This window comes from Ruegeria sp. SATB027 (assembly GCF_059613825.1).
In genome coordinates, this window is sequence record NZ_JBXWTH010000040.1 from 1 (window position 1) to 223,540 (window position 223,540).

Genomic DNA, 223,540 nt, shown 5'->3' on the forward strand with positions numbered 1-223,540 from the left:
TTCGGTCGCTTGTTTGCCATTCGTGGTCCTCCGTTTCCTAAACATAGCGGTGGACCAGTTCAGTGGGGGAGGCTCAGATGCGCGCCAACACTCCACTGACCCCGGGGCCTGGCTCACCGGTCTGCTGTATGACGAAACTGGTGATCGGTTGACACCGACCCACACCACGCGCAAAGGCCGACGGTTGCGCTACTATATCTCCAATCGACTGATCTCAGGCGGCAAAGATATCTCTGGCTGGCGACTGCCCGGCCCAGCGCTGGAAAACGCGGTCATTGATGTCATCGTCAGACATTTGCAAGACGCCGCCGCGGCGCACCAAGTACTGGCGCAGCCGGAGGCCGGGTCAGCCGAGGCAGTTCAGACTTCAGTTGCGGATTTAGTAACCCGGCTTCTAGGCCATGGCTGTCAGATCGGCGCTGCTCTTCTGGCCAAAGGCAAACTTGCACGAGGACAGATCGACCTCGAATTTAACCCCAAAACTCTGGCAAGCGCACTTGGCATCGCGGCCGATCATCTGCACCCGGATCTCACCCACGTCACCGCATCTTTCGATCTGTGCCGCCGCGGCGTCGAGGCCAAGGTCATCGCCGGAGACATGGCACCCCAACCTGATCCCCACCTCCGGTCCATGCTGATCCGCGCCCATGGCTGGGCCCGTGATCTGAAGGCCGGAGTTCAACTGATGGAGATTGCCCGCCGCGAAAGCGTCCCTGACGCCTTCATCCGCACCCGTGCTCAGCTCGCCTTTCTCTCACCAAAGATTCAAACGGCGATTCTCGACGGGAGCCAGCCGCCCGAACTCACACTCAAGCGTCTGGTCAGCGTGACCCACCCACTTGAATGGTCCGAACAGGAACGCCTGTTCGGCTTCTGACATCTCCAGCTCCTGCGTCCCTGATACAGACTTCGCCCTCCCTGATCCGGCGGAACAATTCCCTGTTCGCACGAGGAAATTCCCTGTTCCACCTTTTAGGGAATTTGCAACATAAACCTCTGAGAAACATACAGTTCTGATAGAAGAAATGACGGAAGTCAGTCCCGGTTTGCGAATATTCCCTGTAAATTGCAGGTTATCAGGGAAATCCAGCCCAAAGCGACCCCGCTAAAATGCGACACTGAGACTCGCGCCTGAATTGTCCTCTGAATGTACGGTTTGCTTCGTCTCTGATTGAAAGCGCATGCGCCAACGCGCGGGAATTGCGTAACAATTCCGGATCAGAAAATACAACTGAAGTGAGACAGGTATGAGTGGCGGGGAGACAGGGATTCGAACCCTGGGGACGCTCTCACGCCCAACGGTTTTCAAGACCGCCGCATTCGACCACTCTGCCACCTCCCCGTCGAAGGCAGGGTCTAAGCGCAAGTTCGGCCAGAGGCAAGTCGAAATCGGGATTTCTTGCCGAAGCCCGCGCAGCGGTCTTTCCATGACTCTTCAGCCGCGTTATGATCCCCGAAATAGACCGAAACAGGCTGGCAAGCAGAACCAGCAGACCGGCAGCGGGGTTCCGAGAACGAGACCCCTTCAGGCAAGGGATAAGCAGATGGAGCGAGCGATCATGACACGCCCGGGACCGAAACGGTTGGCGTATCTGGCGTTGACTTTGACAGTTTTAAGCGGGTGTGAAGACATTCTTCAAGAGGCTGAAAAACCTGAAGAAAACTCAAACAAAACCGAACTCCTTCCCGAGGTAGCCTCGGGCTCGCAGCGTGACGTCGAAGCCCCCGAGGTTTTTCAGGTCACCGAAGCGGGGCTTTGGGATGGCAGGCCCTCGCTGGGCGGGATCTGGGTTGCCTATCCGGAAGTATCCCAGCCCGAGCGTGTCGTAATTACGAACACCGCAAACAACAAGTCTGTAACAGGGGCCCTGTTCCGACGTGAACGCAACCTGCCCGGCCCGGCGCTACAGGTCTCATCTGCGGCTGCGGAACAGCTCGGAATGCTGGCGGGCGCGCCGACAAAGGTCAGTGTGGTCGCTTTGCGCCGTGAAGCTGTAAAGGAATCACCACCAGAGGACGCGCTCAAACCGGAAGACGAGGCGGCAGATACGGCTGCGGTATCGGACACCGCGGCCACCGACGATCCATCCGCGGCAGATACCCAAAAACCGGCCAAGCCGAAATGGTGGCAAAAGAAGGCGCCAGCGGCAGCAGCCGGTTCGGCAGTGGTTGCGGCGGATGCGGCAAGTTCTGCCAACGCAGCGACCGAAGGTACGGACACGACCACAGCTGCGGCATCAGCCACTGAGGACCCAACAGAGCCCGCTGAAGAAAAACCCGCCAAGCGGAAGTGGTGGCAGAAAAAAGAGCCAGCAGCAGCAGCGGCTGCGGGAGCCACCGTGGCTGCGGCGGACGTCGCGACAGACAGTGTTGATGTGGCCGCAGATGTAGCGGTAGCCGCAGCTGCACCGGCGTTGTCGGACGCGCCGGTCGAAGCCCCCGCTGAAAAGCCTGCAAAACGGAAGTGGTGGCAAAAGAAAGACCCCACTGAGATCACCGAAACGCCACTGGATCCCATCGAAGGCGCTGCATCCGCGATTGACGCGACCGAAGCGGTTCCGGCCGCAGCGGCGGCAACAGGCGCTGCGTCTCCGCTGAGCAAACCATTTGTGCAGATCGGCACGTTCAGCGTCGAAGCAAATGCGAATGCCGCCGCCGAGAAAGTGCGCCGGAATGGCATGTCGACTGTTGTGCGGGAACTGAAAACCGAAAACAAAACAGTATGGCGGGTCCTGGTTGGCCCTGCCGCAACCCGGGCCGAACGCAAGGCCATTCAAAAAGATGTAAAGGACCTTGGTTTCAAAGATGCGTTCACCGTGTCCGACTGATACAAGGAGGCATAACATGCTATCCTCATTGCGAACTTCTGTTCTGGCCATTGGGCTTGCCGTTCTGGCAATCCCGGCTCAGGCTTTTGATACATCTGCCCGCGCGGCTTATGTGATCGATCAGACCACCGGTACGGTGCTTTTGGCGAAAGACGCCGATCAGCCCTTGCCTCCTGCATCCATGTCCAAGCTCATGACGCTGTATGTTGCTTTCGAAGCGCTGCGTGACGGAAGACTGACGCTGGACGAAACCCTGCCCGTGTCCGAACACGCGATGAGCTATGGCGGCTCGACCATGTTTCTGAACACGCAGGACCGGGTTCGGGTCGAGGACCTGCTGCGCGGCATCATCGTTCTGTCAGGCAACGACGCCTGCGTGGTCCTGGCCGAGGCGCTAAGCCCTGACGGGACAGAGGCCGGGTTTGCCCGCTATATGACCCAGCGCGCAAAGCAGATCGGTATGAACAACTCGAATTTCGCGAACTCGAACGGTTGGCCTGCCGCCGGACATATGATGTCGGTTCATGATCTTGCGGTTCTGGCCGACAGGCTGATTACCGACTTTCCCGAATACTACCCCCTGTTTTCAGAAGAGGTATTCGAATTCGATGGCCGTGCGCCATCGAATGCCCGTAACCGCAATCCATTGCTGAAACTGAGCATTGGCGCGGATGGCCTGAAAACCGGCCACACGCAGGAGGCCGGATACGGCCTGGTCGGGTCTGCCAAACAAGGCGATCGCCGTGTCATCTTTGTCCTCAGCGGGCTGAACAGCACCGGTCAACGGGCAGAGGAGGCTGAGGCCGTGGTTAACTGGTCGTTTCGAAATTTTGTCGAGAGGACAGTTGCCAACGCGGAAACGCCGATAGCCGAAGCCAAGCTGTGGATGGGCGAGAAAAAGACTGTTGGTCTTGTACCTGACGGCGATCTGACGGTTCTGTTTCCGGTTCTGGGCACACAAAACGTCAAGGCCGAAGTTGTGTATCAGGGTCCCGTCAATGCACCGGTCAAGAAAGGCCAGCAACTGGCCGAACTTGTCATCAAGCCTGAAGGATTGCCGGAAATTCGACGTCCACTGGTGGCAGCGGAAGACGTTGCAATTGGTGGATTTGTCGTCCGTATGCTGACCGTTGGCGGCATAGTTCTGAAAGACGTGATCAATAACCCACTGGAGTCGATGTGACCAAGGCGGGGTTATTTCTGACTTTCGAAGGCATTGACGGATCAGGCAAGTCAACTCAGGCGCGGATGCTGGCGGATCAACTGCGGGCGCAGGGTCATGAGGTCGTTTTGACGCGTGAACCGGGCGGCTCACCCGGCGCGGAGGAAATCCGCAGCCTGGTATTGGAAGGTGATCCCGACCGCTGGTCGGCCGAAACGGAAATCCTGCTTTTCACGGCCGCCCGCCGCGACCATCTGGAACGTACGATCGAACCCGCACTTGCCGCAGGGCAAGTGGTGATCTGCGACCGCTTTGCCGACAGCACACGTATGTATCAGGGCCTGTCGCGGGGCGATCTGCGCGGCCTTGTTGATCAGCTGCACAGCCTGATGATCAAGCGCGAGCCGGACTTGACGCTGCTGATCGACATGGACCCCGATACCGGTCTGTCCCGCGCCAAAGGGCGGCAAGGCGCGGAAGAGCGGTTCGAAGATTTCGGCCCGGACCTACAAAGGAAAATGCGGGCGGGCTTTCTGGCACTGGCCCATGAGTTTTCCGACCGTTTCCGCGTGGTGGACGGTAACCGGGACATGGACAGCGTTGCGCAGGATGTGACAGAAATCGTCCAGGCTGCTTTGCGATAAACGATGAATGACGAAATCCCCTCTCCGGATCAGGTGCCCGGTGCGCCGCATCCCCGCGAGACCGCCCGGCTTTTTGGTCAGGATGCGGCGGAACAGGCGTTTCTGACCGCCTACAACTCGGACCGGCTGCACCACGGCTGGTTGCTGACCGGGCCGCGTGGCGTCGGCAAGGCAACGTTGGCCTGGCGGATTGCGCGGTTCTTGCTGGCAACACCTTTGGCAAACGACGGTGGGCTGTTTGGCGCGCCGCCACCGCCAGAGACGCTCGACATTGATCGCGACCACCCGGTGTCACGTCGCATTCTGGCCGGGGCCGAGCCGGGATTGGCCGCGATAGCCCGGTCGCTGAATGATCAGGGGCGGCTGCGCAACGAAATCGTTGTGGACGACATCCGAAAGCTGGGAAAGTTCTTTGGCCTGTCCTCTGCCGATGGTGGGCGCCGGGTTGTAATCGTGGATTCGGCGGATGAGATGAATGTCAGCGCCGCCAATGCTTTGCTGAAGATGCTGGAAGAGCCTCCGGCGCGTACAACTCTTTTGCTGGTATCGCACCAACCCTCGCGCTTGTTGCCGACCATCCGCTCTCGGTGCCGGACCTTGCGTCTTGGGCCCCTGAGTGCCGGGGATATGCAGGACGCGCTGTCGCAAACCGGGACGACCTTACCGACGCATCCCGAATATCTCGCCGCATTGGCCGCTGGCTCGGTCGGGGACGCCGTTCGCCTGATCAATCTGGGCGGGCTTGAAATCTATGCCGAACTGATTGCCATTCTGGGCACTCTGCCCCGCCTGGACCGGCAGCGCGCGCTGGCCCTGGCCGAGGCTGCGGCACAACGCGGCGCGGCCGAGCGCTTTGATCTGCTGCTGACACTGATCGATATCGCTTTGTCTCGGCTGGCCCTGACCGGGGCAACCGGAGCACCGCCGACCTCTGAGGCCGCCCCGAACGAAGCTGAAACGCTGGCCAGACTGTCAGATTCTTCGGATCAGGCCCGTCGCTGGGCCGAAGTCGCAGCGACAATCACAGCCCGCACGCGACATGGTCAGGCGGTGAACCTTGACCCTGCCGCTCTGGTCCTAGATACGGTGTTCAAGATACAGGAAACCGCCGGCCAGGTCAGATGAGCGACACCCCCCAGATCACCGACAGTCACTGCCATCTGGACTTCCCGGATTTTGACGGTCAGTTGGACGACATCATCTCGCGCGCGGCCGAGGCTGGCGTGACTAGGATGGTGACGATTTGCACCAAGCTACGCAATGAACCCGCAGTCCGTGCAATTGCCGAAGCCCATGCACCGGTATTCTACGCCGCAGGCACCCACCCGATGAGCGCCGCAGACGAGCCTATGGTCTCGGTCGATGAATTGGTTGCGCTGGCACAACATCCCAAATTTGTGGGCATCGGCGAATCCGGTCTGGATTACCACTATACCGCCGACAGCGCTGAGCTTCAGAAGCAATCTCTGCGCATTCATATCGAAGCAGCCCAGCGCACAGGGTTGCCTTTGATCATTCATGCCCGCGCGGCAGACGACGATATGACCCAAATTCTGGCCGAAGAGTATCGCAACGCGCCCTATTCCTGCGTGATGCACTGTTTCTCGTCCTCGGCCGAGTTGGCCAAAGCCGCGCTGGATCTGGGGTTTTATCTGTCCATGTCCGGCATTGCGGCCTTTCCCAAAAGCCAGGAGTTGCGCGACATTTTCGCAAGCGCGCCGGTGGATCGCATTCTGGTGGAAACCGATGCGCCCTATCTTGCGCCGCCCCCTTATCGTGGCAAGCGAAACGAACCGGCCTATACCGCACATACAGCCCGAAAAGGGGCTGAAGTGTTCGGTCTGGAGTATCCGGCTTTTGCCGCCCAAACTCAGGCGAACTTTGACCGGCTGTTCAGCAAGGCGGCAACGAACAGGGCCGCTGCATGACCGAGTTGCGATTTACCATTCTGGGCTGCGGATCGTCAGGCGGCGTACCCCGGTTGGGTGGCCACTGGGGTGCTTGCGATCCTGCTAACCCCAAGAACATTCGCCGGCGCTGTTCCCTGCTTGTCGAGCGTAACGGCCCCGGCGGCACAACCTCAGTGTTGATTGATACGACCCCGGACATGCGCAGCCAGTTGCTGGACACGGGCACCGGGCGGCTTGATGGTGTAGTCTATACACACTCTCACGCGGATCATGTCCATGGAATCGACGACCTGCGCATGATCGTGTTCAACATGAAAACCCGTGTACCGGTCTGGGCTGATGGTGATACCCAGAACGCCCTGCTGGGGCGGTTTGGATACGCCTTCATTCAACCCGAAGGGTCACCTTATCCTCCGATCCTCGACCTCAAGTCCATCGACGGACCGTTCGAAATTGATGGACCCGGCGGGCCCATTCCGTTTCGTCCATTCAAGGTCAATCACGGCTCGATAGATTCTCTAGGTTTTCGCATGGGACGGCTCGCCTATTTGCCGGATGTTGCCGAAATATACGACGACGCATGGCCTGAAATGGAAGGGTTGGAATATCTTATAATCGACGCCCTGCGCCGAAGCCCTCATCCCACACATGCACATCTGGAAAAAACGCTTGAGTGGATTGAGAAGCTGCAACCAAAACAGGCGATACTAACCAACATGCATATCGATCTGGACTATATGACCGTCGATGCAGAAACTCCGGACAATATCACCCCCGCCTATGACGGGATGGTGATACATCACGCGTTTCAGGCCCCTGTTCCTTTTGCATAAGATATCGCAACCTGGCCGTTGCACGGGGGCCAAATGCTGCAAAGTCTGATTGACGTCATTCTTCCTGTCTTTCTTGTGATCGGTGCCGGCTACACGGCAACACGAACAGGATATTTCAAAGAAGACCATGTCGACGGGCTGATGAGATTTACTCAAGGGTTCGCGATCCCATGCCTGTTGTTTCTTGCCATCGCGCATCTGGACCTCAGCGCCAGTTTCGATCCCCGGCTTTTGGCCAGTTTCTATTCCGCCGCCGCCATGTGTTTCATCACTGGTCTTTTTGGTGCGCGCATCATTTTCGGCCGCGAATGGGAAGACTGCGTGGCAATCGGGTTTTGTTGCCTGTTCTCTAACTCGGTTCTGCTGGGATTGCCGATTACCGAACGCGCTTATGGTCCCGAGAACCTGACAGGCAACTATGCGATTATCGCCTTCCATTCCCCGTTTTGTTACGGCGTAGGGATCACGGTGATGGAGGTTGTCCGCAATCGCGGAAACGGTGGCGTACGCATGGCGCGTTCTGTTCTGTCGGCAATGTTCAAGAACGCGCTGATCCTTGGTATTGCACTGGGATTCGTGGTTAATCTATCCGGTTTGGACATCCCGGCTGTGGTGGACGAAGCCCTTGGTCTGATCACGCGGGCCGCCCTGCCCGGCGCCCTGTTTGCACTGGGCGGGGTACTGGTCAAATACAAACCCGAAGGTGATCTGCGCACTATCGCCTTTGTTTGCGCAATCTCGCTGATGCTGCATCCCAGCCTTGTGTGGATATTCGGCAAATCCACAGGGCTGCCTCAGGATCTGTTCCGCTCGGGCGTGTTGAACGCAGCCATGGCGCCGGGGTTCAACGCCTATATCTTTGCTAACATGTATGGCCGCGCCAAGCGGGTGGCAGCTTCGGCTGTTCTCATTGGGACAGCCACATCCATCCTGACTGTCTGGCTTTGGCTAACGGTTCTGGGCTAACAGTAGTGTTGACTTCGGTTCGCACAGAGGCACCTAACGCATATCGTGTCAGGAGATCCAAATGCCACATGCCATCATCGTCGCACATGGTCAGCCGTCCGATCCAGAACCGGCCGAGGCTGCTTTGGCTGCGTTCGCGACTACGGTCGACGCCCTGACCGAGCATGTAACGGTGCATGCAGCAACTCTGGCCGCGCCCGGCGCGTTCGAGGCTAAGCTGAGCAGCCTGCCGGAAAACACGGTCATTTATCCGCTTTTCATGGCAAATGGATGGTTTGTCACCAGCGCTTTGCCCAAGCGATTAGGGGATCACAAAGCGCGCATCCTAGACCCGTTGGGTATTGACCCAGAGCTACCGGAATTGACCGCACGCGCCCTACAATCCGAGTTGTCCAAAAGGAATTGGGCAGCTGCGTCGACCGACCTGGTTATTGCCGCACATGGGTCAGGGCGTAGCCGAAACCCCTCGGTCGTGGCTCTGAACTTCGCATCTAAACTTGAGGAAATGCTGGCTTTCAAATCTGTCCGCGTTGGGTTTGTTGAAGAACCGCCATACATTTCCGAAGCCGCAACCGGCACGGGGGCTCAGGCGCTGTGCCTTCCGTTCTTTGCCTGCACCGGGGGGCACGCAGTGGACGACGTGCCTGCAGGATTGAGCCAAGCAGGGTTCAAAGGCGTTTTGCTGCCAGTGGTAGGGGAACTGCCACCCATCCGGCACCAGATTGCCAAACAGTTAACAAAGGCCGTTCAGCTCGCTTGAAAATTCGCCTGAAATCTCCGACCCGGAAACAGGAAAACTCAGGTTTGCGCTTTGATCAGCGTGGAATACAGGCGGTGGCAGGACCGGCCGTCTCGCTTGGCCTGATAAAGGGCAACGTCGGCGGCGTGAAGGATGTCGGCGGCTTTGGGAACCTTGAACTGGGTGGATAAGGCCGTTCCGATACTTGCAGAGATACAGCACGGTTGGTCCTGAAACATCATGGGTTCATTCAACCTCGCGATCAGACGGCCGGCGATGGACTCCAGAGTTTCTTCCCGCGTCAGGCCCTTGAAAATTATGACAAACTCATCCCCACCAACCCGGGCAACCGTATCGTCTCCACGCGTCTCTTCAAGCATGATGCGGGCCGCCTGTTGCAGAACGTAATCCCCGGCGGCATGGCCCAGCCGATCATTCACGGATTTAAAGAAGTCTAAATCCAGATGCATAAGGGCAAATGTAGAATTTGCCAGGATCAGATGCCCCAACAAATGATCCATCGCGCGGCGGTTCTTCAATCCTGTCAATGTATCGGTATATGCCTGCTCTTCCGCGGCTAGCATTGCCCCCTGAAGCCTGAGATTAAGTGAACGAGACGCTTCCATCGCGGCGGATTTGGCTTCGACCAGATACAACAGCTCGATCGCCAGGTCAGTGCCGGAAAAATCAGCGCTTGTCAGGGCGTAATCCCGAACCGCATCCAAAATCGAAATACCGAATGACAGATTGATGACTGCACCGCCCGAGTCGGGCAAGGGCGCGACCAGGCCTTTCAGGGTCGTACGCGGTTCATCGCGAAATCTCAGATGCAGTTTGGCACCGGCCATCGACATCAACGCGGGAAGGGTGGTGACTGTTCTGGGGCGGATCAGCTCGAACACGTCCAGAACACCCAGCCCAACCAAAGGCAATTCGGGCCGCAGCTTTTGCAGTGTCGGACCCGCTTGTTGAATGCATCCGCTTCGGTCCACCAACAGGAACATCGGGCAAAGCGTTTCCAGAAGATCTGCCAGTTCCTGAGTATGTGTCATCTGTTCCGAGCCCCCAGATCAAAATGGCGCCCCTCGGCAAAGGCGCTTTCGACCAAAATGATTGAAATGATTTCACAACACTCTTGACGACCCTCATGCGACAGCATCACCAGCGCACCATAATCATCGGCCATCGCGCGCAGGACCCCGACCATAACACTGGAAAATCCTGGTAAGTCCGGAAGGCAGCACAACTGGTATTCCGTGGCTGAAAGCTCTCTCAACTCAAGCGCTGGCAAATTCAGATCAGAGACAGCCAGTCTTACACGATCCGTAAGATCATCAAGGGAATGAAGGAACTCAACATAGGTGACACCCCCAAACCTGAGCAGTCGGCGCAGCCCTTCCATGTTCGGATGGGACACCAGATATGTTCCCAGATCTTCGAGGATTTCCGCCTGTGGTCGATTGAGGTCAATACTCAGGGCCTCAAGCAACCGGGTCGTCATGTCATCATCATAGATGAGCATGGCTTCAAATTCGACAAACCCTAGCCGCGCACCTTCGGTCACGCGAACCCAGCAGGATTGCCCGTAGGTCGCGCCGACAAAGGACTGTATCGCCCGATTGATCAGACCATGCATCGGATGCCTCAGTTTGGTGTCCTTGGCACTGTGGTCTGAGAAACCTTAACAAATAGCCAAAATTCGCCCCGAGTTGCTGTGAAAGCAACGGAGTATCAAGTCGACACTACCCGCCCAGTCAGAAGTCCGTCGGCGCGCCGCCTTCAGCCTTGCGGCGTTCAACGAACTCGGCCAGTTCCTCGCGGATACCATCGTCCATCGGAGGTGCCTCAAAGCTCGAGATGATCTCTTTGAACATGTGATGCGCACGCTCAGCCGTCCAGATGCCTCCGGCGGCCTCCCAGCCCTCATAGTTCTTCCAGTCGCTCAGGAAGGGCTGGTAGAAGGCCGTGGTGTAGCGATCCTGTGTGTGTTGGATTCCAAAAAAGTGACCGTCATTGCCAACCGCGCGGATGGCATCCAAAGCAATCTCATCCGGTCCGGTCGCGGTTAGATCAGGGTTCATATAACGCTGAATTTGCTGCAAAACCTCGCAATCCATAATGAATTTTTCCGGGCTTGCGATCAGGCCGCCTTCCAACCAACCGGCGGCGTGGTACACCATGTTGGTGCCCGACTGCACGGCCGCCCAGAGCGAATTCGAGGTTTCCCACACGGATTGCCCGTCTGGCACATTGGCCGCACACACACCGGATGAACGCAGCGGCAGCCCATAATATCGCGCCATCTGCCCGGTCATCTGGGTCGAGCGCATGTATTCCGGCGTCCCGAAAGCGGGCGCGCCTGATTTCATGTCCACGTTCGACGTGAACGTTCCGATTACGCAGGGAATACCGGGGCGCACATATTGGAACAAAGCGATAGCGCATAAGGCTTCGGCCAGGGACTGGGCAACCGCCCCCGCCATCGTTACCGGTGCCATTGCCCCCGCCAGCGTAAAGGGGGTTACGACAATCGCCTGCCCGCGCCGCGCCAATCTCAGGCAGCCATCAATCATCGGATGGTCATGCTTCAGCGGCGAGGTCGAGTTGATGTTGGTGTACATCCGTGGCGAGGCCTCGAATTCCTCATGGCTGAGACCGCCCGCGATGCGCACCATTTCCATCACGTCTTCTACACGCTCCTTACCCAACGAATAGGCGTGCATCGCCTTGTCGGTCAGGGTCAGCTTGTCATACAGCACATCCAGATGCCGGACGCTGGCATGAATATCGACGGGTTCTACAGGATATCCGCCTGCGAAGTGAATACAGTTGAAGTACTGCGTCAGTTTCAGAAGATTCTGGCACATCTCGCGATTGCCGGGCACTTTCTTTCCAATCTCCATGTCCCAGTAATTAGGCGGCGACGAAACGTTGCCGAACAGGATGTTCTTTCCACCGATCTCGATCCTGTGGTCAACATTGCGGGGCGTGATGGAAAACTGGCTGGGCGCCTTGGCGATCATCTCCATGACGAAATCGCGCCCCATGCGGACGTTGTCACCATCGATCGTGCACCCCGCCTCGCGCAGGATGCCGATTGCCTCTTCATTGTAGAATTCGATCCCGATCTCTTCCAGAATACGCATGGCCCCTTCATGGATCGCTTCGATCCCGGCCTGATCCAGCGGTTCAGTCGGGCGATCTATATTGATGGGTGGGTCCCACGGCATCTGGTCAATCACCGCGCTGCCCCTGCGTGCTGCCGCACCTGCGCGTCCTCCGCCGCGGCGTTTGCGTGTGTTGGTCTCGGCCATGGTTGCCTCCGTTCTGGCTTGATACAAGCAAGACCCGAAGACGCATTTCTGGCCGCTCCATCTGCGACAGAGCTTGTCGGTTTTCTATAATTGTGCGTCGATTTTCCGGATCAACGCATCATTTTTCGGCCAGCCACGCAGGAATGTGACCGATATCCGGCAGGACCACATCCGCCATCGGTGCCAGCGCATCTGCTTCTGCCAATCCGGTCAAAACGCCAATGGTGATCATCCCGGCTGCGCGCCCCGCTTGCAGGTCATGAACACTGTCACCCACCATTGCAATGCGCGACGGCTCGACCCCGACCTGTGCGGCAAAGGCCAGCAACTGACCGGGCCCCGGTTTGAACCCATGACCACTGTCATACCCGGCGATAAAATCAAAGTGTTCGCGTATTCCAGCAGATTCCAGATGCTGCAATGCCGGATGCTCGCTGTCATTTGTCGCAACGCCCAGTTTGATCCCGGATTGCTGCAACCCTTTCAGGAATGGACCCAGCGGCACGGCAGGGGATTGAGGAGCGGCTGCGGCCTCGGCATTCATCATGTCCACAACTTCCTGCAATGCCACATCGTCAACATGCGCAATAAGCACCTCGGCGATTTCTTCGACCGTTGCGGCGATCACAATGCTATCTGTGGCATACCGCTCTTGCTCGTAGTCAAACCCGATGACGCTCCCGAGTTCCACCGCCCGGTCTACATCCCCCTTTGTCAGACGCATCAGCAACGAGCGCCCGAAGGTTCCCCAGGTTTTGGCAAAATCGAACAAAGTGCCATCCTTGTCGAAGACGATTGCTTCTATTGGCATCGCGTGCTCCTGCGGAAAAGGTGTTCAGGTCCAGTGTACATCGCCACCGCCTGACAGAACGGCCCGCGCTTGGGCCGGGTGGTCGTAGGCGATCGAGTTGGCGTCACAAAACGCCATGACCCACGAATCGTCAAGCACCAGAAAATCGAGAACCGAAGCCAGAAAGTCACGATCACCGGCCCGATTGCGAACATCCCCGATCGAAGCGCCTGTCGAGCCAAGAAATACAGGCAAAAGCTCGTCATTGCTGACCAGCCACCCCAGGGCTGTCAGAGCAAGTGTCTCGGCTAAATCAGGCGATAGGGGCATAAACCGCGCTCAGAGAATGGTGTTGGAAAGAGTTTGTTAACCAGACTCATAAACAATTTGTTCACGCATGCAATCAACGGTGAACGACTATGTCTGTGCAAGGCACCATCCTTGTCCTCGACGGGGTATCAACCAACCGCATAATGCTGAAGGTTCAACTGACTGCTGCCTGGTACCACGTGGTGCAGGGTGGAAAACTTGAAGGGCTACAAGCCCTTGCCCGTCGCGTGCAGCCAGACCTTGTTCTGACGGCCCAGACATTGCCCGATGGAACAGCCGCAGATGTCAAGAAAGCCCTCGCCGAAGTATCAGGCCTTGATGACGTGCCCGTTGTCGTACTGGCAGCACAGAATGACAAAAACGCGCGCCTGCGTGCCCTGAAAGACGGGCTGGACGATGTGTTGACGCACCCTTTCAAAGATACGTTGCTACTGGCACGCATTCGCAGCCTTTTGCGCGCGCGTGCAGCTACTCAAGATTTGCAGGTCAGCAACGGATCGCAACCTATTGGGTTTGGGGAACCCGCCCCTGTCATGATCAGCCCACCGAACGCGGCCCGGGTTGATATCTTGACCGATACTGTCCGAACTGGTGCCCTTTGGCACAAGGCCTTGCAAAGCCACCACCATTTCGATCTGTCCTGGCATCTTCAATCGAACCTGCAAGGCGTTTTGTCCGGGCCGATACCGGACGCGATTGTGGTCGAACTGGGCTCGCCCCCGTCCGCGCTGAATATCCTTGCAGATCTCAGGTCACGCGCAGCAACCCGGAACACTGTCCTGATTGGCATCCTGCAGGACAACGACGCCGTGCAGGCCTCGGAAGCGCTGGACAGAGGAGCGGACGCCGTGTGCCTGGGGGGGTTCTGCGCGCAAGAGATCCTGTTGCGGCTGAACAATCAGATTGCGCGCAAGGCACGGCTTGATCATTTGCGCGTATCACTGAGAAAAGGGATCGCCGAGTCCTGGATTGACCCGCTGACCGGGCTGCACAATCGTCGTTACGCCATGCGGGCATTGGATCAGATCGCGCGCCAGTCTGCCCGTACCGGACGTGGCTTTGCCGTCATGCTGGCGGATCTGGACCACTTCAAGACCATCAATGACTGCCATGGCCATGGCGCCGGTGATTGTGTTCTGACGCAGGCCGCAAAACGCATGCAAAGCGCACTTGGATCCAAAGGTTTTGTCGCCCGTATCGGCGGTGAAGAGTTCATGTTTGCGGTGCCTGATGTGTCACAAAAGCAAGCCAGAAAACTGGCTGAGACCATCTGCGACAGCATTTGTCGCGCTCCGTTCCGGCTATCGGACCAAGGTTTGCAGGTTAACGTCACGATCAGCATTGGGCTGGAGATGCCGCAATCGGGTACGCCGGGAAAAGAACGCACACCCGTTCCTGTAGAAGATATCCTGAAAGCCGCCGACAAAGCCCTTTACGCGGCAAAAAAAGCGGGGCGCAATCAGGTGAGTATCAGGCAAAGCGCAGCCTGAACCCGTCAATCCTTTTTCTTGTGCCCATGCGGCCCGCGTTCGACGATCTTTTGCAACCTGTCCGCATAAGACTGCCGCTCTGCGTCACTCATGGCGGTGACGCGAGCCAGCCATTGTGTCTGCAATGCTAGTTGCAGTTCTGCCGTCGCCTGCGACTGTTGCTGCAACAACACTTCAACGGCGACCGGATCGAAGGGCACCCTGCGCAGTGCCAGGCTCAGGGCTTGAAAGTCCTGTCTGCGCCCCCTTAAGTCTTTTTCGCGCAGCGCAGACAGTTCCCCTCGCAACGCTTTGCGGTCATCTTTCGGCAAAGCGCGATACAGCGCAGGACCGAATCCCGGCGGTGCCTCGGTGTGATCTCCATCCTTCAGGCGCAGCACGGTTCCAACTGCAACACCGACAACCAACAGGTTCAGTGCCAATGACGAAACCAGCAAAACCGTCATCCACCGGCGTTTCGGTTTAGGGGCAGCATTCATTCAGTGCTCTCCAGAAAACTCGTGTCATATCCAAGGTCCGCCACAAAAAGGACCGTCTCCTGCGATGCCAGCAGATTGGCGGGATCAGGCAGGAACCCCGGCGCGGAAAAGCCGATCCAGAGCCCCGCCGCACTGGCGGCGATCAAGCCGCCCAACCCCTGCCAGCCACCTACGTTGTCCATCATTCGATGCCAGATCGAAGATTGAGGACGCGGTTCGGGCCTTAGGCGACTGAGGCGGAGTTTTTCAGCATCTGTCTGAATGCGCACGGCCAGATCGTCGGGCAGCGCCGGTCGGTTTTGCCGAGCCTGCGCAAACAAATGATCCAGTTCCAGGTTTTCATCCGTCATCGTCATACCCCAGTTCTTCACGTCGCCCGGCCAAAATCGCGGTCAGACTTCGTTTGCCGCGCGCGGTCAAACTTTCAACCGCTTCTACTGAAATTCCCATGATCCCGGCAATTTCAGGGTTGGGCAACTCTTCGATGTGGCGCAGAATCACTGCCTGCCTCTGCCTTTCGGGCAGCTGAGACAGGGCAAGCTGCAACGCATCCACGCGGGCCTCATCCTGCAGTCGGTCGGCTACGCTGGCTTTGCCATCTTCTGGCTCAGGAATATCCGACAACCTGCCGGGGGACTTCCTGCGCCGAATGTCCACACACAGATTCAACGTCACGCGATACAGCCATGTCGACACTTTGGCCTGACCCGGCACCCATTCCGGCGCCATCTGCCACATCCGCATCATCGCCTCCTGCGTTACGTCTTCTGCCTCGGCCCGATTGCCCAACATACGCAACGCGACGGAATAACAAAGCGGCCCAAGGCGATCGGTTAAGACCCGCGCAGCCTGTGCGTCACCCTCAGCAAATTGGCTCAGCAACACATCGTCGCTGAGAGAGCTCGCGGTGCAACCCGCACCGCGAACATCGTGTAGGTGGGAGGTCAGGTCCTCCACCCTGCATCAGTTGTCGATTGCACCCGACTTGTGGTGCTTTTTCTTATGGTGCCGTCCCATCCGGTCTTTGGCATCGGCAAATTCCTGTTCCGATATTCCACCACTGTTATCTGCATCCATCCGGTCAAACATCTTGTCACCCCGGCGCGGTTTCGGCAACTCGTCCTGGCTTAGGAACCCGTCTTTGTTCGCATCGTTGTTTTCGAACATTTTGGTGACGCGGTCGTTTGCTTTTTTCTGAGCGGCGGCCTGCATCTCCTCAAGGCTGAGCTGGCCGTCCCCATCAGTATCCGCGGCCGAGAAACGCTCGGTGCGATGTGCTTCCATTTCCTGCTGTGTCACTTGACCGTCGCCATTGGCATCCAATTCCTGAAAGGACACTGGCTCACGACCACCCGGGCCAGCCGCCAGAACAGACGTGCCGGTGATTGCAACACCCGACAGGACAATCGCCGTGATGAACTTTGCGTTTTTCATTTCGGTTTTCCCTTGTTGACGCGGCCTGAGTGCCGCTGCTCATATCCATTCAAACGCGCGAGACAGGGAGTTCCGTCGCAGTGCCAGCAACTTTTTTTGAACCATCTCGGTATTTCACGACGTGGTTCACCTTAGGTGCGTTGCAAAGCGACGCACCCCCCTTTAAAAACCACCCGTTCAGGCGCATTATCCGCCAAAGATTACTGCGCGAGTTATATTATGACGGATCAGACGATCGACACCACAACCCAGAGCGAGCGTGAAACCTGGCCCGCTTTGGTCAAAGGGTTTCGGTGCAAGTGCCCTAGTTGCGGCGAAGGCAAGCTGTTGCACAGCTACCTGAAAGTGAATGACACCTGCTCGAACTGCGGACAGGAACTGTTTCATCATCGCGCCGATGATGGGCCAGCTTATCTGACGATCCTGCTGGTCGGGCATTTGTTGGCCCCGGCCCTGCACGTCTCGTATGTGAACTGGCGCCCGGACCCATGGGTGATGGCCATCGGGTTTTCCATTGCTTGCGTTGCACTGTCGCTGTTTTTGCTCCCCCGTTTGAAAGGCGCTGTGGTCGCCTATCAGTGGGCGCGTCGTATGCACGGTTTTGGCAACGATTCATGAACCGGAAGAAGCGATTGTTTTAGGCATGATGACCGACAAGACCGCCATCCGCGACGCCGCAACCGTCATCGTTTTGCGGAACAGGTGGACCAATCCGTCGATCCTGATGGGTCAACGTGGGTCCAAGGCTGTGTTCATGCCCAACAAATTCGTGTTCCCCGGTGGAGCGGTCGATCCGGCGGATGCGGATGTACCGCTTGCGACCGCACTGCCTGACCTGTGTTCTGAGCGGTTGGCGGAACAGGCGGAATCCGGAAAACAACACGCCCTTGCTGCGGCAGCAATTCGCGAGCTTTGGGAAGAAACAGGACTTGTCCTGGGCCAGACAGGACGCTGGCCGGGCAACGTTCCTGACGACTGGCAAAGCTTTTCCGCCATGGGTTACGTGCCGTCGGCCGCTGCGCTGCAATTTGTTTTTCGCGCAGTCACACCGCCCGGCCGCCCCCGCCGGTTCGATGCGCGGTTTTTTCTGGTCGATGCCGATGCGCTGCAGGGCGATCTGGATGATTTCAGCCATGCCTCGGACGAGCTGTCGCATCTGCAATGGGTGGAACTGGATCGGGCGCGCGACCTGGATTTGCCGTTTATCACCGAGGTTGTTCTGGCCGAGGTCGCAGCCCGGGTGACCTCACCCGAGCCGCCAATATCGGTTCCGTTCTATCAGAACAACGAAGAAGCCAATCTATTCCTGCGGCTCAGAGGCTATCCAATGCCCGAGCAGGATTGACCGGTCAGTTTCACCGCATCCGGCTGACAACTACCGTCACTTCGGGCTTTTTGCCGATTTCCGCTTTTGCCGTCTGACGCACGATCCGGCGCATTTCGTCTTCAAGCTTGTCGTCATCCCGTAGGGTCTTGGCTGCCGCCCGCATCAGGAACTGGTTCAGGTCTTCTTCCAACACCTCGACCAATCCGGCCCGGGACGTTCCGACCTCGGGCAGACCCATCGTATCGCACCACGGTTCGCCCAGCGGCTCGTCTTCTTCGTCCAGAACGACTGTCACAGTTACGTGGCCGTTCAGCGCCATGCGAATACGGTCACGTACCACACCGTCCATCGCACCGATTTTCACCGTACCGTCCAGATAGGTACGCCCGGTTTCGACATAGTCGACCACCACGGGTGCATTGCCGCTGAGATCCAGCATGGTGCCGTTCACGGCCAGCACGCCCGTTCTGCCACCCTGCTCAGCCAGTTTGACATGCTCGCGCAGGTGCCGGTGCTCTCCATGCATTGGGATCACAACTTGCGGATCGATCAGCGCGTGCACCTTCTCAAGATCGGGCCGGTTCGCATGGCCAGAGACATGATAGAGGCCCGAGCTGTCATCCACTACATCCACGCCCTTTTCACTGAGCTGGTTCATGATGAAAATCACGCCACGTTCATTTCCGGGAATGGTTTTTGACGAGAACAGGAACAGGTCGCCTTCGGACAGTTCCAGACCACGGTACTTGCCGCGGGCCAGTTGCGCGCTTGCCGCACGGCGTTCGCCCTGGCTGCCGGTCACGATCAGCATCAGGTTCTGGCGCGGCAGGTCCAGCGCCTCTTCCGCGCTGATCACCTTGGGGAAGTCCGACAGGATACCGGTTTCAGTCGCGGCCTCGATCATCCGCCGCATTGCGCGCCCCAGCAACACAACTGAACGCCCCGCGCGTGCGCCCGCCTCGGCCAATGTTTTGACCCGTGCCACGTTCGACGCGAAGGTGGTAGCCACAACCATACCCTCGGCGTTTTCGACTAGCTTTGTAATCTCTGGCCCGACCTCGGATTCCGAACGGCCCGGATGCGCCGAGAAAACATTCGTGCTGTCGCAAACCAACGCCTTGACACCCGGCTTGGCAATCTCGGCCCACAGGTCGGGATCGAAGGGTTCGCCCACGACCGGGTTTGCATCCAGCTTGAAATCACCCGAGTGCACCACGCGCCCTGCGGGCGTGTCGATGACCAACGCAGCACTTTCCGGGATCGAGTGTGAAACCGGAAGGAAACCGACGGAAAACGGTCCGACTGAAACCGTTTCAGGCCAAGCGGACACGGTTGTCACCGCATCGGTCGGGTGCGCATATTCTTCCATCTTGCGACGCGCGATATTGGCCGTGAAAGCCCGGGCATAGATCGGAGCTCCCAGTGCCTCATAGCAATGAGCCACCGCGCCGACATGATCTTCATGCGCATGGGTGATGAAAACGCCATCCAGCCGGTCAACGCGTTCTTTCAACCATGAAATATCCGCGTAGATCAGGTCGACGCCCGGAGTTGTGTCCATATCGGGAAAGGTGACGCCCAAATCCACCAGGACCAGGCGTTCCTGCCCGGGCTGACCATATCCGTACACATAGGCATTCATGCCGATTTCGCCCGCGCCACCCAGCGGCAGGTAGATCAATCTTTCACTGCTCATATCGAGCCATTTTCCTTGTTGTAGCGATGAATCACGGTCAAGCCGTGCATCGTCAAATCATCTTCGATTACGTCGAACCCCACGTCGGCCTGATCGAACAAGGGGGCCAACCCTCCGGTTCCCACGACTTTCATCGGCATTCCATATTCGGCCTTGATCCGTGCGATCAGCCCCTCGATCAGACCGGAATATCCCCAATACACGCCCGACTGGATACAACCAACCGTATTTGTACCGATCACCTTCTCTGGTCGCGTGATGTCGATATGCGGCAGTGCGGCTGCGCCCTGATGCAAAGCCTCAAGGCTGAGGTTAACACCCGGAGCGATGACGCCCCCTACATAGGCACCGTCCGCGGCGACAACGTCGAAATTTGTTGCGGTACCAAAGTCCACCACGACGACATTGCCGCCATGACGGTCAAATGCGCCAACCGCGTTGGCCAGTCGATCCGGGCCCGGCACAGTTCCTTGATCCACGCGCGGCGGCACGGGCAACAGGCAGTCCGGCCTTCCCACCACCAGCGGCCTGCACCCAAAAAAGCGATCAGCAAAGATGCGCAGGTTAAACACGACGCGCGGCACAGTCGAGGCAATGATGACATCCGAGATATTCGCCTCAATCCCGTAATGTTTCACCAGCGTCGAATACCAGGTGAAATAGGCGTCCGCCGTGCGTGCGTGATGGGTCGAGGTACGCAGGGTGCACAGAAATTCCTGACCGTCCCAGATTGAGAAGACTGTATTGGTATTGCCGCAATCAATGGCCAGAAGCATTTGCGCCCCTTTCAGAAATAGACATCCGCCGCAGGAATGCTCACGCGGCCTTTGGCGGTGTTTAAGACAAGGTTACCGCTTGCGTCTACCGTTTCGAAGGTCCCAACCGTCTCGGACGTGCCGGTACGGGCCGTGATAACCTCGCCCAGCCGGGCAGCACGGGACAGCCACGCAGTGCGAATGGGTTCGAACCCGTAGGTAACAAACTGAGTTTCATATTTGGCATAGGCCGAGGCAAGCTCGGTCAGAAAATCCTCGGGCGTGACGTTTGCACCGGTTTCCGACAACAGCGAGACGGGACGGATCGCGCCCGGTTCTACCACGTCGGCGTCTGGGGCGTTGGCCAAATTCACGCCAATACCGATCGACAGATGCGTTACACCGCGCCCCTGACCGGCGCTTTCCAGCAAAATACCAGCAAGCTTACCACCGTTCAGCAGTACGTCATTGGGCCATTTCAACGACAGCCCCGCCGCACGCCCTGTCACAGAGACGCAAGCGTCAAACAGAGCCAGTGCCGCAACAAAACTGCGCAGTGCCGCCTGTTCTGGTGCACCTTCGGGGCGCATCAAAAGGGTCGCGGCAAGGTTGCCCATGGGGTTGGCCCATGACCGTCCGCGTCGCCCACGCGCAGCCGTCTGATGATGCGCCATGATCCAGACAGGACCACGGGCATTGGGGGCAATCCGCGCCGCTTCGTTGAGTGTGCTATCGACTTCCTGCACCTCGTGCAGGCCATAGCCTTTTGGCCACTTGGTCATATCAAAAAGGCCCGGTCACGCGACCGAGCCCCTCTCTCAGATTGTTCAAAACGTTCAGTTGACAAGAGTCGCCGCCGCGGCAGCGGCCGCGCCCTCAATCCCGAACTGATAGAAGACCCCGATCAGCATCAGCGCCGCGGACCCCATCAGGGCGACCCATAGAACGGGTGTCGACCGCGTTTCGATCGGGTCCTCGTTCTCGGCCCCGAAATACATGTAGAACACGATCCGCAGGTAATAGAAGGCGCCAATTACCGATGCGATGGCTGAGACCACAACAAGGCCTGTCAAATCGGCACTTACACCAGCCCGCCAAACACCAAACTTCGCAAAGAAACCCAGCATCGGTGGGACACCGGCAAGCGAGAACATCAGGATCAGAACAGCAAGGGCCTTGCCCGGATCACGTTTGGAATACTGGCGCAGCGCATCAATGTCAGTGACGGGTTTGCCGTCGCGTTCCATCATCAGGATAAACGCAAACGTGCCAATGTTCATGGTCACGTAAATCGCCAGATACATCAGCATCGCCTGAATACCCAACTCGGTGCCAGCCGCCAAACCGATCAGCGCATAGCCCATATGGGCAATCGACGAGAACGCCATCAGTCGCTTGATGTCGCGCTGACCAATTGCGGCAACCGCCCCCAGCAGCATTGACAGCACCGACAGCAGAACAATCACTTGCTGCCAGTCTTTGACCACGCCTCCGAAAGCGTCATGCAGAAGACGTGCAAACAAGGCCATTGCCGCGACTTTCGGCGCGGTGGCAAAGAAGGCCGTAATTGGCGTCGGCGACCCTTCATAGACATCCGGTGTCCACATATGGAACGGAACCGCCGAGACCTTGAATGCCAGACCCGAGATCAGGAAGATCAGGCCAAACAACAGACCAACCGAGACGTCCCCATGATGGACCGTCTGAATAATGCCCGAGAACAGTGTCGTGCCGGTGAACCCATAGACCAGCGACGCACCATACAGCAGCAGACCTGAACTGAGAGCGCCCAGAACAAAGTATTTCAGCCCTGCTTCGGTTGATTTCGCACTGTCACGACGCAGCGCGGCAACAACATACAGCGCAAGGGATTGCAGCTCGAGCCCCATGTAAAGAGACATCAGATCGCCCGCGCTGACCATCATCATCATACCAACGGCAGCAAGCGCAACCAGCAGCGGATATTCAAAGCGCAGCAGACCCCGGCGTGCCATGTATTCCTGGCTCATCACCAGTACGGCGCCTGCCGACAAAAGGATGGCAACTTTGGCAAAACGCGCGAACCCGTCATCTACGAACATGCCGTTGAAGGCCACGTTGGTGCCACTGCCCTGGGTAGCGATCCAGATCGCCAGGACCGCCATCAGGCCCGCCGTGGTCCAGACCAGAACCGAAGCCAGCCCGTCTTTCGACGTGTAGACTGCCCCCAACAGAGCCACCATCGCATAGATCGCCAGAACGATTTCCGGCAGGATAATTGTCAGATCAGCCTGGATCATGTCTCCAAAGCTCCCTTAATGCGAAGCGGCAGTCTGGGTCGCAGCCTCAGCCGCGGCCAGAGCCGTGTCATAGTTCGAAATGAGTGCCGTCGTCGATTGCCCGATCACATCGGTCACCAGCGACGGGTAGACCCCCAACAGGATCGTCATCACGATCAGCGGGGCAAAAATCAGCCGCTCGCGAGAGCTCATGTCGGTCATCGCCTTCAGGCTTTCCTTGATCAGGTCCCCAAAGACAACGCGGCGGTAGAGCCACAACGCGTAGGCTGCCGAGAAGATCACACCGGTCGCCGCAACTGCAGTCACCCAGGTGTTAACCTGGAATGTACCCATGAGTGTCAGGAACTCACCAATAAACCCGCTGGTGCCCGGCAGTCCGACATTGGCCATGGTGAACAGCATGAAGACCAGCGCATAGGCGGGCATCCGGATGACCAGACCGCCATAAGCCTCGATATCGCGGGTGTGCATCCGGTCATAGATCACGCCGACACAGAGGAAGAGCGCAGCAGAGATGAACCCGTGGCTCAGCATCTGGAAAATCGCGCCGTCAATGCCTTGCTGGTTCGCAGCAAAGATGCCCATCGTGACAAAGCCCATATGCGCCACCGAGGAATACGCGATCAGCTTTTTCATGTCTTCCTGCACCAGTGCCACCAGCGAGGTATAGACAACCGCTATGGCTGACATCCAAAGCACAAGATCAGTCATCACCGCCGTGCCAACCGGGAACATCGGCAGGCTGAACCGCAGGAAGCCGTAGCCGCCCATCTTCAACAGGATCGCCGCCAGCACGACCGAGCCCGCCGTCGGCGCTTGAACGTGCGCATCGGGCAACCAGGTGTGCACCGGCCACATCGGCATTTTCACCGCAAAAGATGCGAAGAAGGCCAGGAACATCAGCGTCTGCATACCGCCGGTGATATAGATGCCCAACACGCTGAAACTCTCGGATGCGAACTGATGGGCCATCAGCGCCTCGATATCCGTAGTGCCTGCGTCAGCATACATTGCGACCATGGCTACCAGCATCAGCACCGAGCCGAGGAAGGTGTAAAGGAAGAACTTGAAGCTGGCATAGATACGGTCCTTGCCGCCCCAGATCCCGATGATCAGGAACATCGGGATCAGACCCGCCTCGAAGAACAGGTAGAACAGCACTAGGTCCAGCGCCATGAACACGCCCAGCATCAGCGTTTCCAGCAGCAAGAAGGCAATCATGTATTCCTTGACGCGGTCTGTCACATTCCAGCTGGCCAGAATGGTCAGCGGCATGATGAAGGTGGTCAGCAACACAAACAGAACGCTGATGCCATCCACACCCATCTTGTATTTCAGACCCATCAGCCATTCACCCTCTTCCACCATCTGGAAGCCGGTGTTCGAAGGATCAAAGCCTGTGTAGATGCCAATTGACACCAGAAACGTCACAGTTGTCGCCAGCAATGCAATCCACTTGGCGTTGCGCTGCGCTGCGACATCGCTGCCGTGCAGGAACAGCGCCAGAATGCCTGCTGCGATGGCGGGGATAAAGGTGACAATAGATAGGATATTGTCCATTAGTGTGCGCCTCCGCCGATCGACATCCAGGTGACAAGGGCCGCAATGCCCAATACCATCCAGAAGGCGTAAGTAAAGATGTACCCGGTCTGCGCCTTGCCTGCGAGGCGGGTGAAGAAGGGAACAACGCCCATTGCAACCCCATTCAGGAAGCCGTCGATTGTATTGCCGTCACCGCGTTTCCACAGGAACCGGCCAAGGGCGACAGTGGGTTTGACAAAGATCGCGTCGTAGATTTCGTCGAAATACCATTTGTTCAGCAGGAACAGGTACAGCGGGCGCTGATTTGCGGCCAGACGTGCGGGTAGCGACGTGTTCACGATGTAGAACCAATAGGCCACGATAAAGCCAAGCACCATCGCCACAAATGGCGAAACCTTGACCCATTTCGGAGCCGCATGCGCATCGTCCAGAATGTGGTTGTCCGGCGCCATATAAAGCGCCCCTTCACCTGGCTCACCCGCAAACACATAATGGTGGTCTTCGCCCACTGCGGCATTCTCACCATGCGCGGCCTCATCAGCATGGCTGTCATCGGCATGGCTGTCTTGGCCGTGCGACGCATCCGCCGCCGCGTGATCACCGGCCTCGGCATGCTCTGAAGCTTCTGCAACCGGAATACCATAGAATTTGCCGACCTTGTCGGCATGGCCAAAGAAGTTTCCGTACCAGATCATGCCCGCGAATACCGCACCCAGCGACAAAACTCCCAGCGGCACCAGCATGACCATCGGGCTTTCATGTGCGTGATCATGCGTATGCTTGTCCCCGCGCGGCTCTCCATAGAAGGTCAGGAAGATCAGACGCCAGCTGTAGAACGAGGTGAACGCCGCAGCGACAACCAGCAACCAGAAGCCATAGCTTGACCCGCCCGCATAGGCGCTTTCGATAATTGCGTCCTTTGACAGGAAACCGGCAAACCCAAAGGTGGTCAACGGGATGCCAACACCGGTAATCGCCAGGGTGCCGATCATCATCGCCCAGAAGGTATAGGGGATCTTTTTGCGCAGACCGCCATACTCGGTCATCTCCTGTTCGTGATGCATCGCGTGGATCACGGAACCGGCCCCAAGGAACAACAGCGCCTTGAAGAAGGCATGCGTGAACAAGTGGAACATCGCTGCCGAATACATGCCGACGCCCGCCGCCACAAACATGTAACCCAACTGGGAACAGGTCGAATACGCGATGACACGTTTGATATCGGTCTGAACCAGACCAACAGTGGCCGCAAAGAACGCAGTCGAGGCCCCAAGAACAGTGATGAACCCTGTCGCGCCCGGTGCGAACTCCATCAGCGGGGACATGCGGCAGACCAAAAAGACGCCTGCGGTCACCATGGTCGCAGCGTGGATCAGCGCTGACACAGGCGTCGGGCCTTCCATCGCGTCCGGCAACCAGGTGTGCAGGATCAGCTGCGCGGATTTACCCATCGCACCGATGAACAGCAGAACACAGATCACCTCGACCGCGGTCCATTCGCCCCACAGGAAATGTAGCTTTTCTTCTGCAAGCGCGGGTGCCGATGCGAAAATGTCCGAAAAGTTGATGCTGTCGGTCAGGAAGAACAGCGCGAAGATGCCCAGAGCAAAGCCAAAATCGCCCACACGGTTGACGATGAACGCTTTCATCGCCGCAGCATTTGCCGACGGCTTGCGATAGTAGAAGCCGATCAGCAGATACGAGGCAACACCCACGCCTTCCCAGCCAAAGAACATCTGCACAAGGTTGTCCGCCGTCACCAGCATCAGCATCGCGAAGGTAAAGAAGGACAGATAGGCAAAGAAACGCGGCTTATAGCTTTCGCCTTCGCGCCATTGCGGGTCGTGATCCATGTAGCCAAAGCTGTAGAGATGCACGAGCGCCGAAACCGTGGTGACCACGATCAGCATGATGGCGGTCAGCCGGTCCAGACGGATGGCCCACGAGGTCGAGAGCGACCCGCTTTCGATCCAGCGCATGATCTCGATCTGTTGTGTGAGCCCGTCGAACGAGAAGAACACGAGCCATGACAGCAGACAAGCCAGAAACAGCAGGCCCGTGGCCGTCCACATGGCGGCCTTCTCGCCAATGAATCTCCAGCCAAACCCGCAGAGCAGCGCGCCCACCAGCGGGGCAAAGAGGATGGTGGTTTCCATGTTCTCTTACCCCTTCATCATATTGACGTCTTCAACCGCGATGGTGCCGCGGTTGCGGAAGAAGCAGACCAGAATGGCCAGACCAATCGCCGCCTCGGCCGCCGCAACGGTCAGCACGAACAGCGTGAACACCTGCCCGACCAGATCGCCAAGGAAGCTGGAAAACGCCACGAGGTTGATATTCACCGCCAGCAGCATCAGCTCGATGCTCATCAGCAGGATGATGACGTTCTTGCGGTTCAGGAAGAGACCGAAGATGCCGATGACGAACAGCGTCGCCGCGACCGTAAGATAGTGTTCAAGTCCGATCATCGTCTTAGAGTCCCTCGAATTTCTCTTTCCCGTTGCGAAGCTCGGGAAACGCCATTGCACAGGCGCAGTTTTCTTTCGATTCAATGTAGTCGTCGATCTGGAATGCCTTTCGCTCAAAGGCTTTTGTTGCCGAAGTCCACGAATAACTTGTTTCAGCAGATGCTAGTACTTGGACAACTTCATTTGCTTCATCGACGCGATCCAAATGAGTACCGTCGAAGTCCCGTTCAAGTTTCGCTACGACGCGCATCGTTTGACCGCTTTCACAAGCCGCAAACAAAACAAACTCAGTATGTGTGCATCCCAATTCGTCGGTGCAGATAGAGCCAATCTCAGAGTAAGAGACAACGCCGTTGCCAACGATTCTGTGGTTCGTCTCGAACACGTGATGCGACATAATCGGAAGAGCTTCGCAAGCTTCGATACCCGCTGCGAAAACAGTCGCGGGGAAAAATGCGAAACTTAGCCCAGGTATCACGGCTTTGAACCTCACAACCCCTGCCCCGGTTTCACGTCCTTCAATTCCATCGCCTTGGCCGGATCGCGCATCATCTGGCCGACGATGTCCTGACGCTTGATATCCTGACGGTGGCGCAGCGTCAAAACGATGGCGCCGATCATAGCCACCAGCAGGATCAGGCCCGCAAGTTGGAACAGAAGAAAGTACTGATCGTAAAGGATGACACCCAGCGCCTCGGTGTTGTGGCGGTCAGTCGGGACCGGCTGCGCCAGATTTTCGGCAGCACCCTGCGCGCTGTCCCAGGCGCCGAAAGCCATGACAAATTGCATCAGGATGACCAGACCGATCAGCAGGGCCAGCGGCATATAGCGCGCCATTTCGGCCTTGAGCTCGGCAAAGTCCACGTCCAGCATCATCACCACGAAGAGGAACAGAACCGCGACCGCGCCGACATAGACGATGACCAGCAGCATCGCCACGAACTCGGCCCCCAGCAGCACGAACAGCCCTGCCGAGGACAGAAACGCCAGGATCAGCCACAGGACCGAGTGCACCGGCTGGCGGCTGATCACCGTGAACAGCCCTCCGGTGATGGCGCTGATGGCAAACAGGTAGAAGGCAAAGACGGTCATTGATCCTCATCCTCGTTGTCGCCCATGACCTCTTGCGCCAGATCCAGCGCGCGGGTCATGGCCGGGATGCCGGCAAAGACCGACATCTGACCGATCGTTTCCACGATCTCTTGTTTCTTTGCGCCCGCTTCCAGCGCATGACGTACGGTCTGGCGCACGGCCGAATCCGCCTGAGCGCCCTGACAGGTCAGCCCGGCCAGCGTCAGCAGCAGGCGAGTTTTGGCATCCAGCCCGTCTTTGTTGACGGTGTTGCCAAACATCATCTCCATGACCTCTTTCGGCATGGTCGGCCACAGCGCCTCGAACCCCTTGGGCGAGAAGCTTTCCATCGCCGGGTTCATCGCCTTGGCCATGTCCTGAGCCTGCTTCATCATCAGCTCGAACGGATTTGTCGGGCTGTCAGTCATCGGTACGGTGCGTCCAGTTCCAGATTGCGCGCGATCTCGGCTTCCCAGCGTTCGCCATTCGACAGGAGTTTTTCCTTGTCGTAGAACAGCTCTTCCCGGGTTTCTGTCGCGAATTCAAAGTTCGGGCCTTCGACGATGGCATCAACCGGGCATGCCTCTTGGCAGAAGCCGCAATAGATGCACTTGGTCATGTCGATGTCATAGCGCGTGGTGCGGCGGCTGCCGTCTTCTCGCGGTTCGGCGTCGATGGTGATGGCCTGCGCCGGGCAGACCGCCTCGCACAGTTTACAGGCGATGCAGCGCTCTTCGCCATTCGGATAGCGGCGAAGTGCGTGTTCACCGCGGAAACGCGGGGACAGAGGTCCTTTTTCGTGGGGGTAATTCAAGGTGGCCTTGGGTGCAAAGAAATACTTCAGCCCCAGTTTCATGCCGACCCAGAAGTCCTGCAGCAGGAAGTACTTGGCGGCGCGGGTGTAATCGATGTTTGCCATATCAGCCTCCTACGCTCCAACGGGCAAATGCGCCCCAGAACCAGTCGAATTTCGCCGCAAAGGCCACGAACACCACCCAGACCAGCGAGAATGGCAGGAACACTTTCCAGCCCAGCCGCATCAGCTGGTCATAGCGGTAGCGGGGCGTGATGGCCTTTACCATCGCGAAGATGAAGAAGAAGAACGCCATCTTGGCGACCATCCACAAAACACCATCGGGCAGGCCCGGGATCGGCGACAGCCAGCCGCCGAAGAACAGCAGCGAGGTCAGCGCGCACATCAGGAAAATTGCGATGTATTCACCCGCCATGAACAGCAGGAAAGGCGTGGCCGAGTATTCGACCTGATAACCCGCCACAAGTTCCGATTCCGCTTCGGGCAAGTCAAACGGTGGCCGGTTTGTCTCGGCCAGCGCCGAGATGAAGAACAGGAAGACCATCGGGAAGTGCGGCAGCCAGTACCAGCTGAAGAACCCTAACGACCCATCCTGCGCCCGCACGATATCGCCAAAGTTCATCGACCCGGTCGAGATGATCACACCGATGATGATCAGGCCGATGGAAACCTCGTACGAAATCATCTGCGCGGCTGAGCGCAACGAGCCGAGGAACGGGTACTTTGAGTTCGACGCCCAACCGCCCATGATCACGCCATAAACCTCAAGCGAGGATACGGCGAAGACATAGAGGATTGCTACGTTGATATCCGACAGGACCCAGCCATCGTTGAACGGGATCACCGCCCAGGCGATCATCGCCAGCACGAAAGAGGTGAGCGGCGCGAGTATGAAAACCGTGCGGTCGGCTCCTGCGGGGATAACGACCTCTTTGACGACGTATTTCAACGCATCCGCCACCGATTGCAGCAGACCGTAGACGCCGACCACGTTGGGCCCGCGGCGCATCTGGACAGCGGCCCAGATTTTGCGGTCGCCATAAACAAGGAACAACAGCGAGATCATCACAAAGGCAACAACAGCAAGCACTTGCGCCAGAATGATGATGGCTATTCCGCCGGGGGTGTTAAAGAATTCAGCCATTGGTCCTCACACCGTGGGTATTCCGTTTTTCGCGCGCGATGCAAAGGCCAGATGCCTGCGCAAACTGCGGCTGGGTCGGCGCGTTGGTGTAAACAGCATCTGCCGCCATAGCGCCACCCTTTTTCTTTCGTTTCCCGCACATTTCCGGCGCAGTCAGGTGCGACCCAACCGCAGCACTGGCTTGCGATATGAAACTGCTATGGTTCATTCCGCCGCAATCTTCTCGGCTTTGCGGACCTGCGCCTGCGCCGACAGCTCGGCCATCAGTTGCGAGGCCCGTGCGATCGGGTTGGTCAGATAGAAATCCTTGATCGCGTTGCGGAAGGTCGCCTGGCCTAAAGATCCGGCCTCAAGCGCTTGAACCTCATTCTCGATCACCTCGTCGATGCGGGCCAGATGGGGGACCGCCTCGATCAAAGCTGTGCGCAACTGCGCCAGCGAGTCATAGGGGAGCGTCGCCCCCAGTTCAGCCGACAGCGCACGAAGGATGGCCCAGTTTTCCTTGGCCTCACCCGGCGCAAACCCGGCGCGCATCGCCAGTTGCGGACGGCCTTCCGTATTCACGAACAGACCGTTTTCCTCAGTATAGGCCGCACCCGGCAGGATCACATCTGCGCGGTGTGCGCCCCGATCTCCGTGGCTGCCCTGGTAGATCACAAACGCGCCTTCGCCGATTTCGACCTCATCCGCACCAAGGTTATAGATCACATCCGCAGCATTGATAGCTTCCATGCCGCCTGCGTTTGTGGCGTCCACATCCATCGCGCCCACGCGCGACGCCGCAGTGTGCAGAATGATCAGGCCGCTTTCCGTATTTGCGGCAATTGTTTGCGCGGCAGCCAGAACAGCGGCTCCATCCGCCTCCTGCAGCGCTCCCTGCCCGATGATGACCAGCGAGCGTTTGCCCCTGATTTCATCGTCGCCCCCCATGTCGACAACCTTTTGCAGCGCCGCGCGGTCACCGCCCACATGATGGTACGCATAAGTCAGATCGACCGCTGGACCTACCAAAGCGACTTCGGCCCCGTGCGCCCACGCCTTGCGGATACGCGCGTTCAAAACCGGTGCCTCATCGCGCGGGTTGGTGCCAATCAGAAGAATACGCTCGGCCGTATCGATGTCTTCAATCGCGGCGGTCCCGGCATATGCGCCACGGTTCCCGGCCGGAAGCTTGGCTCCTTCGGTGCGGCATTCGACAACACCGCCCTGCCCTTCGATCATCTGTTTCAATGCGAACGCAGCCTCGACCGGCGCCAGATCACCGACGATACCGGCTGGCTTCTCAGCGCTTTTCAGCGCCTCTGCGGCCTTGGTCAGTGCTTCGGACCATGAGGCCGGGCGCAGCTTGCCGTTTTCACGGATGTAAGGCTTGTCCAGACGCTGACGCCGCAACCCGTCCCAGACAAAGCGGGTTTTGTCGCTGATCCACTCCTCGTTCACTCCGTCATGATTGCGAGGAAGGAATCGCATCACCTCGCGCCCTTTGGTATCGACACGAATGTTCGATCCCAGCGCGTCCATGACGTCGATGCTTTCGGTCTTGGTCAATTCCCACGGGCGGGCGGTAAACGCATAAGGTTTCGAGGTCAGTGCCCCTACCGGGCACAGGTCGATAATGTTGCCCTGCAGGTTCGAATCCAGCGTCTGGTTCAGATACGAGGTGATCTCGGCATCCTCACCGCGCCCTGTCTGACCCATCTGAGTGATCCCGGCGACTTCGGTGGTGAAGCGCACGCAGCGGGTGCAACTGATGCAGCGGGTCATTGCGGTGCCCACAAGCGGTCCCAGATCCAGATCATCAACCGCGCGTTTGGCTTCCTTGAACCGCGAACCGGACAGGCCATAAGCCATCGCTTGGTCCTGAAGATCGCATTCGCCGCCCTGATCGCAGATCGGGCAATCCAGTGGATGGTTGATCAGTAGGAACTCCATCACACCCTCGCGGGCCTTCTTGACCATGGGAGAGTTCGTCTTGACCACCGGCGGCTGCCCTTCCGGCCCCGGGCGCAGATCGCGCACCTGCATCGCGCAGGAGGCAGCCGGTTTCGGCGGACCGCCCACTACCTCAACCAGACACATCCGGCAGTTTCCCGCAATCGACAGACGCTCGTGATAGCAGAAACGCGGTACCTCGACCCCGGCTTGTTCACAAGCCTGTATCAGGGTCATCGCACCATCGACTTCGATTTCCTGCCCGTCGATATTGATCTTGCGGAGGTCAGACATGGCTCTCAATTCGCTCTCAAATAAACGCCAATGGCGCTGTTTCTTTGGATTTCCTTCTGCCCCAGAGAGCAGAACGTTTTGGGGTTGTCGTAGGACACGCCGTTTTTCGCCAGATAAGCCTCGCCCTTGGCCCGCATCCGACCCTTTTCAGCATCCGACTCGACATAGGAGCGGATTTCCGTGTCCGAGTACCCCAGATTATTCGCTTTGGACCGCAGTCCCCACATCACACTGATCGCTTTCAATCGCCGCCCGCTGATCGACGGGCAGAACTCGGAAATCTCATTTGCAATGGCGATGTAGTAGAGTTCGTTGTCGATCTCTTTGACATCCCTCAAGGGCGGCTTTGCTTCTGTCACCGTCGGCAAGGCCATCAGCGATGCGAGGGCAACTAGTTTTACAACAGACATGGGTTTTCCTTTCGTCTTGGACTGTCCAAGACGAAGCGGTTTGCGGCTGCTAGGCAATAACACCCTGCCCGCCCACCGAAGATATGGAAAAACACCGGTCATGGCCGCTGGCAGGTTCCTGCAAATGTCAGTTGATCATTGCTGACGCTGAGGTTCTGCGGGTCAGTATCCGGACCCACCTTCCAAGCAATCCGAGACGATCCGAAGTTCTGGATGCAGAATTTGGTACCTTCATGACGTCCGGCCTCGCGCGCACCATCGAGTGAAGCAGAGACGCCTTTGACGACAACCGTAAAGTCCGCGGGCGAGGTTTTCTTGTTGACCACCTTCGCCTTGGCCCTGAACGACTTGCCGTCGAACAAAAGCCGGTCTGCCGACGGCTTCACCAGACCGCATGCAGAAACACCAGCCAGCGCCAACACAACAATAAGGGCTTTGGGGGCCTTCATACTTTCCCTCTTTGTTTTCTGTTCCGCTGCGTCGCCATCAAAACGCCGCCACCAATGCCATAAGCCCGATCACGACCATGCACGCCCAGCCGATCACATACAGAATTGTCCGCGGACCGCTGCTTGGCTTGCCAATCCCTTTCAGGTGCACAACCAGCATCGCCAAGCGCGCAACCAACGCCACTGAGGCCAGCAGGTTTACCCAGAACGGGCTGACGCCCAGCAAAATCGCCGCTGTTATGACAGTCACAAACGCAGGAAGTGTTTCCGTTCCATTCAGATAGGCCCGGTTCAGACGATACGCCTTGTCGGCATAGTCCTGCTCGGGTGTCGCACCGGGTGCCAGCCCTTTGGCTTGTTTGGCCAGTGCCGAAAACGGCGCCAGAAACAATACAACCAGCGTGAATAGCACAACCGACGCAATCGCGTGGCTATATTCAGCAAACACTTCCATCTTCGTTCACTCCGCTGCCATCGCACCCATACGGCCCGATTTCTGAGCCTTGATGCGGTCTTCGATCTCTTCCCGGAAATTGCGGATCAGGCCTTGGATCGGCCAGGCGGCCGCATCGCCCAAGGCGCAGATCGTGTGTCCTTCGACCTGTTTGGTCACGTCAAACAACATGTCGATCTCTTCCAGTTCAGCCTCGCCGCGCACCAGACGATCCATCACACGCATCATCCAGCCGGTGCCTTCGCGACACGGCGTACACTGGCCACAGCTTTCATGCTTGTAAAACTTCGACAGGCGCCAGATCGCCTTGATGATGTCGGTGGATTTGTCCATCACAATCACCGCTGCCGTACCCAGACCCGACCCCAGGTCGTTGCGCAGGTAATCGAAATCCATGATCGCGTCGCGCATGTTTTCACCGCGCACGCAAGGAACCGAGGATCCACCAGGGATAACCGCCAGAAGATTATCCCACCCGCCGCGAATGCCGCCGCAATGGGTTTCGATCAGCTGTTCGAACGGGATCGACATCGCCTCTTCGACGACACATGGGTTGTTCACGTGGCCCGAGATCGCAAACAGCTTGGTACCGGCGTTGTTCTGGCGACCAAATCCAGCGAACCAGTCCGCACCCCGACGCAGAATGGTCGGCACCACCGCGATGGATTCCACGTTGTTCACAGTGGTCGGACATCCGTACAGCCCCGCACCCGCCGGGAACGGAGGCTTCATCCGCGGCATGCCCTTTTTGCCCTCAAGGCTTTCAATCAGGGCGGTTTCCTCGCCACAAATATAGGCCCCTGCCCCGTGATGAAGGAAAAGATCGAAATCCCAGCCCGAACCAGCGGCATTTTTGCCAAGAAGCCCCGCGTCATAGGCCTCATCAATCGCAGCCTGCAATGCCTCACGCTCGCGGATGTATTCGCCGCGCAGGTAGATATAGCAGGTATGTGCGTTCATCGCGAAAGAGGCGATCAGACACCCTTCAATCAACGTGTGGGGATCATGGCGCATGATCTCACGGTCTTTGCAGGTGCCGGGCTCGGATTCATCGGCATTCACAACCAGATAGGAAGGGCGACCGTCGCTTTCCTTTGGCATGAACGACCATTTCAGGCCAGTTGGGAAGCCCGCACCGCCACGTCCGCGCAGCCCGGAATCCTTCATCGTCTGAATGATCCAGTCCCGGCCCTTTTCAATCAGGCCAGCGGTGCCGTCCCAATGCCCGCGGGCTTGCGCGCCTTTCAGCGTGCGTTCGTGCATCCCGTAGATGTTGGTAAAGATCCGGTCCTGATCCTTCAGCATCATTCGTTACCTTCAGCTGTCCTGACGCATGCGCCAGAGTTGAAAAATGTTCACACCCGCATAAATGAATGCCGCCAGAGCGGCAAAATCAAACAGCAGCGCGTGCCGGGCTGTCAAACCCAGCGCGGGGCCAATGAACAGGTTCATGGCAAGCCAGATCACCATCGTCACCGCAATGACGATGCCGATATGTCGGCCCTTTCGGGCTATAGCCTGATCCTTGTCCTTGTCCATCATCCCCCGATGCCCCGATGGGGCACCCGTTTAGTCTTTGTAGGTGCCATCTTCCTTGGCACGTTTGGCAAATTCGGTTTCCTCACCCGCCGCAAGCTTGGCTGCTTGTTCAATCCAGCCATCGCGCTCGATCCGGCCCTTGAACTTCAACCGTGCATCGACCCAGGCGACCTGTTCCGGTGTCCAGGCAGCGATCTGATCATAGTGGAAGAAGCCCAGCTCGTTCAGCGTCTGCTCCAGCTTGGGGCCTACGCCTTTCAACAGTTTCAGGTTATCTGCCTTGCCGTCGCGCGCGCCTGCCAGTGTTTCGGGCTGGTCCTCTTTCGCTGCCTTCGCCTCAGCGGCCTGTTTCGCAGCAGGTTTCGCCGGGGCTGGCGCTTTGGGCGGCTTCGGTGCCGCTTTGGTCGCTGCCGCTTTGCCATCCTTGCCCAACCAAGGGGTCAGGATCGGAACCTCGGTCCCGTCGATGCGTTTGACCGTATCGCCAATATCGGTGGCCAGTTCGACGCTGGCGTTATACCGGGCCTTTCCGGCCTCATGATCGGTCAGACTGGTCAGCCCTCTGAGCGGTTCAGCCGCATAACGTCCGTTTTGTGGGCCCGGCGTCGGAACTTTCCCCGCCACCAGATCATCGAGGATCTTGCCAAAGCTCTCGGCGGTCAGGTCTTCGTAGTAATCCTTGCCGATCTGCGCCATCGGCGCATTGGTGCAGGAGCCAAGGCATTCGACCTCTTCCCAACTCAGCTTGCCATCAGCCGACAGTTCGTGCGGTTTCGCCGAGATCTTTTCCTTACAGACCGCAATCAGGTCCTCTGCTCCGCAGATCATGCAGGAGGTCGTACCACAAACCTGAATATGCGCAGCCGACCCAACGGGTTGCAGTTGGAACATGAAGTAAAACGAAGCAACCTCAAGCACACGGATATAGGCCATACCCAGCATGTCGGCGACGGATTCAATCGCCGGACGGCTCAGCCATCCCTCTTGTTCCTGTGCGCGCCACAGAAGCGGAATGACCGCGCTGGCCTGACGGCCTTCGGGGTATTTGGTGATCTGCGCTTCGGCCCATTGCTGGTTGGCAGCGGTGAAGGCAAAGCTTTCGGGTTGTTCGGGATGAAGACGGCGGAGCATTAGCGGTCAATCTCTCCAAATACGACGTCCATGGTGCCGATGATAGCGGCGACGTCGGCCAGTTGGTGGCCTTTGGCAACGTGGTCCATGGCTTGCAGGTGCAGGAAGCCCGGTGCGCGCAGTTTGGCGCGGTAGGGTTTGTTGGTGCCGTCGGCGACCAGATAGACGCCGAACTCGCCCTTGGGGGCTTCGACGGCAGCATAGACCTCACCGGCAGGCACGTGGAAGCCTTCGGTATACAGCTTGAAGTGATGGATCAGGCTCTCCATCGAGGTCTTCATGTCCGAGCGTTTCGGTGGAGTGATCTTGCCGCGCGCCAGAACGTCACCGGGACACTCGCGGATTTTGGCGATGGCCTGACGGATGATCAGCAGCGACTGGCGCATCTCTTCCATGCGGACAAGGTAGCGGTCATAGCAATCGCCGTTCTTGCCGACGGGAATCTGGAATTCAAACTCATCATAGCACTCGTAGGGCTGCGCGCGACGCAGGTCCCAGGCCAGACCCGATCCACGCACCATCACGCCCGAGAAGCCGTATTTCTGGATGTCATCCTCGGTCACCACGCCGATATCGGCGTTGCGCTGCTTGAAGATGCGGTTTTCGGTCAGCAGCCCGTCAATGTCATCAAGGACGCTTGGGAATTCGTGACTCCAGGCCTCGATATCGTCCAGCAGTTCGGGCGGCAGGTCCTGATGGACACCACCGGGGCGGAAATAAGCGGCGTGCAGGCGGGCGCCACAGGCACGCTCATAAAACACCATCAGCTTTTCGCGTTCTTCAAAACCCCACAGCGGTGGGGTCAGAGCGCCCACATCCATCGCCTGTGTCGTCACGTTCAGCAGGTGGTTCAGAATGCGCCCGATCTCGGAATACAGCACCCGGATCAGCGAACCCCGGCGCGGCACCTCGACCCCGGTCAGCTTTTCGATGGCCAGACACCAGGCATGTTCCTGGTTCATCGGCGCCACATAGTCCAGACGGTCGAAATACGGCAGGTTTTGCAGATACGTCCGGCTTTCCATCAGCTTTTCGGTGCCACGATGCAGCAGGCCGATATGAGGGTCGCAACGTTCGACAATCTCGCCGTCCAACTCGAGCACCAGACGCAAAACTCCGTGCGCCGCGGGGTGTTGCGGGCCGAAGTTGATGTTGAAGTTGCGGATCTTCTGCTCGCCGCTCAGCGCGTCCGTGCTGCCGTCATCATATCTTGAGCCGTCCATCAACGCCCTCGTTTCTTCTTTGCTTCGGCCCGAACCCGGACCTTTTCGGCCTCGACCGCCTTGACCGCAGACCCGGCCAGTAGAACCCCAAACGCGCCCAGAATGATCAACTCACCTATCATCTCAGCGGCGCTCCAACTCTTGCAGTTTCAGCCCGACCCACCACAGCAATGCGATCGTGCCAAAGGGAACCAGACACAGCAGGCACCAGTATTTGTTGATCCCGAAGAACGGCAAAATCTTCACCATCGGAATGATGGTCAGCGCAGACAGGATCAGCCACCAAATGCCACCCATTATTCGGTCTCCTGTTTCTCATCCCCTGGCAGAATGTAGTTCGCACCTTCCCATGGGGACATGAAATCAAACTGACGGTACTCCTGCACCAGACTGACCGGCTCGTAGACGACGCGTTTCTGCGCCTCGTCATAACGCACCTCGGTGTAGCCCGTGGTCGGGAAATCCTTGCGCAGCGGATGGCCACGGAAGCCATAATCCGTCAGGATGCGCCGCAAGTCTGGATGGCCCGAGAACAGGATGCCGAACATGTCGAACACCTCACGCTCGAACCAGTTGGCCGAGGGGTGGATATCGACTATCGAAGGCACCATGTCATCTTCGCGGATCGAAACCCGCAGACGGATGCGCTGGTTCTGGTACATCGACAGGAAGTGGTACACCACGTCGAACCGCTTGGCACGTTCGGGGTAATCGACACCGGTGATATCCACCAGTGTCGAGAACTTGCAATTTTGGTCCGACCGCAGGAATTCTACGAATTCCACGAGGTTCGACGGCGCCACATCGACGTTCAGCTCACCATGGGTCACATCCCAGGACAGAACACAATCGGCTCGTTTCAGTTCAAGCTGGGTGCCGAGTTCTTTGAGTGCTTCGCTCATCTACCCTTCCCCTCAGCGTACAATTGTGCCGGTGCGGCGAATTTTGCGTTGTAGCTGTAGCAGACCGTAAAGCAGCGCCTCGGCGGTCGGAGGGCAGCCGGGCACATAGATATCCACGGGAACAACCCGGTCGCAGCCGCGCACAACGGAATAGGAATAGTGGTAGTAACCACCGCCATTCGCGCAGGACCCCATCGATATCACATAGCGCGGCTCGGGCATCTGGTCGTAAACCTTGCGCAACGCAGGGGCCATCTTGTTGGTCAGCGTGCCGGCCACGATCATCACGTCAGATTGGCGCGGAGAGGCGCGCGGGGCGATGCCGAAACGTTCCGCATCATAGCGCGGCATCGAGGTGTGCATCATTTCAACCGCGCAGCAGGCCAGACCAAAGGTCATCCAGTGCAGCGAACCGGTACGGGCCCAGTTGATGATATCCTCGCTCGAGGTCAGCAGAAAACCTTTGTCCTGCAACTCGGCATTCAGGGCCTGGGTGGCGGCTTCCTTGTCGACGCCAGCGGTGTTTGCACCGGTCATCACTCCCATTCCAAGGCCCCTTTCTTCCACTCATAGGCAAAGCCGATGGTCAGCACGGCCAGAAACACCATCATCGACCAGAAGCCGACATCGCTGATATCGCGGAACCCGACGGCCCAGGGAAACAGGAATGCGATCTCAAGATCGAAGATGATGAAGAGAATCGAGACCAGATAGAATCGGACGTCAAATTTCATTCGCGCATCGTCGAAGGCGTTGAAGCCACATTCATATGCGCTGACCTTTTCGGGGTCGGGATTGCGGACAGCCAGTACAACGGCGGCAAGAATCAGGACGATTCCAAGGCCTACGGCAACGGCCAGAAACACCAGAATCGGGAGGTACTCCCGCAGCAGGTCTTCCACGAATAGCTCCTTTCTTGCGCACGCATCTTGTCGGGTGCGCCGTCAATTGGCGTGTTGACTGGACATTCTCTATCCCCGCCGGGTCAGAGGGTCAACCGAACACAGCCCCGTTCACCATCAAACATACGCTTGACAGCGCGGCATAGAATCGCATTTCGCGCGTTTTGCATTGGCTTGCGGAAACTCGGTAAACTTACTTATTCCATGCAGGTTTACGTTTTTCGAAGAACGCCGCGATCCCGTCACGCGCCTCTTCCGTTTCCCAGCGTTCGACCAGTTCGTTGATGGTCTGGTCGATTGTGGCATCATCTATACGAGGTCCCAGAGTTCGAACCAGTACCTTGGCAGATGCAACCGCCCCCGGCGCGCACGAAAGGTAGGGCCGGACTTCATCTTCTATCGCGGCCGCAAGCTGCTCGGAGGGCACAGCCTTTGCCAGCAATCCCAGATCAACCGCTTCGGGCGCATCGAACAACCGGGCCGACATGAACACACGCCGTGCCCGCGCCTCACCCATACGAGCGATAACATAAGGGCCGATTGTCGCCGGAATCAGCCCCAGCCGGGTCTCGGTCAGTCCCATCTTCAGACTATCTACACCGATGGCAACATCGCACACGGCGGCCATCCCAACGCCTCCGCCAAAGGCGTTGCCTTGTAGCGCCCCGATCAGGGGTTTGGGCATTGTGTTCAACGCCTGCAACATCTCGGCCAGCTTGCGCGCCTCGACAAATCGCGTCGCCTTGTCGGCCGCCATCTGGTCCTGCATCCACCCCAGATCACCACCGGCGCAAAACGTCTTTCCCGCAGCGGCCAGAACGACCACCCTGACAGAGCCATCCTGACCCAGTTGCGACGCGGCCTGTGTCAGCTCGGTGATCATTTGACCCGACAGCGCGTTGTGCTTTTCCGCCCGGTCCAGAGTTAACGTGGCAACACCGCGTTCGTCTGCTGAAATCGAGATTGTTTCGAACATGTTAGCCTCTCAACGCCTTGGCCATCTGCGCGGCCTCTTCGACCACATCGATATCCAGACCGGTTTGGTAGCCCAACCGGTGCAAATGCGCTGCAACGGTTTCAGTCGCGACATTGCCCGCGGCCCCCGGAGCATACGGGCAACCGCCAAGCCCACCCACGGCCGCATCGAACACGCGCACCCCCAGCGAAAGTGCCGCATCGATATTGTCGATTGCACGCCCATTGGTGTCATGAAAATGCCCGGCAAGCCGCGTCACAGGAACCCTTTCCCGCACCGCCAGAAGCATATGAGCGATCTTGTCTGGCGTGCCTTGCCCGATCGTGTCCCCCAATGACACCTCGTAACAGCCCAACGCAAACAGCCGGTCGGCAACTTCGGCCACTTTCTCGGGCGGGGTCGGGCCGTCATAAGGGCAATCCGTCACGCAAGAGACATAGCCGCGAACCGGAAGGTCGATATGGCGCGCCGCTTCGAGAATCGGCGTGAACCGTTCGATTGACTCGGCGATCGAGGCATTGATGTTTGCCTTGGAAAACCCCTCGGAAGCAGACGCAAAAATGGCAATCTCATCCGCTTTGGCGGCCAGCGCATCCTCGTATCCGCGCATATTCGGCGTCAACGCCGCGTACCGCACTCCGTCCGCGCGGGTAATACCGGCCAGAACCTGCGCCGACCCCGCCATTTGAGGAACCCATTTGGGAGAGACAAAGCTTGCAACTTCGATCCGTCGAAACCCGGCGCGGCTAAGGCAATTGATCAGCGCCACCTTGTCGGCAACCGGTATCTCACGTGTTTCGTTTTGTAGCCCGTCGCGCGGTCCAACTTCGTAGATTTCGACCAGATCACCCATGTCAGAACCCCTTATGGCTTGTTCTCATTCCAAAGACGGATCGCGCGACCGTGCCACGTCAAACCGCGCGGGTACAGATCACTCTTCTTCCAAACGCACCAAAGCCGCCCCAGCCTCGACCTGCGCGCCATCTTGGACCAGCACCTCGGCCACCACACCATCTCGCGCGGCCAGCAACGAATGCTCCATTTTCATCGCTTCGAGAATAGCCAAACGGTCGCCTTCTTGAACGGTCTGCCCTGCGGTGGCAAAGACTGCCTTGACCAGACCCGGCATCGGCGCCTCGATCACGTTGGTGTCACCCGTCGCGCTGGCATCCCGGTCAAGCGGATCTATGACGTCGAAACTGCGACCGTAGTCAGTAAATACGGTCAAAGTAGTTCCGCTGACAGCCACCCGGGGCATCGGTGCGCCGCTCAGCGCCCACCGCCCCGAGACCCGCTCGGCCACGACACGGTGTTCGCCCAGCTGCCAAAGCTGGCGATCCGACCCGTCGACTTGCACGTCCAGATCAAGAACCTCTCCCTGATCGGACAATTGCACCGCCCGATGCAACGGAGCCCAGAGCGAAAACCCGGTGTCAGGCGCGACATCCACCAGATTCAGTGCGGTCATCGCAGCCGCAACAGCGGTTGTGGCCGAAGTCGGCGATTCCTGCACCAACCCGTCAAGATCGCGCCCGATCAGGCCCGTATCTACATCGCCCGAGGCAAATCCGTCATGGCGGGTCAGCGCGCCCAGAAAGGCGAGGTTCGTAACGGTGCCCGCCACTTCGGTCTCCCGCAGCACTCGGTTCAACGTCTCAAGCGCGACGGCGCGGGTCGGACCGTGTACCACCACTTTGGCAATCATAGGGTCATACCACGGGCTGATCGTGTCGCCTGCGCGAACGCCACTATCCGCACGGCAGTTGGCCGGGAAAACCAGATGGGTCAGTGTACCTGTCGCCGGCAAGAATCCTTTCGGCACGTCCTCGGCATAAAGCCGGGCTTCGAAGGCGTGACCCGAGATCGACAGATCATCCTGATGCCTGGGAAGGCTCTCTCGAGCCGCAACGCGCAACTGCCATTCCACCAGGTCGACGCCGGTGATGGCTTCTGTCACCGGATGCTCCACCTGTAGGCGCGTGTTCATCTCCATGAACCAGAATCTGTCGGGGCGCAGCCCGTCCGAGGCATCGACGATGAATTCAACCGTGCCTGCACCCTTATAACCTATCGCCTCGGCGGCGCGCACGCCCGCCTGCCCCATCGCCTCACGCATCTCAGCCGTCATACCCGGCGCCGGAGCCTCTTCGATCACCTTCTGATGGCGGCGTTGCAACGAGCAGTCGCGTTCGAACAGATGCACGGCATGTTTACCATCACCAAACACCTGCACCTCGATATGGCGGGGTTTGGCCACGAATTTCTCGACCAGCACAGCGTCATTGCCAAAGGCGGTTTTGGCTTCGCCCCGTGCGCTGTCCAATGCGGAACGAAAATCCTCAGGGCGTTCGACCAGACGCATACCTTTACCGCCACCGCCTGCAACCGCCTTGATCAGCACCGGATATCCAATCGCATCAGCCGCCCCCGCCAGATGCTCGGGATCCTGATTGTCGCCGTGATAGCCGGGCACCACGGGCACGCCAGCCTGTTCCATCAACACCTTGGCCGCGTCCTTGAGGCCCATTTTGCGGATCGCATCCGCTGATGGGCCGATAAAGGTCAAACCTGCGGCCTCGACCGCGTCAACAAAATCGGGGTTCTCTGACAGGAAGCCATAACCGGGATGGATCGCCTGCGCGCCCGTATCCAGCGCAGCCTGAATAATCACATCACCCTTCAGATAGCTTTCCGCCGGGGCGGGGCCGCCGATATGAATGGCCTCATCCGCCATCTGCACATGCTTGGCCGCCGCGTCCGCATCGGAATAAACAGCAACGCAAGATACGCCCATCCTCTGAGCGGTTTCCATAACCCGGCAAGCAATCTCGCCCCGGTTGGCAATCAGGATTTTGTTGAACATAGCTTACCCCTCAACCGCCAGATCTTCGACAAGTCGAAATCGCTCGCATAGCAGCTCCATCTCCGGATCAAATCCGCCATTGCGTTCGAAATACTGGCGATGACCCTCTCTCCATCCCTCAAGCGTTTCATTTTCGCCCTCTGCCAACGCGAAATCCTCGGTTACGTCGCAGTATCGGCAGGTCGAGACCTCGACCGTTTCGATCACCAAGGCCGGACGATCATCCCATTCCATCGCAATATCCCTCCGACCGACCACAGGAGTGTCAGGGCTGCCTTCGGGATAGTCGCGCAACGCACCACAGGTTGCCGTTTTCCGCCCTGATCGTACCAAAGCCAGCAGCTCAGCACTCAGCCGGGCATTGTCACCAAACTTGAAAGTCTGGGCACCCGGATAGCGTGCCATGACGTCATTCAATGAAACGTTCATCTTACATCCTGAACACGCCGAAACGTGTCTCCTCAATCGGGGCATTCAGCGCCGCACTCAACGACAAGGCCAACACGTCGCGACTTTTGCGCGGGTCGATGATGCCGTCATCCCAGAGACGGGCCGAGGCATAAAGCGGGTGCGATTGCTCTTCGAACATCTCCAGCGTCGGACGTTTGAATTCGGCCTCTTCCTCGGCCGACCAGGTGCCGCCCTGTCGTTCGATCCCATCGCGCCTGACGGTGGCCAGAACACCGGCTGCCTGCTCGCCCCCCATCACCGAAATCCGCGAATTCGGCCATGTCCACAGGAACCGCGGCTGATAGGCCCGACCGGCCATTCCATAGTTTCCGGCCCCGAACGAGCCGCCGACCAGCATGGTGATCTTGGGCACGTTGGTGGTGGCCACGGCGGTCACCATCTTGGCCCCATGCCGCGCGATGCCTTCGTTTTCGTATTTGCGACCAACCATGAAGCCGGTGATGTTCTGCAAAAACACCAGCGGGGTTTTGCGCTGCGAACAAAGCTCCACGAAATGCGCGCCCTTTTGCGCGGCCTCCGAGAACAGCACGCCATTGTTGGCAATGATCCCGACCGGGCAGCCTTTGACATGGGCAAAGCCGGTCACCAGTGTCTCGCCAAATCGGGGTTTGAACTCATCAAACCGCGACCCATCGACAAGCCGCGCAATCACTTCACGGATGTCATAGGGCGTGCGCAGGTCGGCGGGAACGACTCCCAGAATTTCCTCCGGATCATAAGCAGGCTCCTCGGGTGCGTCGAACCGTAGGCCGGGCTTCAGTCCGGCACCCCCCAATGATCCGACCGCGCGCCGCGCCAATGCTAGCGCATGTGCATCATCTTCGGCCAGATAGTCTGCCACCCCCGACAGGCGCGTATGCACATCGCCGCCACCCAGATCCTCGGCGCTGACAACCTCACCCGTCGCAGCCTTGACCAGCGGCGGCCCGGCCAGAAAGATCGTGCCCTGTTCCTTTACGATGATCGTCACATCGGACATCGCAGGAACATAAGCCCCACCCGCCGTGCATGATCCCATGACAACGGCGATCTGAGGGATACCCTTCGCGCTCATCCGCGCCTGATTGTAGAAGATACGCCCAAAGTGGTCGCGGTCGGGGAACACCTCATCCTGATTGGGCAGGTTCGCGCCGCCACTGTCGACCAGATAGATGCACGGCAGATGGTTTTCCTCGGCAATCTCCTGCGCGCGCAGGTGCTTCTTGACGGTCATCGGATAATAGGTGCCGCCCTTCACGGTGGCATCGTTACACACCACCATGACTTCGCGCCCCTGCACCCGGCCAATCCCCGCAATCACCCCGGCACATGGCGCGGCATCACCATACATCCCATGCGCCGCTGTCGCGCCGATTTCAAGGAACGGAGACCCCGGGTCCAGCAGGTTCGCCACCCGTCGTCGGGGGAGCATCTTGCCTCGGGATTCATGCCGCGCGCGGGATTTCTCGCCCCCGCCCATGCGGGCTGCTTCGGCAGCAGCAGAGATTTGCGCCAGCGCATCGAGATGAGCGGCGCGGTTTGCCTTGAAGCCCTCGGAGCCGGGCATGGCTTTGGATGTGAGTTTCATGGAGCCTCTATTCTAAGTTGTCAGTATCGAGTGCCCAGACTCGTTCAATTATTCGGGACGCGCGCCAACCTGCCAGTGCATCGGCGTAAGAGCATACTGCCTCTTCCGAAATATCCCCGACGTCAATTTCCCTGCAATCAGGCAGCGGCAAACTGGGCCCAAGAGCAATTTCGCTTTCGGACATTTCTTTTGCTGTAGGCGGGTTTTCGAAACCTAACTTTTGCTCGTCAGGAAGCCGCTGCCAGCGGATCTCTGCGTCAAGCCGCATCCACGCAGTGACCTCACCAAGACAGTATTCGTTCTTTTCTAAATCATATGCATATTCGCACATATTGCGAACGTGGTTAACGCACTCCCCATCCATGATAATCGCCAATTCAGTATTTGGAATACTGTCTGAACAGAATTGCAGAAGGGTACCGACGCTGAGTTTGTCCTCTTTGGCAGCCAGTACGTTAGACGTCTGGGCGAAGCCCAACATTGCCAAGAGGAGTATCTTCACAATTGCTTTCACAGACTCACCTCCCGCGCCGCCAGCGCTTTTAATTCCTTGCGGATTACCTTCCCCGTGACCGTCATTGGCAATTCCTCCAGGAACGCCACCTCGCGCGGATAAGAATACTGCGCCAGACGGTCCTTGACCCAATCCTGCAATTCCTGCCCCGAAGCCTCAGCCCCCGGCTTCAACACCACATAGGCCTTCACGATCTCGGTGCGCAGCGGGTCAGGTTTTCCGACCACACCCACAGTCGCCACTGCGGGGTGGGTCAGCAGGCAATCCTCGATCTCAGCGGGGCCGATGCGATACCCAGCGGACGTGATCACGTCATCGTCCCGACCGACAAATCGCAGATAGTCGCCCTCCCACACGCCGCGATCACCGGTGATCAGCCAGTCGCCGCGAAACTTGTCTGCGGTCGCTTCGGGGCGGTTCCAGTATTCCAGCAGCATCGAGGCCGAGCCGCGCCGGATGGCGACGTCGCCCTCGTCCCCGGTCGGGCTTCCGTCCTCATCAATCACCGCAACCTCATGCCCCGGCACCGGTTGGCCGATACAGCCGGGGCGCACAGGGAAATCTTCGGCGCAGGAGGATACGACCATGTTGCACTCGGTCTGGCCGTAAAACTCGTTGATCGTCAGGCCGAACGCGTTCTGTCCCCATGCCAGCATTTCGGCACCCAGCGGTTCACCCCCGGACGCGACCGAGCGCAGACCGGGGATCACCTGATCTGCTGCCTTGAGCATTCGCAGCGCCGTTGGTGGGAAAAAGACGTTCCGCACCCCGCCACGCGCGATGATGTCAGCGCAGGCCTCGGGGGTGAATTTCTCAAGCCGTGCCGCGACAACAGGAATGCCCAGCGCAAGACCCGGCATCAGCACGTCGAACAACCCGCCGATCCACGCCCAATCCGCCGGGGTCCAAAGACAGTCGCCTTCGCGCAAGTGATTATGGCTGATCGAAACCCCTGGCAAATGACCGGTCAGAACCCGGTGCCCATGCAGCGCGCCCTTCGGGCTGCCGGTTGTGCCCGAGGTATAGATCAACACCGCCGGATCGTCAGGGCCGGTCTCGGTAAATGGTACAGCGGGGCCATCTTCGCCAATCTCCGATGCAATCAAGGGCGCGGCCAGATCACCCAACAGATCAGCCCCTTCGGCGTAGGTCAGTACAATCCGGGCACCAGCGTCACTGACCCGCGACCGCAGCGCGTCCTGCTTGAACAGTTTGAACAAAGGGACCGACACAGCCCCGATCTTCCAGATCGCCAGATGAGCCGCCGCGCACCATGGCGACTGGCTCAGCAACACTCCGACGCGATCACCGGGCTGCACATGGCGCAATAATGCGCGGGCTATTCCGTCTGTCATTTGCGACAGCTGCGCAAAGCTGATGTGCTGCGGGTCAGGTCCGGTCAAATCGATCAGCGCGACCCGGTCCCCCGCATGCCGCAGGCACTGCTGCGCCATGTTCAGCCTGTCCGGCAGATCCCAGCCTCCATCCGGGCGCAAACCCGGTATGCGCTCAGCGGTTAGCACGGCGAATTTTCCCTATATTTCCTGCACTTCGCGGTTCAACTGCACCCAAATCCTTCACATAAACTTGATGCAGATCAGAGTGGGCAGTTCCAATCGCTGCAACACCAAGGTCATCAACAGAACCAAAGGCAAGACAATGACCAAGAAACTCGCCGCATTGACCCTTTCCACCGCGTTGGTGGCTCTGGCTGCTCCTGCGTTTGCCCAATCTCAGGGGGATTGGACGCTCGGCATCGGTGTGGGGTACCTGGACCCGAAATCCAACAACGGAACACTGGCCGGCCTGAGTGCCGATATCGACTCGGATACGCGCCCGATCTTCACCGCCGAGTATTTCATCCAGGACAATCTGGGGATCGAGCTGCTGGCCGCGACCCCGTTCAAACATAACGTCACCTTGGGCGGAAGCGTGGACGCTGGCAGCGTCAAGCATCTGCCGCCCACCTTGTCGCTGAACTATCACTTCCCGACCAATAGCGCCTGGAAGCCCTATGTCGGTGCCGGTCTGAACTATACCATCTTCTTTGACGAGCAATCTGCCCTTGGCAACCTCAAGGTCGATGATTCCTTCGGCGTTTCGCTGCAAGCCGGTCTCGACTACATGATCACCGACAAAGGTGCGGTCCGTCTGAATGTACGCTGGTTCGACATCGACTCGGACGTCACGCTGAACGGAGCCGATATTGGCACTGCGAACATCGACCCTTGGCTGGTCGGTATTTCCTACGTTCATCGCTTCTGATCCTTTGATCGAAACGCCCCGCTGTAACCTCGTCTGCGGGGCGTCTTCATTCAGCGCATTTCGTTCATCATTTCCCGGCCGATCAGCATCCGTCGAATCTCGCTGGTACCTGCGCCGATCTCCATCAGCTTGGCGTCCCGGAAGATCCGGCTAACCGGTGCGTCAGACAGAAACCCTGCCCCGCCCAGCGCCTGAACCGCCTGATGCGCCTGAACCATCGCCTGTTCGGATGCGTAAAGACAGCACGCAGCTGCATCCTGCCGGGTGACGTCTCCACGATCACAGGCCTTCGCCACCTCATAGACATAGGCCCGCGCCGAGTTCATCGCGGTATACATGTCGGCAATCTTGCCCTGCATCAGTTGGAAACTGCCAATCGGTTTGCCGAATTGCTTGCGCTCGGCCAGATACGGCATCACCTCATCCAGACAGGCGGCCATGATGCCGGTGCCGATCCCGGCCAGAACCACGCGCTCATAGTCCAGACCTGACATGAGCACGGCTACGCCCTTGCCCTCTTCTCCCAACACATTCTCGAACGGCACTTCAACATCTTCAAAGATCAGTTCAGCTGTGTTCGACCCGCGCATCCCCAACTTGTCGAAATGGGGCGAGGTCGAAAAACCCTTCATCTCTTTTTCAATCAGAAATGCCGTAATGCCTTTTGATCCGGCATCGGGGTCCGTCTTGGCATAAACCACCAGTGTATCCGCGTCCGGCCCGTTTGTGATCCAGTACTTGTTGCCGTTCAGGCGGTAATGGTCGTTGCGTTTTTCCGCCCGCAGCTTCATCGACACCACGTCCGAACCTGCGGAAGGTTCCGACATTGCCAGCGCGCCTACGTGTTCGCCCGAGACCAGGCGCGGCAGGTATTTCTGTTTCTGCTCTTCCGTACCGTTCAGCTTGATCTGGTTCACACACAGGTTGGAATGCGCCCCATAAGACAACGAAACCGAGGCCGAGGCGCGCGCGACCTCTTCGACAGCAATTGTATGCGCCAAATAGGACATGCCCGCACCGCCGTATTCTTCTGGCACGGTGACACCCAAAAGACCAAGCTCTCCCATTTCTTTCCACAGTTCATTCGGAAAGCTGTTCTTGGCATCAATCTCAGCCGCCATCGGCTTGACGCGCTCCTGCGCCCACCGATGTACCATTTCGCGCAGGGCGTTCACATCCTCACCCAGATCAAACTTCATCGTGGCCATGAACATCTGTGTCCTCCCTCCGCATTAATGAACAAGTGTTCAATAAATCTCTAACAGCGAATCTGTCTCCGGTCAATCTTTGTGAAAGCCTGGACCAAAACACAAAACGCCGCCCGGACCGGGCGGCGCTCTCAAGGGTCGAGCGTGCGCTGAAAGCGCACTCTGTTTGGCTAGGATTGATAAACTGCGCCCACTTCGGCACGGATGATGCGCGCGATCACTCGGCAATCCTCCAGCGAAAAGGTCAACGGCACACGCATATCCATGATGCCTGCCAGAACACGATCACTTTCCGGCATCCGTTCGCTTTCGAAATATCTCCAGCTGTCATAGCGCGACGTGAACCCTGTTGGCTCAGCCCCGCCAAACCATTTGATCTCGACCCCACGCGCGGCGCAGCGGCTGATAACGTCGGCTATCCGCTCAGGCGACCAATCCAGCAGCAGGAACTGGATCGAAGACCCGACATAGGTTTCCTCTTCGGGTCGCTCGACTATCGTCAGGCCCGGAGTGCCGCGCAGCCCGGTCTCGATCTCGCGATAGCGCTCGTTCCACCGTTTCACCTGCCGGTCCAGATCCCGCAACTGAGGGCGCAGGATGGCGGCACGCAAATTGTCCATGCGACCGGACACATTGGGTGTGGTGTACTTTATCCGCTCGAACACTTCGGGTCCCGGCGCTGCCAGATGGCGTTCATACAGCATGTATGACCCCGACAGCATTGTAGCCTTGGCCGCCAGTTCCGCGTCATCAGTAACCAGCAAACCGCCCTCGCCCGAGTTTACGTGCTTATAGGTCTGGCATGAATAACACCCGACCGCGCCCTGCCGTCCCGACAACTGACCGCGCCAAGCCGCGCCCATCGTGTGTGCGCAATCCTCGATCACGATAACGCCTGCCGCGTCACACATCTGCATCAGACGATCCATGTCACACAGATGCCCGCGCATATGGCTGAGCATCAGGACACGGGCCTGATCCAGTTTGCCCTCAAGATCCTCCAGATCGATGGTCAGGTTTTCTGAGACGCCGACAAAGATCGCCCGCGCCCCGACCGAGGCAATTGATCCCGGCACCGGGGCCAGAGTGAACGCGTTGGTCAGAACCGGGTCGCCCGGCTGCACACCGACGGCCCGCAACGCGGTGGCAAGCGCATAACCGCCAGAGGAAACCGCCAGGCAATACTTGGACCCCATCTGTGCCGCAAATTCCTGCTCTAGCAGGGCCGTTTCCCCCAACTCACCGGGGACCACGTTATAGCGATGCAGCCGCCCGTGACGCAAGACAGCCAGCGCTGCCTCAATTGCGTCGTCTGGAAGGGGTTCCTGCTGTGTGAAATTACCAGTGAATGTTTCCGTCATGGTCTTTTTCTGGATCTCCGACAGGGTCCGGTCAAGGTTTCAGGCTGCCGCACCGATCAGATCAGGCACAAGATCAGGCAAGTCGTCAAAGTGATGCAGCAGGGCTTCGGGCTCCAGCGCTGCCATGTCCTCTCCCGACGGTCCGAAAGTCACCAAAACCGATGGGACCCCTGCCGCTCGGGCGGTATTGCGGTCGGTATCCGAGTCTCCGATCAGCACGCACCAGGCCGGGTCTCCCCCGGCCCGTCGCGCAGCCTCGCGCAGAGGGGCCGGGTCCGGCTTGCGCACTGGCAGCGTATCCGCCCCGACCAACGAGGCAAAACGATCCCGTACTCCCATGCGCGTCAGTAACAATTCGGCCAGATGTTCCGGCTTGTTGGTGCAAATGCCGACACCGTAGCCCGCGGTACTCAGAATCTCGACGGCCTGCAACGCTCCCGGATAGAAACTTGTGTGGGTGTCGATATCCTGCGCGTAAGCCTCAAGCAGAACAGGATAATAAGCCTGAACGGTGTCCTCGTCGTAAGCTCCAACTCGTTTCAACCCTTGTGTTAACATCATGCGACCGCCACGCAGCGCGATGCCTGCATCCTGCCCATGAACCAGGACATCACCATACCCCATTTCGCGAAAACAATGGTTCGCCGCCGCCAGCAAATCGCCCGATGTATCCGCCAATGTGCCGTCCAGATCGAAGATGACTGTCCGCATGTTGCCTCCTGTTTCGGCAGGTTTTCGCCGTGTCCTGTTTCAATCGGCAATCTTGTTTGATGGCCGAACAGCTTGCGCCTTTGCCCTCAGCGGATAAAACGGTCGGCAACAAAACACAAAGAGAAAACGATTTCATGACCATTGCCCTTGTCATCCTTGCCGCCGGAAAAGGCACCAGGATGAATTCGGATCTTCCCAAAGTCCTGCATCCCATCGCTCAGGCTCCGATGCTTGTTCACGCGATGCGCGCCGGGTCTGTCCTGTCGCCCGAACGTACGGTGATCGTTACCGGCCACGGGTCCGAGGCTGTAGCAAAGGTTGCTCAGGACGAAGACGAAGATGCCCGGATAACCGTTCAGGAAGAACAGTTGGGTACGGCCCACGCGGTCGGTCAGGCCAGGACAGCACTGGACGGGTTCGACGGTGATATCGTGGTTCTTTACGGCGACACCCCGTTTTTACAACCCGACACGCTGGAACGGATGGTCGAGGCTCGATCCCGAAATGACCTGGTCATCCTTGGGTTCGATGCGGCTGATCCGGCCCGCTATGGCCGGTTGGTCATGAATGGCGACACGTTGGAACGCATTGTCGAATTCAAAGACGCATCAGATGAAGAGCGCGCCATAACATTTTGCAACTCGGGCCTTTTAGCTTGTGATGCCCAGTTGCTTTTTTCGCTGATTGACGCCGTAAAAAACAACAATGCCTCAGGCGAATACTACCTGACAGACGTAGTTGAGATCGCCCGCAACCGCGGTCTGAACGTAACCGCCGTCGCCTGTGACGAAGCCCAGACGCTGGGCGTGAACTCTCGCGCTGATCTGGCCGCCGCCGACGCGGTGTTTCAGGCGCGCGCGCGGGAAGAACTGCTGGATATGGGTGTCACATTAATGGCACCGGATACGGTATACTTGTCCGCAGACACTGTGATTGGGCGTGACACAGTAATCGAACCCAACGTGGTCTTCGGCCCCGGAGTGACCGTCGAAAGCGGTGCAACCATCCGGGCCTTTTCCCATCTGGAAGGGTGCCATGTCAGTCGCGGCGCCATTGTCGGCCCCTACGCGCGGCTGCGCCCCGGCGCGGAACTGGCCGAAAACACGCGGGTTGGCAATTTCGTCGAGATCAAGAATGCAGAAATTGCCGAAGGCGCGAAGGTCAACCACCTCAGCTATATCGGGGACGCATCAGTGGGTGCTGCGACGAATATCGGCGCGGGAACAATCACCTGCAACTATGATGGCGTGATGAAGCACAAGACCACCATTGGTGCGAATGTCTTTATCGGCTCCAATACCATGCTCGTGGCCCCGGTCACGGTGGGCGATGGCGCAATGACAGCGACAGGCACCGTGGTGACCAAAGACGTGGCGCCCGAGGCGTTGGCCGTGGCGCGTGCCAAGCAGGAAAACAAACCCGGCTACGCGCGAAAACTGTTTGATATGTTGAAGGCGAAGAAGGCTCGCCGCGATAACGAGGCCTGAGATATGTGTGGAATTGTAGGTGTCTTGGGGCAGCATGAAGCGGCTCCTATACTGGTAGAAGCCCTGAAACGGCTGGAATATCGCGGCTATGACAGCGCCGGGATTGCAACCGTTAATGACGGTGTCCTGGGTCGTCGGCGTGCGGTCGGCAAACTGGTCAACCTCAGCGATCTGTTGGTGCATGATCCGCTGCCCGGTAAATCCGGCATTGGTCACACCCGATGGGCCACACATGGTGCGCCTTCCGTCAACAACGCGCATCCCCACAAGGCGGGCCCGGTGGCCGTGGTTCACAACGGAATTGTCGAAAACTACCGCGACCTGAGGGCGGAACTGGCCAAACACGGCGTGGCCTTCAAGACCGAAACCGACACTGAAACCGTCGCGCTGATGACGGAACATCACCTCAACACAGGCATGTCCCCGGTCGAGGCCGCTTTCAAGACCATCGACAAGTTGGAAGGTGCCTTCGCCCTTGCATTCCTTTTCGATGGTGAGGATGACCTGATTGTAGCGGCCCGCAAAGGATCACCCCTGGCCATCGGCCACGGCGATGGTGAAATGTATGTGGGCTCGGACGCCATTGCCCTTGCGCCGCTGACCAACCAGATCACTTATCTTGAGGAAGGCGACCGCGCGGTTCTGACCCGAACATCGCTGGAAATCCGCAACGAAGCCGGTGAACTGGCCAACCGGGAAAAGCGCAAGATCAAGCTGGATCATGCGCGCGCCGACAAGGGCGAGCATAAGCATTTCATGGCCAAGGAAATCGCTGAGCAGCCTATCGTCGTGGCCGAGGCCATCCGATCCTACCTGCCCACGGGCGGTGATCGAGTGGTGTTCCCCGACGCCGAGCTGGATTTCAGCAAGCTGGACCGCCTGACCATGGTCGCCTGCGGCACCGCGTTTTACGCCTGCCTGACCGCGAAATACTGGTTCGAACAACTGGCCAAGATGCCGGTTGAGGTCGATATCGCCAGCGAGTTTCGCTATCGCGAACCTCCGATCACGGGTCGCACACTGGCGCTGTTTGTCAGCCAGTCAGGAGAAACCGCCGACACCCTGGCCGCGCTGCGCTATTGCGAGGGCAAGGCGGACAAGATCGTTTCTGTCGTCAATGTCCCTGAAAGTTCGATTGCTCGGGAAAGCGATATCGCCCTGCCGATCCATGCTGGCGTTGAAATCGGTGTGGCTTCGACCAAGGCCTTCACCTGTCAACTAAGCGTTTTGCTGATGCTCGCGCTCAAGGCGGCGACAGATCGCGGCACCCTGACGGATGAGGAAATCGCCGATCATGCCGCTGCGCTGCGCGGATTGCCGACCGTGCTGAACACGGCACTGGATCAGAACCGGGCGATCCGCAAAGCAGCCCAACGCCTGTCCGAGGCGCGCGACGTTCTGTTCCTGGGCCGTGGCCTGATGTATCCGCTGGCAATGGAAGGGGCGCTGAAGCTCAAGGAAATCAGCTACATCCACGCTGAAGGGTATGCATCGGGCGAGTTGAAACACGGACCCATCGCCTTGATCGACAAGCATATGCCTGTTGTCGTCATGGCACCCCGCGACACGGTGTTCGACAAGACCGTGTCAAACATGCAGGAAGTGATGGCGCGAAAGGGCAAAGTGATCCTTGTGTCTGATGATGATGGAATTGACGAGGCCGGAGACGGAGTCTGGAGCACGATCCGGATGCCGCATGTTCACACCAGTCTTGCGCCGATCCTTTATTCGGTTCCCGCACAGTTGCTGGCCTATCACACGGCTGTAGCCAAAGGGACGGATGTAGACCAGCCGCGCAATCTGGCAAAATCAGTGACGGTAGAGTGACCCATGTCCAAACAGTTTCCCCAGCTTGATGACGCGCATCAAAAGTTCATCGAAGATCAGCATATGTTCTTCGTCGGCACCGCCGGGACCGAGGGAAAGGTCAATATCTCGCCCAAAGGTATGGACTCGCTGCGGGTGCTGGGGCCAAACCGCATCGTCTGGATGAACCTGACTGGCAGCGGCAACGAGACGGCGGGGCATCTGATGCAGGTCAACAGGATGACACTGATGTGGTGCTCCTTCACCACGCGCCCACTGATCCTGCGCACATATGGCACAGCCCGCACTCTGCACGTCGGAGATGACGGCTGGGATGAACTGGCCAATCTTTTCCCCAACCACCGCAGCGCGCGACAGATCTATGACCAGTCGATCGAAATGGTTCAGACCTCTTGCGGGTATGCAGTGCCGTTCATGGATTTCCAGTCCGACCGCGACACGATGCAGAAATGGGTCGATGGCAAGACGGACGGCGACATCCGGTCTTATTGGGCCGAAAAGAACAGCCAGACGATTGACGGCGAACCGACAGGCGCTCCGGTCTGCCCCCAATGCTGACCCCTTTTCTTGATCAGATCAAAGCCCATGCCGACCCCGAACGTGCGGGTCAGATGGCCAGTTATCACAAGGCGGATCGCGTCTATCTGGGTGTCGCCAATCCGGTTCTCAACGATCTGACCAAAACATGGCGGCAAGAGCTGGATGTGAACAAACGCGTCACGCTGGCCAAGGCGCTGTGGCAAACCGATATCCACGAAGGGCGCCTTGCCGCGGCCAAGCTTCTGACCCAAGCCCGCATCCGGCCCGACGATCAGGTTTGGGACCTGCTTCAAAGCTGGCTACCGGTCTTTGACGCCTGGGCCGTCGCCGATCATGCCTGCATGGCGATACAAAAACGACTGATGGCCGATCCCGAGAGGTTGGACGCCGTCGAACAGTGGACACAGTCCGATCACATGTGGACCCGGCGCGCCGCCCTTGTCGCAACGCTGCCCTGGACCAAACAGAACCACCCCAAGCCCGAAGACCTGCAACGCCGCGACCGTATCCTCGGCTGGGCCACCGGATATGTCCCGGATCGCGACTGGTTCATTCAGAAATCAATCGCCTGGTGGCTGCGGGAACTGTCCAAACACGACCCCGAACGCGTGATCGCTTTTTTGGACAAACACGGTGATGGAATGAAACCGTTTGCCCGCCGCGAAGCAGCCAAATACCTGAAAAGTCAGTCGGCATAAACCGCGACTTCGACCAGTTCGTCTAATGGCACCAGAAGGGCCCGCATGGCATCCAGCGACAAGCGACTGCCGCTACTTTCCGGGCCTGCGGCAGGAACCAGAGTGATATAGGCCTGCGCGCCGGTTCTAGGCACAACAACCCGCGCCGTTACCTCGCTATCGACCAGCGGCGTCTGCATCCAGCGTCCTGGCGTGGTCGGATCACCAAGCCCGGCAATGGTTGTTTTGGCCCCGACCCAACTGGGGCGTGCCGCAACCGGTTCGGGCTTAAGAACCTCCTCAGCGACAACCGGCGCAGTTTCGACATCCGATACGGCCTCAGCCGCCTCACCCCCGGACCCGAACACACGTTCCGTCGTTGCCCGGACAGTGTCGCACCCGGTCAAAACAACGCATAGAAATACAAATGTCTTTTTCATGCCCGGAAACTACAATCCCATGCTGGCGTGATCCAGTGCAAAGCGCAGTTCGCACTTGTCGCAGGCAGGTTACAGCTTTACCTATGTCGCATGTCTGCTCCGCTCATCGACCCGTTTGCCCGCGCCATCACATATCTCCGCGTCTCCGTTACGGACCGCTGTGATTTTCGTTGCGTCTACTGCATGTCCGAAAACATGACCTTTCTGCCCAAGAAAGACCTTCTTACGCTGGAAGAGCTGGATCGCATGTGCTCGACCTTTGTAAGAATGGGCGTCGAGAAATTGCGCATTACCGGCGGTGAGCCATTGGTTCGTCGCAATATCATGACTTTCTTCAACGCCATGACTCGCCACTTGGACAGCGGTGCGTTGAAAGAGCTGACGCTGACGACAAACGGTTCGCAATTGCATCGCTTTTCCGAAGATCTTTATGCCGCCGGTGTGCGCCGTGTGAATGTATCCCTGGATACTCTGGATGACGACAAATTTGCCAAGGTCACACGCTGGGGCCGCCTCAAACAGGTACTGAACGGCATCGACGCGGCGCAAAAGGCTGGGCTGCGGATCAAGATCAACGCTGTTGCGCTCAAGGGGTTCAACGAACCCGAATTGCCCAAGATCACCGAATGGTGCGCCGAGCGCGACATGGACCTGACCTGGATCGAGGTCATGCCGATGGGCGATATCGGCAACGAGGATCGCCTCGACCAGTACTGGTCGCTCAAGGATGTGCGCAAAGAGTACGAAAACCATTACACAATCACGGATCTGGCCGAACGCACTGGCGGCCCGGCCCGCTATATCAGGCTGGAAGAAACCGGTCAGAAGATCGGCTTCATCACGCCCCTGTCCCACAATTTCTGCGAAAGCTGCAACCGCGTGCGCCTGACCTGTACTGGCGAGCTTTATATGTGTCTTGGGCAGGAGGACATGGCTGATCTGCGCGGCGCATTGCGGGATCACCCCGATACAGAACAGCCGCTTGAAGACGCCATCCGCGCGGCGATCAACCTGAAACCAAAAGGTCACGACTTCGACTATTCCCGCCAGTCCGTCGATGGCCGGATGAGCCGCCATATGAGCCATACAGGCGGCTGATACATGCCGGATCACCAAGACCGACCCACAGCGCTGTACTACCTGTACTGCGCCCTGATCTCTCTGGCCGCACCTCTGGTCTGGAGAACCGTCCGAAAGAAACTTGAGGCTGCGGGCGTAGCAGCCGACCGCCAGCAGGAGCGTCTTGGCCATGCCAGTCAGCCCCGCCCCGCAGGGCAGTTGATCTGGTTCCACGCCGCCAGCGTCGGCGAAAGCCTGTCGGTCCTCACTCTGATCAATCGGCTGGGCACCTACCTTCCCAAATCCGAGTTTCTGATCACCTCAGGCACGCCAACCTCAGCGGCCCTGATCGAAAAGCGCTTGCCGCCCCGCACCCGGCACCAGTACCCGCCGCTTGACACAGCCAACTCGGTCCAACGCTTTCTGGACCATTGGCAACCCGATGCCGGGATCTTCGTCGAAAGCGAGATCTGGCCGCGGCTGATTGACGAAAGCGCAGGGCGCGACATTCCACTGGCTCTGCTGAATGCTCGATTGTCGGACAAATCTGTCGCCGGATGGAAGAAGCGCCCTAAAACGGCAAGGTTTATTCTGAATAAGTTTCGCCTGTTCCTGACGCAAAACGACAAAACAGCTGCCGACCTGATTGCCATGGGTGCCCCTGCCCAACGCGTGCAGCCCGGCACCAACCTCAAGGCCATGTCCGATCCTCTGCCTGTGGACCAGAACACGCTGGACGACATTCGTGCGCAATTAGCGGCCAGACCGGTCTGGATCGCCAGTTCCACCCATGCCGGAGAAGAAGACAGCGTTCTGGCAGCCCACAAGGCATTATTGCAGCATTGGCCAGACCTTCTGCTGCTACTGATCCCACGCCACCCCGAACGACGCGGCGAGGTTGCAGAACTTCTGAACAACGCGGGGCTCAAGGCGTCCTTCCGGTCAAAAAACGCACCAATCACAGATACGACGCAGGTGTATGTTGCCGATACACTGGGCGAAACCGGAACCTGGTACGCGCTTTGCCCGATCGTTTTCCTTGGGGGGTCACTGAAAGAGATTGGCGGACACAACCCATTTGAACCGGCACAGGCCGGGGCCGCCGTGATCACCGGCCCGGGGTATTTCAACTTTGCAGAAACCTTTGCCCCGCTGATCGACGCCAAGGGCGCTGTCGAGGTCCAGACATCCGCTGACCTCTCTGAGGCCGTTTCACATTGGCTGTCGGACCAGAATGCCCTTCAAGCCGCCAGAACGGCTGCACAATCCTGCGTCAATACGCAGTCGACCGCCTTGGATGCCGTCGTCGAAACCCTCTGCACGGTGCTTGATCTGCAAGCAGAGGATCCCGCTTCATCTGGCTAGAAATATCCCGGGGGTGTGGGGGCAGAGCCCCCACCCTCTCGATCAGGCGGCTGGCATCCGCTGTTCGACAATCTCCGCCCACCAGCTGCATCCGGCCGGAATGGCTTCGTCGTTGAAATTGTATTCCGGGTGATGAACCATTGCGGTGTCACCGTTGCCCACAAGAATATAAGCGCCTGGGCGTTCCTCCAGCATGAAGGCAAAATCTTCGCCCCCCATGACCAAAGGTGCCTCGTCGCAATCACCGGACACCGACCGGGCCACATCCGCCGCAAACTCTGTTTGCTCGACGCTGTTCACCATCACCGGATATCCACGAATATAGGTCACGTCAGCGGTGCCGCCAAACGTGGCCGCAACACCGTTGCAAATCTCGTTGATCCGCTTTTCAGCCAGATCCCGCATGCCCTTGCTCATGGTGCGCACCGTGCCTTTGATCTGCACGGTCTGAGGGATCACATTGAATGCCTTGGATGACGTCTCGAACGATGTCACTGACACCACAACCTGATCAATCGGGTCGGCATTGCGCGAAGAAATCGTTTGCAACGTAAGGACAGCCTGCGCTGCCAGAACTGTGGTATCCACGGTCTCATGCGGTTTGGCCGCATGTCCGCCGCGACCCTCAAAGGTGATGTCGAACTGATCGGTTGCCGCAAAGAACGACCCCGGTCGGATTGCGAACTTGCCGACAGGCTGTCCCGGCCAGTTATGCATGCCGTAGACTTCCTGAATGTTCCAGCGGTCCATCATGCCGTCTTCGCACATTTCGCGGCCCCCGCCGCCACCTTCTTCAGCAGGTTGGAAGATCACGACAACGGTGCCGTCAAAGTTGCGGGTTTCCGACAGGTACTTTGCCGCCCCCAGCAGCATCGCGGTGTGCCCGTCATGGCCACAGGCATGCATCGCACCCGGCGTTTTCGAGGCATAGTCCAGCCCCGTTGCCTCATGTATCGGCAACGCATCCATATCTGCGCGCAGGCCGATCACCTTTCCCTTGCTGTCCGACTTGCCTTTGATCACCCCCACAACGCCGGTACGTCCGATACCGGTCACAACCTCATCGCAGCCGAACTCTTTTAGCTTCTCGGCCACCTTCGCGCTGGTGCGGTGGGTCTCAAACAGGATCTCTGGATTTTCGTGAAGATCCCTTCGCCATTCCGTGATTTCATTCTGCAATTCGGCAAAGCGGTTCTTGACTGGCATGTCTTTTCTCTCTCCTGATTCAGGTCAAGCCGCCGGCATCCGGCGCTCGACCATTTCCGCAAACCACGAGCACCCAATGGGGATGATCTCGTCATTGAAATTGTATTCGGGGTGGTGCAGCCCGGCACTGTCACCGTTGCCCAAAACGATGAATGCACCGGGCCTCTCTTCCAGCATGAACGAGAAATCCTCGCCGCCCATCACCATCGGCGCTTCAATGCAACTGCCCCCAACCGACACCGCAGCCTCTGCTGCATATCCCGTCTGGGCTTCGGCATTGATCGTCACCGGAACACCGCGCGTATAGGTGACGTTCACGGACCCGCCAAATGTTGCAGCGGTCCCTTCCGAGACTTCCTTCAGCCGTTGTTCGATCAGGTCGCGTAACTCGTTGGAATGGGTCCGAACGGTGCCGCGTATCCGCGCCGATTGCGGGATCACGTTGAACGCTTTCGAGGACGTCTCGACCGAGGTCACAGACAGCACGGCCTGCAAAATCGGATCCGCGTTGCGCGACACGATCGTCTGCAACGCCACGATCAGCTGCGACAGCGTCACCGTTGTATCAATCGTCTGATGAGGTTTTGCCGCGTGGCCGCCGCGCCCTTCAAGTTGGATGTCAAACTCGTCCGCCGCTGCCAGCAACGGGCCTGAGCGAATGGCAAACTGCCCGGTGGGAACACCCGGCACATTGTGCATCGCATAGACTTCCTGAATGCCGAACCGATCCATCAGACCGTCCTTGCACATGGCCTCGGCGCCATTCCCACCCTCTTCGGCAGGCTGAAAGATCACAATTGCCGTGCCATCAAAGTTGCGGGTTTCCGCCAGATACTTGGCGGCCCCCAAAACCATCGCAGTATGCCCGTCATGACCGCAGGCATGCATCGCATTCGGTATTTCCGAGGCATAGCCCAACCCGGTCTGTTCCTGCATCGGCAGGGCATCCATATCGGCGCGCAAGCCAATCACACGGCCCCGCGTGTCGCTTTTGCCGCGAATGACCCCGACGACTCCGGTGCGACCGATGCCGGTCACGACCTCGTCGCAACCAAACTCGTTCAGCTTTTTCGCAACCAGCGCACTGGTGCGGTGGGTGTCGTACAGAATTTCCGGGTGTTGGTGAATGTCACGCCGCCAACCGGTGATCTCATCATGCAACTCTGCGAGACGGTTCTTGATCGGCATGTCATTCTCCCTGTTTCATGCGACGGGCAATCGTCGTTCCACAAGCTCGGCAAACCAGCTGCAACCGGCGGGGATCGCGTCGTCGTCAAAGTTGTATCGCGGGTGGTGGCACATGGCCGTATCCCCGTTCCCGATAAAGATGTACGCGCCGGGGCGTTCTTCAAGCATATAGGCAAAATCTTCGGACGGCATGATCGGGTCCGTGCTGTCATTGACCTTGCCCGCAACCGCTGCTGCCGCCTCGGCCGCATAGCCTGTTTCGGCCTCGGAATTCACTGTCACCGGGTATCCCGGTGTCCAGATAACCTCCGCCTTCGCGCCAAAGGCCGAGGCCGTATCCTCGGCGATCCGGCGCACGCGTTCTTCGGCGATTGTGCGATATTCGGGGTCAAGTGTCCGCACGGTTCCCTGCAAACGAACCGTATGAGCTATCACGTTCGACGCTACGCTGTCCGTCACAAACGTACCAACGGTGAGGACAACTCGCTTGATCGGGTCAACGGTCCGGGACACCACCGATTGCAAGGCAACAACGATGTGCGAGGCCACCAGCGTCGTATCCACCGCCTCATGCGGCGCAGCGGCGTGTCCGCCCTTGCCGGTGACGGTGATTTCAAACTCATCGGACGAGGCCAGCAACGCACCGGGTCGAATTGCGAACTCTCCCACCGGAAGACCGGGCATATTGTGCATGCCATAGACCTCGTGAATGCCCCAGCGGTCCATCAACCCGTCCTGACACATGGCCAGACCACCGGCCCCACCTTCCTCGGCAGGCTGGAAGATCAGAACTACGGTGCCATCGAAATTGCGCGTTTCGGAAAGGTACTGCGCGGCCCCAAGCAGCATCGAAGTATGCCCGTCATGACCGCAGGCGTGCATCTTGCCCGACACGGTCGAGGCATAGTCCAGCCCTGTCGCCTCTTCAATCGGAAGCGCGTCCATGTCTGCACGCAGGCCGATGACGCGCCCCTGCGTGTCCGTGCGCCCTTTGATCACCCCGACAACGCCCGTTTTGCCAACGCCCGGAGTGATCTCGTCCACTCCGAATTCTTTCAGACGGGCAGCGACAAACGCCGCAGTTTCATGGACGTCATACATCAGCTCCGGATGGGCGTGCAGGTGGCGACGCCATTCGGTGATCTCGCCATGCATTTCCGCAAGTCTGTTTTTCACGGGCATCTCAAGACCTTTCTCTCAACCGCTGGCACCGTATTACACCGGGCTAGACGCATAGTTTTTCAACCAATCGCTGCATGAATTTATGACCGGCTTCGAATTGTTCAATCGTAATGAACTCATTCGGCTGATGGGCCTGCGCTATGTCTCCGGGTCCGCATATCACGGCAGAATACCCGGCCTCCTGAAATTGGCCTGCCTCGGTCCCGTAACTGACCACATGGCTTGCGTTGTCTCCGGTCAGGGCGCGTACCAGTGCTTCGGCTTCACCATCCTCTTCCGGGATCAACCCCGGAATCGCGAAGTTTTCAGTCAGTTCGATGCGGGTATCCGGGTGAACGGCCTGCATCTGAGCCTCAATGTGCCGAACCTGTTCGAAATAGGCATCGCGCCATTGGGCCTGAGTTTCATCGGGCACAGTCCGGAAATCCATCATGAACCGGCAGTCTTTGGCGGTAATGTTATGAGCTGTTCCGCCTTCAATCATACCGACGTGGCAGGTTGTCCAGGGTGGATCGAACACGGCAGCAACGGTACTGGGTTGCGCCGCCATGTTTCGCGCGTTCTGTTGGTTGGCCCAGTCGATCAACGGGGCCGCCGCCATGATGGCGTTGACGCCTGTGTGCATGATCGAGCTGTGAACTTCGAACCCGACCATATGGGTGTCAAAGCCGAACCCACCCTTGTGACCCGTCACCGCCTGCATCATCGATGGCTCGCCCACAACCACCGCCGAGCCTTTGGGGAGAACGCCCTGCATCGCCTCGATCATCGGCGGCGCCCCGGTACACCCGACTTCCTCATCAAAACTCAGCGCAAGTTGGAGCGGTCGTTTCACACGTGCGTAATGCGCCTCGACCAGTGCCCAGATGGCAAGCGCATCAAATCCCTTCATGTCACAGGTGCCGCGCCCGAAATATTTGCCTTCCTCCTCGGTCACGGTGAAGGGGTCGGTGTCCCAGGGTTGCCCGTCAACCGGTACGACATCCGTGTGCCCGGACAGCACAACTGCGCCTTCTTCCAAAGGGCCAACATGCGCAAAGATCGCCGCCTTATGCGGCTGATCCGGATCAGGCCAGCGGTGCGACGTGATCCCATGGCTTTGCAGGTATTCTTCCACCCAGCCGACCAACGGCAGGTTGGTGTCACGACTCACGGTTGGGAATGAGATCAGCTTGGTCATGATCTCAAGCGGCGTCAGGCGCTTGGCCATCGTGTCAGTACCCACTGTCTGTGGTCAGGATAAAGTGACCCGGTTCAACCTCTTGATATTGCGAGGGTTCCGGTTTGTAGTCGACAGGGTGGATCGGTGACGGGATCGGTTTGAAGTTCAGGTCTTTTTCAGTCTTTCGCTTGTTCGGATCAGCAATTGGAACCGCCTTCATCAATGCCTGCGTATAGGGGTGTTGCGGGTTTTCGAACACACGCGCACGCGGGCCCAGTTCCACAATGCGGCCCAGATACATAACACCGACATAGTGGCTGACACGTTCAACCACGGCCATGTCATGGCTGATGAACAGATAGGACAGCCCCAGATCGGACTGCAGCTCCATCATCAGGTTCAGAACCTGTGCCTGAACCGACACGTCGAGGGCCGAGACTGCCTCATCCGCGATGATCAGCTTGGGGTTCAGGGCCAGTGCGCGGGCAATCGCGATCCGCTGGCGCTGTCCTCCGGACATTTCATGCGGGAAACGACGCATGAAGCTGCGCGGCAGCTGCACCTTGTCAAACAACTGCGCGACGCGGTCCTGCAACTCTGATCCCGACGCCACGCCATAGTTGCGCATCGGCTCGGCAACCTGATCGACCAACTGCATCTGTGGGTTCAGCGAGGCGAACGGGTCCTGAAAGATCATCTGCATGTCCAGCCGCGCCTTGCGCAGGCCGGACGGGTCCAGCTTCATGATATCGACACCGTCCAGATTGACCTCGCCCGCCATCGGCTCGACCAGCCGCAGGATCGAACGCCCGGCCGAGGACTTTCCGCACCCGGATTCACCCACAAGGCTGAGTGTCTGACCTTTGTTCAGTGTGAATGACACATCCTCGACCGCATGAACGTTCGAGATCGTGCGCCGCAGAAGACCACCTTTGACAGGAAACCGCGTGGTCAGGTTCTTTACGGTCAACAAAACTTCTTCGGTTCCGGGGATGGGCGCAATTTTCTGCCCCTCGACACCCAGCAACTTCATCGGTTCAGGTGCCGACTTGCCCTGCATTTCACCCAGTTTCGGTACTGCGGCCAAAAGGGCCTTGGTGTAATCATGCTGCGGGTTTTCAAAGATTTCCTTGACGGTCCCCTCTTCGACCTTGTTGCCGCGATACATGACAACAACACGGTCAGCCATCTGGGCAACCACGGCCATGTCGTGGGTGATGAACATCACCGCAGTTCCGGTTTCGCGCTTGAGGCGATCCATCAGGGCCAGGATCTCGGCCTGAATGGTCACGTCCAGCGCTGTGGTTGGTTCATCGGCGATCAGCAGGCGGGGTTCGCAGGCCATGGCCATCGCGATGACGACACGCTGGCGCATCCCGCCCGACAGCTCGTGCGGGTATTGTTTCAGACGACGCTCGGGCTCGGGGATGCGAACCTGGCGCAGCAACTCAAGCGCCCGGTCCTCGGCCTGCGCTTTTGACATCTGCTTGTGGATGCGCAGGCCTTCGGTCAACTGGCGACCAACGGTAAAAACCGGATTAAGCGCCGTCATCGGCTCCTGAAAAATCATCCCGATCTCGTTGCCGCGAATCTGTTTCATCAGATCCGGATCGGCTTTGGACAGGTCCATCTCGCCCCCATCGCGGCGATCAAACAGAAGTTCACCACCCGCGATTTCACCCCCACCGAACTCGACCAACCGCATCAGCGACAGCGACGACACCGATTTTCCAGACCCCGATTCGCCAACGATACAAACGGTTTCACCCGGTTTGACCTCGAACGAGACATCCTTAACACCGACAACGGGGCCATCCTTCGTCTGAAACTCCACCCGCAGTTTTTTAATCTGTGCAATAGGCTGATCCAGCACGCGCGCGCTCCCTTGACGACGGTATTCTTTTTCTGAATTCCGAACGCTAAGGCGGGCCGCCGGGAAAAGTCAAACCCATTACACATTTTCGCGACGGCACTACTTGCATTTTTCTCAGGTTCTGTTTCGATACGCCATGTAACCGACCTGGGGAGGCGGCGCAGACCGAAATCGTTAGCGCTATTATCTTTGTTGATCAGAACCTTACCTTGGGGCGGCAACGCCAAACCCGCAGGCCTTGCGGAGATAATCGAGACACGAACGTGTCCAACTTGGGAGTAACTTATGAAAATCAAAACCCTTTTGCTTGGTGCGATTGCAGGCACGGCGATGGCCCCTGTGGCTATGGCCGAGCGTGGATCGGACGGCAATGTCAGCATCATTTACTGGCAGGCTCCGTCGATCCTGAACCCGTACCTGTCCTCGGGCACCAAAGACATCGAATCGGCTTCGTTGGTGATTGAGCCGCTCGGTCGCTATGACCAAGACGGGAACCTTGTAGCCTATCTCGCCGAGGATATCCCGACCGTGGAAAACGGTGGTGTTTCGTCGGATCTGAAATCGATCACGTGGAAGTTGAAATCCGGCTTGGTCTGGTCTGATGGATCGCCCGTGACGTCGGCCGACGTAAAGTTCACCGCGGATTATTGCATGCATCCGGAAGGTGGTTGCGCCCAGCTTGCCAAGTTTGAAGGCGTCGAAAGCGTCGAGGCAATCGACGATTTGACCATCAAGGTCAACTTTGCCGAACCAAAGCCGAACCCCTATGGCCCGTTCATGGGTGGTCAGTCGCCAATTATTCAGATGGCCCAGTTTCAGAACTGCATGGGCTCCAAGGCGCCTGAATGTACAGATCAGAACTTTGGCCCGATCGGAACCGGCCCGTTTGTGGTGGACGAATTCAAGCCAAACGACGTGATCACCATGTCGGCCAACCCGAACTATCGTGACCCGAACAAGCCCGCTTTTGCCACGCTGACCTTTAAAGGTGGCGGCGATGCGACAGCGGCTGGCCGTGCTGTGATGGAAACCGGCGAATTCGACTATGCGTGGAACCTGCAACTGGCGCCCGAAGTCATCGAGCAGATGAAGGAAGGCGGCAAGGGTACTCCGATCGCGGCATTCGGAACCTTGGTCGAACGGATCGAAATGAACATGACAGATCCGTCCCCCAGCCTGCCTGAAGGCGAACGTTCAACCGCCAAACATCCGCACCCGGCCTTGTCGGAGCTGGCGGTTCGCAAGGCACTGTCGATGGCAATCGACCGTGATCTGCTGGTTGAGATTGGCTACGGTCAAGCCGGTCGCCCGACCTGCAACCTGGTACCGGCCCCGGCATTGTACGCAAGCGACAACACCGAGTGTCTGACGCAGGACATCGACGGCGCGAACCAGATGCTGGATGAAGCCGGTTGGGTGAAAGGTGCTGACGGTGTCCGCGCCAAGGATGGTGTAAGACTGTCGCTGGTCTATCAAACCTCGACCAACGCTGTTCGCCAGGACTTCCAGGCGCTGATCAAGGAATGGTGGAGCCAGATCGGTGTTGAAACCGAGTTGCGCAACATCAACGCGTCGGTCTTTTTCGGCGGTGACCCGGGCAGCCCGGACACGTTCCAGCGTTTCTATGCAGACGTTGAAATGTACGCCAACAACTTCGATGGCACCGATCCGGAAAGCTATCTTGCGCAGCACACCTGTGACAAGGCACCCAAACCGGAAAGCCAGTGGCAGGGTGAGAACATCAACCGCTATTGTGATGCCGAGTACGACAAGCTGGTGGCCGAACTGGGCCGCACCGGCGAGCTTGAAAAACGTGGCGAAATTGCCCGTAAACTCAACGATATGTTGACCAAGGACAGCTATGTCGTGGTTCCGCTGGTTGATCGTGGACGGGTCTCTGCACATTCCAACACATTGGGTGGCGTGATCCTGAACACTTGGGACAGCGAGCTTTGGAACGTTGCGGACTGGTACCGCAAGACCGGCTCCTAAGCGTTAAACCTGCCAAGCCGCGCCCCGATCTTCGGGGCGCGGTCATTTGCAGGGCGCTCCAACAAGAAGACGCATCAACAAAGGCGCCTTTGAATGCTCAACTTTACAATCAGACGACTGGTGTTGGCCGTGCCCACACTGCTGTTCATCAGCCTCGTCATCTTCCTGCTGCTCGAGCTTGCCCCAGGCGACCCGATGGCACAGGTTCCACTCACCGTTCCCCCGGAAGTCAAAGAGAAGATGCGCGAGGCGCTTGGCCTCGGCCAGCCGATGCATATCCGGTTCTGGAAATGGATCGTGCAGTTCTTCTGGATCGAACCGCAGGTATTGGTCGATTCTGTATTCGGTACGACCTTCTCCGAAGGCGACCTGCGCGTGATTTCCTGGCAGACCCGTTCGCCGGTAATGGACATCGTCGTTCAGCGTATCCCGCAGACCCTGTGGGTTGTCGGCACCGCCTATGTAGTCGCCATCCTGATCGCGCTGCCCATCGGCATCTATTCGGCCTACCGTCAGTATTCCTGGTTCGACCAGATGGGTACTTTCGTGTCGATGGTCGGCTTTTCCGTTCCACCCTTCTTTTCGGGCGTGCTGGTAATCGTGATCTTTTCAGTCCAGCTGGGCTGGTTCCCGTCGATCTATGACACCACGCTGGTGGTCAACAGCTGGGACAGCTTTGTTGTGCAGCTCAAACAGATGATCATGCCGGTCATGGTTCTGGCCTTGCAGATCACCGCACAACTCAGCCGGTTCATGCGCGCGTCCATGCTGGATAACCTCAATCAGGATTACGTTCGCACCGCCCGCGCCAAGGGTCTCAGCGAATATACCGTGGTCATGGTTCACGTCCTGCGAAACTCGATGATCCCGGTGGTCACCGTGATCGCGCTGGGTATTCCGTCCATCTTTGGTGGCGCCATCATCACCGAGCAGGTGTTCAAGGTGAACGGAATCGGGCAGTTGCTGATCGGCGCGATTCAGGCCAATGATCTGCCGATGGTGCAAACCCTGACCTTTATTTTCGCCGTACTGATCGTGCTGTTCAACCTGATCGCTGACGTGCTTTACGGCATTCTGGACCCGAGGATTCGATATGACTGATCATGATCGTACCGATACGCTGGTCCCGGACGAAGGACTCGCACCAGCCTCAACCGCCTTGCCGACAGCCGACGTGATGGAAGAACTGGCCACCCCTCCCCGCAGCCAATGGCGCGATGTTTGGGATCAGTTCAAGACCCACAAAGGCGCAATGGTCGGGGCGATCCTGTTTATCATCATCGTTGCCGGTGTCTATCTGGGCCCGTATCTGTGGAGCATTGATCCAACCCAGATCGATATCCGGTCGCGCAATCAGGGGCCCAGTTGGGCGCATCCCTTTGGCACCGACCAATTGGGTCGCGACATTCTTGCGCGCATGATGTCGGGTGGTCAAACCTCAGTCTCGGTTGGCATAACCGCAATGTTGCTGGCGCTGTTTCTGGGTTCGTTCATCGGCGTTCTGGCGGGGTTCTTCAGACGGCTCGATGGGCCGCTGATGCGCCTGACCGACCTGTTTCTGGCCCTGCCCCTGCTGCCTTTGCTGCTGGTCATGATGCTTCTGTTCCGCGAGCCCCTGTCAGCGGCTTTCGGGCTGGAGCGCGGGATCTTCATCCTGATCGTCTGCGCCATCGGCATCACCTCATGGATGCCGACTGCACGGATCGTGCGCGGTGACGTGCTGGCCATCAAGGAACGTGAATTCGTTCTGGCCGCACGCTCCATCGGCACCAGCAACAGCCAGATCATCACGCGGCATATCCTGCCGAACGTTCTTTCGCCGATCATGGTGTCGGCAACACTGGGGATTGCCACAGCGATCATCACCGAAAGCGCCCTGTCATTCCTGGGCCTGGGCTTCCCGCCCGACTTCCCGACATGGGGCCGCCTGTTGTTTGATGGTGTCGACTATCTTCAGCAATACCCCGAGCGTGTATTCTGGCCCGGTCTGGCAATCTCGCTGACTGTGCTGAGCGTCAACTATCTGGGTGATGGTCTGCGCGACGCGCTGGATCCCCGCATTCGCGGACGCTGAAACAAGTTAGTCGGCGCGCTTCAGCGCGCCGGCCAACAGCACGATCAGAACGGCCAATGGCAACAGCACGGCAAACGCCAGGCGCAGGCCGAACAGTTCCGCCAAGAATCCGATCAGCGGCGGCCCAATCAATAACCCGCCATATCCCAGCGTAGCGACACTTGCGATGGCTTGCCCCGGCGGCACATGCGGATCACTGGCTGCACGGCTGAACGCCAGCGGCATGATCACCGCATACCCTATGCCCATCAGCGCAAACCCCGCCAATGCGGGCAAGGGCGCGACCGAAGAAACCACAGCGAAAACGCCCAGTGCCGCGCAGATCCCGCCAAACCGAGCCGTGGCGACAGGACCAAACAGCATAATGACAATCGCGCCTGCAAGGCGAAACGCCACCATCGTCACGGAAAACACGGCATAGCCCAGTGCGGCAACACTTTCGGGCGCACCGGAAACGTCTCGCAGGAAAATCGCGCTCCAGTCTGCGACGGCGCCTTCACCCAATGCACCACACATGGCCGCGAATCCGACCAGTATCAGCGCACCCGAGGGCAAAGCAAAAACCGAGCTTTGCGACCGCTCGGACCGTTTCGACGTCCAGCGCACCCACGACGAGGCCAGCGCGAAGGCAACAACCGCGCCACCCGCCACTTGGAAGTGCACCGGTACCGTCAGCCCCATCTGAACTGCCACATATCCGCTGAGCGCGCCAAGACCGGCCCCAAGGCTCCACATGGCGTGGAATGACGACATTACGGGTTTGTCATAAGCCTGCTCGACCTCGGCGGCCCAGGCATTCATTGCCACATCCATCGATCCGTGGAACGCGCCGAAAACAAACAAACAAAACGCCAGCGCCCAAAACCCGCCAGCAACAGCAAGCAGAACCAGCGACAGCGTGTACAGAACGGCCACTATCCGGGTTACCGAGACTGCGCCATACCGATCCGTCAACCGCCCCGTGACCGGAAACGAACAGACAGCCCCGGCCGCCATGAACAACAACCCGTACCCCAACGCGTCATGGGACAGCTCCAACCGGTCGCGCACGGCCGGAATGCGCGAAGCCCAGATGCCAAACAAGGCCCCGTTCAGGATGAACATGGCCGCAACTGCACGCCATGCCGAGAAAACGCCTATCAACAGAGAACCTCGTGCTGTCTGCCCGCCCCACCCGTTCTACAGGTTGGGCGCAAATTGGCAATTGCAGCTTAACCCAGGCGTTTGCGGATACGCCGAACGGCGAACCATACGCCCGCTACAACCGGGATCGTCGCCGCCGCCGTCAGCATTCCCTTGCTTATACCGGTGGCCGTCAACGGATACAGAAGATAGCCAACAAGTGAGACCGCGTAATAACTGATGGCCACCACAGAAAGCCCCTCGACCGTGTGTTGCAAGCGCAAGGCAAGATCGGCCCGACGATCCATGCTTTCCAACAGGGCCTGATTTTGTGCACTCCGCTCGACGTCCACCCTCGTGCGCAGCAACTCACCCGCACGGATCGCCCGGTCAGACAGCGCCTGCAGGCGGCGTTCGGTTGATTTCACGGTACGGATCGCAGGGTCATAACGGCGCATCATGAAATCGGCAAAGCTTTGGCCGCCTTCGAACCTTTCCTCGCGCAGGACGTCGATCCGTTGATTCACCAGCGCCTCGTAAGCGCCGGTTGCCCCAAATCGGAACGAACTGCGGGCCGAAATGGTCTCGAGCTCAGTCGATGTGGCCAGCAATTGAGGTAACAGCGCTTCTGGTGGTGTGGTGTCATCCGTCATTTCAACCATCAGCTTCGCCAACTGGGCGTCCAGTTCCTCGATCCGGGGGGCCAATTGTTTGACGCGGGCAAAGCCAAGCATCGACATCGCCTTGTATGTCTCGATCTCGCACAGCCGCTGGATAATACGCCCTGTGCGGCGCGTGCCCGTGCCTTCGGTCACGAACAGGGCAAAACGCATGTGACCAGCCGGGTCGATGCGGAAATCACTGGCGCAAATCGCCGAAGCATCCAACACCCGCGACACCGCCAGACTTTCAGGTTCGAACCAATCCGCCAGAGCGACCTTTACAGTCGCATCTTCCGGGCGCGGCACCACCCGCATCAGCAACGAGGTGATCCTCTGGCCCGGGCTGGCCATCAGCCAATCTGGGGGAAACACTTCGAAATCAGCCGGGTTGAAGGGGCGGCCGCTGACGTTCGGCACAATCGCCGTATAGGTGACAAACTCTGTGTGCTGCTCCCATTTCAGCCAATGGCGTCCGATCTGCCCGGCATAATGCGTGGCCCCCGGCTGCGGATGTTGCGCCCCATGCCGGTCAAGCAGATCGATCAGATGCGCAATATCCTGATTGCGGTCCCGAGCGACGGCTGCTTCAGGCTTCTTGATCGCAATAAATGCGACCGTGCACGGCGTATCGGCGGCCGGAAACGGGCGGGCATGAAGTTCATTTGCCAGCGCATAGCGCAGCGGGTGATCATCGATTGGCGTCATTCCGAGGCTCCGATAGCGGTGTCCGCACTATACGTCACAACTCGGAGACATCAATTCTTATTTTATTTCATATACTTACACGAATACAAAGGTATACAAACCGACTATCTCATTGATTTGGCTGCCACAGCTCGATCGGATTTCCTTCCGGATCGTGAAGCCGCGCGAATTTTCCGATCTCACTGTCCCAGTCGGGGCGGGTCTCAACAGCGATTCCGGCAGCTTCAAGCTGCTGTATCATCGCGCCCAGATCGTCGACCCGAAAATTGATCATCCATTGCTGATCCGGGTTTCCGAAATACTCGGTGTCCTGCGCGAACGGCGCAAACACCGTATACCCTTCGCGCTGCTTCCAGGGCACCGGATCATAGTGGTTTACGCCCAGATGTTCTTCGTACCAACGGCTCAATTCCTCGGGATCACTGGCCCGAAAGAATACGCCCCCAATACCGTTCACTTTCTGCATGTTTCGCTCCTACCACACGTGCATCGAGTATATCACAACCCGCCTGCTTCATCTGGCCATAAATATCCTGGGGGTTTGGGGGCAAAGCCCCCAACAGCACAAAAAAAGAAAAGGGCGCCCAAAGGCGCCCTTTGCAATTGGATCAGACCGGTTAATCACTCGATCATCGGCAGGAGCTTATCCAGCGACGCTTTGGCGTCGCCATAGAACATGCGGGTATTTTCCTTGAAGAAAAGCGGGTTTTCGATACCCGAATACCCTGTACCCTGACCACGTTTGGACACGAAGACCTGCTTGGCCTTCCAGCATTCCAGAACCGGCATACCGGCAATGGGGCTGTTGGGATCTTCCTGCGCCGCAGGGTTTACGATGTCGTTCGAGCCGATAACGATGGCCACATCCGTATCCGGGAAGTCGTCATTGATCTCGTCCATTTCCAGAACGATGTCATAGGGCACCTTCGCCTCGGCCAGCAGCACGTTCATATGGCCCGGCAAACGACCCGCGACCGGGTGGATCGCAAAACGTACCTCTTTACCCTTGGCGCGCAGCTTACGGACCAGTTCACTGACCGATTGCTGTGCCTGCGCAACCGCCATCCCATAGCCGGGGATGATGATCACGCTGTCGGCATCGTTCAGGGCAGCAGCAACGCCATCCGCCTCGATGGCCACCTGCTCGCCCTCAACTTCCATCTGCGGACCGGAAGTGCCGCCAAATCCGCCCAGGATCACGCTGACAAAGTGACGGTTCATCGCCTTGCACATGATGTAGGACAGGATCGCACCCGACGAGCCCACCAGCGCACCGACCACGATCAGCAGGTCATTGCCAAGCGAGAAACCAATCGCCGCGGCGGCCCAGCCCGAATAGCTGTTCAGCATCGACACAACCACCGGCATGTCCGCGCCACCGATGCCCATGATCAGATGATAACCGATGAACAGCGCCGCCAGGGTCATCAGGATCAGCGGCAACAGCCCGCCAGACGCAGTGTACCAGATCAGACAGATCAGCGAGAGACCCGCTGCCGCCGCGTTCAGCGCATGACCGCCGGGCAGCTTCGTCGCCGCCGAAGTCAACTTACCCGCCAACTTGCCATAGGCCACGACCGAGCCGGTAAAGGTGATCGCACCAATGAAGATGCCTAGGAACAGTTCCACATGCAGGATTGCCAGTTCGGCCGGCGTCTTCTTGGCGATCAGTTTGGCAAAGGTGCCCAGATCATGCAGATCCGCCTCTTTCGCCGTATCCACAATTGCCATGACTTGTGCCACGTTGCCGATTTCAAAATGCGCGTTGAAGCCGACGAACACAGCCGCCAGACCGACCAGTGAATGCATCGCGGCGACCAGCTGCGGCATCTCGGTCATCTGGACGCGCTGCGCCACGTATTGACCGATCAGACCGCCGCCAATGATCAGCAGGATCGACAGCAGCCACAGCCCCGAACCGGGGCCAACCAGCGTGGCAAAGACCGCCAGCGCCATACCGACGATGCCGTACCAGACCGCGCGCTTGGCGCTTTCCTGGTTCGACAATCCGCCAAGGGAAAGGATGAACAGAACAGCCGCAACGACGTAGGCGGCAGTGGTGAAGCCAAATTCCATGTGCCCGGCCTCCTTAAGATTTCTGGAACATGGCGAGCATGCGCCGGGTTACGAGGAAGCCGCCGAAGATGTTGATCCCGGCCATGAAGACAGACAGTGCCGCCAGCAGAATGACCAGGAACGACCCCGATCCGATCTGCATCAAGGCCCCAACGATGATGATCGACGAGATCGCGTTGGTGATCGCCATCAGCGGCGTATGCAGGCTGTGCGAGACATTCCAGATCACCTGGAAGCCCACGAATATGGCCAGCACGAAGACGATGAAATGCTGCATGAAGCTGGCCGGGGCAACCAGCCCCACCAGCAGCATCAGCGCGCCACCAACACCCAACAACGTGAACTGCTGCCTGGTCTGCGCCTTGAAGGCCGCAATCTCCTGCGCCTTTTTCTCTTCCGGGGTCAGTTCCTTGACCTCGGGCTTTTTCTGTGCGGCGATCGCCTGAATCTTGGGCGGCGGTGGCGGGAAGGTGATTTCACCTTCATGCGTCACGGTCGCGCCGCGGATCACATCGTCTTCCATGTTGTGATTGATCTGACCGTCCTTTTCGGGCGTCAGGTCTGTCATCATGTGACGGATGTTGGTGGCATAAAGCGACGAGGATTGTGCCGCCATCCGGCTGGGGAAGTCGGTGTAACCGATTATGGTCACGCCATTGTTGGTGACAACTTTCTCATCCGGCACGGTGCCTTCGACGTTACCGCCACGCTCGGCTGCAAGGTCGATGATGACCGAACCCGGCTTCATCGCCTTGACCATATCCTCTAGCCACAGCTTGGGCGCCGGACGGTTGGGGATCAGGGCGGTGGTGATAACAATGTCCATCTCGGGTGCAAGTTCGCGGAACTTGGCCAGCTGCGCGTTGCGGAATTCTTCCGACTGGACCGAGGCATACCCGCCTGTGGCCGCGCCGTCCTGCTGCTCTTCTTCGAAGTCCAGATAGACGAACTCAGCCCCCATCGATTCGACCTGTTCGGCCACTTCAGGGCGCACGTCGAACGCGTAGGTGATCGCGCCCAGCGACGTGGACGTCCCGATTGCGGCCAGACCGGCCACACCGGCCCCAACGATCAGCACCTTGGCAGGAGGAACTTTACCGGCGGCGGTCACCTGGCCGGTGAAGAAACGGCCAAAGTTGTTGCCTGCTTCGATCACGGCGCGATAGCCTGCGATATTTGCCATCGACGACAGCGCGTCCATCTTCTGCGCGCGCGAGATGCGTGGCACCATCTCCATGGCGATCACGTTGGCGCCTTTGGATTTGGCCAGTTCCATTCCTTCTTCGTTGCCCGCAGGATTGAAGAACGAAATCAGGGTCTTGCCCTTGGTCAACCGTTTCAGTTCGGCCTCAGTCGGGATACGAACCTTGGCAATGATATCCGCGGTCTTCCACAGCGACGCTGCGGTCTTGACCACCTCAACGCCTACGGCCTCGTATGCGGCATCCGAAAAACCGGCAGCCGCGCCCGCGCCTTTCTCGATCAGGCACTCATAGCCCAGTTTCTGCAATTGCACGGCCGAGTCGGGCGTCATTGCAACCCGGTTCTCACCGTCCAGTATTTCCTTTGGCGTGCCTATCTTCACTGGCAGTCCCCCTAATTTTTACTCTGTCCGAGCGGGTGGTCGGTATTCTTTGTTAAGCAAAGATGTATCCTGCGCAACATTATTTCGCAAGCGCAGCATTTTTTTGGTACCATCACAAAATCTGCCACCTTAGATCCAACGCCGCGTCTTGCGTTCATAGCGTGCGAAATCCGTGCGGAACTGCCGGCGCAGGCGGTCTTCTTCCGGCAGGATAAACCGGCGCTCCAGCACCCAGACGAAGACCGGAACCAAAACCAGTGACAACACGGCGTCAAACCGCAGAATCAAACCCGCAAGAATCAGTACGTCCCCGACGTAGATCGGGTTTCGACTGCGTTTGTAGATGCCCGTTTGCACCATCGCGGTCGGTGTCTCATGGGGAATGACGGTTGTTTTGTGGCGGCGAAACTCGACAATGGCCAGAACGGCCATCAGAACACCTCCGCCGATCAGAACTCCACTGACAAGGTCGGTCAGGCCGCTCTCAAGTGACAGGCCCAGCGCCATGTATCTGGCTTGTGCCCATGCCAGCACCGCAAAAGCGATCAACCAAACTGGCGGTACATCTATCCAGCGCATTCTAAGCCCTCATGAACGACGACAGAGTCGGGTATATGTCGCTTCTGACCGACGTCCTACCGTTTTTCGACCAGATTGGCAAAAGACCAGTATGTCGCATCGATAGACAGACATGTCAGGATCGGCTACCCCAAATGCAACAAAAGACGACCACACAAGTGAGTGAGCCTTCATGACCGATTTTGCAGCAACCAAAGCCATGTTCGACCTGCCCGAGGGCGTGATATATCTGGACGGCAACTCTTTGGGCCCGCTGCCTAAAACGGCTGCGTCTCGTGTGCAGAACATGCTGACCGAGGAATGGGGGCAAATGCTGATCACCGGCTGGAACAAAGCCGGTTGGATGGGCCTTCCCATGGGGCTTGGAGATCGAATTGGCCGCCTGATCGGAGCCGAGCCAGGCAGCGTCGTGACCGGCGATACCCTGTCGATCAAGGTTTATCAGGCCGTGTCCTCTGCCCTTGAACTGAACCCGACCCGCAAAGTTGTGCTTTCCGACAATGGGAACTTTCCGTCAGACCTGTACATGGTCGATGGCCTGCTGCGATCCCTTGGGAGCCCATACGAACTGCGCGTCGTCGACCCGCAGGACGTCGCAGATGCAATCACCGAAGAGGTCGCAGTCCTGATGCTGACCGAAGTGGATTACCGCACGGGCCGGATGCACGACATGAAGGCACTGACGGAACTGGCCCACGCCAACGGTGTCGTGACGGTTTGGGATCTGGCGCATTCCGCAGGGGCCATCCCCGTTGACCTTGCAGGGTGCAATGCGGATTTCGCAGTCGGGTGTACTTATAAATACCTCAATGGCGGCCCCGGTGCGCCCGCGTTCATTTATGTTGCGCCCCGACTGGCAGATAGTGTGCGCCCGGCCCTGTCCGGCTGGCTGGGGCACGAAGAGCCCTTTGCCTTTGACCTGGACTATCGCCCCGGAAGCGGGATTGAGCGTATGCGCGTGGGAACACCTCCGATCATCCAAATGACCGCGCTGTCGGCGGCCATGGATATCTGGGATATGGCCGACATGGCGGATGTGCGCGCCAAGTCCATTGAATTGACCGAGCTTTTCATTCGTCAGGTCGAGGCGACCTGCCCAGACTTGCAATTGGACAGTCCGCGCGCGCCCGAGCAGCGTGGCAGTCAGGTTTCATTCCGCTTCAAGGAAGGCTATGCCGCGATGCAAGCGCTGATCGCGCGTGGTGTCGTCGGAGATTTCCGCGCACCTGACACAATGCGGTTTGGTTTCACGCCGCTGTATATCGATGAAAGCGATGTCGAGCGTGCAGTCGGGATTCTGGCGGATGTCATGCAGAACAAGCTTTGGGACACGCCCGAGTACAAAACTCGGCAGCGCGTTACCTGATTTCCAGCCCGGCCCCGATCAGGGCCGCCAACTGGTTGGTGCGCCTTTCAAATTCCTCGGCGTCTGACGCAGTCAGCTTGATCCCCTTCAGCGTGACCGTAAGTGTTTTCGCCGTTTCTTCAGGCGTGTCGAACAGACGAACGCGGCCAGCACCCTGCTCTCGCCTCAGCCATTCGGCATAAAGCGCGGTTAGTTCACCTTCGCCCCGTTCGACAATGTCGATGGCCATGGATTTGGTCGTGTCCAGCATCTCAAGCCCATGCGGCGACGCCAAAATCGCAGCCATGCCCTCGGTCTGGGCGTGGATCGCCTTTCTGGCAAGTTCTGAAACCGAGCCTTCGCTGTTCAGCGCCGCGGCCACCACTGCGGACTTTTCCTCGTAATGTCGTTCAGTCAGCTTGCGAACGATCGCTTCCTTGTTCCTGTAATACAGATAAACCGCTGGCCGTGACATCCCCGCACCGCGCGCAATGTCATCCATCGAGGTCTTGCGGAACCCGTATGCGGAAAAGGCCTGAAAAGCAGATGCTAGGATCGCTTTCTGCCGGGATTCGTCACTCGTATCTTTCATGCGCAAATCTCTGACATTTTTTGTTTAATTTGTCAATTGACAGACTGACACTTTACAACCATTATGTCAGAACCTGCCACAGTTACAAAAGGTGCGCCATGGCGACGGCCCTGAAGATTAACGGAACCCCTCATCAGATCGACCTGCCGGATGATGTCCCCCTGCTTTGGGTTCTGAGGGATGAGGTTGGCCTGACCGGCACCAAGTTTGGCTGTGGCGTCGCCGCTTGCGGCGCCTGTACGGTTCATATCGATGGCGAGGCGGTACGTTCGTGCCAAGTGGCGCTGTCGGATGTCTGGGGTGACGTAACCACAATCGAGGGCGTTGGCACGCCAGAAGCACTGGCTGCGATCCAGCAATCCTGGGCTGATCATCAGGTGGCGCAATGTGGCTATTGCCAGTCGGGCCAGATCATGCAGGCCGCTGCCCTGCTTGCGGAAAACCCTGCGCCCACGGACGCAGAGATCGATGAGGCGATGCAGGGAAACCTGTGCCGATGTGGCACCTACCCCCGCATCCGGGCCGCGATCCACGACGCAGCCTCCAAGTTGAAGGAGGCGTAAGAGATGGCTTCTGTTGGCAAAATTATCCGCCGCACATTCCTGATCGGCTCAGCCGCAATTGTCGGCGGCGTCGCCTTTGGCGCGTATTATGTCACCCGCCCTGCCCCCAACCCGCTGAAACCGAAAGAGGGTGAAGCGGCCCTGAACCCCTTCGTGCTGATCGATCAGAATGGCATCACCCTGTTCGCGCCCCGTGCCGAGATGGGACAGGGCGTGAAAACCACGTGGGCCGCGCTGATCGCCGAAGAACTGGATGTCGATCTGGATCAGATCACCGTTCTGCACGGTCCGGCAGCCGCCGCCTATTACAACTCAGCCATGATGGGCGAGGGACTGCCAAGCAAGGGCTACGACATCTCGGACTTCCAGCACAACTTAGGTGAAGCACTGGGTGTTCTTGGAAAGGCACTTAGCCTGCAAGTCACAGGCGGCTCCACCTCGATGAAGGACGGGTTCGAGAGGATGCGGCAAGCCGGTGCTTCGGCCCGTGAAACGCTGAAACGCGCCGCCGCTGATCGGTTGGGTATCGACCCCTCGAATCTGAAAACAGCTTCAGGCCATGTCATCGCGCCGACCGGTGACAAGATCGCTTATACCGATCTTGCAGTGGAAGCGGCCGGACTGGAACCCGTCGAGGTACCTTTACGAGACCCGTCCGAATGGCGTTATCTGGGACGGACACAACCGCGACTGGATATGGTGGGCAAAGTGACAGGCACTGCCGAGTTCGGTATCGATGTTCGCCTGCCCGGTATGAAATTTGCTGCCGTGCGCATGAACCCCAAACTGGGCGGCGCGATGAACAGCTTTGACGACAGTGCTGCAATAACCATGCCCGGGGTCGAAAAAGTTGTTGATCTGGGCACAGGTGTTGCCGTGATCGCGAACAACACATGGCTGGCCAATCAGGCTGTTGAGGCTGTTGAGATCGACTGGGGCGATGCGCCATATCCACCTGATACCGATGGTATTTTCTCAAAGATTGCAGAGGCGTTTGACGGCGCGCCGAACTCGACCATGCGCGATGATGGCGATGTCAGCGTGACGCCGGATGGCGCAACCGAGGTCACTGCCGAATACCAAGTGCCTTATCTGGCGCACGCCACGATGGAGCCGATGAATGCCACCGCGCTCTATACCGGAAACGCTCTGGAACTGTGGTGCGGCAATCAAGCCCCGACGCTGATCCGTTTTCGCGCTGCGAATACCGCAAATCTGGACACTGAGGCTGTTCAGATTCACACCACCTATCTGGGGGGAGGGTTTGGCCGCCGGGGCGAACTGGATTTCGGAGAAATCGCCACCAAGGTCGCCATGGCCATGCCTGGCACACCGGTCCAGACAACCTGGAGCCGCGAAGAAGACATGCGCCATGACTACTTCCGCCCCGGCGCCATCGCCCGGATGCGCGGCGCTGTTCAGGACGGCAAGGCCGTTCTTATTGACGGCAAGGTTGCAGCGCAGTCCTGCACGCAACAGGCGGTCGAGCGTTACACCGGCTTCCCCGGAGGCGGACCCGACAAAGTGCTGGTCGAAGGGTTCTTCAACCAGCCTTACGCCGTGCCAAACTACCGGATGAGCGGCCACGTCGCTGATCTGGCTGTCCCGGTGGGCTTCTGGCGTTCGGTCGGCAACAGCCACAACGGCTTTTTCCACGAGACCTTCATGGACGAATTGGCCCATGCCGCAGGGCGCGACCCGCTGGACTTCCGGCTAGAACTGATGAGAACCGAACATGCCCCGTCTGCCGGATGTCTGGAGGCGGTCAGGGAAATGTCCAACTGGACCGGAAAAACACCTGACGGTGTGGGCCGTGGCGTGGCCTTCACCTACAGCTTCGGCACTCCGGTGGCTCAGGTTATCGAAGTGGTCGACGAAGACGGTGCCATCCGCATCCACAAGGTCTGGATCGCCTGCGACATGGGGCTGGCGCTGGACCCGGAAAACGTCAAGGCACAGATGTTTGGCGGCATGATGTATGGCCTGTCGGCTGCGTGTTTCGGCGCGATCACCTTTGCCGACGGGGAAGTCGAGCAGTTCAACTTTCCCGACTATGACGCCCTTCGTATGCATACTGCGCCACAAGTCGAGGTGCGCGTTCTGGAGACCAATCGCCATATGGGCGGCGCTGGTGAGCCCGGCACGCCCCCCTCGATGCCCGCACTGGGCAACGCCCTGTTTGATTTGACGGGAAAACGCGCGCGCAGCCTGCCGCTGGTCAATCAGTTCAATCTGCTGGTCTGATTGCCATTTACCTTCCCCTGCACCGGTCCGTCGCGCGCCCGCACGGTCCGGTGCCCAAGTCAGGCTGTTTTCTGAACTGCCTGACAGGCAATCCCCGCCGCCCATCCCCGCACAGCCATGCCGAAGGCTTCGAACAAGGGGCGTGAAACCGGGTCGTTGATCGCATCCCATTCGGGATGCCATTGCACGGACAGCGTAAATCCGGGCGCGTCCTTGATGTAGATCGCCTCGGGCGTTCCATCCGGCGCATGCCCATCGATCACCACACGCTGTCCGATGCACTTGATCCCCTGCCCGTGCAGCGTGTTTGTCATGACCTCCTGCGCACCAAACAAGTCGTGGAACACACCGTTTTCCGTCAGTTTCACCACGTGGCGCAGCGCAAATTTTTCCTCAAGTGTACCATCGGGCGGCATCCGGTGGTTCATCCGCCCCGGCAGATCGCGAATTTCCGGATAGAGTGTTCCGCCCATGGCCACGTTGACCTCTTGAAATCCGCGGCATATGCCCAGAAACGGCTGACCCCGTTCCACACAGGCCCGAACCAGCGGCAGGGTGATCGCGTCACGCGCGCGGTCAAACTCTCCATGCGCCTCGGTTGCAGGTTCACCATATTCTTCGGGATGCACATTGGGGCGACCGCCGGTCAGAAGAAAGCCGTCGCAAACCTCCAGCAACTCCTCAACCGACACATAACGGGGATCGGCGGGGATCAGCAGCGGCAAACATCCCGATACGTTCGCCACAGCGTCCGAATTCATCGTCCCCCCTGCATGGGTCGGGTATTGATCGTTCATGAGGTATGAGTTGCCGATAATACCAACAACGGGTCGAGACATTCCGCTTTCCTTGTTATTCATCCCCTTGAAAAGGAAGCTAACCGCAGCTTCACAGTCGTGCAAGAATACACCTCCTGCGTGACAGCGCAGGGACGTGTTCAGGGGTGCACAAATACCCCCCCGCGATCAGTCAAGTCACGGCTCGTTTTCCCCGCCTAAAACTTCAAGTCGGAAACATGCGCCAAGTCATTGCTTTGACGGAGCTGCTCTCAATGGTCGGACTTAAATCTCGCCGTCCAACCCGGCGGCCTCAATTCCCGCCATCGCAACGGCAGCATCGTTTTCTGACGTGTCGCCGGTCACCCCTACGGCACCGATCACGTCCCCTTTTCGACCCCGCAGCAGGACCCCGCCCGGAACTGGTACGACCTGCCCGCCATACACTCCGTTTACCGCCGCCATAAAGTAGGCTTGCGCCTCGGCCCGTTGCATCTGTGCCGTGCCCGCCATGCCCAGCATGACAGAGCCATATGCCTTGCCATGCGCGATCGCAAAGCGGCCCGGTGCTGCATCATCCTCACGCTCGAACGCGATGACGTGGCCGCCTGCGTCCAGAACAACCACCGAAAGTGGCTTCAGCTCCATCTCGCGGCCTTTCTCAAGCGCTTTGCGGATAATGGTGCGGGCTTTGCGAAGGGAAACTTCCATGTGCATTCCTGTGTCTGCATGTCGAAAGAAGAAAGGGGGCGGATCGCCCCCTTTGTATTACGCTGTGGCCGCCTTCAATTCCAGACGGCGCGCGTGCAGGACCGGCTCGGTGTAGCCCGAGGGCTGCACACGGCCTTTGAACACAAGGTCACAAGCCGCCTGAAATGCAATTCCGTTAAAGCCCGGCGCCATCGGGACATAACCCGGATCACTTGCATTCTGGCGATCCACGACAGCCGCCATTTTCTGCATCGCAGCCATCACCTGCGCTTCGTCGACAATGCCGTGATGCAACCAGTTGGCCAGCGCCTGAGACGAAATCCGGCAGGTCGCACGGTCTTCCATCAACCCGATGTCGTTGATGTCGGGGACTTTGGAGCATCCCACGCCCTGATCGACCCAACGCACGACATAGCCCAGAATGCCTTGTGCATTATTCTCGACCTCGCGGGAGATTTCCGCCTCGCCAAGATTGCGGCCCCCCAGCAGAGGAATGGTCAGCAAATCGTCAAGCGTACCTCGGGCACCCGCCGCTGCGATCTCGTCCTGACGGGCCAGTACGTTGACCTTGTGGTAATGTGTGGCGTGCAGCGTTGCAGCTGTAGGCGACGGCACCCAGGCGCAGGTGGCGCCAGATTGCGGATGGCTAATCTTTTGCTCCAGCATATCGCCCATCCGGTCCGGCATCGCCCACATGCCTTTGCCGATCTGCGCCTTGCCTTTCAGGCCGCAGGCCAAACCGATATCGACGTTGCGGTCTTCATAAGACGCAATCCAGGGCGTGTTCTTGATGTCGCCCTTGGGCAGCATCGGCCCAGCCTCCATCGAAGTGTGAATTTCATCGCCAGTGCGATCCAGAAAACCGGTATTGATGAAAGCCACGCGCGATTTTGCGGCGCGAATGCACTCTTTCAGGTTCACCGACGTGCGGCGTTCCTCATCCATGATCCCCAGCTTCACGGTGTTGCGCGGCAGGCCAAGGATGTCTTCGACCATGTCGAAAATCTCGACCGCAAAGGCAACCTCTTCCGGACCGTGCATCTTGGGCTTCACCACGTAGACCGACCCTTCGACCGAGTTACCCCCATCCCGTTGCAGGTCATGCATTGCGATCAGAGTGGTGCAGAGCGCGTCCATCAGCCCTTCGCCAATCTCGCGCCCTTCGGCGTCCAGAACGGCCGGGTTCGTCATCAAGTGGCCGACATTCCGCACCAGCATCAGCGAACGACCTTTCAGGGTCGCCTGCTCACCCGTCGGTGTGGTGAAGGTCAGATCTTCTGCCAGTTTGCGGGTAAATTTGGTGTCGCCCTTGGTGACGTCTTCGGTCAGATCGCCCTTCATCAGGCCCAGCCAGTTGCCATAGGCCACGACCTTGTCTGCCGCATCAACACAAGCGACCGAGTCCTCGCAGTCCATAATCGTTGAAAGGGCGGATTCCAGCCGGACATCGGCGATACCTGCGCGATCAGTGGCACCGATAGCGCCAGTCGGATCGATCATGATCTGAATATGCAGGCCATTGTTTTTCAGAAGCACAAAATCCGGCTTGTCTGCCGCGCCACCGAAACCAGCAAATTGAGCAGGGTTTGCCAGTGCTGGGGAAAGAACACCTTCTTCGACATGCAGTCCCGACACGTCGACCCAAGACCCACCAGCCAGAGGCACGGCGTCATCCAGAAAGGCTTTCGCCCATGCAATCACCCGTGCACCGCGCGCCGCATCATACCCACCACCTGTTGGCAGATCGCCTATCGCATCGGTGCCATAAAGCGCATCATACAGGCTGCCCCATCGCGCATTCGCCGCGTTCAGCGCAAAGCGCGCGTTGGTGATCGGCACAACCAGCTGCGGACCCGGCGTCAGCGCAATCTCGGGGTCGACATGCGTCGTGTCGATCTGAAACCCGTCGCCTTCCTCGACCAGATAACCAATTTCCTTTAGAAAAGCCTGATAGTCAGTGGGATCATTGCTCTGACCCTTGCGCGCAATATGCCAGCCATCGATGCGCCCTTGTATCTCGGCCCGCTTGGCCAGAAGCGCGCGGTTCTTCGGCCCCAGTTCAGACACCAGTCGCGCCAGACCCGCCCAGAAATCCTGTGCCGACACACCCGTACCCGGCAATGCCTGCGTCTCGATAAACTCTGCCAGTATTGGATCGATCTGCAGCCCGCTCAGGGTTTGTCTGCCACTCATCTTCCTGCTCTCCTGCGATTGTGTGCCATTGTATGCGTAAGTGACTTAGGCCGAAAGTTTCCGATAGGCAACTTTCGACTTAGCGTTTGGGTTATTCGGATCGAACGGAAGCTGTTTCAAAAACATCAAGGGAATGGCGGGGGCCAGTTGCAGCTCTGGAACGATGCCCCTAACGTCGCGCCAGACACGAACCGATGCGAGGCCCCCATGCGCGACGCTGCCCCCACCACGATCTTCCTGAAAGACTACACTCCGTTTGGTTATCTGCTGGACAGCGTGCACCTGACCTTCGATCTGTCTGCACATGCCACACGGGTCAAGTCGCGTATCGCGTTTCGTCCAAACCCCGACGCGACCGACCGCACCTTTTTTCTGCACGGCGAGGATCTGAACCTGATCCGCGCGTCCATCAACGGAACCGAAGTTTCGCCTGATGTCACGGACAAGGGCCTGACCGTCCATGTTCCCGACACCCCGTTCCTCTGGGAAGCCGAAGTTGAGATCGATCCGGGCAACAACACGGCGTTGGAGGGGCTTTATATGTCGAACGGCATGTATTGCACCCAGTGCGAGGCGGAAGGTTTCCGCAAGATCACATATTATCCGGATCGCCCCGATGTCATGTCCACCTTTACCGTGCGTATCAATGGCGACCTGCCGGTTCTTCTGTCGAACGGCAACCCCTCGGGCAAGGGCGAAGGATGGGCCGAATGGACCGACCCGTGGCCCAAGCCTGCCTATCTGTTTGCGCTTGTCGCTGGGGAACTTGTGGCCCATCCCGATCAGTTCACTACCAGATCAGGCCGGGATGTTGAGTTGAACCTGTGGGTGCGACCGGGGGATGAAGGCAAGTGCGCCTTCGGTATGGAGGCGCTGAAGAAGTCCATGAAATGGGACGAAGATGTCTATGGCCGGGAATATGATCTGGACGTCTTCAACATCGTCGCCGTCGATGACTTCAACATGGGCGCGATGGAAAACAAGGGGCTGAACATCTTTAACTCTTCGGCTGTTCTGGCCAGTCCTGAAACCTCGACCGATGCCAATTTCGAACGGATCGAGGCGATCATCGCGCATGAGTATTTCCACAACTGGACAGGCAACCGCATCACCTGCCGCGACTGGTTCCAGCTGTGTCTGAAAGAAGGTCTGACCGTCTTCCGCGATGCACAGTTCACATCCGACATGCGCTCGGGCCCTGTGAAACGCATTCACGACGCCATCGACCTGCGCGCGCGGCAATTCCCCGAGGATAACGGCCCGCTCTCGCACCCGGTCCGGCCCGAAAGCTTTCAGGAAATCAACAATTTCTACACGGCCACCGTTTACGAAAAAGGTGCCGAAATCATTGGCATGCTAAAACGGCTGGTCGGGGATGAGGCCTATGCAAAGGCGCTGGACCTCTATTTTGACCGCCATGACGGGCAAGCTTGCACGATCGAGGATTGGCTGAAAGTGTTCGAAGACACCACAGGCCGCGACCTGACCCAGTTCAAACGCTGGTACAGCCAGTCGGGCACGCCGCGTTTGGCCGTATCTGAAGATTGGGCCGACGGGACCTTTACCCTGACCCTGAAACAGCGCACCGATCCCACACCGGGTCAGGCAGAGAAACTGCCCCAGGTGATCCCGGTCGCCGTTGGCCTGCTGGGGTCAAACGGGGATGAGGTCCGCGCGACTGAAGTGCTGGAACTGACAGAGGCCGAGCAGAGTTTTCAGTTCACCGGGCTTGCGACAAGGCCCACAGCTTCGATCCTGCGCGATTTCTCGGCACCGGTCATTCTGGAACACGATCATTCAAACGCCGAACGCGCGTTTCTGCTGGCGCATGACACAGATCCGTTCAACCGCTGGCAGGCTGGCAGATCGCTGGCGCAAAACACCTTGCTGCGGATGATCTTGGACGAGGCAACCCCGGACGCCGATTACCTTGACGGGCTGCTGGCCGTGCTGCGCGACGACACGCTGGACCCGGCCTATCGCGCCTTGATGCTTGGGCTGCCGACGCAATCCGAACTGGCTGCGGCGTTGCATGAACGCGGCCAGACGCCCGATCCGATGGCAATCTGGTCAGCGGTCGAAACGCTGCGGCAGGCCACAGCACAGCACGTGCAGGATCTGCTGCCCCGACTGCACAGCGAGGCGTTGGTGGATGGCCCCTACAGCCCGGATGCCGAGCAATCCGGCAAACGCGCCCTTGGCAGCGCGGCATTGGCGCTGACCTCTCGTCTGGACGGAGGGGCAATGGCGGCCGCTGTGTATACCAAAGCGGATAACATGACCCTGCAACTGACAGCCCTGTCCTGCCTGTTGCGTGCCCGCAAGGGCGAGGCCCAGCTGACCGCCTTCTGTGACCAATGGCATCATGACCGGCTGGTCATGGACAAATGGTTTGGCTTGCAGGTGACCATGGCCGCACCCGAGGCGACACCGGAAACGGCGAAGGCATTGACCGGGCATCCCGATTTCAACTGGAAGAACCCGAACCGGTTCCGCGCTGTCATGGGGGCCTTGGCGATGAACCACGCAGGGTTCCACCAGCCGGATGGTGCCGGGTACAGCCTGCTGGCCGATTGGCTGATCCGCCTTGATCCTGTGAACCCGCAAACCACGGCACGGATGTGTTCAGCTTTTCAGACCTGGAAACGGTACGACACCGGGCGTCAGGGCCAGATGCGCGCGCAGCTTTCTCGTATTGCAGAAACACCGAACCTGTCGCGCGACACGACGGAAATGGTATCCCGCATCCTCGGCGCATGACACCCTACAGCTTTACCCGCCGCAACCGGAACACACGAACACTGGTCATTCTGGCCAGTGTCTACGCGGCCCTGCTGGCGCTGGTCATCCTGTTCGACGCGGCTTGGTGGGTTGTTGGCCTGCTGTCTCTTGCCACTCTCCCCGCAATCTGGGACGTGATCCAGAATACCAGCGCTGGCGTGCATCTGGACCGGGATGCGGTGCGCTGGTTCACGGGCAATCGTAAGGGAGATATCCCGATGCGAGATATCGACCATTTCCGATTTGACACCCGGTGGGACTTTTCCGTTCGCGTATCCATCGTCCTGAAATCCGAGAAACGAATCCGGCTGCCAGATGAGTCTCTGCCGCCGCATCGGGATCTGGAAACCATTCTGAAACAGGCAGGTTTTCGCGTAAACCGTCATCATTTCACTGTTTTCTGAAACACTGCGTGATCTAAGGGCGCATTGGACACAAAAAACAAAGTTTATTAAGCAAATTACTTGAATTGAGCCTGATACCTCGCCAGACTTCAGACTCAGTTAAGTGTTTTTACAGTTTTGAGTTTTACCATGTTTCGGTCGTTAAGGGCGCTGTTTGCCCAGCCCATATCCAATCCCACGGACGCCTCAGAAGATCTGTGCGCAACGAAATCTGCGCTGGCCGCTGCCCTGCCTGAACATGGGCAGCTCAACATTCCTGTTGCAACGTCGAATTGCGACAATCTGATTGGACATTCTACAATCGAACATGGGCGCTATCTGGCCAGACAGGATCGCTGGACCGAGTTGTCCGATGAAATGCGTGCAGCGGATCAGGATCGTGCCGCCGTATCAGATGGTATGCCGATTGCCGATCTTTTGGCGTTCGGGGCCAGATCTGACGTGGTTCTGGCTGCGGAACATGCACTGTCGGACGGCAAGGCCATATCCGATTACGATTTGCTGGGTGGTATTTCGGAACTGGAAGGCGAGTTGTCAGACAATCCTGGTGATCCGATGATCGCTGCCGTTGTGGCGCTGGCCCATATCGACCTGGCCTGGGCCTGGCGCGGGAACGCCACGGACACGGCCCTTCCACCCTTGCACCGTTCGCGCTGTGCCGCTCATTTCGACCGGGCCGCTGCGATCCTGCCCAAGTGCAAGGCGGGTGCACCGGACAGCCCTCTGATTGCGGCCGCTGGTTGTGCCCTGTTGGCCGGGCAGCGCAAATCAAACGCCCGCGTTGCCGATGAGTACGAGCGTCTGATCACGCTGGATCCGCGCAATCAGCGTCACATGCGCGCGATGGGCAGCCATCTATTGCCCCGGTGGTTCGGCAGCTACGCGGAACTGGAATTGCAGGCCTTGCGCAATGCCGTCCGGACACAGGATATCTGGGGCGCTGGTGGATATACGTGGGTGCAATTCGATGCCATCGCTTTGGACGAAGAGGCCTGCGCACAGGTCGATGTCGAATATTTCCTTGAAGGATTGCGCGATATCGTAGGTCTGCGCCCTGACCAGCAGATGATCAATATGTTGTCGGCCTATTGTGCAATCACCATTCAGAATGGTCACGGGCTGAACGAAAAGGCAGACAATGTCCGCGCTCAGATGCGCGACACCGCAAACTGGCTGATCCGCGATCACCTGACCGAGCTTCACCCCCTGATCTGGGCCCATGCCGCCAACGGGTTCAACAACTCGGTCCGCATCAACTCGCCCGAGCGGTTTGCTGCGCGCGGTCAGCGCGACGCGCTGCGCGCTATCTCGGATTTGTTCCGGGATGAACTGCGCAGCGGCAAGGATGTAACCTTTACATCGTCCGGTCTGCAGTTTTCCAAGAACTGAACGCTTCAGGATTCCCCCTTGCCCCTAGGCCCTGCCGGGCCTAATACGCAGGCTTAGACTTCTGCGGAAATGAGGCGCGCCATGCTCGACCTGACATACGAAATGCCCAAACCCAAAACCATTGCCGGGGCCAAGCACGATTGGGAACTGGTGATCGGGATGGAGGTGCATGCGCAGGTCTCATCCAACGCCAAGCTGTTCTCGGGCGCGTCCACCAAATTCGGGGCCGAGCCGAACTCGAACGTGGCTTTTGTGGATGCGGCGATGCCGGGAATGCTGCCGGTGATCAACGAGTTCTGCGTGGAACAGGCGGTGCGCACCGGGCTGGGCCTGAAGGCGGATATCAACCTGAAATCGGCCTTTGACCGCAAGAACTATTTCTACCCTGACCTGCCGCAAGGTTACCAGATTTCCCAGCTTTATCATCCCATTGTGGGCGAAGGCGAGGTTCTGGTCGAGATGGGTGACGGCACTGCGCGCATGGTGCGGATTGAACGTATCCACATGGAGCAGGACGCTGGCAAATCGATCCACGACATGGACCCGCACATGTCCTTTGTCGATCTGAACCGGACCGGTGTCTGCCTGATGGAGATCGTCAGCCGCCCTGATATTCGCGGGCCGGAAGAGGCTGCGGCGTATATCGCCAAGCTGCGCCAGATCATGCGCTATCTGGGCACCTGCGACGGCAACATGCAGAACGGCAACCTGCGGGCGGACGTGAACGTCTCGATCTGTTTGCCGGGTGCTTATGAGAAGTATCAGGAAACACAGAACTTTTCGCATCTGGGCACCCGTTGCGAGATCAAGAACATGAACTCGATGCGGTTCATCCAGCAGGCCATTGAGGTCGAGGCCCGCCGCCAGATCGCCATCGTCGAAGCCGGTGGCAAGGTCGAGCAGGAAACCCGCCTGTATGATCCGGACAAGGGCGAAACCCGGTCGATGCGGTCCAAGGAAGAAGCGCATGATTACCGCTATTTCCCCGATCCCGACCTGCTGCCGCTGGAGATCGAACAGGCATGGGTGGACGATATCGCCGCCCATCTGCCAGAGCTGCCTGACGACAAAAAAGCGCGCTTTATCAGTGAGTTCGGCCTGACCGACTATGACGCTTCGGTGCTGACTGCCGAAGTGGAATCGGCGGCCTATTTCGAAGAGGTCGCGCAGGGCCGCAATGGCAAACTGGCCGCGAACTGGGTGATCAACGAGCTGTTCGGACGTCTGAAAAAAGAAGACCACGACATCACGGAGTCGCCGGTTTCTCCGGTGCAGCTGGGTGGGATCATCGACCTGATTTCCTCTGATGCCATCTCGGGCAAGATCGCCAAGGACCTGTTTGAAATCGTCTATACAGAAGGCGGTGACCCGGCGCAGATCGTCGAGGATCGCGGAATGAAACAGGTCACCGACACCGGCGCGATCGAGGCCGCTTTGGACGAGATCATCGCGGCCAATCCGGCGCAGGTCGAGAAGGCCAAGGTGAACCCGAAACTGGCGGGGTGGTTCGTGGGTCAGGTGATGAAAGCGACCGGCGGCAAGGCCAACCCGAAGGCCGTTAACGATTTGGTCAGCAAGAAGCTGAGTTCCTGAACCTTACATTTTGTACAAGCCTGCCAGTGGCAATTGTCAGGTTTGTACAATCAGATTTCCACGATTTCTTAAGAAATGGGGTCAGCTCATCGGCTTGACTTCGCCTGTGATTGCACCCTTTCTTCCGACCCAGAGAGGTGAGGTATCATGCAGAACAGATTTGATCAGGAACTCGAAGATCGGCTGGTGCGTTACGCGGCGATCGACAGTCAGAGCGACGAGACCTCGGCGACCACGCCGAGCACACAGATACAGTTCGACATGCTGAACCTGCTGAAGCAGGAACTGACCGAGATCGGCGCCAGCGATGTGACGCTGACAGGTGACAGCGTGGTCGTCGCGACCATCCTCGGCACCGCACCCGGCCCGACGGTAGGCTTTCTGGCGCATGTGGATACGGCCCCCCAGTTCAATGCAACGGGCGTCAAGCCGCGGGTGATCAAGGGGTATAACGGTGGCGACATTTCCTTTCCGGACGACCCGGATCTGGTGCTGTCCCCGGACGAGAACCCCTATCTGGCCGAAAAGATCGGACATGATCTGATCACGGCGTCGGGTACCACCCTGCTGGGCGCGGATGACAAGGCCGGGGTGTCGATCCTGATGACCATGGCGCGGCATCTGATCGAAAACCCGGATATCCCGCACGGCCCTATCCGCATTGCCTTTACCCCGGATGAAGAAATCGGGCGCGGCGTTACCGAACAGCTGCCCAAGGATCTGGAGGCGGATTTCGCCTATACTCTGGACGGTGCCGAAGTAGGCGAGATCGAATATGAAAGCTTTTCGGCCGACCGCGCCGTGATCCGGATCGAGGGGGTATCGATCCATCCCGGACTGGCCAAGGACAAGATGGTGAACGCAGCCCATCTGGCGGCGAAGATCGTGCAGACCTTGCCGCAGGCCACCATGACACCCGAAACAACAGATGGCCGAGACGGGTTCATCCATGTCACCGACATGAGCGGCGGATCGTCCGAGATGGAAATCAAGCTGATCCTGCGCGATTTCGAGATGGAGGGCCTTGAGGCGCAACGTGACATCGTACGGCAGGTCTGTGCCGCGGTGCAGGCCACGGAACCGCGCGCGACCATCACCTGCGACATCAGCCACCAATACCGGAACATGCGCTATTGGCTGGAAAAAGACATGACACCGGTTAATCTGGCGCGCGACGCCTGCCGCGAGTTGGGGATCGAGCCGCTGTCGGTCCCGATCCGCGGCGGCACCGACGGGTCGCGCCTGACCGAGTTCGGCACCCCCTGCCCCAACCTGTTCACCGGAATGCAGTGCATTCACGGGCCGCTGGAGTGGATTTCGGTACAGGACATGGCAGTGGCGACCGAGCTGTGCCTGTCGGTTGTGACCAAGGCGGCACAGGCTGGCGGCAATAATCAGGGCTGAAAACCGCCGGTCGGGCGACGGCTCTTTCACCCGGGGGTCAGCGTGGTAAGTTGGCGTGAACAGGTATTTAGGAACACTTGATGCAGCTTTTTGAGTACAAGGTCGTCCCCGCGCCGCTAAAGGGCGTGAAAGCCAAGGGCGTGAAAACGGCCGAGGGCCGCTTTGCGGTCTCGGTCGAACAGGTTCTGAACCAGATGGCGCAGGACGGCTGGGAATACCAGCGCGCCGAGCTGCTGCCCAGCGAGGAACGCTCGGGCCTGACCGGATCGACCACAAACTGGCGCAATGTGCTGGTGTTTCGGCGGGTCGTGGCCGAGGAAGTCGATGCGTCGGTGATCGGAGACGTACCCGAGTTTGACGACACCCCGTTGGCCCAACCGATCCCCGGCCCCGGTGTGGTGGCCGCGCCGAAACCAATTTCGGAAGACGCGAATGAGCCGCCTTTGTCGTTGAAAAGCCGGGACCAGGTTGACCAGGACACTGACACCGCGGGCGACAAGAAAGACGCCTGAGACGGATCAGGGTTTGACGTGCGGTTACACCTGCAACACGGTGTGCACCGCAGTTTGAGCAGCCCGCCCGCGGGCAGGTTTGGCGCTGCGGGCGCGATATGTGCTTATCAACCCAGCGAAATCTGTGGCATGTTAACCGGACAACCGGGAGGGACTTTGAAATGGGTATTCGGCAGACACAGGGGCGGGCACGCCTGTATGACAGCATCCTTGATACAGTCGGCGACACGCCCTGTATCCGGATCAACCGGATCGCGCCGGAGCATGTGACCGTTTATGTGAAGTTCGAAGCGTTCAATCCGGCGGGGTCGGTCAAGGACAGGCTGGCGCTGAATATCATTGAGGCGGCAGAACGGGATGGGCGGCTGAAACCCGGCCAGACGGTTGTCGAGGCGACGTCGGGCAACACTGGGATCGGGCTTGCCATGGTCTGTGCGGCCAAGGGATATCCGCTGGTCGTGACGATGGCCGAAAGCTTTTCGGTCGAGCGGCGCAAGCTGATGCGCTTTCTGGGCGCGAAGGTTGTTCTGACCCCCAAGGCACAAAAGGGGTTCGGCATGTATACCAAGGCCAAGGAACTGGCCGAGGAAAACGGGTGGTTTCTGGCCAGCCAGTTCGAGACTGCCGCCAATGCCGATATTCACGAGAATACGACCGCGCGGGAAATCCTTGCGGATTTCGAAGGCAAGCAGCTGGATTACTGGGTGACGGGCTATGGCACCGGTGGCACGGTCGCCGGAGTGTCACGCATGTTGCGCAAAGAGCGGCCCGATACGAAAATCATCCTGACCGAACCGGCTAATGCCGCCATCGTGTCGTCAGGCTATGTGAATACGCGCAACGACGATCACCAGCCCACCGAAAGCCACCCCAATTTCGAGCCGCACCCGATTCAGGGTTGGACACCGGATTTCATTCCTTGGGTCCTTCAGGAAGCCATCGACAACTCCTATTACGACCAGCTGGTCCCTATTCCGGGGCCGCAAGGGATTGAGTGGTCGCGCCGCCTTGCCTCGGAAGAGGGGATATTCACCGGGATCTCGGGCGGGTCGACCTTTGCGGTGGCGATGAAACTGGCCGAAACCGCAGCGCCGGGATCGGTCATGCTGGTGATGCTGCCGGATACGGGCGAGCGTTACCTGTCGACGCCTCTGTTCGAAGGGGTCGAAGACGTCATGACGGATGAGGAATATGCGATCTCGGCCTCGACCCCATCCGCGCAGATGAGCGCAGAATAGGGCGCAGCGTCAGGTTCCAATATCCAGCGCCAGCGCGTGGATGCGGGGTACGATGTCGCCCAGCGCCTTGTGCACGGCCCGGTGGCGGGCGACACGGGATTGACCGGCGAATGCGGCGGCGCGGATGCGGACGTTGAAATGGCTTTCGCCGCCTTCCCTGTGGCCTGCATGGCCGCGATGGCTTTCGCTGTCGTCGATCACGTCAAGTTCATGCGGGTCAAAGGCGGCTTGCAGGCGGGTTCGGATTTCGTCGGTCACGCTCATTTTTTTGCTCAGCGGCAAAATTTTTGCCGCCCCCCTCTTCTACTTTCGGCTGCTTAGACTAAACTGCTGCCTCCGAGTCGAAAAGATGCGTTCGTGAGGATAGAGCATGGCGAAATCAGACCCCTTCGGATTCGATATGTCCGTTTCCAGCGCCAAGAAAAAGAACCCGCGTGGGCGCCGGGGCATGTCGGGCGCGTCCGAAACCTCGGTCCGGATCTGCGATCACGACGGGTGTGACGAGCCGGGCAAGTTCCGCGCCCCCAAGGCACCGGATGTGCTGGATGACTATTTCTGGTTCTGCCAGCAGCACGTGCGCGAGTATAACCAGAAGTGGAATTTCTTCGACGGCACCACCGAGGCCGAGCTGAACGCGCAGCGCTCGAAGGACAAGGTTTGGGAACGTGAGACCAAGCCGATGGGAGACCCGGAGGCGCGCGCCTGGGCCCGTCTGGGCATTGAGGACCCGCATCAGGTTCTGGGCGCCAACAGCACGCAGAACAAGGGGCGCACCTCGGGTGGTGGTGGACGTCGCCTGCCCCCCACCGAACGCCGTGCAATCGAGATTCTGGAGGCCAATGACAGCTGGTCCAAGACCGAAGTGCGCAAGGCGTACAAGAAGCTGATCAAGGTGCTGCACCCGGACATGAACGGCGGCGACCGGTCGCAGGAAGAGCAGTTGCAAGAGGTCGTCTGGGCCTGGGACCAGATCAAGGACAGCCGGAATTTCAAGTAAGGCCGCCTTCAATCGCCAGTTGTTTACACAGTTTGAAACGATTGTGAGGATGCTGTCTGGAAACCTGTTTCAATTCCCGCGATAGTGGCAGGGAATAGAACCAGAGCTTTTCCCGGAGCATCCACTGTGCGTATGCCTTTCTTACTGTTGCTTGCCTCGCTTTGCGGGCTGGTCGTGGCGCAGTTCTATCCAACCGAGATGGACTGGCTGTTCCTTTTGTCCCTGCTTTGTGTGTTCGCCAGTACGATCCTTCTGATCCGGGCATGGTTCGACTGGCGCAGGGCCAACACGTGGATCATCGTGGACGGTTCGAACGTGATGCATTGGAAAGACGGCGCCCCGGATCTGGCGACGTTGCGGCAGGTTCTGGCCAGCCTGAAGCAAGCCGGGTTCAAACCGGGCGTCGTGTTCGACGCGAATGTCGGGTACAAGGTCGAAGGGGAATACATGAACGACCGGGCGCTGAGCCGCGCCCTGGGCTTGCGGGCCAAGCGGGTCATGGTTGCGCCCAAAGGCACGCCGGCAGATCCGCTGATCTTGCAGGCGGCGCGGGACAGCAGGGCGCGTATCGTGACAAATGACAGGTTCCGCGACTGGGAGGACGAGTTTCCGGATGTGTTGAAAGCGGATCGCCTTGTGAAAGGTGGTTTTCGCAAGGACGAGCTTTGGTTTTCGCTTTGACCACGCGTCCACAGCTTTACGCAACGATCCCGGTTTCGTAGCGTTCAGGAGTGATACCGACGGGCCCCTGCCCCGAAATAACCGTGTTGGATGCAAGCACCGTGGCACGCAAAGAGCAGAAACCGCCAAAAGCCAAGATCCCGCCGGATCATCCGTTTTCTGACATCGTCAGCGAAGCCTACAGGGTTTTCGCCTATCCAAAGCCGACCAGTATCGAAGTTTGCGAAGGCTGCTGCATGGACGCCGATATTGAGGCGGATTTCTTTACACCGCCCATTGCCGAGCTTCCCCTGCATTACGTCCAGGACTGGTTCTTTGCCGCTTGTGATCCTGCGGGGATAGCCCGCGACACATGGGGGTACCTGCTGCCCCGGATCCTTGAGATTCTGGCCATGGACGAAGACCCCGCCAGCGTTGGGCTGGAGGTGAGCCTGAACCGGTTTGAAACCGGCAACCCAGAGAACTGGTCACCCGAGGAATGGCAGGTTCTGGACCGGTTCCAGCGTGCATATCTGAAACGCGAGATAGCACGGGAACGCGGCTGTCTGGACGATACGCTTTGCATGTTCGCCCTGGCAGGATGGCCGCTGGAGTCGCTGTTCGAACAGGTCGCCGCAAGCCCGGATACCGAATTGGTGCTGCGTCTGTGGCGCGATTGGTGTGCATATTGTATTCCGGGGCGGGACTCGATCTGGATTACCGCATTCTGGAACAGCCCCGGCAATACGCGGGCCTTTGAGTTTTACACCTCGGAAGCGATGCACGACAGGATGACCCGCATCGCGTTCGCCGAGGACACTCCGGAGGATATCGCGGAAAAGGCACTGTCCGTGGCCAGTGTTATCGAGACCCATGCCGATTGGGCAATGGGTGGGATGAGCGGGTCTTGAAACCTGTGCCATGCCGGTGTGATCCCCGGCGGATGAAGACGTCAATCCATGTTTGATTGGTCCCTGATTGGCAACTACTGCACCATAGCGTCCAACAGCGAGGTATCGTCCGGGTACGCGCGCCTATCAGTAGCGCCACGATTTCCGCAACGCTGGACTAATCTGCGAACACGTCTCGCAACGCGCGTGCCTCGCGCCCGGTCAGGCAGCTTAGGCGCGTTTGGGGGGGCGGCCCTGCGTCTGAAAGCAACCCCGGAAAGAGCGCGCGCAGTTCCTCGACATCGTCGCGGTGCAGCGATTTCAGCGCCATGTCGCCCGGAAACAGGCTTTCGCTTTGCAGACCGTGCGAGGTGAGGATCACATGTTCGGCGCAGGCGATATGGTGGTATGTCACCGCCTCGTCCGTCGTCACCTGCCGGATGGTATCATCGTTGACCAGATGAATGGCCGCGCAGAACACGTTTGGTGCGCCAAAATAAAGCTCGGCCCGCCAGCCCCCCAGCACAACCCGGTGTTGCGGAGAAAGGTAAAGATCCCTGTCGGGAAGACCCTTGCCCAACGCATCGCGCCGGATGCAAACCGGGTTGTATTGGGGCCGGATGCGCAGGATTTGCGCGCTGAGTGTTCGTTTGCCGATCCATTCGATGGGCAGCGTGGTCCCACCGGCTACGCAAACCCGGTCGCCCACAGCCAAATCCTCGACCGGGCGCGGGCCGCAATCCGTTTCGATCAGGGTGCCCGAAACAAAACAGGGCGGATCGGTCGGGTTCAGATCATTCGGGGTGATCTTCCAGTTGCCCGTGGTCATCGGACCGGTTGGGTTATTGGCATCCCAGGCGTAAATCTGTCCGCCGACCTGAATGAACTCTCCGGTTTGTCCGGTTCCGCGATAGTTTCCCTGACCAAGATAGGTGTAGGGCTGGAAGGTCGCGCCCCCGTCAAACGACACCATCGACCCGCTGATGATCGCGGATTGTGTCGTGTCCTGGACAATCAGGCTGTCCTGGCCCGTTTTCTTGGCCGTATGGAGAAGAACGCTAAATGCCACCGGGCTTCACCAAGGCCATGCTGGCAGATATCGACGCCTGCTGATCACTCGACCCAGAGCAACATTGCAGACGGAGCCGCACCCGGCATTCCCGTTTCACCAACACCCGATCACTTATAAAACGCCCCATAAGACCATTTTATATGTCTGATAAGGTCACTTTCCACAACATATAGTTTGCCGAATGCCCACCTGCATGCAGCATTTCGGACACATGGTTCGGCATCTGCATCCGATCAGGCCGCGCTGTCATTGAGGAACGCAGCGTGATCTGTGTCTTGTACCCGTCGCAGTTGAGGATCACCCGCGCGTCAATAGGGCCAGTTTGAAAGAAAAACCTGCTCACCTTTCCGAGCGGGCGGCTTTCCCTTGCCCTTGCCCGCAATATGTTGCACCACACACGGGTTCAAACCCGGCAATACGGGCCAAAGGATAAGGACAAGGCGAATGGCTGACGGATCGATCGATGTAAACGCAAAACCCACCGAAGATATCTCGGTCCGTGACGTATTTGGCATTGAGACGGATATGAAGGTCAAAGGATTTGCCGAAGCCACCGACCGTGTGCCCGTCATCGACCCGACCTACAAGTTTGACCCCGAGACAACGTTGGCGATCCTGGCGGGCTTTGCCCATAATCGCCGGGTGATGATTCAGGGCTATCACGGCACCGGCAAATCGACCCATATCGAGCAGGTCGCCGCCCGCCTGAACTGGCCCGCCGTGCGCGTGAACCTGGACAGCCACATCAGCCGGATCGACCTGATCGGCAAGGACGCAATCAAGCTGCGCGACGGCAAGCAGGTGACCGAGTTCCACGAGGGCATCCTGCCCTGGGCCCTGCGCAACCCCGTCGCCATCGTGTTCGACGAATATGACGCGGGCCGTGCCGACGTGATGTTCGTGATCCAGCGGGTGCTGGAACATGATGGCAAGCTGACCCTGCTGGACCAGAATGAGATCATCACGCCGAACCCGTGTTTCCGCCTGTTTGCCACCGCAAACACCGTGGGTCTGGGCGATACCACGGGGCTGTACCACGGCACGCAGCAGATCAACCAGGCGCAGATGGACCGCTGGTCGCTGGTCTCGACCCTGAACTATCTGAGCCATGACGCCGAGACGATGATCGTGCTGTCGAAGGCGCCGCATTACAACACCGCCGAGGGGCGCAAGACCGTCAGCCAGATGGTCACCGTGGCCGACCTGACCCGGACCGCCTTTATGAATGGCGATCTGTCCACCGTCATGAGCCCGCGAACCGTGATCAACTGGGCGCAGAATGCCGAGATCTTCCGCAACGTGGGCTATGCTTTCCGCCTGTCGTTCCTGAACAAATGCGACGAGTTGGAACGTCAGACCGTGGCCGAGTTCTATCAGCGCTGCTTTGATGAAGAGCTGCCGGAAAGCGCCGCGAGTGCGAGCTTGGGCTAAGCGCCCGTATTGCGCCCGTTCCGGGCGCAATGCCTCCGGCGGGGATATTTTTTGGCCAGATGAAGTCGGATCCGTTACAGTTTTCCGCGCCGGGCAGGTCACTTTGATGAGGGCTTAAGGACATGGCACAGAAGAACGACAACCCTGCCGATCCCTTCAAGAAGGCCTTGGCCGAGGCCACCAAGGTCATGGCTGATGATCCTGAGCTGTCGGTAACTTATACCGTCGATCCATCGGGCCTGTCGGGCGAGTCGATGCGGCTGCCGCAGGTGTCTCGGCGTATGACGCGGGAAGAGGTTCTGCTTGCGCGCGGCACGGCGGACGCTTTGGCGTTGCAGCGCCGGTATCATGATGACGCAACCCATGCGCGCTATGCGCCTCCGGGGGATATGGCGCGGGACTTGTACGAGGCGATGGAAACGGCGCGCTGCGAGGCGATGGGCGCGCGGGACATGCCCGGCACTGCCAGCAATATCGACGTCAAGATCGGGCATGAGGCGATCCGGCGCGGATATGACCAGTGCAAGCAGCCTGCCGATGCGCCCTTGTCGGTGGCGGCGGGATATCTGATCCGGCATCTGGCCACCGGGCGCGATCTGCCGCCTGCGGCCGAGAATATCATGAACCTGTGGCGCGGGTTCATCGAGGAACAGGCCGGTGGCGTGTTGGAGAACCTTGATGACGTGCTGTCGGATCAGGCGGAGTTTGCCAAGTTCGCGCGCCAGATGATCAAGGATCTGGGCTATGGCGACCAGCTGGGTGATGACCCCGACGAGTTGGACGACGAGCAGGAGGATCAGGCCGAGGACGACGCCGAGGAACAACCCGATCCCGACAGCACCGGTCAGGATGATCAGGACGAGCAGGACGCGGATGCGACGCCTGAGCAGACGCAGGAAGAGCAGCAGGATCAATCTCAGGCGCAGGTCTCGATGGATGAGATGGCCGAGGATGAGCTGGGTGACGAGGCCGAGATGCCTGATGGCGAAGCGCCGCTGGAGCCGCCTGCCCCACCGCCCGCATCCGAGGCCGACCCGGATTACAAAGTCTATCTGAGCACGCATGATGAAGAGATTGCCGCTGAGGATTTGGCGGAACCGGCCGAGCTGGAACGTCTGCGGGCCTATCTGGATCAGCAGCTTGAACCGCTGAAAGGCGCGGTGAGCCGTTTGGCCAACAAGCTGCAACGTCGGTTGCAGGCGCAACAGAACCGCAGCTGGGAATTCGACCGCGAGGAAGGCATTCTGGACGCGGGCCGATTGGCACGAGTGGTCGCGAACCCCACCACTCCGCTGAGTTTCAAGGTCGAGAAGGATACCGAGTTCCGCGATACGGTTGTCACGCTGCTGCTGGACAATTCGGGGTCGATGCGGGGGCGTCCGATTTCGATCGCCGCCATCTGCGCCGATGTTCTGGCGCGGACGCTGGAACGCTGCAATGTGAAGGTCGAGATATTGGGCTTTACCACGCGGGCGTGGAAAGGCGGTCAGGCGCGCGAGGCATGGCTGAACGATGGCCGCCCGCAGCAACCTGGCCGTCTGAACGACCTGCGCCACATCATCTACAAGGGCGCCGATGCGCCGTGGCGGCGGGCGCGGCCCAATCTGGGCCTGATGATGAAAGAGGGCCTGCTGAAGGAAAACATCGACGGTGAGGCGCTGGAATGGGCGCATCGCCGGATGATCGCGCGGCGCGAGCAGCGCAAGATTCTGATGGTGATTTCGGATGGGGCTCCGGTTGATGATTCAACCCTGAGCGTGAACCCCGCCAACTATCTGGAAAAGCACCTGCGCGATGTGATTGCCATGGTGGAGAAGCGCAAGATGGTCGAGCTGCTGGCGATTGGCATCGGTCATGATGTGACCCGGTATTACGACCGTGCGGTGACGATCACCGATGTGGAACAGCTGGCCGGTGCGATGACGGAACAACTGGCGGCCCTGTTCGACAGTGATCCGCGCGCGCGGGCACGGGTGATGGGGATGAAGAAGGTCAGCTAGGCTGGCCTTGCCTCCGGCGGGAGTATTTCCCAAAAGATGAAAAGGCGGCGATATCGACCGCCCGGCTGAGGGAGGTGTAGCATGTTCCAGTCCTTTGAGGTGACCGCGCGGCCCGAGCAGGGGCCGCCGCGTCTGGCTGCGTTGCGCGCGGAGCTGGCGCGCGAAGGGTTGGACGGGTTTCTGATCCCTCGCGCGGATGCGCATCAGGGCGAGTATGTGGCCCCGCGGGATGAGCGTCTGGCCTGGTTGACCGGATTTACGGGATCGGCCGGGTTCTGTGCTGCGCTGACCGGCATGGCCGGTGTGTTCATCGACGGGCGGTATCGCACGCAGGTCAAGGCGCAGGTTGCGGATGTGTTCACGCCGGTGCCGTGGCCTGACATCAGCCTGAGTGCATGGCTGAAGGAGCAGTTGCCCGGTGGTGGTAAGGTGGGCTTTGATCCGTGGTTGCACGCGGCAGGGCAAATCTCGTCCACGCTTGGCGAGCTTGAGGGCACAGGTATCGAACTGGTGCGCTGCGGCAATCTGGTGGACCGCATTTGGGCGGACCAGCCTGAACCGCCGATGCAGGCGGTCAAGGTGCATCCGATCGAGTTTGCAGGCGAAACCGCTGACAGCAAGATTACCCGACTGGCCGCAGACCTGCGGCAGGCCGGGCGAAAGGCTGCGGTGATTACATTGCCGGATTCGATCATGTGGCTGCTGAACATTCGGGGGTCGGATATCGCCTATAATCCGGTGGCCCACGGGTTTGCGATCCTGCATGACGATGGCCGGGTCGATCTGTTCATGGCTGCGGCGAAACTGTTGGAGGTGCAGGATCATCTGGACCCGAAGGTAACGGTGCGCCAACCTGCGGAGTTTCTGGACGCGGTGGCAGCGCTGGACGGTGCGGTACAGGTGGACCTGAGCACGGTGCCGCAGATCGTGGCGGACGCGTTGGGTGATGCCATGGTGGATGGCGGCGACCCCTGTGCCCTGCCCAAGGCCTGCAAGAACCCGGCCGAAATCGCGGGCAGCGCCGAGGCGCATTTGCGCGATGCGGTGGCGGTGGTCGAAACCCTGTGCTGGCTGGACGCACAGCCCCCCGGCAGCCTGTCCGAGACGCAGGTGGTCACGCGGCTGGAAGAAAACCGCCGCAGGGACAATGTGTTGCAGGATATCTCGTTCGATACCATTGCCGGGACGGGTCCGAACGGCGCGATCATGCATTACCGCGTGACGGACGAGACCGACAGCCGGTTGCAGGACGGTCATCTGCTGGTGCTGGACAGTGGCGGACAATATCTGGATGGCACCACCGATATCACGCGGACGCTTGCCATCGGCTCTGTCGGGGCGGAGGAAAAGACCTGCTTCACCCGCGTGCTGAAGGGCATGATTGCCATGTCGATGCTGCGCTGGCCCGCAGGGCTGGCCGGGCGCGACATCGAATGCGTGGCCCGCACGCCGCTATGGGCGGCGGGGCAGGATTTCAACCATGGTGTCGGACACGGCGTCGGGGCCTATCTGAGCGTGCATGAGGGGCCTCAGCGCCTGTCGAAGGTCAGCCATGTCCCGCTGCAACCCGGCATGATCCTGTCGAATGAGCCGGGATATTACCGCGAAGGTGCCTTTGGCATCCGCATCGAAAACCTTGTGGTTGTGGAAGAAGCCCCGGCCCTGCCCGGTGGCGATGCGGAACGCGCGATGCTGTGCTGGCGTACCCTGACATTTGTGCCAATTGACCGCAGGCTGATCATGGTGGATATGTTGACGCCTGACGAGCGCGGCTGGCTGAACGCCTATCATCGCGACGTCGCGGAAAAAATCCGCCCAAGGCTGGGACATGACGCGCAACTGTGGTTGGATGCCGCAACTGCGCCGATCTGACACCCGCCTGTTACATAGAACGGGCAGAGGAGAGGCCCCAATACGTCGACGGAAGGACCAGAGATGACTGAGATCACGATCCAAAAAGCACCGGGCAAATGGACTGTCCGTTCGGGCGGTGCGATTCTGGGCGAAACGAGCAACGCGCTGGAACTGCACGAAGGCGACAAAGCTCCGGTGATTTACTTTCCGCGCGGCGATGTTGCGATGGCGTTTCTGGACCAGACCGACAAGGTGACGCATTGCGCCGGCAAGGGTGACGCGACGCATTTTTCCATCGTCAACAAATCCTCGGTGACCGAAAACGCGGTCTGGAGCTATGAGGACCCGATTTCCGCCGTGGCCGAGATCAAGGGATATCTGGCGTTTTATCCGGTAGACTCGGTGAAGGTGGAGCAGATCTAGAGGTGCCGGACAGGGTTTCAGCGGAGGCTTTGGGAACGCTTGTCCCGGTCGCGGGAGCCTTATGAATGTTCCTCGGCCGCGGTGGCTGCAAGGGCCCGGTTGTACGCCTTGAGCGCGTCGACATGGTAGAGCGCGCCGACGGGTGTCTCGGACCCGTCCTGTTCCAGAACGATAACCGGAATGCAGGGTATGTCGTCGCGGTCGAAATAGAGCATCGCGGCCTCAAGCGTGGCGCTGGCCTGAATGCACAGGCCCTGTTCGATCAGGGCGCGCGCCTCGTCCGCGGTGATTGAGCGGTCATCCCCGATGGGGCGCATCACCGCCCCGGCGCGCAGCATCGCCAGCAGATAAGCCTGCGGCCCGGCGGCCAGGTGGACATCGCGGCGTTCCAGCTGGGTCAGGAAGAACGACCGGTCCACAAGGCGCGACGCCAATGCGGTGGATATGGATACAGTCACCATCACGGCAAGGCCGATCTGCCAGTCTCCGGTCAGTTCAAAGACGATCAGAGTGGTCGAGATCGGGGCACCCAGAACGGCAGCAGCCACCGCGCCCATTCCGGCAAAGGCATAAAGCGTATGCGTGCCGGACACATCCGGCAGCAGCCCAGTGGCGATCAGTCCGAACGCCAGCCCGGTCAGCGCGCCGATCATCAGGGACGGTGAAAACACCCCGCCCCCCATGCGCCCGCCCATGGTGATCGCCACAGCCACTGTCTTGGTCACCGCAAACAGGATCGCGGTAGTCAGCACCAGATCACCGGTCAGGGCGCGGATCGTGGTTTGGTAGCCGACACCGATGATATGCGGGAACCAAATCGCCATCAGCCCCAGCATCGCGCCGGACACGGCCGGGCGCAGCCAGCCCGGAATGGACAAGCGGTTCTGGATATGGCTGCCGATATCTTCAGCAAAGAAGATCGACCGCATAAGCAGCAGCGCGACAAAGCCGCAGATCAGGCCGAGGATCAGGAAGGCGGGAAGTTCGACATAGAATTGCAGCGATCCGGGCGTTTCCAGCGTGAACTCGGTAACGTCGCCATATTCCAACCGGTTGATCACCGTTCCGGCGACCGAGGCGATGACGATCGGGGCAAAGGCATGCACGGCGAAGTGGCGCAGCACGACCTCGAGCGCGAACAGGGCCCCGGCGATGGGGGCGTTGAAGCTGGCTGATACGGCGGCGGCGACAGCACAGCCCAGCAGGTCGCGGCCCGTGATCCCGTCGGCATGGATGCGGTTGCTGACCCAGGTGGAGATGACCCCTGCCATATGCACTACGGGGCCTTCGCGGCCCGTTGACCCGCCCGAACTGAGCGTGATCAGCGAGGCAAAGAACGAGGCAATTCCGGCCTTGACCTCGACCCGCCCGTCGGTGATGGCGGATCCTTCGATCACATCTGCGACGGACCTGACGCGCCCGTCATTGGTGAACCGGTTCAGGATCACGCCCACGACCAGCCCACCGATGATCGGGATGATCAGGACCATGAACCACGGCAGTTTCTCGGCATGGCTGTGCAGCAGCAGAACGTCGTCGGTGTCGTAGAGATAGGCCTGCAACGCGCGGATGGCCTTGCGGAACCCAAGCGCCATGAAACCGGCGGCAATACCGATGACCAGCGCGATGAACCAGAACTGGATCTGGCTTGGTCCCCGGCGCAGCATTACCCGCCACGCATCCTTGATCGCGGCCAGAGCCTGATTGAACTGGTTGCGCAGAACGGTGCGGGTCGACTGGGTCATTGGCCCTCGGGGATCATCACGTAACCCTTAGTAAGCCACGGAGCACCCTAATAAAAGTGAGATAGCGACAGTGTGAGGCCAATTCGTGCCACGGGTGCATCAGGCCTGCAGCAGAGCCCGGGCGGCGGCGCGGGCCTCGTCCGTGATGGTGTCGCCCGCCACCATGCGCGCAATCTCGTCCACCCGGTCGGGTTGGGCCAGAGGGATGACGGTGGACAGGGTTTGCCCGTCCGTGACCTGTTTCTGAACCCGCCAGTGATGCGCCGCACGGGCGGCGACCTGCGGGGAATGGGTGACAACCAGCACCTGCCCGCCCTGCGCCAATGACGCCAGCCTGCGCCCGACCGCGTCGGCAGTGGCCCCACCGACGCCGCGGTCAATCTCGTCAAAGATCATCGTGCGGGCGCTGTCATCGCCCGACAGGCACACTTTGAGCGCCAGCAGGAAGCGGCTGAGTTCACCCCCTGAGGCGATCTTGTTCAGCGGCCCCGCAGGCGCGCCCGGATTGGTGGCCACGGTAAAGGCCACCGCGTCGGTCCCTTCGGGGCCGGGTTCCGCCGGGGTGAGTTCGGTCCGGAACACCGCGCGTTCCATCTTGAGCGGGGCCAGTTCCGCCATGACGGCAGCGTCCAGCCGCCCCGCAGCCGCTGCGCGGGCCGCGCTGAGGTCGGCGGCGGCGTTGTCATAAGCCTTTTGTGCCGCGTCCACGGCAGCACGTCTGTCCGCCAGGTCGGCGTCGCCTGCTTCCAACTGGTTGAGGCGGGTGCGCAGAGTGTCAGCAAACGCGCCCAGATCATCCGGGGCCACGTCATGTTTGCGGGCCAGTGCGCGGATGGCAAACAGGCGTTCCTCGGCCTGTTCCAGTTCCGAGGGGTTGAAGTCCAGCGCCTGAAGGCAGGCGTTCACGCCATCCTGCGCCTCGCCCAGTTCAATCATGGCGCGCCCCAGCGCGGCAATCGGTTCGTCCAGCTGACCACCTGCGTTGCCGGACACACCTTCCAGCCAGCGGATAGCGTCGGACATCGCCCCTTCGGCACCGTCCCCGGTCAGCATGGCATAGGCGCGGGCGACATCATCGCGGATACGCTCGGCCCCCTGCATCATGCGGCGACGGGCATCAAGTTCGGCATCCTCACCGGGCTGAGGATCAAGCTGATCCAGCTCGGCAACCGCGTGGCGCAGGAAATCTTCCTCACTTCGGACGGCAGCCAGAGCGGCCTCGGTCTCGGCCAGCACCTTGCGGGCGCGTGACATGTCGGTCCAGGCCGCACGAACGGATGTAAGCCGGTCCGAAACCCCGGCGAAATCGTCCAGCATGGCCCGGTGGCCACGCGGGTTCAGCAGCCCGCGGTCATCGTGCTGGCCGTGCAGTTCGATCAGGGTTTCCGACAGCGCCCGCAGCACATCGCCCGAGCAGCGGCGGTCATTGACCCAGGCGGTCTTGCGCCCCTCGGCGGTGTTGATCCGGCGCAGGATCAGCTCATCCCCGCCCGGCAAGCCCGCCTCGGCCAGTATCGCATGTGCGGGATGATCGGCGGAAAGCTCGAACTCGGCCACAACCTCGCCCTGCGCCGCACCCTGCCGCACCAGTTCGGCCCGCCCGCGCCAGCCCAGAACAAACCCCAGCGAATCCAGAAGGATCGACTTGCCCGCGCCGGTTTCGCCGGTCAACGCATTCAGGCCCGGCTGAAAACTGAGTTCCAGCCGGTCGATGATCAGCATGTCGCGGATATCAAGGGCGCGCAGCATCGGGTCTTCAGCGTCCCAAGCCTAATGCCATGGCGATTACAACCACTCACCCTTGATGGTCTGACGATAGATCGTGCTGAGCCAGTTGTTGCCACGGCTCTTGAGCTGGAGCCCGCGTGAGGTCAGCAGCTTGTAGGCATCGTCATACCATTCCGAGGATTGGTAGTTGTAGCCAAGGATGGCACCTGCGGTTTGCGCCTCATCCAGCAGGCCGAGGGACAGATAAGCCTCGACCAGACGATAAAGCGCTTCGGCGGTGTGGGATGTGGTCTGGAAATCCTCGACCACGACGCGGAAGCGGTTGATGGCGGCGACAAAGTGATCCTGACGCAGGTAGTATCGCCCGATCTCCATCTCTTTGCCGGCCAGATGGTCAAAGGCCAGATCGAATTTCAGCACTGCCGAGGTGGCATATTCGCTGTCGGGATAAACCTCGATCACGGTGCGCAGCGATTGCAGCGCCTGAAAGGTCAGCCCCTGATCGCGCCCGACCTCGTCAATCTGGTCATAATAGCTGAGCGCCAGCAAATACTGGGCATAGGCCGCATCTTCGTCCGTTGGATAGAAGTCGATATACCGCTGGGCCGCGGCCCGGCTTTCTTCGTAGTTCTTGTCGGAATGGAACGAGAACGCCTGCATGATCAGCGCACGCTTGGCCCAGTCGGAATAGGGATACAGACGCTCGACCTCGGAGAAATACCAGGCCGCGTCATCCGAGCGATTCTGCGACAGTTCGTATTCGCCACGGGTGTAGATCTGTTCTGGTGTGAACCCTTCCAGATTCTGATCCCGGTCCGCGCCCTTGTTGCCAAAAAGGCCGCCTGCGTTTCCACATGCCGTCAAAACTGCTGCCAGAAGAACCGCGCCTGCGAATCTGACTGCCGCTTTGCTGCCAACCATACCGCCCATCCTTGTCGTCTTACTTAAGAGGGTTCGCCCCGAATTGAGCCATGGTCTAGCACAGAAAATTCCGGTGCAAAACGCCTTATGCAACATCTGGCGCAAATGTCGTCAGAGTTGATCTGATCAGGCGACTTCGGGAATTTCGTTTACGATCAGGCCCTGCCCCGGCAGACGCGCGGCCTGTTCCGGTGTGCACAGAACCGGACGCACAGCACCGGGTGTTTCAAACAGATTGCGCAGCAATGTGTTGGTCAGCGAATGACCCGACTTGTCGCCCGTGAAATGGCCCAGAATCGGCCCGCCTGCCAGGTAGAGATCACCCAGAGCATCCAGCATCTTGTGGCGCACGGCTTCGTCGGCGCGGCGGAACCCGCCGGGTGTCAGCACCTCACTGCCCTGCACCACCACGGCGTTATCCAGGGTACCGCCAAGGGCTAAACCGTTTTCGCGCATGGCTTCGACATCAATGCGGCGGCAGAACGTGCGGCAATCGCTGAGTTCGCGCGCGAACGACCCGTTGCGCATATCCAGTGTCTTGGTCTGGCTGCCGATTGCGCTGTCTTCGAAATCGATGTGAAAGTCGATGATCAGCCCATCCGCGGGCGCGATGCTTGCGCTGGCCCCTTCACGCGATGCGGTGACGGTCTTCAGCACCTCATAGGCCAGCACCGGGCTGGCCTGACGACGCACGCCCCGGGCCATGATACCGCGGACGAAATCGATCGAAGACCCGTCCATGATCGGCACTTCAGGGCCGTCGATTTCAATCAGTGCGTTGTGAACGCCGCACCCGGCCAAAGCGGCCATGATATGTTCGATGGTGGATACCGACACCCCGGCGTCATTCACCAGACGGGTGCAAAGCGGGGTCCGTTCGACCACGTGATAAATCGCCGGGATCATCGCATCGCCCAGATGGATATCCGTCCGTTTGAACCAGATGCCATGACCAGCTGCAGCCGGTTTCAGGATCATGGTCGCAGGCTTGCCGCTGTGCAGCCCGACGCCTTTAAACGTGACCGGAGATTTGAGCGTATGTTGCAAAATGGGCCTCGGCGAGTGGTGTCCAGCCTTCTGGGGCTGTGTTGGACACTCAGTTAAGGAAGCCCGCGTCAAGGCTCAACTCACTCTTTGTAACCGAATGAAACATGTATGTAACAGATCGGCAAAACCCTGCTTACCTATTCGTAAGCCACTGTTTTAAAACGAATTAGGGCCGCCAAATGGCGACCCCATGAGTGGATTTTGTTACCGCGATCAGTTGGCCTGGCGGCGCAGGAAGGCCGGAATTTCGATACGATCCTGATCCGGGTCGGCCTCATCGTGAATCGGTGCCGTGGCCTCGGACTGGCGCAGAACGGGCTGCTGACGCGGCGGTTGGGCCGGTGTGTCAGAGGCGTGCCCGGTCATCCGGTCGATCAGCCGATTGAAGCCAAACCGCGAGCGTTCTTCGGGTTCGTGATGCGAAACCGCCGCTTGCGGGCGGGTCGCAGCGGCGCGCTGAGCTGCCGTGGGAACCTTCTGAACCGCTGCCTGCAAACGCTGGAGCGCTTCGGGCGACGGGGTACCTGCGACAGGCGCGCGCGGGGCAACAAAAGCCTCGGGCGCCGGTTCGACATGCTCGGGCTGCGGCTCGAATTCGGCGACGCGCGGCTGATAGGCCGGGGGCGGCAGATCGTCCTCATCCCGCTCGTCAAGCGGCTGGAACTGCGGCTGGGCGGGCTCTTCCGCGGCTTCAAACAGCGAAGGTTCGCGGTTTTCTTCCATCTGCGGCGCGGGCTCTGCCATTTCGGCGGCTGCGGGCGCTTCTTCGCGACCGTATTCTTCGGCCGAAACGGTGCGGGTCAGCGGCTCGGACATCGAGCGGCGCGCGACCGGAATGTCAGCCGTTTTTTCGGTGGCGTCGATGCCGGTTGCAACAACCGACACGCGCATACCGCCTTCCATGGCGGTATCCAGCGTCGAGCCGACGATGATGTTCGCTTCGGGGTCCACTTCCTCGCGGATGCGGTTGGCGGCTTCGTCCAGTTCGAACAGGGTCAGGTCGTGCGAACCGGTGATGTTGATCAGCACGCCTTTGGCGCCTTTGAGGCTGATTTCGTCCAGCAGCGGGTTCGCAATGGCTTTCTCCGCCGCCTGAATGGCGCGATCTTCGCCGGTTGCCTCGCCGGTGCCCATCATGGCTTTGCCCATCTCGTCCATTACGGCGCGCACATCCGCAAAGTCGAGGTTGATCAGTCCCGGACGCACCATCAGGTCGGTTACGCCTTTGACGCCCTGATACAGGACATCGTCAGCCATCGAGAACGCCTCGGTAAAGGTGGTTTTTTCGTTGGCGAGGCGGAACAGGTTCTGGTTCGGAATGATGATCAGCGTGTCAACGACCCGTTGCAGCGCCTCAACGCCGTCTTCGGCCTGACGCATCCGCTTGGCACCTTCGAACTGGAAGGGCTTGGTCACGACACCCACGGTCAGCACACCCAGTTCACGCGCGGCCTGTGCGATGATCGGAGCAGCGCCGGTGCCGGTGCCGCCGCCCATGCCTGCGGTGATAAAGCACATATGCGCGCCCGCCAGATGGTCGACGATCTGTTCGATGCTTTCTTCGGCAGCTGCGGCACCCACGGCCGGACGGGCCCCTGCCCCCAGACCTTCGGTGACCTTCACACCCAGTTGCACCCGCGCCGAGGACTGGCTTTGCTGCAGCGCCTGCGCGTCGGTGTTGGCGACGACAAAATCGACGCCGTCCAGCTGTTTTTCAATCATGTTGTTGACAGCGTTACCGCCCGCACCGCCAACGCCAAATACTGTAATCCGAGGCTTCAGTTCGTCTTGCCCGGGCATCGAAAGATTCAATGTCATGCTCTGTCCGCCTGTATTTATGTTCCGCCAAAGCGGTGTTTTTCTTACCTATCCTTGCTCGATTCTAGCGGGCTGATGCGAAAAGGTCACGTCAAAAATCGCGATTCACCACAAAATATGGAGGAAATAAGGCAGAAACCGGCGGCATTTCGCAGGTACTGCCAGATATAGCGGAAACGCCGGCGACCATCACAAGGCAGACGACCCCGGCGCGAGGACTCAGCCGTTCGTCACGCTTTGATCGACCATCATTTACACTGCGGAAAACTGCTCAGGTCCTGCCGCGAGGCCTCTGCCGGGCCTTGTGGATATCTTGAGGGATAAATCGATGCGCTGCAACCGAATTTTTCAACTGAGCGGTGCACTTGGACAGTTCAGGCTGGTTTCGGTGATGCTGCGCACCTCCTGGATTTCGCTTTCTGCAAACGAGGCCAGACGCACCATCAGACGGCCTTCGTGCAGGAAGGGCCACCAGCAGACGGGAATACCATCCGGATCGTTGTCATAGAGAAAGCAGATCTGACCGTTTGGCGTGGTGATCTGCCCATAGACACAGCCCTGCCCTTCTTGCCGCCAGACCGAGATGTGACGGTTCAGAAATTGCTCGGTCCCGACGAAATAGCCGCTGCGAATCTCATGGAAGGTGAGCGTTTTGCCGACGGCGGCATCCAGAAATGCCTCGGGCGTGATGATGGTCTGGGCCGAAACCCATCCCGGCAACAGGGCCGCACACAAAGCGGCCCTGCACAGGGGGCTACCAATTGTCACGGAACCACCGGACGGCCCGCTTGAACGGGCGCGCGGCGTAAGTGTCGACAGGGATTTCGAAATCCCACCATTCGTCCTGTGGGTGCGCCGCAAACAGGCTGAGCCCCACGGAGGACGAGAACGCCGGACCTGTCGCCGATTGCGGCAGGCCATGCACCCGCAGCGGGCGACCCAGACGCACGCGCTGACCAAGGATGCGGGTTGCCAGACCGTCCAGCCCCATGATCTGACTGCCGCCACCGGTCAGAACGATCTGCTGGCTTGGCATATGTTCAAAACCGGCCGCATCCAGACGCACGCGGACCTCTTCAAGAATTTCCTCGACGCGCGGACGCATGATGCCGATCAGTTCAGCCCGGCTGACGGTGCGGCGGTCGTGTTCCCAGTCACCGGTATCGCCGCCGATATCGATCATGTCGCGGTCATCAGCGCCGGTCGCATGAACGCCGCCATTGAATGTCTTGATCCGTTCTGCAACTGCCGCGGGCACGCCCAGCCCCATCGAGATATCGGCGGTCACGTGATCGCCGCCCATGCGCACGCAATCGGCATAGATCATGTGTTTCTTCATGAAGATCGAAACGCTGGTGGTACCGCCGCCCATGTCGATACAGGCCGCGCCCAGTTCCTGCTCATCCTCGACCAGCGCGGAAATTCCCGAGACATAGGCCGAGTTCGCAATCCCGGCGAGTTCCAGATCGCAGCGTTTGATACAGCGGACGATGTTCTGAATCGCCATCGCATCGACGGTCAGCATGTGCATATCGACCGCAAGGCTTTGGCCCATCTGCCCGCGCGGGTCGATCAGGCCCGAGCGGTTGTCGAGTGCAAAATTGACCGGCTGTGCGTGCAGCACTTCACGCCCGTCGCCGTAATCCGGCACATCGCAGGCGTTCAGAACACGACCCACTTCGGCCTCGGACACCAGTTGGCCATCCAGATCGACCTGCGCGTCCAGCCCGTAAGAGCGCGGGTTGGCCCCCGAGAAACAGGCGATGACGTGATCGACGCGAATATCGGCCATCTTCTGCGCCGCTTGCAGGGCGGTGCGGATGGCGCGTTCGGTTTCCTGCATGGCGGTGACTTCGCCAAACTGTACGCCGCGCGAACGTGTCGTTGCGGCCCCGATAACCCGAAACCCCGTCTGCCCCGCCATTGAGCCGATGGTGTTATCTTCACTCAGCCGGCCCGATCCGTCGAAACGCAGAACGAGGCAGGCAATCTTGGAACTGCCCACATCCAGAATCGCGATCACACCGCGTTGCAATGCCTGGCGCCGCATCTGACGCATGGCGCGTTGGGACTGATAAAGATCGGTCATCATGCTCGTTACTGCCCGTTACTCATTGTCACTTTTGTATTCCACCAGTCTTCGCTGGCGGCTTTGGTCATTCGAATGGTGGGACGCTGGCCAAGGCGCATGTCGACCACGGCCACGTCGCGTTCCAGAAGGTCCTGCACCTCGTTCACCGCAAGCACGCGTTCCAGCGCGCGCACCGGGCGTTCGGTCGGCAGCATGATGCGCTGGCCACGGTCCAGGACCAGATCCCAGCGTCGTTCACCTACGCGCACCAGCCCGCGCACACGGTTGCCCAGGCTGCGGGCGGTCTGAAAAATCTCGAGCGCCTGCGCCACATGGGCATCCGCGCCCGCGCCCGCGATCAGCGGCAGGTCGGCATGGTCCTTGCGAGAGGTGGTTTCCTTGACATGCGCGCCGGTCTCGTCGAGCAGTTCCAGCCCGTCATGCGTCCGCCAGACAATCACGGGCTGACGCTCGACCACGTTGACCTGAAGGATGCCGCCCGGACGGATGCGGACGGTTGCCGATTTCACCGGATCGAGCCCGGTGATCGTGTCGCGCATCTGTTCGACATCCAGATCCCAGGAACTGATCGGAAAATCCAGAGGCACGACCTCGCGGATATCATCGGACAGGCTGGTGCCTGCCCCGTCGATGGCCATCAGGTTGACCATGAACTCGGGGCGTTCCTGAATCGAGGTGCGAATATCAGCGATATACGTGCCAAGCGCTTCGCGCCGGTCCTGAGAGGCAAAATAGACACCAACTGCCGCGGCAATGGCGCAGATCGGCAGGCCAAGCTTGACGCCCAGACGGATACCCGGTGTCAGCATCCAGCGCTGAAGACGATAGCTGAGGCGCGACGGGGCCGGATCGCTGCGGCGTGCGGTGCGGGAAAACACCCGCGCCCCGCGCAGACGCAGAATGGGCTGGGTGTCATGCGGTTCCGTATCTGCCGAGGCAAAATCGGCATCCGGACCGGCAAGGGGTTTGGTGCGATGGATTTCCAGAGAGCGGCTGGCGATTAACGGTTGCATGAGGCGTCCTTAACCATCCAGGCGCAGAGCTGGCCAAATGTCATGCCCAGATGCGCGGCTTGTTCCGGGGCCAGCGAAGTGGGTGTCATGCCCGGCTGGGTGTTGGTCTCCAACAGAAACAAACCATCAGCACCCGCGCTGTCATCCCAGCGAAAATCGGTGCGGCTGACACCCTTGCAGCCCAAAGCATCATGCGCGCGCAGGGCATAATCCATGCAGCGATCAAAGATGTCCTGCGGGATATCGGCGGGGACCACGTGCCATGATCCGCCGGGTTTGTACTTGGCGTCATAATCGTACCAGCCGCCATCGGTCATGATCTCGGTCACGGTCAGGGCGCGGTCGCCCATCACGGTCACGGTCAGCTCGCGCCCGGCCACGTATTTCTCGACCATGATCTGGTCGGGCATGTCTTCGGACAGCTGCGGCGGGCCATTGGCGTTTTCGTGGACGATGTAGATGCCGACGCTGGAGCCTTCGTTATTGGGTTTGGCCACATAGGGCGGTTCCATCACGTGGGCGCGGGTCACCTCGGCACGCGGGACGATCACACTGGGGACAACGGGCAGACCTTCGGACCGGAACACCTCTTTGCTGCGTTGCTTGTCCATCGCAAGGGCCGAGGCCAGAACACCCGAATGGGTATAGGGAATCCGCATCCATTCCAGCATCCCCTGCACGCAGCCATCCTCGCCCCAGCGGCCATGCAAGGCGTTGAAAACCACATCCGGCTGAATATCCAACAGGCGCGCATAGAGGTCGGGACCTGCGTCCAGTTCGACCACTTCAATACCTTCTCCCACAAGGGCGGCCGCGCATTCGCGCCCAGAGCTGAGAGACACCTCGCGTTCCGCCGAGGGGCCGCCCATCAATACCGCCACTTTGGGGTTTGTCCTGCTCGACATACCCAATGTGCGCCTCAATGTCCCCGGACCTTATGTGGTGGTCCGTACTGCGTTTATGCCTTTGATCCGTCGCCTGAATTTGCCTGTTTTGGTCTGACGGTCGGGGCTTTATTCTTTTAGCGGATCACCGACCCGCATGATTTCCCACTCTAGCGTGATGCCGCTTGTTTCGTAAACCTTTTTTCGCACCTCTTCGCCCAGACCTTCGAGGTCGTCAGCGGTGGCGGCGCCGGTATTGATCAGGAAGTTCGAGTGTTTCGGGCTCATCTGTGCCCCGCCGCGTGTCGCGCCGCGCATTCCGGCATCGTCGATCACTTTCCACGCCTTGAGGTCATGCACGTCATCAGCCTGCCCGGTCGAGGAAAAACCGGCCGGGTTGCGGAAGGTCGATCCGGCGCTGCGGTCCTTGGTGGGCTGGGTTTCGTCACGCTTTTTCAGTTGCGCTTCCATTCGGGTGTGAAGGTCATCGGGATCGCCGGACGGGCCTTCGAACGTGGCCGAAATCAGAACGGCGCCTTCGGGCAGGTCGGACTGGCGATAGCGAAAGTTCAGATCCTCGGGCGTCAGGTCCCGCAGGTCGCCCTGCCGGGTGATAATGGTGGCCTTGCGCAGCACATCCGCCGTGTAGCTGCCATAACAGCCCGCATTCATCCGCACCGCGCCCCCGATCGAGCCGGGGATAGTGCGCAGGAAGGTCAGGTCCACGCCCGCATCCGCCGCCTTGCGCGCAACATGCGCGTCCAGCGCGGCAGCGCCCGCGGTGACGGCGTTGCCCTCAACTGAGATGGCGTTGAACCCGCGCCCCAACCGGATCACAACGGCCCGCAAGCCGCCATCGCGCACGATGAGGTTCGAGCCAACCCCCATCGGAAAAACCGGCACACCATCCGGCAGATCGCGCAGGAAGACCTGCAAATCTTCGACATCGGCAGGCTGGAACAGGTAATCCGCCGGCCCACCGACGCGGAGCCATGTGAGGTCAGACAGGTTGCGCGCTTTGGACAGGCGGCCCTGGACGTCAGGAAGGACAGGGGGAAGCAGAGTCATGTAGTCGCGCGCACCGCCAGGCTGCGCCCACCGACCCCGCCCATGATCGCGGCGAAAAGGAAGGGAAGAACACCGGCAGTCAACCAGACCAGCGGGCCGAACGCCTTGTCTTCTTCACCCGTTCCGACACCGGCCAGCACGACGATCAGCCCCAGACCAACCGCGGATGTCAGCCCGATCAGCCACAGAAGGCTGCGCAGGCCAAGCCAGCGGCCCGCCGTAAACCCGGCAGCGGCACCCAGAACGAAGGAAACGAGCGGCAGATAGGCAAATGTGGCGATTGTCGCCATGACAGACCTCCTGAAGTTGGCCGGTTATTCTTTGGCCGCCTTCATGCCCTGCATTTTCGACTTTGTCCAACGGGTCAGATAAATCACCGGCCAGCGCAGCACGGACATGCCCATTGCCAGCACCAGCAGCCCGATCCAGGGGCCGTTTTCATAGGTGACATAGCCGACGATGGGAATGCCCACGATGATCAGGATATAGGCGCGCGTCCAGTGGTTGTCGGTGCTGGGGATCAGCGCAAGGACGTTGGCAGCAAAGCCCCACAGGGCTGCCAGAGCGATAGACCATGTCATTCTGCGACCTCGCGCCCTGTCCATTTGCGCCAGTAATACCGGATGGGGTTGCGGAACATCGACACGAACCCTGCAAATGCCGCGACCGACCAGAACCAGCCGTGGACATACCCAAGCCACACGATAAGCATTGGTGCGCAGACCAACAGGACAAACCCCGGCGGGAATTGCAGCCGCATCGGCAACATTGCCACGATGGTGGCGCAGATCACCCAAAGCGCTGCAAAGATCATCGAATAGTCCATTCGCCCCTCCGAGGACACGCGACTGTTGCGGTCAGAGTATCACACTTTTAAGTTGTACGACAAACAAATGACGCGTCAAACAGCTTGTTTTCTTTGCAATCTCTCGGGCAGGCCATTGGCCCAGGCGCTGATCGTACCGGCCCCGAGGCAGACGACCATATCGCCCGGTCGGGCCTGTTCGCGCACGAGGCGTTCAAGGTCGTCTTCATCCAGCAGCGCGCGGGCGTGGCGGTGGCCGTGACGGATCAGGCCCTGCACCAGATCGTCGCGCGACGCGCCTTCGATCGGGTCTTCACCAGCGGCAAAAACCTCGGCAATGGCCACGACATCGGCGTCATTGAAACAGGTGCAGAAATCGTCAAACAGGTTGGACAGGCGCGAATAGCGGTGCGGCTGATGCACAGCAATCACGCGGCCTTCGGTCGCCTGACGGGCGGCCTTGAGAACGGCGGCTATTTCGACCGGGTGGTGGCCGTAATCGTCGATGATGGTGACACCGTCGATTTCTCCGACCTTTGTAAAGCGACGGTTGACGCCGCCGAAATTGGCCAGCGCATCGCGGATTTCCGCAGCTTTCATGCCCAGATGACGGGCGACGGCAGCGGCGGACAGCGCGTTTGAGACGTTGTGATCGCCGGGCATCGGCAGGGTACAGCCTTCGATCATCTTGTCTTCGTATTGCAGATGGATGTCGAAATGCGCCACGCCGCCCTTGTAGGTCAGGTTCACCGCCCGCACATCCGCCTGCGCGTTGAACCCATAGGTGCGGACACGGCGATCCGTGATGCGGCCGACAAGGGCCTGAACCTCGGCATGATCGGTGCAGCAGACGGCCAGACCGTAGAATGGCAGGTTCGAGACGAATTCGTAGAAACCGTCGCGCAGCCTGTCGAAATCACCCCAATGTTCCATATGCTCGGGGTCGATATTGGTGACAATGGCGATGGTTGCGGGCAGGCGGTTGAACGAGCCATCGCTCTCGTCGGCTTCGACCACCATCCATTCGCCCTGCCCCATCCGCGCGTTCGATCCATAGGCGTGGATGATGCCGCCATTGATCACGGTCGGATCGAAATCGCCTGCAACCATCAGTTCGGCCATCATGGTCGTCGTGGTGGTCTTGCCGTGCGTTCCGGCAATGGCAATGTTCGAGCGCAGGCGCATCAGTTCGGCCAGCATGTCGGCGCGGCGGACAACCGGCAGACCTTGGGCGCGGGCTTGGTCCAGCTCCGGGTTGCCCGGTTTTATCGCGGTCGAGACAACCACGACGGCGGCATTTTCAAGGTTTTCGGCGCGCTGGCCGACGAAAATCTCGGCCCCCAAACTGGCCAGACGGTCAGTGATCTTCGAGGCTTTCAGATCGGAGCCCTGCACCTGATACCCCAGGTTCAGCAGCACCTCGGCGATGCCCGACATACCAATCCCGCCGATGCCCACGAAGTGGATCGGCCCTACGTCCTGCGGCAGTTTGGTTGCTGGGTTCATGTGGTCTCCTTCTGCGCCAGCTGCTCGACCAGAGCGACCAGACGCTGGGTGGCATCGGGCGCCCCGACCGACAGGGCACCATGGGCCATTTTCTGTGCGGCTTCGGGGTTCGTGAGAACCGTGGTGATTTGCTGTGTCAGCGTGGGAACGTCAAGCGCATTTTCCGGGATCATGATGGCCCCGCCGGCCTGGACCAGCCCGCGCGCGTTGGCGGTCTGATGATCCCCGGCGGCAGCAGCAAACGGGATCAGGATCGAAGGGCGACCAATGACCGAGATATCGGCCACGCTGGACGCGCCCGAGCGCGAGATCACCAGCTGCGCATCCGACATGCGGCGGGGAATGTCATCGAAGAAGGGCTGAACGTCGGCGCGGATACCATGGTCTTGGTAGAATGCGCTGACCCGTTCGCCATCTTCATCCCGCGCCTGATGCGAGACACGGATATGCGCGCGAAGGTCTTCGGGCAGCGCGGCAATCGCACCGGGCACTATATCGCTGAGGATGCGCGCGCCCTGCGAGCCACCCATCACCAGAACCGACATCGGATAGTCACCCGGCGGGATATACCCGGCGGCGGCACGGTCCAGAACCGCGGCACGCACCGGGTTGCCGGTGTGGATGCCATGCGCGCCTTCGGGCAGATCCGTCGGCCAGACGCCGCAGGCCACCTGCGCAACGCGGGTCGCAAACAGCTGGTTCACGCGGCCCAGTACCCCGTTCTGTTCATGGATCATCCGCGGAATTTTCAGCAGGGTCGCTGCGCCCAGCGCCGGGATCGACGGATAACCGCCAAAGCCCACGACAACATCGGGTTTGTCGCGCATCATCTGGAAGATCATGCTGGTGACACCACCAGCGATAATCGGGCCAACCATCGCCTTTGCCGCCAGGCCGCCACGGGCGAAGGTGGCCGAGGACGCCTCGACAATTTCAGTCGAATGGGGAAAGCCACCGGTATAGCGCGCACCGCGCGGGTCGGTGGACAGGCGCACGCGCCAGCCCTTGTGCAGCATCGCCTCGGCCAGCGCCTGAGCGGGGAACATATGGCCCCCGGTGCCGCCAGCCGCAATCAACAGGTAAGGGTTCCCCATTATCCTCGTCCGCGCAGAATATCGCCAAGTTCGCCCTGTGGGCGGGTTCGGGTGAAGGCCAGCAGCATGCCAACGGCAATACCGCCTGCAATCAGGGATGAGCCGCCGTAGCTGACGAACGGCAAAGTCATGCCCTTGGCCGGCAGCAGACGTACCGCAACACCCATGTTGATCATCGCCTGAACGCCAAACATGCAGGCCAGACCGGTACCGGCCAGACGAATGAACATGTCGCGTTCGCGCATCAGCCGCAGCAGCGAGCGCACGACGATCAGCGCGTATAGCGCAATGATGATCATGACAAGGATCAGGCCGTATTCCTCGGCCGCGACGGCGATGATGAAATCGGTATGGGCATCGGGCAGCGACCATTTCACCTGCCCCTCCCCCACGCCGACGCCGAACAAGCCGCCCTCGCGGATGGCATTGGTGGCATAGCCCAGCTGGGTTGTGGGATCGACCTCTTGATTTAGAAAGCCGTCGATGCGGCGGGCAAAGTGTTCAGAATTCGAATAGGCCAACATCCCGCCCAGAACGACAACACCGGCCATGCCCAGCAAAAGCAGCATAGGTGCCCCGGCCACGAAATACATGACGCCCCAGCCGAACAGGATCAGGCAGGCCTGGCCGAAATCGGGTTGCATCACCAGCATGGCCACGATGGCCATGCAGAGCGCAAAGGACCACAACCGCCCCGGAGGGCCGTTGATTTCCTGTGAGGCGGCCAGCAGCCACGCGGCCACGACGACAAAGCCGGGTTTCAGAAACTCGGACGGTTGCAGCGAGGCAAATCCCAGCGAGTACCAGCGCACTGCGCCCTTGCCGAAATCCGTACCGAACACCGGCAGGAAGACCAGAGCGACGAAGGCCCCCAGAAAACCAAGAACGGCCAGACGCCGAACCAAGGTTGGAGACATCATCGAGGTCAGCAACATCGCGATCAGCGCCAATCCGCCGAACAAGGCCTGACGCTCGACATAATGGAAGGGATCGAACCCGTTGCGACCGGCCAGTGGCGGTGAAGAGGCCAGCCCCAGCAACAACCCGATGGTAAACAAGATCAGAACGCAGGACATCGTCCAGCGATCGATAGTACGCCACCATTTCGGTAGAATCGGTTCTCCGCGCTGGTCCTGGACCGCGCCATACACCATCTCAGTCATGAGATACCGCCACTCTCTGCCTCGTTAACGCCCCGTTTTCGGGATCTGGCTGAGAGTCTACATGCAATTTGGCGATCAGGCCAGCCTGTTCAGGGGCAAATCGGGATTTCCCGCCCAAGACCCGCGCCGCACGCCCGGATCGCCGGTCAGCCGTTTTACAACGGCCACCGGACGGGAGGAGGTGGGCATCAGACCTTGCTTAGCAGCAGCGGCACATCCAGCAGCCCCGCCACACCGAACAGTTCGGCCCTGGGGGGCGGCGTGTAACCGTTGATCGCGTCAGCTTGCAGGGTTCCTGCGGCAGAGGACCAATACCAGTGGGTGTTGTCGAAACGCGTTGCAGATGTTTCGAGGTTCTTGAAGATGGCTTTGATCTGCACCCCGTTGAGAACATTGGGCGACTTTCGCTGCATCATCGCTATTGCCCCGGCAACAAGGGCCGAAGCCCCCGAAGTGCCGCCGAATTCAGTATACAGCCCGGCAGGATCGTCCACCGCCTTTTTTCGGGTTTTGACCGCCGCGGCAAGGCTGCCTTCGACATAGCCCCGCGGGCCCGGCACATCCAAGGTCACCAACCGTTGAGGCGCGAATTCGACAATCGGGATCGCGTCACCACTGCCGTCGCGTTTCAGGTGATGTTTCGGGTTTTCCAGATGGAAGTCAGTGGCCGAGGCTGCATCACGGTCCAGACGAATTTGATAGCGGTTGTAGATCTCACCGTCATCCGAAGGGGCGGACACGGTCAGATCAGCAGAGTGGTTTGAATACCCGGACCGGGTGCCATTATAGTTGACGGCCCCCACCGAGATGATCCCGTTGGTTGGATCACCGGACAGGCTGGCAGGGTAAATCAGTTCACTTCGACCGTCATTGCCAGCGGCGCAGACCACCGGAATTCTCGTGCTGACCCATTTGATGATCTTGTCCAGCGCCGACCATGCCACCGAGATGTCGCGCGCGTCGCCGTCGGGTTCGTCGCGCCTCGTCTCGTGCAGGCGCGTCTTTTCGTGCGAGTCCAGACCCGGATAGAACGGCTCGGTGCCAGTGGCAGGGCGAAATCGATATCCCGGCCAGTGGTCCGGGTTCGCGGCATCGCGCGGAAACAGGATGACATGCGCGCCTTTGTGGAGAGCATAAAGAAACGCCGCAATCAATTCTTCCGGGCTGGGCGAGATCGACGTCGTGATCGGAATAATCCTGCTTTTGGGATCAACCCCATAATACGCCGCGATATTGCCGGTATTGCCGAATTGATCCGCCGCAAAGCTGGTTCCGCAAGCCAGCCCGGCACAGCTGGTGCCGTGCCCGGCATAGCGATCATCATAAGCATCGATGTAACGTTTGACACCAAACCCCGATCTCAATCCGGCAATCACCCGCTGTTCCTGCGACGTCAGGCCCGGAATGCCCAAGGGGTTCTGAATGCCCGACAGATGTTGCACATGTTCTTCGATATGTTCTGCCCCTGCCCCAACGGCCGACCGATCAACATATTTGACGCCGAACGGGTGGCTGGCCAGATCAAGGGCTTCGTCCCGAATGACCCTGTCCGCCGGAACCGGTCCGGTGTCCGGCGCTTTCAGGTTTGGGTGATGCGGGGCCACGCCCATGTCGATCAGGGCGATCTTCGCCTCGGCCAGAGCAGGGCCTGTGAAATCCCAGATCGCGCTGTCGATTTCCGGGCAGGTCTCTCCGTCAGCGGGCGGGGGCGCCTTGACGGTCAAGGCTTTGATCGCGACCAGATGCCAGAGATAGTAATATCGTGCGTAGTCTTCGTTTCCTGCGGTCATTTCGTCACCTCGCGTTGATCCTTAGCCCAGCCATTCGTCTTGTGCTTCGTCCATCAGTTCGTCCAGAACCTCGGTCAGGTAAGCCACGGTTTTTCTGGCCAGACTTCGCCCGGCGGCTGTGTCGCTTGGGTAGTGCAGACCAGCCCATTCGCGGTTTTCAGCAATCCGCTGGGCGCGGTGGAACAAAGCGACAGTGCCCGGATGTTCGGGGATCAGCCGCGAGAACAGTTCGGCAATCGCGAAAGATTGGTAGGAGTGGTTCGAGGGGTAAGCCGCATGAAAAGGCACCGGAAGGAAGGGCCGGATCAGCGGCTGGATGATATTGGGTCTGGGCCGGCTGAAGCGGTTCTTGTAGGTCAGGCCGATTTCATTCGTCAATTCCAGCAGGATCGTCATCAGCGCGCGGGTCGCATCAAAGCCGCCCTTTTCGTCAATGCCCAGCGGACTGAGATATTCATCGATGCCAAAGCCTGCCTGCGTCACGATTTCCTCACGCCGCGTCGCCTGATTTGACCACTTGAGCCGCCCTTGCAGGATCAGCAGGTATTCGGTTTCCTTCATGCTTTCGTCAGGGCCCGGCGGCGGCAGAAGATCGATGTTTTCCCAGATTTTGCCCAGCAGTCCGGATGCGGGCAGCATACCGACCCGGCACAGATCGCGCATCTCGCGCCAGCCGAAGGAAGCATCGCTGCCGCCGACGTCAAAATCGCTGCGGTTCCGGTTACGATTGCGATTTCTGTTTCGGTTCCGGTTTCTGTTCCGATTGCGGTTTCTGTTGCGGTTCCGGTTCAGTGCGAATGCCGAAGATGCGCTCATCGCGACGGACGCCGCGCCGAGGGCAGAGCGTTTCCCGATCTCTTCGTCTTTCGCACCTTTTACACGGCTGTCAGACCTGAAGGGGTCGATGAATTCTTCGTTCTGCATGAACGCGGTAAGCTCGCGCAGTTTTCCATCATCCAGCAACTCGGGATCCAGATCATGAATGGCATTGAGATAATTGATGAAGCTTTCCCTCTGCGCGTCGTAAATGAAATTGTCCAACGCCTTTCGATTGTCCCCCGGTGAGGCACCGAGACCACCGGTTCCGGCAAGGTTCATCAATTTCACCACTTTGCAGGAAATCAGCTCTCCACGTCGGGCCATCATGCCAAAACCATTGAGCGTGGACACGTAAGACATAAGTAAACCCCCTACTTTTACCCCTACTTCAAGCGTGTTGCGGCAACCCGATCCGGGACAGGCCGCTTTCCATCAGTTGCGCGCTGAACCGCGTTGGCACCGGGAACCGGTCCTGCTGGATGCAGGCCAGCGACATGTCCGGTTCCAGATTGGTCAGCCGCTGCAAGGCGAACTCGCCTCGCTGCCGGTCACCTGCGTGCCCGTAAGCCGCAGCCAGATAGCGCATGACGGTTTTGAACTGCGGTTGAACCTCCATCACGGATTCGCCGAACCTGATGGATTTCTCGAACTCGCCATTGACCAGCGCGGCGACACATCCTGCCCCGTCAAACAGATGCCGGTACGGGCTGTGCCGTCCGATAAGCCGTGCCTTCTGCGCAGCTTCCACTGCCAGCGCGGGGCGATCCGTGTAGCAATAGAGCATGGCGGCAGAATCCCAGCTCATCGCCCGATAAGGGCTGAGCTCGAGCGCGCGGTCGACCAGATCCTGCGCCACCGAAAACTCTCGGAACACGTAGGAATGCACGTGGGCGACAAGGCCCAGAACAGTGCCGTTATCCGGGTCAGCCTCGACAGCGCGGCAGGCCAGATCACGCGCCTGCGCTTCCAGTGTGGCATCCCAGGTTCCGTACCGTTCGCCGACCTTGAAGGTCGTGACGTAAGCCAGCCACGCAAGGTAGACCGGCTTGGGATCAAGCTCGTAAGCCGCCAGAATATCCGCCTCGAGCTGGTCCAGCCCCGGCCCGGTCATGGTCAACAGGTGATGCACGGCGGCAACGGCGGTTTTCGCCGCGTGATGGGAGGCCGGGTCGCGCATGTGACGCCCGTTCAGCAAGGCCGTCAGCAAGGCGTCAGTGGCATAGCTGATGAACGATGTCAGGCCCGAGCAGTTCTGCCCCAGAAAGTCACCCTGATCGGCCACCACATTCTGGCTCCAGATCACTTTTCTGTCTTCCGACCGCATTGCGGTGGCGGACACTTGCAACATGCTGCCACAGGTCGAAGCGCGACACTGAAGGAAAAGATCAGGCCCAGCCGACAGTGGTTCCTTTGGAAGCGCAACCTGCGGCACCCGGTAATCCTGAACCTCGAGCGCTTCGGTTTCGGTAAGGGATTTGGACAGCTGTTCCGCAACGATGTTGGACACGAATGCCGCGGTTTCGGAACCACCCCCTACATCCGGAGACAACAGACCGATCACGAAATTCGGGCGCGGTAAGGTAAACGACAGCCGTTCGGACCGGAAGGCCGTTGGGTTGGCGGGAACAGGAACCGGCTGTTCTTTTCCGTCCTTCTCATATGGAACGTCGATTGTTGCGCGGGCCACTTTGAACAGCTCGAGCGAGGCACCGATATTCTTGAGATTGGGCCGCCCGATCGAGTTGAACAGGAAATCCTGCCGCCCGCGCAGCGCATTGCGCACAACGCTTGAGACCAGAACCTCGCCGGATGAGCCGACGCTTTCGATCCGGGCCGCCGTATTCACAGCGTCACCGATGATCTGCTGGTCAACCTCGAACGTGTCGCCCAGATGTATCCCAATTCGATACCCCTTGGCGTAGCGGTCGGGGGCATGGGTCAGGACATCCTGCACCCCCAGCGCAGTTTCGACAGCGGCACGCGCGCTTGGAAAAACAGCGCACAGCCCGTCACCGGTCAGGCCGGTCACCCGGCCCCGAAAGCTGTTAACCAGATCGCTGACGCAATTCAGATCGCGGCGGATTCTGGCCAGTGTTTCAAGCTCGGCCTCGCGGACGGCGGCAGAGTAATCACATGCATCAAGGAACAGGATCGCCCTGAGCCGCGCCTTGGGAAGGTCGCTTGGATTGTTCAAATTCAGAGTAATACCCATGATCGTGTCTCGGAACTCTTTAACTTGTTGAAATGTGCCACCCCGAAAACAGGCGGGCTGGCACGCATCAGAGGCGTGTTGTGATTGCAGATGCAGCCGACGGGTGTGAATGGCGCTGCATTGCGCGGGACGGGCCACGGGCCTGAATGGAAATCACGAGGCATTAATCGGCCCGCTGATGAGATTTGGTTTCTAAAATGCGTTAAGTTCAAAATAATAAGGGTTATTGTATTGTTTTAGTGAACTTCCGTCGACATATTTTTATTTTTGCACATATTTTTCGGTGCAATTTGGCCAAATTACCCGGCATCTGTGGCGCTTTGTGCTTGGCGGGCAAGACGGGCTGATGCGGCAAGACTTCCCGTTAGGAGTGCGCGAGGGCTGACCCCGGTCAAGCCCTTGGCATTGGAGCTTCCTGTTGCCGCTAAACCGGGCGGGCGACATGACACGACAGCGGCTGACTGGTACCGGAAATCGATTCTCCAAAAAGTATCTGAACGTTGCCCGGCCCTCGCCGTTTCAGCCGGTCAAGCCAGTCGCCACCCTGTTCGGTGGCCCAACATGTGGCGGGACCAGGTGCCCTGCACAACCTGAACGGTGCCGCAATTTGACCGGACCCGGGAGTGGTTTTCTGTGATCTGCGCTCTTCCAATCCCGCCCCGCGACGCGCGCGCAAAATCCCGACAACCAGCCCAAACCGGCCCCCGTGCAAGGGTGTCACCGCCCGCAGGCCCCGATTTTCCGGGAATCATTCACCTGACAACTAAATCCTTTGCCTCAGGCCCGGTGCGCCGGGTTTCACCCTTGTCATCGCCGAAAATCCACGCCAAGGGCGGTGCATGAGGTTCGATACGATCATATTGGGTGCCGGAGCAGCAGGCATGATGTGCGCGGCCCGTTGCGGTGGGCGGGTGCTGGTGATCGACCACGCCAAGGCGCCGGGCGAGAAAATCCGCATCTCGGGCGGAGGGCGGTGCAATTTCACCAACATGTATGCGGGGCCGGGCAACTTCCTGTCGCAAAACCCGCATTTCTGCAAATCCGCGCTGGCGCGGTTTACGCAGTGGGATTTTGTCGATCTGGTGAACCGGCACGGCATCAAATGGCATGAGAAAACGCTGGGGCAGTTGTTCTGCGATGGCTCTTCAAAACAGATCATCCAGATGTTGCTGGACGAGATGAGCCGCGCCGGTGCCGAGCTTTGGGTGCAGACCGCGCTGCGTGATCTGCGCAAGGATGGCACCGGATTCGCGCTGGAGGTCGAGCGTGAGGGGCAGCGCCTGCATCTGACCTGCGCCAATCTGGTGCTGGCCACGGGGGGCAAATCCATCCCCAAGATGGGCGCGACCGGGCTGGCCTATGACATTGCCCGGCAGTTTGGCCTGCGGGTGACCGACACCCGCGCGGCGCTGGTGCCGTTCACCTTTTCGGATGGCCGGTTCAAGGACCTGTCCGGTGTTTCCCTGCCCGTGCGGCTGTCGAATGACCGCACAAGTTTTGACGAAGCGCTGCTGTTCACGCATCGCGGCCTCAGCGGACCGTCCGTTTTACAGCTGTCCTCCTATTGGCGCGAAGGCGAGGAGATCGGCGTGAACCTGATCCCCGAACTGCCCCTGTTCGATCTGCTGCGCGCACAACGGCAAAACGCAGGGCGCAAGGCGCTGACAACGGAACTGGCGCGGCATCTGCCGTCCCGGCTGGTCGAGTATTTAAACCAAATCATCCCGATGTCCGGCAATCTGGCCGATCAGTCGGACGCGAAACTGTCTGATCTGGTCGCGGCCCTGTCTGACTGGCGGCTGGGACCATCGGGAACCGAAGGGTATCGCACCGCCGAGGTCACGCTGGGCGGGATAGATACCGATGATCTGTCGTCGAAAACGATGGAGGCCAAGGTTGTCCCTGGCCTCTATGCGATTGGTGAAGCGGTGGATGTCACCGGGTGGCTTGGCGGCTACAACTTTCAATGGGCATGGTCATCGGGCCATGCCGCAGGTGCCGCCATTGCCGCCAAGAATTAACCTACGACGTTATACCCGCGACCGCGCATGCAGTTGCGCACGATCACTTCCTGGTTCTGGGTGTTGCTGATCGCGCTGGCACCCACACCGACCAGAGCACCGGCGGCCGCCGCACGGCCCAGATCGCTGGCGCTGTTGTCGATGATCGCTGTGGTTGCCGCCGCACCAGCCGCGCCGATGGCGGCAGCGCCCGCGGTGTTGCTGTCCAGCGTCGGGCGAGACCGGGCCAGCGCCTGACAATTGGCCAGATCGGACTGGTAGTTCGGACCCACAGGCCCGTCGATGATAGGAACATAATTCGCCCCGCTATTGGCGCAGGCCCCGGCCAGCGCAACGACGGGAAGGATGGAGAGAATTTTGCGTGCAGACATTTCCGCTTCCTCTTTCTTGAACTGGAGGTGACGCAACCTCAATTCCAACAAAGTGTCAATCTGATTGAAAAATGTCCACATCTACCGGCGGGCTGTTGCAGGTGCGGCCTTAGCACAGCCGTTTTTGCACCTGCGCCGTGAAGTCGTCGCCACGCTGTTCGAAATTGTCATATTGATCGAAACTTGCCGCCGCCGGCGCGAGCAGAACGGTCTCGCCCGCTTGGGCATCCGCCATGGCCTGCGCCACTGCTGCCTCCATCGTGGTACAGACCTGCGCGTCGACCGTCAGTTGCATCGCAAAGCCCGCCGCCTCACGACCGATGACATAGGCTTTTATCACTTGATCCGCTGCTGCGTTCAGGGCTGCGACGCCGCCTTCTTTCTCAAGCCCGCCACAGATCCAGCGGATCTGTTTGAACGCAGTCAGCGCCTTCAGGGCGCTATCGACATTGGTCGCCTTGGAGTCGTTGACATAAGTTACCCCGTCCGCCTCGGCGATGATCTGGCTGCGGTGCGGCAGGCCCGGGAACGCGTGCAGCGCATCCTCGATCACGCGCGGGGCAAGGCCCAGCGACCGGCAGGCCGCATAAGCCGCACAGGCGTTCTGGTGGTTATGGGCACCGGGAAGGCCTTTGATCGCGCGCAGGTCGATAGACCCGGCCTGCCGCCCCTTGCGGTATTCCGACAAAAACCCCTTGCGCGCGAAGACCTGCCATCCCGGCCCGGTCAGCTTTCGCGTTACCGAGATACGGATCACCCTGTCATCCGCCGGCCCTTCGGCCAGTTGGCCAGCAAGAAAGGCGCCTTCGGTTTCATCGATGCCGACAATCGCGCGGTCCGGGCCGCCTTCGGCAAAGAGGCGCCGTTTGGCCGCGAAATATCCCCCCATGCCGCCGTGGCGGTCCAGATGGTCGGGCGACAGATTGGTAAACACCGCCACATCCGGGGTCAGCGCACGGGCCAGTTCCGTCTGGTAGCTGGAAAGTTCCAGCACCACGACCGAGCCATCGCCACCCGGATCGATATCCAAAACACCGCGCCCGATATTTCCGGCCAACTGCGCCTCGCGCCCGGCCTCGGTCAGGATGTGGTGGATCAGAGCAGCAGTGGTTGATTTCCCGTTCGAGCCGGTGACCGCGATGACCCGTGGCGGAGTGTCATAGTTGTTCCACTCCGGCCCCGCGAAAGAGCGGAAGAACAGGCCGATATCGTTGTCGACCGGCACGCCTGCATCCAAGGCTGCGGCAACCACGGGGTTGGGTTCGGGATAAAGATGCGGAATGCCCGGTGAAACGATGAGCGTGGCAATGGTGTCAAACGCCCCCTGTTTGCGCAGGTCGGCACAGGAGAATCCTTCGCCTTCGGCTATGGCGCGGGTTGTCGGGTTGTCATCCCAGCAGACCGGCTCCGCCCCGCCTGCGCGCAAGGCGCGTGCGGTTGCCAGACCGGACCGGCCCAATCCCAGAACCGCAACTTTCTGCCCTGAAAAGCCTTTGACCGGGATCATTCTACACACCTTCTTTGATTTGGATTTGGAGGCCACACTGCACTGAAGAAAATCACAATGACAAGGGGCGTGTCAGGCTCGCGCTGCGGCGCGAGCCGGGCCCAACAGGTGGCAGGAGGGCCGCAGGCCCTTCGAACCTGGCGGGAGCCTTACCGCACCTTCAGCGTTGCCAGACCGATCATCGCCAGAATCAGCGAGATGATCCAGAAGCGGATGACGATGGTCGGCTCGGCCCAGCCTTTTTTCTCATAATGGTGATGGATCGGGGCCATCAGGAAGACCCGCTTGCCAGTGCGTTTGAAGTAGAGGACCTGAATGATCACGCTCAGCGCCTCGACCACGAACAGGCCGCCGACGACGGCCAGAACCAGCTCGTGCTTGGTGGCCACGGCAATGGCGCCCAGCGCGCCGCCCAGCGCCAGCGACCCGGTATCGCCCATGAAGACCGCCGCCGGGGGGGCGTTGTACCAAAGGAACCCCAGACCCGCACCAAAGAGCGCTGAGGTAAAGATAAAGATCTCACCGGTGCCCGGCACGTAATGCACGTCGAGATATTCGGTAAAGTCGACGCGGCCCACCGCATAGGCAATCACGCCCAGCGTCGAGGCGGCGATCATCGCTGGCATGATGGCCAGCCCGTCCAGACCGTCGGTCAGGTTCACCGCGTTGGCGGCCCCTACGATCACGACAATCGCAAACGGGATATAGAAGATGCCCAGATTGACCAGCGTGTCCTTGAATACGGGTACAGCCAGCTGGTTCTGCAACGCTTCGGGGTGGTGCAAAGTCGCCCAAAGCGAAGCCAGCACGGCAATAATCACGCCCAATGCGAGGCGCATCCTGCCTGAAACCCCCTGCGTGTTCTGTTTTGAGACTTTCGCGTAGTCATCCGCGAATCCGATGGCCGCATAAGACAGGGTCACGAAAAGCACCATCCAGACATAAGGGTTATCCAGTCGCGCCCAGACAAGGGTCGAGGTCACAAGAGCCCCGACAATCAGCAAACCGCCCATTGTTGGCGTGCCTGCCTTGGAAAAATGCCCCTCGGGGCCATCATTGCGGATCGGCTGGCCCTTGCCCTGCTTTCTGCGTAGCACGTTGATCAGGGGTTTTCCGAAGATGAACCCAAAGATCAGTGCCGTCATGAAGGCACCGCCTGCGCGGAAGGTGATATACCGGAAGAGGTTCCAGAAATCCCCGCCATCCGACAGAGCGGTCAACCAGTACAGCATGACAATACCTTTCTCACACGAGGCGCACGGGTGTGATCACCCATCAAGCGCGCCCCCTTGCCCCATTTTGCGCAGACCGTCAACAATCGAGGCCAATCCCATGCTGAGGGAGCCCTTGGCCAGCACAGTATCGCCGTCCCTGACCAGCGAAGGCAACTGTTCGGCCATCTCGGCGCTGGTTTCGGACCAGAGACCGCGTTTCGCCGGGGGCAGCGCGTGGTGCAGTGCCCGCATCAACGGGCCAATACAATGCACCTGATCAACATGTGCCATCGCTTTGGCATCGGCCATGGCGGCGTGCATCGCCTCTTCCTGCGCGCCCAGTTCTTTCATGTCGCCCAGAAAGGCGATGCGGCGTTTGCCTTGTGAGGCGGCGAGCACATCCAGCGCGGCCGCCATCGAGGTCGGGTTGGCGTTATAGCTGTCATCCAGCAGTTCGATCTGCCCGCCGCCGGGCAGAGGAATGCTTTCCCGAACGCCACGCCCCTTGACCGGGGACCATGCGCGCAGACCTGCAATGGCCTGATCCAGATCGACACCCAGTTCAACGCAGGCAGCCAAAGCCCCGAGCGCGTTCATGGCGAAATGCGTACCGGCAGAGTTCACCTCAAAACGGAATACCTGATCACCAACGGCAGCTTCGGCATTCACGGTGTTCGCCTCCTGCTGAACGTCGGTCAGCCGGTAATCCGTTGCGCCTTGGCCGAAATCAACAATCCCGGCCCCCTGCTCAAGCGCCGTTTGGCGCAGGATGTCCGCGTAGTTGATATCTGCGTTGACGATTGCCGCGCCACCGGGTTCGAGCCCTTCAAAGATCGCAGCTTTTTCATGGGCGATGCCAGCCACATTCTCGAAGGCTTCCAGATGCACCGCCGCCACGGTCGTGACCAGCGCCACATGCGGGCGGGCCTGCCGGGCCAGCGGGGCAATCTCGCCCGGATGGTTCATGCCAATCTCGATTACCGCGAATTCAGTGTCGCGCGGCATCCGTGCAAGGGTCAGCGGAACGCCCCAGTGGTTGTTATAGCTGGCCACGCTGGCATGGGTTTTGCCTTGTGTTTCAAGGATCACGGCCAGCATTTCCTTGGTCGACGTCTTGCCGACACTGCCGGTCACCCCCACCACACGCGCATTCGTTCTGGCGCGAGCCGCCTGCCCCAAAGCCTCGAGCGCCGCCTGCACATCATCAACGATCAGCAGTGGCGCATCAGGCGATACGTTGTCGGGAATATGCGAAACCAAAGCCGCGCCTGCGCCTTTCTCAAGCGCCTGAGCCACGAATTCATGCCCGTCCCGCGCCGCTTTCAGCGCCACAAACAGATCACCGGGTTGAAGGGTGCGCGTGTCGATGGAGATACCATCAGCGGTCCAATCGGCCGTGACCCGCCCACCCGTTGCCTGAGCGGCCTCGGATGCTGTCCAGAGCGTCATGCGACCCTCCCGTCCAGCGCGGCGACGGAAATGCTGGCCTGTTCGACATCATCGAAGGGCAGCACCTGATCGCCGACGACCTGCCCGGTTTCGTGGCCCTTGCCCGCAATCAGCAGCGCATCGCCGGGTTGCAGGGCATCGATGCCGCGCAGAATGGCTTCGGCGCGGTCGCCGACCTCGGTCACGCTGACGTCGCCCGCTGCCTCGAGCGCACCTGCCATGACGGCGGCGCGGATGGCGGCGGGGTCTTCGCTGCGTGGGTTGTCGTCGGTGACGAAAACCATATCTGCGTGGTTGGCGGCTGCCTTTCCCATCAGCGGGCGTTTCGTGGCATCGCGGTCGCCGCCCGCGCCGACAATGGCGATCAAACGACCCATTACATGCGGACGCAGCGCCTTGAGGGCGGTGGCCACGGCGTCGGGGGTGTGCGCGTAATCCACAAAAACCGTCGCGCCGTTGTCGCGGGTAGCGGCCAGTTGCATACGCCCGCGCACGGTGGTCAGGTGCGGCAGCGTTTCAAAGACCCGTTCGGGGCTGTCGCCCGCAGCAATCACCAGCCCGCAGGCCAGCAGGATGTTTTCGGCCTGGAACCCTCCGATCAGGTTCAGGCGGGTCTGGAAGGTCCGGCCCTGCCACGCAAATCGCAGATCCTGCCCGGTAGCATCGAACCGCTGGTTGATCAGGCACAGATCGGCGTCGCCCAACCCGACGGTCAGCACCGATTGACTGCGTGCCTCGGCGATCCGGCGGACCCGAGACCCCTTGGGATCGCTCAGGTTGATAACAGCCGTGCCATCCTGCGGCAGAACCCGGTCGAACAACCCGGCCTTGGCTGCGAAATACGCTTCAAAAGTCTCGTGGTAATCCAGATGATCCTGCGTGAAGTTCGAAAACCCGGCAGCGGTCAGGTGCACGCCATCCAGGCGGCGCTGTTCGAGGCCGTGGGACGAGGCCTCCATCGCGGCGTGGGTCACGCCGTTTTCAGCGGCTTCCGCCAGACAGCGATGCAGGGTGATTGGCTCGGGCGTGGTATGGGCCAGCGGTGCGGTCCATGCCCCTTCGACACCAGTTGTCCCAAGGTTGACGGCGGCATGGCCCAGTTCGGTCCAGATCTGGCGCACAAAGGTGGCAACCGAGGTTTTACCGTTGGTTCCCGTGACCGCGACAATCGTCTGCGGCATCGCACCGAACCATAGGGCGGCGGCCCCGGCCAGTGCCTGACGCGGGTCTTCGACAACCACCAGCGCCGCATCCGACGCCGCAAGTTCAGTTGTTGCGATTTTCGCCCCTTCGGCATCGGTCAGGATGGCGGCGGCCCCCATGCGCAGGGCGTATTGAATGAACGTGCCGCCATGAACCCGCGTGCCGGGAAGAGCTGCAAACAGGAAACCGTCTTTCACCTCGCGGCTGTCAACGGCCAGACCGGTGATCTCGGGGTTAACCCCGCCTCGCGCGGTCAGGGCCATTTGGCTGAGTTTCTTTGTCCTTGTGCCCATGACCCACCTCTTGCCGGACAGCCTAGTTTGAGGTCAGCGTTATAGCAGCGCCCGCCTCAGGCTCAAGCCGGGGACGCAAGCCCAGCAGAGGTGCCACGCGACCAATAAGTTCGGCAGCTACAGGCACTGCTGTCCAGCCTGCGGTGCGGCGTTTTTCACCGTAAGCCACGATAGAGGGTTCATCCAGCGTGACGATCAGAACATATTTCGGATCGTAGGCCGGGAAGAGCGTTGCGAAAGTGGCGATGACCTTGTCTTCGTAATACCCGCCGCGTGGCTTGGGCTTGTCTGCCGTGCCGGTCTTGCCAGCCACGTCATACCCTTTCACCTCGCCAAAGCTGGCAGTGCCATCCGTCACCACTTTGCGCAGCATTTTCTGCGCCTGACGCGCGGTTCCCTGCGACATCACGCGAGGGCCGTATTGCGGGCCGTTCTGGCGCAGGATGGTCGGGCTGACATAATGCCCGCCATTGGCAATCGCCGCATATCCCGCTGCAAGGTGCATCGGGCTGGTTGACAGGCCGTGGCCGTAGGAGATGGTCACAGTGCTCAGCTCGCCCCATTTCTTTGGCTTCAGCGGCACACCGCCCGTGGCCTCGACAATCTCGAACGGGGTCGGGTCGAACATGCCGAGCGCATTCAGAAAATCCTGCTGCCGCTGCGCGCCGATCTGCAACGCCAGACGCCCGGTGCCACGGTTCGAACTGTGGACGATCACATCCGCCACGCTGATCTTGCCGTAATTCTTGCCGTTGAACTCTCCGATCGGGAAGCGCCCGATCTTCATTGGGCCGGATGTATCGATGATGGTGTTCGAGTTTACCAGCCCAAGTTCAACCGCCTGCGCGGCGGTGAAAATCTTGAAGACCGATCCCAGCTCGTACACACCCTGCACATAGCGGTTGAACAGCGGGCTGTCCGAGGGATCAAACCCCGAGGTCGGCGGGCGTGGGCGATCATTGGGATCGAATGAGGGCAGCGAGGCGGCGGATAAAACCTCGCCCGTATGCGCATTCATCAGAACTGCCGATGCGCCCTTGGCGTTCATGATCTTCATACCGCCATAGAGCACCTGTTCGACCGCGGCCTGAATGGTCAGGTCCAGCGACAGTTGCAGCGGCTTGTTGCCATTGGCCGGGTCGCGCAGATAGTCGTCAAACTGCTTTTCCACCCCGGCCACACCGATCACCTCGGCGGCGCTGACGCCCTCGCGGCCAAAACCGGAGCCACCCAGGATATGCGCAGCCAACTTGCCATTGGGGTAGAGGCGCATTTCGCGCGGGCCAAACAGGATGCCGGGATCTCCGATGTCGTGAACGGCCTGTTTCTGTTCGGGCGAAATGCGTTTCTTGATCCACAGGAACTTGCGCTTGCCAGTGAAATCCTTGACCAGACGCTCTTTATCCAGATCGGGGAAGATCGCGACCAGCTGATCTGCTGCCGCAATCGGATCGATCATCAGGGGCGGCTGCGCGTAGACGGAATAGGTATCCAGATTGGTGGCCAGAATGCGCCCTTCGCGGTCGACGATATTGGCGCGCTGCATGGCAATCGCGGCCCCCGGCGCATTGGCCAGTGGTTCCTGCACCTCGGACGTTGCCAACATGCCCATGCGGACGCCGACAACCGAGAATGCGCAGAAGAAGAACAGCCCCAGCACCAGCAGACGCCCTTCGGCGCGGGCGCGGGCGCGGTCTTTCATGTCTTCGTGGCGCTTGCGGATGTTTTCACGCTCGATCGCCTTTGGGTTTTCACCCCGGGCACGGGCGTCAAGGATACGGGCCAGTGGGCGAAGGGGCGTGCGTGTCATGGGATCTGCACCTCGCCCAATGCCTGAATGTCGGTGATGGCCTGCAATTCAATCGGGTCAACGATGGGCAGGTCCGGGTCTTCGGCAAAGGCGATCTGATCGGCGCGCCCGAACTGTTCGGCCCGCAGAGGCAGCAGACCAAGGCGTTCAAAATTCAGGTCCGCCAACTCTCGCAGCCGGTCGGGACGGTTCAAATAAGCCCATTCTGCGTTCAGGACCGCCAGCCGCACCTGCGCCATGCCGATCTCGCGTTGCAGGGATTGCGTTTCCTTCACCACCTGTTGGGTGCGATAATTCTCCTGATAGGCCCAAAGCGCCAATCCGAACACGGACAGAGCAGTCAACACATACAAAACACTCTTCATCTTGCCCTTCCCCCAAGTTGAGGCATTCCAATGGCGCGGGCCTCAATTTCCCCCGCCGGAGCATCGGTGCGGATCGCAACACGCAGCTTGGCCGAGCGCGCGCGCGGGTTTTCCTGCAATTCCTGTTCGTCGGGCCCCACGGCCTTGCGGGTCTTCAGCGTGAATTGCGGCTGGTCCTGTTCCATCTCGGGCGCATAGCGGTTCGCACGCCCTGTTTTGCCCGCGCGCGACTGAAAGAACCGTTTGACCATCCGGTCCTCGATGGAATGGAAGGTGACAACGGCCAGCTGCCCACCGGGTTTCAGCGCACGTTCGGCGGCCATTAGGCCCTGAAACAGCTCTTCATACTCGGCATTCACCGCGATCCGCAGACCCTGAAAACTGCGTGTTGCGGGATGCGATTGCCCCGGTTTCGGGCGCGGCAGACAGGATTCGACAATCTCGGCCAGACGCAGGGTGGTTGTGATCGGCGCCTCGGTTCGCGCCCGGACAATCGTCTTGGCAATCCGGCGGCTGGCGCGTTCTTCACCATAGTGGAACAGGATATCGGCCAGTTGCGCCTCGGTCGCCGTGTTTACCAGATCGGCGGCGCTTTCGCCTTGCTGGCTCATCCGCATATCCAGCGGACCGTCCTTCATGAAGGAAAACCCGCGCTCGGCCTGATCCAACTGCATCGAGGACACGCCAAGATCCAGTACAACGCCATCCAGATCCTGCGCGTATTCGTCCATTCGCGAGAATACGCCGGGCTGCATCACCAGCCGGTCGCCGTAATCCTGCGCCCAATCTGCCGCCATTTCAAAGGCCAGCGGGTCACGGTCTACACCGATGACCTTGTCTGCCCCGGCCTCCAACAACCCGCGCGTATAGCCGCCCGCGCCAAACGTGCCGTCCAGCCAGATGCCCGTGACCGGCGCAACCGCAGCCAGCAAGGGGCGCAGCAGAACGGGGATATGTGGTTTTTCAGATGAGGACGCAGCGCCGGCCATGCCGTTACGCATCCCCGGTGCCGTCTAGGAACTGCATCGGATCAAAATCGTCCGGCAGATCATCCATCCATTCTTCGGTCTTGGCCAGTTCCTCGACCTCGTAGGTCTCGGGCTTCCAGATCTGAAAGGTGTCGCCTGCGGCGATAAAGAACGCTTCGCCTTCGAGACCGATCTTGCTGCGCAGCTTGGCGGGCAGCACAAGACGCCCGGTTTCGTCCACGTTGGTCGGGAAGGACTGACCATGGAACATGCGCTGCAACATCCGCCGCTGCATCGAGCCGCGCGGCAGGGCATCGATCTTGGCATCCACCTCGTCAATCGCCTGCATGGTATAACATTCAAGGTATTTGCGGCGGTGGTCACCATAGACAATCACCAGTTCAGGGTTGTCACCGGGCTGCCAGTTGGGATCGGATGATTCAAGCACACGGCGAAACGAGGCCGGGATCGACACCCTGCCCTTCGTATCCACCTTATGGTGGCTTTCACCTCTAAACCTGCGCGCCAAGACGACTGTCCCTTTCGCTTGCGCCCCACCTTGAATTCACGTTCCCCCCCGGATGAAAAACGGCGGGTTGATCTGCTGCCACTGATCAACCCGCCGCATTGACCCGCTTTGCGGGATGTCCAGCTGCGCGCGCCACCTGGGGGGATGTCTGCTCGCCCGCGCGCCGGATCTCTTGATTGATGAAAGCGAGATGCCTGTATGAAACCTGAATATTTTTGGTCGGGGTCGTTTGGTGCCCCTGCTGCCTCGTCCTCATCGGATGTATAAGGGATGACATGGGAATTCATGGAAATCAATAGGAATTTTGCGCAGCGTGTCATGAGGAATACGGCCAAAGCGGATTACCATTGAAGGATTCAAGCTTCGTGACACCAGTTTTAGCGGGTAATGAATAACACACCCCTATATATGGGGAAATTTTCGGTCAGTTTTTTTCCCGCGATTTCCCAAGAATTTTGACTTCTTTTCATTTGGACTGGAAATATCGGCCTCAAATGCACAATCAGCCCTTCGAATCGTTCAGAATTTCGAGTCGATTTCCAGCAATCTCCCCCACGCGACCACATCGCCCCATGATTTCCCACGAGCGATTTACCCAAGCCTTGTCAACATCAGAACGGATATGTTTTGCCCATTTTCCCGCCGAGTGCGCTCAATTCAAAGGCAGGCCACCGGGAAGGGCCAGATGCCCCTGCCAAAGCTGACCTAGGGTCGACCCCATATTTTCAAGGCGCATCGCTGCGAAATGAAAAAACTGAGCCAATCTATGCATTTGCTGCATAGCAGCATTGATGTCGCGACCTATTGTGCAATTGCAGCATTTGCCTATCTTCAGTCTCAAGCAAGGGCCGGACGATACCGGCAAGACAAAAAGATACGGATGATGAGCATGGCAGTCGCAAGCACGCATACAGCAGTAAAGAACGCACCGGCGTTCGGTTTTGGCGCAGTTCTGGAAAACGCAAAGAACCGGTTCGTGCGCTATCGCATGTATCGCCAGACGGTCAATGAACTGTCCGCCCTGTCGAACCACGAGCTGGCCGATCTTGGCCTGCACCGCTCGATGATCCGCCGCGTTGCCCTGCAGGCGGCAAACGAACAAACCGCGCGGTAAGCGCGACACGCATACTGAGATCAGGCCCTTCCTCCTCCCTTAGGGTCTGTAATCAGCGGCAGCGTCTTCCTCCTCCCTGACGTTGCCGCACCTAATACCGGCCTCAACCCGCCGGACACGAATACATCGGGGCGTCCTCCTCCCTGCCTTGATGTTGAAAGCGCGCGGCGATGTCTTCCTCCTCCCTGACATCGCCGCGTCTTCCTCATACCGGGTTCAAACCCGGGTTCGCATACATCAGGGCTCTCCTCCTCCCTGCTCTGATGTTGACAAGACGGCGGTTCCCTCTCCTCCTCCCTGGGAACCGCCGTTTTCTGTTTTTCGGACACTGGTGTAGGATGGTGTCCTGACATCTGATGCGGAGGACGCCATGGCCGCCTATTTCATTGCGCAGATCAACATTCACGACCCGGACGGATATCAGGGCTATCTGGCAGGTTTCATGCCGATCTTCGACCGCCACGGCGGTCGCCTGCTGACGGTCTCATCCAAACCGGTCGAACGGATTGAAGGCAATTGGCCCGAAGGCGGGATTGTGTTGATGGAGTTTCCGGATCTTGCAGCAGCGAAATCCTGGAAGGATGACCCGGATTACATCGAACTGGCGAAGATCCGAAAGGCCACCGCAACCACCAATCTGGTTCTGGTCGACGGGATATGACGCCTCAGAACGGGACGTCATCCTTGTTGGTCAGAAAACGCGAGACCACTTTCTTGATGCCCGCCTTGTCGAAATCGACCTCGACCTTGTCACCTTCGATCCCGATCACAGCGCCGTAGCCGAATTTCTGGTGAAACACCCGTTCGCCCAGCGTGAAACTGGCCAGTGCGGTGGCGTCGATCACTGTGTTGCGGCTTTCGCGGGGTTGCGACATGCCATATTGGCCCTGCCGCGCCTGCAACCGTCTCCAACCCGGCGAGTTATAGACATTGGCTTCGGCCGCGCGGGTTTCTATGCCCGCCGTCTGATGCCCACCGCCATAAAGGCCCGGAGGTGTCAGCACCTCGACATGGTCTTCGGGCAACTCGTCAATGAACCGTGACGGCATCGAGTTCTGCCATTGCCCGAATACCCGCCGGTTGGCGGCGAAGGAAATCGTACAAACCTCTTCGGCACGGGTGATACCGACATAGGCCAGACGGCGTTCTTCCTCGAGCCCCTTGAGGCCGGTTTCGTCCATCGACCGTTGCGAGGGGAAAAGCCCGTCTTCCCACCCCGGCAGGAAGACGACGGGAAACTCCAGCCCCTTGGCCGCGTGCAGGGTCATGATCGAGACCTTGGCCCCGTCACCGTCCTGTTCATTGTCCATGACCAGGCTGACATGTTCCAGAAACCCTTGCAGGTTTTCGAAATTGTCCAGTTGGTTGACCAGTTCCTTGAGGTTTTCCAGACGCCCCGGCGCTTCGGGGGTCTTGTCGTTCTGCCAATGGGCCGTGTAGCCGGATTCGTCGAGGATGATCTGGGCCAGCTCGATATGCGTATGCTCGGGCGCGCCATAGCGGATCGGCGAAACCCCATCATCGATAACCGTGTCATCATCGACCTCAATCCGAGGCCCGCGTGTCATCGCATTCCACCGGGCCAACCCGTCGATCAACTCGCGCAGCGCTTTGCCGCCTTTTCCCTTGATCAGCCCGTTGTCGACTGCGATCCGCGCACCTTCGACCAGAGACACGCCGTTCTCGCGCGCCACAATCTGAATGGTCTGCTGCGCCTTATCGCCCAATCCGCGTTTTGGCGTATTCACGATCCGCTCGAACGCCAGATCATCCTCGGGGCTGATCACCAGCCGGAAATAGGCCATGGCATCGCGGATCTCCATCCGCTCGTAGAAACGCGGGCCGCCGATCACCTTGTAGGGCAGACCGATGGTCAGGAACCGGTCCTCGAACGCGCGCATCTGGTGTGAGGCGCGGACGAGAATCGCCATCTCATCAAGATTCATCGGTCGGATACCGCGCGTCCCGCCCTGCATCGCGTCGATTTCCTCGCCGATCCAGCGGGCCTCTTCCTCGCCATCCCAATGGCCGATCAGGTTGACCTTGTGGCCGTCTTTGGCATCGGTCCATAGCTCTTTACCCAAACGGCTTTCGTTCCCCCGAATGACGTTGGAGGCTGCCGCCAGAATATGCGGGGTTGATCGGTAGTTCTGTTCCAACCGCACCACATAGGCACCGGGAAAGTCCTTTTCGAACCGCAGGATGTTGCCGACCTCGGCCCCGCGCCAGCCATAGATCGACTGGTCGTCATCACCCACGCAGCAGATGTTCTTGTGCCCCCCGGCCAGCAGGCGCAGCCACAGGTACTGGGCGACGTTGGTGTCCTGATACTCGTCCACAAGGATGTAGCGGAACCAGCGCTGGTATTGTTCCAGAACATCCGGGTGGGTCTGGAAAATCGTGACCATGTGCAGCAGCAGGTCGCCAAAATCCACCGCGTTCAGCTCGCGCAGGCGGGTCTGGTACTGGGCATAAAGTTCGATGCCCTTGTTGTTATAGGCCCCGGCATCCGCCGCAGGCACCTTGTCGGGCGTCAGCGCACGGTTTTTCCAATCATCGATGATCCCCGCCAGCATACGCGCGGGCCAGCGTTTGTCATCGATATTGGCGGCGCGAACCAATTGCTTGAGCAGGCGCAGCTGGTCGTCGCTGTCCAGAATGGTGAAGTTCGATTTCAGATCGACCAGTTCCGCGTGGCGGCGCAGCAGTTTGACGCAAATGGAATGGAAGGTGCCCAGCCATGGCATCCCCTCGGCGGGCTCGCCAAGCAGGCGGCCTACTCGTTCCTTCATCTCGCGCGCGGCCTTGTTGGTGAAGGTCACCGACAGTATCTCGTTCGGGCGCGCGCGCGCCGTGTTGAGCAGATGCGCAATCCGGGCCGTCAGCGCCTTGGTCTTGCCCGTCCCCGCCCCGGCCAGCATCAGAACCGGGCCGTCCAGGCGTTCGACCGCGTCACGTTGCGCCGGGTTCAGCTCATCCAGATAGGGCGAAGGGCGCACGGCCATAGCCCGCGCCGACAGGGATGCGCCTTCGAAGGCGTCCATTTCGTCAAAACTGCTCATGACCCCAAACTACGCCGGATGGAGGCCGAGGGAAAGAGTTTGTTCACGGCTTGTTCGCAAGGATTTTTCACGTCTTTTTGCATTCAATTCTAAACAAAGATGCCGCTGCCCTGTGGGGCTGTTAACCCTCTGTCAAGTCCTGGCCCGGATGCTGGTTCCATTGCTGTGGGAGTGGAACAGATGGAAGCGAAGGAACTGACTGGCGGGTCGTCACGGCTGAAACTTGTGGGCGTTACCCTGATTCTGATCGCGCTGACAGCGGCAGCAGGATGGGGCATCTACGCGGCCCCTGCCCCGGTTGTGGACCGCATGTTGGAATCGGATTTGCGAAAAGACGCCATGCAGCTAAGCCGTCAGGTCGAAAGCCATCTGAACGATCTGGATGCAACGTTTCGGTACCATGAACTGCACGAGCATGACGCGGAATTCCTGATGCTGCTGCCCGAAACCTCGGACATCTACCGGTTCAAGCTGTTTGATGCGTCCGGTCAGGTGTTCTGGTCGACCCGGGCCAGTGATGTCGGGGCCGTGAACACAAAACATTACTTCCATTCGGTCGTCGCCGCCGGAAGGGTTTTTTACAACCACGAGGAAAAACCCGCGGCAGAGGTTGAGTCGATTGACAGTGACCCCGCCGGACATGCGGGCCCAATCACCCGACATGTGGCCGAGGTTTATACACCGATCATCAAAGACGGCGTTTTCCTTGGCGCTATCGAGTTTTATTCGGACATCACCAATCTCAGAACCCTGTTCATCACGCGCGTGCGTCTGTCGCTGGCGTTGCTGAGCAGCGTCGCGTTGCTGGCGCTGGCCACGGTCATCCTGATTGTCCACCGCACCAACCGCCGTCAGATGCGTGATCTACACAAGCGCGCCGTGAAAGAACGCGAACTGATGGGAGAGCAGCTTCGCCTGGCTCGTGAGGTGCGCCTGCTGGGCGAGTTGAACGAGTGGCTGCAATCAAGCCGCTCACTGGATGAGCTTTTCGACATGGTCGCGCGCTTCATGACCCATATCCTGCCCGAGGCCGAGGGGAGTGTGTACGTCTATTCCAACTCGCGCGATGTGCTGGACGGGTGTGCCAGTTGGAACGGGGGAACGCATAAATCTCATATCCATCCGGAAGGATGCTGGGGTTTGAGGCGCGGCCGGACTTATGAGTTCGGTGCTTCTGAGATCGATTTTGTCTGCGAACATGCCGAACCGCATGACGGGCGGCCCTATTTCTGTTTTCCCATTCTGGCCCACGGAGAAACCGTTGGTCTGTTGCATCTGCGCGCGGCTGAGGGGCGAGAGGCCTGTTTCCATAAAAGCCGCAAGCTGGCGCAGCTGTGCGCCGAACAGATCAGCATGGCAATCGCCAATGTCCGTATGCGCGATCAGCTGCATGACCAATCGGTGCGCGACCCGCTGACCGGGCTGTTCAACCGCCGCCACATGACCGAGACATTGCGCAAGGCCATCAGCCGCAGCCAGCAGACCGGCGCCGCGCTGAGCCTGATTGCCGTGGACGTCGATCACTTCAAGAAATTCAACGACACGCATGGTCATGACGCCGGAGACATGGTGTTGCGCGCGGTCGGCGCGGCGCTGGAACAGGGCTGCGACCGGGACGAGATCGCCTGCCGCATCGGCGGTGAGGAATTCATGCTGATTCTGCCCGACAACAGCCCCGAAGATGCCATGACCCGGGCCGAGCAGTTGCGCCAGTCGGTCGAGGCGGTCATTGTCCGCTATGGCGAAAAGGCCCTGCCCCGTATCACAATCTCGGTCGGGGTCGCGCATTACCCCGCCCACGGCACCATGCCGCAGGATCTGATGCGAGCCGCGGATGATGCGCTGTATGTCGCCAAGGACAAGGGGCGCAATCAGGTTCACGTCGCCGCCGGGGCGCTGGAGCAGGCCAGGCGCGTTCCCGCAACGGGTAAACGCCCATCGCCGGAAGCCGCTTGAAAACCTTGCCGAATCGCCCCGCAGGCCGGATCAATCCTTATGGACCTGCACAGTACCTATCCCGGTATTCCCGATCTGAAACGCCGCGCACGCCGTCGGCTGCCGCACTTCGTGTGGGAATATATCGACAGTGGCACCGGGATTGAAACGACGCGGCATCGCAATCGCAAGGCGCTGGATGATGTCCGTCTGATCCCCTCGATCCTGCATGGGGACCTTGAATTCGATACGTCGGTGAAAATCCTGGGCGGCACCTGTCCTTTGCCCTTCGGCATTGCGCCGATCGGGATGTCCGGGCTTGTCTGGCCTGATGCAGAGCGGCTACTGGCACAGGCCGCCGCCAAGGCAGGCATTCCCTATTCGCTATCGACTGTGGCCAGTCAGAGCCCCGAAGACCTGGCCCCCTATCTGGGCGAGACCGCGTGGTTCCAGCTGTATCCGCCAAGGGACCCAGAAATTCGCTTGGACATGCTGAACCGGGCGCGCGGGGCGGGATTTCGAACTCTGGTTCTGACCGCTGACGTCCCTGTCGCCTCGCGCAGGGAACGGCAGACGCGCTCGGGCCTGCGGCAGCCGCCGAAACTGACACCGCGCCTGCTGGTACAGATCGCTCAAAGACCCGCCTGGGCTTTGGGTATGCTGCGCAGCGGTGTTCCGCATATGCGCACGCTGGACAAGTATATTGATGACCCTGGTGATCTGCCGCCGACGGCCCATGTCGGATACCTGCTGCGGACCTCACCGGATCTGGATTACGTCAAATGGCTGCGCGATCATTGGGAAGGGCCGTTTGTCGTGAAAGGCATCCTGCGCCCCGAGGATGCAGACAGGCTGGAACAGGTGGGTGTGGACGCCCTGTGGGTGTCGAATCACGGGGGTCGACAGTTTGATGCGGCCCCGGCCAGCATTGAGGTTCTTCCCGCGATCCGGAACGCGACCCGCCTGCCGCTGATTTTCGACAGCGGTGTCGAAGGCGGGCTGGATATCCTGCGTGCGCTGTCGCTGGGCGCGGATTTTGTCATGCTGGGGCGTGCTTTTTTGTACGGTCTTGCGGCACTTGGCGCTAAAGGCCCTGCGCATGTGATCGATATCCTGAGGCAGGATCTGCACGCGAATATGGGTCAGATGGGACTGGCCGATCTATGTCAGTTTGAGACGAAACGCTAAATTATTGATGCTGCAACGCGGCATCCCTATAAGTGTGCCGAGGCCAAAGGGCGTTTGCGAGCGATAACATGCCGGTTCTACCCAGAAGAACGGATGTACCTGTGCGTATTCTCCGCCCAATAAGACGCCCAAACACCAAAGACCGGGACCTGATATGACAGACTTCAACAAGATCCTGATCGCCAATCGCGGCGAGATTGCCATCCGCGTCATGCGCGCAGCAAACGAGATGGGCAAACGCACCGTCGCTGTTTACGCTGAAGAAGACAAACTGGGCCTGCACAGGTTCAAGGCGGATGAGGCCTATCAGATAGGCGAGGGCATGGGTCCGGTCGCGGCGTATCTGTCGATTGACGAGATCATCCGCGTGGCCAAGCATTGCGGTGCGGATGCGATCCATCCGGGCTATGGCCTGCTGTCTGAAAACCCCGATTTCGTGGATGCCTGTGTCAAGAACGGCATCACCTTCATCGGCCCCCGGGCCGAGACCATGCGCGCATTGGGCGACAAGGCCAGCGCGCGGCGCGTGGCCATTGCGGCCGGTGTGCCTGTCATTCCGGCCACCGAAGTTCTGGGTGATGACATGGACGCGATCCGCAAGGAGGCCGCCGAGATCGGATACCCGCTGATGCTCAAGGCGTCCTGGGGTGGCGGCGGACGCGGGATGCGCCCGATCCAGTCGGAGGATGAGCTGGAAGAAAAGGTTCTGGAAGGCCGCCGCGAGGCTGAGGCCGCCTTTGGCAATGGCGAAGGCTATCTGGAAAAGATGATCACCCGTGCCCGCCATGTCGAGGTGCAGATTCTGGGCGACAAGCATGGTGAGATCTATCACCTTTATGAACGCGACTGTTCGGTCCAGCGCCGGAACCAGAAGGTCGTCGAACGTGCCCCTGCCCCTTACCTGAGCGAAGAACAGCGCGCTGAGATTTGCGAATTGGGCCGCAAGATCTGCGCCCATGTGAATTACGAATGCGCGGGCACTGTCGAGTTCCTGATGGATATGGAGACGGGCAAGTTCTACTTCATCGAGGTGAACCCTCGCGTGCAGGTCGAACACACGGTCACCGAAGAGGTCACCGGCATCGACATCGTTCAGGCGCAGATCCTGATCGCCGAGGGCAAGACTCTGGCCGAAGCCACCGGCGCCGCCAGCCAGGCCGATGTGCATCTGAACGGTCACGCGCTGCAAACACGGATCACCACAGAAGACCCGCAGAACAATTTCATCCCTGATTATGGCCGGATCACCGCTTATCGCTCGGCCACGGGCATGGGCATTCGTCTGGATGGCGGCACGGCCTATGCGGGCGGTGTCATTACGCGGTACTACGACTCGCTGCTGACAAAGGTCACCGCCTGGGCGCCAACGCCCGAGAAGGCGATCAGCCGGATGGACCGCGCCCTGCGCGAGTTCCGTATTCGCGGCGTCAGCACCAATATCGACTTCGTCATCAACCTGCTGAAGCACCCGACCTTCCTGTCGAATGAATACACCACCAAATTCATCGACACGACGCCGGATCTGTTTGCCTTTAAGCGCCGCCGCGACCGGGGCACCAAGGTTCTGACCTATATCGCCGATATCACGGTGAATGGTCATCCCGAAACCAAGGACCGCCCCGAGCCGCGCGCCGACCTGAAAGTCGCCAAGCCCCCCGCGCAGAAGGCTGAGCCGCGGATGGGCACGCGCAACCTGCTGGAGCAGAAAGGCCCGCAGGCCGTGGCGGACTGGATGAAAGCGCAGCGGCAGCTGCTGATCACCGACACCACCATGCGCGACGGGCACCAGTCGCTGTTAGCGACCCGGATGCGGTCGATCGACATGATCAAGGTGGCACCAACCTATGCCGCGAACCTGCCGCAGCTGTTCTCGGTCGAGTGCTGGGGCGGTGCGACGTTCGACGTGGCCTACCGGTTCCTGCAGGAATGCCCATGGCAGCGTCTGCGCGACCTGCGCGAGGCAATGCCGAACCTGATGACTCAGATGCTGCTGCGGGGCGCGAACGGGGTTGGGTACACCAATTATCCCGACAACGTGGTGCAGGAGTTCGTGCGCCAGGCATCGAAGAACATCGACGTCTTCCGCGTCTTCGACTCGCTGAACTGGGTCGAGAACATGCGCGTTGCGATGGATGCTGTTATCGACAGCGGCAAGATCTGTGAGGGTACAGTTTGTTACACTGGCGATATTCTAGACCCTGACCGCGCCAAATATAACCTGAAATACTATGTCGGAATGGCCAAGGAGTTGCGCGACGCAGGCGCGCATGTTCTGGGTCTGAAGGATATGGCGGGCCTGTTGAAACCTGCCTCGGCCAAGATTCTGATCCGGGCGCTGAAGGAAGAGGTTGGACTGCCGATCCACTTCCACACCCATGACACGGCCGGTATCGCCAGCGCGACCATCCTTGCCGCCTCTGAGGCGGGCGTGGACGCGGTGGATTGCGCGATGGACAGCTTCAGCGGCAACACGTCCCAGGCAACACTGGGCACCGTGGTCGAGGCGCTGCGCCATACTGACCGTGACACCGGGCTGGACATCAAGGCGATCCGCGAGATCAGCGATTACTTCGAGGCCGTGCGCGGACAGTATGCGGCCTTCGAATCAAGCCTCCAGGCCCCGGCGTCCGAGGTGTATCTGCACGAGATGCCGGGTGGTCAGTTCACCAACCTCAAGGCGCAGGCGCGCAGTCTGGGTCTGGAAGAGCGCTGGCACGAGGTCGCGCAGATGTACGCCGATGTGAACCAGATGTTCGGTGATATCGTAAAGGTAACGCCCTCGTCGAAGGTTGTTGGCGACATGGCGCTGATGATGGTCAGTCAGGGCCTGACCCGCGAGCAGGTCGAGGATCCGGCGACAGATGTGGCCTTCCCCGACTCGGTCGTCGACATGATGCGCGGCAATCTGGGTCAGCCTCCGGGCGGCTTCCCGAACACCATCATCAAGAAGGTGCTGAAAGACGAGGCCCCCAACACGCAGAGACCCGGCAAGGATGTGCCCCCGGTCGACCTTGAAGCCACCCGCGCCGAGCTGTCCAAGCAGCTTGAGGGCAAAGAGGTCGATGACGAGGATCTGAACGGGTACCTGATGTATCCCAAGGTGTTTCTGGATTACATGGGCCGTCACCGGATTTACGGCCCGGTCCGCACCCTGCCCACGCGCACCTTCTTCTACGGCATGGAGCCCGGCGAAGAGATCACGGCCGAGATCGACCCCGGCAAGACGCTGGAAATCCGGTGTCAGGCCATCGGCGAGACGGACGAAAAAGGCGAGGTCAAAGTGTTCTTCGAACTCAACGGCCAGCCGCGTGTGATCCGGGTGCCGAACCGGATGGTCACATCAACCACTCAGGCGCGCCCCAAGGCCGAGGTCGGCAACCCCGATCATGTTGGTGCGCCGATGCCCGGTGTTGTGGCCACAGTCACTGTGACCGCGGGCCAGCAGGTCAAGGAAGGCGATATGCTGCTGACCATCGAGGCGATGAAGATGGAAACCGGCATCCACGCCGAACGCGAAGCGACCGTCAAAGCGGTGCATATCCAGCCCGGCGGCCAGATTGACGCAAAGGACCTTCTGATCGAACTGGAATAAGTCGGAAAACAACCTAATGTTCATCAGGCCGTGTGGGAGACCGCACGGCCTTTTTCTATGATTGAGCGGAGACCCATTATGCCTGCAATCACCCCGATCTATGCGGCCCTGATCGCAATTCTCTACGTCGCACTCAGCGTCAAAGTGATCCTGCAACGACGCAGCGACAAAATCTCAGTCGGGGACGGCGGCAGCAAGCTGATGATCAAGGCGATACGGACACACTCGAACTGCGCCGAATACGCCCCGATTTCCCTGCTGCTGATTGCCATGGTCGAGTTGCAAGGCGCGGCCGGAATATTGGTCCATCTGCTGGGGCTGATGTTGCTGGCGGGGCGTCTTTTGCACGCGTACGGATTTGGACGGACGCCACAGATCGTCATCCTGCGGCAGGCCGGCATGAGCCTGACCTTCCTCGCCATTCTGGGCGCGGCCTTGGCAAACCTGATTCTGGCGCTTTAGGCCGTCTGGCGGGTGTTACCCTGCCAGAACGGTTGTTTCGATCTGCGGTGCACCCAGCAGAACCGGTGTGAACCGGTCATGTTCATGCCGATCCGGTTTCAGGATGGCAGCGCCGATCAGAATCATCGCGGCAAGCATCACGATCTTCAGGTCTGCTACGGATATCATGACGGCACCTCCTGCCTGTGTTTTGTTGATTTGAGTTACGGGTTGAACGGGTCACGGGCCGGATTCCGTCGAAAAGATTTTTCCCGCTTTTTGTGTTTTTCCGCTTGCAGCCCCGCGTGGGAATTTATACATCCCTCCTCACTCAACGGCGCGGGCGTAGCTCAGGGGTAGAGCATAACCTTGCCAAGGTTAGGGTCGGGCGTTCGAATCGCCTCGCCCGCTCCATTGAGAGGTCTTCGGACCACATATGTATCTGATGCGGGCGTAGCTCAGGGGTAGAGCATAACCTTGCCAAGGTTAGGGTCGGGCGTTCGAATCGCCTCGCCCGCTCCAGATACCAAACTTTCCGAACATGCTGGTTCTTCTGCCCCCGTTGCGGCATTCTGAATGCAATTTGCAACACGGGATGTTCGCATGTCTGATTATGTTATCCGACCCTTGACCGCTGATGAGTTGCAGGAGGCTGTGGATTGGGCCGGGCGTGAGGGGTGGAATCCGGGTCACCACGATGCCGCGTGCTTTCGTGCAACCGATCCCGATGGGTTCCTGGGCGGCTTTCTGGATGGCGAAATGATCGCGTCCGTCTCGGCGGTGAATTATGACGATTATTTTGCCTTTTTTGGGCTTCTACATCGTCAAGCCAGAATACAGACACCATGGCCACGGGCTTGAGATTGCGCAGCATGCGCTGGCCCATTGCACCGGGCGCAACATGGGTCTGGATGGCGTGGTCGAGCAGCAGGACAACTACCGAAAATCCGGGTTCACCTTTGCCTACAACAACTACCGCTTTTCAGGGCGGGTTGCAGATATCCTGCGCGCGCTGGCACCGACCGCTAGTGTAGACGTGCTGAGCACGGTTTCTGATGCGTTAAGGGACTATGACCGTCAGCTTTTCCCAGCCCGGCGCGATGCGTTCCTGCATGGTTGGCTGAGCGCAAGCGGCCATGTGTCCCGCGTGTTTTCCGAAGACGGGCAGATCAAAGGCTATGCCACGCTGCGCCCCTGTCAGACCGGATACAAGGTCGGGCCGCTGTTTGCGGACCGCACCGACATTGCCGAAGCGCTGCTTGCAAGCGTGTTAAAAGCTCTGCCCGAAGATCAAAATGGGCAAGAGGTGTTCATCGACATGCCACAACCCAACAATGCCGCCTTTGCACTGGCCGACAAGTTGGGTCTTACGAAAGTGTTCGAAACCGCCCGGATGTATTCCGGCGATCAACCGGATATCGACCTGACCCGCATCTATGGCGTGACAACGTTTGAGTTGGGTTAAAACGCCTTGAACGTCATCGTCGTCAGCGAGCGTTCGATATTGGGAATCACCAGCAGGTGTTCGTTGATGAAATGGCCCACATCCTCGGTTTCGGGGATGTAGAGCTTGAGCATCAGATCAAACTCACCGCTGGTGGAATAAAGCTCTGAGTGAATTTCGCGCAGGGCGATTTCCTCGGCCACCTTGTAGGTGGTGCCGGGTTTGCAGCGGATCTGGATGAATACGCAGGTGGACATGGCTTGGCCCTGTTGGTTCGTGTTGTCTGCAAGCTGACATGGTGCTGGGCCGGGTGCAATCCCTTGCAACAGTTTGCAGCGATTGCAACGCATGGTCTGGATCAACCCACCCCACCCCGTCTATAAGCGCGCCTGTAGCAAAAGGAATTCGCCCATGCGCACCGCTTCGATCAGCCGCAAGACCGCCGAAACCGAAATTTCGGTCTCGGTCAATCTGGATGGCACCGGTACATATGACAATCAGACCGGCGTCGGGTTCTTTGACCATATGCTGGACCAGCTGGCGCGCCACTCGTTGATCGATATGACAATCCGCGCCAAGGGTGACTATCACATCGACGATCACCACACGGTCGAGGATACCGGCATCGCGCTGGGTCAGGCTTTGACACAGGCATTGGGCGACAAGAAGGGTATCCGGCGCTATGGCGGATGCCATCTGCCGATGGATGACGCGCAGGTACGCTGTGCGCTGGACCTTTCGGGCCGCCCGTTCCTGATCTGGAATGTCGATTTGCCGACGCAAAAGATCGGTACGTTCGACACAGAACTGGTGCGCGAGTTTTTTCAGGCGCTCAGCACCCATGGCGGCATCACCCTGCATATCGACCAGTTGCACGGCTTCAACAGTCACCACATCGCCGAGGCCGCGTTCAAGGCTGTTGCGCGTGCGTTGCGCGACGCCGTCGAAACCGATCAGCGCAAGGCGGATGCGATTCCGTCGACCAAGGGCGCGTTGTAAATGCTCACCGCCATAATTGATTACGAAAGCGGCAATCTGCATTCAGCGGAAAAGGCGTTTCAACGCATGGCGCAGGAAGTCGGCGCAGGTGACGTTGTTGTCACCTCGGACGCGGATGTGGTTGCGCGTGCGGACCGACTGGTTCTGCCCGGAGATGGTGCCTTCCCGGCCTGTGCTGCCGAGCTGCGCGGCCACAAGGGTATTTATGACGCGATGGTCGAAGCGGTCGAACAGAAGGGCCGCCCGTTTCTGGGCATCTGCGTTGGCATGCAACTGATGGCAACCAAAGGCCATGAATACACCGAGACCGATGGTCTGGGCTGGGTGGCAGGCGATGTTGTTCGGATCGAACCGTCAGATGCCGCTTTGAAAGTGCCGCATATGGGCTGGAACGATCTGGTTCTGGAAAGCGATCACCCGATCTTTGCCGGGGTGAAATCAGGCGATCACACCTATTTCGTCCATTCCTACCATTTTCGCGTGTCCGACCCGGCGCAGCGATTGGCTTATGTGGAATACGGGCAGGACGTCACGGCCGTGATTGGCCGCGACACTATGGTTGGGATGCAGTTTCACCCCGAGAAAAGCCAGGATGTTGGCCTGCGTATGCTGGGCAACTTCCTGACCTGGAAGCCCTGAGGCTTACTGAACCCGCGTCCAGGTTTGCCCGCGGCAGATCAGGCCGCCCGCCACGCAGCCCTTGACGGTCAGCGCATTCTGGCCGTCCAGAGACATTTTCGAGTTGTAGGTTTTGTCCCGGTCGGGGGCCCAGATCTTACCGCTGTCATAGCTGCCGCCCCCTTTGGGGACCATGTCCCAGATGATCTTTTTGCCAAGGTTCTCATATTCCAGCTGCTGGTTACCATCGGCGTCGAACGCGCTGTCGATGGTGCCGCAGATCGCACTGCCGCATTCGGAAATCGTCACATGCAGATAGCCACCCGTGTCGCCCGGCGCGGTTTTCCACAGGCCGTCAACCGGATCGTCTGCAAAAGCAGCTGTAGCAAGCAGCATCAGGCCCGCTGAAAGAGTAAAGGTCTTCATGATTTTCTCCCTGTTTTGTGGGCAGTCTGACCCGCTAATGGGCGGCGGGCAATAATGACCCAGCGTCGCGTTGCATCCCCTGCCCTGCTTGTGCGATATCCCGCGCGTGTAACAGTGATATAGGGCCGCCCGACATGATCCTCTACCCCGCCATCGACCTCAAAGACGGCCAGGCCGTACGCCTGCTGCGTGGTGAAATGGACAAGGCCACCGTATTCAACGAAGACCCGGCCGCTCAGGCCCGTGCGTTTGTCGAGGCGGGATGCGAATGGCTGCATCTGGTCGACCTGAACGGTGCATTCGCAGGCGAGCCGGTCAACGCAGCACCGGTTGAGGCAATTCTGAAAGCTTGCAAGGTGCCCGCGCAACTGGGTGGTGGCATCCGCGACATGGCCACGATCGAAACATGGATCGAGAAGGGGCTGGCGCGGGTCATTTTAGGCACTGTCGCTGTCGAAAACCCCGATCTGGTGCGCGAAGCAGCCAAAGCCTTTCCCGGCAAGGTCGCTGTTGGCATCGATGCACGCAACGGCATGGTGGCTACCAAGGGCTGGGCCGAAGAGACCGACATTCAAGTCACCGATCTGGCCCGTAGTTTCGAGGACGCAGGCGTAGCCGCAATCATCTACACCGACATCAACCGAGACGGTGCCATGCAGGGCCCAAACATCGAAGCAACCGCTGCCCTTGCACAGGCCGTTTCCATCCCGGTGATCGCCTCGGGCGGTGTAAGTTCGCTGGACGACCTGATCGCCCTGCGCGATTGCGGCGTTGCGCTGAACGGCGCGATTTCAGGCCGGGCGCTTTATGATGGCGCGATTGACCTGGCCGAGGCCATCCGCGCCCTGTCGTGATCGGTTATTGCGCGGCTGCGGCGGTCAGCTTGGCCAGTGCACCGCGCATCTTTTCAATGACCGGTGATTTGTCGACATCGTTCAGGTCGTCCAATGTCTCTTTCGGGTCTTCATAGATCAGCCAGACCTGACCATTGGCATCTTCGTACGCCTGCACCTTGAGAGGCAGAAACAGCCCGGCGCGAGGGTCGATCTGCATGGCTGGCGTACCCAGCGCAGGGTTGCCGAAAATCAACACCTGATTGGCGGGAATGGGCGTGCCGATCTTTTCCGCCCCGGCCGCGTGGTCAATGCGGGCGAACACGGTTGCGCCTGCATTTCCGACGGCAGCTTCAAGCGCGTCCAGCGCCTCGGCCACGGATTTGTCGGTTTGAACCTTGATCAGATCATCTGCCATAGCGGTCAGCGCGCCTCCGAACGAAAAAACACAAGCCAGTATCAGTCTACGCATATCGATATTCCTTCTGTGAAATTCACCCCAGTTTTCACAGAATAGAGATCTCTCACAATCACAAGTCTGGCATCGGCAAGGCTTTGCCGCTAGAGGTGCGCCCATAAAGGATATCCTATGCTGAAAACCCGGATCATACCCTGTCTTGATGTTGCCGATGGCCGTGTGGTCAAAGGTGTGAATTTCGTGGGACTGCGCGATGCGGGCGACCCGGTGGAATCGGCCAAGGCCTATGATGCAGCCGGTGCGGACGAGATCTGCTTTCTCGACATTCACGCGACCCACGAGAATCGCGGAACCATGTTCGATGTGGTGCAGCGTACGGCGGAACAGTGTTTCGTGCCGTTGACCGTGGGCGGTGGGGTGCGAACAAAGGACGATGTGCGCGCCTTGCTGCTGGCGGGGGCGGACAAGGTCAGCTTCAACTCGGCTGCGGTTGCCAATCCGGACGTGATTGCCGAAGCGGCAGATCAGTTCGGCAGCCAGTGCATTGTCTGCGCCATCGACGCCAAGACAGTCAGCCCCGGCAAGTGGGAAATCTTTACCCATGGCGGGCGCAAACCCACCGGTATTGATGCGGTTGCCTTTGCAAGAACCGTGGTCGCCAAAGGGGCCGGTGAAATCCTGCTGACCTCAATGGATCGCGACGGCACCAAATCCGGGTTCAACCTGCCGCTGACCCGCGCCATTACCGACGCGGTGGATGTGCCCGTGATCGCCTCGGGCGGTGTTGGCACTCTGGACCATCTGGTCGAGGGCGTCACCAAGGGCGGTGCAAGCGCCGTATTGGCGGCATCGATTTTCCATTTCGGCGAATACACCATCCGCGAGGCCAAGGAACATATGGCCGCCGCCGGCATCCCCATGAGGCTGACATGAGCATCTTGCACGATCTGGCCGCCACGATCGAGGCACGCAAGGGGGCTGATCCCGAAAGCAGCTGGACGGCCAAGCTGCTTGCGAAAGGCCCTGAGAAATGCGCCGAGAAATTCGGTGAAGAGGCCATAGAGGCCATCATCGAAGCCGTAAAAGGGGATCAGGTTAAGCTGACCTCGGAAGCGGCGGACGTGTTGTATCACCTTCTGGTCATGCTGGCCGCGCGGGACGTGGCGCTGGATGATGTCCTGGCCGAGCTGGATCGCCGTCAGGGCACCAGTGGTATCGCCGAAAAAGCTGCCCGCCCCAAAGGGTAAGGTCCGGGTTCCGCACCGACGCCCGGGCCGTTATACTCGGATGCCAGACTGAGAGGGCGAAGGCGCGATATGATCCGAATTCTGATGCTTGTGGCAACCGTTGCCATCGTCGCGGGGTGTTCCGCGCCGCCGCCTTCGACTGGGGATGAGGTACAGCGGCTCGCCACGGAGATTCAGGGCCTTGGCCCGGATATCGACCCTGAGGAGGCTCGACGCGCGGCGGGAATCGCCTACGCCTATACCGCTCAGCTGGTCGAGGAATACCAGATCACGGACCCGCCCCTGATCCATAACATGAAGGTCAACAAAGGCCTGCGCCCGCGTGGGCTGTGCTGGCATTGGGCCGAGGATATCGAACGGCGGCTGAAACAGGAAAACTTCCGGACGCTGGAGCTGCACCGTGCCATTGCAAACGCGGACAACCCGACGCGGATCGACCACAGCACCGCAATCATCAGCCGTAAAGGCGCGACGCTGTATGACGGTGTCGTATTGGACCCGTGGCGTTATGGCGGCGTGTTGTTCTGGTCTCCGCTGGTCGAGGATACCCGGTATGACTGGGTCCCGCGCGACGTGGTGCTGGAAAAGCGGCGGAAGGAACAGGTCGCCCGTCTGAAACCTTACGTGCCCGCCAAACCCTAAAGCTTGGACGAGATGATCCCGGTCGAAAATCCGCCCATGCGCAATTCGCCAAACAGGCGCTGATATTCGATCTTTGGGCAACGGTTCATCACCACATCCACGCCACGGGCCTGGGCCTTTGCCGCCGCTTCAGGGTGTTCCACGCCAATCTGCATCCAGATCGTACCGAGCGACGGGAAAGCTTCCAGCGCCTCATCTACAATGGGTGGCACGGCCTCGGACCGCCGGAAAATGTCCACCATGTCCACAGGCTCGGAGATCTCTGACAGGCTGCCGCGAACCGTCTGACCAAACAGGTCTTTGCCCGCGTGGCCCGGATTGACGGGAATCACCTTGAACCCTTTCAGCGACAAATAGCGCGCCACGTAATAGCTGGGTCGCACCGGGTTCATGGAAACGCCGACAACGGCCACCGTCTTGGTGCGTTGCAAAATAGCCCTGAGGTACTGATCGGAATAGTCTGGCATGCCCTATCCTTAACAGGGTTCCAAAAAGAAAAAAGCGCCCAAGAATGCTTGGGCGCCAGTTGTTGGAACGAGGGACAGTGAAATGACCCGCGGCAGTTCCGTTCCGCGGTCACTGTGACATTTAAGCATGGATCCGTTAAAAAAAAGAGGGGTGGCGCATTTTTGTGATGACTTTTCACAATTATCTGACGGTCGCCTATTTTCCGTAGAGAATTGCGGGCCAGTTTTCCTCGGCCATCGCAATGTACCCTGCCCGATCCTGCTGCCAGATTTCCTCGACCTCGGGCGAATGCGTCAGGTAAAGGCGCCCATCGACCACCTGCCACGCCTTGGGATCCGTGCTTTTCAGTACTCCCTTCGCCATGGCATATGAGCAATAACCACCGAACTGCGGCGCAAAGGCGCGCGGGTTGCCTTCAAAGAGCTCGCGATTTGTCTGCGATTTGAAATGCCACCGGGCGCCCTTCCACATGACCGCGTTTTCGGGTGCCCCTTTTGAAGGCGCGTCGCTGTCAAAATAGGACACGGGATCATACCCCGCCAACGCCACACCGTCAGTGGCGTAATACACGGGGTTGTCCTGCGCAAACACGGCAGGAGCCAGCAATACAGTGCTCAGCGAGCTCATAAAAGTACGTCGGTTCAGCATCGTCATATGGGAATCTGCACATTCAAGACCATCAAGATGCAGCTTTTCGCGTTTTTCGGAACCCCTGTTGACGCGGATGTGAACGAGTGTTCGCCAGTTGAAACTTAGTCAAAGATGTCTTCGATCACGTCCCATGCTTCGTCGAACACGCGCGCAAGCATGGTCTTCTTCCTCTTTTTGCGCTTTGCTTTCCGAGGGGCAGCATGAGACACAGCTACGCGCAGCGGTTCGGGTTTGTGTACTTTCCGCGCGGGCAACATCTTCAGGTTGTGCAGCGGCGCTCCACAGCTGGAGCAGCTAAGCTCGTGCCGTTCCTTGCCTTTCAGGATCAAGGCAGCCCGGGTGCCGCAATAGCAGCAGGTCGCGATTTTGGCAGGACCGGGAATGACGCTCTCCTTTGCTCAGGGTCGCGATGCATATAAGGCGATTGCCGCAGCATTTGAGACGTTCAGCGAACCAAATCCCCCGGCTGCGTCAATTTTAACCAACTGATCCACGGTTTCCTTTGTCTTCTGCCGCAAGCCCGGACCTTCCGCGCCCAGCACAAGCGCGACAGGGCGGTCACGGCCATCGCTTAGCACACCTTCGATTGTCATGTCGGCTTCTCCGTCCAGCCCAAGGACCAGAAAGCCCATGCCCTGAAGCTCGACAATCGCGTCCGCAAGGTTGCGCACCCGCAGATAAGGCTGCCGCTCAAGCGCACCGCTGGCGGTTTTTGCCAGTGCCCCGGTCTCGGGCGCGGAATGGTGACGTGTGCCGATCACAGCACTGGCCCCCAGAACTTCGGCCGAGCGCAGAATCGCCCCGACATTGTGCGGGTCGGTGACCCGGTCCAGCAGAATGACGCGAGGGTTTTCGCGACCGATGCAGTTATCTGCCAGACTGCCCCATTCCAACGGCTTGACCTCCAGCGCTGCGCCCTGATGCACGGATCCAGCATCGATGGGCGCAGAAAACTTGCGCGGGTCGACCATCTCGGCCTCGATCCCCGCAAATTCAATAGCTTCCGCCAGTTTGTCACACGCATTCCGCGTCACCATCAGGCGTAGTTTTTGCCGTTTCGGGTTCATCAGCGCATCGCGAACGGCGTGCAGGCCAAACAGCCAGACGGTTTCCGCAGCAGCAGCTTTGCGCGCCTGTTCCTTTTCGACGACCCATTTGGGTTTCTTCATTTTACGGGCCTCCGGGCCGGGAATTCGGTTTCCTGCGCCAAAGGGAAATTTTCCTGTTGACGCTCCTTTGGTGCGCTAGTAATCACGCCTCCACGTCAGGTGCAACGCCTGACAGTGGGCGACAGGCCGCAAGGTGTGGCAGGGGACTGTAACTCCCTCGCGGAGACGCACGCCTGGTTCGATTCCAGGGTCGCCCACCATCTTTCCAACATATTTCGACGATGGTCAGGACGTGTAGTCCGCATTGCGTTATTGTCTGTCAGCTGTGTTATTGCTGTTGGTCTGCCGTCATTCTCAGATGCGACAGATCTGATCCGTTTTACACATCTTAACCCGGCGCTAACGCGACCGGATTGTGAACGAAAGGTGCCGCGTGGCCTTCGCCACCGCATGTCATGACGTTCAGATCAACGCGTCGGTCGAGTGCGCGCCTATTCCGCAGCCGGGCGCATCTGCGCTATGCGGTTGAACCAGCCTACGATGTCGTCCAAATCGGCAGGCAGCTCTTCGGCCGCACCTTCGGCGAAGGTGTTGAACTTTTCGGCGTTCAGCCCGTTCACGCCGACCAGCACCGGAATATCCAGCGCCAGTGCTTCGCCGATTACGGGGCGAAAACCGCGCCCATCGGATTCATGTTTGCCGAATTTGTTGATAATCAGCAGGTCCGGTGCGTTCGCAAGAGAGGCGGTCACATATCCCACCGCCTGTTCCAGCGCTGCCGGGTCCAGACGGCAGCCGCGCGACTGGGTGCCCAGTGATTGTGAGATTCGGATGGTTTCACCATCCGGCAACACGCGGACATCCATGTCGCACTTGCTGCTGTCGGTACATTCCGTGTTCGTTTGCACGACACCGGCCAGTTTCGCGCCAGACGCCAGCAGACGTTCAGCAACAGCGCTGAGCAGGCGATCCGTCGCGCCGCGGTCGGTGGTGGTGACATAGGCCAGATGCATCTTGGACCTCTTGTAAATCGATTGTGACGTTTCAAATAGCACGCAAGGGGCTGCCCGACCACTCCTCCAGTCAAGGTAGCGGCGACAGACCGATCACAGGTGCGTGCAGGTGAAGAAGAACCGCGTAAGCGGCCAGTGCGGTTAGCCAGATCCAAGGGCGTGGCCATGGACGCGGTAAGCGCAGTGAGAACCGCGCCGTATTTCGCGACAACCGGACCCATTCAAAACCCATCTCACGCGATTTACGCCTGTCGATCAGGGCCATGCCCATAACAGAAAATCCGGCAAACAGGCCGAACAGGATCACATGTGACAGGCTTCCATTGGCCAGAAGATGCGCCAAGGACCACAATAGCAGCGCAGCAAGGATCGGGTGGCGAGTGGAGCGCAGAATACCGGGGTGTTCGGGGTCAAATGGCCTTTTACCTATCCCTCCGAAAGAAAACGGGTTCTGGATCGCTAGCCCGGCCACAGCCAGCCAGCACACCACGGGCATGATCAGTATTGGCACCCAGCGCAAGACTGCGAACGGCGGGATGACCTCGACATAAGGGGCGTTTGCAGCGGCGACAATCAGCCAGGCCAGCACGGCCAGCGACAGAAGTGAATAGGCCGCGAAATACCCCCGGCGCCCGAGCGTGCCGATCAGCCATCCCCGCACGGTGGGCCGTACAGGAATTGCATGGCTGAGCAGGAAAACGATGAGTGCTGCAAGAAATAGGCCCCAACCGGTCATGATATTCTCCAAACGTGTTGGGGTCGGTCTAGAGTGAGAGGGCAGCGACTTCCTTGCCCGAAATCAAGTTGGGTCGCAGGGGCGGATACGCCGCCCCTGCCTGTATTACAGCCCAAGCGCCGCGCGGCGTTCTTCGGCAAAGCCCTGCACGATGCGGTCGGCAATCAGTGCCAGAATCGCCATCGCGGCCCCGGCCGAAATACCAAGCCCCACATCCGCCTGACCCAGCGCCAGATAGATCGACTGGCCCAGACCGGTGGTCCCGATCAGTGCCGCGATGACCAGCATGGCAAAGGCATAAAGGATGGTCTGGTTCAGCCCAAGCAGGATGGTCGGGGCCGCATAAGGCGCCCTCACATCGCGCAAAATCTGCCACTCGGTCGCACCGCTTGAAATTGCGGCCTCCATCATCTCATCCGGTGTATTGACCAGCCCGTGCCGCGTGTAGCGGATCATCGGGACAATCGCATAGGCACAGATGGCCAGAAAGGCCGAGAACTCGCCAATCTGGAACACCATCAGCACCGGGATCAGGAACACGAAAAGGGGGATCGTCTGCAACATGTCACAGATCGGTCGAACCACGTTCCACACAGGCTGCCATACCGCGCTGGCAAGGCCGATCAGCCCACCCGCCAAAGCGCAGGTAAATACCGCTGCACCGCTGAGATAAAGCGACAGCAGCGCCCTTTCCCACAGGCCCGAGACGAGGATGGTGCAGAGCAGCCCCACGCAGAGCGCGGCCAAACGCCAGCCCCCGGCGACCCAGCCCAGCGCGGCAGCGCCAGTCAGGACAAAGGGCCACGGCAGGTTCGCGATACCGGTTTCCAGCATTCCAATCAGAATCAGAACGACCAGCCCACCAGTCAGCCGTCCGCGCCACGCCATGAAAAGCGCAATCCCGGCATCGGCCGCGAACAGGCCAAAGCTCATGCTCGACGTCCACTGGAAGCCCCATGTGAAGGGCAGCACCGCCTGATCCAGCCCGATCCGCAGCGGCAGCAGAATATAGAACAGCGAGTTGTTCTTCAGGGCGTCCAGCCACTGGCCGTTGGCCTGCGTGAATGCGGTCAGGCCGCTGTCCACGGCTTCGGCCATCGGGTCCAGCAGGGTCAGCTCCGCAGGGTTTGGCAACCACGCCCAGAAGGCCGCCGTGAAGATAACAGCAAAACCCAACATCGCCCAGACAACACGGCTGTCATAGCGTTTACGCTCGGTCGCCAAAGTGCCGCTCATCCGGTCGATCACCACGGCAAAGACCACGATAACCAGACCCGCCATCAGCGACTCGCCGAACTGCGCCTTGCGCATGGTCAGCAGAACCTCCCAGCCGATATCGTTGAACCCGCCGATGACGGCGGCGATGATAACCATCGACAGAGCAGCCATCAGGCATTGGTTCACACCGACCATGATTTGAGTGGTGGCGGCAGGGATTTCGACCTGGAACAGTTGCTGGAACCGAGTGCCGCCAGACATAATGGCCGCCTCTTTTATCTCGGGCTCTACCCGTTCCAATCCCAGCATCACATTGCGCGCCATTGGAGGTGCTGCATAGATGGCCGAAGCGATCAGACCGACAACAGGGCCAAAGCCAAAAAGCAGCAGCAGCGGTGTCAGATAAGCGAAGGTTGGCACCGTCTGCATGATATCCAGCACGGCCTGCACAAAGGATTTCACCTTTGGCACTTCGTTGGCGAGGATGCCGATACCGCCCCCAATGACCAGCGCCACAGGGACAGACACGGCGACAAGCGCCAGCGTATTCATGCTTTCGGCCCAATAGCCCGAGGCCAAAACAAAGCTGAGGCCCAGAAAGCCAAGTGCGGCCATGGACAAGCCGCCCAGATACCAGCCCAACGCGGTTACGATCCCGATCAGGATGGGCCAAGGCGTATTGCCCAGCACGAAATTCGCCCAGTTCATTGGGTGGGTCATCAGGTCCGAAAACAGCCGCATTGCCGGTTTGATCAGGTTCAGAAACCAGTCCAGAAACGCGCCAACCCATTGGGTTGCAGGCAGTTCCCACGCGGCGGGCCATTTGACCAGCCACGGGGCGATACCCTCGAGCGCAAGGCAAACTGCACCGACGATAACCGTTATCAGGGCGGCCTTCGCACCTGCCGTCAACTGCGCGCTGCGCCGTGTCGGGAGGTCGGTTATGGCGGTCATGTCTCGTCCACCTGAAGAGCTGCGGCCAGATCGGACGGATGCACCGTGCCGACGACATTGCCCGCCTCATCCCGCACGGGCACGGGTTCATACAGCTCCATGCAATGCGCAAGGGCTGCATCCAGCGTCATCGAGGTGGTGAGGCCGGGATCATCCGGGCCACATTCTGCCTCGCTCCGCATGACCGAGGCGACCTTGGCGTGCTGACCTTTGGCGACATCCTTCGAAAATTCGCGCACGTAACCATCCACCGGGCGCAACACGATATCTGTGGGCGTTCCGATCTGAACAATCTTGCCGTCGCGCATGATTGCAATGCGGTCGGCCAGCTTCAGCGCCTCTTGAATGTCATGGGTGATGAAGACGATGGATTTCTTCAGCGTCGCCTGAATGCGCAGGAATTCATCCTGCAACTGGCGGCGGATCAATGGGTCGAGGGCCGAGAACGGTTCATCCAGAAACCAGATATCGGGATTTACGGCGAGGCTGCGGGCAATGCCCACACGCTGACGTTGGCCACCTGAAAGCTGGCGCGGAAAGCTGTCTTCGCGCCCTTCCAGACCGACCAGTGAGATCACCTCCTGTGCGCGCGCCAGCCGTTCCTTTTTGCCCACACCCTGCACACGCAGCGGATAGGCCACGTTTTCGGAAACGGTCATATGCGGGAACAGGCCGAAATGCTGGAACACCATGCCCAGTTTTTTGCGGCGCAACTCGGTCAGGGCCTTCTTCGAGGCTCCGATGACATTTTCGCCGTCCACCCGAATCTCACCGCCCGTGCCGGGCAGTAGCTGCGAAATGCAGCGGATCAGCGTGGATTTGCCCGAGCCTGACAGGCCCATGATGACGAAAAGCTCGCCCTCCTGAACTTCGAAATTGGCATCCTGAACGGCAGGGATCAGCCCCTGTTCCCGAAGGGCGGCGGCAGCCTTGTCTGCGTCATTCCCTGACCGAGACAGCGCGTCGGTCAGGGCTTTGTCAGCGCCGGGGCCAAACACCTGCCAGAGATTCTGGCAGGCGATGGCTGGCATAGTCGTGTCCGTCACTTACGCGGGCTCACTGGGTTGCCGCGTCTACAACCGGACGCCATTTGCCTTCGTTTTCAGCCATCCATGCGGCGACAACTTCTTCGACCTTTCCGCCGTCAACGTCGATCGCGCCCATCATCGGCTGCTGGTCTTCAACCGCCAGCTGATAGTTGGTCAAGATTTCAAAGGCTGCTGGCCATTTCTCTTCCATACCGCTCCAGCCGGCTTTGAAGATGCGCGAGGGAGAGAAGTCGCAGTCATTGACAGCGTTCGGGTTCGGGCCCCAGGCCGGATCACTGAAGCACGCCTCTTCACCGGCGGGCAGTTCAACGAACTGAACGTCATAGGCCGACATCGCCCAATGCGGCTGCCAGAAGGTGATCAGCAGTGGCGATTTGCGTTCGGTCGAAGCGCGCAATTCCGCGATCAGCGCCCCTTCGGACCCTGCAGGTACGGCTTTGAAAGGCAATTCCAGACCGGTCATGCGATCCGCGCCCGGAGTACCCCAATCGGCCGGGTAATCGACCAGACGACCACCGGGCAGAGTTTCCGCCGTCGCAAAGACCTGCGCGCAATCTTTCAGCGCTTCCCATGCGGGCAGGCCCGGGCACAGATCGGCCACATGCGCCGGGTATGCGATGCCTTCCTTGGCATCCAGACCCAGATCACCGATTTCGACCACAGTGCCTTCACCGATTTTCTTGGCGTATTCATCGGAAACGTTGGAAGACCAGATTTCCAGTGTCGCGTCGATGTCGCCATCGGCCAGCGCCTGGAACTGGTTCATCATGCCAGCGGTCACATATTCGACGTTGTACCCGGCTGCCTTGAGCATCTCACCCGCCACATGCGTGGTGACGTGCTGACCGGTCCATTCGTTGATCGCCAGTTTGATCGGTTCATCCACGGCGCCCATATCCGCCGCCTGCGCCACGCCTGCAACGCTCAGAGCCATTAGGCTTACACTTAGTTTTTTCATGGACTTAACTCCCTGTCATATTTGTTTTGCCCATCCCGGCAAGGATTCTCCCGCCGGTCTTTCTGTCTGATGACAATGCCATGCCGCAGCATGCACAAATTTGGCTGGAAAAGAACAGTGATCCGTTTCCAAATTGTGGAAAAGATCTTTGTGCCAGATTGTTTCCCCCTCCCGGCTCCCTTTACGCATCCAACCCGGCTAGCCCTTGTTTCATTTCGCTAAGACGGGACATTGACTGACGAGTCAATCAGAAAACATTTTGCCACCTTTTGTCGAGAACTTCTTTCAAAAAACCGCATTTTTCTGCGAATTCGGTTATTCCGGGGACTGCCTCAAATCTGGAAACGGTCATATTTTTTATTGCCAAACAAGAACAAAAGACAAACATTCATTGTCGGGCAACATCAAGGTTAGACAGATGCGAACGTTTGACGAAATCTTTGAAATCGCAGCTGCGCGCCACGGCGGTCCAGAAGCACTGGACGCAAAACTGAGCAAACCGAAAACCCCTGAGGAACTGGCAGCGATACCCGAGGACCGCTGGCTGTCGATCATCACGAAATGCATCTTTCAGGCCGGTTTCAACTGGAAAGTCATCGAAAACAAATGGGACGGGTTCGAAACAGCCTTTGACAGGTTCGACGTGGGGCGATGCGCGTTCATGGATGATGAGAAGTTTGACACCCTGTTGCAGGATACGCGCATCGTCAGGAATGGAACCAAGATCGCGGCTGTACGGGATAACGCTGCGTTCCTGCTTGAGCTGCGCGAGGAAGGCGGCGTGGGTAAAGTGCTGGGCGGCTGGCCATCTGATGACTACGTCAATCTTCTGGCCATGTTGGCCAAACGCGGGGCCCGACTGGGCGGCGCTTCGGCACAGTACGCGATGCGGTTTGCCGGGCGGGACAGCTTCATTCTGTCCCAGGATGTCACCGCCCGCCTGATTGCCGAAGGTGTGATCGACAAGCCTGCCACCTCGAAGAAAGCGATGGAGGCGGTTCAGAACGCCTTTAATACATGGATGGGTCAGTCCGGGCGATCACTTACGGAAATCAGCCGGGTTCTGGCCATGAGTCTGTGAAAACGGTTTGCGGAATACCCGGAGCGGAATAAGATTCAACTTATGGTTCTGCGTATATTCTTTGCTTCTTTTTTGTTGCTGGCCGCCTGCGGTCGTGAGTTGACCGAGCAGGAGCGCGGTTTTGCGGAAACCATTCAGGGGGGAACCCTGAATCTGGATCACATCCGTCTGGTCGAAGGTGCCCCGGTGGCAAACGTGACGTATTTCCGTGAAGAACGCCCGCGACTGGCCTGCCGCGAGCGCATTCTGCCCCCGGTGGATCCCGGGCCGGTGACGGGCAAACCTGCCGCCGTGGCCCTGTTCAACAAAGTCTACTTTGCCCGCGACTGGTATCTGGAGGACTATATGTCCGACTTTCCGGATCAGATGAACCTGCTGGCCGCGATGCTTTTGGCCCATGAGCTGACGCATGTCTGGCAATGGCAGAATCGCCGGACCACGGGTTACCATCCCCTGCGCGCTGCGGCGGAACATGGGGGCCGAAGGGATCCGTATCTGTTCGACCTCGAAACTTCTCCGGATTTTCTGACCTACGGGTTCGAACAGCAGGGCGCGATCGTCGAGGAATACGTGTGCTGTCGCGCGCTGGCCCCTCAGGCAAAGCGCACCAAAAGACTTCATGACATGCTGGGTGCCCATTTTGATCTGTCGCCCCTGCCGGAACAGGGGCGCGAGCGCCCGGTCCTGATCCCGTGGAGCGAAGCCAGGATCGAGGGGATTTGCAGTTAGTTCCGGGCGCGCTGCAGGGTTTCCAGATACGCCACCAGATCAACGATCGGCTGGCTGGTCAGGATCGGCTGACCTTCCGGTGTTTTCATGGATGTGTCCTGCCCGTCAAAATAAGGGCCATAGACCGGCATCGGGCTGCCATGGCTGACCAGCGGATCCCTGCCGTCGATGCGGGCGACAACGCGGGCGGTCGGGAACACCCCGCTTTCGCTGGACAATGCGGTCAGATCGGACGGCTGAACAACCAGCACACTGGCCATCGGCCCCTGCCCAGTTGCGTCAATCCCGTGACAGGTCGCGCAGTAATGCAAATAGAGTTCCTCTCCGGTCGCGGCATCCTGCGCCCAAGCAGCCTGTGCGGCAGCAGCCGAAACCCCGAGAACCAGCATACCGATCGTTGCCTTGAACATCGTATCCTCCTGTCACAATTGACATTTGCAGGGTTGCCCGACAGGCATATGGGCGCAATGATCCAGATCAACGAAACAGGTGCAGAGGGTTCGGGCAATGACACAATACGCAGCCATCATGCTGGCCGCCGGATTTGGAATTCCGATACTGGCCGCTCTTAACGCGGCCCTTGGCAAGGTCATCGGATCACCGACAACGGCAGCTGTGGTGCTGTTTGCAATTGCCCTGGCCGCCTCGGTGCTGACCATGCTGTTGTTTCCCGGTTTTGCAGCCTTGTCCAAGGTTGCGCAGGCCCCGAAACACCTGTTGTTCGCTGGCATCCTGATTGCATTCTATGTGTTGTCGATCACCCATGTCGCCCCGCATTTCGGTGTGGGAAACGCCGTGTTCTTTGTCCTGTTGGGGCAATTGATCAGTGCCGCGGCAATCGATCACTTCGGCCTGTTCGGCGCGCAGGTTGCACCCCTCACCCTGATGCGGGCAGGTGGTATCGCGGTCATGGCCATCGGTGTTGCAATCACTCAACTGGCCTGAGCACGCCGCCCTCAAGCCGGACCATTCGGTCCATGCGCGCCGCCAGTTCGAGGTTGTGGGTCGCGATCAACGCCGACAAACCGTCGTCCCTCACAAGTTTCATCAGCGCATCGAACACCTGATCCGAAGTTTCAGGGTCCAGATTGCCTGTCGGTTCGTCTGCCAGCAAAACACGCGGCGCGTTGGCAAGCGCCCGACAAAAAGCCACGCGTTGTTGTTCACCGCCCGAAAGCGCCGCAGGGCGGTGGCTGGCGCGCGGGGCGACGCCCACACGGTCCAGCAGATCCAATGCCCGTGCCTGAGCAGCTTTTTCGGACGCGCCATTGGCCAGTTGCGGCAATGTGATGTTTTCCAGCGCCGTAAACTCGGGCAGCAGGTGATGGAACTGATATACGAACCCGATATCCTGCCGACGCAACGCCGTTCTGGTTCGGTCGCCCTTGCCGTTCACATTCTGCCCCCCGATTTCGACGGTTCCGTCGTCAGGCCGATCCAGCAGACCGGCAATGTGCAAAAGCGTTGATTTGCCCGCCCCTGACGGCGCAACCATGGCCACGGCCTCACCCGCGCGCAGCTCGAGATCGACCCCGCGCAGAACCTGCACCTCGCCCGGTGTGCCTTTGAGGTAGGTCTTGGTCAAACCGTTCAGTCGCAAGGTGACATCATTCATAGCGCAGCGCCTCGACCGGGTTCAGCCGCGCCGCGCGGCGGGCGGGGAAATAGGTGACGATGAAAGACAGGCCAAGCGACAGGCCCGTCGCCTTGAGCACATCGCTCAGATGCAGTTCGGCCGGCAGGGCGTAGATGCCACGGATCGACGGATCCCACACGCCACCGCCCATCACGTAGTTTACGAATGAGAAAATCGGATCAATGTAGATTGCAAAGAGGCATCCCAGGATGACCCCCATTGCAGTGCCAATCAGGCCGGTGAACGCACCGCAGATGAAAAAGACACGCAGAACCGATCCTTCGCTCAGGCCAATCGTGCGCAGGATACCGATATCGCGCCCCTTGTTCTTGACCAGCATGATCAGGCCCGAAACGATGTTCATCGCTGCAATCAGAACGAGGATCGACAGGATGATGAACATCACATTATCCTCAACCTCGAGCGCGCGCAGAAAGCCGCCGGATGCGTCCTGCCACGTCCAAATCTGGCTGCGCTCGCCCGACGCCTCAAGAATGGGAATCAGGATCGGGCCAAGGTCTTCGGGCTTGTCCACCATCACTTCGATCTCATCCGCCACACCTTCACGGTTGAAAAAGCCCTGCGCCTGCGAAAACGGCATGTAGACGCGGGTGCGGTCGATGTCATAGCGACCGGCCGAAAACACATAGACAACGCGATAGGCATTCACGCGCGGCGACGTGCCAAAGGCGGTTTTGACCCCGTTGGGCGAGGTCAGTTTGACCACATCCCCGACAGTGGCCCCGATGCTGCGGGCCACACCCGATCCAATGGCGATGACATCCTCGCCCGTCTGGAAATCCGACAGGTCCCCCGCCGCCTGTTCCGCCTGCGCGATACCCGGCAGGTCGAGCAGATCGTCGGGTCGGATGCCAAACACCTCGACCCCGCTGCTGCTGTCGCGATTGGTGATCAGTACCTGCCCCTTCACCAGCGGTGCGGCACGCTCAACTCCGGGCACCTGCGCTATGCGGTCGGTGCGTTCGTTGTAGTCGGCAATCGTCCGATCCACCCGGCCCTGAGCGTCAAATTCACCCGAGGAATAGACCGTCACATGCGCATTGGCACCCAGAATGGTGCCGACAAATTCAGAGCGAAAACCTGAACGGACAGCCAGCGTTGCAATCAGTGCAAACACGGCAAGTGTGATCCCGATCAGTGATATCCATGTCATCACGCTGACGCCGCCTTCGGCCCTGCGCGCGCGCAGATATCGCCAGGCGATTTTCCATTCAAAAGGGGCAAAGGGCGGGGGTGTCTTGGCCATGCCTGCTCCGGGGCTTTCTTGTTTGCGGCGACCCTTTCGGCATTTCGCCCAATGGTCAAGCCGGTTGTCACTCTGAACTCGTTCCTCAGCCTGAAAGAGCCGAATCGTTTCGTGGCACGATCAAAATACACGTGCAAAACAGGTGTCTTCCAATTCGGGCGCTACACCATGAGTTGTGAAGCGCATCACAGACAGAAGGTGATTGTTTCAGGTATGACGTTAATCATCGCACATCGTGAGCCACTGAATCGTAAAGGCAACAATAAGTGCGAAATTTTATTACTCTTTTTGATTATTTTCAGAAACTTTGCCACCCTAACCATGGGGGAACACATTTAAAGAGCGGGGGTCGCTCAATGAATTTACGAATTTCAACCAATGGCGCGGGTGCAATTTCGACCCGTCAGGCTTCAACAGAATTGGATTGTGAAACCGCAGCCTTGCTGCGCGCGGCCATCCGGCCGATCTTTGTCACCGCGGCAAGCTGGGGCAATCTGGCAGACATCCTGAAAGACAAAGGATATCGTCTGGTTTTCCGGCAAGGCCGTTTGTGTATCACGGATCGGGCAACCGATGCGCGGATTTGCGGATTGCGCTTTCTGGATATCGAGTTTCGCGAACTGATCAGCCGCCTTGGCCGCCCGATTGTTGTGGCCACAGGTGACGGAGCCAACGGAGACGTCCTGGCCGAGCGCCCGACGTCGGATCAAAACTGAGAACCGACCGACTGACGCGGTCGGCCTTCAGGTAGCTTGGGAAGGGCCGCCAGATCTGAGCCTCCGGCACCCCTTCTGGATCACGGGGCGTGTTTCAACGCCCGCTTCATGCAGCAACTGATGGTCGCTCAGGCGATCTGCTGGTAAATCTCAGCAACTTTGGTGACGGCCGCTTCAGGGCTCAGTTCCTCGCTTTCGCCAGTGCGGCGGCAGGTCAGTTCAACCACACCATTCTTCAGACCACGCGGGCCGACCGTGATCCGCCACGGCAAACCGATCAGGTCCATCGTGGCGAATTTACCGCCAGCGCGTTCGTTGCGGTCGTCATAGAGCGGCTCCAGACCCAAAGCTGTCAGCGCCGTGTAGATCTTGTCACAGGCTGCATCGGCTTCTTCATCGCCCTGCTTGAGGTTGACGATACCGCAATGGAACGGGGTCACGCCCTCGGGCCAGATGATGCCCTTGTCGTCATGGCTGGCCTCGATGATCGCACCGACAAGGCGGCTAACACCGATGCCATGACTACCCATGTGAACCGGAACCGGTTTGCCATCCGGGCCTTGGACAGTTGCACCCAAAGGATCGGAGTATTTGGTGCCAAAGTAGAAGATTTGGCCCACCTCGATGCCGCGCGCCACGCGGCGGCGTTCTTCGGGGATCTGATTGAACAGCGCCTCGTCATGCGTTTCATCCGTGCGCGCGTACTTCGAGGTGAACTCTTCCAAGATCGCCTGACATTGTTCGCGGCTGTCATAGTCGATCTCACGATCACCAAAGGTCAGATCGGTGACGGCGCTGTCATAGAAGACCTCGGATTCACCGGTATCGGCCAGAACCAGGAACTCATGCGTGTCATCGCCGCCGATGGGGCCTGAATCGGCGCGCATCGGGATCGCCTGAAGACCCATCCGTTCATAGGTGCGCAGATAGCTGACAAGGTGGCGGTTATAGGCGTGCAGCGCGTCTTCCTTGGTGAGGTCGAAGTTGTAGCCGTCCTTCATATAGAACTCGCGCCCCCGCATCACGCCGAAACGCGGGCGGATTTCATCGCGGAACTTCCACTGGATCTGATAGAGGGTCAGTGGCAGGTCTTTGTAGCTGTTCATGTGACCGCGGAAAATATCGGTCACCAGTTCTTCGGCCGTGGGCGTGAACAGCATGTCCCGGTCATGCCGGTCCTTCATCCGCAGCATTTCCTGCCCATAATCGTCATAGCGCCCGGATTCGCGCCACAAATCCGCCGATTGGATGATGGGCATCTGGATCGCGATGTGACCGGCCCGGGCCTGTTCTTCATGGACGATGTTTTCCAGCTTGCGCAGCACTTTGAAACCCAGCGGCAGCCAGGAATATATCCCCGCAGAAGCCTGCTTGATCATCCCGGCACGCAGCATCAGCCGGTGGCTAACGATCTGGGCCTCGGACGGGTTTTCCTTGAGAACGGGCAGAAAGTAACGGCTGAGGCGCATGAACGATCCTATTTGTCTAGCGAAAGCCCGAATGCTCTACGCGATCCACAAAGGCTAGGCAAGGCGGCGCATCATTCAGGCTTGCGCAGCAAATAGGTGTAATAGTTGCACGAACCAAAGAACGTGCCTTCCCGCGCGGCTGTTTTCTGACCTTCGGCCCATTTCCGGGCGGTCTCGGCGTCGATTGCGCCGGCCTGAATGCAGGGGCCGACATAGGCGTCGATCATGTTTCCGAAAAACGAGGTCTGGCCAGCCTCGGCCAGCAATTCCGGGATGAAACCGGAAACATCCAGCCCTGTCTGCCGGGCCAGGAACGGAAGATGCCGCAGAACGAACGGATTGCCGACCACCGTCTGCAAGATCGCGTCCACCGCCATCGCGTTGGCGTCAGGGTCACCAGCGCCGATGGTCAACGACGCATAGTCGCCATCGAAAATGGCGATCGTGCCGCCGGGCCGCGCCAGTCGCGCGGCTTCCTCCAGCATCGCCGCCGGGTCCGCCACATGGCTGATCACCGTATGCGCGACGACGATATCAAAGCTGCCTTCGCCGTCACCGGTGTTCCGGGAATCCGCAACCTCGTACCGAATGCGCCCCGCCAACCCCGCAGCGTCCGTTTTTTCCGTTGCGACCTTGATCAGTTCCGCTGCCAGATCCGACCCGACAATCTCGCACTCCGATTGCACCCGGTCGGCCAGCGCCCGCGTCACGACGCCCGTGCCACAGCCCAGATCGACGACGCGGTGGCACGAGGCCCAGTCGAGCCGGTCGAAATAGCGTTCGCGCATTTTTATGAAATCCGGCATTTCGCCGCGAAACTCCAGACGGTCCGCGACGACGCGAACCGTGTCTTCCCCCTGTTGATCCAGGCTCTGATAGATGTCGGGCATTGCTTCGTCCCCCAAGGCAGGGCGACAGTATAGCATGTTACGGCCAGCTCGTCGGCCCTCCGCGCTGGCGGACTGTGAACGCGACGCCCGGCAATGGCGCGTTTGCGACCCAAGGTCAGTCGGGTTTTTGATTGACCCGCCAATTGGGAATTCCAATTGTGGCGGGAACACCAACCCCAGGAGGCACTGTTGCAGACAATTCAGGAACCCGCCCGGCAGATACCTGTCATCCGTCAGACCGATATTCTGGTCGTGGGCTCTGGCCCCGCCGGGTTGGCAGCAGCGCTGGCAGCGGCCCGTGCGGGCGCAGACGTGTCCCTTGTTGACCGGTTCGGCTGCATGGGCGGCAACATCACTGCCGTCGGCGTCGAAGGATTCGCCTGGTACCGACACGAGCAAACCGTCGAGGCCGGCGGCATCGGGATGGAGTTCGAAACCCGCGCCAAAGAGATGGGCGCGGCGGTGCCCGAAAGCCAGTCACTCAGTTATGAACTGGACAGCGAAGGGTTCAAGCTGGTGGCGGACAAGCTGGTCGAAGAGGCGGGTGTTCACCCAATGCTGCACCGGCAATTCGTCGCCCCCATCATTGAAGGGGACCGGATCACTGGCATCATCACCGAATCCAAGGCCGGGCGTGAGGCGATATTGGCCAAGTTGGTCATCGATGCCACCGGCGACGCCGATGTGGCCCACCGCGCGGGCGCGCCGACCCACAAAACTCCGCGCGAGGACATGATGGCGGCTTCGGTCATGTTCCATCTGGCGGGCGTCGATAAACGCGCCTTCATGGAAGGTGTGAAAGCTGACCCGCAGACCTACAAGGACTGGGGCGGCGGCGGAGAGTGGAATATCGAAACCTCGGGGAAAGAGGACGACATGTTCTCACCCTTCGTGCACAAACCGTTCCAGCAAGCGATTGATGAGGGGCTGATCCCGCCGCACCTGAATACCATCGCCGGAACCTGGGGCGCGATGCATGACACGGGCGAGCTGACCTACATGAACCTCATCCATCTGGCCGAGATCGATGGCACCGACCCCGACAGCCTGACGCGCGGCGAGATTGAAGGCCGCCGCCAGACCATGCTGGCCATCGACGCGCTGCGCCGGTTCATGCCCGGTTGCGAAAACGCTCGTTTGCGGAATTTTGGGATGACCATCGGCATCCGCGACACCCGCAAGATCGACGCGGTTTACAACATGACCGAAAACGATGCCCGCCATCAGGGCCGGTTCGAGGATACAATAGGTATCTATCCCGAGTTCATCGACGGCTATGGCATTCTGATCCTGCCAACTACGGGGCGGTATATGCAAATCCCTTATCGGTCGATGCTGCCCAAGGGCATCAAAGGCCTGCTGGTTGCAGGACGGTCACATGGCGCGGACCGGGTGGCGCATGCCGCCACGCGCAACATGGCCTGTTGCGCGGTCATGGGTCAGGGCGCGGGAATCGCCGCAGCGGTATCATTGAAAAGCAATCAGGAGCTGGATCAGCTGAATCTGGCACCTGTTCACGCGGAACTGCAACGCCAGGGGGTGAGGATTCACTGATGGACAATATCCCAACGATTGACATCGCGCCTTTGACTGCCCCGGGAACCGAAGCCTATGACGCGACGGTCCGGCACATCCTTGCGGCCTGTCAGGGGATCGGCTTTTTGTCGATCACCGGAACAGGCGTATCCCGGCAGACCGTGGATAAGGTGCGTCAGATCACCCGAGAGATTTTTGCCGTCGATGACGCACGAAAATGGGATCAGGCCATCACCCGCGCTAACTATCGCGGCTATATTCCCATGGGGTTCTTCACACCCAATGATGGCTCGGGCAAAGCCGACAAATACGAGGGGTACAAACTGCATCACGAGGTCGCAGCAGACGACCCGGTTCGTGAGAATTGCGCGTTATACGGGCCGAACCTCTGGCCGGACGATGTACCACGCGCGAAAGAGGTCATTCTGGGTTACTGGCGGAAACTGGATCGCGTCACCGATCTGTTGCTGGGCGCGTTAGAAGCAGGGTTGGATTTGAAAGCCGACTCGCTGCGCGGTGCATTCCGGGACCCGATGACCAACATGACCCTGTTGCATTACCCGCCTCAGGCCGAAGATGAGGCAGGCTATGGCATCCACCCGCACAAGGACACCGACGCCTTGACCATCATTGCCCCCGATCCGGTGGGCGGGCTTGAGGTGCAGACCCGCAGCGGCGGCTGGATCACGCCCGACTGCCCGCCCGGTGGTTTCGTGGTGAATATCGGTGACATGCTTGAACTGTGGTCGGGCGGGCGGTTGAAATCCACGCCCCATCGGGTTGTGAACCGATCGGGTCAGGAACGGTATTCTTTTCCCTATTTCGCGGTGCCCCGTCACGACGTCGTCGTCGCGCCTTTGCTGCCACCCCTGCCCGGCTTTGACCGCCCGGTGGTTCATTGCGGGCACTGGTCGGCCGAGATTTGGCGTACGAACTGGCCCGATGAGACCGCCACCAAAGACACGCCTGAATTGGGAACCTTGCGCGGCTGACCCCTGCAAACGCAAGCGCCATGAACCGCTTGCATCATGGGCTTTGATGCGCCAAGAACACCTGCAAGGGCCTGAACAAGGGGATCGCCATGGCTTTGCCGGTTAAGGATCAGCTGAGATACTGGAGCATCGCCGCTGCGGTTTTCGCGTTGATCCTGTGGGCGCTTGGCGATGTCTTGTTGCCTTTTGTCATCGGCGGGGCCATTGCCTATTTCCTCGATCCGGTCGCTGACCGGCTGGAGCGGCTGGGCCTGTCGCGTATGGCCGCCACGGCTGTCATCACGGTCGTCGGTGTTCTGGGATTTGTACTGGCAATTCTGATGGTGGTCCCTGCGCTGATCACCCAGTTGCTGGATCTTGTCGATGTACTGCCTGATCTGTTCAAACAGTTGCGCAGTTTCATAGAAAAACAATTCCCGTCATTGCTTGACCGGGAATCAAGCACGCACGCGATGCTGGTGTCCTTTGGCGAAACGCTGAAATCCAAGACCGGGGACGTTATGCAGACGCTGCTGACCTCGCTGGGTTCCGCGATCAACATCGTTGTTCTGTTGGTCATTGTGCCGGTCGTGGCTGTTTACTTGCTGTTGGACTGGGATCGCATGACCGCCCGCATCGGAGAGTTGCTGCCACGTGACCACGCCCCCATCATCAGGCGGCTGGCGGGTGAGATCGATGCGGTTCTGGCCTCGTTCGTGCGCGGCATGGGAACAGTTTGTTTGATCCTTGGCACCTATTACGCGGTCGCACTAATGCTTGCTGGTCTGCAATTCGGCCTGATTGTGGGTTTTATCGCGGGCCTGGTCACGTTCATACCCTATCTGGGCGCCCTTATCGGAGGCTCGCTGGCCATTGGGCTTGCGCTGTTTCAGTTCTGGGGCGACTGGGCTCATATCGGGCTGATCGCGGGTATCTTTGCCATTGGGCAGGTCACCGAGGGCAATTTCCTGACACCCAAGCTGGTCGGCAGCTCTGTCGGGCTGCATCCGGTCTGGTTGCTGCTGGCCCTGTCGGTCTTTGGCGCGCTGTTTGGCTTTGTGGGCATGTTGGTGGCAGTCCCGGTCGCCGCAGCATTGGGCGTTCTGGCCCGCTTTGCCACATCGCTATACCTCGACAGCAGATTGTACACTGGTCTTGAAGGTCTGGATCAGGAAACCGAGTAAATGGCCCGACAACTCAGCTTTGATCTGCCCGCCAAAACTGCGCTCGGGCGAGAGGATTTCTTTGTGTCACCGGCCAATGCGCTGGCGGTGGCAATGATCTCGGCCACGTCCTGGCCCGGCAACAAACTGGTGCTGAGTGGGCCTGCTGGCGCGGGCAAAACCCATCTGGCCCATGTCTGGGCCGCTGAAACCGGCGGTCGAATCCTTCAGGCCAGAGACCTGAGATATGACGATGTGCCAGACCTGGCGCGTATGCCGATTGCGGTCGAAGACGTGCCTTTGATCGCCGGCGATCTCGAACTGCAAAAAACGCTGTTCCACCTGCATAATCTTGTTCTGGCCGAGGGGCACCCCCTGCTGATGACCGGCCGTCTTGCGCCGAAATTCTGGGAGTTGCCGCTGGCCGACCTGCAAAGCCGGGTTGAAGGCGCCCATCACGTCGCACTGGATCCGCCCGATGACGCATTGCTGGGCGCAGTACTTGCCAAGCTGTTTGTCGACAGGCAGCTCAACCCCGGCCCCGATGTCATCGCCTATCTTGTCAAGCATATGGACCGGCGGTTTGAAAGCGCAGCCGACGTTGTATCCCAACTGGACCAACTGGCCCTGGCGGAAAAACGCGACATTACACGCGCGCTTGCCATTCGCGTACTGAACACGGCCCCGGATGAGGTCGAGACCAATGATTGACCCGCTGACGTCAATTTCGCATCCTCAGGCAGAACTATCTGGAACACACATGGATCAGACCGTCAAAACCGATACCCCGGACTGGGGAACGTTCGGAAAGCCCCTGTTTGACAAACCGGACGCACGGGCGCTGTCGCGCGTCGGGGTTGTCGATGTCGGGTCGAACTCGGTCCGGATGGTCATTTTCGACGGGGCGGCCCGATCACCGGCCTATTTCTACAATGAAAAGGTCATGTGCGAACTGGGGGCGGGCTTGTCCGAAACCGGGCGACTGAACCCGCGTGGCCGCGAACGCGCCTTGTCGGCACTACGACGGTTCCAGCACTTGGCAATGGATCTGGATTTGCCCGGTTTGCATGTTGTCGCCACCGCTGCTGTGCGCGAAGCCTCGGATGGGCCCGAGTTTTGCGATCAGGTGCAGGCTGAAACCGGTTTGCAGGTGTCTATCATTGACGGTGACGAGGAAGCCCGCCTGTCGGCGCAGGGTGTCCTTTTGGGGTGGCCCGGAGCCTATGGATTGATCTGCGATATCGGCGGGTCGTCGATGGAATTGGCTGAAATCGGCGGTGGTCAGGTCGGCCGTCGCGTAACCTCGCCGCTTGGGCCGCTGAAACTGCGCGACATCAAAGGCGGGCGGCGCGCGCGAAAAGCGCATATCAAGGAAACGATGGAGGATCTGCGCAATCAGATGGGCCAGCAGCGAGACCGTTTGTTTCTGGTCGGCGGCAGCTGGCGCGCCTTTGCGCGGCTGGACATGCTGCGGCGGGGCTATCCGCTGAACGTTCTGCATGAATACCGCATGACCACCAAACAGGTGCGCGAGACGATCAAATACATCGAAAAACACGATGGTGAAAAGCTGCGTGCTCAGGCGGGCGTGTCGAGCTCGCGCATGGCGCTTATCCCGTATGCGATGGACGTTCTGGCTCGGCTGATCCGCACGTTCAAACCCAAAGATATCGCCATCTCAAGCTATGGGATTCGCGAGGGGTTGCTATATGAGCAGATGCCGCAGGAAGTGCGCGATCGCGACCCGCTGATCGAAGCCAGCCGGTTCTCGGAAGCCAAGGACGCGCGCCTGCCCGGATTTGGCAGCAATCTCTATGATTTTGTCATCCCGCTGTTCAGATCGGCACCGCCCAGCAGAGTGCGCCTGATCAAGGCGGCCTGCCTGCTGCACGATGTAAGCTGGCGCGCGCATCCCGACTATCGGGCCGAGGTGTGTTTCGACAACGTCACGCGCGCCAATCTGGGTGGTTTGAAGCATTCCGAGCGTGTCTTCATCGGATTGGCACTGCAACACCGCTATCGCAACAAACGGGAAGGCAATCGGTTCTCTCGGCTTTACGAATTGCTGGATGAAAAAAGCCAGAAACAGGCCGAGATTCTGGGCAAGGCCATGCGGTTTGGCGCGATGTTGTGGATGCACAACGATGCCAATATGGGGCAGCTCAAGTTTTTCCCCAAAAAGCGAGAGCTGGAACTGTATCTGCCCGAGGCCGCAGCCCCCTTGTTCAGCGAAGTGGCAGAAGCCCGGTTAAGCGCCTTGGCAGCAGCGCTGAAATCTCAGACTCGCGTGATTGTCAAAGGCTGACAATTGAGCGGGTCAGATATCTGTAGGTCCTTCGTGCACCTCGATATCCCGCTTTTCAGGCTCAGATGGCTCTTGGGTCGGTTTTCTGCGGATAATGATATCGCCATTGGGTAGAATCTCGGGCGGCTCATAAACGCTCCAGTCCTTGACCTCAGCCGCCAGTTCAGCAAGCGCCGGGCCCATCTGCTGCAAGAATGACTGCATCGCCGGGCCAAGCTCTTCCGCCAGACCCAGCAAGTTTTCCAATGCCGGTTCCATTTCCTTGCGCAGACCTTCGAAAAACAGTTCGGCCCCCTGTTCCATCAGGGATTTTTCATTGTCTTCCTGCGCCATTGCAGGCGCAGCAAGGAACACTGAGATCGTACTGATCAGCAAGATGCGTTTCATACATGACATATAAGGCCCGTGTGGCAGGCTGGAAAGGTCACAGTTCAATATCAAGCGTGACCGGAAAATGATCGGAGGCCGTCAAAAGCGCCTGCCGCAATTCCGGTTCAGCCCAACAGGCGGCATCCTGAAACGGGTGCCAGATACGCCAGGACGGGCGATATGCTTGCAGGTCCGTGGTAATCATTATGTAATCCAGTAATGCGTCCAGAAATTTACCTTCTTCCGGGCGGGCAAAGCGCGCAGTGGCAGGCACCGGCCCGGGCCGAAACCTGTAGGCTGTGACGGCGTTCGGGTCGAACAATCCGGCTTGCAGCAACACCTCGACCGACGAGCGGCCAAAGAGGTGCTCAAACTCATCCAGCCCGGGGCCATCGTTCAGATCGCCCAGCAAAATGACGGGCTGTTTTTGCGCAACATGCCATTCGACGCGCCGTGCAAGCCAGATCGCTTGCGCCAGCTGTTTGCGGCGATTGGCAATCGAAATCCGGATTGCCTCATCCCGCGATTCGGCACCGTGCGGTGCCTTGGATTTCAGATGTGCTCCGATCAGACGGATGTTGTGCCCCGCTTGCGTCGTCACCGCCAGTTCCATCGGCGGTTTGGAGAACCGCACGACATCCTCGGTCGCATCAATGTCGAGGTCGATTTTGAATACACCATCGAACCGGGGGGCAGCGGTATCTGCAATATCTCCCTTGGGATCGTGGCGAACACTCAGCACCGTTCTGTCATAGAGCAATGCCAGTTCCTGATGCGTGTCGTTTGCATAGCCCATCACCGCATCAGACGTGCGCAAGTCGAATGCTTCGGCAAAGGCTTGCAGGGCCCGAACCGTGTTCTGGCGTCTGCCCGTGTTGGGCGCCTCGACGATCACGATCGCATCAGCGTCAATGGCAGTCAGAACCTTGGCAATCGCTTCGATTTGCTGCGCTTTGGTGACGTCGTGCCTGCCAGACCAGCTGTCATCGACGATCAGCCTGTCTTTCTGGTCAAACAGATTGGCGAACCATTCGATATTATAGGTCGCCAGCCGCATCTGATCAGGCCCGCGCGCCGTTGATTTCATCCCAGGCGCGATTGATGTCGATCATCTTTTTCTCGGCCAACCGGATCGCCTCTTCGGGGACACCCCGGGCCATCATGGCGTCGGGGTGCGTTTCCCGAACCAGCTGCCGCCAGACATTGCGAATGTCGGGCAGCGGCATGTCATGTGGAACGCCCAGAACCGTGTAAGGATCGTTTGGCGCATCCGGGACAAAGCGCGCCCGCAGCGCTTTGAACTGCGCGTCGGTTTGCCCGAAAATCTGGCTGACATCTTCGAGAAATGCGTTTTCGTTCGGATGATAGAAACCATCCGCCATCGCGATGTGAAAAAGCCCCTCCATCAGGTCACACAGGGTTGTGCTGTCTTCGGAAAACATGCGGGCGATTTTGCGGGCGTAGTCCTGATATCCCGCCACGTCCGTACGGGCCATGTTGAAGACGCGGGCTGCACCTTCCTCATCTTCGCGCGCGATCTGAAACACGTCGCGAAAGGCGGTGACCTCATCACGGGTCACCTGACCGTCTGCCTTGGCCATTTTGGCACCCAGTGCGATGACCGCAATCGTAAAGGCGACGGACCGTTCCGGTGGCGAGCGTAGTTTTTCAAAAACTGCGGTCAGGCTTTCGCCCTGGGCAAGCGCGCTGAGCGCATCGGATATGCGTGTCCAGATCGACATGACCGCACCCTAGCGTCACAATTCGGGACTGTCAGGTGCAACAGGTCATTCAGCACCAAGAATTTTCTGCATCAGCACAAGGTCCAGCCGCTGGCCGAACTTAAATCCGACTTCGGGCATCACCCCGACTTTCGAATAGCCAAGTGCGGCATGAAACGCCTCAGCCCCGGGATTGGCCGAGGATATGCCCGCGACCAGAACATGAACGCCTTGGGCTTGCGCGATTTCCTCCAGTTCTGACATCAACGCACGTCCCATCCCTTTGCCCCACGCATCCGGTGACAGCTGGATCGTATGTTCGCAGGTTTGCGCATAACCGGGCCCGGTGCGGAAAGGGCCATATGTGGCAAAGCCGATAACGTGGCTGTCGTGCTCGGCAACCAGATAACCGGGCGCGCGTGCCTTGATATCTTCGGCAATCTGGGCGGCGCTGCGTTCGTCCGTCGTGAAAGTGACCAAAGTGTCCCGGATGATCGCATTGGTGATCCGGGCAATGGCTGATGCATCTGACGCTGTGGCCGGGCGAATGTTCATTCCAGCACCCGCAGCCCATGAGGTGTCTCAATTTCTGCCTGCAAAGCCGCGGGGCCGGTATCGAACACAACAAGATCCAGCTCACCCAGTCGACGGGCCAGTGTCAGGGCATCGGGGTGATAGACAACCAGACGCCGCAACCGGCACGCGCTGTCCTGCAACATGTTTGCCGGGTGCAGGTCGCCCTGCCATTCGATAAGGGCGGGAAACAGATTGTCGAACGGCAAACGCCCCGTTGGCGGAACCGCCATGCGCCATTGCAACGCGCCGCGGGTCAGGTCGATGGGCTCTCCGGTGCCATCGGGGAAGATCGACAGTGTGGCCACGATATCCTCGACCCGGCATATCCAGTTCGTCAAACGCGGGCCGCCCTGAAAATTGTCCAGATCGAACCATCGCGGCCTGCCCGGAGGCTGCGCCTGCGGATCGATGGCAATCGCTTCCAGATAGAGCCCGTCCCTGAGCCCCAGCAGCCTGTTATGTGTCCCGAATTTTCCGTGTTTCCCACCGGGTTGCAGTGCAACACCAAGCGCCTGTTCGATATGCGCAGACGCTTCTTCAAGCGTTTCGCCCGCGACGGCCAGATGATCGAGTAACATGTGCGCCCTCCTGCGAAAACGACCGGACCCAAAGGGATCCGGTCGCATGTTTTCGCCATTGGCGCAGGATCACAAGAGCTTTCGTTGAAAGACTTGCCTTGTGTCAGGGCCGTGCCTGGCGGATCAGGCGCAGAATGTCCTGAGCGGCCTCGGGAATGTTGGTGCCCGGACCAAAGATAGCCTTGACCCCATGGTCATAAAGGAACTGGTAATCCTGCTGCGGGATCACCCCGCCACAGATCACGATGATATCGTCGGCCCCTGCTTTCTTCAGCTCTTCCACCAGCTGCGGTGCCAGTGTTTTATGCCCCGCCGCCTGCGAGGAAATGCCGACCACATGTACGTCATTGTCCACCGCGTCCTGCGCGGCCTCGGCAGGTGTCTGGAACAGCGGGCCAACGTCCACGTCGAACCCGATATCTGCAAAGGCCGTGGCGATAACCTTGGCACCGCGATCATGCCCGTCCTGCCCCATCTTGACCACCAGCAGACGGGGGCGGCGGCCCTCGGCCTCGGCAAAGTCCTCGATGGATTTCTGGATCGCGGCAAAGCCTTCGTCGCCCTCATAAGCAGCGCCATAGACACCGGCCAGGGTTTTCACCTCGGCGCGATGGCGGCCGAATTCTTTCTCCATTGCCATGCTGATCTCTCCTACGGATGCACGGGCGCGGGCGGCTTCGACCGCAGCGGCCAGCAGGTTTCCGCCCTCCTGGGCGGTCTTGGTCAGGGCGTCCAGCGCGGCTTGGCACGCGGCTTCATCACGGGTTGCGCGAATGCGTTCCAGCCGCGCCACCTGCGCCTCGCGCACGGCGACGTTGTCAACATCCAGAATGTCGATCGGGTCTTCCTGTTCCTTGCGGTATTTGTTGACGCCGACAATCACTTCGTCGCCCCGGTCAATCATGGCCTGACGGCGGGCTGCGCTTTCCTCGATCCGCAGCTTGGGCATACCCGAGGCAACCGCCTTGGTCATGCCACCCATCTCCTCGACCTCTTGCATCAGGGCCCAGGCTTTTTCGACCAGTTCATTGGTCAGGCTTTCGACATAGTAAGAACCGGCCAGAGGATCGACCACATCAGTTACACCGGTTTCTTCCTGAAGCACGAGCTGGGTGTTCCGCGCAATGCGGGCCGAGAAATCGGTGGGCAGCGCAATTGCCTCGTCCAGAGCATTTGTATGCAGCGACTGGGTGCCACCCAGAACTGCGCTCATCGCTTCATAGGCGGTGCGGATGACATTGTTGTAAGGGTCCTGTTCCTGAAGCGAAACGCCGGAAGTCTGGCAATGGGTGCGCAGCATTTTCGACCGTTCGGACTTTGCTCCAAACTCGGTCATTACCCGGTGCCATAGCGTGCGAGCGGCGCGCAGTTTGGCGATCTCCATGAAGAAATTCATGCCGATGGCAAAGAAGAACGACAAACGGCCAGCGAACTTGTCCACGTCCATCCCGGCCTCAGTCGCGGCACGGACGTATTCACGCCCATCGGCCAGCGTATAGGCCAGTTCCTGAACAAGGTTCGCCCCGGCCTCTTGCATGTGATAGCCCGAGATCGAGATCGAGTTGAACTTGGGCATCTCGTTCGACGTGTATTCGATGATGTCCGAGATGATCTTCATCGACGGTTCAGGCGGGTAGATATAGGTGTTGCGCACCATGAATTCTTTCAGAATGTCGTTCTGAATGGTGCCGGACAGGACAGATTTGTCGTGACCCTGTTCTTCACCCGCGACAATGAAACTGGCCAGGATCGGAACAACCGCGCCGTTCATGGTCATCGAGACCGAGACCTTGTCGAGCGGGATGCCATCGAACAGTATTTTCATATCTTCGACACTGTCGATGGCAACACCTGCCTTACCAACATCGCCCACAACGCGCGGGTGATCACTGTCGTAGCCGCGATGTGTCGCCAGATCGAAGGCAACCGAAACGCCCTGCTGGCCTGCTGCCAGGTTGCGGCGATAGAAGGCGTTGGATTCTTCGGCGGTCGAAAAGCCCGCATATTGGCGGATCGTCCATGGACGCCCGGCATACATCGTGGCCTTGACACCGCGGGTAAACGGGCCAAACCCCGGCAAAGACCCCATATGCGGCAGATCGGCGGTGTCTTCCTGGGTGTAAAGCGGTTTGACCGCGATACCTTCCAGTGTTTCCTTGGTCAGGTCGCCCAACGGACGTCCGCGCAGCTCTTTCTCGGCAAGCGCTTTCCAGTCCTTTGTGTCGGTCATTTCGATTTCCTCTCGTCAATACGGATGGCGGTCGCTGAAAGCGTCCGCGCCAAGGTCCTGCACTTGACCTGTTCTTTCAGGCACAAGCGCGAAAATGTGGTCACCCGGCACAAATCGCCGGTCGCAATCGCGGGCACAGGGGCTATATTCGAAAGAACAGGAGGCCACATGACACGCACGCTTGCCTTTGTTTTCTCGGCACTAATCCCTCTGGCCGCCTTGGCGGCAGACGGAACCGCGCCGTCTGATGACAGTTTTGTCCGCCCGGTGGGTGAAAGTGAACTCAGCGAGTTTTTGTGGGTCAAACGCCCCATTGTGGTTTTCGCTGACACGCCTGCCGATCCGCGGTTCCAGCAGCAGATCGATATGCTTGTCGCAGAAGAAGCAGCCATGCGCGACCGTGATGTCATTGTGCTGACAGACACGGACCCGTCTGCCCGGTCTCCGATCCGGACCAAGCTGCGGCCGCGTGGCTTCCAGATGGTGTTCGTCGACAAGGACGGCGTGGTCAAACTGCGCAAACCCAGCCCGTGGAGCGTGCGTGAGATTGGCAGGTCTATCGACAAGACCCCCCTGCGCGAACGCGAGATCCGCGAACGGCGCGAAGGGGGCTGAACGCTTTCGCCACACCCAATGGCCCCGGCGCGATGCACCGGGAACGTTGGAATGTATGTCGAAAGCGCCAACATGGTCACTCGAACTCGATGATCACGTTGTCTACAGCAAGGCTGTCACCGGGGCCTGCATTGACCTTGGCCACCACGCCCCTCTTTTCGGCGCGCAGGATGTTTTCCATCTTCATCGCCTCAATTGTGCATAGCGCCTGACCTTCCTGCACTTCCTGCCCAACTTCGACGTCAATCTTCACGACAAGGCCGGGCATCGGACAGAGCAGCATTTTCGAGGTATCTGGTGGCAGTTTTTCCGGCATCAGCTTGGCCAGTTCCGCCTGGCGCGGACGGCGTACATGCACTTTCAAGTCCGCGCCGCGGTTGCGAACGCGGAACCCGCCCGAGACCTTGCCAATTTTCAACACCAGCGGGCTGCCATCCACGTCCAGAACCGCCAGTTGATCGCCCGGTGTCCAGTCCGAGGCGACACGCAAGGACGGTCCGGCCTCAAACTTGACCGTTGACCCCTCTTTGTCGGCATTGACCTGCACGGCGAAATCCTGCCCCTGCAATGTCACAACCCAGCGCTTCCCTACTTTGCGTTCGTGATTGTCCATCCGGCCCGACACACGGGTGCGCCGAATTTCGGCGACGCGGTGCATGGCCGCGCAGGACGCAGCAATCCGGCGCAGATCCACTTCGGGCAACGTGACGCCCTCGAACCCGTCTGGGTATTCTTCAGCGATAAAGGCAGTTGTCATGTCACCGCTGACAAATTTTGGGTGATCCATCACTGCCGACAGGAACGGCAGGTTGTGACCGATGCCTTCCACTTCGAAACTGTCCAACGCAACGCGCATCGCTTCGATGGCTTTTTCACGGGTTGGCGCCCAGGTGCAGAGCTTGGCGATCATCGGATCGTAATACATACTGATCTCGCCGCCCTCGTAGACGCCGGTATCGTTGCGCACGGCGGTTTCACCATCGGGTGCTTCACCCTGCCATTTGCCGTTGACCAGCAACGGACCGGCCGCGGTTTCCTGCGGCGGGCGATACCGGGTCAGACGACCGATCGACGGCAGGAAATTGCGATACGGGTCTTCCGCATACAGACGGTTTTCAATCGCCCAGCCGGTCAGGGTCACGTCATCCTGCGTTATCGACAGCTTTTCACCCGCTGCAACGCGGATCATCTGCTCGACCAGATCGACGCCAGTGATCAGTTCCGTAACAGGGTGTTCCACCTGCAGGCGCGTGTTCATTTCGAGGAAGTAGAAGTTCTTGTTTCCGTCCACGATGAACTCGACCGTACCTGCACTTGCGTAGTTCACGGCCTTGGCCAGAGCGACAGCCTGTTCACCCATCGCCTTGCGGGTTTCAGGATCAAGGAAGGGTGACGGTGCCTCTTCCACCACTTTCTGGTTCCGGCGCTGGATCGAGCATTCACGCTCGCCCAGGTAGATGCCATTTCCGTGACTGTCGCACAGAACCTGAATTTCGATATGGCGCGGCTGGGTTACGAATTTTTCGATGAAGATCCGGTCATCTCCGAACGAGTTTGCGGCTTCGTTCTTGGACGACTGAAAGCCTTCACGCGCCTCTTCATCGCTCCACGCGATGCGCATACCCTTGCCACCACCACCGGCGCTGGCCTTGATCATGACCGGATAACCGATGTCGTTCGAGATCCTGACCGCCTCGTCCGCGTCTTCGATCAGCCCCATGTAACCCGGAACCGTCGAAACTCCGGCCTCCTGTGCGATCTTCTTCGAAGTGATCTTGTCGCCCATGCTTTCGATTGCACCGACAGGGGGGCCAACAAAGGCGACACCTTCGGCCTCGAGCGCCTCGGCGAATTTCGAGTTCTCCGACAGGAAGCCATAGCCAGGATGAACTGCCTGCGCGCCGCTTTGACGGATGGCATCCATGACCTTGTCGATCACAATGTAGGACTGGTTCGCCGGGGGCGGACCGATATGCACGGCTTCGTCGGCCATCGACACATGCAGCGCGTTCTTGTCCGCGTCCGAATAAATGGCAACGGTGCCGATACCCATCTTGCGGGCGGTCTTGATGACCCGGCAGGCGATCTCGCCCCGGTTGGCGATCAGGATCTTATTGAACATGAAACGTCCTTTGGCTTGGTGTTCCGGAAACGCAAAACGCCGCCGCAGGGTACGATCCCCACGACGGCGTGATGCGCAATGATGGCTGAGGCGCCAGGCGCCCCAAAGGATATGCGTTAGTTACAGGTGTTCTGTGTCTTGCAGTACAGCACGTTGCCCGCTGCGCCGACGGCCGCGCCAAATAGCGGGTCGGCATTGAGGACCGCGGCCCCCACAGCCCCGGCACCACCGCCGAGGAGTGCCTGTTCGCCCGTGGTGTCACCGCACGCGGCCAGACCCGCACAGGTCGCCGCAACAAGGATGAGTTTCGAGAATCGCATTGTGTCTGCCCTTTTAGGTTTCTTGGTTCGTTTGGGATCAGATGCGCGAAATGGGGCCTGTTATTCAATATCAATGCAATTGCAGGCAGGTTTTGTGCAGGTTTTCGCTTCTCTTTGGCCGCGGAGGCCAAAAAGAAAAACGCGGACAGGTCTATGTGGGGAACACAAGCCTGCCCGCGCAAGGAAGGGGTACGGAATAGTAGGTGCATGTGCGGCGCAGGCAAAGTTGAGCCGCACGGCCCATTCAGTTTGCACGGCACAATCTGTTGAGCAAACACAGTATTGTTTCCCTGGGACAACTCGGCTGGTTTCTGCCCAAGCCGCAACATGGCGCGCAACTTCGTGCCGACAGCATTCAAGTGAAATACCAGCGCGAAAGACCCGTTCACCGTCACAGTTTCGTTACAAAACGGACCGCTTCCGATTTTTTCTGCAGTTGCAGCATCACGAATCGTCGCCACTCCACGGGCGAAGGAATTCCGGCGCAACAACGCGTTAGATGACAGGTTCAAGACGCCGTGATTCAAGAAGCCAAAAAAGGCACATTTTCTTGAGAAATCAGTCGGTTCAATTCTCTTTCTCGTGATTTCCAAAGATTTCTGCTGCGTGAAACGGTCCTTGGGCACACTCGCACTCAAAGGAACACCCACATGACTATGACTAGAAAAAAGGCACTCCTGCTCGCTGCCTCTGCGCTCAGTGTGACCGGCACGTTTGCTTTCGCTCAGGACGCCCAGACCCAGGCCGAACTCGACGCTTTGCGCGCCCGGGTCGAGGCGCTGGAAGCCGCCAAAAGCAGCCCCGCCAACGGAGATTTCCGCATCGGCAACACCGTTCTGGACGTTTACGGATACGTGAAGGCCGATTTCTTCTATGACTTCGACTACGATCAGGGGGATACGGCGTTCGTGAATGTCATCGGTGAGCCCTCGGCCGCGACCGACGGCACCTTCGGGGCAACCGTTCGCCAATCGCGGATCGGACTGCGCACCACCACCCCAAGCGGGATCGGTGACATTGGCGGACAGCTTGAGCTTGACCTGTTCGGTTCCGGCGGCACGGCTGAATTGCGCATACGCCATGCCAACATCACCATCGGCGATCAGTTCCTGATTGGTCAGTACTGGACCAACTTCCAACCATTGGACACCTACCCGACCACCGTCGAATTCAACGGACCAGTAGGTATCGCGTTCGCCCGTGTCCCACAGCTGAGATACACCGGACAGCTTGGCAGCAATGCACAGTTTGCGGTCTCGATCGAAGAGAACGTCAGCGGGTCGAATTCCGATGATCCCGTCCTGACGGCCTCGGCAGAATATAACGACGGCACATATATTGCCCGTGGTGCCGTTTTGTACGGTAAAGCCAATTCCGGCAATGTCGAAGTGGATCAAACCGGCTTTACACTTTCGGGCGGCATTCGCCCCTGGCAAGGCGGGTTGTTCCAGGTCAACTACGTCACAGGTGAGGCGCTTGGCCCATACCTGATCGGTCTCGGCGATGCCATTGTCGGTGGGCAGGCCAACGATGTGGATGGCTATACCGTGGAATTCAGGCAGGACCTCGGCCCGAAGTGGAATGTCGGCATTGCCTACGGGCGTGAAGACTATGATCTGCCAACCTCGACCGGCACGCTGTCCTTCACCGAGCTGGAAACGATCCATGTCAACGCGTTCTACAAGGCGACAGACAGTCTGACGCTCAGCGCCGAATACATCTATGGCGAGCGGAACGACGCACCCACCGGCAGAACCTTTGATGGCAGCCGCGTTCAGCTTGCGGCTCAGTTGAACTTCTGAGACCACACATAAATCCTGCCCGGTTTCGGGCAGGATTTTCCCGAAACCGGCCATGATTGGATTATGTGCGGCTGCGAATGTCACAATCAGTCCATCCCGTCGATGATGTCCGGGAAGGATGCGCGCGCAGCGTTTACGTCGATGACAAGCAAGGCATCATAACTGGCCGGATCAAAGGGGTCTTCTGCCGGGATGACTTCGCGCCCGAACAGCCAGCTCAAACGCCCCGCATCCAGATTGCCCCGTTCAAACGGCTGGTCTCCGAAATGGGCCCAAAGGGCTTCCATGAACGCAATATCAGCGCGCCTGTCCGCAGGTTTACGATCCCGAAACCGCTCGCGCTGCGTTAACGGTGTAACGCCCTTTGGGTTGGCGCGACGGATGGTGAACTGAAAGTCGGTGCCTGAAAGGCGACCGGGAAAACCACGATGCTTCAGCATGAATGGCCCCCCTGTGTCATACTTGCAGACAAAAGCAATTCGAGCCCGAAAAAGGATGGGATCATGATGCGCACCTCCAAAGCCGCACAGTTGGTCTGAGATGCTTTGTACTCATGAAGTCTTGCGGTCATGGTCAAAGCCCCTCCCAGATACACCGGGACTGCTCCAGCCGGTAGGCCTCAAAAAACTGGGTCGCATCAGGGGCGGCATCGCCAAAATCTATCGGGCGATCGGACAAAGAGATCACGACCCGCGCCGGATGCAATTCATGCTGAGCGACATATGGAATGGCCAGAATCTGGCACAGGTGCTCCATATCCTTCGACGCCACATCATACCCAATCCGCCCTACTGACGCGCCTATTCTGGGCGCGATAAAGCGAAAGCGCAGCCAAAGCTCGCCAGGGTTGTTGTCCAGCAGGACATCGCTCAGTTGCACTGGCTGGCCCGACGGCACCGGCAGCAACGAATCGGAATCCGCAAAAGCAGGATGGCTGAAGGTGAGTGCACCCAGACAAATGGCGCGACCCCGGACCCACCAGCGGCGAGCTCCTCCTTCCGGGGTCGCGCGCGCAGTACGATTAGTCTGCGCGGTTCTATGTCTGACGGGTCGGATCATTCAACTATTTGCCGGTTTTTGTCAATTCCGCCTCAATTTGAGGGGGTTTCAGCCTCGGAACCGCTGTGACGGTCAAAGATTGAGCGGGGCGGGCCATCCCGCTCCTAGATGGATCACAGCGGGATATTGTCGTGCTTTTTCCACGGGTTCTTCAGGTGTTTGCCGCGCAAGCTGGCAAATGCCCGGGATACACGACGGCGGGTCGAATGCGGCATGATCACCTCATCGATGAAACCGCGCTCGGCTGCCACGAAGGGATTTGCAAATCGGTCTTCGTAATCCTTGGTATGCGATGCGATCTTGTCGGCATCCCCCAGATCGGCGCGATGAATGATCTCGGTCGCCCCTTTGGCCCCCATGACCGCAATTTCGGCGGTGGGCCAGGCATAGTTGAAATCACCGCGCAAATGCTTGGAGGCCATAACGTCGTAAGCACCGCCATAAGCCTTTCGGGTAATCACCGTCACCTTCGGCACGGTTGCCTCACCATAGGCAAAGAGCAACTTGGCCCCATGCTTGATGACGCCGCCATATTCCTGGCTTGTTCCCGGCAGGAAGCCAGGAACGTCGACCAGTGTCAGAATCGGGATTTCGAAGCAGTCGCAGAAGCGCACAAAGCGCGCAGCCTTGCGCGACGAGTCGATATCCAGACACCCGGCCAACACCATCGGCTGGTTTGCGACGACGCCTACGGTCTGACCTTCCAGCCGGATGAACCCGGTGATGATGTTCTTGGCAAAATCTTCCTGAATTTCATAGAAATCGCCCTCGTCCGCCACTTTGGCTATGAGTTCTTTCATGTCGTAGGGCGTGTTCGGATTCTCTGGCACAAGAGTGTCCAGCGAAGCCTCGATCCGGCCGGGCTCGTCAAAGAACGGGCGCACGGGCGGCTTTTCGCGGTTGTTGAGGGGCAGAAAGTCCACCAGGCGCCGCACCTCGGCCAAAGCTTCGACGTCGTTTTCGAACGCGCCATCAGCGACCGAGGATTTCTTGGTATGGGTCGAAGCCCCGCCCAGTTCCTCGGCAGTCACCACTTCGTTGGTTACGGTCTTCACCACATCAGGGCCGGTCACGAACATGTAAGAGGTGTCTTTGACCATGAAGATAAAGTCGGTCATTGCCGGGCTGTACACCGCGCCACCCGCACAAGGGCCCATGATAACGCTGATCTGCGGCACCACGCCCGAGGCCATGATGTTGCGCTGGAACACTTCGGCATACCCCGCCAGCGAAGCCACACCTTCCTGAATGCGCGCGCCGCCCGAATCGTTGATGCCAATCACCGGCGCACCGTTCTGGACCGCCATGTCCATAATCTTGCAAATCTTCTGAGCATGGGTTTCCGACAGCGATCCGCCAAAGACGGTAAAATCCTGGCTGAACACATAAACCATGCGCCCGTTGATCGTACCCCAGCCGGTGACGACGCCGTCACCCGCAGGCTTTTGTTTTTCCATTCCGAAATCGGTGCAGCGATGGCTGACGAACATGTCAAACTCTTCAAAGCTGCCCTCGTCCAGCAGCAGTTCGATCCGTTCTCGTGCGGTCAGTTTGCCGCGCGCGTGCTGGGCATCGATCCGTTTCTGCCCACCGCCCAGGCGTGCGTTGTCGCGGCGGTCTTCCAATTCGGAAAGAATGTCTTTCATGACGACTATCCCCTTATAAATTTGCCCGGACCCTACCTGCTTGGGCCGCTCATCCAAAGCTATTTTCGGCAAATTTGCAAAATTTCAGCAACAGTAATTTGGATAACTGCAAAACTGCGAATTTTTATAAGCAGTTCTGCGAATGGCTGGCAATCCGAAAATCCATGGCTATACATGTGAACCATGCAGTTTAGCTCTGACGCGGTCCACCGCACACCGCCCACATTGGCGACGCTTGTTTTACTCTCGGGCCTGTCCGCCCTGAGCATGAACCTGTTTCTGCCCAGCCTGCCAAACATGGCCGAGTATTTCGAAACCGATTACAAGGTCATGCAGCTGTCGATTGCGCTTTATCTGCTGATCAATGCCATTCTGCAAATTCTCATAGGTCCAATTGCGGATCAGGCAGGTCGCAGACCAGTTTTATTGTGGGGCCTTGGCCTGTTCCTGATAGCGACCCTTGGGTGCATCTTCGCCCCCAATGCCACGGTTTTTCTGGCGTTCAGGATGTGTCAGGCTGTTGTGGTCGTCGGTATGGTTCTCAGCCGCGCTGCGGTGCGGGACATGTACGATCAGGACCAAGCTGCCTCAATGATCGGTTATGTAACGATGGGCATGGCCGTGGTTCCGATGATTGGCCCTGCCATCGGCGGCTTGCTGGAAGTGAGTTTTGGTTGGAAAGCGAATTTCTGGCTGCCCTTTGCCGTAGGTTTGCTGACTATGGCACTGACCTATTCGGACTTTGGGGAAACATCGGCAAAGAGCGGCAAAACGCTTGTCCAGCAATTCAAGGAATACCCCGAACTTCTGACCTCGCCACGGTTCTGGGGATACTCACTGGCTTGTGCCTTCTCATCCGGTTCGTTTTTCGCCTATCTCGGCGGCGCACCTTTCATTGGCACAGAATTGTTCGGGTTGAGCGCGGCGCAGGTTGGTATTTATTTTGGCGCACCTGCGGTTGGATATTTTGTTGGCAACTTCATGAGCGGGCGGTTTTCAGTGCGGTTCGGCGTGAACCGCATGGTTTTGTGGGGAAGCCTGCTCAATGCGTTTGGCGTAGCTGTATCGGCATTGCTGTTTTTAGCGGACCGCGGAACCGCACTCAGTTTCTTTGGGTTCATGACATTTGTGGGCGTCGGTAATGGCATGGTCATCCCCAACGCAACTTCGGGCGCGCTATCAGTGCGCCCTCAACTGGCTGCAACCGCCTCGGGCCTGAGTGGGGCCATCATGTTGGGCGGCGGCGCCGGGCTGAGTGCGCTAGCAGGTGCCTTGCTGACACGTGAAACCGGCGCGATGCCGCTGCTTTGGCTGATGCTGGCAACAGCCGTTCTGGCGATCGTCGCAATTTCAACTGTCGTACGAAGAGAACGACAATTGGGGCTGTAACCGCTTGCCCCAATGACTTTGCAAAGTTAACCTCGGAAATTGGAAAACTTGCAAAGGCACCCTATGGCCACCCAAAAGCTCTATGCGGGCGCGAAACTGCGCGAAATGCGTACGCGCCTGACCCTGACGCAGCGCGAATTTGCCGCCAAACTGGGCGTTTCACTGCCTTATCTGAACCAGATGGAGAACAACAACCGGCCGATCTCGACCACGGTTGTGCTGGCTCTGGCGCAGGAATTCGGAATGGATGTTACCGAACTCAGCACCGGCGACAGCGAACGTCTTGTTTCAGACATGCGCGAGGCGCTGGCCGATCCTGTTTTTGCCGACATACAGCCCCCTCTGGCCGATCTGCGCCTGACAGCTTCCAACGCCCCGGCCCTGGCGCGCGCGTTTATCGAATTGCACAAAACTTACCGGCAGACACATGAACGACTTGCCTCGCTGGACGAGGCTTTGGGGCGTGAAGATGCACGTATTCAGGCCAGCCCGTGGGAAGAAGTGCGTGATTTCTTCCACTATTGCGACAACTACATCGACGCCGTGGACAGGGCAGCGGAACTGTTTGCCAACCGCGCCGACGGCCCCGGCGGTATCCGGCAAGCCGCCCTGAGCAGCCTTTCAGAACGCGGAATTCAGGTGGTTTTTTCAGATATGGGCCCCTTGCGCGCTTATGATGTCGACAGCAAAATTTTGCGCCTGTCCTCCCGTGCAGCGCCGCAGACGCAGGTGTTCCAGCTTCTGTTACAGGTCGCGCTGATCAGTCAGGACCAGTTGCTGGAGGCGACGCTGGATTTCGCCAAGTTCCAAAGTGACGAAGCCCGCGCCATCGCCAAGATCGGTCTTGCCAACTATTTCGCTGGTGCCTCTCTGATGCCTTATACCGCGTTTTTGACTGCTGCTCAGGAAGAGCGTCACGATCTGGAGCTGCTCAGCAACCGGTTCGGGGCGTCGGTCGAGCAGGTTGCACATCGGCTGTCGACACTACAGCGTCCCGGCGCCAAGGGTATCCCGTTCTTCTTCGTCCGGGTTGATCAGGCGGGGACGATCACCAAGCGGCACTCGGCCACACGCCTGCAATTTGCACGCTTTGGTGGCGCTTGCCCGCTTTGGAACGTGCATCGGGCTTTTGAAACGCCCGGGCATTTCCTGCGACAGCTGGCGGAAACACCAGATGGCGTTCGCTATATCTCGCTGGCGCGGGATGTCTCAAAATCGGGGGGCTCGTTTGGTGCGCCCGTCAGACGGTACGCCATTGCGTTGGGGTGCGAGGTCCGCCATGCCCCGGCGCTTGTTTATGCTGATAACCTCGACATCAACAATGCCAGCGCTTACGAGCCCATTGGAATTTCCTGCCGCATCTGCGAGCGGCAAACCTGTCACCAGCGTTCGGTTCCGCCGCTGGAACGCCGTCTAAGCATCGACACCCATATTCGCGGCACCCTGCCCTATGAAGTGACCTGATCTTGGTCTGGCGACTAAGCCCTATCAGCGTCACGTCTCTGGGCACGACGGGGGCATAGCCCCCGCCAATGAATTTAAGCCTTGGACAGGATCGCCCAGATCTCATCCTTCAGCGCCGCGCGTTTTTTGCGCAGGTCAACCTCGGCCAGTTCCTCCATGGGTTCGACATTGGTTTCGGCGCGGTGCACTTCGCGGTTGACCTCATGATATTCATCGGCCAGCCGGGCGAAATGCGCATCCGACTGCTTGAGCTGGCTCATCAGTTCAACTTTGTCCGGAAACTCTTCGGCCAGTTCATGCGGGGTGTGAGACATCTCTGTTCGCTCCTTCATGTGTCGTTGCAAACCAGTGATAGAAGCGTGACCGGGCTTTCGCTTTGACCGGGATCAACTACCCGCAATAATCCCGCGAATTTCAATAAAGCGCCACGCGCATCCTGCCGTGCAGAGGGCAAGTTGTGCTGAAATGTGGCTCACCCTTATCTGGACAAGAACGCTGAACCTTTTCCTAATATGCCCCCGGCTAGCGCTGAACAGCGTATTCAACCGGGAGCAGTTAAGTATCATTATCGCTGCGCGGTTGCCCAGCCGGGGTGGATCCACGGGCGATCATTGGCCTTGGGTAACGGGTCTTTGCCCAGCAGAGAATCCGATACTTTCTCGCCCACCATGATCGAGGGCGCGTTGAGATTGCCGTTGGTGATCTGCGGGAAAATCGAACTGTCCGCGACGCGCAGCCCGTCCACGCCGATGACGCGACCCTCGGGATCGACCACCGCACCTTTGTCATCCGCACGCCCCATCCGGCAGGTGCCACAGGGGTGATAGGCGCTTTCAGCATGTTCCGCGATAAAGGCGTTCAGCTCTTCATCGGTTTGCACAGCGGCACCCGGCTGAATTTCCTTGCCCGCATAGGGTTTGAAAGCGTTTTGTCCAAAGATTTCGCGGGTCAGCCGGATACAGGTGCGGAAGTCTTCCCAATCCTCTTCATGGCTCATGTAGTTGAACTTGATCACCGGCGCGTCTGCGGCTTGCGTAGATCGCAATGTGACCGCCCCGCGTGACGGGGACCGCATCGGGCCGACATGCGCCTGGAACCCGTGCCCCTCTGCCGCCGCCTGTCCGTCATAGCGAACTGCGATCGGCAGGAAGTGGTACTGAATGTCAGGATACTCCACACCCGGCTTAGACCGGATGAATGCCGCGCTTTCAAACTGGTTCGATGCGCCCAAACCTGTCTTGGTAAACAGCCATTGCGCCCCGATCAGACCCTTGCTGAACAGGTTCCAGTGCTTGTAGAGCGTAATCGGCTGTAGCGAAGCCTGTTGAATATACAGCTCCAGATGATCCTGAAGGTTCGCACCCACCCCCGGACGATCCGCAACGACGTTGATCCCATGTTCCGCCAGATGTGCGCCCGGGCCGATACCAGACAGCATAAGCAGTTTGGGCGAGTTGATCGAGGACGCAGCCAGAACGACCTCGCGCCGGGCCTTGATGATCTCTTTCTTGCCGCCACGGATCAATTCCACACCAGTGGCGCGACCGCTTTCCATAACAACCCGAGACGCAAGACCCCGCACGATATCACAATTGTCGCGTTTGAGCGCGGGCTTCAGATAGGCATTTGCCGCCGACCAGCGCCGCCCTTTCCAGACGGTCTGCTCCATCGGGCCAAAGCCTTCCTGCTTTTCTCCGTTATAGTCGCCGGTGACCTCGTATCCCGCCTGCTGGCCTGCATCGACAAAGGCCTGAAACAGTGGGTTTGCGCGGGGACCGCGCGACACGTGCAATGGGCCGTCAGTGCCGCGCCAGGCCGGATCGCCCCCATGGCCGCCGTCATGCCATGTCTCCATGCGTTTGTAATAGGGCAGCACATCCGCATAGGACCAACCGTCAGCCCCCATCTCGGCCCAGGTGTCGAAATCGCGTGCGTGACCGCGCACATAGACCATGCCGTTGATCGACGACGACCCGCCGATCACCTTGCCGCGCGGGCAGGCCAGACGGCGGTTGTTCAGATGCGGTTCGGGCTCGGACTGATATCCCCAGTCATAGCGCGACATGTTCATCGGATAGCTGAGCGCGGCAGGCATCTGGATAAACGGCCCCATGTCGGTGCCACCGTGCTCGATCACCAGGACCGAGGCCCCACCTTCGCTCAGACGATATGCCATTGCGCAGCCTGCGGACCCTGCGCCAACGATGACAAAATCTGCTTCCATATTCACAACTCCTCGCCCGCCGGGTATGACGCCTCCGGCGGGAGTATTTTTAAAAAGATGAAGAGGTTACTCGCCGCGTGGGAACCGGGCGTTTTCCTCGACGATGTTCAGATCCATATGATTGCGCATGTAGCGTTCGGACGCCTTTTGCAGCGGCTGATAATCCCATGGGTAATATCCGCCTTGCCGCAGTGCCTCGTACACGACCCAGCGTCGCGCCTGACTGGCACGGACATCCGCGTCGAAGCGCTCCAAATCCCAACGGGCCTCGGACTTTGCGCGCAGGGTTTGCAGCGTGCCCGCATGTTCGGGGCTGTCTGCCAGATTGGTCAGCTCATGCGGGTCTGCCACGAGATCAAACAATTGATCCGGGTCCAGCGCGCATCGATTGTATTTCCACTTGCCATAGCGCAGCGACACCAGCGGCGCATACGATGCCTCGGCCGCGTATTCCATGGCCACAGGTGCGGTTCGTTCACCGCCTTGCGCCAGCGGCACCAGGTTTTCGCCGTCCGTCCATGGGGCGATCTCGGCCATGTCAACGCCTGCCAGCGCCCCGAGCGTGGGTGTGACATCAATGGTGGAAACCGGTGTATCGATCCGCCCCGCAGGCAAGTCCGGGGATGAAATCATCAAAGGAACGCGCGCCGAGCCTTCGTAGAAGTTCATTTTGAACCACAAGCCCCGTTCACCCAGCATGTCACCGTGATCCGAGACGAACAGGATGATCGCCTCTTGCCGTGTCGTTTCCAGCACTTCGAGGATTTCACCAATCTTGTCATCGAGATATGTGATGTTGGCGAAATAGGCACGGCGGGACTTGCGAATGTCTTCCTCGGTGATGTCGAAGCTACGCCAGTCATTGGCGTCGAAGATTCGCTTGGCGTGAGGATCCTGGTTTTCATAGCCAATATCAGCGATTTCAGGCAGCAGATGCTCGCAATCCTCGTAGAGGTCCCAGTATTTGCGCCGGGCGACATAGGGATCATGCGGATGGGTGAAGCTGACCGTCACGCACCATGGGCGGTCATCCTTGCCGCGCGCAAGGTCATACAGTTTGGCCTTGGCGTTATAGGCGACCTCGTCATCATACTCCATTTGGTTGGAAATCTCGGCAATACCCGCGCCGGTCACCGACCCCATGTTGTGATACCACCAGTCGATCCGCTCACCCGGCTTTCGGTAGTCCGGTGTCCAGCCAAAATCGGCCGGGTAGATATCAGTTGTCAGGCGATCCTCAAACCCGTGCATCTGGTCCGGCCCGACAAAGTGCATTTTGCCTGACAGACAGGTGTAATAGCCCGCGCGACGCAGGTGATGTGCGTATGTGGGGATGTCGCTGCGAAACTCGGCCGCGTTGTCATAGACGCCGGTGCGTGAGGGCAACTGACCGGACATGAAGCTGGCCCGCCCCGGCGCGCACAAGGGCGACGCCGTGTAGGCATTGGCAAACCGGGTCGATCGTTCGGCCAGTTTCTTCAGATTCGGAGCATGAAGCCAGTCAGCGGGACCGTCGGGAAAGAGGGTTCCGTTCAGCTGATCCACCATCAGGATCAGAATGTTCGGTTTTGTCATTTTTCAGCCTCGAGCAGAGTATCGAGCACGCGCATTGCGTGGTTCACGGCCAGTTGCGGTTCTTCCGGGGCGCTGAGCGCTGCGCGAATATAGAGCCCGTCAATCAGGGCAATCATGTTCTCGGCTGCCTCAACCGGATCCTGTATCCTGGGACGCAGGGCGTGGACTAGGTTCGATCTTATGCGCGCCTGATAGATCTGCCACAAACGCAGCGCGTCACTATTGGTCTGCGCCAACACGTAAAAGGTCATCCAGGCGGCAATCACGTCAGGTGTGAAACACGAGGGAGCAAAACAGGCGTGGATAATCGCCTCTGCCCGATTGCCCGGTTTGGCCGCTTTCAACTGGGCCCTGGCTTCGTCGCTGAAGTCGGCGAGGATCTGACGCATTGCTGCCAGAAATATCTGATCCTTTCCGCCAAAATAATGGTGTGCCAGTGCGCTGGACATGCCCGCGCGTTTGGCAATCTGGCTGACGGTTACATCCAGGGATTTCTTGACACCCAGTTCAGCAATCGTCGCTCGAACAATCGCGTCCTTGCGGATCGGCTCCATTCCAACTTTTGGCATCGCTTTCCCCATACAGGTGTCATGCGACCAAGCTAGGATGTTTTTATTGACTCGTCAATCAATGTAAACACTGAGATGTCTTGTTACAGCTTCGGCGCAATACTGGGAGGCGTCAAGTCCCGCCGGTTCAACATGAACTCGCGCCATGAGATGAAGCTTACTGCGCCCAGTATCAGGGTTCCGCCAGCCACAACCCATAGGTCGACACTTTCGTGAAAGATCGCTGCACCCACAAGCGTGGCCCAGATCAACTGCAGGAATGTGACGGGTTGTGTGACGGCCACAGGCGCGGCCTGCAACGCCAATGTCATGAAGTAATGACCTGCGGTCGCAAAGCTGGCCACCAGAAACAGAACCCCGAGTTCTTGCATACTGGGCCGGGTCCAGACGGCAATCGCAAAGGGGATCAAGGCGATGGTTACCCAGATGGAAAGGTGCGCCACGACAACCGAAGGCGGCACGTCACGGACAAGAAGCTTGGCCAGCAAATAGGACCCGCTTAGCATCAGGGCCGTTCCGAGCATGGCAAGGTGGCCTTGTGAGACCTCGCGAAACCCGGGGCGCAGGATGACCAGCACGCCCACCAAAGCGACCAGAATCGCGGCGACCCTGCGAAAAGCCAGCTTCTCGCCCAGAAACAGGGCTGCACCCAAGGTGACATAAACCGGCGTCATGTAGTTCATCGCAGTGACTTCGGCCAAGGGAATTTGTGTCATGGCGAAGAACCAAAGCATGACAGCAATCGCGTGTACTACACCGCGCAAACCGAACAGCGTCAGCAGGCGGGGTGTCAGCCGGGTCGCCATGATCGACCGCAAGGCCGGTAACAGAAACACCAATCCCAGCGCATAACGCAGGAATGCGGCCTGGATCGGATTCATCGTCGTGCCCAGAGATTTGACCAATGCGGTCATCACAACAAAGGACAGCCCGGCGGCAAACATCCAGAACATACCGGCAAGCGGGCGCGACGAAACGGCAAGCGATGTCATGGCTTAGGTTGAACACCGAAACCCTGCCGGGAACAACCCTTCACATGACAACAAGTTTCAGTGCGATACCCAGCATTACGACCCCAATCACTGCATCCAGCACCTGCCAGGCGCGCGGGCGCGCAAACACCGGAGACAGAACACCTGCGCCGTATCCAAGTGAAAAGAAGAAGACAAAGCTGGACGTGACCGCCCCGATGGCAAATCCGACCCGGTCATCATACTGTGCCGAGATTGAGCCGATCAGAACCACTGTATCCAGATAGACATGCGGGTTCAGCCAGGTGAAGGCGAGAACGGTAAGCATTGCGGTTTTAAGGCTGGTTCGCTGGCCGTTGCCCGTTTCCAACACCGCGCCACCCCGCAAGGCAGACCCGAAGCTGCGCAGCCCATACCACGTCAGAAAAGCGGCCCCGCCAAATCGCAGTACAGGTTCAAACCAAGGGGCTGAATGGGCCAGAGTCCCGAACCCTGTGACGCCTGCAACAATCAAAACCGCGTCAGACATTGAGCAGGTCAGGCACAGAAGAAACACATGTTCACGCCGCAACCCCTGTCGCAAAATAAAGGCGTTCTGTGCCCCGATGGCGAGGATCAGACTGAAACCCAGCGCGAAACCGGCGATCATGGACGTGGGCATGGGACTTCCTGCTATTGCAAGACGTTGACTAAGGCCGTTGGTGCGATCTATCAAATTAAAGATGTTACCCCGAGTTAAGCTTGACTAATGTTGCTGGATCCTCTTCACCTGTCCGCTTTGTCTGCCATTCTGCGTCATGGCAGCTTTGATGCGGCTGCGGCAGAGCTGGCGGTGACGCCCTCGGCGATATCCCAGCGGATCAGGGCGCTTGAGGATCGGATTGGAGCCACCCTGATACATCGGGGCACCCCTTGCACCGGAACGCCCGCCGGGCTGCGCATCGCCCGTTACGCGGAAGATGTCGGACTGCTTGAGGCACAGCTGGTTCGAGAGCTTACGCTGGAGCAGGGACCACGGTCCGCCCGCGTCCGCATTGCCGTACCGGCAGACAGTCTGGCCACCTGGTTTGTTGATGCGATGGCGCAGGTGCCTGACATGCTGTTCGATCTGGTGATCGACGATCAGGATCACTCCGCAGACTGGCTGCGGCGGGGCGAGGTAAGCGCCGCCGTCACCGTTGGCGGCCAGACAGTGACCGGGTGCGACGCGATCCCATTGGGCGTGTTGCGGTACCTGCCAACGGCCAGCCCGGAATTCATCAACACCTGGTTTCGGGACAAAGTGACCGAGGCAGAACTGGGCAAGGCACCCTGCCTGGTTTTCAACCAAAAGGACGGGCTGCAAAGGGCATGGATTGTTCAGCACACTGGCAAACGCCTTTCCCCCCCGTCTCATTTCCTGCCTTCTTCACACGGATTTGTGGACGCGGCGATTGCCGGGCTTGGGTGGGGCATGAACCCCGCGGCTCTGGTGCTGGAGGTTTTGAAACAAGGGCTGTTGCGCCCCATCGTGCCCGATGCGCCGTTGGATGTCGCGCTGAGCTGGCAGGTTGGGCGTGTTCTTGCGCCCGCGCTCAAACCTCTGACCCAGGCTGTCAAACGTGCCTCAGAACGAATTTTGCTTCCGCCTCAAAGCAGCTAAACAAACACGACATTTTCGGAGGAACCGATGTTCTCACGTGACGCTCTTGGCTATGACCCGATTCCCCTGCCGGACCGGTGCGACATCAGCGATGCAGACATGCTGGGCGCGGCGCAGGCGTTTTACGAAAAGATGCGTCAGCGTCACACTGTCCGGGATTTCAGCCCCCGCCCCGTTGCCCGTGAGGTAATCGAATCCAGCCTGCACACCGCGGGCACCGCCCCGTCGGGCGCCAATCACCAACCCTGGCATTTTGCAGCCATCTCGGACCCTGCCCTTAAACACCGCATCCGGGAAGAAGCCGAAGAAGAAGAACGCCGGTTCTACGCAGGTGGCGCCGGGGATGAATGGATCAAGGCACTGGAGCCCATCGGCACCAACGCGGTCAAAGAACATCTGACAATCGCCCCTTGGCTGATCGTGGTTTTTGCCCAGCGCTGGGGGCAATTCGAGGATGGAACGCGGTACAAGAACTACTACGTCCCGGAGAGTGTAAACATTGCCACCGGCTTTCTGATTGCCGCGCTGCATCACGCGGGCCTCAGCACCCTGACCCACACCCCGAACCCGATGCGGTTTCTGAACGACGCGCTGGACCGGCCCGCGTCGGAAAAACCAACCATGATTATTGCAGTGGGGCATCCGTCAGAAAACGCGACTGTGCCTGCTGTGGCAAAACTCAAGAAACCCCTGGAAGAGATTTCATCCTTTTTCTGAGGCTTTCGCCACGCTCGCCGAAAACTCAATTCGAGGGCTGTTCCGCCTTTTTCCGTTCTGGTTGCATCATGCGGTAGCAGTTTATGCAGGACACCAGACTGGCGACGACGATGAATGCGACGGCCATTGCGACCTCGTGCAAATGGGCGACAGCGGCAAGGCCCGCAGACAACAACACCGCGGTTAAACGCGCGAACGCCTTGACCGCCGCCGATCCCCGCACCCGCTGCTCTTTGGGTGCTACATCCAGAAAATAGAGCTTGCGCGCACTGCTGATCCCGGTCACCGCAACGGTGACAATGAACAGTGCAATTGCATGCAAGTGAACCTGATGGTCGATGCCCAAATAGTGGAACACCAAAAGGACACTGCCTGTTGCGGCGACCATCAATGTCCCGACCACCATGACCGCACGATGGGATTTCATGTTGATGATTTGCCACAGAGGGCCCGAAACAAGATATCCCGAGGCGGAAGAAACGATCATCGCGGTCAATCCCTGTGTCGAGCTGTGATGCGCTTCGGCGGCGATGAGAGCGAAGAACGGAACAGACAGCGACACAGCAACCAAGGGCAGACGCATGATCATATACCGCCGGAACCACTGGTATTCGAACATGTCCAGAATACCCTTGATATTCGCCTTAATCGAAATGCCCCTTTCGGACTTCTGCGGCGTCGTCGGTGCACCCTCACGCACGGTTTCCGTCATCGCCAGCATGAACAGACCCGACAGAAGGAAGAATAAAACCGAAACGCCAATCATGACTGAATGGCGCGAAAAGGGTGGATTATCCTTGGTGATCTGATGCACCAGCAACGCAAGGCCAATGGCACATAGCCCCCCAGCACCAAGCTGCAGGTATTGCATGACCATGCGCGAACGCGCCTGAACGTGGTCCCCGAGCAGATCCGTAAGCATCAGGGTCTGCACTTCGCTGACAAGCCCGATCACCAAAAACACAGACAGGAAAACCACCGCGATCAATGGGACAGCCCCGGTTGCGGCCGCAGCGATTGCCAGAACCAGACAGGCGCCAATGACCGCTTCGGTCAACGCAATCGCACGTTTCTTCTTGCTTCTTGCCGCAACGGGTTGTGCGAGAAAGAAATCCGCAATCAAGCAACCGACCATCCGCACCGACACCAGCGCCCCCGCCACAAACATCGGCAACTCGAAGGAAACGGCTAGAAACGGTAAAACAACCGACGGGCTGCCGAGCGTCCACGCGACCTGAGACAGGATACTTTGCCCGGCTAGGACGGGCACGTTGCGCTTGGTTCGATCGGAAGTTTCGGATGTCATTAGTACTGTGTCTTCGTGTTTCCTGGATTTCCGCCACTTTCAGCCTAAGCGCATCGACTGTTTCAGCCAATAATTCAATAAAACCATCAAAAACCAAAAAACCCGGCCGTTGCGACCGGGTTTCAATGAGCTGGTATGGGTCAGCTTAAAGCTGCGCCATGACCTCATCGGTGGCTTCGAAGTTGGTCGTGACACGCTGCACATCGTCATCGTCTTCCAGCGCATCGACCAGCTTCATCAGCTTTTGCATGTCCTCAAGGCCCAGTTCCGTCGTTGTGGTCGGTTTCCAGACCAACTTGGTGGATTCTGATTCTCCAAGCGCGGTTTCCAATGCAGAGGAGACATCGTTCAGATCGGTATCCACGCACCAGATGATGTGACCGTCTTCCGAGCTTTCGACGTCTTCGGCTCCGGCCTCAATGGCGGCCTCAAAAATCGTGTCGGCATCGCCAGCATCTGCCGGGTAAATGACCTCACCCTTGCGGTCAAACATGAACCCAACCGAGCCGGTCTCGCCCAGATTGCCACCGTTCTTCGAGAACGTGGAACGAACGGTCGATGCGGTCCGGTTGCGGTTGTCGGTCATGGTTTCGACAATTACCGCAACACCATTGGGCCCATAGCCCTCATAGCGGATTTCTTCGTAATCGTCGCCTTCACCCGCTTGGGATTTCTTGATCGCGCGGTCGATCACGTCCTTGGGGACCGAGTTCGACTTGGCTTCTTTCACCGCCAGACGCAGGCGCGGGTTCTTGTCGGGATCGGGGTCGCCCATCTTGGCGGCCACGGTGATCTCTTTTGACAGTTTGGAAAACAGTTTGGACCGCGCGGCGTCCTGACGCCCCTTGCGGTGCTGGATGTTGGCCCATTTGGAGTGGCCTGCCATAGTGCGTCCTCGTCATCATGTTTGCGTGTTCGGCGCTCATATAGACGTTTGCGGGGGGCAGGATCAAGAGAGCGGCTTGCGACGACCTCACCGCCTTGTATGGTGACGGCATGACGACAGATCAGATCATACTTTTTGCCCTTTTCATCACTGTCTTCGGGATGCTGCTTTGGGGTCGGTTTCGATACGACCTTGTGGCTTTTGCCGCGCTTATGATCGGCGTCGTACTGGGTGTTGTGCCGGTGGGTGGCGCCTTTGCGGGCTTTGGCCACCCGGCGACCATTATCGTCGCGCTGGTGCTTGTGGTCTCTGCCGGCTTGGTCAGGTCGGGTGCGGTCTTTCTGATCACCCGCACTCTGGTTGATGCGTCACGGGGGCTGGGCGCACATATTGCCCTGATGGGCGGGATCAGTGCGATTCTGTCGGCCTTCATGAACAATGTCGCGGCGCTTGCCCTGCTGATGCCCGTGGATATTCAGACCGCGCGCAAAGCGGGTCGGCCCCCCGGCCTGTCCCTGATGCCCCTGAGCTTTGCCACCATTCTGGGGGGCATGGTCACCCTGATCGGCACCCCGCCGAATATCATCATCGCTTCGATCCGGCAGGAAACGCTGGGCGAGCCGTTTCACATGTTCGATTTTGCCCCTGTCGGTGGAATAGCAGCGATTGCCGGTCTGGCATTTGTCGCGCTGATCGGATGGCGATTGATCCCCAATCGCGGCGTGCAACAAGAAACATCCGAGGTGCTGGCCGAATACATTGCCGAACTGACGATCCCGCCGGGCTCTGCCCATATCGGTAAACGGGTCAGCGAACTTTATGAAACGGCCGAAAAATCCGACGTGGCTATCATCGGCCTGATCCGGGATGGGAAACGGCGATATGGCCGGTCAACCCATGCCACATTGAACGACGGCGACGCGCTGGTGCTGGAAGCACGCCCCGAAGCACTGGACGAATTCCGTTCTGCGCTGAAACTGGATTTCTCGGACACACGACGGCAGGAGCTGCTGACGGCTGAAGGCGACGGGCTTGAAGTAATCGAAGTGGTCGTTCCCGAAAGCGCGCGCATAAGCGGCCGTACAGCGCAGGGTATCGGGTTGGCCTGGCGCCAAAGTACCGTCCTGATGGGCATCTCGCGTCAGGGTCGTCAGATCACCGAACAGGTTCGCAAGACCGAGGTTCAACCGGGAGACATCCTGCTGCTGCTTTGCCCTCGCGATCGCAGCGCTGATGTGACCGATTGGCTGGGGTGTCTGCCACTGGCCGAACGCGGATTGAACGTGACGGCAAACGACAAGGCTTGGCTGGCCATCGGTCTGTTTGCCGCTGCCGTCTTTGCGGCCAGTGTCGGGTTGATTTACCTTCCCGTCGCATTGGGGCTTGTCGTCATTGCCTATGTGCTGACCAAGGTCATGCCAATCACGGAGATCTATAACCACATCGAATGGCCCGTTGTCGTGCTGCTGGGTTCGATGATCCCACTGGGCAGCGCTTTGGAAACATCCGGCGGCACCGAGCTGATTGCCAATGCGCTGATCCAGCTGACCGACGGTCTGCCTGCATGGGCGATCCTGACGGTACTGATGGTCGTGACGATGACCTTGTCGGATGTACTGAACAACACCGCCACCGCCATCGTCGCGGCACCGGTGGGCATCCAGATGGCCCAAACGCTCGGGGTGTCGCCCGACCCTTTCCTGATGACCGTTGCCGTTGCGGCTTCGGCTGCGTTCCTGACGCCTATCGGTCACAAGAACAACACGCTGGTTCTGGGCCCCGGCGGCTATCATTTTGGCGACTACTGGCGCATGGGCCTGCCGCTGGAGGCTCTGATCATCGCGGTTTCCGTCCCCGCCATCCTTGTCTTTTGGCCGCTGTGACGGGTAAAGGCTGATCATGAAACGCTTTTTGATCCTGCAACTGCGCCCTGAAACGGATGCCTCCGACGCAGAATATGCTTCGATCCTGAACCGCAGCGGGTTGTCGCCCGAACGCACGCATCGCATCCGTCTGGATTGCGAAGACCTGCCAGAAGGGCTGAAAGTCGCGGACTATGCGGGGGTTATCGTAGGCGGTGGGCCGGGATGCGTCAGTGACGACCCCGCAACCAAATCCGCGACGGATGCGCGGATCGAAGCCGCGATCCTGGGTTTGATGCCGCAGATTACCGCGCTGGATCACCCCTTCATGGGGTGCTGCTATGGCCTTGGTATTCTGGCCGTGCATTTGGATGGAGACGTCAGCAAAGCCCGGTATGGCGAGCCCGTGGGACCGTCCAGGTGCCGCCTGACCCCCGAAGGACAACAAGACCCGTTGACCGCAGAATTGGACGCCACCTTTGATGCGTTTGTTGGCCACAAAGAAGCGGTTCAAGCCTTGCCTGAGGGCTGCGTTCACCTTGTTGCGTCCGACCCCTGCCCGTTTCAGATGATCCGCTGGGGCCGGAACGTATATGCCACTCAGTTCCATCCGGAAGCCGATGCCAAAGACTTTGAACAGCGCATCAACATCTACAGGAACCACGGTTACTTCCCGCCCGAAGACGCGCAGAAACTGATCGACCACTGCCATTCGGCAGAGGTTACGCAGCCCGGCGAAATCCTGCGCCGTTTCGTCCAGCGATACGAGTGACCCAACGGCGCGGTTGCCTGCGCCATTCCGCCTCGCTTAGGCTGATCTGAAGCAACTTTGCGCGGGGTTGATTGCGGATCACCAGGTTGCCATTGCCGGCCGCCTTGTTTTGCTGGCCCTGCTTTCGGCCATCCATGGCATCATGTTGCCTGCCGTGAATCTGCCGTTCACCGCATTGTTCCGCCGCCGCTGAAAGGAGTGTTCATGACAAACAATACTGCAGATGCGATTATCGTCGGTTCCGGGTTGGCCGGGCTGGCCGCTGCGGCGGAACTGGGCGACCGGGGCAAGAAGGTGATCATTGTCGATCAGGAACCCGAAAGCTTTCTGGGTGGTCAGGCGATCTGGAGCCTTGGCGGACTGTTCATGGTCGACACCCCCGAACAGCGCCGCATGGGTATACGCGACAGCCACGAGTTGGCGCTGCGCGACTGGATGGGCAGCGCACAGTTTGACCGTGACGAAGACGCGTGGCCCCGCAAATGGGCCGAAGCCTATATCGAGTTTGCGGCTGGCGAGATGCGTCCATGGCTGCACGAGATGGGCTTGCGCTGGTTTCCGGTCGTTGGTTGGGCCGAACGTGGCGGGTCTTATGCGACGGGGCATGGCAACTCAGTCCCGCGCTTTCATATCACATGGGGCACCGGCCCCGGCGTTCTGGAACATTTTATCCGACGCGTCCGCGATCATGTCAGCGCCGGGTTGATCCAGATGAAGTTCCGCCACCAGGTCAGCCATATCATCATGCAGAACGGAACCGCCAAAGGTGTTTCCGGAGAAATTCTGGCCGATGACACCACCCAGCGCGGCGGCAAAACCAACCGCGACGAGGTTGGCGAGTTCGAAGTTTATGCCCCGTCAATCATCGTCACGTCCGGCGGTATTGGTGGCAATTTTGATATGGTGCGTCAAAATTGGCCCCGGGACCGTTTGGGTGAGCCACCAGAAGATATGGTTGCAGGGGTGCCCTTTCACGTCGATGGCCGCATGATCGCAATCAGCGAAAAAGCGGGCGGCCATGTCATCAATGGTGATCGGATGTGGCATTACACCGAAGGCGTGCGCAACTGGGACCCGATCTGGCCCGCCCACGGCATTCGTATCCTGCCCGGACCAAGCTCAATGTGGTTTGACGCCAGGGGCAACCGCTTGGCACCGCCCTGTCTGCCGGGGTTCGACACTCTGGGAACTCTGCGTGAGATTCTGAAAACCGGGTATGAATACAGCTGGTTTGTTCTGACCCAGAAGGTGATCAAAAAGGAATTTGCGCTGTCCGGGTCGGAACAAAACCCCGACTTCACTTCGGGCAGCTGGAAAGAGGTTATCCGTCAACGCATTCTGTCAGGTTCCAGCGCAACTGCGCCGGTTGAGGCGTTCAAGGAAAAGGGTGAGGACTTTGTTGTCGCCAACACGCTGACCGAACTGGTCAATGGCATGAACCATCTGGGCGACACTCCGATAGACGAGGCTCAACTGCGTGCCCAGATCGAAGCCCGGGATTCGCAGGTCGACAACCCCTTTTCGAAAGATGCGCAGATGATGGCGATCCTTGCTGCGCGCAATTACCGCGGAGATAAACTGATCCGCACAGCCAAACCGCACAAGTTTCTGGATCCGGCCAACGGCCCGCTGATTGCCGTCAAGCTGCATATTCTGACACGCAAATCTCTGGGTGGGTTGCAGACCAATCTGGACAGTCAGATGATTGGATCAGACGACAATGTCGTACCGGGCCTGTTCGCTGCTGGCGAAGTCGCCGGATTCGGCGGTGGCGGCTATCACGGCTACAACGCGCTGGAAGGCACATTCCTGGGCGGCTGCATCTTTTCCGGTCGAAATGCCGGGCGTTCAAGGGCCGTCGCCTGACGCACTTTCCCTGTTACTTGCGCACCAGTTTGATCACCGGTTGGCCCTGCGCATCCAGCAGAGCCAGAGCGTTGCCCTGCATCGCGAATGTCGTGACGTTCTGCAAGGCTTGCAGGAATTGCCGCTCAACCGCGTCCAGCGGGGGCGGGCACGCCATGAGTGTTGCCGCCATGTTGTCTGGAAACGCAATGCGATTACCGGAAATCTCGGCCTGACCGCTGAACCGGTTGCAGCCGCTGCTTCCTGAAAAAACCCCATCCTGACCAAAGACAAGCTCGGGGCGTTTCTCGGATTCGACAGGCGCACCATTCAGGCCTGAGGCGGCCCATTGGGTGTTGTCCAGCGTTGCCGCCCCCTGCCCCTGGACCTGAACCAACAGAAGATCAGCGGCATTTTCTGCCCCATTCGTCAGAACGGGGTAAACGGTATCTGTGGTGAACAGCAGGTTTTGCCCCTGCATCACAGATGCCCGAACGCTATAGCGATGAGCATCCATGATCAGTGCATCGTCATAGGTCAATTTGAACTGCGCGGGCACCCCACTCAGCGCATACCGTTGCGCGGCAAGCGTGACAGCGGGAGCATCGGCCAGCGAGATATCCTGAAGCTCGACATAAAGGGTTGCGTCCGGTGGCAGTGCAATGCGCTCTCGGTATGTGGCGGTCCCTTCAACTGCACCGGCAATGGCGACACCGCTTAACGCCGCCCAAGTTGCTGCACCCGCCCATATTGCGCGACTTAATTGCTGCATAGGTCAATTCCTTTTGCAAACCCTCTTCGCAAAAGATCGTGTGCCCTTGGGTCTTTGCAAGATGTGCTTCGACAAAGTGGCAATTCTGCGCCGAAATCACAAAGGCCAGATCAACGGAATAAGCAGGGATGCCAACAATCCGACTGTCAGATTTAGCGGAACACCCACCTTCATGAAATCGGTGAACCTGTAGCCGCCAGGGCCGTAGACCATCATGTTGGTTTGGTACCCGATCGGTGTTGCAAAGGACGCCGAAGCCGCGACCATAACCGCAACCACCAACGGGCGTGGGTCCATTCCGACGGCCTGGGCCAGCCCGATGGCTATAGGCGTGACCACAACCGCAACCGCATTGTTGGAAACCAGTTCGGTCAGCACCGAGGTCAGCAGGTAGATCGCCCAAATGATCAGGAAGGGCGGCAGAGCGCTTAGTCCCGGTGCCACGGCCTCGACAATCAGTGAAACCGCGCCAGAGCTGTCCAGTGACGCACCGATGGCGAGCATCGCGAAGATCAGCGCCAACAGGCGACCTTCGACAAAGGAGAACGCCTCGTCCGCGTCGATGCAGCGGGTCAGAAGAACCACGGCTACGGCCACAATCGACAACAGCAGGATCGGCGCGACACCCAGCGCTGCAAGGACGACGATCCCGACCAGCGCGCCAATTGCAATTGGCGCATGGCTGCGACGGAAGGCGCGTGCAGAAGGTTGGCTGACATCCACCATATCCATGTCCGCTGCAAGGCGCTGGATATCTGCCGGGGCGCCCTCCAGCAGTAGTGTATCCCCTACCCGAACCACCAGGTCATCCAACTGGCGACCGATATTCTGATTGCGGCGGTGAACGGCCAGAACATAGACACCATACCGGCGCCGCAACCGCAGCATTCCCAATGTCCGCCCCACCATCCGGCATCCGGGTGTGATCAGAACCTCGACTGTCTTGGTCTCGACAGCGGAAACCTGATCCACGCGCTTGAGCTCTTTGTTGGTCTGAAGGCTCAGAAGTTCGGTCATCTCGGTCCGCAGGACCACGCGGTCACCGACCTGCAATTCAACGCCCTTCAGATTGCGCCGCAGCGATTCATCGCCCCGGACCACGTCGATCAGACGCACGCCGGGACGTTTGAACAACTGAACACCGGTCACTTCACGCCCGATCAGGTTGCTGTCGGGCGGAATGACCGCTTCGGTGAAAAACTTCATTCTGGACCGGTCGCTGAGCAGCGAGGCCATGCTGTCCCGCTCGGGCAGTAATCTGGGGGCGATGAAGCGCAGATAGATCATGCCGTAGATCACCAGTGCAATTCCCAGCGGCGTGACCTCGAATATCGAAAAGGCTTTCATCCCCTGCGCGCGGGCCACACCATCCACCAGCAGGTTGGTGGACGTTCCGATCAACGTCAGTGTCCCGCCAAGAATGGCGGCATAGCTGAGTGGAATTAACAACTTTGACGCGGATACATTCAGCGTACGGGCGATCTGAACAAAGACCGGGATCATGACCACAACAACGGGCGTGTTCGACACAAAAGCCGAGGCCAGAACGACAAACCCCATCAGCAATCCGATGGCAATGCGCGGGTTGACCTGCGCCTGCCTTTGCGCGGTCGACGTGAAGGCGTCCAAGGCCCCTGTCCGCACCAAGGCCCCCATGATGATGAACATCGCCCCAATCGTCCAGGGCGCGGGATTGGACAAGACCGCCAGCGCGCTTTGATAGGGCAATATCCCTGTGACCAGCATCAGTGAGACACCGCCGATGGCCACGACCTCGGTCGGATAAACCTCGCGCAGGAACATGACGAACATGCTCGCAACAATCAGCAGCGCCAGAATTGCGCTGCCCGTCTCTGTCAGTGGAAGGAAATTCATTCGTGGTATTCTGTCCGAACCCTGGCCCAAGCGCCTGATGACATGCAGTTTCACGCATTGCGCGTGGCAGGGCAAGCCCGACGTTCGTTAATCAGGCCCGGCTTGTTCCAAACGCCCACCAACGCGCACCATGCGAACAGATTTGGCCTGACCGTCGCGATCATCCGTTTCGACGAACACTCCGCTCAGCGTGGCCTCGCCATTGGCAGGGGTAAACCGGGTCTTGGGCATCCCGGTTATGAACCGGCGCATCGGTTCCTGCTTGTCCATACCAATGACCGAGTCATAGTCGCCGCACATGCCCGCATCCGTCAGATAGCCTGTGCCGCCCGGCAGAATCTGCGAATCCGCTGTCGGTACATGGGTATGTGTGCCCACCACAAGGCTGGCGCGCTTGTCGCAATAGTGACCCATGGCCATCTTCTCGGACGTCGCCTCACAATGCATATCGACAATGATGGCTTGTGCCTGCCCGCCCCTGGGGTGCGATTTCAGGATGGGCTCTATGGCCGAGAACGGGTCGTCGAATGGCCGTTTCATAAAGACCTGCCCCAACACCTGCACCACCAGAACCTTGCGCCCTCCGGGTGCGTTGAACAGCCGGTGCCCCCGCCCCGGCGCGCCCTTGGCATAGTTCACCGGGCGCACGATGCGCTGTTCTTTCTCGATATATTGCAGCATGTCCTTCTGGTCGAACGCATGGTCGCCCAATGTCAGGCAATCTGCACCGGCATCCAGCAGCAGCTTGGCGTGATCGCCGCTCAACCCCATGCCGTTCGACGCGTTTTCGCCATTGACTACGACGAAATCCAGCCGCCATTCATCGCGCAGGCGCGGCAAATGCTGCTGAACGGCCGCGCGCCCCGCGCGCCCCATGACATCACCAAGAAACAAAATCCTCATGATCCGGGTCGTAGGGGCTGTGCTGGGCAATAACAAGGCGGAACCGTGAAATTTAAGTTGAGCCCGAACTTGAAATTGCTTGCAGGCGTGGCAAAGTCTTAGCCATGCGCTTATATCAAAAGGACATGTTGTGAAGTTATTGGCAATATTGACATTCGGCCTTGTGGTCGCTTCGGGCGTTATGGCGCAAGGCACAAAGACATCCATGCCCAATCCCGCGGCAACCTTTTGCGTCGAGAATGATGGAGTTTACCAACTTCGGAAGAACGAAGACGGAAGCGTCTTTGGTGTCTGCATCCTGAAGGACGGCACGGAAGTGGATGCCTGGGACTATCTACGCGGCCACTTTCAGCAATAAGGCTTAGAACGTCAGCACCCGGCTTTCCGTGACAACCATGTCCAGCGGCTGATCGGTCGGCTCCAGCGGCAGATCCTGCGCCTCTTGCGCGTCAAAAGCGAAACCGATCGCCAATGTCGCGCGCTTGCCTCGCAATCCTTCCAGCGTGCGATCATAAAATCCACCGCCATATCCCAGACGCCCGCCGTTGGCATCAAAAGCCACCAGCGGCACGATCAGGATCTCGGGGTCGAAATAATCATCGACCTCGGGCACTCTGGCACCGAATGGGCCATCTTTCAGCGGTCCTTCTGGCGTCCAGCGCGAAAATTTCAGCGGTTTTCCAGCGGCTTGGATCACTGGAACACCAACAGGCCCATAAGCCGAAGCTTCAGCCATAGCGGATACCGGGTCGATCTCGGTCCGGATCGGCATGTAGCCTGACAAGGGCACACCGCGATAACCCGCCAGAACCTCGGACAAACGTCCGGCTGCACCGGGAACACGCGTGTCGAACGCGACCTTGCGGCGCGCAAATGCCGCTTTGCGTGCAGCTGCTTTGATTTCAGTCAGATCGGTCACAATAGCACCACACTGGCAAGCCCAAGAAAGATGAAGAATCCCATGACATCGGTTGTGGTTGTCACAAAGGTTCCTGACGCCAGAGCCGGGTCAATTCCCAGACGATCCAGCACCACCGGTACTACCGTACCTGCAAAGCCCGCGATGATCATGTTCACGACCAAGGCTGACCCAATCACGACACCCAGCCAAGGTGAACCGAACCACAGCATCCCCACGGTCCCCAGTACAATGGCAAAACAGAGCCCGTTCAACATGCCCACCAGCAGTTCCCGCCTGATAACGCGCATCACGTTTGAATTGGTCAGGTCGCGCGTCGCCAGTGCGCGCACTGCAACGGTTAGCGACTGAGTACCCGCATTGCCCCCCATGGATGCAACAATCGGCATCAGGATGGCCAGCGCGACAAGCTGGTCAATTGCCGCCGCAAATTGCGAGATTACCAACGAAGCACATATCGCTGTGCACAGGTTTACCGCCAGCCACGGCAACCGTCGCCGACTGGTCGCCGCGACACTGTCGGACAGAGAGCTTTCGTCGCTCACACCGGCAAGGCGCAGGATGTCTTCTTCGTGCTCTTCATCCAGAACGACCATCGCGTCATCGATGGTGATCACACCAACCAGACGCCCATCGGCATCCACCACAGGGGCCGAGATCAGGTGATACTGGTTGAAGGCATAAGCCACGTCCTCCTCGTCCTGATCAACGGGGATGATGTGAAACTCCTCTTCCGCCAGATCGCGCAACGGCACCTCACGACGGGACGCCATCAGCTTGCCCAATGTCACCTGCGCTGTTGGTTTCAGGCGCGGATCGACCAGAACAACATGATAGAACTGCTCGGGCAGATCGTCATTGGCACGCATGAAGTCGATGGCCTGACCGACGGTCCAATGCTCGGGCGCCATGACGACCTCGCGCTGCATCAAACGACCAGCCGAATTCTCGGGGTAAGCAAGCGCCTGTTGCGCCGCTAGCCGCTCGGAATCTTCGAGCGCGCCCAGAATGGCTTCCTGCTGCGGTTCCTCAAGATCTTCCAGAAGGTCAACGACGTCGTCGCTTTCCATCTCGCGCACGGCTTCCGCCAGAACCTCGGGGGTCAGGACGGCGATGATTTCCTCGCGGACCGCTTCGTCCAGTTCTGACAGGATGTCACCGTCAAATTCCTTGTCATAAAGCCGGATCAGCCGCGCCCGGTCATAAGGATTGATCTGCTCCAGAAGGTCAGCGATATCAGCCGCGTGCAGCGGCTCCATCAGCTCAATCAGCTTGTCGCGATCATCCACATCGACGGCGTATAGGATCGCCGCCACTGTCCGGCGATCCAGTGCATACGCGTCTTCGTCGTGGGGCAGATCGTGTTCGGCTTGATCACTGCCTGTCGTCATGCGCTGCCCCCTTCTTTCGGCGATTGGCCCCTAAATAGAAGAAGCAGCTACCAGAAAACAATGACAATGCGCCGATTTACCCACTTCTTTCGTCTGCCTATGCTACAGCGCGGTCCCAAACAGGTGGAGAACAGGGCAAATGGCGCAAAAGACGCTTTTGAAAGGGCGCGTTCTGAGTTTCACAGGCTCACCCTTTGACGGAGAGCCAACCGAAGCGACCCGACTGGACGAAGCTGTCGTGATTGACAAAGGACGCGTTGCCGATGTCGGCGCGTCTGATGCGCTGATGCGGCGTCACCCTGATGCCGTCATCAAGGACCATGACAATCACCTGATCATTGCGGGTTTCGTTGACCCCCATGTGCACTACCCACAGACGGCCATGATTGCCAGTTGGGGTAAGCGGTTGATCGACTGGCTGAACACCTACACCTTCCCCGAAGAGATGAAGTTTGGTGATCCTGAATACGCCTCTGAAATCGCCAACCGTTATCTGGATCTGACTGCCGCTCATGGCACCACGACGATGTGCAGTTTTTGCACCATCCACCCCGAAAGCGTGGATGCCTTTTTCACTGCCGCGCAACAACGGGGACAGCGCGTGGTCGCGGGCAAGACCTGCATGGATCGCAATGCGCCTGAAGGTCTGCGTGACACGGCCCAGACCGCCTATGACCAATCTGCCGCGCTGCTTGAGAAATGGCACCGTGTCGACCGCCTGTCCTATGCCATCACACCCCGGTTTTCACCTACGTCCACCCCTGAACAGCTTGAGGCCATGGGCGCGCTTTGGGCGGAACATCCCCATTGCCTGATGCAAACACACCTGAGCGAGCAGACAGACGAAATCGAGTGGGTCCGCTCCCTGTTCCCCGATGCGCGGGACTATCTGGACACTTACGAAAAGTTCGGGCTGCTGGGGCAGAACGGACTTTATGGGCATGTCATCCATCTGGAAGACCGGGAACGCGATCGTCTGCGCGAGGTTGATGCGTCGCTGATCCACTGCCCCACCTCGAACACCTTTATCGGGTCGGGTCTGTTCGACATGAACGGCTTGATCCACGATGGCCACCGGATCGGTTTGGCAACGGATACCGGTGGCGGATCAAGTTTTTCAATGCTTCGCACCATGGCTGCCGCATATGAAATCGGTCAGTTGCGTGGGCGCCCCCTGCATCCGGCGCAATTGCTGTGGCTGGGTACAGTCGGGTCGGCGCGCAGCCTGCGGATGGATGATTGCATCGGCAACATTGCTCCGGGAATGGAGGCGGATCTGGTCGTGATTGATCTCGCCTCGACCCCGGCCATCGCCCAGCGCGAAGCTTGTGCAAACGATGTTTGGGAGGCAATCTTCCCGACCATCATGATGGGTGATGATCGGGCTGTGGCCGAGGTCTGGATTGGTGGGCGGCAGGCCGCTTAGGCCTGCAACCCCTTGGCAAGACTGTTTTGACGCTCAATCACGCGGGGCAGGTCAATCGTGGTGATATGCCCATCCCGCACGATCTGGCGGCCTTCGACAAACAGGTGCTTTACCTGCATCGGACCGGCCAGAAGCAGAGCTGCCGGGTCCCAACTGCCTGCGCTTTCGATACAGCGCATATCCCAAACAGCGACATCCGCACGTTTTCCCGGCATAAGCCGCCCGCAATCGTGACGCCCCAGCACATCGGCCCCGCCACGTGTCGCAATCTCCAACGCTTCACGGGCCGACATCGCATCTGCCCCATTTACCACCCGCTGCAACAGCAGCGCCTGCCGGGCCTCAAGCATCAGATTACCATTGTCGTTACTGGCCGAGCCATCAGCGCCGAGACCGACATTTACACCTGCATCGCGCATCGCCCGCACCGGCGCGATGCCTGATCCCAGACGGCAGTTCGAACATGGGCAATGAGCGACACCGGTTTTGGTGCGCGAAAACAGATCAATCTCGGCCCCGTCCAGCTTGACGCAATGAGCGTGCCAGACATCCGGGCCGGTCCAACCCAGATCTTCGGCGTATTGACCGGGCCGACAGCCGAACTGAGCCTGTGAATAGGCGATATCTTCATCGTTTTCAGCCAGATGTGTATGCAACATCACGCCTTTGTCCCGTGCAAGAAGGGCTGCATCTCGCATCAGGTCCCGGCTGACGGAGAACGGTGAACACGGGGCAAGACCTACGCGGCACATCGACCCTTCTGACGGATCGTGAAGAGCATCCACGACGCGGATCATGTCGTCCAGAATGGCAGTTTCTTCTTCCACCAGACTGTCCGGAGGCAGGCCGCCATCGCTTTCACCAATACTCATCGCGCCACGTGTCGGGTGAAATCGCATCCCCAACTCGGATGCGGCAGCAACCGTGTCCTCCAGCCGCGAACCATTGGGATAGAGGTACAGGTGATCAGAACTGAGCGTACAGCCTGACAGCGCCAGCTCTGCCAAACCGATCTGGGCCGAGGTGAACATCTCGTCCGGTCCGAACTTCTCCCAAATCGGATAAAGTGTTTGAAGCCACCCGAACAGCAATGCGTCCTGCCCGCCCGGCACCGCGCGGGTCAACGTTTGGTAAAGATGGTGATGGGTGTTCACCAGCCCGGGTGTCACCAGACAGCCCGAAACATCGTGAACCTCGCCTTGTGTTTGCAATCCGTGCCCGATCCCCGCGATCTGGCCGTCGCGGATCAGAATGTCCGCCGCGGGGAGTTCCTGCCGGGACTCGTCCATCGTCAGGATCAGATCAGCGTTTTTGAGTAGGATTTCTGTCATGTCGCGCTCCTGCATCTGCCCGTCTCTTGCAAGGAGTGCGAAGGTCGGCGGAAAACGGGCTTAAGAACCGACCGGGTATTATGTACCCGTCATCGGGATCTGCGACAACAGGTTTCAGAATCGACGCAGGATCTTAAGGGCCTCTGCATGTATTTCTGCGTTGGCTGCGGCCAATGCCCGACCGCCCTCATGCGCCGGGCCGCCTTGCCAATCGGTCACAATTCCGCCTGCCGCCTGAATAACCGCAATAGGGGCCTGAATGTCATACGAGTTCAGCCCCGCTTCGATCACCAGATCTGCTTGCCCTGCGGCCAACAAGGCATAAGCGTAGCAGTCCATTCCATATCGGGTCAGTTGCACCTGCTCCGATACGGCCTGAAACCCGGCCCGGTCATCCGGGGTGCCGACTTCAGGAAAAGTGGTGAACAGCGTCGCCTGCGCCAGAGATTTCGTCCCCCGTGTTTGCAGCTTTCTGGTCCCCTGTGGCCCTGTAAGCTGCGCACCAGCTGTCGATCCGACAAAGCGTTCACCAATGTAGGGCTGATCAATCACCCCCATGATCGGCCCGTCTGCTGTGCTGAGCGCGATCAGAACGCCCCAGGTTGGTGTGCCACTGATAAACCCGCGCGTGCCGTCGATGGGGTCCAGAACCCAGGTTCGGCCACTGCTGCCCTTGTGCGCACCGTATTCTTCACCCAACACGCCATCTTCAGGGCGCAACCGGGACAGCACCTCTCGCATGGCTTTTTCAGCGGCCCGATCCGCTACGGTGACGGGGTCAAACCCTTCGGTCAGCTTGTTCGCAGTTTCCAGGTTGGTCTGACGAAAAAAAGGAAGAATGGCCTCGCGTGCCGCTTCGGCCATTTCTTCTGCAATTTCAATGTCGCTTAAACTCGCCGGATGCATGGCACTCTGGTGCGTGCATTACCTGACAAAGTCAAGCCGATCTGATCAGGCGACGTCGCTGAGGACACGTGCAAGTTCAAACAGGCGGCGGCGCTGGTTTTCCGGAATTGCGTAGTAAGAGCGGACTAGATCCAGGGCTTCTTTATCGCCCATCAGATCGGCTGGAACAGATTTCTTTTCCGCGCTGCTTTTCTGGGCTTCTTCCAGACCTTCAAAGAAAAAGCTGACCGGTACGTCCAATGCCTCGGCAATGTCCCACAGGCGGGACGCGCTGATTCGGTTGGCTCCGGTCTCATATTTCTGGATTTGCTGAAACTTGATACCAACTTGCTGCGCCAATTGTTGCTGGGTCATCCCAATCAGCCAGCGGCGATGCCGAACGCGCTTGCCCACATGGACATCAACGTGATGAGTCATTGGTATTCTCCTCTACTACACACACATTTGTACGGGATCGTGCGACGTCCGAGATCGCAATACCAATAGGGGCTTCCTTAACCGCCCCCAAATCCGGACTGTGCCGTCCCCCGTTACCAGCACTGCTTGCCAATATTGCCGGTTTTGAATTTTTTTTCAAGCTGGTTGAGTCGATCCCCCCTCACAAGGGCTGTGGTTGTATGCGTCAAATGCCCTGCCCGCTGTTCGCGTGGCCCGGCTGGATATGCGACAGATTTTCAGACGTTTCAGGACGCCGCGCATAAGGAATTGACATCTCGCACAGCCCACGTGCCTATGCCCCAAGCACGTGAGGAACCAAATGAAGGCCTATTGTATTAGATCTGACGGGGCAGTTGCCCAGCTGTGCGATGTACCGAAACCCGAGCCGGGTGAGGGTCAGGTACGGGTTGCGATCAAAGCCTGCGGGTTGAATTTCGCTGATCTGCTGATGCAGAAAGGCACGTATCAGGATACACCGCCTGCGCCGTTTACTTTGGGTATGGAAATCGCCGGTGTCGTGGATACCATCGGTCCAGGTGTGTCCACCCTGAAACCGGGCGATCGGATCGCCGTCTATTCCGGTCAGGGCGGTCTGGCAGAATATGGCGTTTTCGACGCCGATCGCGCGATCCCGCTGCCGGACACGACCCGTTTCGAAGACGCGGCAGCGATCCAGATAGCCTATGGCACCAGTCACATGGCCCTTGACCACCGTGCCCGGCTGCAACCCGGTGAGACGCTTCTGGTCACCGGCGCAGCCGGGGGCGTCGGGCTGACCGCGGTTGAAATCGGCAAGCTCATGGGTGCCACCGTCATCGCTCAGGCCCGCGGCCCCGAAAAGCTGGCCGTTGCCCGCGCCGCAGGGGCCGATCACCTGATTGATGCCGCAGAGGACCTGAGGGAGCGGGTTAGATCGCTTGGCGGCGCGGATGTCGTTTATGACGCAATCGGCGGCGATGTGTTCAAGGCAGCCTTTCGCGCCACCAATCCCGAAGGCCGCCTGCTGCCCATCGGGTTTGCCGGCGGCGAAGTTCCGCAAATCCCCGCCAATCATCTGCTGGTCAAGAACCTGACCGTGATCGGCTTTTACATTGGCGGGTATCTGAAATTCCGGCCAGAAGCCGTACGCGAAAGTTTTGACACCCTTTTCCGCTGGCACACCGAGGGCCGCATCAATCCACACATCAGCCACGTCTTGCCTCTTGATGAGGTCGCGCAGGGCATGCGGTTGCTAAAAGAGCGTAAATCGACAGGCAAAATTGTGATCACCCCTTGACCGCAATCAGCCCACCACGGCACGCAGTTGCGTTCCCGCAAGCAGGCGGAAGTTCTGACGCACTAACTGCGCCAGCGCTTCGACAACCGCGTCTCGACCCGGTTCGCCACCATACAGGTTGATCATATGCGCAGGCAGGTCCGGTAGCGCACCCCCGCCTTCGATCTGTTCGAGATGTGCGGCTTCGGTACCTTCCAGTGCTGCATACACTGCCAGATCAGCGCTGACCGTGGCCTCGATTGTGCGGTCGTTTTCAGTTTCCACCGACAGCTCCCAGGGGATACCGGCTGCATCCAGCGCCGATATCACCTGTGGTCGAAACAAGCAGCGACGTCCAAGTGCCAAAGGCAGCGGACGCTTGCGCCAGGCCGATCCACCCGGCGCACCTATCCAGCGCAAGGGCAGCTCTGCAATGGTTTCCGCACCGTCCACCGACGACGGTTCCGTGGTCAGGATCACGTCACATTCGCCGCGTTTGTACATCTCTTTCAACTGCAATGAATAAGACGACACCAACTGAACTCGGACCCGCGGGAAATCCGCGTTGAACCGTTGCAGGACCCGTGGGATGGCCGGGTAAACTATGTCGTGAGGAACCCCCAATACCACCTCACCTTCAAAGGCCTGATCGGTCAGTTTCGAGATGACCTCATCATTCAACGCGATCATACGGCGCGCATAAGCCAGCAATTGTTCACCTGACGCGGTCAGGGCAATCGTTCTGCCACTGCGGTCCAACAGCTGAAGGCCAAGCAGCTCTTCCAGCCGTTTCAACTGCATCGAGACCGCAGATTGCGTCAGATGCAGGAAACCTGCAGCGCGCGTCACCCCACCCTGATCCGCCACAGCAACAAATGAACGCAGGGTTGTAATGTCCAGATTCCGCACCTTCACGATTCCTTATGTGTTTCATCAAAAATATTCGTTTTCAATATATGTCATACTCCCCCATATCAATCAAGGAAATTGATAAAGACGAGAGAAACCATCGTAAATACACGAAAGGACAATAAGTATGACCCAAATTGCCATTCATCGCCCTTGCAAGCCCCAAAAGCAATCGCTCGGCACTATCATCAGGCGTGCTGTTTCCCTGAAGCGTCAACGCCGCCAACTGGCACGGCTTGATGATCGCGCCCTTCAGGACATCGGAGTCTCCAGATCAGAGGCTGATGCCGAAGCCAGCCGTTTCGTCTGGGACGCGCCGGAATTCTGGCAGAAGTGATGCAAAATCAAATAGTAACTTCATGAGTGGCGGTCGGCTGATGCGGACCGTCACTTTTGTTGCGTAAATTAGTTGGTTTTCCGCGGTAAATACTTGAAACACAGCCCTGAGTTGCCGATATTTGCCTAGAACGCTTCCCGCACAGCCGGGGGGCTGAATAATTATGTAAAGGGAGACCCTTTGATGGCACAATTCGACACGATCCGGACGGCGGCCGGCGCGCGCGCTGCCGAGATTGATGAGGGCCTGCGCGCCCATATGAACAAAGTCTATGGCACTATGTCCGTAGGCATGCTCATCACATTCGCAGCAGCCTGGGCCATCGCAGGCCTGGCAACCACAAGCGATCCGTCAGCCGCAGCGGCACAGTTGAATGCCGACACCTATCTGACATCGCTGGGCTATAGCATTTACGCGTCGCCCCTGCGCTGGGTCATCATGTTTGCACCTCTGCTGTTTGTCTTCGGCTTCAGCGCCGGGATCAACCGTATGTCGGCGGCTGCCGCACATCTGGTGTTCTACGTTTTTGCGGCGGTGATGGGTGTTTCGATCAGCTGGATCTTCCTTGTTTTCACCGGTGAGTCGGTCATTCAGGTCTTCCTGATCACCGCAATCGCGTTTGCGGGCCTGTCCCTGTATGGTTACACAACCAAGAAAGACTTGTCCGCCATGGGCACTTTCCTGATGATGGGCCTGATCGGCCTGATTGTCGCGATGGTTGTGAACATCTTTCTGGCGTCTTCGGCGGTTGCCTTTGCAATCTCGGCCATCGGCGTTCTGATCTTCGCGGGCCTGACCGCCTATGACACCCAGAATATCAAGAACACATACCTGCAAATGGCCCATAGTGGCGATCAGGAATGGCTGGGCAAGGCCGCTATTATGGGCGCGTTGAACCTGTACCTGGACTTCATCAACCTGTTCATGTTCCTGCTGCAATTCTTAGGTAACCGCGAGTAATTGCAAACCAATGTAAGGGAAAAGGCCGGTCATCGGACCGGCCTTTTTTCGTTTTGAACCAGCTGCGATCGCGCTTGCCCGGTACATGAATCCTAGCGGACAAGGCGACGACGTCCGCGTACCCCGCAAAGAAAAAGCCCCCGCTAGATCAGCGAGGGCTTGATACATCAGAAGGTATAAGACTTAGCTGCAGTTCAACGGTACAGCAAAGCCTGAACTACGCTCGGACGTGCCTTTGCGGAACACATCGCCGGCAGGCAGACACCCGGTGAAACGCTCAGCCTCTTGCGCAAAACCAACGCCGACCGAGTTGTCGACCTTTACGCTGTTCGTCGGTGTGCGAAGGACACCATACAAGGTTCCGTTGACGCTGACGGTGCTCAGGAACAGGTTCGTATCGCTGCCCTGTAGCTGGACCGCATTGTCCGGCGTCCGCCCGCCATTGTCGATAGCAACGGCTGCCACCTTGGAGGGGTCCACTTCATCAGCCAAGAGAGTAACGGTCTGAAGTTCTGCCAGCTCAGCCGGAACATTCGTTTCAGGCGGCAGAAATGCGACGGCTCCGGGAACGTCGGAAATCGTGCGGGGTTCGCCATCGATTCCGGTAAACCCAACACCTTTGCGGTTAAACGGGTCTTCACAGGCCGCCAAAGTCAGAACGGCTATTGTGGATAACAAGATTTTTTTCATGGCGGTCAACATTTTGTGGCGGTTTGCTCAAGCGTACTTGCAGGTCGGCACAAAAAGCAAGCCACAGGCCATGCGATTACATCGGTGGCTGATGCGCTCCTGCAACGGCCCCAAGTGGACATGTTGACCTTCTTGGCAACAAACCACCGGAATTCAGCACAAAAAAGGCTCTGCCAAGCAGAGCCTTTTTGGAAAGTTCAAATGGAATGGCAAGATTACTTGATCTTGCCTTCCTTGTACTCGACATGCTTGCGAACGACCGGATCGTATTTACGAATGGTCATTTTCTCGGTCATGGTGCGCGCGTTCTTTTTGGTCACGTAGAAGTGGCCCGTGCCCGCGGTCGAGTTCAGACGGATCTTGATTGTCGTCGGCTTCGCCATGGTTATCTCCTGCGTCCGGAAAGGCAGGGGCCTTTCGGTTGAATTCCTATGAGCGTGCGCTTTTACGCGCTACGCCGTGCATGTCAAGGCCAATCGGACGATCCCAGCCCAGGAATCGGGCACAGGTTCAACCCGGTAACGTTGGCGCACCCATATAGCTGTGAATCTGGTCCCTTTCACTGTCCGAAAGACCCAGCGCAGTGGACAATTGCCGCAAATATGCGGCCTCACGATCATTGTCCAACCGTATTGCCGCCAGAGATGTCGCATAAATCTGCGTTCTGAGCGGTGCCCCAGAATCAGCTGCCAGACCCATGACGTCGACAGGTGCGTTCAGTTGTTCCTGCACGAATGCGCGTTCCTCGTCACTGATGTCATCGCCCAACTCTCCGAGGATCGTTTCTTTCTCGTGCTCGTCCAGCTCGCCGTCTGCCTTTGCCGCCTGGATCATCGCCCGCAACATGAGCTTGGCCTGAGCTTCCATGGCAGCCCCGGCTGGTGTTCCGCCAAACACCGTCTCCATCATGTCGGTGGTCTGCTGGCTGCCAGTTCTGGCCGCCCCCTGCATCGCATTCAAAAGCCCGCCAAGACCGACGGCACCTGCGGCACTGCCACCCAGCCCTATCTTACCCATCATGTCCTGAAGGCCTGTCGCACCTCCGGGAAGGCCGAACTGTTCGGCCATTTTGCCAAGCTGATCCATACCAAGGCCGCCGCCTGCGCCTTGCATCATGTCCTGCAAGCCAGCCATTCCGCCCATTTTCTGGTATTTCTCCATCCCCTTCGCAGCCGCGAAACCAACTGCAACGGACGCAAGTGTCTTCATAAAGCTCATGACAATCCTCCCGGTTTTTCAAAATACGCCCCAGTTCTATCAAAGGAATGCAAAGGCGAATACCACGTTCAACCCCCACGGGATTCCGGACTGAATTTCCAAGCCGATGAGGACCAAAAGACAGTGAGTAAGTTTGTACATATCACGATATCGTGATAGGTTTGCCGCAACTGATACGTCCAAGAGGCCAACTTCAGGCTCGACGACCAAGGCAGTGTGAACAGGTAATGCCCGCGCGGAGCAGTGTTGTTTTACGCAGCTTTTCTTGGGGGGCTATCATGACAGAATGGGTTATTCAGGGCGAAGAACTGGCCAATTGTAATTGCAATTTCGGCTGTCCCTGCCAATTCAGCGTTCTTCCATCACACGGAAATTGCGAGGCTGTTGTCGTTTTCGACATCGAAAGCGGGCATTATGGTGATACTGATCTGGCCGGTTTGCGGGCAGCAGGTGTTTATCACTGGCCGGGACCGATCCACGAAGGCAATGGTCAGATGCAACTGATTATTGACGAAAGTGCTACAGCCGAACAGCGCGCAGCATTGCAGGCCATCATGACCGGCGAAGACACCGATGAAATGGCAACCATGTGGTACGTCTACAGTGCGATGGCCCCGACGAAATATGATACGCTTTTTGTCCCAATCGAATTGAACTGGAACCGCGATGACCGCAGCGGCTACGCCAAGGTTCCGGGGGTATTCGACGTTGAGGTCAGCCCGATTCCTCATATCGTATCGGGCGCTGCGCACAGGGCATCAATCCAGCTGCCGAATGGCTTTGAGTACCGCCACGCAGAGGCTGCCTCGGGGTCGGCCAAAACAACGGGCGGTGAGATCAGCCTTACCTTTGATGCCACGCACGCCCATCTCGCACATCTCAACCTCTCGGGTCACGGTGTTCTGGGCGCGTAGCCGGAGACTCTTTCATGACCAGACAGAGTGCGACAGCCCCTGCCGGGGCGATTGAGCGGCTGTTGAGGCAGGACAATGCAATCGTGTTGGGCAGCGTCCTTCTGATCATTCTTGCTGCCACCTGGTACACAGTTGCCGGCGTCGGGATGAAAATGTCTGCGGTCGAAATGACCCGCATGGCAGGCCCGGTTGGGGAGCCCATGCAGATGGGTTCCGCAACCGCCTGGAGCTTCGGATACACTCTGCTCATCTTCCTGATGTGGTGGATCATGATGATTGCCATGATGACCCCAAGTGCCGCGCCAGCCGTGCTTTTGTTTGCAGCGACAAAGCGCATGGGCCCTGAGAAAGACCGCGCCGCAACGTTCAGCCAGTGTTTCCTGTTGGGCTATCTGGTGACCTGGGGTGCGTTCAGCCTGACTGCAACGGCATTGCAGTGGGGGTTGGAACATATCGGGCTGTCGAGCGGGCCGATGATGACAATCCGCTCTGGCCCCTTCGCGGGATGTGTTCTGCTGGCTGCCGGGTTCTATCAGTTTTCAAGTTTGAAGAATGCGTGCCTTCGTTACTGCCAAAGCCCCGCAAGGTTTCTGGCCGGTCACAACCGGCCCGGACCCTTCGGCGCGCTCAGAACCGGAGCCCTGCACGGCACGTATTGCCTGG

General features: G+C 59.1%; 219 protein-coding genes, 4 tRNA genes and 1 pseudogene (1 of these 224 cut by a window edge). 83 read left to right on the top strand and 141 right to left on the bottom strand.

Annotated features, from left to right (window positions below; all coding sequences use genetic code 11):
* Positions 1–877 (top strand): annotated as a pseudogene (locus AC2FPW_RS10320) (recombinase family protein); the annotation flags it as partial.
* 375 nt (positions 878–1,252) lie between these two features.
* Here the strand turns inward: AC2FPW_RS10320 and AC2FPW_RS10325 are convergent.
* A tRNA-Ser gene (locus AC2FPW_RS10325) sits at positions 1,253–1,342 on the bottom strand.
* Positions 1,343–1,559: 217 nt separating this feature from the next.
* On the opposite strand from AC2FPW_RS10325, the gene AC2FPW_RS10330 reads away from it, so the two are divergent.
* From AC2FPW_RS10330 to AC2FPW_RS10365, 8 genes are all read left to right on the top strand, one after another.
* A complete protein-coding gene (locus AC2FPW_RS10330) occupies positions 1,560–2,828 on the top strand; it encodes an SPOR domain-containing protein (protein WP_496813603.1) in 1,269 nt (422 codons plus the stop codon).
* A 16-nt stretch (positions 2,829–2,844) separates the two neighbouring features.
* Positions 2,845–4,011, top strand: coding sequence for a D-alanyl-D-alanine carboxypeptidase family protein (locus AC2FPW_RS10335; RefSeq protein WP_496813604.1), 1,167 nt, complete (start codon positions 2,845–2,847; stop codon positions 4,009–4,011).
* A complete protein-coding gene (tmk, locus tag AC2FPW_RS10340) occupies positions 4,008–4,634 on the top strand; it encodes a dTMP kinase (protein ID WP_267362759.1) in 627 nt (208 codons plus the stop codon). The genes AC2FPW_RS10335 and tmk overlap by 4 nt, the downstream gene beginning before the upstream one ends.
* 3 nt (positions 4,635–4,637) lie before the next feature.
* Complete coding sequence (locus AC2FPW_RS10345) at positions 4,638–5,759, top strand: DNA polymerase III subunit delta' (protein WP_267362762.1); 1,122 nt, start codon at positions 4,638–4,640, stop codon at positions 5,757–5,759.
* Complete coding sequence (locus AC2FPW_RS10350; protein WP_480583237.1) at positions 5,756–6,562, top strand: TatD family hydrolase; 807 nt, start codon at positions 5,756–5,758, stop codon at positions 6,560–6,562. The genes AC2FPW_RS10345 and AC2FPW_RS10350 overlap by 4 nt, the downstream gene beginning before the upstream one ends.
* Positions 6,559–7,377 carry an MBL fold metallo-hydrolase gene (locus AC2FPW_RS10355; protein WP_480910088.1) on the top strand — a complete coding sequence of 273 codons (819 nt, stop codon included), beginning with the start codon at positions 6,559–6,561 and terminating at the stop codon, positions 7,375–7,377. The genes AC2FPW_RS10350 and AC2FPW_RS10355 overlap by 4 nt, the downstream gene beginning before the upstream one ends.
* 33 nt (positions 7,378–7,410) lie before the next feature.
* Positions 7,411–8,343, top strand: a complete 933-nt coding sequence (locus AC2FPW_RS10360) for an AEC family transporter (RefSeq protein ID WP_496813606.1) — start codon at positions 7,411–7,413, stop codon at positions 8,341–8,343.
* A 61-nt stretch (positions 8,344–8,404) separates the two neighbouring features.
* Entirely contained in the window at positions 8,405–9,103 is a 699-nt protein-coding gene (locus AC2FPW_RS10365; protein ID WP_496813608.1) for a CbiX/SirB N-terminal domain-containing protein, read from the top strand.
* Between the two features lie 38 nt (positions 9,104–9,141).
* On the opposite strand, the gene AC2FPW_RS10370 is transcribed toward AC2FPW_RS10365, so the two are convergent.
* The 5 genes from AC2FPW_RS10370 to AC2FPW_RS10390 all read right to left on the bottom strand — a co-directional run bounded on the left by AC2FPW_RS10370 (position 9,142) and on the right by AC2FPW_RS10390 (position 13,516).
* Positions 9,142–10,134: a diguanylate cyclase domain-containing protein gene (locus AC2FPW_RS10370; RefSeq protein WP_480583226.1), complete on the bottom strand. Its 993-nt coding sequence runs from the start codon at positions 10,132–10,134 to the stop codon at positions 9,142–9,144.
* Positions 10,131–10,718 carry a heme NO-binding domain-containing protein gene (locus AC2FPW_RS10375; RefSeq protein ID WP_496813610.1) on the bottom strand — a complete coding sequence of 196 codons (588 nt, stop codon included), beginning with the start codon at positions 10,716–10,718 and terminating at the stop codon, positions 10,131–10,133. Before AC2FPW_RS10375 ends, AC2FPW_RS10370 begins: the two co-directional genes overlap by 4 nt.
* A 118-nt stretch (positions 10,719–10,836) precedes the next feature.
* Positions 10,837–12,396: a trimethylamine methyltransferase family protein gene (locus AC2FPW_RS10380; protein WP_480481769.1), complete on the bottom strand. Its 1,560-nt coding sequence runs from the start codon at positions 12,394–12,396 to the stop codon at positions 10,837–10,839.
* 118 nt (positions 12,397–12,514) lie between these two features.
* Positions 12,515–13,207 carry an HAD family hydrolase gene (locus AC2FPW_RS10385; protein ID WP_496813611.1) on the bottom strand — a complete coding sequence of 231 codons (693 nt, stop codon included), beginning with the start codon at positions 13,205–13,207 and terminating at the stop codon, positions 12,515–12,517.
* A gap of 24 nt (positions 13,208–13,231) precedes the next feature.
* A complete protein-coding gene (locus AC2FPW_RS10390; protein WP_267362783.1) occupies positions 13,232–13,516 on the bottom strand; it encodes a DUF3572 domain-containing protein in 285 nt (94 codons plus the stop codon).
* An 89-nt stretch (positions 13,517–13,605) separates the two neighbouring features.
* Between AC2FPW_RS10390 and AC2FPW_RS10395 the strand changes: the two genes are divergently transcribed.
* On the top strand, positions 13,606–15,006 hold the full coding sequence (locus tag AC2FPW_RS10395) for a diguanylate cyclase domain-containing protein (protein ID WP_496813612.1): 1,401 nt from the start codon (positions 13,606–13,608) through the stop codon (positions 15,004–15,006).
* 5 nt (positions 15,007–15,011) lie between these two features.
* On the opposite strand, the gene AC2FPW_RS10400 is transcribed toward AC2FPW_RS10395, so the two are convergent.
* Genes AC2FPW_RS10400 through AC2FPW_RS10415 form a run of 4 tightly spaced genes read right to left on the bottom strand, consistent with a single transcriptional unit; the run spans position 15,012 to position 16,919 of the window.
* A complete protein-coding gene (locus AC2FPW_RS10400) occupies positions 15,012–15,485 on the bottom strand; it encodes a periplasmic heavy metal sensor (protein WP_480481772.1) in 474 nt (157 codons plus the stop codon).
* On the bottom strand, positions 15,482–15,835 hold the full coding sequence (locus AC2FPW_RS10405) for a hypothetical protein (protein ID WP_267362789.1): 354 nt from the start codon (positions 15,833–15,835) through the stop codon (positions 15,482–15,484). Before AC2FPW_RS10405 ends, AC2FPW_RS10400 begins: the two co-directional genes overlap by 4 nt.
* Positions 15,825–16,442, bottom strand: coding sequence for an RNA polymerase sigma factor (locus tag AC2FPW_RS10410; protein ID WP_480486191.1), 618 nt, complete (start codon positions 16,440–16,442; stop codon positions 15,825–15,827). The genes AC2FPW_RS10405 and AC2FPW_RS10410 overlap by 11 nt, the downstream gene beginning before the upstream one ends.
* A gap of 6 nt (positions 16,443–16,448) precedes the next feature.
* Positions 16,449–16,919 carry an EF-hand domain-containing protein gene (locus AC2FPW_RS10415; RefSeq protein WP_267362793.1) on the bottom strand — a complete coding sequence of 157 codons (471 nt, stop codon included), beginning with the start codon at positions 16,917–16,919 and terminating at the stop codon, positions 16,449–16,451.
* Positions 16,920–17,138: 219 nt separating this feature from the next.
* On the opposite strand from AC2FPW_RS10415, the gene AC2FPW_RS10420 reads away from it, so the two are divergent.
* A complete protein-coding gene (locus AC2FPW_RS10420; protein ID WP_267362795.1) occupies positions 17,139–17,537 on the top strand; it encodes a DUF983 domain-containing protein in 399 nt (132 codons plus the stop codon).
* Between the two features lie 25 nt (positions 17,538–17,562).
* Positions 17,563–18,264, top strand: coding sequence for an NUDIX hydrolase (locus AC2FPW_RS10425; RefSeq protein ID WP_267362909.1), 702 nt, complete (start codon positions 17,563–17,565; stop codon positions 18,262–18,264).
* Positions 18,265–18,274: 10 nt separating this feature from the next.
* Here AC2FPW_RS10425 and AC2FPW_RS10430 read toward each other — a convergent pair whose 3' ends face one another.
* From AC2FPW_RS10430 to AC2FPW_RS10585, 32 genes are all read right to left on the bottom strand, one after another.
* Complete coding sequence (locus AC2FPW_RS10430) at positions 18,275–19,942, bottom strand: ribonuclease J (RefSeq protein ID WP_496813614.1); 1,668 nt, start codon at positions 19,940–19,942, stop codon at positions 18,275–18,277.
* Entirely contained in the window at positions 19,939–20,718 is a 780-nt protein-coding gene (locus tag AC2FPW_RS10435; RefSeq protein WP_209504438.1) for a type III pantothenate kinase, read from the bottom strand. The genes AC2FPW_RS10430 and AC2FPW_RS10435 overlap by 4 nt, the downstream gene beginning before the upstream one ends.
* Before the next feature lie 11 nt (positions 20,719–20,729).
* Positions 20,730–21,479, bottom strand: coding sequence for a biotin--[acetyl-CoA-carboxylase] ligase (locus AC2FPW_RS10440; protein ID WP_496813615.1), 750 nt, complete (start codon positions 21,477–21,479; stop codon positions 20,730–20,732).
* Between the two features lie 54 nt (positions 21,480–21,533).
* Positions 21,534–22,976 carry an NADH-quinone oxidoreductase subunit NuoN gene (gene nuoN / locus AC2FPW_RS10445; protein WP_480476104.1) on the bottom strand — a complete coding sequence of 481 codons (1,443 nt, stop codon included), beginning with the start codon at positions 22,974–22,976 and terminating at the stop codon, positions 21,534–21,536.
* A gap of 15 nt (positions 22,977–22,991) precedes the next feature.
* Positions 22,992–24,536: an NADH-quinone oxidoreductase subunit M gene (locus AC2FPW_RS10450; RefSeq protein ID WP_480481778.1), complete on the bottom strand. Its 1,545-nt coding sequence runs from the start codon at positions 24,534–24,536 to the stop codon at positions 22,992–22,994.
* Positions 24,536–26,674, bottom strand: coding sequence for an NADH-quinone oxidoreductase subunit L (gene nuoL / locus AC2FPW_RS10455; RefSeq protein WP_496813616.1), 2,139 nt, complete (start codon positions 26,672–26,674; stop codon positions 24,536–24,538). The genes AC2FPW_RS10450 and nuoL overlap by 1 nt, the downstream gene beginning before the upstream one ends.
* Positions 26,675–26,680: 6 nt before the next feature.
* The gene (nuoK, locus tag AC2FPW_RS10460; protein ID WP_005984024.1) at positions 26,681–26,986 is read right to left on the bottom strand and encodes an NADH-quinone oxidoreductase subunit NuoK; all 306 of its coding nucleotides are present in this window, start codon (positions 26,984–26,986) and stop codon (positions 26,681–26,683) included.
* Positions 26,987–26,990: 4 nt separating this feature from the next.
* Positions 26,991–27,479 carry a hypothetical protein gene (locus tag AC2FPW_RS10465; protein ID WP_480683968.1) on the bottom strand — a complete coding sequence of 163 codons (489 nt, stop codon included), beginning with the start codon at positions 27,477–27,479 and terminating at the stop codon, positions 26,991–26,993.
* Positions 27,476–28,078 carry an NADH-quinone oxidoreductase subunit J gene (locus tag AC2FPW_RS10470; protein ID WP_496813617.1) on the bottom strand — a complete coding sequence of 201 codons (603 nt, stop codon included), beginning with the start codon at positions 28,076–28,078 and terminating at the stop codon, positions 27,476–27,478. The genes AC2FPW_RS10465 and AC2FPW_RS10470 overlap by 4 nt, the downstream gene beginning before the upstream one ends.
* On the bottom strand, positions 28,075–28,485 hold the full coding sequence (locus tag AC2FPW_RS10475; RefSeq protein ID WP_152458579.1) for a carboxymuconolactone decarboxylase family protein: 411 nt from the start codon (positions 28,483–28,485) through the stop codon (positions 28,075–28,077). Before AC2FPW_RS10475 ends, AC2FPW_RS10470 begins: the two co-directional genes overlap by 4 nt.
* Positions 28,482–28,976, bottom strand: a complete 495-nt coding sequence (gene nuoI, locus AC2FPW_RS10480) for an NADH-quinone oxidoreductase subunit NuoI (protein WP_496813618.1) — start codon at positions 28,974–28,976, stop codon at positions 28,482–28,484. Before nuoI ends, AC2FPW_RS10475 begins: the two co-directional genes overlap by 4 nt.
* Position 28,977: 1 nt before the next feature.
* Positions 28,978–30,015: an NADH-quinone oxidoreductase subunit NuoH gene (gene nuoH / locus AC2FPW_RS10485; protein ID WP_496813619.1), complete on the bottom strand. Its 1,038-nt coding sequence runs from the start codon at positions 30,013–30,015 to the stop codon at positions 28,978–28,980.
* Positions 30,016–30,219: 204 nt separating this feature from the next.
* The gene (gene nuoG / locus AC2FPW_RS10490; protein ID WP_496813620.1) at positions 30,220–32,241 is read right to left on the bottom strand and encodes an NADH-quinone oxidoreductase subunit NuoG; all 2,022 of its coding nucleotides are present in this window, start codon (positions 32,239–32,241) and stop codon (positions 30,220–30,222) included.
* 5 nt (positions 32,242–32,246) lie between these two features.
* Positions 32,247–32,651 (bottom strand): DUF5333 domain-containing protein, encoded by a 405-nt coding sequence (locus AC2FPW_RS10495; RefSeq protein ID WP_480898981.1) that lies wholly within the window; start codon positions 32,649–32,651, stop codon positions 32,247–32,249.
* A 98-nt stretch (positions 32,652–32,749) separates the two neighbouring features.
* The gene (locus AC2FPW_RS10500) at positions 32,750–33,100 is read right to left on the bottom strand and encodes a hypothetical protein (RefSeq protein ID WP_267362834.1); all 351 of its coding nucleotides are present in this window, start codon (positions 33,098–33,100) and stop codon (positions 32,750–32,752) included.
* A gap of 37 nt (positions 33,101–33,137) precedes the next feature.
* Positions 33,138–33,554 carry an MAPEG family protein gene (locus AC2FPW_RS10505; RefSeq protein WP_209597677.1) on the bottom strand — a complete coding sequence of 139 codons (417 nt, stop codon included), beginning with the start codon at positions 33,552–33,554 and terminating at the stop codon, positions 33,138–33,140.
* A gap of 6 nt (positions 33,555–33,560) precedes the next feature.
* A complete protein-coding gene (gene nuoF, locus AC2FPW_RS10510; RefSeq protein WP_209504919.1) occupies positions 33,561–34,859 on the bottom strand; it encodes an NADH-quinone oxidoreductase subunit NuoF in 1,299 nt (432 codons plus the stop codon).
* A gap of 12 nt (positions 34,860–34,871) precedes the next feature.
* The gene (locus AC2FPW_RS10515; protein ID WP_209598087.1) at positions 34,872–35,093 is read right to left on the bottom strand and encodes a DUF5337 domain-containing protein; all 222 of its coding nucleotides are present in this window, start codon (positions 35,091–35,093) and stop codon (positions 34,872–34,874) included.
* Between the two features lie 30 nt (positions 35,094–35,123).
* Positions 35,124–36,224, bottom strand: coding sequence for an NADH-quinone oxidoreductase subunit NuoE (nuoE, locus tag AC2FPW_RS10520; RefSeq protein ID WP_496813621.1), 1,101 nt, complete (start codon positions 36,222–36,224; stop codon positions 35,124–35,126).
* Positions 36,224–37,447: an NADH-quinone oxidoreductase subunit D gene (locus AC2FPW_RS10525; RefSeq protein WP_171631140.1), complete on the bottom strand. Its 1,224-nt coding sequence runs from the start codon at positions 37,445–37,447 to the stop codon at positions 36,224–36,226. The genes nuoE and AC2FPW_RS10525 overlap by 1 nt, the downstream gene beginning before the upstream one ends.
* On the bottom strand, positions 37,447–37,569 hold the full coding sequence (locus AC2FPW_RS10530; RefSeq protein ID WP_267362849.1) for a hypothetical protein: 123 nt from the start codon (positions 37,567–37,569) through the stop codon (positions 37,447–37,449). The genes AC2FPW_RS10525 and AC2FPW_RS10530 overlap by 1 nt, the downstream gene beginning before the upstream one ends.
* 1 nt (position 37,570) lies before the next feature.
* Positions 37,571–37,744, bottom strand: coding sequence for a hypothetical protein (locus AC2FPW_RS10535; RefSeq protein WP_010442775.1), 174 nt, complete (start codon positions 37,742–37,744; stop codon positions 37,571–37,573).
* Positions 37,744–38,349: an NADH-quinone oxidoreductase subunit C gene (locus AC2FPW_RS10540; protein ID WP_267362853.1), complete on the bottom strand. Its 606-nt coding sequence runs from the start codon at positions 38,347–38,349 to the stop codon at positions 37,744–37,746. Before AC2FPW_RS10540 ends, AC2FPW_RS10535 begins: the two co-directional genes overlap by 1 nt.
* Positions 38,350–38,361: 12 nt before the next feature.
* Positions 38,362–38,895 (bottom strand): NuoB/complex I 20 kDa subunit family protein, encoded by a 534-nt coding sequence (locus AC2FPW_RS10545; RefSeq protein ID WP_496813622.1) that lies wholly within the window; start codon positions 38,893–38,895, stop codon positions 38,362–38,364.
* Positions 38,886–39,251, bottom strand: coding sequence for an NADH-quinone oxidoreductase subunit A (locus AC2FPW_RS10550; RefSeq protein ID WP_209504455.1), 366 nt, complete (start codon positions 39,249–39,251; stop codon positions 38,886–38,888). The genes AC2FPW_RS10545 and AC2FPW_RS10550 overlap by 10 nt, the downstream gene beginning before the upstream one ends.
* 193 nt (positions 39,252–39,444) lie before the next feature.
* Positions 39,445–40,227 carry a crotonase/enoyl-CoA hydratase family protein gene (locus tag AC2FPW_RS10555; protein ID WP_496813624.1) on the bottom strand — a complete coding sequence of 261 codons (783 nt, stop codon included), beginning with the start codon at positions 40,225–40,227 and terminating at the stop codon, positions 39,445–39,447.
* 1 nt (position 40,228) lies between these two features.
* Positions 40,229–41,080 carry a hydroxymethylglutaryl-CoA lyase gene (locus tag AC2FPW_RS10560; RefSeq protein ID WP_267362861.1) on the bottom strand — a complete coding sequence of 284 codons (852 nt, stop codon included), beginning with the start codon at positions 41,078–41,080 and terminating at the stop codon, positions 40,229–40,231.
* Positions 41,081–41,158: 78 nt separating this feature from the next.
* Positions 41,159–43,090: an acetyl/propionyl/methylcrotonyl-CoA carboxylase subunit alpha gene (locus AC2FPW_RS10565; RefSeq protein ID WP_496813625.1), complete on the bottom strand. Its 1,932-nt coding sequence runs from the start codon at positions 43,088–43,090 to the stop codon at positions 41,159–41,161.
* 3 nt (positions 43,091–43,093) lie between these two features.
* Positions 43,094–43,519 carry an ASCH domain-containing protein gene (locus AC2FPW_RS10570; protein ID WP_480583170.1) on the bottom strand — a complete coding sequence of 142 codons (426 nt, stop codon included), beginning with the start codon at positions 43,517–43,519 and terminating at the stop codon, positions 43,094–43,096.
* Position 43,520: 1 nt separating this feature from the next.
* The gene (locus AC2FPW_RS10575) at positions 43,521–45,128 is read right to left on the bottom strand and encodes a carboxyl transferase domain-containing protein (RefSeq protein ID WP_496813626.1); all 1,608 of its coding nucleotides are present in this window, start codon (positions 45,126–45,128) and stop codon (positions 43,521–43,523) included.
* Positions 45,129–45,135: 7 nt separating this feature from the next.
* Positions 45,136–45,642, bottom strand: a complete 507-nt coding sequence (locus AC2FPW_RS10580; RefSeq protein ID WP_480898992.1) for a hypothetical protein — start codon at positions 45,640–45,642, stop codon at positions 45,136–45,138.
* Entirely contained in the window at positions 45,639–47,165 is a 1,527-nt protein-coding gene (locus tag AC2FPW_RS10585; RefSeq protein ID WP_496813628.1) for an AMP-binding protein, read from the bottom strand. Before AC2FPW_RS10585 ends, AC2FPW_RS10580 begins: the two co-directional genes overlap by 4 nt.
* Before the next feature lie 136 nt (positions 47,166–47,301).
* Between AC2FPW_RS10585 and AC2FPW_RS10590 the strand changes: the two genes are divergently transcribed.
* Positions 47,302–47,907, top strand: coding sequence for an OmpW/AlkL family protein (locus tag AC2FPW_RS10590; protein WP_209504463.1), 606 nt, complete (start codon positions 47,302–47,304; stop codon positions 47,905–47,907).
* Positions 47,908–47,957: 50 nt separating this feature from the next.
* On the opposite strand, the gene AC2FPW_RS10595 is transcribed toward AC2FPW_RS10590, so the two are convergent.
* The 3 genes from AC2FPW_RS10595 to AC2FPW_RS10605 form a co-directional block, all read right to left on the bottom strand.
* A complete protein-coding gene (locus AC2FPW_RS10595) occupies positions 47,958–49,121 on the bottom strand; it encodes an isovaleryl-CoA dehydrogenase (protein WP_267362877.1) in 1,164 nt (387 codons plus the stop codon).
* Between the two features lie 164 nt (positions 49,122–49,285).
* Positions 49,286–50,476, bottom strand: coding sequence for a DegT/DnrJ/EryC1/StrS family aminotransferase (locus tag AC2FPW_RS10600; RefSeq protein WP_480486225.1), 1,191 nt, complete (start codon positions 50,474–50,476; stop codon positions 49,286–49,288).
* Between the two features lie 39 nt (positions 50,477–50,515).
* Positions 50,516–51,187: an HAD-IA family hydrolase gene (locus tag AC2FPW_RS10605; protein ID WP_480583157.1), complete on the bottom strand. Its 672-nt coding sequence runs from the start codon at positions 51,185–51,187 to the stop codon at positions 50,516–50,518.
* A 134-nt stretch (positions 51,188–51,321) separates the two neighbouring features.
* Here AC2FPW_RS10605 and glmU point away from each other — a divergent pair, with 134 nt between their 5' ends.
* Genes glmU through AC2FPW_RS10625 form a run of 4 tightly spaced genes read left to right on the top strand, consistent with a single transcriptional unit; the run spans position 51,322 to position 55,739 of the window.
* The gene (glmU, locus tag AC2FPW_RS10610) at positions 51,322–52,674 is read left to right on the top strand and encodes a bifunctional UDP-N-acetylglucosamine diphosphorylase/glucosamine-1-phosphate N-acetyltransferase GlmU (RefSeq protein WP_480557494.1); all 1,353 of its coding nucleotides are present in this window, start codon (positions 51,322–51,324) and stop codon (positions 52,672–52,674) included.
* 3 nt (positions 52,675–52,677) lie between these two features.
* The gene (glmS, locus tag AC2FPW_RS10615; RefSeq protein ID WP_480506295.1) at positions 52,678–54,501 is read left to right on the top strand and encodes a glutamine--fructose-6-phosphate transaminase (isomerizing); all 1,824 of its coding nucleotides are present in this window, start codon (positions 52,678–52,680) and stop codon (positions 54,499–54,501) included.
* 3 nt (positions 54,502–54,504) lie between these two features.
* Positions 54,505–55,059, top strand: a complete 555-nt coding sequence (locus AC2FPW_RS10620; RefSeq protein ID WP_496813630.1) for a pyridoxamine 5'-phosphate oxidase family protein — start codon at positions 54,505–54,507, stop codon at positions 55,057–55,059.
* On the top strand, positions 55,053–55,739 hold the full coding sequence (locus AC2FPW_RS10625; protein WP_496813631.1) for a DNA alkylation repair protein: 687 nt from the start codon (positions 55,053–55,055) through the stop codon (positions 55,737–55,739). Before AC2FPW_RS10620 ends, AC2FPW_RS10625 begins: the two co-directional genes overlap by 7 nt.
* On the opposite strand, the gene AC2FPW_RS10630 is transcribed toward AC2FPW_RS10625, so the two are convergent.
* On the bottom strand, positions 55,727–56,158 hold the full coding sequence (locus tag AC2FPW_RS10630; RefSeq protein ID WP_267362893.1) for a hypothetical protein: 432 nt from the start codon (positions 56,156–56,158) through the stop codon (positions 55,727–55,729). The genes AC2FPW_RS10625 and AC2FPW_RS10630 overlap by 13 nt on opposite strands.
* Positions 56,159–56,248: 90 nt before the next feature.
* Here AC2FPW_RS10630 and moaA point away from each other — a divergent pair, with 90 nt between their 5' ends.
* Both moaA and AC2FPW_RS10640 read left to right on the top strand, forming a co-directional pair.
* The gene (gene moaA / locus AC2FPW_RS10635) at positions 56,249–57,256 is read left to right on the top strand and encodes a GTP 3',8-cyclase MoaA (RefSeq protein ID WP_267362895.1); all 1,008 of its coding nucleotides are present in this window, start codon (positions 56,249–56,251) and stop codon (positions 57,254–57,256) included.
* A gap of 3 nt (positions 57,257–57,259) precedes the next feature.
* Positions 57,260–58,582 (top strand): 3-deoxy-D-manno-octulosonic acid transferase, encoded by a 1,323-nt coding sequence (locus tag AC2FPW_RS10640; RefSeq protein ID WP_496813633.1) that lies wholly within the window; start codon positions 57,260–57,262, stop codon positions 58,580–58,582.
* A gap of 42 nt (positions 58,583–58,624) precedes the next feature.
* On the opposite strand, the gene AC2FPW_RS10645 is transcribed toward AC2FPW_RS10640, so the two are convergent.
* The 5 genes from AC2FPW_RS10645 to AC2FPW_RS10665 are packed head-to-tail and all read right to left on the bottom strand — an operon-like array spanning position 58,625 to position 65,193.
* A complete protein-coding gene (locus AC2FPW_RS10645; RefSeq protein WP_496813634.1) occupies positions 58,625–59,788 on the bottom strand; it encodes a M20 aminoacylase family protein in 1,164 nt (387 codons plus the stop codon).
* Positions 59,789–59,812: 24 nt separating this feature from the next.
* A complete protein-coding gene (locus AC2FPW_RS10650) occupies positions 59,813–60,976 on the bottom strand; it encodes a M20 aminoacylase family protein (protein WP_496813636.1) in 1,164 nt (387 codons plus the stop codon).
* A 15-nt stretch (positions 60,977–60,991) separates the two neighbouring features.
* Positions 60,992–62,158, bottom strand: coding sequence for a M20 aminoacylase family protein (locus AC2FPW_RS10655; RefSeq protein WP_496813637.1), 1,167 nt, complete (start codon positions 62,156–62,158; stop codon positions 60,992–60,994).
* A gap of 43 nt (positions 62,159–62,201) precedes the next feature.
* Complete coding sequence (gene argE / locus AC2FPW_RS10660) at positions 62,202–63,368, bottom strand: acetylornithine deacetylase (protein ID WP_496813639.1); 1,167 nt, start codon at positions 63,366–63,368, stop codon at positions 62,202–62,204.
* Between the two features lie 4 nt (positions 63,369–63,372).
* Positions 63,373–65,193: an ABC transporter ATP-binding protein gene (locus AC2FPW_RS10665; RefSeq protein ID WP_496813640.1), complete on the bottom strand. Its 1,821-nt coding sequence runs from the start codon at positions 65,191–65,193 to the stop codon at positions 63,373–63,375.
* Positions 65,194–65,478: 285 nt separating this feature from the next.
* Here AC2FPW_RS10665 and AC2FPW_RS10670 point away from each other — a divergent pair, with 285 nt between their 5' ends.
* From AC2FPW_RS10670 to AC2FPW_RS10680, 3 genes are all read left to right on the top strand, one after another.
* Entirely contained in the window at positions 65,479–67,185 is a 1,707-nt protein-coding gene (locus tag AC2FPW_RS10670) for a peptide ABC transporter substrate-binding protein (RefSeq protein ID WP_496813641.1), read from the top strand.
* A 93-nt stretch (positions 67,186–67,278) separates the two neighbouring features.
* Positions 67,279–68,286, top strand: a complete 1,008-nt coding sequence (locus AC2FPW_RS10675; protein ID WP_209504480.1) for an ABC transporter permease — start codon at positions 67,279–67,281, stop codon at positions 68,284–68,286.
* Positions 68,279–69,259, top strand: a complete 981-nt coding sequence (locus tag AC2FPW_RS10680; RefSeq protein WP_267366742.1) for an ABC transporter permease — start codon at positions 68,279–68,281, stop codon at positions 69,257–69,259. Before AC2FPW_RS10675 ends, AC2FPW_RS10680 begins: the two co-directional genes overlap by 8 nt.
* A gap of 6 nt (positions 69,260–69,265) precedes the next feature.
* Here AC2FPW_RS10680 and AC2FPW_RS10685 read toward each other — a convergent pair whose 3' ends face one another.
* The 6 genes from AC2FPW_RS10685 to AC2FPW_RS10710 form a co-directional block, all read right to left on the bottom strand.
* The gene (locus tag AC2FPW_RS10685; protein WP_496813642.1) at positions 69,266–70,363 is read right to left on the bottom strand and encodes an MFS transporter; all 1,098 of its coding nucleotides are present in this window, start codon (positions 70,361–70,363) and stop codon (positions 69,266–69,268) included.
* A 107-nt stretch (positions 70,364–70,470) separates the two neighbouring features.
* Positions 70,471–71,748: a DUF3422 family protein gene (locus AC2FPW_RS10690; RefSeq protein ID WP_267364297.1), complete on the bottom strand. Its 1,278-nt coding sequence runs from the start codon at positions 71,746–71,748 to the stop codon at positions 70,471–70,473.
* A 109-nt stretch (positions 71,749–71,857) separates the two neighbouring features.
* Positions 71,858–72,214, bottom strand: a complete 357-nt coding sequence (locus AC2FPW_RS10695; RefSeq protein WP_480557517.1) for a VOC family protein — start codon at positions 72,212–72,214, stop codon at positions 71,858–71,860.
* Between the two features lie 155 nt (positions 72,215–72,369).
* A complete protein-coding gene (locus tag AC2FPW_RS10700) occupies positions 72,370–73,824 on the bottom strand; it encodes an NAD(P)(+) transhydrogenase (Re/Si-specific) subunit beta (RefSeq protein WP_480583114.1) in 1,455 nt (484 codons plus the stop codon).
* A gap of 13 nt (positions 73,825–73,837) precedes the next feature.
* The gene (locus tag AC2FPW_RS10705) at positions 73,838–75,409 is read right to left on the bottom strand and encodes a Re/Si-specific NAD(P)(+) transhydrogenase subunit alpha (protein WP_480481810.1); all 1,572 of its coding nucleotides are present in this window, start codon (positions 75,407–75,409) and stop codon (positions 73,838–73,840) included.
* Between the two features lie 129 nt (positions 75,410–75,538).
* Entirely contained in the window at positions 75,539–75,988 is a 450-nt protein-coding gene (locus AC2FPW_RS10710) for a methyltransferase family protein (RefSeq protein WP_496813643.1), read from the bottom strand.
* 172 nt (positions 75,989–76,160) lie between these two features.
* On the opposite strand from AC2FPW_RS10710, the gene kynU reads away from it, so the two are divergent.
* Entirely contained in the window at positions 76,161–77,354 is a 1,194-nt protein-coding gene (kynU, locus tag AC2FPW_RS10715) for a kynureninase (protein ID WP_480506283.1), read from the top strand.
* Here kynU and AC2FPW_RS10720 read toward each other — a convergent pair.
* The gene (locus AC2FPW_RS10720) at positions 77,347–77,925 is read right to left on the bottom strand and encodes a TetR/AcrR family transcriptional regulator (RefSeq protein WP_480506282.1); all 579 of its coding nucleotides are present in this window, start codon (positions 77,923–77,925) and stop codon (positions 77,347–77,349) included. The genes kynU and AC2FPW_RS10720 overlap by 8 nt on opposite strands.
* Before the next feature lie 98 nt (positions 77,926–78,023).
* On the opposite strand from AC2FPW_RS10720, the gene AC2FPW_RS10725 reads away from it, so the two are divergent.
* Both AC2FPW_RS10725 and AC2FPW_RS10730 read left to right on the top strand, forming a co-directional pair.
* On the top strand, positions 78,024–78,488 hold the full coding sequence (locus AC2FPW_RS10725) for a (2Fe-2S)-binding protein (protein WP_496813644.1): 465 nt from the start codon (positions 78,024–78,026) through the stop codon (positions 78,486–78,488).
* Between the two features lie 3 nt (positions 78,489–78,491).
* Complete coding sequence (locus tag AC2FPW_RS10730) at positions 78,492–80,732, top strand: xanthine dehydrogenase family protein molybdopterin-binding subunit (protein WP_496813645.1); 2,241 nt, start codon at positions 78,492–78,494, stop codon at positions 80,730–80,732.
* Between the two features lie 59 nt (positions 80,733–80,791).
* Here AC2FPW_RS10730 and AC2FPW_RS10735 read toward each other — a convergent pair whose 3' ends face one another.
* From AC2FPW_RS10735 to AC2FPW_RS10745, 3 genes are all read right to left on the bottom strand, one after another.
* The gene (locus AC2FPW_RS10735) at positions 80,792–81,571 is read right to left on the bottom strand and encodes a gamma-glutamyl-gamma-aminobutyrate hydrolase family protein (protein ID WP_267364284.1); all 780 of its coding nucleotides are present in this window, start codon (positions 81,569–81,571) and stop codon (positions 80,792–80,794) included.
* A 222-nt stretch (positions 81,572–81,793) separates the two neighbouring features.
* Positions 81,794–82,219 carry a GlcG/HbpS family heme-binding protein gene (locus AC2FPW_RS10740; protein ID WP_480481817.1) on the bottom strand — a complete coding sequence of 142 codons (426 nt, stop codon included), beginning with the start codon at positions 82,217–82,219 and terminating at the stop codon, positions 81,794–81,796.
* Positions 82,220–82,276: 57 nt separating this feature from the next.
* Positions 82,277–84,412, bottom strand: a complete 2,136-nt coding sequence (locus AC2FPW_RS10745) for a malate synthase G (protein ID WP_496813647.1) — start codon at positions 84,410–84,412, stop codon at positions 82,277–82,279.
* A 207-nt stretch (positions 84,413–84,619) separates the two neighbouring features.
* Between AC2FPW_RS10745 and pepN the strand changes: the two genes are divergently transcribed.
* The 7 genes from pepN (at position 84,620) to AC2FPW_RS10780 (ending at position 93,733) form a co-directional block, all read left to right on the top strand.
* Positions 84,620–87,172 (top strand): aminopeptidase N, encoded by a 2,553-nt coding sequence (pepN, locus tag AC2FPW_RS10750; protein WP_496813648.1) that lies wholly within the window; start codon positions 84,620–84,622, stop codon positions 87,170–87,172.
* Positions 87,169–87,597, top strand: coding sequence for a hypothetical protein (locus AC2FPW_RS10755; protein ID WP_496813650.1), 429 nt, complete (start codon positions 87,169–87,171; stop codon positions 87,595–87,597). Before pepN ends, AC2FPW_RS10755 begins: the two co-directional genes overlap by 4 nt.
* A gap of 129 nt (positions 87,598–87,726) precedes the next feature.
* Entirely contained in the window at positions 87,727–88,986 is a 1,260-nt protein-coding gene (locus AC2FPW_RS10760; protein WP_496813651.1) for a hypothetical protein, read from the top strand.
* Positions 88,987–89,067: 81 nt separating this feature from the next.
* Positions 89,068–90,579, top strand: a complete 1,512-nt coding sequence (gene gatB / locus AC2FPW_RS10765) for an Asp-tRNA(Asn)/Glu-tRNA(Gln) amidotransferase subunit GatB (RefSeq protein WP_496813652.1) — start codon at positions 89,068–89,070, stop codon at positions 90,577–90,579.
* A 147-nt stretch (positions 90,580–90,726) separates the two neighbouring features.
* Entirely contained in the window at positions 90,727–91,983 is a 1,257-nt protein-coding gene (gene pepT, locus AC2FPW_RS10770; RefSeq protein WP_496813653.1) for a peptidase T, read from the top strand.
* A gap of 80 nt (positions 91,984–92,063) precedes the next feature.
* Complete coding sequence (locus tag AC2FPW_RS10775; RefSeq protein WP_496813654.1) at positions 92,064–92,495, top strand: DUF4177 domain-containing protein; 432 nt, start codon at positions 92,064–92,066, stop codon at positions 92,493–92,495.
* Between the two features lie 161 nt (positions 92,496–92,656).
* Entirely contained in the window at positions 92,657–93,733 is a 1,077-nt protein-coding gene (locus AC2FPW_RS10780; RefSeq protein ID WP_496813656.1) for a PLP-dependent cysteine synthase family protein, read from the top strand.
* A 9-nt stretch (positions 93,734–93,742) separates the two neighbouring features.
* Here AC2FPW_RS10780 and AC2FPW_RS10785 read toward each other — a convergent pair whose 3' ends face one another.
* Complete coding sequence (locus tag AC2FPW_RS10785; RefSeq protein WP_209597754.1) at positions 93,743–93,997, bottom strand: BolA family protein; 255 nt, start codon at positions 93,995–93,997, stop codon at positions 93,743–93,745.
* A gap of 106 nt (positions 93,998–94,103) precedes the next feature.
* On the opposite strand from AC2FPW_RS10785, the gene AC2FPW_RS10790 reads away from it, so the two are divergent.
* From AC2FPW_RS10790 to AC2FPW_RS10800, 3 genes are all read left to right on the top strand, one after another.
* Positions 94,104–94,730 (top strand): DnaJ domain-containing protein, encoded by a 627-nt coding sequence (locus AC2FPW_RS10790; RefSeq protein ID WP_267365905.1) that lies wholly within the window; start codon positions 94,104–94,106, stop codon positions 94,728–94,730.
* Between the two features lie 132 nt (positions 94,731–94,862).
* On the top strand, positions 94,863–95,411 hold the full coding sequence (locus AC2FPW_RS10795) for an NYN domain-containing protein (protein ID WP_267365904.1): 549 nt from the start codon (positions 94,863–94,865) through the stop codon (positions 95,409–95,411).
* Positions 95,412–95,512: 101 nt separating this feature from the next.
* The gene (locus AC2FPW_RS10800; RefSeq protein WP_480899036.1) at positions 95,513–96,301 is read left to right on the top strand and encodes a hypothetical protein; all 789 of its coding nucleotides are present in this window, start codon (positions 95,513–95,515) and stop codon (positions 96,299–96,301) included.
* A 157-nt stretch (positions 96,302–96,458) separates the two neighbouring features.
* Here AC2FPW_RS10800 and AC2FPW_RS10805 read toward each other — a convergent pair whose 3' ends face one another.
* Positions 96,459–97,349 carry a Hint domain-containing protein gene (locus tag AC2FPW_RS10805; protein WP_496813657.1) on the bottom strand — a complete coding sequence of 297 codons (891 nt, stop codon included), beginning with the start codon at positions 97,347–97,349 and terminating at the stop codon, positions 96,459–96,461.
* 447 nt (positions 97,350–97,796) lie between these two features.
* Here AC2FPW_RS10805 and cobS point away from each other — a divergent pair, with 447 nt between their 5' ends.
* From cobS to AC2FPW_RS10825, 4 genes are all read left to right on the top strand, one after another.
* On the top strand, positions 97,797–98,783 hold the full coding sequence (cobS, locus tag AC2FPW_RS10810) for a cobaltochelatase subunit CobS (RefSeq protein WP_209504507.1): 987 nt from the start codon (positions 97,797–97,799) through the stop codon (positions 98,781–98,783).
* 122 nt (positions 98,784–98,905) lie between these two features.
* Positions 98,906–100,783: a cobaltochelatase subunit CobT gene (cobT, locus tag AC2FPW_RS10815; RefSeq protein ID WP_496813658.1), complete on the top strand. Its 1,878-nt coding sequence runs from the start codon at positions 98,906–98,908 to the stop codon at positions 100,781–100,783.
* Positions 100,784–100,864: 81 nt separating this feature from the next.
* Positions 100,865–102,655, top strand: a complete 1,791-nt coding sequence (locus AC2FPW_RS10820) for an aminopeptidase P family protein (RefSeq protein ID WP_496813660.1) — start codon at positions 100,865–100,867, stop codon at positions 102,653–102,655.
* 63 nt (positions 102,656–102,718) lie between these two features.
* Positions 102,719–103,060 carry a DUF427 domain-containing protein gene (locus tag AC2FPW_RS10825; RefSeq protein WP_267363889.1) on the top strand — a complete coding sequence of 114 codons (342 nt, stop codon included), beginning with the start codon at positions 102,719–102,721 and terminating at the stop codon, positions 103,058–103,060.
* A gap of 59 nt (positions 103,061–103,119) precedes the next feature.
* On the opposite strand, the gene AC2FPW_RS10830 is transcribed toward AC2FPW_RS10825, so the two are convergent.
* The 19 genes from AC2FPW_RS10830 to AC2FPW_RS10920 all read right to left on the bottom strand — a co-directional run bounded on the left by AC2FPW_RS10830 (position 103,120) and on the right by AC2FPW_RS10920 (position 124,765).
* Positions 103,120–104,805, bottom strand: a complete 1,686-nt coding sequence (locus tag AC2FPW_RS10830; RefSeq protein WP_496813661.1) for a chloride channel protein — start codon at positions 104,803–104,805, stop codon at positions 103,120–103,122.
* Between the two features lie 99 nt (positions 104,806–104,904).
* Positions 104,905–106,554, bottom strand: a complete 1,650-nt coding sequence (gene recN, locus AC2FPW_RS10835; protein ID WP_496813662.1) for a DNA repair protein RecN — start codon at positions 106,552–106,554, stop codon at positions 104,905–104,907.
* 36 nt (positions 106,555–106,590) lie between these two features.
* The gene (locus AC2FPW_RS10840; RefSeq protein ID WP_267363885.1) at positions 106,591–107,454 is read right to left on the bottom strand and encodes an outer membrane protein assembly factor BamD; all 864 of its coding nucleotides are present in this window, start codon (positions 107,452–107,454) and stop codon (positions 106,591–106,593) included.
* Positions 107,455–107,580: 126 nt separating this feature from the next.
* Positions 107,581–108,501, bottom strand: coding sequence for a UDP-3-O-acyl-N-acetylglucosamine deacetylase (gene lpxC / locus AC2FPW_RS10845; RefSeq protein WP_267363883.1), 921 nt, complete (start codon positions 108,499–108,501; stop codon positions 107,581–107,583).
* Positions 108,502–108,714: 213 nt separating this feature from the next.
* Positions 108,715–110,319, bottom strand: coding sequence for a cell division protein FtsZ (gene ftsZ, locus AC2FPW_RS10850; protein ID WP_496813663.1), 1,605 nt, complete (start codon positions 110,317–110,319; stop codon positions 108,715–108,717).
* A gap of 348 nt (positions 110,320–110,667) precedes the next feature.
* A complete protein-coding gene (locus tag AC2FPW_RS10855; RefSeq protein WP_496752665.1) occupies positions 110,668–111,087 on the bottom strand; it encodes a hypothetical protein in 420 nt (139 codons plus the stop codon).
* On the bottom strand, positions 111,074–112,408 hold the full coding sequence (gene ftsA, locus AC2FPW_RS10860) for a cell division protein FtsA (RefSeq protein WP_209504922.1): 1,335 nt from the start codon (positions 112,406–112,408) through the stop codon (positions 111,074–111,076). The genes AC2FPW_RS10855 and ftsA overlap by 14 nt, the downstream gene beginning before the upstream one ends.
* An 8-nt stretch (positions 112,409–112,416) precedes the next feature.
* A complete protein-coding gene (locus AC2FPW_RS10865) occupies positions 112,417–113,424 on the bottom strand; it encodes a cell division protein FtsQ/DivIB (RefSeq protein WP_267363880.1) in 1,008 nt (335 codons plus the stop codon).
* On the bottom strand, positions 113,412–114,329 hold the full coding sequence (locus AC2FPW_RS10870) for a D-alanine--D-alanine ligase (protein WP_496813665.1): 918 nt from the start codon (positions 114,327–114,329) through the stop codon (positions 113,412–113,414). The genes AC2FPW_RS10865 and AC2FPW_RS10870 overlap by 13 nt, the downstream gene beginning before the upstream one ends.
* A gap of 108 nt (positions 114,330–114,437) precedes the next feature.
* Positions 114,438–115,376, bottom strand: coding sequence for a UDP-N-acetylmuramate dehydrogenase (murB, locus tag AC2FPW_RS10875; protein WP_496813666.1), 939 nt, complete (start codon positions 115,374–115,376; stop codon positions 114,438–114,440).
* On the bottom strand, positions 115,373–115,666 hold the full coding sequence (locus AC2FPW_RS10880) for a hypothetical protein (RefSeq protein ID WP_209504519.1): 294 nt from the start codon (positions 115,664–115,666) through the stop codon (positions 115,373–115,375). Before AC2FPW_RS10880 ends, murB begins: the two co-directional genes overlap by 4 nt.
* Positions 115,667–115,690: 24 nt before the next feature.
* Positions 115,691–115,957, bottom strand: a complete 267-nt coding sequence (locus AC2FPW_RS10885) for a DUF2484 family protein (RefSeq protein WP_267363876.1) — start codon at positions 115,955–115,957, stop codon at positions 115,691–115,693.
* Entirely contained in the window at positions 115,954–116,202 is a 249-nt protein-coding gene (locus tag AC2FPW_RS10890) for a DUF2484 family protein (protein WP_480583041.1), read from the bottom strand. Before AC2FPW_RS10890 ends, AC2FPW_RS10885 begins: the two co-directional genes overlap by 4 nt.
* Before the next feature lie 75 nt (positions 116,203–116,277).
* Positions 116,278–117,687, bottom strand: a complete 1,410-nt coding sequence (gene murC / locus AC2FPW_RS10895) for a UDP-N-acetylmuramate--L-alanine ligase (protein ID WP_480481858.1) — start codon at positions 117,685–117,687, stop codon at positions 116,278–116,280.
* Positions 117,684–118,781, bottom strand: coding sequence for a UDP-N-acetylglucosamine--N-acetylmuramyl-(pentapeptide) pyrophosphoryl-undecaprenol N-acetylglucosamine transferase (locus tag AC2FPW_RS10900; RefSeq protein ID WP_480899058.1), 1,098 nt, complete (start codon positions 118,779–118,781; stop codon positions 117,684–117,686). The genes murC and AC2FPW_RS10900 overlap by 4 nt, the downstream gene beginning before the upstream one ends.
* Positions 118,781–119,944 (bottom strand): putative lipid II flippase FtsW, encoded by a 1,164-nt coding sequence (ftsW, locus tag AC2FPW_RS10905; protein WP_480506256.1) that lies wholly within the window; start codon positions 119,942–119,944, stop codon positions 118,781–118,783. The genes AC2FPW_RS10900 and ftsW overlap by 1 nt, the downstream gene beginning before the upstream one ends.
* Positions 119,945–120,132: 188 nt before the next feature.
* Entirely contained in the window at positions 120,133–121,734 is a 1,602-nt protein-coding gene (locus tag AC2FPW_RS10910) for a S8 family serine peptidase (RefSeq protein ID WP_496813667.1), read from the bottom strand.
* 21 nt (positions 121,735–121,755) lie between these two features.
* On the bottom strand, positions 121,756–122,913 hold the full coding sequence (locus AC2FPW_RS10915; RefSeq protein WP_496813669.1) for a phosphatase PAP2 family protein: 1,158 nt from the start codon (positions 122,911–122,913) through the stop codon (positions 121,756–121,758).
* A 28-nt stretch (positions 122,914–122,941) separates the two neighbouring features.
* On the bottom strand, positions 122,942–124,765 hold the full coding sequence (locus AC2FPW_RS10920) for an adenylate/guanylate cyclase domain-containing protein (protein ID WP_496813671.1): 1,824 nt from the start codon (positions 124,763–124,765) through the stop codon (positions 122,942–122,944).
* An 839-nt stretch (positions 124,766–125,604) separates the two neighbouring features.
* Here AC2FPW_RS10920 and AC2FPW_RS10925 point away from each other — a divergent pair.
* Positions 125,605–126,786, top strand: a complete 1,182-nt coding sequence (locus AC2FPW_RS10925) for a BaiN/RdsA family NAD(P)/FAD-dependent oxidoreductase (RefSeq protein WP_496813673.1) — start codon at positions 125,605–125,607, stop codon at positions 126,784–126,786.
* Here the strand turns inward: AC2FPW_RS10925 and AC2FPW_RS10930 are convergent.
* The 9 genes from AC2FPW_RS10930 to mraZ form a co-directional block, all read right to left on the bottom strand.
* On the bottom strand, positions 126,783–127,157 hold the full coding sequence (locus AC2FPW_RS10930; RefSeq protein WP_480475937.1) for a glycine zipper family protein: 375 nt from the start codon (positions 127,155–127,157) through the stop codon (positions 126,783–126,785). The two genes, AC2FPW_RS10925 and AC2FPW_RS10930, sit on opposite strands and share 4 nt — an antisense overlap.
* 109 nt (positions 127,158–127,266) lie before the next feature.
* Complete coding sequence (gene murD / locus AC2FPW_RS10935; RefSeq protein ID WP_496813675.1) at positions 127,267–128,664, bottom strand: UDP-N-acetylmuramoyl-L-alanine--D-glutamate ligase; 1,398 nt, start codon at positions 128,662–128,664, stop codon at positions 127,267–127,269.
* 149 nt (positions 128,665–128,813) lie between these two features.
* Positions 128,814–129,896, bottom strand: coding sequence for a phospho-N-acetylmuramoyl-pentapeptide-transferase (gene mraY / locus AC2FPW_RS10940; protein WP_480506250.1), 1,083 nt, complete (start codon positions 129,894–129,896; stop codon positions 128,814–128,816).
* A 36-nt stretch (positions 129,897–129,932) separates the two neighbouring features.
* Complete coding sequence (locus AC2FPW_RS10945) at positions 129,933–131,327, bottom strand: UDP-N-acetylmuramoyl-tripeptide--D-alanyl-D-alanine ligase (protein ID WP_496813677.1); 1,395 nt, start codon at positions 131,325–131,327, stop codon at positions 129,933–129,935.
* Positions 131,324–132,823 (bottom strand): UDP-N-acetylmuramoyl-L-alanyl-D-glutamate--2,6-diaminopimelate ligase, encoded by a 1,500-nt coding sequence (locus AC2FPW_RS10950; protein ID WP_496813679.1) that lies wholly within the window; start codon positions 132,821–132,823, stop codon positions 131,324–131,326. Before AC2FPW_RS10950 ends, AC2FPW_RS10945 begins: the two co-directional genes overlap by 4 nt.
* A 22-nt stretch (positions 132,824–132,845) precedes the next feature.
* The gene (locus AC2FPW_RS10955; protein ID WP_267363330.1) at positions 132,846–134,633 is read right to left on the bottom strand and encodes a peptidoglycan D,D-transpeptidase FtsI family protein; all 1,788 of its coding nucleotides are present in this window, start codon (positions 134,631–134,633) and stop codon (positions 132,846–132,848) included.
* Positions 134,630–134,998, bottom strand: a complete 369-nt coding sequence (gene ftsL, locus AC2FPW_RS10960; protein ID WP_209504535.1) for a cell division protein FtsL — start codon at positions 134,996–134,998, stop codon at positions 134,630–134,632. The genes AC2FPW_RS10955 and ftsL overlap by 4 nt, the downstream gene beginning before the upstream one ends.
* Positions 134,995–135,987, bottom strand: coding sequence for a 16S rRNA (cytosine(1402)-N(4))-methyltransferase RsmH (rsmH, locus tag AC2FPW_RS10965; protein ID WP_267363326.1), 993 nt, complete (start codon positions 135,985–135,987; stop codon positions 134,995–134,997). The genes ftsL and rsmH overlap by 4 nt, the downstream gene beginning before the upstream one ends.
* 4 nt (positions 135,988–135,991) lie before the next feature.
* Complete coding sequence (gene mraZ / locus AC2FPW_RS10970) at positions 135,992–136,495, bottom strand: division/cell wall cluster transcriptional repressor MraZ (RefSeq protein WP_267363323.1); 504 nt, start codon at positions 136,493–136,495, stop codon at positions 135,992–135,994.
* An 889-nt stretch (positions 136,496–137,384) separates the two neighbouring features.
* On the opposite strand from mraZ, the gene AC2FPW_RS10975 reads away from it, so the two are divergent.
* Together AC2FPW_RS10975 and AC2FPW_RS10980 are read left to right on the top strand one after the other, a co-directional pair.
* Positions 137,385–137,609 carry a DUF1127 domain-containing protein gene (locus AC2FPW_RS10975; protein ID WP_267363321.1) on the top strand — a complete coding sequence of 75 codons (225 nt, stop codon included), beginning with the start codon at positions 137,385–137,387 and terminating at the stop codon, positions 137,607–137,609.
* 370 nt (positions 137,610–137,979) lie between these two features.
* Positions 137,980–138,270: a DUF1330 domain-containing protein gene (locus tag AC2FPW_RS10980; RefSeq protein ID WP_496752692.1), complete on the top strand. Its 291-nt coding sequence runs from the start codon at positions 137,980–137,982 to the stop codon at positions 138,268–138,270.
* Between the two features lie 4 nt (positions 138,271–138,274).
* On the opposite strand, the gene AC2FPW_RS10985 is transcribed toward AC2FPW_RS10980, so the two are convergent.
* Positions 138,275–140,671 (bottom strand): ATP-dependent helicase, encoded by a 2,397-nt coding sequence (locus AC2FPW_RS10985; protein WP_496813682.1) that lies wholly within the window; start codon positions 140,669–140,671, stop codon positions 138,275–138,277.
* A 180-nt stretch (positions 140,672–140,851) separates the two neighbouring features.
* Here AC2FPW_RS10985 and AC2FPW_RS10990 point away from each other — a divergent pair, with 180 nt between their 5' ends.
* The 4 genes from AC2FPW_RS10990 to AC2FPW_RS11005 all read left to right on the top strand — a co-directional run bounded on the left by AC2FPW_RS10990 (position 140,852) and on the right by AC2FPW_RS11005 (position 147,848).
* A complete protein-coding gene (locus AC2FPW_RS10990; protein ID WP_496813684.1) occupies positions 140,852–142,627 on the top strand; it encodes a sensor domain-containing diguanylate cyclase in 1,776 nt (591 codons plus the stop codon).
* A 39-nt stretch (positions 142,628–142,666) separates the two neighbouring features.
* Complete coding sequence (locus AC2FPW_RS10995; RefSeq protein ID WP_496813686.1) at positions 142,667–143,794, top strand: alpha-hydroxy acid oxidase; 1,128 nt, start codon at positions 142,667–142,669, stop codon at positions 143,792–143,794.
* Positions 143,795–143,948: 154 nt separating this feature from the next.
* Positions 143,949–147,386, top strand: a complete 3,438-nt coding sequence (locus tag AC2FPW_RS11000; RefSeq protein WP_496813688.1) for a pyruvate carboxylase — start codon at positions 143,949–143,951, stop codon at positions 147,384–147,386.
* Positions 147,387–147,464: 78 nt separating this feature from the next.
* The gene (locus AC2FPW_RS11005) at positions 147,465–147,848 is read left to right on the top strand and encodes an MAPEG family protein (RefSeq protein WP_496813690.1); all 384 of its coding nucleotides are present in this window, start codon (positions 147,465–147,467) and stop codon (positions 147,846–147,848) included.
* A gap of 15 nt (positions 147,849–147,863) precedes the next feature.
* On the opposite strand, the gene AC2FPW_RS11010 is transcribed toward AC2FPW_RS11005, so the two are convergent.
* A complete protein-coding gene (locus AC2FPW_RS11010; protein WP_209597812.1) occupies positions 147,864–148,016 on the bottom strand; it encodes a hypothetical protein in 153 nt (50 codons plus the stop codon).
* A gap of 150 nt (positions 148,017–148,166) precedes the next feature.
* Between AC2FPW_RS11010 and AC2FPW_RS11015 the strand changes: the two genes are divergently transcribed.
* From AC2FPW_RS11015 to AC2FPW_RS11030, 4 genes are all read left to right on the top strand, one after another.
* Positions 148,167–148,241 (top strand) — tRNA-Gly (locus AC2FPW_RS11015).
* Between the two features lie 33 nt (positions 148,242–148,274).
* Positions 148,275–148,349 (top strand) — tRNA-Gly (locus AC2FPW_RS11020).
* 81 nt (positions 148,350–148,430) lie between these two features.
* Complete coding sequence (locus AC2FPW_RS11025; protein WP_496813691.1) at positions 148,431–148,688, top strand: hypothetical protein; 258 nt, start codon at positions 148,431–148,433, stop codon at positions 148,686–148,688.
* Positions 148,615–149,292: a GNAT family N-acetyltransferase gene (locus AC2FPW_RS11030; RefSeq protein ID WP_496813692.1), complete on the top strand. Its 678-nt coding sequence runs from the start codon at positions 148,615–148,617 to the stop codon at positions 149,290–149,292. The genes AC2FPW_RS11025 and AC2FPW_RS11030 overlap by 74 nt, the downstream gene beginning before the upstream one ends.
* Here the strand turns inward: AC2FPW_RS11030 and AC2FPW_RS11035 are convergent.
* The gene (locus tag AC2FPW_RS11035; protein WP_480482339.1) at positions 149,289–149,528 is read right to left on the bottom strand and encodes an Lrp/AsnC family transcriptional regulator; all 240 of its coding nucleotides are present in this window, start codon (positions 149,526–149,528) and stop codon (positions 149,289–149,291) included. The two genes, AC2FPW_RS11030 and AC2FPW_RS11035, sit on opposite strands and share 4 nt — an antisense overlap.
* A 154-nt stretch (positions 149,529–149,682) precedes the next feature.
* Here AC2FPW_RS11035 and hisB point away from each other — a divergent pair, with 154 nt between their 5' ends.
* On the top strand, positions 149,683–150,270 hold the full coding sequence (gene hisB, locus AC2FPW_RS11040) for an imidazoleglycerol-phosphate dehydratase HisB (RefSeq protein ID WP_496813694.1): 588 nt from the start codon (positions 149,683–149,685) through the stop codon (positions 150,268–150,270).
* The gene (gene hisH, locus AC2FPW_RS11045) at positions 150,271–150,909 is read left to right on the top strand and encodes an imidazole glycerol phosphate synthase subunit HisH (protein WP_480537406.1); all 639 of its coding nucleotides are present in this window, start codon (positions 150,271–150,273) and stop codon (positions 150,907–150,909) included.
* A gap of 3 nt (positions 150,910–150,912) precedes the next feature.
* Here hisH and AC2FPW_RS11050 read toward each other — a convergent pair whose 3' ends face one another.
* Positions 150,913–151,314, bottom strand: coding sequence for a DUF2147 domain-containing protein (locus AC2FPW_RS11050; RefSeq protein ID WP_496813696.1), 402 nt, complete (start codon positions 151,312–151,314; stop codon positions 150,913–150,915).
* 134 nt (positions 151,315–151,448) lie between these two features.
* Here AC2FPW_RS11050 and hisA point away from each other — a divergent pair, with 134 nt between their 5' ends.
* Positions 151,449–152,168 (top strand): 1-(5-phosphoribosyl)-5-[(5-phosphoribosylamino)methylideneamino]imidazole-4-carboxamide isomerase, encoded by a 720-nt coding sequence (gene hisA, locus AC2FPW_RS11055; protein ID WP_496813697.1) that lies wholly within the window; start codon positions 151,449–151,451, stop codon positions 152,166–152,168.
* A 4-nt stretch (positions 152,169–152,172) separates the two neighbouring features.
* Here the strand turns inward: hisA and AC2FPW_RS11060 are convergent, their stop codons facing one another.
* Complete coding sequence (locus AC2FPW_RS11060; protein WP_480475895.1) at positions 152,173–152,619, bottom strand: DUF302 domain-containing protein; 447 nt, start codon at positions 152,617–152,619, stop codon at positions 152,173–152,175.
* A 117-nt stretch (positions 152,620–152,736) separates the two neighbouring features.
* Between AC2FPW_RS11060 and hisF the strand changes: the two genes are divergently transcribed.
* The 3 genes from hisF (at position 152,737) to AC2FPW_RS11075 (ending at position 154,454) form a co-directional block, all read left to right on the top strand.
* Positions 152,737–153,498, top strand: coding sequence for an imidazole glycerol phosphate synthase subunit HisF (gene hisF, locus AC2FPW_RS11065; protein ID WP_496813699.1), 762 nt, complete (start codon positions 152,737–152,739; stop codon positions 153,496–153,498).
* A complete protein-coding gene (locus AC2FPW_RS11070) occupies positions 153,495–153,812 on the top strand; it encodes a phosphoribosyl-ATP diphosphatase (RefSeq protein ID WP_480481906.1) in 318 nt (105 codons plus the stop codon). The genes hisF and AC2FPW_RS11070 overlap by 4 nt, the downstream gene beginning before the upstream one ends.
* Before the next feature lie 69 nt (positions 153,813–153,881).
* Positions 153,882–154,454 carry a hypothetical protein gene (locus tag AC2FPW_RS11075; RefSeq protein ID WP_496813701.1) on the top strand — a complete coding sequence of 191 codons (573 nt, stop codon included), beginning with the start codon at positions 153,882–153,884 and terminating at the stop codon, positions 154,452–154,454.
* Here the strand turns inward: AC2FPW_RS11075 and AC2FPW_RS11080 are convergent.
* From AC2FPW_RS11080 to rlmB, 4 genes are all read right to left on the bottom strand, one after another.
* Positions 154,451–154,921: a CoA-binding protein gene (locus tag AC2FPW_RS11080; RefSeq protein ID WP_496813703.1), complete on the bottom strand. Its 471-nt coding sequence runs from the start codon at positions 154,919–154,921 to the stop codon at positions 154,451–154,453. The genes AC2FPW_RS11075 and AC2FPW_RS11080 overlap by 4 nt on opposite strands.
* A gap of 196 nt (positions 154,922–155,117) precedes the next feature.
* Positions 155,118–155,576, bottom strand: coding sequence for a YHS domain-containing (seleno)protein (locus AC2FPW_RS11085; protein ID WP_496813705.1), 459 nt, complete (start codon positions 155,574–155,576; stop codon positions 155,118–155,120).
* A gap of 98 nt (positions 155,577–155,674) precedes the next feature.
* Positions 155,675–155,956, bottom strand: coding sequence for a hypothetical protein (locus tag AC2FPW_RS11090; protein ID WP_267363344.1), 282 nt, complete (start codon positions 155,954–155,956; stop codon positions 155,675–155,677).
* 15 nt (positions 155,957–155,971) lie between these two features.
* Complete coding sequence (rlmB, locus tag AC2FPW_RS11095; protein ID WP_496813707.1) at positions 155,972–156,742, bottom strand: 23S rRNA (guanosine(2251)-2'-O)-methyltransferase RlmB; 771 nt, start codon at positions 156,740–156,742, stop codon at positions 155,972–155,974.
* 116 nt (positions 156,743–156,858) lie between these two features.
* On the opposite strand from rlmB, the gene AC2FPW_RS11100 reads away from it, so the two are divergent.
* Positions 156,859–156,942 (top strand) — tRNA-Tyr (locus tag AC2FPW_RS11100).
* 231 nt (positions 156,943–157,173) lie between these two features.
* Here AC2FPW_RS11100 and AC2FPW_RS11105 read toward each other — a convergent pair.
* From AC2FPW_RS11105 to AC2FPW_RS11125, 5 genes are all read right to left on the bottom strand, one after another.
* On the bottom strand, positions 157,174–157,695 hold the full coding sequence (locus AC2FPW_RS11105) for a DUF2478 domain-containing protein (protein ID WP_480582967.1): 522 nt from the start codon (positions 157,693–157,695) through the stop codon (positions 157,174–157,176).
* 70 nt (positions 157,696–157,765) lie between these two features.
* Positions 157,766–158,431: an NnrU family protein gene (locus AC2FPW_RS11110; RefSeq protein WP_496813708.1), complete on the bottom strand. Its 666-nt coding sequence runs from the start codon at positions 158,429–158,431 to the stop codon at positions 157,766–157,768.
* Between the two features lie 105 nt (positions 158,432–158,536).
* On the bottom strand, positions 158,537–160,603 hold the full coding sequence (locus tag AC2FPW_RS11115) for an ABC transporter permease (protein WP_496813709.1): 2,067 nt from the start codon (positions 160,601–160,603) through the stop codon (positions 158,537–158,539).
* Complete coding sequence (locus tag AC2FPW_RS11120) at positions 160,600–161,649, bottom strand: quaternary amine ABC transporter ATP-binding protein (RefSeq protein ID WP_496813711.1); 1,050 nt, start codon at positions 161,647–161,649, stop codon at positions 160,600–160,602. Before AC2FPW_RS11120 ends, AC2FPW_RS11115 begins: the two co-directional genes overlap by 4 nt.
* A 10-nt stretch (positions 161,650–161,659) precedes the next feature.
* Positions 161,660–162,610: an ABC transporter substrate-binding protein gene (locus tag AC2FPW_RS11125; protein WP_496813713.1), complete on the bottom strand. Its 951-nt coding sequence runs from the start codon at positions 162,608–162,610 to the stop codon at positions 161,660–161,662.
* Positions 162,611–163,028: 418 nt separating this feature from the next.
* On the opposite strand from AC2FPW_RS11125, the gene AC2FPW_RS11130 reads away from it, so the two are divergent.
* Positions 163,029–163,691, top strand: coding sequence for a DNA-3-methyladenine glycosylase I (locus AC2FPW_RS11130; protein ID WP_496813715.1), 663 nt, complete (start codon positions 163,029–163,031; stop codon positions 163,689–163,691).
* Between the two features lie 42 nt (positions 163,692–163,733).
* Entirely contained in the window at positions 163,734–164,420 is a 687-nt protein-coding gene (locus AC2FPW_RS11135) for a hypothetical protein (protein ID WP_496813716.1), read from the top strand.
* On the opposite strand, the gene AC2FPW_RS11140 is transcribed toward AC2FPW_RS11135, so the two are convergent.
* Positions 164,417–164,830, bottom strand: a complete 414-nt coding sequence (locus tag AC2FPW_RS11140) for a c-type cytochrome (protein ID WP_267366018.1) — start codon at positions 164,828–164,830, stop codon at positions 164,417–164,419. The two genes, AC2FPW_RS11135 and AC2FPW_RS11140, sit on opposite strands and share 4 nt — an antisense overlap.
* Positions 164,831–164,927: 97 nt before the next feature.
* Between AC2FPW_RS11140 and AC2FPW_RS11145 the strand changes: the two genes are divergently transcribed.
* The gene (locus AC2FPW_RS11145; RefSeq protein WP_267366019.1) at positions 164,928–165,365 is read left to right on the top strand and encodes a DMT family transporter; all 438 of its coding nucleotides are present in this window, start codon (positions 164,928–164,930) and stop codon (positions 165,363–165,365) included.
* Here the strand turns inward: AC2FPW_RS11145 and AC2FPW_RS11150 are convergent.
* On the bottom strand, positions 165,349–166,035 hold the full coding sequence (locus AC2FPW_RS11150; RefSeq protein ID WP_480831513.1) for an ABC transporter ATP-binding protein: 687 nt from the start codon (positions 166,033–166,035) through the stop codon (positions 165,349–165,351). The two genes, AC2FPW_RS11145 and AC2FPW_RS11150, sit on opposite strands and share 17 nt — an antisense overlap.
* Complete coding sequence (locus AC2FPW_RS11155; protein WP_267366021.1) at positions 166,028–167,323, bottom strand: lipoprotein-releasing ABC transporter permease subunit; 1,296 nt, start codon at positions 167,321–167,323, stop codon at positions 166,028–166,030. The genes AC2FPW_RS11150 and AC2FPW_RS11155 overlap by 8 nt, the downstream gene beginning before the upstream one ends.
* Before the next feature lie 18 nt (positions 167,324–167,341).
* Between AC2FPW_RS11155 and AC2FPW_RS11160 the strand changes: the two genes are divergently transcribed.
* Entirely contained in the window at positions 167,342–167,662 is a 321-nt protein-coding gene (locus AC2FPW_RS11160) for a hypothetical protein (protein WP_496813717.1), read from the top strand.
* A gap of 17 nt (positions 167,663–167,679) precedes the next feature.
* On the top strand, positions 167,680–168,039 hold the full coding sequence (locus tag AC2FPW_RS11165; protein ID WP_267366022.1) for a hypothetical protein: 360 nt from the start codon (positions 167,680–167,682) through the stop codon (positions 168,037–168,039).
* Positions 168,040–168,167: 128 nt separating this feature from the next.
* Here AC2FPW_RS11165 and proS read toward each other — a convergent pair whose 3' ends face one another.
* Positions 168,168–169,508 (bottom strand): proline--tRNA ligase, encoded by a 1,341-nt coding sequence (proS, locus tag AC2FPW_RS11170; protein WP_496813718.1) that lies wholly within the window; start codon positions 169,506–169,508, stop codon positions 168,168–168,170.
* A 71-nt stretch (positions 169,509–169,579) separates the two neighbouring features.
* Positions 169,580–170,398, bottom strand: coding sequence for a methyltransferase domain-containing protein (locus AC2FPW_RS11175; protein ID WP_496813720.1), 819 nt, complete (start codon positions 170,396–170,398; stop codon positions 169,580–169,582).
* A gap of 189 nt (positions 170,399–170,587) precedes the next feature.
* Between AC2FPW_RS11175 and AC2FPW_RS11180 the strand changes: the two genes are divergently transcribed.
* The 5 genes from AC2FPW_RS11180 (at position 170,588) to AC2FPW_RS11200 (ending at position 176,373) form a co-directional block, all read left to right on the top strand.
* A complete protein-coding gene (locus AC2FPW_RS11180) occupies positions 170,588–171,952 on the top strand; it encodes an FAD-dependent oxidoreductase (RefSeq protein WP_496813721.1) in 1,365 nt (454 codons plus the stop codon).
* Entirely contained in the window at positions 171,952–172,926 is a 975-nt protein-coding gene (locus tag AC2FPW_RS11185; protein ID WP_496813723.1) for an isopenicillin N synthase family dioxygenase, read from the top strand. The genes AC2FPW_RS11180 and AC2FPW_RS11185 overlap by 1 nt, the downstream gene beginning before the upstream one ends.
* 89 nt (positions 172,927–173,015) lie before the next feature.
* On the top strand, positions 173,016–174,089 hold the full coding sequence (locus AC2FPW_RS11190; RefSeq protein WP_267365997.1) for an AI-2E family transporter: 1,074 nt from the start codon (positions 173,016–173,018) through the stop codon (positions 174,087–174,089).
* Entirely contained in the window at positions 174,090–174,779 is a 690-nt protein-coding gene (locus AC2FPW_RS11195) for an HdaA/DnaA family protein (protein WP_480582938.1), read from the top strand. It abuts the gene before it with no gap.
* Positions 174,780–174,828: 49 nt separating this feature from the next.
* On the top strand, positions 174,829–176,373 hold the full coding sequence (locus AC2FPW_RS11200; RefSeq protein ID WP_496813726.1) for a Ppx/GppA family phosphatase: 1,545 nt from the start codon (positions 174,829–174,831) through the stop codon (positions 176,371–176,373).
* Positions 176,374–176,385: 12 nt separating this feature from the next.
* On the opposite strand, the gene AC2FPW_RS11205 is transcribed toward AC2FPW_RS11200, so the two are convergent.
* The 6 genes from AC2FPW_RS11205 to scpA form a co-directional block, all read right to left on the bottom strand.
* Entirely contained in the window at positions 176,386–176,760 is a 375-nt protein-coding gene (locus AC2FPW_RS11205; protein WP_496813727.1) for a hypothetical protein, read from the bottom strand.
* Between the two features lie 37 nt (positions 176,761–176,797).
* Positions 176,798–177,799: an endonuclease/exonuclease/phosphatase family protein gene (locus tag AC2FPW_RS11210; RefSeq protein WP_496813809.1), complete on the bottom strand. Its 1,002-nt coding sequence runs from the start codon at positions 177,797–177,799 to the stop codon at positions 176,798–176,800.
* A 4-nt stretch (positions 177,800–177,803) separates the two neighbouring features.
* Positions 177,804–178,484 (bottom strand): TerB family tellurite resistance protein, encoded by a 681-nt coding sequence (locus AC2FPW_RS11215; RefSeq protein ID WP_267365678.1) that lies wholly within the window; start codon positions 178,482–178,484, stop codon positions 177,804–177,806.
* A 45-nt stretch (positions 178,485–178,529) separates the two neighbouring features.
* Positions 178,530–179,018: a GNAT family N-acetyltransferase gene (locus tag AC2FPW_RS11220; RefSeq protein WP_496813728.1), complete on the bottom strand. Its 489-nt coding sequence runs from the start codon at positions 179,016–179,018 to the stop codon at positions 178,530–178,532.
* Positions 179,015–179,617 carry a VOC family protein gene (locus AC2FPW_RS11225; protein WP_496813730.1) on the bottom strand — a complete coding sequence of 201 codons (603 nt, stop codon included), beginning with the start codon at positions 179,615–179,617 and terminating at the stop codon, positions 179,015–179,017. The genes AC2FPW_RS11220 and AC2FPW_RS11225 overlap by 4 nt, the downstream gene beginning before the upstream one ends.
* Before the next feature lie 103 nt (positions 179,618–179,720).
* The gene (gene scpA / locus AC2FPW_RS11230) at positions 179,721–181,847 is read right to left on the bottom strand and encodes a methylmalonyl-CoA mutase (RefSeq protein ID WP_267365675.1); all 2,127 of its coding nucleotides are present in this window, start codon (positions 181,845–181,847) and stop codon (positions 179,721–179,723) included.
* 168 nt (positions 181,848–182,015) lie between these two features.
* Here scpA and AC2FPW_RS11235 point away from each other — a divergent pair, with 168 nt between their 5' ends.
* Positions 182,016–182,462 carry a DUF4174 domain-containing protein gene (locus AC2FPW_RS11235; RefSeq protein ID WP_267365674.1) on the top strand — a complete coding sequence of 149 codons (447 nt, stop codon included), beginning with the start codon at positions 182,016–182,018 and terminating at the stop codon, positions 182,460–182,462.
* Positions 182,463–182,538: 76 nt separating this feature from the next.
* Here the strand turns inward: AC2FPW_RS11235 and AC2FPW_RS11240 are convergent, their stop codons facing one another.
* Positions 182,539–184,584 (bottom strand): ATP-binding protein, encoded by a 2,046-nt coding sequence (locus AC2FPW_RS11240; RefSeq protein WP_496813732.1) that lies wholly within the window; start codon positions 184,582–184,584, stop codon positions 182,539–182,541.
* A 116-nt stretch (positions 184,585–184,700) separates the two neighbouring features.
* The gene (locus AC2FPW_RS11245; protein ID WP_267365672.1) at positions 184,701–184,904 is read right to left on the bottom strand and encodes a hypothetical protein; all 204 of its coding nucleotides are present in this window, start codon (positions 184,902–184,904) and stop codon (positions 184,701–184,703) included.
* 650 nt (positions 184,905–185,554) lie between these two features.
* Between AC2FPW_RS11245 and AC2FPW_RS11250 the strand changes: the two genes are divergently transcribed.
* Positions 185,555–186,706, top strand: coding sequence for a DcaP family trimeric outer membrane transporter (locus AC2FPW_RS11250; RefSeq protein WP_496813734.1), 1,152 nt, complete (start codon positions 185,555–185,557; stop codon positions 186,704–186,706).
* Positions 186,707–186,792: 86 nt separating this feature from the next.
* Here AC2FPW_RS11250 and AC2FPW_RS11255 read toward each other — a convergent pair whose 3' ends face one another.
* The 3 genes from AC2FPW_RS11255 to AC2FPW_RS11265 all read right to left on the bottom strand — a co-directional run bounded on the left by AC2FPW_RS11255 (position 186,793) and on the right by AC2FPW_RS11265 (position 189,411).
* Positions 186,793–187,146 (bottom strand): hypothetical protein, encoded by a 354-nt coding sequence (locus tag AC2FPW_RS11255; RefSeq protein ID WP_496813735.1) that lies wholly within the window; start codon positions 187,144–187,146, stop codon positions 186,793–186,795.
* Positions 187,147–187,279: 133 nt separating this feature from the next.
* Entirely contained in the window at positions 187,280–187,612 is a 333-nt protein-coding gene (locus tag AC2FPW_RS11260) for a DUF6497 family protein (protein ID WP_496813736.1), read from the bottom strand.
* 266 nt (positions 187,613–187,878) lie between these two features.
* A complete protein-coding gene (locus AC2FPW_RS11265) occupies positions 187,879–189,411 on the bottom strand; it encodes an acyl-CoA carboxylase subunit beta (RefSeq protein WP_496813737.1) in 1,533 nt (510 codons plus the stop codon).
* Between the two features lie 183 nt (positions 189,412–189,594).
* On the opposite strand from AC2FPW_RS11265, the gene AC2FPW_RS11270 reads away from it, so the two are divergent.
* Complete coding sequence (locus AC2FPW_RS11270) at positions 189,595–190,800, top strand: multidrug effflux MFS transporter (protein ID WP_480582913.1); 1,206 nt, start codon at positions 189,595–189,597, stop codon at positions 190,798–190,800.
* Positions 190,801–190,863: 63 nt separating this feature from the next.
* Positions 190,864–192,264, top strand: coding sequence for a helix-turn-helix domain-containing protein (locus AC2FPW_RS11275; RefSeq protein WP_209504590.1), 1,401 nt, complete (start codon positions 190,864–190,866; stop codon positions 192,262–192,264).
* Between the two features lie 74 nt (positions 192,265–192,338).
* On the opposite strand, the gene AC2FPW_RS11280 is transcribed toward AC2FPW_RS11275, so the two are convergent.
* From AC2FPW_RS11280 to AC2FPW_RS11305, 6 genes are all read right to left on the bottom strand, one after another.
* Positions 192,339–192,578 carry an HP1242/YdcH family protein gene (locus AC2FPW_RS11280; protein ID WP_209504591.1) on the bottom strand — a complete coding sequence of 80 codons (240 nt, stop codon included), beginning with the start codon at positions 192,576–192,578 and terminating at the stop codon, positions 192,339–192,341.
* A 251-nt stretch (positions 192,579–192,829) separates the two neighbouring features.
* On the bottom strand, positions 192,830–194,488 hold the full coding sequence (betA, locus tag AC2FPW_RS11285) for a choline dehydrogenase (protein ID WP_496813738.1): 1,659 nt from the start codon (positions 194,486–194,488) through the stop codon (positions 192,830–192,832).
* 66 nt (positions 194,489–194,554) lie between these two features.
* Positions 194,555–196,063 carry a choline-sulfatase gene (gene betC / locus AC2FPW_RS11290; RefSeq protein ID WP_496813740.1) on the bottom strand — a complete coding sequence of 503 codons (1,509 nt, stop codon included), beginning with the start codon at positions 196,061–196,063 and terminating at the stop codon, positions 194,555–194,557.
* Positions 196,060–196,632 carry a choline-binding transcriptional repressor BetI gene (betI, locus tag AC2FPW_RS11295; protein ID WP_267365208.1) on the bottom strand — a complete coding sequence of 191 codons (573 nt, stop codon included), beginning with the start codon at positions 196,630–196,632 and terminating at the stop codon, positions 196,060–196,062. The genes betC and betI overlap by 4 nt, the downstream gene beginning before the upstream one ends.
* Positions 196,633–196,715: 83 nt before the next feature.
* Positions 196,716–197,624, bottom strand: coding sequence for a DMT family transporter (locus AC2FPW_RS11300; RefSeq protein ID WP_496813741.1), 909 nt, complete (start codon positions 197,622–197,624; stop codon positions 196,716–196,718).
* Positions 197,625–197,664: 40 nt separating this feature from the next.
* A complete protein-coding gene (locus AC2FPW_RS11305) occupies positions 197,665–198,264 on the bottom strand; it encodes a LysE/ArgO family amino acid transporter (RefSeq protein ID WP_496813743.1) in 600 nt (199 codons plus the stop codon).
* Positions 198,265–198,351: 87 nt separating this feature from the next.
* Here AC2FPW_RS11305 and AC2FPW_RS11310 point away from each other — a divergent pair, with 87 nt between their 5' ends.
* Both AC2FPW_RS11310 and AC2FPW_RS11315 read left to right on the top strand, forming a co-directional pair.
* Positions 198,352–199,245 carry a LysR family transcriptional regulator ArgP gene (locus AC2FPW_RS11310; RefSeq protein ID WP_496813744.1) on the top strand — a complete coding sequence of 298 codons (894 nt, stop codon included), beginning with the start codon at positions 198,352–198,354 and terminating at the stop codon, positions 199,243–199,245.
* 27 nt (positions 199,246–199,272) lie between these two features.
* Positions 199,273–199,962 carry a nitroreductase family protein gene (locus tag AC2FPW_RS11315; RefSeq protein WP_496813746.1) on the top strand — a complete coding sequence of 230 codons (690 nt, stop codon included), beginning with the start codon at positions 199,273–199,275 and terminating at the stop codon, positions 199,960–199,962.
* 25 nt (positions 199,963–199,987) lie between these two features.
* Here AC2FPW_RS11315 and AC2FPW_RS11320 read toward each other — a convergent pair whose 3' ends face one another.
* Both AC2FPW_RS11320 and AC2FPW_RS11325 read right to left on the bottom strand, forming a co-directional pair.
* Complete coding sequence (locus tag AC2FPW_RS11320; protein WP_496813748.1) at positions 199,988–201,268, bottom strand: MFS transporter; 1,281 nt, start codon at positions 201,266–201,268, stop codon at positions 199,988–199,990.
* A gap of 145 nt (positions 201,269–201,413) precedes the next feature.
* Entirely contained in the window at positions 201,414–202,154 is a 741-nt protein-coding gene (locus tag AC2FPW_RS11325; protein WP_496813750.1) for a YebC/PmpR family DNA-binding transcriptional regulator, read from the bottom strand.
* 110 nt (positions 202,155–202,264) lie between these two features.
* On the opposite strand from AC2FPW_RS11325, the gene AC2FPW_RS11330 reads away from it, so the two are divergent.
* From AC2FPW_RS11330 to AC2FPW_RS11340, 3 genes are all read left to right on the top strand, one after another.
* The gene (locus AC2FPW_RS11330; protein ID WP_496813752.1) at positions 202,265–204,037 is read left to right on the top strand and encodes an SLC13 family permease; all 1,773 of its coding nucleotides are present in this window, start codon (positions 202,265–202,267) and stop codon (positions 204,035–204,037) included.
* Between the two features lie 16 nt (positions 204,038–204,053).
* Positions 204,054–204,788 (top strand): glutamine amidotransferase, encoded by a 735-nt coding sequence (locus tag AC2FPW_RS11335; RefSeq protein ID WP_496813754.1) that lies wholly within the window; start codon positions 204,054–204,056, stop codon positions 204,786–204,788.
* 204 nt (positions 204,789–204,992) lie between these two features.
* Entirely contained in the window at positions 204,993–206,654 is a 1,662-nt protein-coding gene (locus AC2FPW_RS11340) for an FAD-binding dehydrogenase (protein ID WP_496813755.1), read from the top strand.
* Between the two features lie 13 nt (positions 206,655–206,667).
* On the opposite strand, the gene AC2FPW_RS11345 is transcribed toward AC2FPW_RS11340, so the two are convergent.
* From AC2FPW_RS11345 to AC2FPW_RS11355, 3 genes are all read right to left on the bottom strand, one after another.
* Positions 206,668–207,405 carry a YbaY family lipoprotein gene (locus AC2FPW_RS11345; RefSeq protein WP_480899130.1) on the bottom strand — a complete coding sequence of 246 codons (738 nt, stop codon included), beginning with the start codon at positions 207,403–207,405 and terminating at the stop codon, positions 206,668–206,670.
* 96 nt (positions 207,406–207,501) lie between these two features.
* Positions 207,502–209,280 (bottom strand): SLC13 family permease, encoded by a 1,779-nt coding sequence (locus tag AC2FPW_RS11350; protein ID WP_496813757.1) that lies wholly within the window; start codon positions 209,278–209,280, stop codon positions 207,502–207,504.
* Between the two features lie 87 nt (positions 209,281–209,367).
* Complete coding sequence (locus tag AC2FPW_RS11355; protein WP_209504607.1) at positions 209,368–210,183, bottom strand: TIGR00282 family metallophosphoesterase; 816 nt, start codon at positions 210,181–210,183, stop codon at positions 209,368–209,370.
* Positions 210,184–210,313: 130 nt separating this feature from the next.
* Between AC2FPW_RS11355 and AC2FPW_RS11360 the strand changes: the two genes are divergently transcribed.
* The gene (locus AC2FPW_RS11360) at positions 210,314–210,541 is read left to right on the top strand and encodes a putative hemolysin (protein ID WP_267365364.1); all 228 of its coding nucleotides are present in this window, start codon (positions 210,314–210,316) and stop codon (positions 210,539–210,541) included.
* Between the two features lie 3 nt (positions 210,542–210,544).
* Here AC2FPW_RS11360 and AC2FPW_RS11365 read toward each other — a convergent pair whose 3' ends face one another.
* Entirely contained in the window at positions 210,545–211,102 is a 558-nt protein-coding gene (locus tag AC2FPW_RS11365; protein WP_480557651.1) for a 5-formyltetrahydrofolate cyclo-ligase, read from the bottom strand.
* Positions 211,099–212,493 (bottom strand): magnesium transporter, encoded by a 1,395-nt coding sequence (gene mgtE, locus AC2FPW_RS11370; RefSeq protein ID WP_267365362.1) that lies wholly within the window; start codon positions 212,491–212,493, stop codon positions 211,099–211,101. The genes AC2FPW_RS11365 and mgtE overlap by 4 nt, the downstream gene beginning before the upstream one ends.
* A 139-nt stretch (positions 212,494–212,632) precedes the next feature.
* Between mgtE and guaD the strand changes: the two genes are divergently transcribed.
* Positions 212,633–213,919 carry a guanine deaminase gene (gene guaD, locus AC2FPW_RS11375; RefSeq protein ID WP_496809107.1) on the top strand — a complete coding sequence of 429 codons (1,287 nt, stop codon included), beginning with the start codon at positions 212,633–212,635 and terminating at the stop codon, positions 213,917–213,919.
* On the opposite strand, the gene AC2FPW_RS11380 is transcribed toward guaD, so the two are convergent.
* From AC2FPW_RS11380 to AC2FPW_RS11390, 3 genes are all read right to left on the bottom strand, one after another.
* Entirely contained in the window at positions 213,916–215,250 is a 1,335-nt protein-coding gene (locus AC2FPW_RS11380; protein ID WP_496813759.1) for an 8-oxoguanine deaminase, read from the bottom strand. The two genes, guaD and AC2FPW_RS11380, sit on opposite strands and share 4 nt — an antisense overlap.
* Positions 215,251–215,364: 114 nt before the next feature.
* The gene (gene hisN / locus AC2FPW_RS11385; protein WP_496813761.1) at positions 215,365–216,156 is read right to left on the bottom strand and encodes a histidinol-phosphatase; all 792 of its coding nucleotides are present in this window, start codon (positions 216,154–216,156) and stop codon (positions 215,365–215,367) included.
* A 45-nt stretch (positions 216,157–216,201) separates the two neighbouring features.
* A complete protein-coding gene (locus tag AC2FPW_RS11390) occupies positions 216,202–216,573 on the bottom strand; it encodes a helix-turn-helix domain-containing protein (RefSeq protein ID WP_267365354.1) in 372 nt (123 codons plus the stop codon).
* 340 nt (positions 216,574–216,913) lie between these two features.
* On the opposite strand from AC2FPW_RS11390, the gene AC2FPW_RS11395 reads away from it, so the two are divergent.
* Entirely contained in the window at positions 216,914–217,870 is a 957-nt protein-coding gene (locus AC2FPW_RS11395) for an NADPH:quinone oxidoreductase family protein (protein WP_480481998.1), read from the top strand.
* A gap of 6 nt (positions 217,871–217,876) precedes the next feature.
* Here the strand turns inward: AC2FPW_RS11395 and AC2FPW_RS11400 are convergent, their stop codons facing one another.
* Complete coding sequence (locus tag AC2FPW_RS11400) at positions 217,877–218,758, bottom strand: LysR family transcriptional regulator (RefSeq protein ID WP_496813763.1); 882 nt, start codon at positions 218,756–218,758, stop codon at positions 217,877–217,879.
* Positions 218,759–218,885: 127 nt separating this feature from the next.
* On the opposite strand from AC2FPW_RS11400, the gene AC2FPW_RS11405 reads away from it, so the two are divergent.
* Complete coding sequence (locus AC2FPW_RS11405; protein ID WP_267367668.1) at positions 218,886–219,095, top strand: DUF1127 domain-containing protein; 210 nt, start codon at positions 218,886–218,888, stop codon at positions 219,093–219,095.
* A 183-nt stretch (positions 219,096–219,278) separates the two neighbouring features.
* The gene (locus AC2FPW_RS11410; RefSeq protein ID WP_496813765.1) at positions 219,279–220,055 is read left to right on the top strand and encodes a Bax inhibitor-1/YccA family protein; all 777 of its coding nucleotides are present in this window, start codon (positions 219,279–219,281) and stop codon (positions 220,053–220,055) included.
* Between the two features lie 183 nt (positions 220,056–220,238).
* Here AC2FPW_RS11410 and AC2FPW_RS11415 read toward each other — a convergent pair whose 3' ends face one another.
* The 3 genes from AC2FPW_RS11415 to AC2FPW_RS11425 form a co-directional block, all read right to left on the bottom strand.
* Complete coding sequence (locus tag AC2FPW_RS11415) at positions 220,239–220,745, bottom strand: hypothetical protein (RefSeq protein ID WP_480486391.1); 507 nt, start codon at positions 220,743–220,745, stop codon at positions 220,239–220,241.
* 215 nt (positions 220,746–220,960) lie between these two features.
* The gene (gene rpmG, locus AC2FPW_RS11420) at positions 220,961–221,128 is read right to left on the bottom strand and encodes a 50S ribosomal protein L33 (protein WP_037309480.1); all 168 of its coding nucleotides are present in this window, start codon (positions 221,126–221,128) and stop codon (positions 220,961–220,963) included.
* 127 nt (positions 221,129–221,255) lie between these two features.
* Positions 221,256–221,963, bottom strand: coding sequence for a DUF533 domain-containing protein (locus AC2FPW_RS11425; RefSeq protein WP_496813766.1), 708 nt, complete (start codon positions 221,961–221,963; stop codon positions 221,256–221,258).
* A gap of 278 nt (positions 221,964–222,241) precedes the next feature.
* On the opposite strand from AC2FPW_RS11425, the gene AC2FPW_RS11430 reads away from it, so the two are divergent.
* Together AC2FPW_RS11430 and AC2FPW_RS11435 are read left to right on the top strand one after the other, a co-directional pair.
* Complete coding sequence (locus AC2FPW_RS11430; protein WP_267366945.1) at positions 222,242–222,877, top strand: DUF1326 domain-containing protein; 636 nt, start codon at positions 222,242–222,244, stop codon at positions 222,875–222,877.
* Between the two features lie 14 nt (positions 222,878–222,891).
* On the top strand, positions 222,892–223,540 hold the 5' portion of the coding sequence (locus AC2FPW_RS11435) for a DUF2182 domain-containing protein (protein ID WP_496813767.1). 194 nt of this gene lie beyond the right edge of the window; 649 of the gene's 843 nt are visible here — the first part of the coding sequence; its start codon is at positions 222,892–222,894; the stop codon falls past the right edge of the window.

What these genes read in the sequence shown, in the direction of transcription:
- AC2FPW_RS10505 (WP_209597677.1), bottom strand. Translation starts at nt 33,554, where the DNA reads ATGGAAGTGTTTGCTGAATATAGCCACGCGATTGCGTCGGTTGTGCTA.
- AC2FPW_RS10570 (WP_480583170.1), bottom strand. Translation starts at nt 43,519, where the DNA reads ATGAACGTTTCATTGAATGACGTCATGGCACGCTATCCGGGTGCCCAG.
- nuoK (WP_005984024.1), bottom strand. Translation starts at nt 26,986, where the DNA reads ATGATCGGACTTGAACACTATCTTACGGTCGCGGCGACGCTGTTCGTC.
- AC2FPW_RS10900 (WP_480899058.1), bottom strand. Translation starts at nt 118,781, where the DNA reads ATGGGGAACCCTTACCTGTTGATTGCGGCTGGCGGCACCGGGGGCCAT.
- scpA (WP_267365675.1), bottom strand. Translation starts at nt 181,847, where the DNA reads ATGACCGACACAAAGGACTGGAAAGCGCTTGCCGAGAAAGAGCTGCGC.
- AC2FPW_RS11140 (WP_267366018.1), bottom strand. Translation starts at nt 164,830, where the DNA reads ATGTTCAAGGCAACGATCGGTATGCTGGTTCTCGGGGTTTCGGCTGCT.
- AC2FPW_RS10360 (WP_496813606.1), top strand. Translation starts at nt 7,411, where the DNA reads ATGCTGCAAAGTCTGATTGACGTCATTCTTCCTGTCTTTCTTGTGATC.
- AC2FPW_RS11315 (WP_496813746.1), top strand. Translation starts at nt 199,273, where the DNA reads ATGTTCTCACGTGACGCTCTTGGCTATGACCCGATTCCCCTGCCGGAC.
- ftsL (WP_209504535.1), bottom strand. Translation starts at nt 134,998, where the DNA reads ATGAAGAGTGTTTTGTATGTGTTGACTGCTCTGTCCGTGTTCGGATTG.
- AC2FPW_RS11005 (WP_496813690.1), top strand. Translation starts at nt 147,465, where the DNA reads ATGCCTGCAATCACCCCGATCTATGCGGCCCTGATCGCAATTCTCTAC.
- AC2FPW_RS10790 (WP_267365905.1), top strand. Translation starts at nt 94,104, where the DNA reads ATGGCGAAATCAGACCCCTTCGGATTCGATATGTCCGTTTCCAGCGCC.
- guaD (WP_496809107.1), top strand. Translation starts at nt 212,633, where the DNA reads ATGGCGCAAAAGACGCTTTTGAAAGGGCGCGTTCTGAGTTTCACAGGC.
- AC2FPW_RS11050 (WP_496813696.1), bottom strand. Translation starts at nt 151,314, where the DNA reads ATGAAGACCTTTACTCTTTCAGCGGGCCTGATGCTGCTTGCTACAGCT.
- kynU (WP_480506283.1), top strand. Translation starts at nt 76,161, where the DNA reads ATGACCGATTTTGCAGCAACCAAAGCCATGTTCGACCTGCCCGAGGGC.
- AC2FPW_RS11080 (WP_496813703.1), bottom strand. Translation starts at nt 154,921, where the DNA reads ATGCCAGACTATTCCGATCAGTACCTCAGGGCTATTTTGCAACGCACC.
- AC2FPW_RS11340 (WP_496813755.1), top strand. Translation starts at nt 204,993, where the DNA reads ATGACAAACAATACTGCAGATGCGATTATCGTCGGTTCCGGGTTGGCC.
- AC2FPW_RS11190 (WP_267365997.1), top strand. Translation starts at nt 173,016, where the DNA reads ATGGCTTTGCCGGTTAAGGATCAGCTGAGATACTGGAGCATCGCCGCT.
- AC2FPW_RS10915 (WP_496813669.1), bottom strand. Translation starts at nt 122,913, where the DNA reads ATGTCTTACGTGTCCACGCTCAATGGTTTTGGCATGATGGCCCGACGT.
- AC2FPW_RS10725 (WP_496813644.1), top strand. Translation starts at nt 78,024, where the DNA reads ATGGCGACGGCCCTGAAGATTAACGGAACCCCTCATCAGATCGACCTG.
- AC2FPW_RS10675 (WP_209504480.1), top strand. Translation starts at nt 67,279, where the DNA reads ATGCTCAACTTTACAATCAGACGACTGGTGTTGGCCGTGCCCACACTG.
- AC2FPW_RS10380 (WP_480481769.1), bottom strand. Translation starts at nt 12,396, where the DNA reads ATGGCCGAGACCAACACACGCAAACGCCGCGGCGGAGGACGCGCAGGT.
- AC2FPW_RS10630 (WP_267362893.1), bottom strand. Translation starts at nt 56,158, where the DNA reads ATGAAAAAGACATTTGTATTTCTATGCGTTGTTTTGACCGGGTGCGAC.
- AC2FPW_RS10350 (WP_480583237.1), top strand. Translation starts at nt 5,756, where the DNA reads ATGAGCGACACCCCCCAGATCACCGACAGTCACTGCCATCTGGACTTC.
- AC2FPW_RS11150 (WP_480831513.1), bottom strand. Translation starts at nt 166,035, where the DNA reads ATGAATGATGTCACCTTGCGACTGAACGGTTTGACCAAGACCTACCTC.
- AC2FPW_RS10450 (WP_480481778.1), bottom strand. Translation starts at nt 24,536, where the DNA reads ATGGACAATATCCTATCTATTGTCACCTTTATCCCCGCCATCGCAGCA.
- AC2FPW_RS10945 (WP_496813677.1), bottom strand. Translation starts at nt 131,327, where the DNA reads ATGACGCTCTGGACAGCATCCGAGGCCGCTCAGGCAACGGGTGGGCGG.
- nuoG (WP_496813620.1), bottom strand. Translation starts at nt 32,241, where the DNA reads ATGTCTGACCTCCGCAAGATCAATATCGACGGGCAGGAAATCGAAGTC.
- AC2FPW_RS10470 (WP_496813617.1), bottom strand. Translation starts at nt 28,078, where the DNA reads ATGACCGTCTTTGCCTTCTACCTGTTTGCCATCAGCGCCATCACCGGA.
- AC2FPW_RS10535 (WP_010442775.1), bottom strand. Translation starts at nt 37,744, where the DNA reads ATGGGTGGCATTTGGTGGCTGATCCTGTCTGCGCTGACCATCATTCCG.
- murC (WP_480481858.1), bottom strand. Translation starts at nt 117,687, where the DNA reads ATGAACCCAGCAACCAAACTGCCGCAGGACGTAGGGCCGATCCACTTC.
- AC2FPW_RS11250 (WP_496813734.1), top strand. Translation starts at nt 185,555, where the DNA reads ATGACTATGACTAGAAAAAAGGCACTCCTGCTCGCTGCCTCTGCGCTC.
- AC2FPW_RS10985 (WP_496813682.1), bottom strand. Translation starts at nt 140,671, where the DNA reads ATGAGCAGTTTTGACGAAATGGACGCCTTCGAAGGCGCATCCCTGTCG.
- AC2FPW_RS11355 (WP_209504607.1), bottom strand. Translation starts at nt 210,183, where the DNA reads ATGAGGATTTTGTTTCTTGGTGATGTCATGGGGCGCGCGGGGCGCGCG.
- AC2FPW_RS10870 (WP_496813665.1), bottom strand. Translation starts at nt 114,329, where the DNA reads ATGTCGAGCAGGACAAACCCCAAAGTGGCGGTATTGATGGGCGGCCCC.
- AC2FPW_RS11410 (WP_496813765.1), top strand. Translation starts at nt 219,279, where the DNA reads ATGGCACAATTCGACACGATCCGGACGGCGGCCGGCGCGCGCGCTGCC.
- AC2FPW_RS10475 (WP_152458579.1), bottom strand. Translation starts at nt 28,485, where the DNA reads ATGACTGACAGCCCGACAAATCCGTTCGAGCTGATGATGAAGCAGGCT.
- ftsW (WP_480506256.1), bottom strand. Translation starts at nt 119,944, where the DNA reads ATGACTGAGATGGTGTATGGCGCGGTCCAGGACCAGCGCGGAGAACCG.
- AC2FPW_RS10595 (WP_267362877.1), bottom strand. Translation starts at nt 49,121, where the DNA reads ATGTTCATGGCCACGATGAAGTTTGATCTGGGTGAGGATGTGAACGCC.
- AC2FPW_RS11105 (WP_480582967.1), bottom strand. Translation starts at nt 157,695, where the DNA reads ATGCATCTGGCCTATGTCACCACCACCGACCGCGGCGCGACGGATCGC.
- moaA (WP_267362895.1), top strand. Translation starts at nt 56,249, where the DNA reads ATGTCTGCTCCGCTCATCGACCCGTTTGCCCGCGCCATCACATATCTC.
- AC2FPW_RS10640 (WP_496813633.1), top strand. Translation starts at nt 57,260, where the DNA reads ATGCCGGATCACCAAGACCGACCCACAGCGCTGTACTACCTGTACTGC.
- AC2FPW_RS10355 (WP_480910088.1), top strand. Translation starts at nt 6,559, where the DNA reads ATGACCGAGTTGCGATTTACCATTCTGGGCTGCGGATCGTCAGGCGGC.
- AC2FPW_RS10500 (WP_267362834.1), bottom strand. Translation starts at nt 33,100, where the DNA reads ATGAAGGCCCCCAAAGCCCTTATTGTTGTGTTGGCGCTGGCTGGTGTT.
- AC2FPW_RS10830 (WP_496813661.1), bottom strand. Translation starts at nt 104,805, where the DNA reads ATGACCCAGTCGACCCGCACCGTTCTGCGCAACCAGTTCAATCAGGCT.
- AC2FPW_RS10695 (WP_480557517.1), bottom strand. Translation starts at nt 72,214, where the DNA reads ATGCAGAAAGTGAACGGTATTGGGGGCGTATTCTTTCGGGCCAGTGAT.
- hisH (WP_480537406.1), top strand. Translation starts at nt 150,271, where the DNA reads ATGCTCACCGCCATAATTGATTACGAAAGCGGCAATCTGCATTCAGCG.
- argE (WP_496813639.1), bottom strand. Translation starts at nt 63,368, where the DNA reads ATGGCCAAGCGCCTGACGCCGCTTGAGATCATGACCAAGCTGATCTCA.
- AC2FPW_RS11130 (WP_496813715.1), top strand. Translation starts at nt 163,029, where the DNA reads ATGCGAACGTTTGACGAAATCTTTGAAATCGCAGCTGCGCGCCACGGC.
- AC2FPW_RS10400 (WP_480481772.1), bottom strand. Translation starts at nt 15,485, where the DNA reads ATGAATGCTGCCCCTAAACCGAAACGCCGGTGGATGACGGTTTTGCTG.
- hisF (WP_496813699.1), top strand. Translation starts at nt 152,737, where the DNA reads ATGCTGAAAACCCGGATCATACCCTGTCTTGATGTTGCCGATGGCCGT.
- AC2FPW_RS11070 (WP_480481906.1), top strand. Translation starts at nt 153,495, where the DNA reads ATGAGCATCTTGCACGATCTGGCCGCCACGATCGAGGCACGCAAGGGG.
- AC2FPW_RS11405 (WP_267367668.1), top strand. Translation starts at nt 218,886, where the DNA reads ATGACCCAAATTGCCATTCATCGCCCTTGCAAGCCCCAAAAGCAATCG.
- AC2FPW_RS10590 (WP_209504463.1), top strand. Translation starts at nt 47,302, where the DNA reads ATGACCAAGAAACTCGCCGCATTGACCCTTTCCACCGCGTTGGTGGCT.
- AC2FPW_RS10795 (WP_267365904.1), top strand. Translation starts at nt 94,863, where the DNA reads ATGCCTTTCTTACTGTTGCTTGCCTCGCTTTGCGGGCTGGTCGTGGCG.
- AC2FPW_RS10920 (WP_496813671.1), bottom strand. Translation starts at nt 124,765, where the DNA reads ATGGGTATTACTCTGAATTTGAACAATCCAAGCGACCTTCCCAAGGCG.
- AC2FPW_RS11350 (WP_496813757.1), bottom strand. Translation starts at nt 209,280, where the DNA reads ATGAATTTCCTTCCACTGACAGAGACGGGCAGCGCAATTCTGGCGCTG.
- AC2FPW_RS10365 (WP_496813608.1), top strand. Translation starts at nt 8,405, where the DNA reads ATGCCACATGCCATCATCGTCGCACATGGTCAGCCGTCCGATCCAGAA.
- AC2FPW_RS10385 (WP_496813611.1), bottom strand. Translation starts at nt 13,207, where the DNA reads ATGCCAATAGAAGCAATCGTCTTCGACAAGGATGGCACTTTGTTCGAT.
- AC2FPW_RS10780 (WP_496813656.1), top strand. Translation starts at nt 92,657, where the DNA reads ATGGGTATTCGGCAGACACAGGGGCGGGCACGCCTGTATGACAGCATC.
- rlmB (WP_496813707.1), bottom strand. Translation starts at nt 156,742, where the DNA reads ATGAAGAAACCCAAATGGGTCGTCGAAAAGGAACAGGCGCGCAAAGCT.
- AC2FPW_RS11060 (WP_480475895.1), bottom strand. Translation starts at nt 152,619, where the DNA reads ATGCGTAGACTGATACTGGCTTGTGTTTTTTCGTTCGGAGGCGCGCTG.
- AC2FPW_RS10375 (WP_496813610.1), bottom strand. Translation starts at nt 10,718, where the DNA reads ATGCATGGTCTGATCAATCGGGCGATACAGTCCTTTGTCGGCGCGACC.
- AC2FPW_RS10820 (WP_496813660.1), top strand. Translation starts at nt 100,865, where the DNA reads ATGTTCCAGTCCTTTGAGGTGACCGCGCGGCCCGAGCAGGGGCCGCCG.
- AC2FPW_RS10990 (WP_496813684.1), top strand. Translation starts at nt 140,852, where the DNA reads ATGGAAGCGAAGGAACTGACTGGCGGGTCGTCACGGCTGAAACTTGTG.
- AC2FPW_RS11415 (WP_480486391.1), bottom strand. Translation starts at nt 220,745, where the DNA reads ATGAAAAAAATCTTGTTATCCACAATAGCCGTTCTGACTTTGGCGGCC.
- AC2FPW_RS10650 (WP_496813636.1), bottom strand. Translation starts at nt 60,976, where the DNA reads ATGCCGATCAAGAACCGTCTCGCAGAGTTGCATGATGAGATCACCGGT.
- AC2FPW_RS10390 (WP_267362783.1), bottom strand. Translation starts at nt 13,516, where the DNA reads ATGCCCCTATCGCCTGATTTAGCCGAGACACTTGCTCTGACAGCCCTG.
- AC2FPW_RS11275 (WP_209504590.1), top strand. Translation starts at nt 190,864, where the DNA reads ATGGCCACCCAAAAGCTCTATGCGGGCGCGAAACTGCGCGAAATGCGT.
- cobT (WP_496813658.1), top strand. Translation starts at nt 98,906, where the DNA reads ATGGCACAGAAGAACGACAACCCTGCCGATCCCTTCAAGAAGGCCTTG.
- AC2FPW_RS11240 (WP_496813732.1), bottom strand. Translation starts at nt 184,584, where the DNA reads ATGTTCAATAAGATCCTGATCGCCAACCGGGGCGAGATCGCCTGCCGG.
- AC2FPW_RS11155 (WP_267366021.1), bottom strand. Translation starts at nt 167,323, where the DNA reads ATGGCCAAGACACCCCCGCCCTTTGCCCCTTTTGAATGGAAAATCGCC.
- betI (WP_267365208.1), bottom strand. Translation starts at nt 196,632, where the DNA reads ATGCCAAAAGTTGGAATGGAGCCGATCCGCAAGGACGCGATTGTTCGA.
- nuoN (WP_480476104.1), bottom strand. Translation starts at nt 22,976, where the DNA reads ATGATCCAGGCTGATCTGACAATTATCCTGCCGGAAATCGTTCTGGCG.
- AC2FPW_RS11265 (WP_496813737.1), bottom strand. Translation starts at nt 189,411, where the DNA reads ATGAAAGACATTCTTTCCGAATTGGAAGACCGCCGCGACAACGCACGC.
- AC2FPW_RS10980 (WP_496752692.1), top strand. Translation starts at nt 137,980, where the DNA reads ATGGCCGCCTATTTCATTGCGCAGATCAACATTCACGACCCGGACGGA.
- AC2FPW_RS10575 (WP_496813626.1), bottom strand. Translation starts at nt 45,128, where the DNA reads ATGAAACTCACATCCAAAGCCATGCCCGGCTCCGAGGGCTTCAAGGCA.
- nuoF (WP_209504919.1), bottom strand. Translation starts at nt 34,859, where the DNA reads ATGCTGAAGGATCAGGACCGGATCTTTACCAACATCTACGGGATGCAC.
- AC2FPW_RS10645 (WP_496813634.1), bottom strand. Translation starts at nt 59,788, where the DNA reads ATGCCAGTCAAGAACCGCTTTGCCGAATTGCAGAATGAAATCACGGAA.
- AC2FPW_RS11380 (WP_496813759.1), bottom strand. Translation starts at nt 215,250, where the DNA reads ATGACAGAAATCCTACTCAAAAACGCTGATCTGATCCTGACGATGGAC.
- AC2FPW_RS11235 (WP_267365674.1), top strand. Translation starts at nt 182,016, where the DNA reads ATGACACGCACGCTTGCCTTTGTTTTCTCGGCACTAATCCCTCTGGCC.
- mraY (WP_480506250.1), bottom strand. Translation starts at nt 129,896, where the DNA reads ATGCTGTACTGGTTGACCGCTCTGTCGGATGGCGGGGATTTCTGGAAC.
- AC2FPW_RS10775 (WP_496813654.1), top strand. Translation starts at nt 92,064, where the DNA reads ATGCAGCTTTTTGAGTACAAGGTCGTCCCCGCGCCGCTAAAGGGCGTG.
- proS (WP_496813718.1), bottom strand. Translation starts at nt 169,508, where the DNA reads ATGCGCCTCAGCCGTTACTTTCTGCCCGTTCTCAAGGAAAACCCGTCC.
- AC2FPW_RS10760 (WP_496813651.1), top strand. Translation starts at nt 87,727, where the DNA reads ATGTTTCGGTCGTTAAGGGCGCTGTTTGCCCAGCCCATATCCAATCCC.
- AC2FPW_RS10525 (WP_171631140.1), bottom strand. Translation starts at nt 37,447, where the DNA reads ATGGACGGCTCAAGATATGATGACGGCAGCACGGACGCGCTGAGCGGC.
- betA (WP_496813738.1), bottom strand. Translation starts at nt 194,488, where the DNA reads ATGGAAGCAGATTTTGTCATCGTTGGCGCAGGGTCCGCAGGCTGCGCA.
- AC2FPW_RS10885 (WP_267363876.1), bottom strand. Translation starts at nt 115,957, where the DNA reads ATGACATGGTCTATCGCTCTGGCAGCCCTGTGGGGCTTTGCTGCCAAC.
- gatB (WP_496813652.1), top strand. Translation starts at nt 89,068, where the DNA reads ATGCTCGACCTGACATACGAAATGCCCAAACCCAAAACCATTGCCGGG.
- AC2FPW_RS10415 (WP_267362793.1), bottom strand. Translation starts at nt 16,919, where the DNA reads ATGAAAAACGCAAAGTTCATCACGGCGATTGTCCTGTCGGGTGTTGCA.
- hisN (WP_496813761.1), bottom strand. Translation starts at nt 216,156, where the DNA reads ATGCATCCGGCGAGTTTAAGCGACATTGAAATTGCAGAAGAAATGGCC.
- AC2FPW_RS11200 (WP_496813726.1), top strand. Translation starts at nt 174,829, where the DNA reads ATGGATCAGACCGTCAAAACCGATACCCCGGACTGGGGAACGTTCGGA.
- AC2FPW_RS10700 (WP_480583114.1), bottom strand. Translation starts at nt 73,824, where the DNA reads ATGGAATTTGGCTTCACCACTGCCGCCTACGTCGTTGCGGCTGTTCTG.
- AC2FPW_RS10435 (WP_209504438.1), bottom strand. Translation starts at nt 20,718, where the DNA reads ATGCTTCTGGCCATTGATTGCGGCAATACCAATACAGTCTTCTCAATC.
- AC2FPW_RS11185 (WP_496813723.1), top strand. Translation starts at nt 171,952, where the DNA reads ATGGACAATATCCCAACGATTGACATCGCGCCTTTGACTGCCCCGGGA.
- hisA (WP_496813697.1), top strand. Translation starts at nt 151,449, where the DNA reads ATGATCCTCTACCCCGCCATCGACCTCAAAGACGGCCAGGCCGTACGC.
- AC2FPW_RS10330 (WP_496813603.1), top strand. Translation starts at nt 1,560, where the DNA reads ATGACACGCCCGGGACCGAAACGGTTGGCGTATCTGGCGTTGACTTTG.
- AC2FPW_RS10925 (WP_496813673.1), top strand. Translation starts at nt 125,605, where the DNA reads ATGAGGTTCGATACGATCATATTGGGTGCCGGAGCAGCAGGCATGATG.
- AC2FPW_RS11205 (WP_496813727.1), bottom strand. Translation starts at nt 176,760, where the DNA reads ATGAAACGCATCTTGCTGATCAGTACGATCTCAGTGTTCCTTGCTGCG.
- AC2FPW_RS10975 (WP_267363321.1), top strand. Translation starts at nt 137,385, where the DNA reads ATGGCAGTCGCAAGCACGCATACAGCAGTAAAGAACGCACCGGCGTTC.
- ftsA (WP_209504922.1), bottom strand. Translation starts at nt 112,408, where the DNA reads ATGACCGATCTTTATCAGTCCCAACGCGCCATGCGTCAGATGCGGCGC.
- AC2FPW_RS10680 (WP_267366742.1), top strand. Translation starts at nt 68,279, where the DNA reads ATGACTGATCATGATCGTACCGATACGCTGGTCCCGGACGAAGGACTC.
- murD (WP_496813675.1), bottom strand. Translation starts at nt 128,664, where the DNA reads ATGATCCCGGTCAAAGGCTTTTCAGGGCAGAAAGTTGCGGTTCTGGGA.
- ftsZ (WP_496813663.1), bottom strand. Translation starts at nt 110,319, where the DNA reads ATGACATTGAATCTTTCGATGCCCGGGCAAGACGAACTGAAGCCTCGG.
- AC2FPW_RS10865 (WP_267363880.1), bottom strand. Translation starts at nt 113,424, where the DNA reads ATGCAACCGTTAATCGCCAGCCGCTCTCTGGAAATCCATCGCACCAAA.
- nuoH (WP_496813619.1), bottom strand. Translation starts at nt 30,015, where the DNA reads ATGGCTGAATTCTTTAACACCCCCGGCGGAATAGCCATCATCATTCTG.
- AC2FPW_RS10370 (WP_480583226.1), bottom strand. Translation starts at nt 10,134, where the DNA reads ATGACACATACTCAGGAACTGGCAGATCTTCTGGAAACGCTTTGCCCG.
- AC2FPW_RS11215 (WP_267365678.1), bottom strand. Translation starts at nt 178,484, where the DNA reads ATGTCGATCTGGACACGCATATCCGATGCGCTCAGCGCGCTTGCCCAG.
- glmS (WP_480506295.1), top strand. Translation starts at nt 52,678, where the DNA reads ATGTGTGGAATTGTAGGTGTCTTGGGGCAGCATGAAGCGGCTCCTATA.
- betC (WP_496813740.1), bottom strand. Translation starts at nt 196,063, where the DNA reads ATGACAAAACCGAACATTCTGATCCTGATGGTGGATCAGCTGAACGGA.
- AC2FPW_RS10910 (WP_496813667.1), bottom strand. Translation starts at nt 121,734, where the DNA reads ATGACCGCAGGAAACGAAGACTACGCACGATATTACTATCTCTGGCAT.
- AC2FPW_RS11395 (WP_480481998.1), top strand. Translation starts at nt 216,914, where the DNA reads ATGAAGGCCTATTGTATTAGATCTGACGGGGCAGTTGCCCAGCTGTGC.
- AC2FPW_RS11330 (WP_496813752.1), top strand. Translation starts at nt 202,265, where the DNA reads ATGACGACAGATCAGATCATACTTTTTGCCCTTTTCATCACTGTCTTC.
- AC2FPW_RS11270 (WP_480582913.1), top strand. Translation starts at nt 189,595, where the DNA reads ATGCAGTTTAGCTCTGACGCGGTCCACCGCACACCGCCCACATTGGCG.
- pepN (WP_496813648.1), top strand. Translation starts at nt 84,620, where the DNA reads ATGCGCGACGCTGCCCCCACCACGATCTTCCTGAAAGACTACACTCCG.
- AC2FPW_RS11255 (WP_496813735.1), bottom strand. Translation starts at nt 187,146, where the DNA reads ATGCTGAAGCATCGTGGTTTTCCCGGTCGCCTTTCAGGCACCGACTTT.
- AC2FPW_RS10690 (WP_267364297.1), bottom strand. Translation starts at nt 71,748, where the DNA reads ATGACGCCAATCGATGATCACCCGCTGCGCTATGCGCTGGCAAATGAA.
- AC2FPW_RS11335 (WP_496813754.1), top strand. Translation starts at nt 204,054, where the DNA reads ATGAAACGCTTTTTGATCCTGCAACTGCGCCCTGAAACGGATGCCTCC.
- AC2FPW_RS11175 (WP_496813720.1), bottom strand. Translation starts at nt 170,398, where the DNA reads ATGCCCGACATCTATCAGAGCCTGGATCAACAGGGGGAAGACACGGTT.
- AC2FPW_RS10710 (WP_496813643.1), bottom strand. Translation starts at nt 75,988, where the DNA reads ATGCGCTGGATAGATGTACCGCCAGTTTGGTTGATCGCTTTTGCGGTG.
- AC2FPW_RS11010 (WP_209597812.1), bottom strand. Translation starts at nt 148,016, where the DNA reads ATGATATCCGTAGCAGACCTGAAGATCGTGATGCTTGCCGCGATGATT.
- pepT (WP_496813653.1), top strand. Translation starts at nt 90,727, where the DNA reads ATGCAGAACAGATTTGATCAGGAACTCGAAGATCGGCTGGTGCGTTAC.
- AC2FPW_RS10730 (WP_496813645.1), top strand. Translation starts at nt 78,492, where the DNA reads ATGGCTTCTGTTGGCAAAATTATCCGCCGCACATTCCTGATCGGCTCA.
- AC2FPW_RS10880 (WP_209504519.1), bottom strand. Translation starts at nt 115,666, where the DNA reads ATGGCGACAATCGCCACATTTGCCTATCTGCCGCTCGTTTCCTTCGTT.
- rpmG (WP_037309480.1), bottom strand. Translation starts at nt 221,128, where the DNA reads ATGGCGAAGCCGACGACAATCAAGATCCGTCTGAACTCGACCGCGGGC.
- AC2FPW_RS10755 (WP_496813650.1), top strand. Translation starts at nt 87,169, where the DNA reads ATGACACCCTACAGCTTTACCCGCCGCAACCGGAACACACGAACACTG.
- AC2FPW_RS11305 (WP_496813743.1), bottom strand. Translation starts at nt 198,264, where the DNA reads ATGCCCACGTCCATGATCGCCGGTTTCGCGCTGGGTTTCAGTCTGATC.
- AC2FPW_RS11425 (WP_496813766.1), bottom strand. Translation starts at nt 221,963, where the DNA reads ATGAGCTTTATGAAGACACTTGCGTCCGTTGCAGTTGGTTTCGCGGCT.
- AC2FPW_RS11225 (WP_496813730.1), bottom strand. Translation starts at nt 179,617, where the DNA reads ATGTTACTCGATCATCTGGCCGTCGCGGGCGAAACGCTTGAAGAAGCG.
- cobS (WP_209504507.1), top strand. Translation starts at nt 97,797, where the DNA reads ATGGCTGACGGATCGATCGATGTAAACGCAAAACCCACCGAAGATATC.
- AC2FPW_RS10735 (WP_267364284.1), bottom strand. Translation starts at nt 81,571, where the DNA reads ATGTCTCGACCCGTTGTTGGTATTATCGGCAACTCATACCTCATGAAC.
- AC2FPW_RS11135 (WP_496813716.1), top strand. Translation starts at nt 163,734, where the DNA reads ATGGTTCTGCGTATATTCTTTGCTTCTTTTTTGTTGCTGGCCGCCTGC.
- AC2FPW_RS10930 (WP_480475937.1), bottom strand. Translation starts at nt 127,157, where the DNA reads ATGTCTGCACGCAAAATTCTCTCCATCCTTCCCGTCGTTGCGCTGGCC.
- AC2FPW_RS10530 (WP_267362849.1), bottom strand. Translation starts at nt 37,569, where the DNA reads ATGATAGGTGAGTTGATCATTCTGGGCGCGTTTGGGGTTCTACTGGCC.
- AC2FPW_RS10825 (WP_267363889.1), top strand. Translation starts at nt 102,719, where the DNA reads ATGACTGAGATCACGATCCAAAAAGCACCGGGCAAATGGACTGTCCGT.
- AC2FPW_RS10785 (WP_209597754.1), bottom strand. Translation starts at nt 93,997, where the DNA reads ATGAGCGTGACCGACGAAATCCGAACCCGCCTGCAAGCCGCCTTTGAC.
- glmU (WP_480557494.1), top strand. Translation starts at nt 51,322, where the DNA reads ATGACCATTGCCCTTGTCATCCTTGCCGCCGGAAAAGGCACCAGGATG.
- AC2FPW_RS10685 (WP_496813642.1), bottom strand. Translation starts at nt 70,363, where the DNA reads ATGTTCATCCTGAACGGGGCCTTGTTTGGCATCTGGGCTTCGCGCATT.
- AC2FPW_RS10890 (WP_480583041.1), bottom strand. Translation starts at nt 116,202, where the DNA reads ATGGACTATTCGATGATCTTTGCAGCGCTTTGGGTGATCTGCGCCACC.
- AC2FPW_RS10655 (WP_496813637.1), bottom strand. Translation starts at nt 62,158, where the DNA reads ATGCCCGTGAAAAACAGACTTGCGGAAATGCATGGCGAGATCACCGAA.
- AC2FPW_RS11035 (WP_480482339.1), bottom strand. Translation starts at nt 149,528, where the DNA reads ATGTCCACCTGCGTATTCATCCAGATCCGCTGCAAACCCGGCACCACC.
- AC2FPW_RS10720 (WP_480506282.1), bottom strand. Translation starts at nt 77,925, where the DNA reads ATGAAAGATACGAGTGACGAATCCCGGCAGAAAGCGATCCTAGCATCT.
- AC2FPW_RS10395 (WP_496813612.1), top strand. Translation starts at nt 13,606, where the DNA reads ATGTCTGTGCAAGGCACCATCCTTGTCCTCGACGGGGTATCAACCAAC.
- AC2FPW_RS10545 (WP_496813622.1), bottom strand. Translation starts at nt 38,895, where the DNA reads ATGGGAGTGATGACCGGTGCAAACACCGCTGGCGTCGACAAGGAAGCC.
- AC2FPW_RS10605 (WP_480583157.1), bottom strand. Translation starts at nt 51,187, where the DNA reads ATGCGGACAGTCATCTTCGATCTGGACGGCACATTGGCGGATACATCG.
- AC2FPW_RS11280 (WP_209504591.1), bottom strand. Translation starts at nt 192,578, where the DNA reads ATGTCTCACACCCCGCATGAACTGGCCGAAGAGTTTCCGGACAAAGTT.
- AC2FPW_RS10555 (WP_496813624.1), bottom strand. Translation starts at nt 40,227, where the DNA reads ATGTTCGAAACAATCTCGATTTCAGCAGACGAACGCGGTGTTGCCACG.
- AC2FPW_RS11220 (WP_496813728.1), bottom strand. Translation starts at nt 179,018, where the DNA reads ATGAACATTCGCCCGGCCACAGCGTCAGATGCATCAGCCATTGCCCGG.
- AC2FPW_RS11430 (WP_267366945.1), top strand. Translation starts at nt 222,242, where the DNA reads ATGACAGAATGGGTTATTCAGGGCGAAGAACTGGCCAATTGTAATTGC.
- AC2FPW_RS10950 (WP_496813679.1), bottom strand. Translation starts at nt 132,823, where the DNA reads ATGGGCACAAGGACAAAGAAACTCAGCCAAATGGCCCTGACCGCGCGA.
- AC2FPW_RS10515 (WP_209598087.1), bottom strand. Translation starts at nt 35,093, where the DNA reads ATGGACAAGGACAAGGATCAGGCTATAGCCCGAAAGGGCCGACATATC.
- AC2FPW_RS11000 (WP_496813688.1), top strand. Translation starts at nt 143,949, where the DNA reads ATGACAGACTTCAACAAGATCCTGATCGCCAATCGCGGCGAGATTGCC.
- AC2FPW_RS10495 (WP_480898981.1), bottom strand. Translation starts at nt 32,651, where the DNA reads ATGTCTGTTGTAAAACTAGTTGCCCTCGCATCGCTGATGGCCTTGCCG.
- AC2FPW_RS10620 (WP_496813630.1), top strand. Translation starts at nt 54,505, where the DNA reads ATGTCCAAACAGTTTCCCCAGCTTGATGACGCGCATCAAAAGTTCATC.
- nuoL (WP_496813616.1), bottom strand. Translation starts at nt 26,674, where the DNA reads ATGGAAACCACCATCCTCTTTGCCCCGCTGGTGGGCGCGCTGCTCTGC.
- AC2FPW_RS10995 (WP_496813686.1), top strand. Translation starts at nt 142,667, where the DNA reads ATGGACCTGCACAGTACCTATCCCGGTATTCCCGATCTGAAACGCCGC.
- AC2FPW_RS11110 (WP_496813708.1), bottom strand. Translation starts at nt 158,431, where the DNA reads ATGACCGGTTGGGGCCTATTTCTTGCAGCACTCATCGTTTTCCTGCTC.
- nuoE (WP_496813621.1), bottom strand. Translation starts at nt 36,224, where the DNA reads ATGCTCCGCCGTCTTCATCCCGAACAACCCGAAAGCTTTGCCTTCACC.
- hisB (WP_496813694.1), top strand. Translation starts at nt 149,683, where the DNA reads ATGCGCACCGCTTCGATCAGCCGCAAGACCGCCGAAACCGAAATTTCG.
- AC2FPW_RS10425 (WP_267362909.1), top strand. Translation starts at nt 17,563, where the DNA reads ATGATGACCGACAAGACCGCCATCCGCGACGCCGCAACCGTCATCGTT.
- AC2FPW_RS10600 (WP_480486225.1), bottom strand. Translation starts at nt 50,476, where the DNA reads ATGACGGAAACATTCACTGGTAATTTCACACAGCAGGAACCCCTTCCA.
- recN (WP_496813662.1), bottom strand. Translation starts at nt 106,554, where the DNA reads ATGCTGCGCGCCCTTGATATCCGCGACATGCTGATCATCGACCGGCTG.
- AC2FPW_RS10420 (WP_267362795.1), top strand. Translation starts at nt 17,139, where the DNA reads ATGACGGATCAGACGATCGACACCACAACCCAGAGCGAGCGTGAAACC.
- rsmH (WP_267363326.1), bottom strand. Translation starts at nt 135,987, where the DNA reads ATGGCCGGCGCTGCGTCCTCATCTGAAAAACCACATATCCCCGTTCTG.
- AC2FPW_RS11075 (WP_496813701.1), top strand. Translation starts at nt 153,882, where the DNA reads ATGATCCGAATTCTGATGCTTGTGGCAACCGTTGCCATCGTCGCGGGG.
- AC2FPW_RS11195 (WP_480582938.1), top strand. Translation starts at nt 174,090, where the DNA reads ATGGCCCGACAACTCAGCTTTGATCTGCCCGCCAAAACTGCGCTCGGG.
- AC2FPW_RS10840 (WP_267363885.1), bottom strand. Translation starts at nt 107,454, where the DNA reads ATGGTTGGCAGCAAAGCGGCAGTCAGATTCGCAGGCGCGGTTCTTCTG.
- AC2FPW_RS11320 (WP_496813748.1), bottom strand. Translation starts at nt 201,268, where the DNA reads ATGACATCCGAAACTTCCGATCGAACCAAGCGCAACGTGCCCGTCCTA.
- AC2FPW_RS10670 (WP_496813641.1), top strand. Translation starts at nt 65,479, where the DNA reads ATGAAAATCAAAACCCTTTTGCTTGGTGCGATTGCAGGCACGGCGATG.
- AC2FPW_RS11030 (WP_496813692.1), top strand. Translation starts at nt 148,615, where the DNA reads ATGACGATTATTTTGCCTTTTTTGGGCTTCTACATCGTCAAGCCAGAA.
- AC2FPW_RS11390 (WP_267365354.1), bottom strand. Translation starts at nt 216,573, where the DNA reads ATGACTCATCACGTTGATGTCCATGTGGGCAAGCGCGTTCGGCATCGC.
- AC2FPW_RS10345 (WP_267362762.1), top strand. Translation starts at nt 4,638, where the DNA reads ATGAATGACGAAATCCCCTCTCCGGATCAGGTGCCCGGTGCGCCGCAT.
- AC2FPW_RS11310 (WP_496813744.1), top strand. Translation starts at nt 198,352, where the DNA reads ATGTTGCTGGATCCTCTTCACCTGTCCGCTTTGTCTGCCATTCTGCGT.
- AC2FPW_RS10625 (WP_496813631.1), top strand. Translation starts at nt 55,053, where the DNA reads ATGCTGACCCCTTTTCTTGATCAGATCAAAGCCCATGCCGACCCCGAA.
- AC2FPW_RS10440 (WP_496813615.1), bottom strand. Translation starts at nt 21,479, where the DNA reads ATGACCAAGTGGCCAAAAGGCTATGGCCTGCACGAGGTGCAGGAAGTC.
- AC2FPW_RS10430 (WP_496813614.1), bottom strand. Translation starts at nt 19,942, where the DNA reads ATGAGCAGTGAAAGATTGATCTACCTGCCGCTGGGTGGCGCGGGCGAA.
- AC2FPW_RS10560 (WP_267362861.1), bottom strand. Translation starts at nt 41,080, where the DNA reads ATGGGTGATCTGGTCGAAATCTACGAAGTTGGACCGCGCGACGGGCTA.
- AC2FPW_RS10335 (WP_496813604.1), top strand. Translation starts at nt 2,845, where the DNA reads ATGCTATCCTCATTGCGAACTTCTGTTCTGGCCATTGGGCTTGCCGTT.
- AC2FPW_RS11300 (WP_496813741.1), bottom strand. Translation starts at nt 197,624, where the DNA reads ATGACATCGCTTGCCGTTTCGTCGCGCCCGCTTGCCGGTATGTTCTGG.
- AC2FPW_RS11125 (WP_496813713.1), bottom strand. Translation starts at nt 162,610, where the DNA reads ATGAAAAAACTAAGTGTAAGCCTAATGGCTCTGAGCGTTGCAGGCGTG.
- AC2FPW_RS11085 (WP_496813705.1), bottom strand. Translation starts at nt 155,576, where the DNA reads ATGACGATGCTGAACCGACGTACTTTTATGAGCTCGCTGAGCACTGTA.
- mgtE (WP_267365362.1), bottom strand. Translation starts at nt 212,493, where the DNA reads ATGACGACAGGCAGTGATCAAGCCGAACACGATCTGCCCCACGACGAA.
- AC2FPW_RS11325 (WP_496813750.1), bottom strand. Translation starts at nt 202,154, where the DNA reads ATGGCAGGCCACTCCAAATGGGCCAACATCCAGCACCGCAAGGGGCGT.
- murB (WP_496813666.1), bottom strand. Translation starts at nt 115,376, where the DNA reads ATGACTCTGCTTCCCCCTGTCCTTCCTGACGTCCAGGGCCGCCTGTCC.
- AC2FPW_RS10540 (WP_267362853.1), bottom strand. Translation starts at nt 38,349, where the DNA reads ATGAGCGAAGCACTCAAAGAACTCGGCACCCAGCTTGAACTGAAACGA.
- AC2FPW_RS10740 (WP_480481817.1), bottom strand. Translation starts at nt 82,219, where the DNA reads ATGGAAGTTTCCCTTCGCAAAGCCCGCACCATTATCCGCAAAGCGCTT.
- AC2FPW_RS11145 (WP_267366019.1), top strand. Translation starts at nt 164,928, where the DNA reads ATGACACAATACGCAGCCATCATGCTGGCCGCCGGATTTGGAATTCCG.
- AC2FPW_RS11165 (WP_267366022.1), top strand. Translation starts at nt 167,680, where the DNA reads ATGAATTTACGAATTTCAACCAATGGCGCGGGTGCAATTTCGACCCGT.
- AC2FPW_RS11025 (WP_496813691.1), top strand. Translation starts at nt 148,431, where the DNA reads ATGTCTGATTATGTTATCCGACCCTTGACCGCTGATGAGTTGCAGGAG.
- AC2FPW_RS11245 (WP_267365672.1), bottom strand. Translation starts at nt 184,904, where the DNA reads ATGCGATTCTCGAAACTCATCCTTGTTGCGGCGACCTGTGCGGGTCTG.
- AC2FPW_RS11115 (WP_496813709.1), bottom strand. Translation starts at nt 160,603, where the DNA reads ATGACCGCCATAACCGACCTCCCGACACGGCGCAGCGCGCAGTTGACG.
- AC2FPW_RS10565 (WP_496813625.1), bottom strand. Translation starts at nt 43,090, where the DNA reads ATGTTCAACAAAATCCTGATTGCCAACCGGGGCGAGATTGCTTGCCGG.
- AC2FPW_RS11345 (WP_480899130.1), bottom strand. Translation starts at nt 207,405, where the DNA reads ATGCAGCAATTAAGTCGCGCAATATGGGCGGGTGCAGCAACTTGGGCG.
- AC2FPW_RS10405 (WP_267362789.1), bottom strand. Translation starts at nt 15,835, where the DNA reads ATGACGGATGAAAACCTGGAACTGGATCATTTGTTTGCGCAGGCTCGG.
- AC2FPW_RS10745 (WP_496813647.1), bottom strand. Translation starts at nt 84,412, where the DNA reads ATGAGTGGCAGACAAACCCTGAGCGGGCTGCAGATCGATCCAATACTG.
- AC2FPW_RS10955 (WP_267363330.1), bottom strand. Translation starts at nt 134,633, where the DNA reads ATGACACGCACGCCCCTTCGCCCACTGGCCCGTATCCTTGACGCCCGT.
- nuoI (WP_496813618.1), bottom strand. Translation starts at nt 28,976, where the DNA reads ATGGCAAACATCGATTACACCCGCGCCGCCAAGTACTTCCTGCTGCAG.
- AC2FPW_RS11210 (WP_496813809.1), bottom strand. Translation starts at nt 177,799, where the DNA reads ATGCGGCTGGCGACCTATAATATCGAATGGTTCGCCAATCTGTTTGAC.